This is a genomic window from Qipengyuania atrilutea, from assembly GCF_013370205.1.
GTDB lineage: Bacteria > Pseudomonadota > Alphaproteobacteria > Sphingomonadales > Sphingomonadaceae > Actirhodobacter > Actirhodobacter atriluteus.
This window is the reverse complement of the sequence record NZ_JABWGV010000001.1, coordinates 224,105-450,456: the sequence shown is the minus strand read 5'-3', so window position 1 is coordinate 450,456 and position 226,352 is coordinate 224,105. Positions and strand designations below refer to the sequence as shown.

Sequence of the window (226,352 nt, the reverse complement as noted above, 5' to 3'; positions counted from 1 at the left end):
CGGATCGCCGACGTAATCGACCGGATGCAGCAGCTCGGCAGCACGTCGCGCGAAGCCTTGTCCGCCTGCAATCCGCACTCGGCGATCCGTAACGCTTTAAGGACAGTCAAGACTGCGCAGGACACGCTGGACGGTGAGCCGTTCATTTTCGTGGAGGAGTTCGATCCGTCGCTTCCTCCAGTGCTCGCTCAGCCGCAAGCGCTCGAACAGGTTCTCATCAACCTCTTTGCCAACGCCTGCGATGCCGGGCGGGCGGCGGGCGAACACTCCGTCAGCGTGCGCACCCGTTTTGTCAGCGGTTCGGTATTCAAGGCGATCCGTTTAGGCAAAGCAACGCATCTTCCGGTCGAAATCAGCATCGTTGATCGGGGCGCGGGGATCGACCGCGAGCTTGCAGAGCGGGTTTTCGAGCCCTTCGTATCGAGCAAACCGCACGGACAAGGCTTGGGTCTGGCGCTGGCCCGCAAGCTGATCGAGGACATGAACGGGCGTATCAGTCACGAGCGCCTCGACCGTACGGGCGAAACCGTTTTCCGGGTCTTTCTTCCCGTTGCGAAAGCGACAACGAATGCACAGGAAAGCGGCCGATGACGGCGCGCATCCTGCTGGTCGAGGACGACGAGGCGATCGCCCTCATCGTGAAGACCATGCTCGAAGACAGCGGCTATGCGGTCGCGCACACGGCATCGGTCGCTGGGCGCGACGCGCTGCTGAAGGACGAGACGTTCGCCGTCATGGTCACCGACATCAGGCTAACTGACGGCGACGGCCTTAGCGACATCGACCGCGTCCGCGGGATGCAGCCCGACCTTCCGATCATCGTCGTGTCGGCACAGAACTCGCTCGACACCGCTATTCGCGCCAGCGAGCACGGGGTGTTCGAATATTTTCCGAAGCCGTTTGATATCGACGAACTCGGCAAGGCGGTCGAGCAGGCTGCCCGTTCTCGCGGAACTTCGCCGAGTGTTTCGGAGAGCAGCGACGGCAATCTGCCGCTGATCGGACGCAGTGCGCCGATGCAGCAGGTGTACCGGATGATTACCCGCGTCCTGCGCAACGACCTGTCGGTCCTCATTACCGGAGAATCCGGCACGGGTAAGGAACTGGTCGCCGAAGCGATCCACCAGTTCGGCAACCGCAAGTCGGGCCCGTTCATCGCCGTCAACTGCGCGGCAATCCCGCACGATCTGATCGAAAGTGAGCTATTCGGACACGAGCGCGGAGCTTTTACCGGAGCAGTCGCGCAGGCGATCGGCAAGTTCGAGCAGGCGAATGGCGGCACGCTGTTCCTCGACGAGATCGGCGACATGCCCGCCGATGCACAGACCCGGCTATTGCGCGCGCTTCAATCGAGCCGCATCCGCCGCGTCGGCGGACGCCATGACGTCGCGGTCGATGCGCGTGTTATCGCCGCGACCAACCGCGATCTCGGATCGTTGATCGAGACCGGGCAGTTCCGCGAAGACCTGTTCTACCGGCTGAATGTAATTCCCATCCACCTCCCCGCCCTCAGGGAGCGGCGCGAGGATATCGGGACGCTCGCCAGACATTTCCTCAGTCTGGCCGAGAAGGAAGGCTTGCCGCGGCGCCAGATCGCTCCGGCGGCGGTCGAACTGCTCGAAGAAATGGAATGGCGCGGCAATGTGCGCGAACTCCGTAATCTCATGTTTCGGCTTGCGGTCACGGCGCGCGAGGACGTTGTCGACCAGGGCACGATCCGGGAACTTCGCGTTGCAAGTGCGCCATCACGAGCGAGCGATGCCGACAACGGGTTCGATACTCTCATTGCGCAATGGCTGCGCGACGCGAAGCCATCGGGCGGAAACATTCACCGCGACCTCCTGCGCGAGTTTGAAAAGCCGCTAATCGAACGTATTCTGGTCCAGACCGAAGGCAATCAGGTGCAGGCCGCCCGGCTACTCGGCATCAACCGCAATACGCTGCGTAAGAAGCTGAGCGAGCTAGCGATCGACGTCGGTCGGCTAGCCTCGGGACGCTAGTGTATTTCGGACTAAAGTGTCGACCATCGCTACTGAAGCGCCGTTGGTCGAGAGGTCGCCGCTCCGCGGCAGAAAATACTTGCATATTTGCAACACCCTTCGTGTAGTGATGCAACGATGACCGCCATACCTAGCAAGACAACACGGCGATCGCCCACCTGGCTGCGGCGTCTTGCGCTGTTCTCGCGGCAAGCCAACCTGTTCGTCATCATCGAGATCGCCTGTGCGGCGGCGTTCATCATAATGGCTGCGACCACTTACCTCACTTTCAAGAGCGCTCCGCCAGATGGACGGTTGCTTCCTTCCGGACAGGCGGCAGCCTTGCTGGTCGGCACGCTTATCCCAACCATGGCACTGTTCGTCCTCTGGGGCAGGCGAGCGGCGCTTCGCCGCGCGGCTGGCAGCACCGCCAGACTACACGTCAGGCTGGTGTTTCTGTTCTCGCTCATCGCTGCCGTTCCGACGCTGCTCGTCGCAGGCTTTGCAGCGCTGCTGTTCCAGTTCGGCGTGGATTTCTGGTTTTCCGACAATTCGCGCAACCTGATGAGCAATGTCGATAGTCTCGCGCAAGGGTATTACGAGCAGAACCAGCTCGACGTGGGGCAGGAAACCATCGCGATGGCGGGCGATATTCGTTTCTATCTCGAACGCGGTGCGATCACCGACGAGAGCTTTCCGAACGTCTACCAGTATCAGGCGCAAGCCCGCGACATCAGCGAAAGCGTGGTCGTGCAGGCGATGCCCGACGGCACGACGCGCGCGGCCGCGGTTTTCAACCTGCGCGAGGACAATTCGCCCGACCAGATGGTAGAAGCAGCATTGCCCTCACTGGTGGCAGGCAAGGCCGTTTCCATCTCGGGAAGTCCAACGCGTATCGAGGCGGTTGCGCCGATCGACCGGGACAGCGGCATTTACCTTTATAATGCGCGTAATTCCGAGGCGACGTCGTTCAACTACTGGCAGCGCGCGCAGACCATTTCCAACCGCTACGAGCAGTTGATCAGCCGAGCGCGAGCACTCCAACTCAGGTTCAGTCTGGCGCTGTTCGTAATCAGCCTCGCGCTTGTCGGGCTTGCCGTGTGGTTTGCACTGCGCTTCGCCGACCGTCAGGTAGAGCCGCTGACCGATCTGGTTGCGGCTGCGCGCCGTGTCGGCTCCGGCAATTTCTCGATGCGGGTCAGCGGGCGCACGAGCGGCGATGAGATCGGCCTGCTGAACCGGGCCTTCAACCGCATGACCGCGCAGCTGGAAAAACAGACCGATGCGCTCGTCAGTGCCAACCGGCAACTTGAGGAACGACGCCTGTTCATCGAGGCCGTGCTGGAATCGGTCAGCTCGGGTATCATTTCGATCGATGGCAATCGGCGCGTCCTGCTGATGAACAATTCGGCTCAGCTCATCATTCTTGATCGTCAGGGACCACTCGAAGCGGGGCTGGACCTTGCGGACATGTCACCAGAACTCGATGCCATGGTCGAGAACCGCACGAAGCAGGGACTGGTCAATTTCACGCGGCGGGGCGAACTGCTAACACTGGCCGTCAAGATCAGCGAAGAGGCGGACGGACACGTCATCACCTTCGAGGATATCACGCGGCAGCTGCTCGACCAGCGGCAGGCTGCATGGTCCGATGTCGCCCGCCGGATCGCGCATGAAATCAAGAATCCGCTCACTCCCATTCAACTGGCAACGGAGCGGTTGAAGCGCCGCTACCGCAAGCAGATCGAGACCGACGCCGATCTGTTCGACGAACTGACGAGCACGATCATCAGGCAGGTCGGCGATCTGCGCAAGATGGTCGACGAGTTCTCGTCTTTCGCACGTCTGCCGAAACCTGTCTTCCGCGGCGAGGATGCGATCGACCTCGTACGGCAGTCGCTCTTCCTGCAGGAAGTCGCGCATAGCGACATCGATTTCTCGTTCGAAACCGATGCACAGCAGCCGCTGCTAATCGAATGCGATCGGCACCAGATCGGCCAGGCGGTGACGAACATCCTCAAGAATGCAGTCGAAGCGATCGAGGGAAGGGCGAAGGAACAGGAGGACGGGTTCAGGGGAAAGATCGTCATGTCGCTCGAGGACCGCGACGATCTCATTGCCGTCGTGGTCGAGGACAACGGCATCGGCCTCCCGAAAGAGGTCGACCGCATCGTCGAACCCTATGTGACGACGCGGGAAAAGGGCACCGGCCTCGGGCTCGCGATCGTCAACAAGATCGTGGAGGAGCATGGCGGCACGATGAATTTCAGTGCGCGCGAAAGCCGCGGCTCACGGGTGGAACTGACCTTCGCCCGCTGCCCGGCGGAACGGGCGGTTCAGGCTGCCGAATGATATACAAGATAGAGGTATGAAAGCATGGCTTTGGACATTCTGATTGTCGACGACGAACGCGATATTCGCGAACTCGTCGCAGGCGTGCTTTCCGATGACGGCTACGAATGCCGGACGGCTGCCAACAGCACGGAAGCACTCGCGGCGCTCGATGAGAAGCGTCCGAGCCTGGTGCTGCTCGACGTATGGCTGCACGGCAGCGAGATGGACGGGCTGGAAGTGCTCGACGCTATCAAGCAGCGCGAGCCCGAACTGCCGGTGATCATCTTCTCGGGGCACGGCAATATCGAGACCGCCGTATCCGCAGTGAGCCGCGGCGCGGTCGATTTTCTGGAAAAACCGTTCGAAGCCGAGCGGTTGCTGCTGCTCATCGAGCGCGCAACGCAGACCGAGCGATTGCGCCGGGAAAACGTGGGTCTCCGGCAGGGGTTTTCGCGCGGCGAGGAATTTACCGGCAATTCGGTCGTTATTAACCAGGTCCGCGCGACCCTGAAACGGGTAGCGAGTACCGGCAGCCGCGTGCTCATCAGCGGGCCGGCCGGATCGGGCAAGGAAGTCGCCGCGCGCCTGCTCCATAGCTGGTCGGGCCGGGTCGACCACGCCTTCGTGATCGTCAATTCTGCGCGCATCACTCCGGAGCGGTTCGAGAAGGAACTGTTCGGGGAAGAAGCGGACGGAAAGCTCATCCGTCCGGGTCTGCTCGAACTGGCGGACGGCGGCACCCTCTACTTCGACGAGGTGGCGGACATGCCGCTTTCCACGCAGGCGCGCATACTGCGCGTACTGACCGACCAGAGTTTCGTGAGGGTCGGGGGCAACCGGCAGATCGGCGTAGACGTTCGCGTTGTCTCTTCGACCGCAAGAGACTTGCTGGCGGAAATGGAAGAGAAACGGTTTCGAGAGGACTTGTACTACCGCCTCAATGTCGTTCCGGTTGCCGTGCCTTCGCTAGCCGAGCGCCGCGACGATATTCCCGCGCTCGCCGAGCACTTCTTTACCCGCTATTCCGCGGAGCAAGGCATTCCGGCACCGGAAATCAGTGAAGAGGCGATGGCGGCACTTCAGGCATACGATTGGCCGGGGAACGTCCGCCAGTTACGCAACGTCGTCGAACGTACGGTCATCCTCACGCCCCGCGACGAGTTCTCCCAGGTGGAAGTCGACATGCTGCCAAGCGAAGTGACCGGCGGTAATCTCGGCGGGAGCGGCAATTTCTCTTCGATGATGGGTGCGCCCTTGCGCGAAGCACGCGAAAATTTCGAACGAGAGTACCTATCCGTGCAAATCCGCAGGTTTTCGGGAAACATTTCGAAGACGGCGGGATTTATAGGAATGGAACGTTCTGCCTTGCACCGTAAATTGAAACTGCTCGGAATGGCGGACCGCAAGAACGACGGCAGCGGAGAAGAGTAAACGCCATAGAATCGTTTGCTTATCTCGCAGTTGCAGCATAGAACTTAACGGGTCGGACACGCCAAGTCTTTGCGAAGCGCGTCTAGTTGCGGCAACTTCGATTGCCGCCAAAAATGGAGATTGTCATGGCCAAGGCTACATTGTCCGCTCGACCGATCGAAAAGAAGCCTGCGCCCGAGAAGAAGCAGGCCAGCGGCAAGCAAGGAAACTTGCAGGACGCATTTCTGAACCTGCTTCGCAAGAACAAGATCCCGCTGACCATGTTCCTCGTGAAGGGGGTGAAGCTTCAGGGGATCGTGACCTGGTTCGACAATTTCTCGATCCTACTGCGCCGTGACGGGCAGTCGCAGCTTGTTTACAAACATGCGATCTCGACCATCATGCCGTCGCAGCCGATCGATGCGGAGCAGTTCGATAGTCAGGGCAGCCGCGCGAAGCAGCGGTTGCTTCAGGACGTGTTTCTTTCGCGGGTCAGCGAAGCCGAGGCGGAAGTCACCATGTTTCTCGTGAACGGGGTCATGCTTCAGGGGCGTATCGCCGCGTACGACCTGTTCTGCATGCTCCTCGAGCGTGACGGTTACGTCCAGCTTGCGTACAAGCATGCCGTTTCGACGATCCAGCCTGCGGTGAACGTCGATCTCAGTGAAGATGGCGACGAGGACAACTCCTGAGTTTCGATGACGATCTTCTAGGCGAAGTCACCCGCGGTGCGCGGGGCATGGTCATATGCCCTGACGTTCGCGGGGAGCGCTACGATCTCGACGCAGCTTCGCGTCTGGCGGAAGCAGAAGGGCTTGCGCTCGCGATCGGCGTGGAGATCGCAGACACCGAGACTCTTGTTGTCAGAGAGATCAAGCCGAACACCTTCTTCGGTTCGGGACAGGTCGCGGATATCGCGACGCGCTGCGAACAGTCGGAGATCGAGCTGGTCATCGTCGACAGCGCGCTAAGTCCGATCCAGCAGCGCAATCTCGAAGAGACGCTGAAACGCAAGGTCATCGACCGTACCGGGCTGATACTCGAGATATTCGGAGAGCGTGCGCAAACCGCGGAAGGCCGCCTGCAGGTAGAACTGGCGCATCTCGACTACCAGCAGAGCCGGCTCGTACGCAGCTGGACTCACCTCGAACGCCAGCGCGGCGGCTACGGCTTTCTGGGCGGGCCGGGCGAAACCCAGATCGAGGCCGACCGGCGGCTAATCCGTACCCGCATGGCGCGGCTGCGCAAGGAGCTGGAGCAGGTTCGCAAAACCCGGGGCCTTCATCGCGAGCGGCGGGAACGCGCTCCGTGGCCGGTGGTCTCGCTGGTCGGCTACACGAACGCGGGGAAGTCGACGCTGTTCAACCGGCTGACTGGAGCCGAAGTCATGGCGGAAGACCTGCTTTTCGCCACGCTTGACCCCACGATGCGCGCGATTTCGCTGCCGGGCGTCGAAAAGGTAATCCTGTCCGATACGGTCGGCTTTATCTCCGACTTGCCGACGCAGCTCGTCGCTGCTTTCCGCGCGACTTTGGAGGAAGTTCTGTCGGCGGACGTGATTTGCCACGTGCGCGACATGGCGAACCCTTCAGCCGATGCGCAGAACACTCAGGTTCTCAGTGTTTTGCGCGATCTTGGCGTGATCGACGATAGCGAGGATCGGGACGGGGAAGGGCCGGCCATCGTCGAGGTCTGGAACAAGATCGATCAGTTGCCGCCAGACGAGCGTGGCGAACTTACCGATGCCGCCAGTGAGCGGGACGACGTTGCAGCGATTTCTGCGGTGACGGGGGAAGGGGTCGACAGTCTGCTAGACCTGCTAAGCGCCAAACTGACGGCGCAGGCGAAAAGCTACGACATCGAACTGCCCGCCACGGCAGGGCGCCGGATCGCTTGGCTGCATGCGCACGGGGAAGTTTTGTCGGAGGAGAACGTCAGCGACGGAGAAGGGACGCCCTGCGTCAAGATGACCGTGCGTTTGAACCCGAAAGAGTGGGGGCAATTCGAAACGCTTTAGAGAGCAGACGGTTTGCCGAGCGATGCTTTCGCTTCAAGCCAAAGCCGTTCTTGCTCGTCTAGATGCAGGTCAGCAAAGCGGCCTTCGGCAGCTTCCTCCATCGCGCGGTAACGGGTTTCAAATTTGCTGTTGGCGCGGCGTAGGGCCGCTTCGGGTTCCACGCCGTATTTGCGGACGAGATTGATCGCAGCGAAAAGCAGATCGCCGGCCTCGTCCTCGCGCTCGTCATCATTCTCAGCCGCAGCCAATTCTTCGATTTCTTCGAGTATCTTGGCTGACGGACCGTCACGATCGGGCCAGTCGAACCCGTCGCGTGCCGCGCGCTTTTGTATCTTGCCCGCCCGCATGGCAGCAGGCAGCGCCGCGGCGAGTCCGTCCATGACACTTTTGCTGCCTGCCGCTTCGCGCTCTGCCGCCTTCAACTCTTCCCACCGGGTCTCGGTCATCGCGCCGTCCTGACCGCCGAAAATGTGAGGGTGCCGCGCTTCCATCTTGTCAGCGATTGCCTCGGCGACATCTGCAAAACTGAAGGCGCCGAGCTCTTCCGCCATGCGGGCGTGGAAAACGACTTGCAGGAGCAGATCGCCGAGCTCTCCGCGAAGATCGCTCAGATTGTTGCGCTCGATGGCATCGAGAACTTCATAAGCTTCCTCGACCGTGTACGGCGCGATCGAGGCGAAATTCTGCGCACGGTCCCATTCGCAGCCATGCTCCGGGTCTCGAAGGGTAGCCATGATGGAAAGAAGGCGATCAATGCTCATAACGCAAAACTGATAATATGTATTATGTAAAGAATGCTAGTCTGCGATGAGACTGATGAACAGGACGACGATAGCGAAGATTGCCGCCCAACCGAGCGCCATGATCACACTCTTCTTGAGCGATAATCGGTGTGCACCCAATGCGCTGACTGCCAGGATCAGAAATCCGACCAGCGAAACCAGCGAGACGATGTTGTGTTCGTTCATACCTCCAGCCTCAAACCGTCGTACCCCACCTGAACGCCGTCCGGAACTTGCGCGCTGAGGTCCGCGTAATCCATGCTCTTGTCGAGATGTGTCAGAACGACCCGGTCGATCTTGCAGCGCTTTGCCAGTTCCAAGCTTAAATCGAGATGCGCGTGCGTCGGGTGCGGTTTGCGGCGAAGACAATCACAGACAAGCAGATCTACGTTAGCAAACACCGCCAACATCTCTTCGGTAATCTCTCCGAAGTCCGTTGCGTAACCTATTGTTTTCTGGCCATCATCGAGCACGTAGCCGGTACTGGTCATTCCGCCATGCGGCATTTCGCAGTGCCTAACCGAAAAGCCGGCGAGCAATCGCAGCTCGTCCAAGGTCTTAAGGTCCACGATGGTCGGATACCCGTATTGCCCAGCAAATACGTAATCGAAGCGCTTGCGCAGCCGCTTTGCGCATTCCGCACTCGCATAGCCCGGCAGAGGATTGCTTCTGTCGAAGCGCATGACCCTGAGATCATCGATCCCGTGACAGTGGTCGGCATGATCATGCGTCCACAGGACGGCATCGATCCGGTCGATCTGGTTCGCGAGCAACTGGTGCCGGAGATCGGGTGAAGTGTCGACAAGGACACGCTGCCCGCTGTCGCTCTCAACTATGATCGAGACCCGACTGCGCCGATTGCGCGGATTGAACGGATCGCACAGACCCCAGTCGCCGCCGACCCGTGGAACCCCGGTGGAGGTTCCCGATCCGAGCATGATGAGTTTCAAGCCGCGGCCTTGCTGAATAGCGAGAAGAAATTGCTCGTCGTGTAATCCGTCAATGCATCGACCGGTTCGCCGCGCAAATCCGCGAGGAACGCCGCCGTATGCGCAACGTAAGCAGGCTCACACGTCTTGCCGCGCTTCGGCACGGGCGCAAGGAAAGGGCTGTCCGTTTCGATCAGCAGCCTATCCTTCGGAATCGTCTTCGCTACCGCTTGCAAGTCCTTGGCGTTCTTGAAAGTTACGATGCCCGAAATTGAGATCGACAGGCCCAGCCGGAGCACTTCGTCACCAAAACCCTGCGATGCGGTGAAACAATGGATCAACGCGGGAAAGACGCCCTTACCCATTTCGTCATCAAGAATCTCGAGCGTATCTTCCTCGGCGTCGCGCGCATGGATAATAACCGGTAAAGACAGTTTGCGCGCGACCGAGATATGCCGGCGGAACAGCTCCTTCTGTGCTTCGCGGTCGGAATGCTCGTAATAATAATCGAGCCCGGTTTCCCCGATCCCGATCACGTGCGTTTGGCTGGCCGCATCGTACAGCGCGTCCTCGGTCAGGTCGGTATGCGCATCGGCCTCGTGCGGGTGAATGCCGACACTCGCCCAGACATCGCGTTCCCGTGAGGCGGTCGCGGTAACGTCGGTCCACTCGCTACGCTTGGTGGAGATATTCAGGAAGCCGCGGACGCCCGCTTCGCGCGCACGGTCAAGGACGTCAGCCTGCTGTTCGACGATCCCCTTGTATTGAAGGTGACAATGGCTGTCGATCATGCCGCCGCTTCTTCCTCAGGTTGCTCAAGGCGCGGGAATACCCCTTCCGGCTTTTCGAGAACAATCCCTTCGGACGCTGCCGCAGCTAGCCAGTCGGTGGCAACATTGGCGTAGAGCCGCGCGTCCGCTGCGACCTTCATTTGGTCCAGCATCCGATCGCACGATGACGGTACGACCGGACGCAAAGCGATTGCAAGGCGGCGCACCTGATCGAGCAACGTCATCAGCACCGCTACCATCCGCGCCGGATCGGTCTTCTTGAGCGACCAGGGAGCTTGCTCGTCGACATATTGGTTGCATGCGAAAACCGCCCGCATCCAAGCCTCCAGCCCTTCGCTGAAAGAAAGAGCGGCGAATTTTTCCTGCAGCGTATCGATAGACAAACAGACCTCGTCCATCAGTGTCCGGTCCGCTTCGGACGGTTCGGAAACGGGCTGAACCTTACCGTCCATGTTCTTGAAAATCATTGACAGAGTTCTCTGCGCCAGATTGCCGAACCCGTTCGCAAGCTCGGCGTTTACGCGGGTCACGATCGCTTCGGCCGAATAGCTGCCGTCCTGGCCGAAATGCACTTCACGCAGGAGGAAATAGCGCAGCGCATCCACACCGAACCGGTCCGCCAGTTCAAGGGGATCGGTGACGTTGCCGAGCGACTTGGACTCCTTTTGCCCGCGGTTCAGTACGAAGCCATGCCCGAAAACCTGTTTGGGCAGCGGCAGGCCAGCACTCATCAGGAACGCCGGCCAGTAAACCGCGTGAAAGCGAACTATGTCCTTGCCGATCAAATGCAGGTCGGCAGGCCAGAACTTCGCCATGTTCTCCGTTTCGTCCGGATAGCCGAGCCCTGTCAGGTAATTCGTCAGCGCGTCGACCCAGACGTACATCACGTGATCGTCGCTACCGGGTACGGGCACGCCCCAGTCGAAGCTTGTCCGGCTGATCGAAAGATCGCGCAGACCGCCCGATACGAAGGCACGCATCTCGTTCCGCCGGCTATCCGGCTTCAGGAAAGACGGATTGGTATCGTAAAGTTCGAGCAGCGCCTGTCCGTAGTTCGACAGGCGGAAGAACCAGCTTTCCTCGACCGTCCATTCGACAGGTGTACCTTGCGGGGAAAGCTTCTCGCCCCCCTCACCTTCGGCCAGTTCGCTTTCGTCGTAAAAAGCCTCGTCCCGGACCGAGTACCAACCTTCGTACCGATCAAGATACAGATCGCCCTTCGCTTCCATTGCCTGCCACAGCGCTTGGCTGGCACGGTGGTGGTCTTCTTCAACGGTTCGAATGAAACGGTCGTACTTTACGTCAAGTGCGTCGCACATCGTTCTGAAGCGATGAGACATTTCGTCGGCGAGCTCGCGAGCGGTCTTGCCTTGCTCCTCCGCCTTTCGTGCCATCTTCAGGCCGTGCTCGTCGGTCCCGGTCTGGAATCGCACCTCTCTGCCCTGCGCGCGCTGGAACCGCGCGATGACATCCGCAGCAATCGCTTCATAGGCATGGCCGATATGAGGCGGACCGTTCGGGTAACTGATCGCCGTCGTGACGTAGTAGGGTGAGGTTGGCTCAGGCATAGGAGCGCTTGGTAGATGCCGCAGTCCGGGCGAGCAAGGTTCCGATTTGCATAACGAGCAGACCGGCATCGTAGTTGTAAGTCGCCAGTTCGTTTTCGAGCTGCGTCAGTTCCTCATGAGCTTGCGCTCCGGCATCGGCGCCCCGCCCGCCGGAGGCGATGATGCCGTCCGCCAGCGTGCGGCGCGCGACTTCGAGAGCCGCCTGAAGTTTCGCACGATCGGGACGACTGCCGAGGATGCCGGCGAGCTTTGCATGAAGAGCAAAACTCTCGTCGCCACTCCCAGCTATGTCGCGCATCACCGCAGCCGCCTTGGCGAGGTCGAGCGCGAGAAAGCTTATCGCAAAACCGGGCGACCCACCGGCAGCGGCAATCGCCTCGCTGATCGCACCTTCGTCCTCTTGGGGACACTCGCGGCGCAGCAGGGCAGCCAGCTGCTCATTGCCTAGCGGCGGAAACCGCAGGGTCCGGCAGCGCGAGCGGATCGTGGGCAGCAGCCGCGCGGGATGATGCGATATGAGGATGAAGGTACAGCCCCGCGGCGGCTCTTCCAGGCTTTTAAGCAGTGCATTGGAGGCGTTGCGTTCCATGTCATCGGCAGGATCGATAATGACCACCCGCCTGTCGCCGAGCGTCGGTCGCTTCGTCAGCGCAACCTGCATCGTGCGGATTTGCTGGATCGCGATATTGCGCTTCAATTCGTAGGGTTTGCCTTCCGCGCGCTTCTTGTCTTCCTTGTCGTCCTTCGGCAGGTGGGTAAGCACGATGATGTCCGGATGATCGGCTGCAGGACGGTCCGTTTCGAGCAGGCGCTGCGCTGCCGCCTCGGCAAAGTGCATCTTTCCCACCCCACGCCGGCCCGTGAGTAGCCACGCGTGGTGCATCCGGTCCGAGGTCGTGGCGCTGTTCCATGCCTTCCACGCGGCTTCATGCCCGACCAGCATCAGTGCGTGCCTTTCGTAAGGGGCGCGACCGCGGCGACGATGCGATCATGAACCTCGTCCGGAGAACCGCTTCCGTCGATAGTTCGAAACCGCTCGGGGTCTCGCTGCGTGATCGCCTTGAAGCCCGCCGCCACCCCGGCGTGGTAGGCATCGTCCCGTCCGCCGATCGCATCAGCCTTGCCCCTGTCTCTCGCGGTAGCGCGGCTTGCAGCGCTCGCGGCGTCAACTTCGAGAAGCAGCGTCAGATCGGGAAGCAGTCCGGCGGATCCGAACTCGTGAAGCTGGTTTATCGCCTCGTCACCCAGTTTTCCGGCGTAGCCCTGATAGGCGCGGCTCGAATCGACGAAGCGGTCGCACACGACCCAGGTCCCTCGTTCTAACGCCGGCAGGATGAGCTGGCCGACATGGTCCGAGCGGGCTGCTGCAAACAGTAGCGCTTCCGCCTCCGGCAACCAGCTGCCTTCGGGCGGATCGAGTAAGAGCGAACGGATGGCCTCGGCACGCGGTGTTCCGCCCGGTTCGCGGGTCAGGATTACCTCTTTGCCGTTCCGGTCGAGCCACGCAGCGAGCATCTTCGCCTGCGTCGATTTGCCGCAGCCCTCTCCGCCCTCGAACGCGATGAATTTGCCGCGGGTCAGTCCACCCACGACAGAAACCCGTTGCGGATACGCTGCGCGACGTTCGCCTCGGCCACGTCCTGCGCGGCGACGAGGGGAATGCGCGCGTCACCCGTACCGGTCGAAGTGATGACAAGCTCCGCAACCGGTTCGCCTGCTTTGATCGGTGCGACCGCGGGTCCTTCGAAGCGCAGGGTCATCTCCGGCTCCGCGTTCCAGTCCTTCAGTACGCTTACCGCGACGCCGTCTTCGGCTATTAGGGGTAGATCGCGCAGGCTTCCGTTCTGGACCGGAATGGTGGTGACCGTCTCGCCGCGTGCGAACAGGCGCCGGACGTCGAAATTCGTAAAGCCCCACTCGATGAGATCACGGGCCGCCTCGTTGCGTACCCATCCCCGGTCGCTTCCTGCAACCACCATCACGAGCCGTCTGCCGTTCCGCATCGCCGAACCTAGGAAGCCGTATCCCGCCTGGTTGGTAAAGCCGGTCTTGATACCGTCTGCCCCGAACAGGCGCCCGGTAATCGGATCGTGATTGTTCTGAGTGATGCCGCCGTAGCGCATCTGCCGCTTGCCGTAGTAGCGTTGATAGTGATGCGGATAGTCGCGGATAAGACGCGTGCCGAGCGTCACGAGGTCATGGGCGGTGGTGAAGGTGCGGCCTTCGTCAGGAAAGCCGTTCGGCGATCCGAAGTGGCTGTCCTCCATCCCGATCCTTTGTGCAGCGGCGTTCATTTCGTTGAGCCATTTAGGCAGGGACCCCGCCGCGCCTTCCGCCAATACGACCGATCCGTCGTTGGCCGAGACCGTCGTGATGCCGTGCAGCAGCTGGTTTACGGTCGGCTTGTCGTCGTGCGCTAGGAACATGGTCGAGCCGACGCGGTTCCACTTCTTGAATGTCTCGGGACGAACGGAAAACCGCTGTCTCGGGTCTAGCTCGCCTTCCTGCATTTTGCCGAACGCGACGAACGTCGTCATGACCTTGGTGATCGATGCGGGCGCGAACCGCCGGTCGACTTCCCGCGAGAACAGCGTCTGGCGGCTGTTCATGTCGTAAAGCATTGCAATCGGGGCGGCTTCCGCTGCCGGAGGTTCGGGAAGTTGCGTCTCGGCGTCCTGCTGTGCGGTAGCCTGGATTGCCGCTGAAAGCAGCACTCCGGCAAGACCGAAGCGCAAACGAGCCTTGCGAACCTGTTTCACGAATATGCTTTCCCGTCCCGCTTTGTTCACGGAGCGATGGCGTCGGCGAGTAGGCCTACGCTCATGGCGTAGTAATTGGAGCAGTTGTATTCGAGAATGACGCGGTAATTGCCGGTCAGCAGATAGGCGGGCGTTCCCGCGCCGTCGGGCTGGAACAGGAACGCCATGACGTCCTCTCCGATCGGTTGCAGCGGGCGGACACCGAGCGCGCGCCATTCTGCGACGGTCTTGAACTCGGAATGCCGTTGGTGAACGCGCGGACAAACCGGGGCGGCAATTTCGCTCGCCATGCTGTCGATGTCGAGGCCCGCCGGAACCGCGGCGCGGACGCCCCAAGGCTGGCCGGTGCGCCATCCGGCATCGCGGAAGTAGTTTGCGATCGACGCAAGCGTGTCCGCCTTGCTGTTGTAGAGGTCGGCGCGGCCATCGCCGTCACCATCCTTCGCTAACCGCAGATAGACGCTGGGGAGGAACTGTGGATTGCCAAAGGCGCCCGCCCAGCTGCCCTGCAACTGCGACTTCGGAAAACCGCGGTCGGCGATCTTGAGCAGCGAGACGAACTCGTTTGCGAAAAGTTCGCGCCGGCGGCCCTCCCAAGCCAGAGTGGCCAGTGCCTGCGCCAGATCGAAACCACCGGTCACATTGCCGTAAGCCGTTTCGTGCCCCCAGATCGCCGTAAGGATCTGGCCCGGTACGCCGTATTCGGCCTCGATCCTGCGGATAATCGGCTGCGAGGACCGGTAGACATCGCGGCCGCCTGAGATGCGGGCACTGTCGACATGGCGGTCGATATAGTTCTGTACCGATGGAAAGACGCCGGGGCGCGAAGGCGAACCGGGCTGCGCCTGATCGAGTTCGATCACCCGCTGGCTGGGCGCAAGCCCGTCCGTCATCAAAGCGATAGTCTGCTCGCTAACCCCTTCGGCGCGGGCCTGAGCCTTCAGAACTTGCAGGTAGGCGTCGAACGACAGGTCCTGCGCAGAGGCGCCGACCGGCGCGGTGACTAGCAGAACGGCGAGGAAGCTTTTCAGGAATTTCGGCATGGTTCTCAAATGTCAGATCGCCTCTGAACCGCAAGTGATTTTTGTGCCGTCGATCTTACCCCCGTGACAAACCGCGCCAGCTTCCCTAGCGCAGCGAGCGCGCGGACAGGTGGCAGAGCGGTTGAATGCACCGGTCTTGAAAACCGGCAAGGGTGCAAGCCCTTCGTGGGTTCGAATCCCACCCTGTCCGCCACCTTTCCCAGCGATGGTCAGCTCGGCTGCTTCTCCGCCGATTTCTCCGCTTCGCGCTTCTTGTTCTTTTGCACGAGCGATGCATCTTCGCGCTCATCCTCGGGGTAGTCTTCCGCATCGACCGAAGACTCATTGTTCAACCCATCTTCGTAACCGGGAAGACCGGCAGTACGATCGGCTTCCAAAGCATCGCGTCCGCCCTGCGGCTGATCGCTAATTTCGTATTCCATGGCGTCTCTCCTATAATAGGGTTAACGCCCTGAAGCCTTGGCGGTTTCCCGCGTTTGCGACGAGCGGATGGCGGACAGCGCCATACCGCTCGCCCGTTTCAGATGTGCAACGCCTTTCCGTAACTCGCGAGCACGCTTTCGTGCATCGATTCGGAGATCGTCGGATGCGGGAACACGGTCTGCATCAGTTCGGCTTCGGTCGTCTCGAGTGTCTTGCCGATGACGTAGCCCTGGATCATCTCGGTCACTTCAGCGCCAACCATATGCGCGCCGAGAAGCTCGCCGGTCTTCGCGTCGAACACTGTCTTGGTGAAACCTTCCGCTTCGCCGAGCGCAATCGCCTTGCCGTTGCCGATGAAGGGGAAGATGCCGGTCTTTATCTCGTAGCCCGCTTCCTTCGCCTTAGCTTCCGTAAGGCCGACGCTCGCGATCTGCGGGTGACAGTAGGTACAGCCCGGAATGGCGTCGCGGTTAAGCGGATGCGGGTGGACGTTCTTGTTGCCGAGTTCCTGCGCGATCGCTTCGGCGGTCGTCACGCCCTCGTGGCTGGCCTTGTGCGCCAGCCACGGTCCCGGCGTGCAGTCGCCGATCGCCCACAGCCCCTTGGACTTGGTCCGGCCGTAATCGTCCACTTGGATAAAGCCGCGGTCCATTTCGGTCAGCTTGTCCGCACCGATGTTCTCCGTATTGGGGACGATGCCGATGGCGACGATGCAGTGCGTGAACTCCTGTTCGGTGACCTTGCCGTCCTTGCCCTTGATCTTGGCCTTCACACCGCTTGCGTCCGTCTTGATGTCCTCGACACCCGCGCCGGTCATGATCGTCATGCCCTGCTTCGTCAGGTTCTTCTCGAGGAAAACGGAGACATCCTTGTCCTCCACCGGCACGATCCGGTCGAGCATTTCCACCACGGTCACTTCCGCGCCCATGTCGTTGTAGAAGCTGGCGAACTCGATACCGATCGCGCCGCTACCGATGACGAGCAGCTTCTTCGGCATTTCCTTCGGCGTCATCGCGTGGCGGTAGGTCCAAATGCGCTCGCCGTCAGCCTTTCCGAACGGCAGGTCGCGGGCGCGCGCGCCGGTGGCGACGATGATGTGCTTGGCGGTGAGCTTTTCCTCGCCCGACTCACCTTTCACGGTCAGCGAGGTCGGGCCGGTCAGCGTGCCCTCGCCCATATGCACCGTGATTTTGTTCTTCTTCATCAGATGCGTAACGCCCTGATTGAGCTGCTTCGCAACGCCGCGGCTACGCTTTACCACCGCGTCCAAGTCGGCCTCGATCGTGCCCGCGATCTTCAGTCCGTAGTCTTTCGCGTGCTGCGCATAATGCAGGATCTCCGCCGAGCGCAGCAGCGCCTTGGTCGGGATACAGCCCCAATTGAGACAGATGCCGCCTAGCAGTTCGCGCTCGACGATGGCAGTCTTCAGTCCGAGCTGCGAAGCGCGGATCGCGGCTACGTAGCCGCCGGGTCCGGAGCCGAGAACGATGACGTCGTAACTTGCTGACATTACGGGATTACCTTTCGGATAGTCCTACAGGATGGAACACAAGGAACACGGTCCAAAGAGAAGAAAGAAGGCGCGCGCGCAGGCCGCGCTGAAAGCGTAATTCGGAGCGAAAGAATGGAGCCAGGTCATTCAGTCCGGATGGCACAGACCGTCCGCAGTAGGACAATGCTTTACGCCACCAGGCCGAGCGGTGCCTCGACTAGTTCCTTGAACACTTTCATCAGTTCTGCGCCGTCAGCGCCGTCGATGGCGCGGTGGTCGAAACTGCCGGTCGCGCTCATCACGGTCGCGACGTCGAGCGCGCCGTCGACCACGTAGGGCCGCTTCTCGCCTGCACCCACCGCCAGGATCATGCCCTGCGGCGGGTTGATGACGGCATCGAACTGCTTGATGCCGAACATGCCGAGGTTCGAGAGGCTGGCCGTGCCGCCCTGATATTCGTGCGGTTGCAGCTTGCCGTCGCGTGCCTTGCCCGCCAGTTCCTTCATCTCGGTCGAGATGCTGGAAATGGCCTTGTTGCCTGCATCGACGATGATCGGCGTGATGAGACCGCTGGGTGCCGCGACCGCGACCGATACGTCGGCACGCGAGAACTTGCGCAGTTCCTCGCCCGCGAAGCTGACGTTACACTTCGGCACGGCGATTAGCGCCTTGGCCAGTGCCTTGATGAGGAGGTCGTTGACCGACAGCTTGACGCCTTGCGCTTCGAGCGCCGCATTAAGTTCGCTGCGCAGCTTCAAGAGCGGATCGAGCCGCACGTCCACGGTGAGGTAGATATGCGGGATCGTCTGCTTCGCTTCGGTCAGGCGGCGCGCGATCGTCTTGCGGACATTGTTCAGCTTTTCCGCCTCATACGGAATGCCGAAGTCGGGCACCTTCGCCGCGCTGGCCGTCGGAGCGGGCGTGTGCTCGGGCACTTCGGCTTCCGCTTCGGGCGTTGCCGTCTTGGTTGCGCTGGCCTTGCCCGGCTCTGCACCTTCCACATCGGCTTTCACGATCCGGCCGTTGGGGCCGCTGCCCTCGACGGCCGCGAGATCGACGCCCTTCTGTTCCGCGATCCGGCGAGCGAGCGGCGAAGCAATGATCCGTTCGCCATCGGCCTTCGGTGCGGGTCCGGCGGAAGTCTCCGGTTTCGCGGACGGTTCGGGGCTAGCCTGCGGGTCGGCGCTGGCACGCGGCTGCGCCTTCGCGGGTTCGTCCGAGACCCCGTCGGCCTTTGCCGAGTTTTCGCTTGTCGTATCGCCCTTGCCAGAAGTGCTATCCGAAGAACTGCCTCCAGATTTGGCCGCCTCCTCGACATCCTCGCCCTCTTCGGCGAGCACCGCGATCACATCGCCGACCTTGACGTTCTCGGTGCCTTCCTCGACCTCGATCGCGGCGATCGTACCCTCGTCCACCGCCTCGAATTCCATCGTCGCCTTGTCGGTCTCTATCTCCGCCATGATGTCGCCGGATTCGACCTTGTCGCCGACTTTCACGAGCCATTTGGCAAGCGTCCCCTCCTCCATGGTGGGCGAGAGGGCGGGCATCTTGATGGCGATCGGCATGTCTGGCGTCGTATCCCTTACCTTACGGAAACTGCGAGGCTTCTCTGGCGAAAATGCCGCCGCCGGGCAAGCACCTTGCGCTGAATTCGTTTTCAGCGGATACCGGCGCGCAAAAGCGAGAGGGCAAACCCGATGCGCATCTATATGGTGGTGATGGACGAGACGGCCGAAGCGAAGCGTGCGCTTCGTTTCGCCGCGCTGCGCGCCGCACGAACGGGCGGGGCAGTCCATATTCTGGCGCTCGTCCCGCAGAACAATTTCAACGCGTTCGGCGGGGTGCAGGCGACGATCGAACAAGAGGCGAAGGACCGCGCCGAAGTCATGGCGAACAGCGAGGCGGGTAATATCTTCGCCGAACACGGCAAGCGGCCCACCATCGCCGTCAGGACCGGCGATCCGCTCGCGGCCATCAAGTCCTACCTCGAAGACCACAAGGATATTGCCGCCCTGGTCCTTGGCGCATCGAGCGAGAACGGAGCAGGACCGCTCGTGACGTATTTCACCAGCGGCGCGGCGCGGATGCCCTGCCCGCTCTACATCGTGCCCGGCGCTCTCACGACCGAGCAGATCGACGCGCTCGCCTGACCGATCAGGTCAGCGTGCCGCGTGCAGGGTAGTCTTTCTCCGTCACGAACTTGACTGCATCGAGCAGGTCGTCGAACTGCGGCCGAGCGAACGGCACGCTCTGGATATGCGCCGAGTACAGCGTGCCGTCCGGGCGGATCAGGAACACCGCCGGTTCGGAGAACTTCGCGGGTTCCTCGCTGTCCTCGCGCCCTTCCGAGATATACAGGCCCCATTCGCGCGCCTGATCTTCGCTGAGATCGTAGGCCAGCGGCACGTCGCCGGTCGCCCAGTCGCTGTCGATCACCATTGCGCGCTCTTCGTCGTCCATCGAGACGCTGAAGACATTGACGCCCGCCTTGCTGAAGTCGTCGAGCTTTCCGGCCAGTTCTTCGAGCGACTTCTTGCAGATCGGACAATGCTTGCCGCGGTAGAAAACCAGCATCGTGAAATTTTCAGGCGACTGGTCGGCAAGGGCAAAGCGCGCCTCGATCGTCAGCGGCAATTCGAGAGCGGGCGTTTTCTGTCCGGGTATCAGCATGGTCGGTTTCTCCTTTGCCGAACCAATGGGTGATGCCCGCGCACGTTCCGGTAATCAGCCACCCTTCTTGCGCGACTGGTGCCGGATGTTGCCCGGACGCCCGCGTTTGCCCTGCTTGTGCCTGGGCTTTTGGCCGGGTTTGTTACTTGATCTGTCGCCGCCCGAAGAGCGCCGCGGACTGCCCTTGCCCCCGCGCGATTCGACCTTGCTGCCGCCTTCGTCCGGCACCTCGAACTTGAGCGCGCCAGTCAGGGCGTTCGATTCGGCCAGCTTCAGCTTCAGCCGGTCACCGACAGTGTAACTCGTACCCGTCCGGTCACCGATGAGCGACTGCGCGGTTTCATCGTACCGGAAGTAATCGCTGCCGAGCGTCGATACGGGTACGAGGCCGTCGCCGCCCAGCCCTTCGATCGTCGCGAAGAAGCCGAAGGACTGGACTCCGGTGATGCGCGTATCGAACGTCTCTCCCACGCGGCTCGCGAGCCAAGCCGCGACGTAGCGGTCGATGGTGTCGCGCTCCGCCTCCATCGCGCGCCGCTCGGTCTTGCTGATGGCGTCGGCGATCTTGCCGAGGTCCGCCTTGTCCTTGTCCGACAGTCCGCTTGCAGGCGGCACGTCCTGCTTCGGCTTCGCCTGTTCGAGATTGTAGCTGTCGACCAATGAGCGGTGAACCAAGAGGTCGGCGTAGCGCCGGATGGGCGAGGTGAAATGCGCATAGCTGCCGAGTGCGAGGCCGAAGTGGCCCAGATTGCCCGGCCCGTAATAGGCCTGCGTCTGCGTGCGAAGCACGGCTTCCATAAGCTGCGCGCGGTTCGCCTCGTCGTCTATCCCGGCCAGCATCCGGTTGAACAGTTCGGGCTTGATGACTTGCCCCAGCGCCAGCTTGCGGCCCAGCGTTTCGAGATATTCGCGTAGCGCGATCAGCTTCTCGCGGCTCGGCGTCTCATGCACGCGGTAGACGACCGGCGCGTTCTTCGCTTCAAGCGCCTTCGCCGCCGCGACATTGGCGGCGATCATGAAATCCTCGACCACTCGGTGCGCATCGAGCCTTTCGCGCACCGCGATTTCCTTGATGCGCCCATCCTCGTCCAGCATCACCCGGCGTTCGGGCAGATCGAGATCGAGCGGTTCGCGTGCCGCCCGCGCCTTTGCCAGAGCCTTCCAGCACGACCACAGGTGCTTGAGATTGTCCGGCGCGCTGCCGTCGTCGACTTTCGCTTGCGCATCTTCGTAAGCGATGACCTGATCGATGCGGACGATGGCGCGGGTAAAGCGCCAGTCGCGGATCGCGCCGTCCTTGGAAATTTTGAGGTGACACGCCATCGCCGCCCGGTCCTCGCCTTCGCGCAGCGAGCAGACGTCCGCGCTCAGCACTTCGGGCAGCATGGGGACCACGCGGTCGGGGAAATAGACCGAATTGCCGCGCTTGCGCGCTTCGCGGTCGAGCGCCCCGCCCGGCCGGGCGTAATAGGACACGTCGGCAATCGCGACCAGCGCCTCGAAACCGCCCTCTCCGTCGGGCTGCGCCCAGATCGCATCGTCGTGGTCGCGAGCATCCGCCGGATCGATCGCGACGATCGGCAGGTGGCGCAAGTCCTCGCGCTTGTCGGCCGTGACCGGCAGCTTCGCCGCGCGCTCCGCTTCCTCGATCGCGGCGTCCGGAAAGACGTGCGGGATGCCGTGCTTCTCGATCGCGATCAGGCTGAAGCTCTTGGGCGCGAGCGGATCGCCGAGCACCTCTGTGACCTTCACGCCCGTTTTGCGCGAGCGCCCGGTAGCCTCCGCAAGGACGAGTTGCCCTTCTTCCGCATTGCCGAGATCGGAAATGGGCGAGGAGTTGCGCACCTTCTTGTCGACCGGCGCGAGCCAAGGCTTGCCCGAGCCGTCGAGTTCGACGACGCCCATCAGCGCCTCGTTCTTCGCGGGCAACTTCTTCATCGGGTGCGCGGTCCACCCGCGGCCGGTTTCCTCGGTACGCGCGAGGATCCGGTCGCCGACCTTCAGCGCGGGAATGCGCGACTTGCCGCCCTTTCCCTTCCCCTTGCCGCCCGGCTTGCCCTCAATCACGAGCAGACGCGGCGGAGCCTTGCCGCTGTCGGCTTCCCAGTTTTCCGGGACCGCGAAGGCCTCGCCGTCCTCGATCTCCGCGACCGACAGGACGGTTACTTTCGGCACGCCGCCCATGCGGGTGAAGGCGGTCTTCTTGCCGTCGATCAGGCCTTCCTCGGCCATGTCCTTGAGCAGCTTCTTGAGGGCGATCTTCTCTTGCCCCTTGATGCCGAACGCCTTCGCAATTTCGCGCTTGCCGATAACTTTGTCGGACGTCTCGATCAGTTCGAGCACCTGCTCGCGCGAGGGCAGGCCTTGTGTGTTGTTCTGTTTTACCATGCGCGCCATATGGGGAGCGCCCGGTACGCTGTCACGCCCTTACTGGCGGCGCCCGGTCAATAGGCGCGCGCGATCAGGATGCGCTCCACCGCCGGTTCGCCAGTAAAGATGCAACTGCCGTTTGCGGGCTCTGCGTCCATCGGCGCATTGCGCGCGGTCAGCTTCAAGGCCTTGAGCCGTTCGACCACCTTCTCGAGCGCCTCGCCGGTCGGCTTCGACCACTGCACTTCGGTCCAGCCCGGGTGTTTCGCATCGCCTCCGTAGATGCGCTCGAGCTCCGAAAACTCGGTGACGCCGCGAGTGATTGCCGCTTCGCGCCGGTCGCGCGCTTCGCCGAGCATCGAGCGCTGCATGTCTTCGAGCATCGCCGGTATCTCACCAGCAGCGCTCTCTTTGGACGGCGTCTGGAAGGCAGGTTTACCGCTTTCCGCATCCCACAATCCGTCGCGCCGCAGCAGGCTGACGACGCCGTTCTCCATATCGCGGCCGCCAACCTCGATAATTAGCGGCGCGCCCTTGCGCACCCAGTCCCACCGCTTTGCCGCAGCCTTGCCGTGGCGCTTGTCGAGCAGCACGCGCAGCGGCTCGCCCAATACGCTCTTTCCGGCAAGCGAGGCGCGCAGTTCCTCGCAGTAAGCGAGTAGCGCATCGTCTTCCGGCTTGTCGCGCAGCATCGGCAGGATCACCACCTGATGCGGCGCGATCGCGGGCGGCACGCGCAGGCCGTCGTCGTCGCCATGCGTCATGATGACGCCGCCGACCATGCGGGTCGAAACGCCCCAGCTGGTCGTGTGGCAGAACGTCTGCTGACCCTCGCGGTCCTGATACTGGATGCCCGCCGCTTCGGAGAAATTCGTGCCGAGGTAATGCGAAGTGCCCGCTTGCAGCGCCTTGCCGTCCTGCATCATCGCTTCGATCGACCAGGTCTCGACCGCGCCCGGAAACCGCTCGTGCTCGGGCTTTTCGCCCGCGATCACCGGCAGCGCGAGATCTTCTTCGGCGCAGGCCCGGTACACTTCGAGCATACGGAGCGTGTGCTCTTTCGCCTCGGCCTCGTCGGCGTGCGCGGTATGCCCTTCCTGCCACAGGAATTCGCTGGTGCGCAGGAACATCCGCGTGCGCATTTCCCAGCGCACCACGTTCGCCCACTGGTTGAGCTTCAGCGGCAGATCGCGCCAGCTCTGGATCCAGCGCGCCATCGCATCACCGAAGATGGTTTCCGAAGTGGGCCGCACAATCAGCGGTTCTTCCAGTTTCGCTTCTGGATCGGGGATCAGCCCGCCGTTCTCGCCCGCGATGAGCCGGTGGTGCGTTACGACCGCCATTTCCTTGGCGAAGCCGTCGACGTGGCTCGCCTCGCGCTCGAAATTGGCGAGCGGAATGAAGATCGGGAAATAGCAGTTCTCGTGCCCCGCCGCCTTGATCCGGTCGTCGAGCAGGCGCTGGATACGCTCCCAGATGCCGTAACCCCACGGTTTGATGACCATGCAGCCGCGCACGCCCGATTCCTCGGCCAGATCGGCCTCAGCGATGACCGCCTGATACCAGGCAGCGAAGTCGGCCTCGCGAGTGACGGAAAGGGCGTGTCGGATCTTGAACAAGGGTTGCGGTCCTGTGCTGGTGGCAGCGCATAGCCTGCGCTGCGGAAAATGCGGTGATGCGCCGCTATCGCGGCAGCCCCCGGCAGATCAAGCTTTGCCTAGTTCGAAAGCTTGTCGAGCCGTTCCTGCATGACGGCCATCTGCTCGCGCAGCGCGGCAATGTCGTCTTGCGAGGGAGCGGGCGACGGATCGCCGGATTGCTGCGCGCCTTCCTTCGGTTTCTCGCCGGTTTGCGGCATGAATGCAGCGGTCGCCGCGCGCACCATCGCCATGTTCGTTTCCGCGATCTTGGCGAAGGGATTACCGCTCAACCCCTGTTCGAAAGCTTCGCGCATTTTCGTCTGGTTGGCGCGGAAATGCTCCATCGAGGCTTCGAGGTAATGCGGCATCATCGACTGCATCGAATTGCCGTACATGCCGATGAGCTGGCGCAAGAAGCTGACCGGCAGCATCTGCTCGCCGCTCGCTTCCTCGTCCATGATGATCTGCGTCAGGATCGAATGGGTGATGTCGGTTCCGGTCCGCGCGTCGAGCACCTGAAACTCGACATTGTCGCGCACCATGGCCGAGAGATCGTCGAGCGTAATGTAGCTCGACGTCCCCGTGTTGTAGAGGCGGCGGTTGGCGTATTTCTTGATGATGATGGGTTCGCCATCCTGCGGTTTCTTGGCCATGCGCATCCCCGTTCGGTAAGTTTCTAGTTGAGACTTGTTACCGCGGATTTAGCACGTGCACAATCGCTGCCGCAACATGGAGGCACCTAGCCGTCGAACCGGCGTCCCAGAATGGTCAGGAGTTCGTATTGTGAGAGACCGCTTCGCTGCGCAGCATTGGGCAGCCAATAGGGAACCGAGAGCCAGTCGCCTTCGCGTAAATCCGGCATCGCGCTGCAATCGAGCACGATCATATCCATCGAGATCTTCCCGATGATCGGCAGGCGCGTTTCACCGCGCAGCAGATGCGGCTCTCCGTCATGCCATGCGCGCAGGAACCCGTCCGCATAACCGAGCGAGGCGACCGCGATTTCGGTCCGTTGCTTCGCTGTCCAGGTTGCGCTGTAGCCCACCGTCTCGCCGGCCTCGATCGAGCGGCGCTGGATGACCGAGACTTCGGGGAAGGCAACCTGCCGGATCGTGCCAGCAAGTTCGCTGCGCGGCACGCCGCCGTAAAGCGCGAGTCCGGGCCGGGTAAGGTCGAAATGGTAGTCGCTGCCGAGTGCGATCCCGGCGCTGTTGGCAAGGCTCTCGGCGCGGTGCGTTATGAGGGGCAAAACTTTGCGGAAACGAGCAAGCTGGCGCGCATTCATCGCGCTGTCCTCGTCCGCGCAGGCGAGATGCGACATGATAACATCGACTTCGAGAGCTGCGATCGCCGGGTCGCCAACCTCGTGCAGGGAAATGCCGAGCCGGTTGATGCCGCTGTCGATCATCAGGTGACATCTGCCGCCGCCCGCCTCGTTCCAGCGCCGCGCCTGTTCGAGCGTATTGATCACCGGAACTGCACCGGTCTCCAGCGCGTAGCGCGCTTCGGTGTCCGTAATCGGACCGTGCAAAACGGCGATCTGTTCTGCCGGAACATGGTTCGCGGCGCCTGCGACTTCGCTCCAATGCGCGACGTAGAACGCCTTGCACCCCGCATCGCGCAGAACCGGCAGGCATTTCTCGATGCCGAGGCCGTAGCAGTTGGACTTGATCGCAGCCCCGGCGCTCGCGCTGCCGGAAAGCCGGTCGAGCGCACGCCAGTTATGGCCGAGCGCCCCGGTATCGACCCGCAGGCGCAGCGTTGCTGGCGGGGTTTCGATCATACCGCGGCCGTGTCTTCGCCGAAGTCGCGCGGCGGTCCGTCAGGCAGGCCCCACCATGCGACTACCAGGCCGAACGCAACGACCACCCAGGTGTACCACAGGCCGGCATAGACGTCGCCCGTGCGCGCGACGATGATTCCGGCGATCAGCGGCAGGAACCCACCGAGATAGCCGGCCCCGATATGGTAGGGGATCGACATCGAACTATAGCGGATGCGCGGCGGGAACATCTCCGAAAGCAGTGCCGCGACCGAGCCGTAGGTCAGCGCCGAGAGCGCACCAAGGCACAGAAGCAGCGCGAGGATGCCGGCAATCCGCGCCGGTCCGGGGCGGCTGGGCGTGAAGTCGAAGCCCGCCCCGGTCAGCGCCGCCTGAATGCCGTCGCGGCGCGCGATCCCGTCGTCCATCCATTCAGGCTGGATCGCGATTGGCGTTTCTCCCGCCCGCAGCGACAGCACCTCGGCCTCTTCGACATCGTAGCGCACTCCGCTCGCAGTCAACGTCTCGAGCAGTTTGCCACAGTCGCTCTGCTCGCGGTCGAACAGTTCGGCGAAGGGATCGGTCGAGCACTGCGAGCCCGATACCACCACCTGCGCGCGCTCAGCCGCAGCGCTCAGGCCCGGATTGGCAAGCGCGCCCATCCCCCAGAAGATCGGGAACAGAAAGACCAGCGTCAGCGCCGCGCCGACGATGATGGGTTTCTTGCGCCCGATCCGGTCCGACCATTTGCCGACCACGAGATAGAACGACATCGCGATCAGCCCGGCGAAGAACAGGATGTACTCGACCAGCTCTTCGTCCACACGCATCGGGCCGCGCAGGAACGATAGGCCGGAGAAGAACGCCGTGTACCAGATTGTGGTCAGCACGCCCGTTACGCCGAAAAGCGCCACAAAGATCCGCTTCTTGTTGCCGGGATAGGTGAAGCTTTCAACGAACGGATTCCCTGCAGTTTCGCCCGCTTCCTTCATCGCCTGGAACACCGGGCTTTCCGACAGTTTGAGCCGCATCCACAGCGATATGCCGAGCAGCACGATCGACAGCAGGAACGGCACGCGCCAACCCCATGCGGCAAAGTCGTCCGGCGGAATGACAGCGCGGCAGGCCAACACCACGGCAATGGAGAGCACGAAGCCGCCGACGACGCTGGCTTGGATGAAGCTCGTGTAGAACCCGCGCTTTTCCGGCGGCGCGTGTTCGGCGACGTAGATCGCCGCGCCGCCGTATTCGCCGCCGAGCGCGAGGCCTTGCAGGATGCGGAACCCGATGACGATGATCGGTGCCGCGATACCGATGCTCGCCGCGCTAGGGATCATACCCACGCCCGCAGTGGCGACACCCATCAGCGTCACGGTGACCAGGAAGGTGTACTTACGCCCGAGCCTGTCGCCCAGAAAGCCGAACAGTATCGCGCCGAGCGGGCGGAAACCGAAGCCGATGGCAAAACCCGCCCATACCAGCAGCAGTTGCAGCGTTTCGTTTCCGCTCGGGAAGAACGCCGCGCCGATCAATCCGGCGAGCGTGCCGTAGATGAAGAAATCATACCATTCGAAGATCGTGCCGGCGGACGATGCGGCGATGACCAGCCTGATTTCCTTGTCGCTCGGCTGGCGCTCGGCGATTGCACTATCGGACATGCTTCCCCTCCCGGCAGGCTGCTTACCTGTTATCAGGCGCTGCCTACCGCGCGTCTTGCGCGTTTGAAAGCGCCAAGAGCGCGGCCTTCCACGGCAGAAGAATGGCTTCGTGGCGTCCCGGATGCGCGCGCGCCGCCGCAATCGTCTGCAACCCCGCCCAGTCGGGAGCACTGCGGTCGCCGCCGAGCCACTCTGCAATTGCATCGCGCGCCCGCTTGATATCGGCCTCGGTGCGCCCGATCACGTCCTGCGCAAAGATAGCTGCAGCCGCCTGGCCGACTGCGCAGGCTGATACGCGCAAACCAACTTCGCCGACACTGCCATCGTCTTTCAAAGCAAGCGAGACTGCGAGTACACTGCCGCAGGTCTGCGACCGCGCCTCGGCCACGGCGTTCGCGGTTTCGGAGATCGGGTAATCGGCCAGCGAAACCGCCAGTCCGAGCATTTCCGGCGTATATAAAGCGCCGCCGCGCGCTGCGGTCATGACGCGTCAGCAGCCGCTTCCTCGCGCTCCTGCTGCCGGCGCAGCCGTGCGCGGCGCTCTGCAATCAGTTCGACCATGTCGCGGCTGCTCGCGTCCATAAACTCGTAGCTGCGGGCGCCCGAAATCCACGTCGGCCGGCCCTGAAAGCCCCAGACCGTATCGTAACCGAGCACCAGCAGCGAGAAGCCGACAACCGCGATGATGACGCCCTTGATCGCACCAAAAGCGAGGCCGAGTATGCGGTCGATCACGCCCAGCTTCGAACTGCGCGCGGCTTTGCCCGCACTACCGGCAATCACTTTCATCGCGGCGTAGGGGATCAGTAGCAGCAGAGCAAAGGCTAGGATCGAAGTCGTGATATCGTCGCCGATATACGCGCTTAGCTGCTGGGTCAGCGGCTTGTGCATGAAGCGGATTGCCGCGATGGCGAGGCCCCACGCCAGCAGCGAAAGGACTTCCTGCACGATCCCGCGCGAGAAGCCGCCGATCGCAGCGACAGCGACAATCAACAGAATAAGATAATCTAAACCCGTCATAACCCCTCTGGCGGATGCGGGCCTAATTCTTCGGCATGACCCGGTCAACGAGATTGAACAGGCGGTCTAGCGCGGTGTGGTTGATTTTCGATGAAGCATCGCCGGTCACCGCGGGGCCGTAGCTGCGCTTGAAACCGAGCTTCGCCGCTTCGCGCAGACGAAGCCCGCCATGCGCTACCGGACGGATTTCTCCGGCCAGCGAAACCTCGCCGACCCATACGCTTTTGGGCGGAAGCGGCGTATCGGCCAGCGCCGAAATCAGCGCCGCCGCTACCGCGACATCCGCCGCCGGATCGGCCAGGCGGTATCCGCCGGCCACGTTCAGATAAACCTCGGCGGAAGAGAAATTGAGGCCGCAGCGCGATTCCAGCACCGCGAGCAGCATGGCGAGCCGCCCGCTATCCCAGCCCACCACCGACCGGCGCGGGGTAGCGCCCGACTTCAGCCGCACGATCAACGCCTGAATTTCGACAAGGACCGGCCGCGTGCCTTCCATCGCCGGAAATACCGCGCTTCCGGCCATGGGTTCGTCACGTCCGGACAGGAACAGCATCGAGGGATTCGCGACCTCTTCCAGCCCCTCTTCCGCCATTGCGAAGACCCCGATTTCGTCGACCGGTCCGAAGCGGTTCTTAAGGCTACGAAGAATGCGGTACTGGTGGCTGCGCTCGCCCTCGAAACTCATTACGACGTCGACCATATGCTCGAGCACGCGCGGACCCGCGATGTTGCCGTCCTTGGTGACGTGCCCCACTAAAACCAACGCGGAGCCGTTCTCCTTCGCATAACGGATCAGTTCGAAGGCGCAGCCGCGCACCTGGCTGACCGTGCCCGGTGCGCCCTCGATCGTGTCGGAGTACATCGTCTGAATTGAATCGATGACGAGCAGTCCCGGCGCTTCCATCTGACCGAGCGAGGTGAGGATGTCGCGCACCGAGGTCGCCGCGGCGAGCTCTACCGGCGCGTCCGCAAGGCCGAGCCGCGCCGCCCGCAACCGGACCTGCGCCGAGGCTTCCTCGCCGCTGATGTACACGGTCCGCGTCCCGCCGCGCGCCAGCCTCGCCGCCGCCTGAAGCAATAGCGTCGATTTCCCGATGCCCGGATCGCCGCCCATCAGAATCGCTGAACTCGGAACGAGCCCACCCCCCAGCGCGCGGTCGAATTCGGCAAGCCCGGTCGACGAGCGCACGGGAAGTTCGCCCGGCTTGTCGAGCGAGACGAACTCGATCCCCCTGCCCCCGCTCGACAGGTCGTGCTTCTGCGAGAAGATCGTCGCCGGAGCCTCTTCCGACAGCGTGTTCCACTCCGCGCAGTCGGGGCATTGCCCTTGCCAGCGGTGCGATACACCGCCGCAGGCCTGACAGACATATCGACGTTTCGGTTTTGCCATTTGCGTCCCGTAAAGAGAACAATATGGGAACGCAATTGCCTTTCCGTTGCCGCCCCGTCATGTAGGCGCGATGCGGCAGAAGGAACTCAGGCTTGCGCTGATCTGCTACGGCGGGGTCAGCCTGGCGGTCTACATGCACGGCGTCACCAAGGAAGTGTGGCATCTCGCCCGCGCGAGCCGCGATTTTCACGGGTCCGATGGCGCGCCGGCCGGGATCGAGCGGGTGTACAGCGAACTGCTCGCTCATCTCAAGACCCGTCACGAACTGCGCCTGCGGGTTCTGCCCGACATCCTGACCGGCGCGAGTGCGGGCGGGATCAATGCGGTGTTTCTCGCCGAAGCGATCCATTCGGGACGATCGCTCGAACCGCTGACCGAGCTGTGGCTCAAGCTCGCCGACATCGACCGGCTGGTGGACCCCGATGCGCGGCCCGTCTGGCGCTTCGCTAAGTTCTGGGCACAGCCGCTCGCTTGGTGGCTCATGCGCCGGCCGGGCAGCGTCGTCAGTGAAAGCGTCGCGCCGGAAACGCGGCAGGAAGTGGCGCGAAAAGTATCGAATCTGGTGCGGGGCCGCTGGTTCAAGCCGCCGTTCTCCGGGCCGGGTTTCTCGAGCCTGCTGTTCGAGGCGCTGCAGGCGATGCACCAGACGCCGGCGGACGCGCCCCTGTTGCCGCCCCGCCATCCGATCGACTTGATGGTCACGGCGACCGATTTCCGCGGACACCTCGAACTGCTCCGGCTCAACAGTCCCGAGGTAGTGGAGGAAACCGAGCACCGCCTGCCGATCGGCTTTACCGCGCGTACGCCCGCGAACGGCGGACAGCGTCTTGCCGATGTTTTGGAGCTGACGCTGGCCGCCCGGGCGACGGCGAGCTTCCCCGGAGCTTTCCCGGCCCTGCGCATCGGCGAAATCGACGATCTGGCAGAGCGCGAAAGCCTCGAATGGCGTGACCGGGACCGTTTTCTTCAGCGCATCATGCCTGCGCATTATCGGCGCGAACAGACCGGCTCGGTATCGTTGATAGACGGCTCGGTGCTCGTGAACGCTCCGTTTGCCGCCGCCATGGCCGCCTTGCCGAGCCGGCCCGTGCAACGCGAAGTCGACCGCCGCTTCGTCTATATCGATCCGCGCCCCGACCGCTCGGGATCCCTGACCGACGAAGAACGGGAGGAGCCGATCGGCTTTTTCGCCGCGATCTTCGGCTCGCTGTCCACCATTCCCCGCGAGCAACCCATTCGCGACAACCTCGAATTGCTGGACGAGCAATCGCGAGAAGCGGCGCGCCTCCAGCGAATCGTCAAATCGCTGCGCCCCGAGGTGGAAAAGGCGGTCGACCGCCTGTTCGGCAGGACCCTGTTCCTCAACCAGCCCAATCCGAAGCGCCTGCGTTCGTGGCGCAACCGCGCGCAGCAGTCCGCTGCAGAGCAGGCGGGATATGCCTATCATTCCTACGCGCTTGCGAAGTTCACTGGCATCGTCGAGCGGCTGTCGCGCCTGGTTTTGGCTGCCGCCCCGGAGCTTGGCCTGCCCGATACGTCGTCCATCGAGCGGGCGTTGCGGGAAGAACTGAATGCGCGCGGCGTGGAGGAACTGTCCGCCCCCGGCGGCGGCGCTAACGAAGCGGCGGTTACGTTCTTTCGCGCGCACGATATCGGGTTTCGCATCCGGCGGTTGCGGCTCCTTGCCCGGCGTCTCGCGCGCGACTGGGAAGCGGACCCCGACATACCCGACAGCGCGCTGGAGGCGGCGCGCAAAGCTATTTACGAGATACTTGCACTCTATTTCGACCGCGAAGGAGTCGACCCTCTGGGTGAAGACTTCCCCGGCGCTGCGGCTAACGTGTTCGGCGATCCGGGACGCGTGCTCGACATGATTTCCGAGCGGCGCCTGCTTCCCGAAGTCGACGATCAGGCCGAGGAAATGCTGGCCAAGGCGTTCGAAGCGATGCCGAAGAACCTGAAGCGGCGGATGCTGCTCGCCTATCTCGGCTTCCCCTATTACGATGTCGCCACTCTGCCCCTTCTCAGAAGCGAAGGCTACACGGAGTTCGACCCGGTGAAGGTGGACCGGATTTCGCCCGACGACGCGCGCTCCATACGCGAAGGCGGCACGCGCGCGACGCTGCGCGGGATAGAGTTCTACAATTTCGGTGCGTTCTTCAGCCGGGCCTACCGCGAAAACGATTACCTTTGGGGCCGCCTTCACGGTGCGGAGCGGATGATCGATCTCGTCTGCTCTACCGTCGAAGGCGGAATGGACGAGCAAACGATGCACCCGTTCAAGCGCGCTGCCTTCCTCGCCATTCTCGACGAGGAAGAAGCGCGGCTGAAGGCGAACCGTGGCCTGATCGACCGGCTGCGACAGGAAGTCGATGAGCGCCTTCCTGTGGAGTGAAGACCGGGTCGTTAGCCTCCGAAAGCGCTCTTGATCTTGCCCATGAAGCCCTGCGTCTGCGGACATTCGTCGCCGGTTTCCGTTTCGCGGAATTCTGACAGGATTTCGCGTTGTCGCTTGCTGAGTTTGGTCGGCGTCTCGACCTGAATTTCAACGACCAGATCGCCGCGCCCGCGTCCTTGCAGGACCGGCATACCGGCACCCCGCTTGCGCAGTTGCTTGCCCGACTGAATGCCCGAGGGGATGTCGATCGTATTCGTGCTTCCGTCGAGATCGGGAATATCGATCGAACCGCCCAGCGCTGCAGTAGTGAAGCTGACCGGTACGCGCGTCGCCAAAGTTGTGCCCTCGCGCTGGAACACGTCGTGCGGGCGGATATGGACGAAGATGTAGAGATCGCCGGCGGGCGCGCCGCGCGGCCCTGCCTCGCCCTTGCCCGACAGGCGAATACGCGTTCCCGTATCGACGCCGGGGGGGATTTCGACGGCCAGTGACTGAGGAACGTCGATCCGTCCCTCGCCGCGGCAGTCGCGGCACGGGCTTTCGATGACTTCGCCTCGGCCGTGGCAATTGGGACACGGCCGTTCGACGACGAAGAAGCCCTGCTTCGCACGCACCTTACCGTGCCCCTGACACAGGTTACAGGTCCTGACGCCTGTGCCGGGGGTCGCACCTGTGCCGGCGCAGGTATCGCAGTTTCGGGAAACCTCGATCTCGATCTCAGTGGACTTACCGTGAAAGGCATCTTCGAGACCGATTTCCATATCGTAGCGCAGGTCTGCACCGCGGCGGGCCTGCTGGCGGGCACCGCCCCCGAAGGCGCTGCCGAAAATCGTCTCGAAAATATCGCCGATATCGCCGAAGTCCTGCTGGCCCCGTCCGCCACCGCCGGACATTCCCTGCTGGAACGCGGCATGGCCGAAGCGGTCGTAGGCTGCGCGCTTCTGCGGGTCTTTCAGGCATTCGTAAGCCTGTCCGACCGCCTTGAAGCGCGCTTCGCTGTCGGCATCGCCCGGATTGCGGTCCGGATGATACTTCATCGCGAGCTTACGGTAGGCGGACTTGATCGTCGCTCCGTCGGCATCGCGAGAGACGCCGAGGAGTTCGTAGAAGTCGGTTTCAGTTGCTGGCATGGTCTTTCCCGTCGCAAGCCGAACCGCCACCGATGCACCTCACGGCACCGATGGCGGCCGGTTCTGTCATGCGGACTGGTTAGCCCTTGTTTTCCGCGTTCGTGTCGTCGTCGCCGACTTCGGAGAACTCGGCATCGACCACGTCTTCTTCCGCGCCGCCTTCGCTCCCTGCCGCAGCACCGTCGGTCGGCGCTTCGGTAGCACCTTCGGCCTGTTGCTGTTCGTAGATCTGCTGCCCCATCTTCATGGCGACGTCGGTCAGTTCCTTCGCCTTGGCATTGATCGCATCGTTATCGTCGCCTTCGAGCGCGGTCTTGAGTTCCGCGATCTTGGCTTCGACGTCGGACTTGAGAGAGGCGTCGATCTTGTCGCCATGCTCTTCGAGCTGCTTCTCGGTCGCGTGAACGAGGCTTTCCGCCTGGTTGCGCGCTTCCGCGCCCTCGCGCCGCTTCTTGTCCTCTTCGGCGAACTTCTCGGCATCCTGAACCATCTGTTCGATGTCGGATTCCGAGAGACCGCCCGAGGCCTGGATGCGAATCTGCTGTTCCTTGCCCGTGCCCTTGTCCTTGGCGGACACGTTCACGATGCCGTTCGCATCGATGTCGAACGTGACTTCGATCTGCGGAACGCCGCGCGGCGCGGGCGGGATTCCGACAAGGTCGAACTGACCAAGCAGCTTGTTGTCCGCCGCCATTTCGCGCTCGCCCTGGAACACACGGATGGTGACCGCGCCCTGGTTGTCTTCAGCAGTCGAGTAGGTCTGTGTCTTCTTGCTCGGGATCGTCGTGTTGCGGTCGATCATGCGGGTGAAGACCCCGCCGAGGGTTTCGATACCCAGCGACAGCGGCGTCACGTCGAGCAGCAAGACGTCCTTGACGTCGCCCTGCAGAACGCCTGCCTGAATGGCCGCACCCATTGCGACGACTTCATCGGGGTTCACGCCGGTGTGCGGCTTCGATCCGAAGAATTCCTCGACCGTTTCGCGCACCTTGGGCATGCGGGTCATGCCGCCGACGAGAATGACTTCGTCGATCTCGTTCTTGCTGACACCGGCATCGGCCATGGCCTTCTTGCACGGCTCGAGCGTCCGCTTGATAAGGTCGCCGACCATCTTCTCGAGGTCGCTGCGGCTGATCGTTTCCACGAGGTGGAGCGGGGTCGAAGAACCACCTTCCATCCGCGCGGTGATGAACGGCAAGTTGACCTCGGTCGTCTGCGCGCTCGAGAGTTCGATCTTCGCCTTTTCGGCCGCTTCCTTGAGACGCTGCAGCGCGAGCTTGTCGCTGCGCAGGTCCATGTTTTCCTTCTTCTTGAACTGGTCGGCAAGATATTCGACGATCGCGCTGTCGAAATCCTCGCCGCCGAGGAAGGTGTCGCCGTTGGTCGATTTCACTTCGAACACGCCGTCGCCGATTTCAAGGATCGAGATGTCGAACGTACCGCCGCCAAGGTCATAGACCGCGATGGTCTTGCCGTCCTGCTTGTCGAGCCCGTATGCGAGCGCGGCGGCAGTCGGTTCGTTGATGATGCGCAGGACTTCGAGACCGGCAATCTGACCCGCGTCCTTGGTCGCCTGACGCTGTGCGTCGTTGAAATATGCCGGAACGGTAATGACCGCCTGCGTAACGGTTTCGCCGAGGTAGCTTTCGGCGGTTTCCTTCATCTTCTGTAGAATGAAGGCGGAAACCTGGCTGGGCGAATACTCCTCGCCCCCTGCTTCGACCCACGCATCGCCGTTCTTGCCCTTCACGATGTCGTACGGGACGAGTTCCATGTCCTTCTTGGTCAGCGGATCGTCGAACCGCCGGCCGATCAGGCGCTTGATCGCGAAGAGCGTGTTGTCAGGATTGGTGACCGCCTGGCGCTTGGCCGGCTGTCCGATCAGACGTTCGTTGTCCTTGGTAAAGGCAACGATGGAAGGCGTCGTGCGCGCGCCTTCGGAATTCTCAACGACCTTGGGCTTGCCCCCGTCCATCACGGCAACGCAGCTGTTGGTGGTGCCGAGGTCGATACCGATAACTTTCGCCATTATTTCCCCATTCTTCTTCAATTGTTAGACGCCGCACAGGAGGTTCCCCGTAACCGGCGGAACCGATCGGCGGCTCGATCATGAGCGGCATATAGGTGCGCTTTGGCTTGGCACAAGGGACGCGAAAGCCTACACAGCGGCGCAGTTATCAGAGGGGTTACAACGAAGACATGACACGCACATTCGCCATCGCCGCATCCATCGCCATTGCCGCTGCGGGCCTGTCCGCCTGCGGCGACAACGCCGCCGAAGCGCCGGCCGAGGAACAGGCGCTCGCCTTCACGGTCGACAATGCCCGGCTCGTCCTGCCCGCGGTGGAAGGCAATCCCGCGGCAGTCTACTTCGATCTGACGCTCGGCGGGGAGAAGAACTACACGATCCGCCGCGCCGACGTCGAAGGTGCGGAGCGTGCGGAAGTCCACGAATTCTCCGAATGGGACGGCGAAATGGTCATGGGCGAATCCGCTCCAATGAACATGACGCCGGGCGAAACGGTCAACTTCGAGCCCGGCGCGCGCCATGTCATGGCTTTTAACCTCTCGCCGGAACTGCAGGCAGGCGGAACCACCGAGGTCACGATTACCGTTCTGGGGGGCGACAAGTTCTCCTTCCCCGCACAGATCCAGGCTGCCGGGGAAGACCGGTAACACACACCAGTATCGCTTTGCGTCATGACCGGTGCGCTCGAGGCTGAAAACGAGGTGCCGCCGACCTGTCCGGTCGGCGGCGAACGTCCGCTAACGGCGGGCGAGGTAGCCTTAGCGCGTAGCATCTACGGCGATGCGATAGACTACGGCAAGGTGACGCTGAGGCGGCGAAAGTGGTTTCCGTTTCAGCCGAAGCACGTCACCATGGCGCCGCGCGGTCACATCCATTTCCATCCGCAAGGGTCAGGCTACTGCGACGACTTTTCGAAGGTATCAACGCTGGCGGCGGGCCTTTTCATCCACGAGATGGCGCATGTCTGGCAAGCGCAGACTAGAGGCGACTGGTGGCTCGTCATGCACCGCCACCCCTTCTCCCGATACGACTACACGCTCAAACCGGGGTGGGGGCTCGAGCGTTACGGGATCGAACAGCAGGCAGAGATCGTCAAACACGCCTTCTTCCTGCGGAATGGCGTGAAACTAGCAGGCGTATCGAACGCCGCAGCCTATGATCTTCTGGTGAACTTTCCGGGAGCCGCCCCACCCTGAGGCGAAGCAAGCTCCCGAAAATAACTGACCTTAGCGAGGGTCGATCGGGTAGCCCGACGTGCCGAAGCAGTCGTCATCAAGGTAGCGGTTGTTGTTATAACCGTCGCAGTCGTCGTTCTTGTCGACGAAGTAACCGGCCAGGCCGCCCGCTGCCGCGCCGCCAAGCGCGTAAGTCGCGATATCGCCGCCGGTAACGGCCGCGACACCTGCACCGACTGCGGCGCCGCCGAGCGCACCTTCGGCGGCGTAGTTCTCCGCGCAGGCACCGAGCGACAGTGTCGACAGAGCCAGAACCGGTGCAATCATCATTCGAGTACGCATAGAATTCTCTCCATATCTCCTTGCCCCAGTCACTTACGGGCCAAAGCGCAGAGAGTTCCGCAGCGCATCAAATCAGTCCGGTTTTCTGGCGACCCCGACCATGGCGGGGCGCAGCAGCCGGTCCTTGATCATGTATCCGGGCTGCATTTCCTGAACGACCGTACCCGGCTCTTCGTCATTCGTAGGAATTTCGAGCATCGCCTGGTGCTGGTTGGGATCGAGCGGCAAGCCCATTGCAGCGATGCGCGTAATGCCGTTCTGCAGAAAGACCTTGGCCAGTTCGCGCTGCGTCGCCTCGATCCCGGTCACGAAGCCTTTCATCTTCTCGTCGCTGCGCAGTTCCTCGGGAATCGAAGCAATGGCGCGGTCGAGATTATCCGACACCGAAAGAATGTCGCGGGCAAAACCGGTCGCCGCGTAGTTGCGCGCGTCCGCAACGTCCTTTTCCATCCGGCGGCGCACGTTCTGCGTTTCCGCCTTGGCGTAGAGGACATCTTGCTTAGCCGCTTCCAGATCGGACCGGAGCGAGGCAATCGCTTCGCTTTCGCTGCCTTCTTCGGTTTCGTCCTCAGCTTCGTCTTCGCCGTTATTGAGGAATTCCTCCGGCACGCCTTCCAGTTCCTTTTCCGCGGCTTCGTCGCGCGGCTTCCCGTCGTCGATCATGATCTTACAAATACCCAGCTATCCGATGATTTTGCCCAGCGATCGGGCGGTGAAGTCGATCATGGGGACGAGCCGCGCGTAATTCAACCGCGTCGGCCCGATCACCCCCAGAACACCGACGACCTTGCCCTGCCCGTCGCGGTAAGGCGCAGCAATCACGGATGAGCCCGACAACGCAAATAGCCGGTTCTCGCTGCCGATAAAAATGCGCGCGGACTGTGCATCGCGAGCCCGGTCCAGCAATTCGGCGACCGACTGCTTGTTTTCGAGATCGTCGAGCAGTTGCCGCACCCGGTCGAGATCGCCCAGCGCTTCCTCGTCCAGCAATTTCGCCTGCCCCCTTACGATCAAGATCGGGCGCTGCGCAGCGTCCTCGCTCCACACCGCAAGGCCGCGGCTGACAAGGTCGCGGCTCGCCGTATCGAGGGCCGACTTGCCCGATGCGATCTCATTATTGATCGCCTGCGCCGCCTCGTTCAGCGTCCTTCCGGCAAGCCGTGCGGTGATGTAGTTGGCGGCCTGTTCCAGCGCGGACGAGGTCACACCGCCCGGCAGCGCCAGAACGCGGTTCTCGATCCCGCCGTCCTCTCCCACCAATACCGCAAGCACCCTGCCCGGACCGAGCGGCATTAGGCTCATCTGCGCGACCCGCGCCTCGCGCGCTGGAACCATGACCATGCCCGCCGCGCCCGAAAGGTCGGAAAGGACCGCGCTCGTCTTTTCCAGAGCCTCCTCGATCGGACCACCGCCGCTCATCTGGCGCTCGATCATCGCGCGTTCGCTGGCGGTCGGTTCGGACACCTGCATCATCCCGTCGACGAACAGCCTGAGCCCGCTCTCGGTCGGAAGGCGCCCGGCACTTGTATGCGGGGCGGCCAGAAGACCCTGCCGTTCGAGGTCGGCCAGCACCGAGCGGATCGAGGCGGGCGACAGGTTCAGCGCGCCTTCGCCGGCCAGCGATTTCGATCCGACAGGCTGGCCGCTCGCAAGATAGCCTTCGACAACGCGGCGGAAGATCTCGCGCGCTCGTTCGGACAGATCGGTGAGGGGCGGACCGGTCATGCCGTTATCATTTAGACGATGGCCTTGCTCCGGCAAGGGTGTAGCGCCTATCGCGGCGCCGGACACGCCGGTCGGGAGTAGCGACTCACATCGGCGAACGATTGCTGCGACAAGGAAAATATCATGCGACCATCGGGCCGTGCGCCGGACGAAATGCGCGCCATCAGTATCGAGACGGGATATACGAGACACGCGGAGGGATCGTGCCTCGTCAGCTTCGGCGAGACCAAGGTGCTGTGCACGGCCAGCATCGAGGAACGCCTGCCGCCATGGCTGCGCGGGAAAAACGAAGGCTGGGTCACCGGCGAGTATTCCATGCTTCCCCGCGCGACGCATACCCGCGGAATGCGCGAAGCTGCAAAAGGCAAGCAGAGCGGGCGTACGCAGGAGATCCAGCGACTGATCGGGCGGTCCTTGCGCGCCGTGACCGACCTCAAAAAACTGGGCGAGCGCCAGATTACGCTCGATTGCGATGTCATCCAAGCGGACGGCGGAACGCGGACCGCTTCCATCAGCGGAGCATGGGTCGCGCTGCGGCTTGCGGTAGACGGTTTGATGAAGTCCGGGGCACTCAAGGAAGACCCGCTCACCGGCAAGGTGGCGGCGATTTCCTGCGGAATCTACCAGGGCACGCCCGTGCTCGATCTCGACTACCCCGAAGACAGCGCCGCCGATGCCGACGCGAACTTCGTCCTGCTCGAAGGCGGGCACATCGCCGAAGTGCAAGCCACGGCCGAGGGCGCGACCTATGACGAGGAAGGCCTGCTGCGTCTTCTCCGCCTGGCCCGGATCGGCTGCGACCGTATCTTTGCCGCACAGGAAAAGGCGGTTCGCGGATGAACGGCAATGTACGGCGCCTCGGTTCCGGCAGCCTCGTGATTGCCACGCATAATGCCGGCAAGCTGAAGGAAATTTCGGCGCTACTCGCACCATACGGGATGAAGTGCCTGTCAGCAGGTTCGCTCGGCCTCGCCGAACCGGAAGAGACGGGCCGCACCTTCGTCGCTAACGCGCTCATCAAGGCGCGCGCCGCGGCAGAAGCATCGGGCATCGTATCGCTCGCCGACGACAGCGGCCTGTCGGTAGCTGCACTGGAGGGACGACCCGGCGTCTACACCGCCGACTGGGCGGAGCGGCAGTGGTTCGAAGGCGAAGCCGGACGCGACTGGTACATGGCTATGGGCAAGGTCGAAGGGCTGCTGGCCGAACACGGGGCCGACGTCGACCGCAGCGCGGCATTTCACTGCGTCCTTGCGCTCGCATGGCCGGACGGGGAGCACGCGATCTACGAAGGCATTGCGCCCGGCTCGCTGACCTGGCCGCCGCGCGGAAACTTCGGGTTCGGCTACGATCCCGTGTTCGTTCCGGAAGGGCGCACCGAGACCTTTGCCGAGATCGCTCCGGACGAGAAGCATCTGATCAGCCACCGGGCGGATGCATTCGCAAAACTGGTCGCGGAGCAATTCGGCGACTAGCGCCCGGGGCCGGCGTGCTGGCCCCCGCGCGGCAAAAGCTGTAGAGAACCTCCATGCCCCGCGCGCTCTACATTCACTGGCCGTTCTGCCTCGCGAAATGCCCGTATTGCGACTTTAACAGCCATGTTCGTGCAGGCATCGACCACGCACTGTGGCAGGAGGCCTTGCTCACCGACTTGCGCCACGAGGCACAGGCTACCGGCGAAGAGGCGCTAGACAGCATTTTCTTCGGCGGGGGCACGCCCAGCTTGATGCCGCCTGCGCTGGTCGCAGCGTTGCTCGCAGAGGCGGAGAAGTTGTGGGGTTTCGCCCCCGGCATCGAGATCACGCTCGAAGCCAATCCGACCTCGGTCGAAGCCGCTAATTTTGAACAGCTGGCAAGCGCGGGGGTCAACCGTGTCTCGCTCGGTATTCAGTCGCTTGATGCCGACGTGCTAAAGTTTCTGGGACGGCAGCATTCAGCAGGCGAAGGCCTCGAAGCGCTGGCTACGGCGCAGCGCCATTTCGAGCGCGTCAGCTTCGACCTGATCTATGCCCGCCCGGGACAAAGTCTTGCAGCATGGACGGACGAACTCGGCCGTGCGCTCAGCTTCGGGACCGAGCACCTCTCGCTCTACCAGCTTACGATCGAGCCGGGAACGCGCTTCGCCACCGACCTGCGGCGGGGGCGCCTTACCGAACTTGGCGAAGACGAGGCGGCGGACCTGTTCGCGCTCACGCAGGAGATGACCGCCGCTGCCGGTCTGGCCGCCTACGAGATCAGCAATCACGCCCGGCCCGGCGCGGAATCCCGCCATAACCTGACGTATTGGCGTTACCGCGACTACGCAGGCATCGGACCCGGCGCGCATGGCCGCCGCGGGGGCTCCGCGACCGTCAGGCACAAGAAGCCCGAAAACTGGCTTCGCAGCATCGCGGAACACGGCCACGGCATTTCCGAGACCCGCCGCCTAGGGATGCGCGAACAGGCGATGGAGTCGCTACTCATGGGTCTGCGGCTGGCGGAGGGCGTTGATCTGGCTGCACTTTCCGAGCGATTCTCGCTTCCCATCGACGCGATGATCGATGCGGACAGACTGGGGGTCTACGAGCACCTGGGCCTGGTCGAGAGGCACCGAGACCGCATCAAGGCCACAAGCGCTGCGATGCCGTTGCTTGACGGCTTGCTGGCGGAGCTCGTGTCCGGCGAATTGGTCGAGGCGTGAGCGATCTGTCATGCCAGGCGGAATTGCTTGCGGCATGGCACGAGCATCTTGCCGTATCCCGCCGCCGCTCGCCGCATACCGTGCGCGCCTACCGGACAGCAGCGCAGCGGCTACTGCAAGGCCTACAGCTGAGCCATTGGAGAGACGTTGCAGAGCTTACCTCTGCTCGCCTGCGGCATCACCTCGCCCAGCGCCGTGCCGAGGGGATCGGCAATGCCAGCGCAGCGCGTGAACTCTCCGCCATCAAGGCTTTCGTCAGTTTCGCGAAGGCGCAGGTGGGCGATAGCGATACCGCGCCGCCTCGGATGCGCGGACCGCGGATCAAGAAGGGCCTGCCCCGCCCAGTTACGCCCGACGATGCTGCGGGTCTTGCCGACGAGGTCGCCTCTCTGGCGCGCGAGGACTGGATCGGAGCGCGCGACCGGGCGGTAGTCCTGCTCATGTATGGTGCCGGGCTGCGCATTGCCGAAGCGCTCTCGCTCACTGCCGGGGACGTGCCGCTGGGACCGGTGCTACGCATCACCGGCAAGGGCGGGAAGGAGCGCGCCGTTCCGATCCTGCCGGTCGTTCGCGAGGCTGTCGCCGCCTATCATAAGGCAAACCCGTGGCCGCTGGAGGCGAGCGACCTGCTTTTCCGCGGAGCCAAGGGCGGAGCGCTATCCCAGGGTATGGTTCAGAAAGCCGTCGCGCAGGCTCGGCGCGTGATGGGCCTGCCTTCGACCGCTACGCCGCACGCGCTGCGCCACAGCTTCGCTACGCATCTTCTCGGCGCAGGTGCGGATTTGCGATCGATCCAGGAACTGCTCGGCCATGCGAGCCTTGGTTCGACCCAGATTTATACGAAAGTCGATGCCGCAAGCCTGCTCGATGCGTATCGCTCGACGCATCCGAGGGAGCGCGGCGACTAGCGCTTGCTCCGCGGCGTCCACACTGCCAGCCGCCACAGGTAAGCGACGACCGACAAAACGATCGTGCCGATGATCACGCCGGTCACGATGTTGTCGCTGCCTTCGAAAGTCCGGGTCAGCCACTGCGTTCCGGCAATCAGGATCGCGTTCCAGATTGCCGCGCCGATAGCGGTGAAGATGCAAAATTTGATTGCATTCATGTGTGCCAGCCCTGCCGGGAGCGAGATCATCGTCCGCATCACCGGCGTAGATCGCAGAACCAGTACGACCCAATGCCCGTGCTTGCGGAAGAAGGCGCCGGCGGCTTCGACATCCTCCCATTCCATCGTCAGCCAACGCCCGAACCGGTCGATGAGGGGCCGCAGGCGCTCGTAGCCGTATCTATGCCCCGCCCAGTACCACAGGTAATTCCCGGCGAGCGTCCCGAGAGTACCCGAAGACAGAACCATCCAGTAGTCGAGCCGCCCCCGTTCGATCGCGAGAGCGCTGGCGCCCATCACCGCTTCGGACGGCATCGGCGGAAAGATGTTCTCAAGCATCATCAGAACCGCGATCCCGACATAACCGAGCCGGCTGATTATCTCGACGATCAGGTCATCCATGGTCCATCAACCGGCGGGAACGCGTTCCGCTCCGAATTTTATGCAGGCGTGTCCGATACCATGGCATCGTGCCGTCGTTCGATCGCATCCCAGATGGCAGCGGCGCTGTCGCTACCGTTGAACTTGTCGATTGCGACGATGCCTGTTGGCGAGGTCACGTTGATCTCGGTCAGCCATTCGCCGCCGATCACGTCGATCCCGACGAAGACGAGGCCGCGGCGCTTCAGTTCCGGGCCCATCGCTTCGCAGATTTCCCGCTCGCGGTCGGTGAGCGTAGCCGCTTCGGCATAGCCGCCCTGCGCAAGATTGGAGCGAAACTCGCCCTTTGCAGGCTTCCGGTTAATCGCGCCGGCAAACTCGCCGTCGATCAGGACGATGCGCTTGTCCCCCTCGCTTACTTCGGGAAGAAATTTCTGTACCATGTGCGGCTCGGGCCAGGTCTTGTCGAAGACTTCGAACAGGGCGGAGAGGTTCATGCCGTCCGCTCCGATCCGGAAGATCGCCTTGCCGCCGTTGCCGTGGAGCGGTTTTACGACGATGTCGCCGTGCTTCTGCTGAAAGGCGCGGACGTCCTCCAGATTGCGCGCGATCAGAGTGGGCGGCATGAAGCGCGCGAAATCGAGGACGAACATCTTCTCGGGCGCATTCACGACTTCGCGCGGATCGTTGATGACCAAGGTCCGGCCCTTCAATCGGTCGAGCAGGAAGGCGGCGCTGATATATCCGAGGTGAAACGGCGGGTCCTGCCGCATGAGGATGACGTCGATGTCTTCGGCGAGGTCGATGCGGCGCAGTTCGCCCGCCTCGAAGTGATCACCCTCGACGCGCTTCACGCTTACCGGAGATGCGTGCGCGGTAATCCGCCCCTCCCCGCCGCCGCCCGATTCCCATGACAGGCTCTTGGCATCGTATTTGAAGACCTCGTGCCCACGCTCCTGCGCGGCGAGCATCAGCGCGAAGCTCGAATCTCCTGCAATCTTGATGGTTTCGAGCGGGTCCATCTGGACGGCGACGCGAAGGCTCATGCTGGGTTCTTCCTATGGCTGCCAGGCGTTGGGGATGTGGCGCGGGTCGAGCCCCGGCGCAAGGAGCAGGACGTCGATCCGGATGTCGTCATTCGGCTCCGCATACTCATGCGCGACGGCTTCCACTGCTGCGGCCACCCGCGCGAGCCGGCGTTCGTCGATGGCGAGGTTCAGCGCATCGGCGCTCCGCCGCCATTTGACTTCGGCGAATACCGTAATGCCCGGACGCTGCACGATCAGATCGATTTCGCCGAGCTTGGTCTTTACGCGGCTGGCGACGATGTTCCAGCCGCGCGCTGCGTACCAGTCGGCAGCCAGCTCCTCGGCCTCGCGGCCGCGCATTTCGGCGCGTTGCCTCTTCACTGGCGTTGCAGTTCGAGCGCGCGGGCATACAGCGCCTTGCGGTCTTCGCCGGTCGCCTTCGCCACCTGCGCCGCAGCTTGGGAAGGTTTGAGCGTCTCCAGCGCATCGGTGAGCAACGCATCGACATCGCCCGCATCGGCGTGCTTCGCTACCGGAGGGCCTACCAGCAGCACGATTTCCCCCTTCGGCGGCTTTTCCTCGTAATGAAGCTTGAGCTCGCGGGCGGACCCGCGGCGGCATTCCTCGTGCAGCTTGGTAAGTTCGCGCGCCACTGCGACCGGGCGCTCGGGCCAGAGTTCGCTAAGCGCCTCCAGCGTTTTCGTGAGGCGCGGCGCGGTCTCGTAAAAGATGACGGTCGCACGCACGTTACAGAGTTCCGCAAGCAGGTCAGTGCGCGCTTTCGCTTTTGACGGCATGAAGCCGGCGAACAGGAAGCGATCGTTCGGCAAGCCCGATAGGGTCAGGCCCGCGATTGCAGCGCATGGTCCGGGCAGGCTCGTAACCTCGACACCCGCAGCGTAAGCGGCTTCCACCAGGCGGTGACCGGGGTCGGAGACTATCGGTGTCCCCGCATCACTCAACAAGGCAACTGCCTGCCCCGCCGCGGCCGAAACGATCCGTGTCCGTGCTTCCTCGCCCGTATGGTCGTCGTAACGCCACAGCGGTTTCGCGATGCCGAGATGCTTCAAGAGCTTTCCGGTAACGCGCGTATCCTCGCACGCGACCGCGTCGCAGCGCTTCAGCACATCGATAGAGCGCACTGTTATATCACCGAGATTGCCAATCGGCGTTGCTACGATATAGAGACCGGGCTTCAAGTTCGGCGTTGTGGAGGCGTCGCTTTGCACTCCATGTCCATGAACATGAGTACGCCGCGTGACAAGTGCGGGCAGCTTTGCCTTTTGCCCGCGCGGGATATCGAAGGAACACACGAGATCATGAACCGCTTCCGCTTCAGCCGCCGCCATTTCGTGCTCGCAGGCGCCACCGCCGCGCTCGCCGGTTGCCAGGTCGTCCCCAATACCTCGGCGCCTGCACCGCGCGCACCCGTTCCCGAAGAGACGCCAAGCGCGGAGCCGCAGCTTCCGACCGACGAAACGCGTCACCGTGTCGCGCTGCTGGTCCCGCAGAGCGGTGCGAACGCCAGTGTCGGCCAGTCGATCGCCAATGCGACGACGATGGCGTTGCTCGATACCAATGCCGACAATCTCAGGATTACGACCTACGATACGGCGGGGGGCGCGCAGGAGGCTGCCCGGCGCGCGATCGCGGACGGCAACAAGCTGATCCTCGGCCCGCTGCTGCGCGACAATGTCGGCGCGGTGGCCGCGATTGCCCAGTCCGCCGACGTGCCCGTCATCTCGTTCTCGAACGACACGAGCGTCGCGGGCGGCAACGTGTTCCTGATGGGGCACATCCCCGAACAGTCGATCCAGCGTTCCGTACAGTACGCGAGCAACCAAGGCGCGACCCGCTTCTCCGCGATTATTCCGAACGGCGATTACGGCGACCGTGCGGAAGCCGCCTTCCAGCAAAGCGTGCGCAGCGTGGGCGGGGATGTCGCCTCGCTCGAAAACTATGCGCGCAGCAACACTTCCATCGTCAGCGCCGCGCAGCGGGTCCAGGCGCGCGGCGATTTCGACGCTGTGCTGATTGCCGACAGCCCGGCGCTGGCCGCGCGGGCGGCGCGCGAGATTTCCGGCCGCGGTCTGCCTTCGCAGATCATCGGAACCGAGCTGTGGAGCGGCGAAAGCGCGGTAACGCGGGAAAACGCCTTCGACGGGGCGATCTTCTCGGCCGTTTCCGACCAGATGTACGAGCAGTTCCGTTCCAGCTACGAACAGCGCTTCGGCAGCAATCCGTCCAACGTCGCGCGGCTCGGCTACGATGCGGTCCTGCTTACCCTGCGGATCAGCAACGACTGGCGGGTCGGGCGTGACTTCCCGGTGAGAGCACTGCGCGATAGCGACGGCTTCCTCGGCCTCGACGGTGCGTTCCGCTTCGGCAGCGACGGCGTGGCGCAGCGGGCGATGGAAGTGCGCAAGGTCCAAAACGGGCGCGTGGTCGTCGTTTCCCCCGCGCCGAAGCGCTTCGCCGATTAAGGCGCGTGCCGATCATAAGCGGATAAGTACGAGGGTCTCGCTTGTGCCCGCGGCGAAGCGGGCCGTATAGCGAAACGACAATGTCAGACGATCTCTTCGAAAACGCGCCGACCGGCAGCGGCGATTACGACGCTTCCTCGATCGAGGTTCTCGAAGGGCTGGAGCCGGTGCGCCGCCGGCCCGGCATGTATATCGGCGGAACCGACGACCGCGCCCTGCACCATCTTGCCGCCGAAGTGCTCGACAACGCCATGGACGAAGCGGTGGCTGGGCACGCCAGCCGGATCGAGATGACGCTGGAGGAAGGACCGGAGGGAACCGCCGGACGCCTGATCGTCACCGACAACGGGCGCGGCATTCCGACTGGCGAACATCCCAAGTTTCCGGGCAGGTCCACGCTCGAAGTCATCATGTCGACGCTGCATTCGGGCGGCAAGTTCTCCGGGAAGGCCTACGCCACCAGCGGCGGCCTCCACGGCGTCGGCGTCAGCGTCGTCAACGCGTTGTCGCAGCACACCCGCGTCGAGGTCGCCCGCGACAAGCAGCTTTACGCGCAGGAATTCGCGCGAGGCGAAACGCTGGGCAAGCTCGAAGAACTCGGCCCAACCCCCAACCGTCGCGGCACCAGCGTCGCCTTTGTGCCCGATCCCGAAATTTTCGGCGACCGGAAGTTCAAGGCGAAGCGGCTGTTCAAACTGGCACGCTCGAAGGCTTACCTGTTCGCCGGCGTGGAAATCCGCTGGAAATGCGACGAGGCACTCGCTGGCGACGATGTTCCGGCAGAAGCGACCTTCAAGTTCCCCGGCGGCCTAGCCGATCACCTTGCCGAGCAGGTCGGAAGCCGCGAATGCGTCACCGCACAGCCCTTCACCGGCAGTCAGGACTTTCCGGAAGACGACGCGGGGACCAATCAAGGGCGCGTCGAATGGGCAATCGCCTGGCCGCTCTTCTCGGACGGGTCGACCAGCTGGTACTGCAACACCGTGCCGACCCCCGATGGCGGTACGCATGAGCAGGGCCTGCGCGCCGCACTCACCAAGGGGCTTCGCGCATTTGGCGAGCTTACCGGCGCGAAGAAGGCGAAGGACATCTCCGCCGACGACGTGATGAACGGCGCGGAAGTCATGCTTTCGGTCTTCATCCGCGATCCGCAGTTCCAGTCACAAACCAAGGACCGGCTTACTTCGCCCGAGGCAGCGCGCCTCGTCGAGAATGCGGTGCGCGACCACTTCGACCATTTCCTGACCGACCACATGGACCGCGGCAAGGCGCTGCTCGGCCAGGTCATGGAGCGGATGGACGAGCGGCTTCGGCGCAAGCAGGAGCGTGAGATCAAGCGCAAGAGCGCGACCAATGCGAAGAAGCTGCGCCTCCCCGGCAAGCTCACCGATTGCAGCGGCGAAGGAAACGGCGAGACCGAACTCTTCATCGTCGAAGGCGACAGCGCCGGCGGCAGCGCAAAACAGGCGCGCAATCGCAAAACGCAGGCGATCCTGCCGATCCGCGGCAAGATCCTCAATGTCGCAAGCGCGACGGCGGACAAGATCCGCGCCAACAGCGAGATCGCCGACCTCACGCTCGCGCTCGGCTGCGGGACACGCAAGGACTGCGATGCAGAGAACCTGCGCTACGACCGCATCATCATCATGACCGACGCTGATGTCGACGGGGCGCATATCGCAACGTTGCTGATGACGTTCTTCTTCCAGGAAATGCCCGATCTCGTTCGGAGCGGTCATCTCTACCTCGCGCAGCCGCCGCTCTACCGCCTCACTGCCGGTAAAGAGAGCCGCTACGCCCGTGACGAGGAACATCGCCGCGAACTCGAAGCGACCGTGTTCAAGGGCAAAAAGGTCGACGTCGGTCGCTTCAAGGGTCTAGGCGAGATGAACCCGGGGCAGCTGCGCGAAACCACCATGGACCCGGAAACCCGCTCGCTCATCCGGATCACGCTGCCGACCGAGTTCGAGGACCGCGCCGTGGTCAAGGAACTGGTCGATCAGCTTATGGGCCGCAATCCGGAGCATCGGTTCAATTTCATCCAGAACCGCGCTGGCGAGCTCGACCGCGAAATGATCGATGCCTGACGCGCCTTCCGGCCGCGAGGAAACCGAAGACGACGTCATGGCGGGCGACCGCCGCATCGCGCGGACCGATACCGCCCTGCCCGACTGGTACGCCTCCGACGCTGCCTATCGTCCCATCCCGATCGCGTGGTTCGCTGGCGCGCTCGTGCTCCAGGCGGTGGTTCAGCCCGCGCTCGCGATCGGAGCGACCGCGCTCGGCTTCTCGCGCTGGTTCGCAATTGGCCTCTGTCTGCTTGCGAGCGGCTTCATCTGGCACTGGACATCGCAGCGCGGAATGGCGGGCGCGGCGCTCGGCTGGCGCATCGCGACGGCCCTGGTGCTGACGTTGTTCTTCGGGATCTCAATACTCGGTCTTCTGTCCTAGCCCGCTACGGCCTCCCGAACCGTATAGCGCCCGGCCCAGGTGGCGATCAGGCGCGCGGCAAAGCGGGCATCCTCTTCCTCGAGCAGCAGGTGGTCGGCGCCCGACAGGCTGACGAAGCTCTTCGGATGCTTCGCGGCATTGAACAGCGCGCTCGCATTCTCCACGCCCACGATCTCGTCGGTCGGCGAATGCAGGAACATGAGCGGCACGCGCAGCTTGCCGACCTCGGCGAGCAGGTCCGCAGCCTCGACCCGCTCAAGGAACGTCCGGCTTAGTTCGAACGGCCGACCGCCGATGGAGACCCTTCCCTGCCCGGTCTCGCGCACGCCCCCAAGGTCCCCTTTGATCCGCTCGAGCACATGCGGAACGTCGGACGGCGCGGCAATCGTCGCAATCGCAGCGATGCGGTCCATGCCGATGTCGTCCGCGGCAGCGAGCACTGCCGCTCCTCCGAGACTGTGCCCGACCAGAACCAGCTTCCGGCCGAAACGAGCAAACAGGTAAGATGCGGCCGCCGCCAAATCCTCGACATCGCTGGCAAAGCCCGCGGTCGCAAATTCGCCTTCGCTTTCGCCCAGCCCGGTGAAATCAAAGCGCAGGGTCGCCAGCCCCTCTTCGGCGAGCGAACGCGATACCGCGACGGCCGCCTTGCTCTGCTTGGTGCAGGTGAAGCAATGCGCGAACAGGGCGATCCCGTGCGGCGGACCTTCCGGCATTTCCAATACGCCTTCGAGCATGTGCCCGGAAGCGGCGGGGAAGGAGACTTTCTCGTATGGCATGACGGTTTCCTGTTCTTCAGCCTCTTCGCGCGCTCAAAGCGGGGTCTTGCCCTTTGCCAGCGCCGTGCCTACCCCGGAGGCCAAGTTGCAAGACAAAACTGAAGGAATACGCATGACGCAGCGTTTCGAGGGCACGCAGAACTACATTGCTACCGACGACCTCAAGGTAGCGGTCGACGCGGCCGTCACCCTGCGCCGTCCGCTGCTTGTGAAGGGCGAGCCGGGTACGGGCAAGACGGTGCTGGCGCACGAAATCGCAAAGGCGATCAATGCGCCGCTGATCGAGTGGAACGTCAAATCGACCACCAAGGCGCAGCAGGGACTTTACGAATACGATGCCGTCGCCCGGCTTCGCGACGGTCAGCTCGGCGACGAGCGGGTCCACGACATTTCGAACTACATCAAGAAGGGCAAGCTGTGGGAAGCGTTCACTTCGCCCGAACTGCCGGTCCTGCTGATCGACGAGATCGACAAGGCGGACATCGAGTTTCCGAACGATCTGCTGCAGGAACTCGACCGGATGAGCTTCGACGTTTACGAAACGCACGAGCGGATCGAGGCGAAGGAACGCCCGATCGTCGTCATTACGTCGAACAACGAAAAGGAACTGCCTGACGCGTTCCTGCGCCGGTGTTTCTTCCACTACATCAAGTTTCCCGACCGCCAGACGATGCAGGACATCATCGACGTACATTATCCGGGCATTCAGAAGGCGCTCGTGAAGAAGGCGATGGACGTCTTCTACGAACTGCGCGAGGTTCCGGGGCTGAAGAAGAAGCCCTCCACCAGCGAACTTCTGGACTGGCTGAAGCTGCTGCTCAACGAGGATATGCCGCTCGAAGTGCTGCAGGACCGCGATCCGACCAAGGCGATCCCCCCGCTGCACGGTGCGCTGCTCAAGAACGAGCAGGACGTGATGATGTTCGAGCGCCTCGCCTTCATGGCGCGCCGCCAAAGCTGAGCGCGCCCGAACGGGGTCGATCAGTCGAAGCAGTAGGCGATTTCGAAGTCGCCCCAGCGGCGGCCGTTCACGAAAAGCGGAATGTAGACGTTGCGCACGACGTTATAGGACCTGCCGTCGCCCTCCTGCCGGTAGACCGCCATCATGAACGGGCTGGTGCTCGCCTTCGCTTTCGCGTCAATCGCCTCGAGCAGGATACGGCCATTGCGGCAGAATGCGGTGTCATGCGCGAGGTCGCCTGTGGGCGTGCGCGACATCGAGGAAAGGTGCGTCGGCAGGAACCCGTTCTGATCGGTGCAGGCCGCAGCGATGATGCGCGGATCACTCGCCTGTGTATTATCGAGGAACGGCTGCCAGTGCTTGTCTGCCCAGTCGGACAACTTGGTGCGGTAAAGCTTGGGATTGGTGTTCGGAACGGCGATGTAATCGCGGTCGAACAGCGCATGTTCGGACAGGTCGCCGCGCGCGATCGCCTGCTCCGTGTAGGATTGCAGTTCCGCCACGATGGCCTGCGCTTTCGTCACCATCACGCTGTCGGCAGGCGAAAGATCACCCTTCACCACCTCGTCGAACATCGTGCTCGCGTCGAGTTCGAGTGCGAGGATGCTTTCCTGCGCATCGTGCAGCTGCTTTTCGTTATCGCGCGAGATGGCGCCGAAATTCGTGAACGCCTCCTGCATGGCGTTGACGCGCTGCCCGATCGTACCGGTCGCGCGCGTGATCTGCTCGTTCTGATTGTCCACTTCGCGCACGATGCTGGCGACGTCGGCAATGGTCGTATCGATATTGCTGACCGAGGTCTTCGCCTGTCCGCTGACCTTCGATCCCGCTTCGATGCGTCCGATGACCATCGAGGCTTCCCCTTCGAGCGTGTCGATGACCGACCCGATCTCGTCGGTCGCTTTCCGCGTTTCGCCGGCCAGTGATTTCACTTCGCCCGCAACGACCGCGAAAGCCCGTCCTGCGGTCCCGGCGCGCGTGGCCTCGATCGTCGCATTGAGCGCGAGGATGTTGGTGGTATCGGCGATTTCCTGAATGTCTTTCGAGCAGCGTTTCACCTGCTCCATAGCCGAGGCAAAGCCGGTAATGTGGGTCGAGAGTGCATCGACCAGTTCGAGCAGCGCTGAAATGTCGCGCAGTGAACCTTCGATCTGACCGGTCGCCGTTTCGAGTCGTTCCATTGCCCTGCGCGAAAGGAGCCGGGCTTCGTCGCTCGCTTCGTTGACGCGGCCCTGGTCTTCCTCGAGTTCGCGGATGGTGCCTTCGAGATCGTGATAGCGCGAACGCAAACTGGCCGAAGCGTCGATCACTCCGCCGACGACCCCAGCCACGTCGGAACATTTCACGGCGACATCGCCGCATAGCTCCGGAATACGGCTCACCGAATTCGGATCGAAGTTCGCAAGCGGTTGCATTTCCATTAGATCGGCAGTCCTCAATTTTCGAAATCCGAGCTGCAGGATTAGGGTAAACTGGTAACCGTGAGGTTAAGGACTTCGCGGCCCTGAAGCACGATGAGGCGTTAAAGCTGGTAGGAAATCTGCAGATTGCCCCAGCGTCGGCCGGTAATGCTGACCGGGATGTAGACGCTGCGCCATACGACGTATTCGGCGTTCTCGTCATCGCGGCGGTAGACCGAAGTCATGTAATCCGCGCTCGAACGGCCTGCCTTCAGATTGATCGGCGTGCCGAAAATCCGCCCCTTGCGCGAATAGAGCGTATCACGCGCGACGTCGCCCGACGGCGACTTCGCATAAAGGCTCATGTGCGTCGGCAAGTGACCGTTCTCGTCGACGAAGACTGCCGAGCCGATCCGGCTATCACCCGCAACGACCGCGTCGAGGAGCGGCTGCCAGTTAGCATCGGCCCATGGTGTCAGGGCAGTCGTGAAGCATTCGGGATCGCTGCCGGGAATGCGGCAATAGTCCCGATCGAAGAAGTCGCGGGCGGACACTCTGCCGCCGGCAATCGCGGTTTCGGCCAGGTGCATTGCCTTTCGCGCCTCTGCCGCCGCAATCTCGACCAGTTCGCTGTCGCGCACCGATAGTCCGGCATGGACCAGCGTATCGAACATTTCGCAGGCGGTAAGTTCGAGGCCGCCGACGCGTTCGTGCGCCGTTTCGAGATTGCTTTCGCTTTCCTCCGCTTTCTCCGCGAACTTGTCGAGAACGTCCCTGACCCGGTCGACATGGACGCTGATCGTGCCGGTCGAGCGCGTTATCTGTGCGTTTTGATTGTCGACCTCTTCGACCAGACCGACGACATCGACAATGGTCGTATTGATGCTGTCGACCGAAGTCTTGGCGGCGGCACTGGCCTGCGCACCGACTTCGATCCGCTCGATCACCTTGCCGGCCTCGTGCGACAGATTGTCGATCACCGCGCCGATCTCGCTCGTCGCGCTACGCGTCTGTCCTGCAAGGCTTTTGACCTCGTTGGCGACCACAGCAAAAGTGCGGCCAGCGTCCCCGGCCCGCATCGCCTCGATATTGGCGTTTAGCGCGAGGATATTGGTCCGGTCGGCAAGCTCTTCGATGTCGCTGGAGCAGCGCCTGACCTGCTCCATCGCGGCGGCGAACCCGGTAACGTGCGACGTCAGTGCATCGACGAGTTCGAGCAGATCGCTCACTTGCCCGAGCGATGACTGAAGCTGTGCCATCCCCTGACCAAGGCGCTCGATCGCGCGGGCAGACAGCATCCGGGCCTCGTCGCTCGCCTGCGAAACCTTGGTCTGGTCTTCCTCGAGCTCGCGGACGGTCTGTGTGATCCGTGCATGTTCTTCGCGTAAGGCGCTCGACGAATTGCGGACGGTTTCGATGATGCCCGAAACCTGCGAGCAGGATACGGCGACCTGACCGCAGCTTTCGGGCAGGGCTCTCAAGCGATCTTCGTCGACCGCGAAATCCAACTGACTGGTAAGCGCGTTCACCTATCCCTCTCCTTTTTATTACTCCGTCTAATGAGAACAGGGTTAATAAACCGTATCGGCCTTCGCGGCTTTGCAGGCGGCGGGCGTTGCGCTAGTCCCTCGGTCCATGTTTTTCGATTTCGTAGACGAACTTCGAGCCGCGGGCATTCCTGCAAGCTTCAAGGAGCATCTCACCCTGCTCGAAGCGCTGGACCGGGACGTCATCGAGCAGTCGCCCGAAGCCTTCTACTATCTGAGCCGCGCTACCTTCGTGAAGGACGAGGGGCTGATCGACCGGTTCGACCAGGTCTTCTCGAAAGTCTTCAAGGGCATTCTGACCGATTACGGACAGAACCCGGTCGAAGTCCCGGAAGACTGGCTGAAGGCGGTGGCCGAAAAATTTTTGAGCGCAGAGGAAATGGAGCAGATCAAGTCCCTCGGCGACTGGGACGAGATCATGGATACGCTCAAGAAGCGGCTCGAAGAACAGGAAGGACGCCACGAGGGCGGGAACAAGTGGGTCGGGACCGGCGGCACTTCGCCTTTCGGCAATTCCGGCTACAACCCGGAAGGTGTGCGGATCGGCGGCGAGAGCCGGCACAAGCGCGCGATCAAGGTCTGGGACAAGCGCGAGTTCAAGAACCTCGACAACACCAAGGAACTGGGCACGCGCAACATAAAGATGGCGCTTCGCCGTCTGCGCCGCTTCGCGCGCGAAGGCGCTGCCGATCAACTCGACATCGACGCGACGATCGACGGCACGGCCAAACAGGGCTGGCTCGACATCCATATGCGGCCCGAGCGGCGCAATGCGGTCAAACTGCTGCTGTTTCTGGACGTCGGCGGCTCGATGGACCCGTTCATCAAGATTACCGAGGAACTGTTCAGCGCGGCGACCAGCGAATTCAAGAACCTCGAATTTTTCTACTTCCACAACTGCCTTTACGAAGGCGTGTGGAAGGACAACCGCCGCCGCTGGCAGGAGCGGACCAAGACCTGGGACGTGCTTCACAAGTACGGCCACGACTACAAGGTCGCGTTCGTCGGCGATGCCGCGATGAGCCCCTACGAGGTGACGCATCCCGGCGGCAGCGTCGAACATATGAACGAGGAAGCGGGCGCCACCTGGATGCAGCGCGTCACCAATACCTATCCGGCGACCGTGTGGCTCAATCCGGTGCCTGAAAAGCATTGGACCTATTCGCAGAGCACGCGGATGATCAAACAGCTGGTGAACGACCGGATGTATCCGCTGACGCTTGACGGACTCGACGACGCGATGCGAGAATTGAGTCGCAAGCAAGGATAGGTGCGATGTTGAAATTTGCCATGATCGTTCTGGCCGCCGCGGGTATGGCTGTGGACGGCGACCGAACTGCGCTGCCATTTCCGGAAATGCCGGATGCCGAGAACGATGCCCACGCTTTCGAGCCTCGACCTCAGGCAGAAAGCAATTCCGAGGAACAGCACTGCGAGCGCACGATCGAACAGGTCCGTGCCGAGCGCAACCTGCCGCTGCTTCGCCGCGAACCTGCCTCTCCCGACAAGCCGTACCTCCTTTCGGCGGTCGACAAGACCATCGATGGCTGCCCGGTGTTGGTGATGCACTCGGACAAGTCGGACGTCCGCCCTGTTCCGGAAACCGCAAACGAGCCGATAGGCCTCATTCCCGCACGATAAGCGCCGGGGGATCGGGCGGCGATGACGCAGCACTACCGCCGCCATTCCCGCTTCGCCGCAATCCGTGCGCGGCTCGAAGCCTACGACCCCGGCACCGGCTGGCGGCTATGGCTCTACGAATTTCTGCTGTTCGGGTTCAAGCAAGGCTGGGCTTGCCTGTTCGGCGCACTCATGCTCGCGCTACTACTGGCGACCCATTTCTTCTATCCGGCGGACGCGCCGCTGCACCGATACGACTTTCTGACGATTGCCGCCCTTTTGATACAGGCCGGGATGATAGCCCTTCGGCTCGAAACCCTGAGCGAGGCCAAGGTCATTCTCGTCTTTCACGTCGTGGGGACAGTCATGGAACTGTTCAAGACTGCTGCTGGGTCATGGATCTACCCCGAAGCTGCGGTTCTGAAGGTCGGCGGGGTGCCGCTGTTCTCGGGCTTCATGTACGCGGCCGTCGGCAGCTACATCGCGCGGGTCTGGCGCATTTTCGATTTTCGCTTCACCCGCTATCCGGCCCACTGGGCGACATGGCTGCTGGCCGCGGCAATCTACGTGAATTTCTTTGCGCATCACTGGCTTCCCGACATTCGCCTTGTGCTGTTCGCCGCGATCATCCTGATGTTCGGGCGCACACGCATCTACTTTCGCAACTGGCAGGAACGCCGCTGGATGCCGCTGCTCGTCGGTTTCGGGCTCGTGGCTCTGTTCATCTGGTTTGCCGAGAATATCGGCACTTTCGCGAACGCCTGGACCTATCCGGATCAGGACGGCGGCTGGCGCATGGTAAGCCTGGCCAAGCTCGGAAGCTGGTATCTGCTGATGCTCATCAGCTTCGTACTCGTGTCGCTGATCCAGCCGGTCAGATCGCCCGATCAGTAGAGCAGGTGCGGTGCGATCGCTTCGCGCCAGTCTGCCTCGTCCTTTGTGGCGAGCTTATCGAGGTCACCGGGTACTGCCTCGCTGTCGTCCACCCATTCGCGTAAGGCCGGCCCGCCGTTGATCACGTCGATCGCCAGCCGGTCGAACTCGTATTCATACGGGAAGTCCCGCCATATCTCGTATTCCGGATAGAGCTGGCGGATGGCCTTGAACGCCAATGCCTGAAGCCGCCACGGCCGAAAAGCAGCATGGTCGTAGAATGGCGTTTCCGCGTGGATCATCAAGCCATTACACAGTGTTCCTGCGTGTTTGTGGAAAGTCGGTTCGAAGTAACATTCGCGCAAGGCGCATCCGGCGAGCCATTCGGGAGCGAAAGTCTGCATTTCCGCCAGCACCGCCTTGGCGTCCACGTCCGGCGCGCCGAACAGCACCTCCAGCGGGCGGGTGGTCCCCCTGCCCTCGCTGAGTGTCGCACCCTCGATCATCACCGTCCCGGCGTAGGCTCGGGCCATGTTGACGTTTGCGGCATTTGGCGAGGGATTGATCCAGATGCGGTCCGTCGGCCAGCCGAAGCCCGGCCCGTCCGGCTCCCAACCCTCCATGGCGACAACCTGGTAGTCCACGTTGAGACCGAAGTGATCGACGAACCAGTGCCCCATCTCCCCCATAGTGACGCCATGCCGCATCGGCATCGGGGCGGCTCCCACAAAGCTCTCCTGACCGGGCAGGAGCAAGGTGCCTTCAACGGGCCGGCCTGCAGGGTTGGGCCGGTCGAGCACCCAAACTTCTTTCCCCTGTTTCGCTGCTTCCTCAAGTAGATAGAGAAGCGTCGTGACAAAGGTATATATACGGCATCCGAGATCCTGAAGGTCGAACAGGAACACGTCCGCGCTCGACATCATCTGTCCCGAAGGACGGCGGACCTCGCCGTAAAGGCTGAAAACAGGAATGCCGTACTGCGGATCGGTCTCGTCCGCGGTCTCGACCATATTGTCCTGTTTGTCGCCTTTGAGGCCGTGCTGGGGGCCGAACGCACTGCTGACATTGAGACCAGCGGCGATCAGCGCATCGAGCGAATGGGTAAGGTCCGCCGTGACGCTAGCGGGATGCGCTACCAACGCGACACGCTTCCCTTTGAGCCGATCGAGTAATGCCGGGTCGGCAAGCAGCCGGTCGATACCGAACTTAACGCTCATAACCGTCCCGCCAGGCCGAGCGCGCGGCACTCCGCGCTATGGAAGTCCGGTTCTCCGTCCGGAAAGGCCAAGGCCCAGTACTGCATCTCGCCCCCCTCCCGTTCGACGACGACCGACATTCCGACCTGCGCCGGAAAGTGCAATTCCGCTTCGATCTGTGCTTCGAGGCGCAGCACGTCGCCTTCCGCTTCGGTCGTAATCTCGATGCCGCGGACAGCAATATCTTCCCGGCCCGCGCGGTAATCGGTGAAGGCGTATGCCGCCCAGCGAGACGAAGGCGAAAGGTTGAACTCAGTGTAGTTCGGAGCGCCTTCCTCCTGCCAGAAAACTTCGCAGCAGGTCGTTCGCCACAGATCGTCGGCCCTTTCGGGCGCCTGTTCGTGTGGCACGACGATCTGCGCCAGGTTGCCGCGAATGGCGAAGGAGACTTTGACGCCTTCTTCGGTCGGACGAATGAAAGCGGCGATTCCGGAAGCGGGTCCGGACGGGCTATCGGGATGGAGAACGAGTTCGCGCATAATGCGCCCGTCTATCGCGCAGGCACGCGTCTGCGGCAAGCGGCGACATAGCCTCTTTTCAAAGGGAGCGGCGGTGCTTACCGCCCTCAGCCCATGAGCACATACCAGTCCACTCTGCTGCGCGTACTCGAAGAGCGCGGTTACATTCACCAGACCACCGACGCGGCGGGACTGGACAAGCTTGCCGCCGATCGGGTCGTTCCGGGTTACGTCGGTTTCGATGCGACGGCGCCGAGCCTCCATATCGGCAGCCTCGTGCAGATCATGATGCTGCGCCGGCTCCAGCAAACCGGTCACAAGCCCGTCGTGCTGATGGGCGGCGGCACTACGCGGATCGGCGATCCGACCGGCCGTGACGAAAGCCGCAAGATGCTGTCCGACGAAGACATCGCGGACAATATCGCAAGCATCCGTACCGTCTTCGAGAAACTGCTGACCTTCGGCGACGGACCGACCGATGCGGTGATGGTCGATAATCAGGATTGGCTCGGCGAACTCGGTTATATCGAACTGCTGCAGGAGGTCGGCCCGCACTTCACGGTGAACCGGATGCTGACGTTCGATTCGGTGAAACTGCGGCTCGAACGCGAGCAGCCGATGACCTTTCTCGAGTTCAACTACATGATCCTTCAGGGCTACGATTTCCGTCACATGGCGAAGGAAATGGGGGTGCGCCTGCAGATGGGCGGGAGCGATCAGTGGGGGAACATCGTCAACGGGGTCGAACTTGGCCGCCGCATGGACGGAGCCGAACTTTTCGGCGTCACCACGCCGCTGCTGACGACTGCCGACGGCGCGAAGATGGGCAAGACCGCAGCGGGCGCGGTATGGCTCAACGAGGATGCTCTGCCGGCTTATGATTTCTGGCAATACTGGCGCAACGTCGATGACCGCGACGTGGGCCGTTTCCTGCGCCTGTTCACCGATCTGCCGCTAGAGGAAATCGCGCGTTTGGAAGCGCTCGAAGGTAGCGAGATCAATCAGGCGAAGACCGTGCTCGCGGATGAAGTGACCGCACTGGTGCGAGGGCGCGAAGCCGCCGAGCGCGCCAATGCTACGGCAAGCGACACTTTCGCCGGGGGAGGCGCAGGCGACGACCTGCCGGTGCTGGACGTCTCGGGCGGCGAGATGCGGATCGGCGCGGCGCTGACAGCGCTCGGGTTCACCGCTTCGAACAAGGAAGCGAAGCGCAAGCTGGCAGAAGGCGCGGTGCGCATCGACGACAAGCCGATCACCGATCCCGGCCATCTTATCGTACTTCCGGAAGGCGGCGAGGCGAAACTCAGCATGGGCAAGAAAAAGCACGCGATCCTGCGGTCGTAATCGAGTCGCTTGAAAGTCATCTAGACGGAAATCACCCGCCTGCGTTAACCAATTAGCAGGCAATTTCGCGCAAAGATCGCCTTCAAGACAAACTTTGGAGGTTGGTAAGCGAGATGAATGGCGGCGCACAGTTGAGTGTTACCGACCTGCGGCGGGTGGCGCGTCACCCTGTCGATCACCCGGTAATCGCCGAGCATCATCAGCGCGGCGATATCCGTCTGCACGTCGCCAACATCAGCGCGCACGGTTTCATGGTGGACGATGCGGAGGACCTCAAACGAGGCGACCGCGTGATCGTACGCCTTCCCGTCATCGGCCGGATCGAGGCTTACGTCATCTGGACGCGCGACAAGCGCGCCGGCTTCCAGTTCGAGCGGATCATCCGTCTCGATGATTTTTCCGCGATGATCGACACGCTGCAGCCCAATCCGAGGCTGCGCCGACCGCGCTGATACGAAATAACCCCTGACTAATGAGCGGGCGGCACCAGAGACGGCGCCGCCCTTTTTCTTTGCTGACTTTGCAATGGCGCAGGCGGATGCCATGAGCGCGATATGACCGAACAGACATCGCCGTTCCGGATCGCGAATTTCCGGGCCTACTGGGTTTCACGCTTCGCGATGACCCTGGCGCAGTATGCGATGATGCTGATCATCGGCTGGCAGACCTACACGTTGGCGCGCAGCGGCGGGATGGATGTCGGCGAAGCGTCGGGCCAGCTTGCCATCATCGGTCTGCTCCAGTTCGTGCCGCTGTTCCTGCTTACGCCATTCTCCGGTCTGGCAGCCGACCGCCTCAACCGGCGCAATGTCGGGCGGGCCACCGTCTTCCTGCAACTGCTTTGCGCCGCGGCGCTGTCGTGGCTCACCTACATCGACGCGATCACCCTGCCGTATCTCTTCGCGGTCGCCGTAGCGCTCGGCGTTGCGCGAGCTTTCTCCGGCCCAGCGTTCAGCGCGCTTGCCCCGAATCTCGTACCGAAGGCGATTCTACCGAGCGCCATTGCACTGTCCTCGATCGCCTGGCAGGTCGGGATGATCGTCGGACCCGCCATCGGCGGATATCTCTATTCGGTCCTGCCGTTCCTGCCCTATGCGGTTGCCGGAGCGCTGTTCCTCGTTTCGATCGCCGCGCTCAGCATGATCGGCGACGTCCCGCGCTCGCCCATCGTCGGCGCGGAGCGGCCCATCGGACAGATCGTCGACGGGCTGAGGTATGTCGTACGCAACAAGATGGTGCTCGGAGCCATCACGCTCGACCTGTTCGCCGTCTTCCTCGCCGGCGCGACGGCGCTGTTTCCGGTCTACGCCCGCGACATATTGCAAGTCGGCGAGACCGGGCTGGCACAGCTGGCCATGGCGCCCGCGGTAGGCGCGGCGCTGACGGCGGCGTGGTTTTCGTTCAGTCCGCTCAAGTCGAATGTCGGACCGAAGATGCTGTGGGCGGTCGCGATCTTCGGTGCGGCGACCATCGGGTTCGGTCTTTCGACGAGCATGCCGTTCTCGCTCGCGATGCTTTTCATCGTCGGCGCGGCGGATATGTTTTCCGTCTATATCCGGCAGTCGCTGATCCAGCTTCATACTCCGGACGAAAAGCGCGGCCGCGTTTCGAGCGTGTCGATGCTGACCATTTCGGCTTCGAACGAGTTCGGCGATTTCTTCAGCGGCAGCCTCGCCTTCCTTATCGGTCCGGTGCTTGCGGTGGTGTCGGGAGGGATAGGAGCGATCGCCACGGTCGCTCTGTGGGCGCGTGTCTTCCCGGTTTTGCGAACCACCCGGACCTTCGACCCACCCGACGCGTTGAAGCAGGAAACCCCTGAACAGAAACTAGAGGAAACCATTCCATGAAAGCCGATACCGTCCTCGCCACCATCGGAAACACGCCGCACATTCGCCTGGCCCGCCTGTTTCCCGACCACGAAGTCTGGGTAAAATCGGAGCGCGCCAATCCGGGCGGTTCGATCAAGGACCGGATCGCCCTCGCGATGGTGGAAGATGCAGAGAAGTCCGGCGCCTTGAAACCCGGCGGCACGATCATCGAGCCGACCAGCGGTAACACAGGCATCGGTCTCGCGATGGTAGCAGCGGTAAAGGGCTACAAGCTCGTTCTGGTCATGCCCGAGAGCATGAGCATAGAGCGCCGCCGCCTGATGCTCGCCTACGGCGCCAAGTTCGACCTCACGCCGAAAGAAGGCGGCATGAAGGGCGCGATCGAACGCGCAAGCGAACTCGTCGAACAGACCGAAGGTGCCTGGATGGCGCAGCAGTTCGAGAACGAATCGAATTACAAGGTCCACGTGCGCACGACTTCGCAGGAGATCCTGCGGGACTTTGCGGATGCGCCGATCGACACGATGATCACAGGCGTCGGAACCGGCGGCCATATTACGGGCTGCGCCGAGGAACTGAAAAAGCACTGGCCCGATCTCAAGGCCTATGCCGTCGAGCCCAAGGGGTCGCCGGTCATATCAGGCGGCGAGCCCGGTCCACACCCGATTCAGGGCATCGGCGCGGGCTTCATTCCTGACAATCTGCATACGCAGTCGATCGACGGGGCGATTTCCGTCGATCCCGAGGACGCGAAGGAAATGGCCCGGCAGTGCGCTTCGAAGGAAGGCTTGCTCGTCGGCATTTCCAGCGGAGCGACGCTGGCCGCGATTGCGCAGAAGCTGCCCGAACTCGATCGCGACAACCGCGTGCTCGGCTTCAATTACGATACCGGCGAACGCTATCTGTCCGTGCCGGATTTCCTTCCGGAACAGTAATTCCGCCATAAGCGAAGTATGTACCGCCCCGGCCTCAAAACCGGGGCGGAGTTGTATTGGGCGGGCTTAGGCCGCAGTAGCGAAGGCTTCTTCGCCCAGCGCCATCAAGCTGTCGCTACCTGCCTCCAGCTTGCGGCGCAGCGCACCCGCATCGGGCAGGAACCGGTCCATGTAGTAGCGCGCCGTGGCGAGCTTGGCCTCGTAGAACGCTGGGTCCTCGACGCTGCCCGCAAGCCGCTTCTGCGCGACGGTCGCCATGCGCAGCCACATCAGGCCAAGCGTGACGATGCCCATGATGTGCATGTAGTGATGCGCCCCTGCGCCAAGGTGGTTCGGGTTCTGCATGGCGTTCTGCATGAACCACATGGTCGCGGCCTTTTGCTGCCCGAGAGCGCTGTCGAGTGCTTCCGCCATTTCGGCGAGACCTTCGACCTTCTTGGCTTCGGCGATTTCCTCGTCACAGGTCGCGAAGAAGGCCTGGATCGCCGCGCCGCCCTTCTGGGCGAGCTTACGGCCACACAGGTCCATCGCCTGCACGCCGTTCGTGCCTTCGTAGATCATAGCGATCCGCGCATCGCGCACAAACTGCTCCATGCCCCATTCGCGAACATAGCCATGTCCGCCGAACACCTGCTGCATGTTGGTGGCAATCTCGTAGCCCATGTCGGTGCCGTAGCCCTTGATAACCGGGGTGAGCAGGCTGATGATGGTATCGGCCTTCTCGCGGTCTTCCTCGCTTCCGGCCTTGTGCGTCAGATCCACCTGCAAGGCGCCCCAGAGGCACAAAGCGCGGAACCCTTCGGTGAAGGCTTTCGCATCCATGAGCATCCGCCGAACGTCGGGATGGACGAAAATGGGGTCGGCCTGCGCCTCGGGCTCGGCCGAGCCGGTCAATGCGCGTCCCTGCCGGCGGTCGAGCGCATAGGCAACCGCGTTCTGATAGGCGACCTCGGCCTGGCCGAGACCCTGAATGCCAACGCCCAAACGGGCAGCGTTCATCATTACGAACATGGCGGCGAGGCCCTTGTTCTCCGCGCCGACCATCCAGCCCTTCGCCCCGTCGTAATTGAGGACGCAGGTGGCGTTGCCGTGAATGCCCATCTTTTCCTCGATGGAGCCGCAGGTCACGCTGTTCCGTGCGCCGAGCGATCCGTCGTCGCCGACCATCACTTTCGGCACGACGAACAGCGAAATGCCCTTCGAACTGTCCGGCGCACCCGGCGTCTTGGCGAGGACGAGGTGGATAATATTATCGGTCAGGTCGTGCTCGCCTGCCGAAATGAAGATCTTCGTGCCGGTGATCGCATACGAACCGTCACCTTGCGGCTCGGCTTTGGTGCGGATCATGCCGAGATCGGTGCCGCAGTGCGGTTCCGTCAGGTTCATGGTGCCGAGCCATTCGCCCGAAATCATTTTCGGAAGGTATTTCTCCTTCTGCTCCTGCGATCCCGCCGCGATCAGCGCACTGACCGCGCCGTTCGTCAGACCCGGATACATGGCAAAGGCCATGTTCGCGGTCGACATGAACTCTTCCACCGCGAAACCGAGGACGTGCGGCATACCCTGCCCGTCCCACTCTTCCGGCGCGGAGATCGTGCCCCAACCGCTCTCGCGGTACTGCCCGAAAGCTTCCTTGAAGCCCGTGGGCGTCGTGACCGAACCGTCGGGATGGCGGGTGCAGCCTTCCTCGTCGCCGACCGGATTGAGCGGCGCGAGCACCTCGCTGCAGAACTTCCCGGCTTCGTTGACGACCGTGTCGATCATGTCCTGCGTTGCGTGTTCGAAACCCGGCAGGTTGTTGTAGCTCGCCAGATCAAGCAGGTCGTTGATGATGAAACGCGTATCGCGTGTCGGGGCGGTATAGGTGGGCATGGGGGCTGTCCTCGAGCTTGTTTTACGGTGCTGGCGGGTGACTGCGCGCGGCAGTCAGTCCGCGTCGAGCGTTTCGATCCGCTCTATGAAATCGGTAAGTTCGTTGATCGACGCCTCGATATCGTCGCGCTGGTTCTTGAGCTTTGCGACATGCGCCCGGCATCGTTCGACCGTCACGCGCCGCTGCTCCACCCTGCCGTCGCCAAGATCGTAGAGGTCGATCATCTCCTTGATCTCGGACAGGCTGAAACCGACGTTCTTGGCGCGCATGATCCACGCGAGCCTGGCCCGGTCGCGCTTCGAATAGATGCGGGTAAGGCCGACCCTGGTCGGGGCGATCAGCCCCTCATCCTCATAAAAGCGCAGCGCACGAGCGGTACAGTCGAACTCTTCGGTGAGGTCGGAGATAGCGTAACGCTCCCGCGCCAGCTTGTCGGGACGGTCGATATGCGCGCCGGCATGCGGCTCGCGCTCGGCGATTACGGGCGTCTTGTGCTGGGCTTTGGCCATGCCAGCACCGTTACCAGCACGTTACGTAAGCGTCAAGTTCTTACCGGCGCGAGAGAAGCCCCTTCGACCTTCCGGTAGAAGCAAGTCCGCGCCCCCGTGTGGCACGCCGGCCCGGCCGGTTCGGCGAGTATTACCAGAGCGTCCTGATCGCAATCGATCCGCATTTCGATAACCTTCAGCGTATTCCCGGAGGTCTCGCCCTTCTTCCACAGTTTGCTGCGCGAGCGGGAATGGAAATGCGCAAAACCGGTTTCCTGCGTTGCTGTGAGTGCTTCTGCGTCAAGGAACGCGACCATCAGGATTTCCAGCGTCCGTACGTCCTGCACCACGCCGGTAATAAGTCCGTCCGCGCCGAATTTAGGCAGCAACACATCCCCGGTTTCCCGCGTTTCGTCAGTCAATTTATCGGACATTGCTGCTTCCGTTCGTGCATCTGGGCCGGTGTTGCCGCTTAACAACAGAAGCGTCCCAAATCTACGCAGGACGTGCCGTGCGGCTTGCTATATTCTCTTTGTTTGCAAGTATCTCATCTGCGCCGTCCAGACGGCGATCAGTTTCGGCAGCAGCCGACCGATAAGGGGAAAATCGGGCGCCTGCCGGAAATGATGAAATGGCAACGACTGCAGATGCTGGGGGGCAGCTGCGGTACGGCTGGGGAGCCGAAAGTTGCCGGTTTCGTCACGTAGCGCCCGGGGTCACCGCGACGACCCCGGGCGCTTTTGCTTAACCTTCTAACGAAGTTTGCGGGCGGCGCAGGCGATGACGATTTCGCTCGCACCAGCCTGTTTCAGTACATCTGTGCAAACATTCGTGGTCGCGCCGCTCGTCAGGACGTCATCGACCAGTATGACCTTCGCATTCTCAAGACGTTCGGCGCGCCGTGCGTTCACATGGATCGAGCCGGCCAGGATTTGCTTCCGCTCTTGCTGACCGAGATTACCGAGCGGGCGGGTATATTTCCGGCGCACCAGTCCATCCACGATAAGGCGCCCTTTGCCCAATCGTTCGAGATCGCGCGCGAGCAGCGCCGCCTGGTTGAAACCACGCTGCCATAGGCGCAGCCGGTGTAACGGCACGGGCACGATCAGATAATCAGCCGTATCGGCCGGCAGGCGTGCCGCAATAAAGCTTGCAAGCAGCCTCGCCAGCGCGATCCGCCGGCCATGTTTGAACGCCAGCACCAGTTTGCGTGACGTATCATTATAGATCGTCCCCGCCGCTATTCCCGAATGCAAGGGCGGATGGTTCGCGCATACGAGACATTCCGTGCTTCCCCCCGATTCTTCGAGATCAAGCGGATACTGACACAAGGTGCAACACGGCTCGGACGGTATCTCAAGGCTGCTCCAGCACGAAAGGCACAGTCCGGTCTGCGAGGCCGTTCCTTCTCCGCACGCTGGACATCGCGGCGGATAGACGAGATCGATGACCGGCGCGAAGGTTCGCGATAGCTGGGTTGATAGCGACACGACCGCAGTGCTGCCCGACTTGCAAGGCGCTGGCAAGAACCCCACCATGAGGGCGTGAACGAAGACACCGCGCCTCCATCCATCTTTTCCGCAGCGCGTAGGTCGGCCGTGTACCGGCGGGCCGTCTCGCGTCAGGCTGCGAACCCGGAAGCGGCAAGATTTCTCTTCGAAGAGGTCGGCGAGGATGTGGCCGAAAGGCTCGCATTCATGCAGCGCAACCCGCAGCGAGCGCTTGTCATCGGCGATGCAGGCGGCGTGATTGCTGGCCGACTAAGAGCCCCTGGCCGGGAAATCACGACGCGCGGCCCCCACGATCTGGACGAGGAACGCCCGTTTGACGCCGGTCAATTCGATCTGATCGTTAACATCGGCACGTTGGCGAGCGTGAACGACCTGCCGGGCGCGCTAATCCACTACCGGACCGCGCTGGCAAGCGGCGGCCTCTTCATGGCCAGCCTGATCGGCGCGGGCAGTCTTCCGATGTTGCGAAGCGCAATGCTTGCGGCAGATGCCGACCGCCCCGCCCCGCGTATCCACCCGATGATTGATACCGGCGTGGCCAGCGCGCTGCTCGCTCGGGCGGCCTTCGCGAGGCATGTGATCGATAGTCATACGCTGAAGGTCGGTTATCGGTCACTCGACCGCCTGATCGCGGATATGCGCGACCACGGCATGGGTAGTACGATGCGGCAAGCTACACCGCCTCTGTCGCGGCAGGCGCTGACTCGGTTGCAGCAAGCCTTTCCGGCAGGCAACCCGACTTACGAAACCTTCGAGCTTATCACGCTAACCGGATGGAAGGACTAGCGTAAAACAGCTTGGGCCGCCGCTAGCTTGGCGATCGGCACGCGGTAAGGCGAAGCGCTGACGTAGTCGAGCGCGACTTCCTCGCAGAAGGCAATACTTGCCGGATCGCCGCCATGCTCTCCGCAAATGCCGAGCTTGATGTCGGGCCGCGTTTCGCGCCCTCGCTCCGCTGCCATACGAACAAGCTGCCCTACTCCTTCGATATCGAGGCTGACGAACGGGTCGCGAGCGAAAATGCCCTTCTCGACATAGGGTCCGAGGAAGCGCGCGGAATCGTCGCGCGACACGCCCAGCGTCGTTTGCGTAAGATCGTTGGTGCCGAAGCTGAAGAACGCCCCCTCTTCCGCGATCTCGCCAGCCATTAGGGCAGCACGCGGCAGTTCGATCATCGTGCCGACGAGGTATTCGACCCGCGCACCCTTTTCGGCGAAGACCGTTTCTGCGGTTTCGTCGACCAGAGCCTTGAGGATCGCGAGTTCTCTTGCCGTCGCGACTAGCGGGATCATCACTTCAGGGATCGGCGCTTCGCCGCTGTCGCGCGCCACATCACAGGCCGCTTCGAAGATTGCCCGCACCTGCATAGCGTAGATTTCGGGGAAAGTGATGCCGAGCCGGCAGCCGCGATGCCCGAGCATCGGGTTGAATTCGTGAAGCTCGCTCGCCCGCCGGCGCAAATGATCGGTTCCGACGCCAGTGAGTTCCGCAAGCTCCGCAAATTCCGTATCTCCTGTCGGCAAAAACTCGTGCAGCGGCGGATCGAGAAGACGGATCGTGCACGGAAGCCCCGCCATCGCATCGAAGATCGCGTGGAAATCGCTGCGCTGTTCGGGCAGTAGTTTCTCGAGCGCGGCTTTCCGTCCGGCTTCGTCGTCGGCAAGAATCATCTGCCGAACGGCGCTGATCCGGTTTGCATCGAAGAACATGTGCTCTGTCCGGCAGAGTCCGATGCCTTCCGCACCGAATTGCCGTGCCATGCGGCAATCTTCCGGCGTTTCGGCATTGGTCCGCACGCGCATCCGCCGGTGCTCGTCCGCCCAGCCGATCAGCGTGCCGAAGTCGCCTTCCATCTCGGGTTCGATCGTAGCGACTTCGCCCGCCATGACCTGACCGTTGGAGCCGTCGAGCGTGATCGTGTCGCCCTCGCGCAATTCGCGCGTGCCGATCCGCAGCGAGCGGTTCTTGAGGTCGATCGATACGCTCGAGGCGCCGGACACGCAGGGCCGACCCATTCCGCGAGCGACCACGGCCGCATGGCTCGTCATGCCGCCGCGTGCGGTAAGGATACCTGCCGCGGCGTGCATTCCGTGAATGTCTTCGGGGCTCGTCTCGACCCGCACGAGGATGACCTTCTCACCCCGCCCTGCGCGCTGTTCCGCGGTATCGGCGTCGAGCACGATCTTGCCGCTCGCCGCGCCTGGCGATGCCGGCAGGCCGGTGGTGACGACGTCGCGCTTCGCGTCAGGGTCGAGCGTCGGGTGAAGCAGCTGGTCGAGCGCCATGGGCTCGATCCGAAGGACCGCCTGCTTTTCGTCGATCAAGCCTTCACCGACCATGTCGACCGCCATCTTCAACGCTGCTTTTGCCGTACGCTTGCCGGTCCGCGTCTGGAGCATCCAGAGCTTGCCGCGTTCGACCGTGAACTCGATGTCCTGCATGTCGGTGTAGTGCTGTTCGAGCAGCTCGAACGTGCGGCTGAGTTCCCCGAAAGCGTCAGGCAGCGCCTCTTCCATCGACAGCGGCTTGGCGGCGGCTTCCTCCCTCGCCGCCCGTGTCAGATATTGCGGTGTGCGAATTCCCGCCACGACGTCTTCGCCCTGCGCGTTGATGAGGTATTCGCCGTAATAGACCTTTTCGCCGGTCGAGGGATTGCGTGTGAAGGCAACCCCCGTCGCGCTGGTGTCGCCCATGTTGCCGAACACCATCGCTTGCACGTTGACCGCTGTACCCCAGTCCGCCGGAATGTCGTTCAGTCGGCGGTAAATCTTCGCGCGGTCCGAATCCCAGCTTTCGAATACCGCCGCGATCGCGCCCCATAGCTGCTGCTGCACATCCTGCGGAAACGACTCGTCCTGTTCCTGCGCAACGATATTTTTGTACTCGCCAACCAGTTCCCGCCAGTCGTCCGCCGTCAGTTCGGTATCGTTGTAGAAGCCTTTGTCCTCTTTCGCGACCTCAAGAGCTTCTTCGAACAGGCCGTGGTCGAGGCCAAGCACCACGTCCGAATACATCTGGATGAAGCGGCGGTAGCTGTCCCATGCGAAGCGCGGGTCGCCCGACGCACCCGCCAGCCCCTCGACAGTCTCGTCATTGAGGCCGAGGTTAAGGACGGTGTCCATCATTCCGGGCATGGACACCCGGGCACCGGAGCGCACCGAGACGAGAAGCGGGTCAGCCGCATCGCCAAGCCGCTTGCCGACCGTCTTCTCGATATGATTAAGCGCCGCCGCGACGTCACTGCGCAGACCGTCCGAAAACGCCGCACCTTCGCGCAAGTAGCGCACGCTTTCCTCGGTGGTGATCGTGAAACCGGGAGGAACCGGAAGGCCGATGCTGGCCATTTCGGCAAGGTTGGCGCCCTTCCCCCCGGTAATCGTCTTGTCCTTCTGCCGCGCGTCGGGCTTGGGGGCGTCTCCGCCGAAGGTGTAGACGGTCTTGGTCATAAGCAATCCTGTTAGTCGTGTCGGGTGGAACGCGGACTTGGCGATAGGCTGGCTACCCCTCGATCCGACCGAAGTCGGCAACCCGGTGGACCGCATCGCGGAACCGGGCGAGCAGGTCGAGACGCGCGGCGCGCTTGTCCTGATCCGGGTCGTTAACCGTGACGTTCTCGAAAAAGGCATCGATCGGACCGCGAAGCGTCGCCAGCGCGGCCATCGCGTCCTCAAACCGCTCATCCGCGAGCGCGCTTTCGGCTTTCGGCTCTGCTGCGTCGAGAGCGTCGTTGAGCTGTTTCTCGGCCGGTTCGGGCATGTAAGGCAGTTCCTTGCGATGCGTTTCGGGCTCGCCGCGCGCCGCCACGACTGCAGCCATGTCCGGATCGTCTACCAGCGCAAGCGGATCTTCCTCGCCGGTCTGCGGCTTGAGCGTCTCGCTGCCTTCCCAATCCTCTTTCTTGAGGATGTTGGAAGCGCGCTTGTAAGCTGCGAGCAAATCCGCGCCTTCGGCGGTTTCGATGTAGTTCTGCAATGCTTTCACCCTTGCCAGCAGGCGGACAAGATCGTCCTCCCCACCTAGAGCAAACACCGCATCGATGAGATCGTGCCGAACCCCGGCCTCGCGCTGCTGAACCTTGAGGCGGTCTAAAACAAAATCTTGTAGACCGCTTCTGACGAAGAACATTTCATTAAATGCACGTTTGATGTCGTGGTCGTAACGAGCTCGTGCAATGGCTCCGTGAGCGGCGGCCGAGATACCAAGCAGATCAATAGCCTCCGCGTATTTTTCATCGATTTTGCTAGAAATTCGTGCGAACCGCTCGACAGTAGAAAACTCTTCAGCTCGAAAGACTAATTCATCGAAAGGAACACGAAGGTGATTCCGGAACACGACGCTAACAATAGCGAGTGTTGCGCGTCGAAGAGCGAACGGGTCTTTTGAGCCGGTAGGTCGCATCTCGTTCAGAAAAAAGCTAACGAGGGTATCTAGCTTGTCCGCCAGGCTCACCGCTACCGTCACCGGCGCGGTTGGCACTTCATCGCCCTGCCCAACCGGCTTGTAATGGTCGCGAATGGCGTCGGCAACTTCGTCCGGCAGGCCTTCGGCGCGGGCGTAATAACCGCCCATCAAGCCTTGCAATTCGGGAAATTCGCCGACCATCTCGGTAACGAGGTCGGCCTTGGCAAGGCGCGCGGCTTGTTCGGCTAAGTCCGCGTCGGCATTCTTGACTATGCCTTCCTCGACCAACCACCGCGCGAGCTTGGCAACCCGATCCACCTTGTCGGCGACCGTGCCCAGTTTTTCGTGGAAGGTAATCCGCTTCAGACCCTCGGCGTGCTGCGCAAGTGACTTCTTCCGGTCCTGCTGCCAGAAGAAGCGCGCATCGGACAAACGCGCTGCGAGGACTTTGCGGTTGCCGTCGACAATCGCCGCGCCGCCATCCTCAGCCTCGATATTCGCGGTGCAGATGAAGGCGTTGGCGAGCCTTGCGTCGTCAGTTTCGCATACGAAATACTTCTGGTTCACCCGTGCCGTCAGCTGGATGACCTCGGGCGGGACTTCGAGGAATGCTTCGTCGAAGCGGCCTAGCAGCGGGATCGGCCATTCGGTGAGGCCGGCGTTCTCGGTAACCAGACCCTCGTCCTTAATCAGCGTCAGACCCGCTTCGGAGGCGACTTGCGCCGCGCCCTCTCGGATCAGCGCAGCGCGCTCCTCGTGATCGACGATGACGTGAGCCGCGCGCAGTTTCACCGCGTAGTCGTCAGCATTGCCGATGGTTATGTCGCCGGAGTGATGGAACCGGTGACCGAGCGTGACCACGCCCGAGGTTACCCCGTGAACTTCGCATTCGACGACGTCATCATCCAAAAGAGCGACTATACCGGACAGCGGACGTACCCAGCGCAGGCTTTCGGTACTCATCGACGCCTCGCCCCAGCGCATCGACTTGGGCCAACTAAAGTCGCGGACGATCGCGGGGATCGCCTCGGCGAGCAGGTCCTTCATCGCATGGCCCGGCACGTTCTTCACCGCGAAGTAAGTGGCCCGGCCCTTCACGTCGCGCACTTCAAGCTGCTCGCGGGTAACGCCGTTCTTGCGGCAGAAGCCTTCGATCGCCTGATCCGGTGCGCCTTCGGGCGGACCCTTCGCTTCCTCGCTTACCGCTTCGGTCGCTTCCGGCAGATCGCGCGCGATTAGGGCGAGGCGGCGCGGCGTGGACCAGACGGTAATCACACCACATTCGACACCCGCTGCTTCCATCTCGCGGCGGAAAAGCTTTTCCAGTTCGGCCCGCGCGCCGGCCTGCATCCGGGCGGGAATCTCTTCGGAGCGAAGTTCAAGTAGAAAGCCGCTCACAGCCGCCACTCCGGATATTGAGCGCGCCAGCCTTCCGTGTTCAGTTGCGCATATTTCTCGCAGCTTCCGCGCGCCAGATCGCGTACCCGGCCCATGTAGCTGGCGCGTTCCTGCACGCCGATGACGCCGCGCGCTTGGAGCAGGTTGAAGATGTGACTCGCCTCGACCGCCTGCTCATACGCGGCGATCGGTACATCGGCATCCAGCGCGTTCCTGCATTCCGCCTCGGCCTTGGAGAACAGATCAAACAGCGCATCCGTTTCCGCGATTTCGAAGTTCCATTTCGACATCTGCTTCTCGTTCTCGAGAAACACGTCGCCGTAGCTGGTGCCGCGCCCGTTGAAGTCTAGGTCGTAGACGTTGTCGACGCGCTGGATGTACATGGCAAGCCGTTCGAGGCCGTAGGTCAGCTCTCCGGCGACAGGCTTGCAGTCGAAGCCGCCCATCTGCTGGAAGTAGGTGAACTGCGTCACCTCCATCCCGTCGCACCAGACTTCCCAGCCCAGCCCCCACGCGCCCAGCGTCGGGCTTTCCCAGTCGTCCTCGACGAAGCGAATGTCGTGCTTCAGCGGATCGATACCGATCACGCGCAAGCTTTCGAGATACCAGTCCTGAATTTCGGGCGGGCTCGGCTTCAGGATGACCTGATACTGATAGTAATGCTGGAGCCGGTTGGGGTTCTCACCGTAGCGCCCGTCGGTCGGGCGGCGGCATGGCTGGACGAAAGCGGCATTCCACGGCTCCGGCCCGAGCGCGCGCAGCGTCGTCGCAGTGTGGAACGTGCCCGCTCCCATACGCATGTCGTAAGGTTGCAAAATCACGCAGCCCTTCGCGCTCCAGAACTGGTGCAGCGCGAGGATCATGTCCTGAAAGGATCGGGTCGGTTCGAGCGTCATTGGCGCGAGGCTTTGGCTGATGGCCGAAAGCTGGTCAATGCCGCAGCGGGCAAGATTTCTTATTACTGCTAGCGGTTCCAGCACTGGCGTTGAAAGGAGCGAAACGTTAGGAACGCCGTGAGATCAGTTTGAAGGGGGAATTATTGTGACAACATTATGTGGAAGATTTGCAGCTACATTCACTGCGGCAGCGACGCTGGCTGTGCTGCCGGCTTGTGCGCAGCAGGCTGAGCCCGCAGTTCAGGCGCCCGCAGTAGCATCTGCCGAAGCTGCTTCACTGGACGGTCCGGCTTTGTGGAAAGTCGCCGACGAAGACACCACCGTTTACCTCTTCGGCACAATCCACGCGCTGCCGGAAGGCAAGGACTGGTACAGCGGAACGATTGCGAAGGCTTTTGATGCGTCGGGCGAACTCGTCACCGAGATCCCTGCGGGGGCGGAAAACGATCCCGCTACGGCGCAGCTCATTCAGACGAAGGCCATGCTGCCCGCCGGAACGACGTTGCGCTCAAAGCTCACGGATACCCAGCGCGCGACATACGAAGAAGCGCTTGCCAAGCTGAATCTACCGGCACAGGCCTTTGATCAGTTCAAACCATGGTTCGCGGGAATGACTCTCGGCCTTTTGCCGCTGCTTCAGCAGGGATATTCTCCAGAGGCGGGCGTGGAAAAGGTTCTCGAAGGAAAGGCCGGCGAGGCGATGACCCGCGGCGCACTCGAAACTGCCGAATATCAAATCAGCGTGTTCGACGGGATGCTCGAAGACGCACAGATTAGCTTTCTCGTCGAAACCGCCGAAGGCATCGACGACGCCAAGGCCAAGCTCGATGCGATGGTCAGTGTCTGGATGGCGGGTGATGCCGACCGGCTTGCCGCACTCATGAACGAGGAACTGACCGACCCGATGTTGGCGGAACGCCTTCTGTATACACGCAACGGCAATTGGGCCGAATGGATTGACGAACGGCTCGATGAGCCGGGTACGGTCTTCATTGCGGTCGGTGCAGGTCATCTTGCGGGCCGGAACAGCGTGCAGGACAAGCTCGCCGAGCGTGATTTGAAAGCGGTACGCGTTCAGTAAAAGCGTCGGGCTCGCCGCACAACCGCTGGACAAGGCGCGCTCCTTTCCGTAAGGGCGCGCCTTTCGCGTCATGGTCATCCCTGGAGGCGTGGCGGGAAAAATGTCTCAAAAGCATTTCGAAAGGCTAGAATTATGAGCGACGCTCTGACCCTGCCGGCCGAGACGCGCGAACGGGCTGGCAAGGGAGCCTCCCGTGCACTGCGTCGCGAAGGCCGTGTTCCCGCCGTTGTCTATGGCGGCAAGGAAGAACCGACCCCGATCCACGTGGAAGAGAAGGAACTGGTCAAGCAATTGATGACCGGTCATTTCATGAACTCCATCGTGAACGTCGAAATGGGCGGCAATACGATCCGCACGATCCCGAAGGACGTCGCGCTCGATCCGGTCACCGACCGTCCGATCCACGCCGACTTCCTCCGCCTTGCCAAGGGCGCGAAGATCGACGTCGACGTGCCGGTGGTCTTCGTGAACGAAGAAGCATCCCCTGGCCTTAAGAAGGGCGGCGTGCTGAACGTCGTTCGCCACGAACTCGAACTAGTCTGCGATGCCGACCGCATTCCGTCGGAAATCGTCATCGACGTGACCGGCAAGGAAGTGGGCGATTCGATTCACATCAGCGAAGTCCACCTGCCCGAAGGCAGCGAAAGCGCGATCACCGACCGCGACTTCACCATCGCGACGCTGGTTGCTCCTTCCGCTCTCAAGAAGAGCGAAGAAGAAGGTCAGACTGGCGAAGGCATGGAGCCGGGCGAAACCGCTGCTACCGAGCAGGGCCCGGACGACGACGCCGCGCAGGAACAGGAAGAGAAGAGCGAGTAAGCTCGATTCATCGATACAGGTAGTGAACGCCGGGCTTCGACGAGAAGTCCGGCGTTTTTGTTTGTCCTATCGCTGCGCCACTTGAGAGCGGGGGGAAATCTCCCTAGGCGGCAGCGATGCAAATCTGGACTGGCCTCGGTAACCCCGGCCCGAAATACGCGCTGCACCGGCATAACGTGGGTTTCATGGCTTGCGACGTGATCGCGGAAATGCACGACTTCGGCCCCGTGCAGAAGAAGTTTTCCGGCTGGGTGCAGGAAGGCCGGGTCGGGTCTGCCAAGGTGCTGCTGCTCAAGCCGGCGACTTTTATGAACGAGAGCGGCCGGTCGGTCGGCGAAGCTTTGCGCTTTTACAAGCTCGATACCGATGCCCTCACCGTATTCCATGACGAACTCGATCTTGCGCCGTTCAAGGTGAAGGTAAAGCAGGGCGGCGGCCATGCCGGACATAACGGGCTGCGCTCGATCGACCAACATCTCGGCTCGGAGTTTCGCCGGATACGTATCGGCATCGGTCATCCGGGGCACAAGGACCGGGTCAACGGGCACGTGCTTTCCAATTACGCGAAAGCGGAGATGGACGATCTGGCAGAAATGCTAGCGGCAATCGGCGTGGAAGCGCATTGGCTCGCGGAAAACGACGCCCCACGGTTCATGAGCGATGTCGCACTGCGCCAACAAGACGCGGCATAGAGCAACGACACTGGTCAATCGCATGGCGCTCGCCTAAACGCGCGGCGCAGCCAATCACCGGAGTATTTCATGGGTTTCAAATGCGGCATCGTCGGACTGCCCAACGTGGGCAAGTCCACCCTCTTCAATGCGCTTACTGAAACGCAGGCAGCGCAGGCCGCGAACTATCCGTTCTGCACGATCGAGCCGAACGTCGGCCAGGTCGCGGTTCCGGATGAGCGGCTCGACAAGATCGCCGCCATCGCGAAAAGCGCGAAGGTCATTCACACGCAGCTTGCTTTCGTGGACATCGCCGGTCTCGTGAAAGGCGCGAGCAAGGGTGAAGGCCTCGGCAACCAGTTCCTCGGAAACATCCGCGAGGTGGACGCGATCGTCCATGTGCTGCGCTGTTTCGAAGACGACGACATCCAGCACGTCGCCAACCGCGTCGACCCGATTGCCGATGCCGAAGTGGTCGAAACCGAATTGCTCCTCTCCGACCTCGAAAGCCTTGAGAAGCGCGTTCCTGCAGCGCAAAAGAAGGCGACCGGCGGTGACAAGGAAGCCAAGGCGATGGCGAGCGTACTCGGCCAGGCACTCGACCTGCTGCGCGAAGGAAAGCCGGCAAGGCTGACCGAACCCAAGGACACGGAAGAAGAGCGCCTGTTCGAGCAGGCGCAGTTACTCACTGCCAAGCCGGTGCTCTATGTCTGCAACGTCGCGGAAGAGGACGCGGCGAACGGCAACGCGCTGTCGCAGCAGGTTTTCGCCAAGGCGGAGCGCGAAGGGGCGGAGGCTGTCGTCGTTTCGGCCGCGATCGAAGCAGAACTCATCGGCATGGAACCTGAAGAACGGGGTGAATATCTCTCCGAACTCGGCCTTACCGAATCCGGGCTGTCGCGCGTCATCCGCGCCGGTTACAAACTGCTCGGCCTGAACACCTTCTTCACTGCGGGACCGAAAGAAGCGCGCGCCTGGACCTTTCCGAACGGCGCCAAAGCTCCACAGGCGGCTGGCGAAATCCATTCCGATTTCGAGCGCGGCTTCATCCGCGCCGAAACCATCGCCTACGACGACTTTGTCGGTCTCGGCGGCGAGAGCGCAGCGCGCGACGCAGGCAAACTGCGCCAGGAAGGTAAGGAATATCTCGTCCAGGACGGGGACGTGATGCTGTTCAAGTTCAACGTCTAGGGACCGATTGCTGCCCTTGCCCGTTGGGACACTCAACGATAACAAAACCTAACAGGGCAAAGAAGGAACGGGGCACATGGTGGACAAATCGGAAAAGTTTAATTGGCTGGTGCGCGTTGGCTATTTCAGCCGCGCGATCCTTTACGCGGTGCTCGGCCTGATCGCCCTTACCAGCGCGGGGAAGATCGCACAAGGTACCAACGGCGTCTTTCAGGCGATCGAGGATTTTCCGGCAGGCACGGTAATACTGTGGATCCTGGTTGTGGGCCTCACGGCTTACGGTCTGTTCCGTTTGTGCTCGCCGTTGTTCGATATTGAGAACAACGGTTCGGACGCCAAAGGCTGGGCGCACCGCATCGGTCACCTCGGTAGCGCGATCGGTCACTTCGCCCTCGCTTATTCGGCGTATAAATTCGCCAGCAGCGATACGAATTCGTCCGGTGGCGGCGCGCAGGAAGCGGCTTCGGGTGTGCTTTCGGTAGAACTTGGCGGCATCATTCTCGGTCTGCTAGGTCTGGCCTTCTTCGGTGCGACGGTTTCGCAGGCGAAGAAAGGCATTACCGGCAGCTTCATGAACCGCATCAGCGGCCAGGCACCCGACTTCACCCGCATTCTGGGCGGCATCGGTTTTTGCGCCCGCGCAGTGGTTTATGCGGTAATCGGATGGTCGCTCGTCCAGGCGGGTTTTATGTCAAGCGGTTCCAGCCAGGTAAAAACCTTGGGTAGCGCGGTGGCTTCGCTCGCGGATGACGGAATTCTCTTCACGCTCGTCGCGATCGGCCTACTGATCTTCGGCCTGTTCAGCCTGATCCTTGCGCGTTACCGGATCATTCCGGAGATGAGTTCGAACGGCAAGGTACCGAGCTTCCGCGCTTGAACCAATCACCGGGCGGGCAGAGAAATGCCCGCCCGTTTCATTCCTGAAAGGTAAGCGGCGGTGCGTTATTTCGAAGATATCGAGATTGGCGAGAAGCAGTCGTTCGGTTCCTACGAGGTAACCCGCGACGAAGTCATGCGATTTGCCGAGAACTACGATCCGCAGCCGTTTCATCTCGACGACGAAGCTGCCGCCCGCACCCATTTCGGCCGTTTGTCGGCGAGCGGCTGGCATACCTGTGCGATGACCATGCGCATGATGGTCGAGAACATGAAAGTCCATCAACAAGCGAGCCTGGGCTCTCCGGGTATAGACGAACTACGCTGGAAAAAGCCGGTCTTTCCGGGAGATACCTTGCGCGTCGAAACCGAAGTTCTGGAAAAACGGGCAAGCAAGTCGCGGCCCGAAATGGGTTTCTTCAAATCACGGATCGTTACTTACAACCAGGATGACGAACCGGTGCTCGAGATGACCTCGAACGGTATCATGCAGGTACGCGAACCGCGCCGCGCGGAAGGTTAGGCGCTCAGGACCCGCACTGCGCGGTGCCGACAGCCCTGTAAACCGTCTCGTTCCGGCCGTCACGCACCGTGAAGTTCGCTTGGTGTTCGACGGTTTCGATGCCGATCTGCCTGCCGTCACCCTCGGCTATGTCGATCATGAAAGAGAGCCGCCTGCCGTCGTAGCGCGTGCGCGATCCGAAAGCGCTTTCAGCGCTTCCCATATCCGGCGCGAACCGCTCGATATCGCCGTCGATCTTCATGAAACCACTGTCGGCCAGTGCGAGCGCGATCGGTCGGTCGCTTGAACCTTCGGGGATGAAGGCGCAGCTTGCGCCATACATGTCGTTCGCTTCGATATCCTCGTAGAGGATGCGCTGCGGAGCCACGGATTCCGCCGGGGGCGTCTGAGCAGCCTCTACCGCGGCGATATCGGCGGCATCCTCGGCCGCCTTTTGTGCCGTTTCCTCCGCCGTGGGTTCCCGCTCGCTGCACGCGGTCAGCGCCAATGCCCCCAACAATCCAAGTCCAATCTGCCGCATCAATGCCTCCCGAACAGTTTCTCGACGTCGTCCATCGACAGCTTCACCCAGGTCGGTCGGCCATGGTTGCATTGTCCTGAACGCGGCGTGCGCTCCATCTCGCGCAGCAATGCGTTCATTTCTGCGACGGTCAGGTTGCGCCCTGCCCTCACCGATCCGTGGCATGCCATGGTTGCCAGAACCAGATCGAGCTTCTCGCCGAGCAGCAATGCCGTTCCGTGTTTGGCGAGATCGTCGTCGATATCTTCCAGCAGCTTCGCCAAGTCGCCGTTTCTCAGCGCGTGCGGGGTAGCCCTGACCAGCATTGCTCCCGGACCGAAGCGTTCGATTACGAGTCCGTGCTGCGCCAGCGTGTCGATCGCTTCTTCCAGCCTGTCGCACGCCGGTTCGTCGAGCTCGACCACTTCCGGCATGAGCAGCGCCTGGCTGCGCGATACGGCTTCCTCGGCGCCCGCAGCTTTCAGCCGTTCGAGCACGAGCCTTTCATGGGCAGCATGCTGATCGACCAAAACGAGACCGTCCTCGGCTTCCGCGACGATGTAGGTTTGTGCGACCTGCCCGCGCGCTATACCGAGCGGGTAGCTAGGCGAAGGTCTCTCTTCGTCCATTGGCGTCTCGGCCCGTCCCTGCGGCATGGCCAGAACCTCACCATCGGCTTCGTCGCTTCGCATATAGGCCTGAACCCGCGCCATGTTGCCGGCAGGCGGCGTCCAGCCCGATCCGGCGAAGATCGACCGCATGGCTGCAGGCTGTTCGACCGGCTCGCGCTGCCAGCGATCCATCGCGCTCCGGTCCGGACCTTGCGCGCTGCGCTTGTCACCGCTCGCGAGCGCGCGGCGCAGGCCGGAGACGATGAACCCGCGCACGCCTGCGGCATCGCGAAAGCGTACCTCGGTCTTGGCTGGATGGACGTTCACGTCGACATCTTCTGCCGGAAGCTCGAGGAACAGTGCCAGTACGGCATGACGGTCGCGCGCCAGCATATCGGAATAAGCGCCCCTTACCGCTCCGATCAGGAGCCGGTCTTTCACCGGGCGGCCGTTGACGAACAGATACTGGTGGTCCGCCACACCGCGGTTGTAGGTCGGCAGGCCAGCGATGCCGGTCAAGCGGATGAGTTCTCCGGTTTCGGTCGGGCGTTCGAATTCGATTCCTACGCCGTTTTCCTTCAATTCGCGCGTGACGATCTGCGCTGCGCGTTCGGCTAGATCCTCGCCCGCCTGCACCGCCAATACGCGCCGCTCGCCGTGATCGAGTGTAACGGCGATATCCGTCCGGGTCATCGCGAGGCGGCGGACCACGTCGAGGCAGGCAGCGTACTCGCTCCGCGGCGTGCGCAGGAACTTGCGGCGCGCGGGCAGCTTGTCGAACAGGCCTTCCATCCTGATCCGCGTACCCGGCGGGATCGCACAGGGCGCATTCTCGATCAACTCGCCGTGGTCGATGCGCTTGCGCCAACCGCTCTCCGCGTCGCGCGGGCGGCTTTCGATGGTCAGCCGGGAAACGCTGGCGATCGAGGGGAGCGCTTCACCGCGAAAGCCGAGCGTGCGGACCTGTTCGATCGCGCCCGCTTCCCCAATCAGACTCTCGGGCAGCTTCGACGTCGCGTGCCGTTCGAGCGCTAGCGCCATTTCGGCAGGATCCATCCCGCAGCCGTCGTCGGATACCTCGATCCCGCCGAGGCCCCCGTCGACCAGATTGACCCCGATCCGTGTCGAACCGGCGTCGATTGCATTCTCAACCAGTTCCTTGAGCGCGGACGCCGGACGCTCCACCACCTCGCCCGCGGCAATGCGGTTGATCAGCGTTTCTGGCAGGCGGCGGATTTGTGGCATTAGTCAAGGCTAACGCCAAGGCGACGCAAATTCGAGGTCGGCAGTGGAAAAAGAACCATCTTTCGACATAAAATTTTGGAGTTTTTCGAAGCGCTTCGCTAAGGCCCGTTCTGGATCGAGCCCTGGCGAGCGAAAGCAGGGGGAACGGACGGGCCTATATGGCCTGACATTACTCCCGCATGATCGTAAAGGTGCGGGCTCAGCGCGCTAACAAATGACGGAATTACCTTTCCCATGGGCTTCTTTTCCAACCTGATGAAATTCGGCACCCAGAATATCGCTATCGATCTGGGAACCGCAAACACGCTCGTTTACGTGCAGGATCAGGGGATCATCCTGAACGAACCGTCGGTCGTTGCGATCGAGACTCTGAACGGGATCAAGCGGGTCAAGGCCGTGGGCGACGATGCCAAGATGATGATGGGCAAGACGCCCGACAGCATCGAGGCGATCCGTCCGCTGCGCGACGGCGTCATCGCCGACATCGAAATTGCGGAAGAAATGATCAAGCATTTCATCCGCAAGGTTCACGGGAAGAAGAGCCTGCTGCGCTATCCCGAAATCGTGATCTGCGTGCCGTCGGGCTCTACCTCGGTAGAGCGCCGGGCGATTCGCGATGCGGCAAGCAATGCCGGGGCGAGCCAGGTTTATCTTATTCTGGAGCCGATGGCGGCTGCGATCGGCGCCGATATGCCGGTAACCGAGCCGGTGGGCTCGATGGTGGTCGACATCGGCGGCGGCACGACCGAAGTCGCCGTGCTTTCGCTGCGCGGCCTGGCCTACACCACCAGCGTTCGTACCGGCGGGGACAAGATGGACGAAGCGATCGTGTCCTACGTTCGCCGCCATCACAACCTGCTGATCGGTGAAGCTACCGCGGAGCGGATCAAGAAAGACTACGGCGTCGCGATGCCGCCGGAAGACGGTATCGGCGAAGCGATCACGCTCAAAGGCCGCGACCTCGTGAACGGCGTTCCGAAGGAAATTACGATCAACCAAGCGCACATCGCCGAAGCGCTGTCCGAACCCATCGGAGCGATCATCGAAGGTGTGCGTATTGCGCTCGAGAATACCGCACCCGAACTCGCTGCGGACATTGTCGATCAAGGCATCGTGCTGACCGGCGGCGGAGCCCTTATCAAGGGTCTCGACGAATATCTCCGGGAGGAGACGGGCCTACCCGTATCAATTGCGGAAGATCCGCTAACCTGCGTCGCGGTCGGCACCGGGCGCGCCATGGAAGACCCGATCTACCGCGGCGTCTTGATGACGGCCTAAGGCGGGTTAGCTAATGGCGCCGCCTACCTCCCGGCGCTCCAGCTATTCGAAGCGAGCGCAGATAAGCATCTTCACCGGCTACATTCTGGCCGCGATCGGTGCTGTCATCGGCGTGCTTCTCATCATCCTGTCGATCTGGCGTCCCGATCTGCCGGGCAACATCCGCGCGCGGGCCAACGACGTGGTCGTGCCCGCGGAACGGGGCGCAGCCGAAGTCAGAACCGGCAGCAAGGGCTTCCTCGAAAGCGTTCAGGGCTATTTGCGCGCCGGTGCGCAGAATGCGGAGCTCAAGCGGGAAGTCGAACTCGCCCGTATTCGCCTGGGTGAAGCAGCGGTCGTTGAGCAGGAAAACAGGAGGCTGAAAGCGCTCTTGGCGTTGGAAGGCGGGGAGAGCCGGCCGGTGGCCATCACGCGCATGGTCGGAGCCACTTCCACCAGTTCGCGCCGCTTCGGCTATATCGGCGCGGGGACGAACGACGGCGTGCAGCCCGGAATGCCTGTGAGAACGGACCGCGGCGTGGTCGGTCGCGTACTCGAAGCGGGCGCCAACAATGCGCGCATTCTGCTGTTGACCGACAGCCAGAGCGTACTTCCCGTGCGCCTGTCCGACGAGCGCCGCGAAGTCGTCGCCTTTGCGCGCGGTAACGGGGACGGCCGAATCCGGATCAGGCTGATCAACCTCGGGCTCAATCCGCTCAAGCCGGGCGACCTCTTCGTAAGCAGCGGCGCCGGCGGCTACTACCAGCCGGGTATCGCGGTCGCATTGGTCGAGGAAAAGACCGACGACGGGGCGATCGCACGCGTCGTAAGCGATCCTGCCGCAGCCGATTTCGTGGCGGTCCAGCCAATTTACCAACCGGAAGCCGTCGCTGCATCAAAGGTAGCCGACGAGGAAGTGCTTGGCGAGGGAACTGGCGAGACGACCGAAGCGGCGGAGGAAGCCGAGTAATGGAACGGCTCAACCCCCGTGCGCGCAGCGATCAGTACGGCAGCCGCCTGAACCGGTCGCATTCGGCGATACTCGCCAATATCGTTCCGTGGCTCAGTATCATGCTGGCTTCGCTCGCACCAATCTTCGTTATCGCATCGGGCATTCCGATCATGCCGCCGCTGGGGCTACTGATGATGCTGGCGTGGCGGCTGGTGCGTCCCGGCCTGCTGCCGATGTGGGCGGGCCTGCCCCTAGGACTGTTCGACGACCTTTTCAGCGGCCACGTTTTCGGTAGCGGCGTCCTTTTCTTCTCGCTTTCCATGATCGCGATCGAGGCGATGGAGGCGCGCTTCCCGTGGAGCAACTTTTTCCAGGATTGGTTAACGGCAAGTTTAATTGTCATCGTGTACCTTCTCTTTGCGATGTTATTATCTGGTGCCCAACTCTCCTTCGAACTGCTGTCTGCATTGGGACCGCAAGTGGTCCTGTCCATTCTCGTATTCCCGTTCCTGTCGCGCATAGTGTCGCGATTTGACCGGATGCGGCTGCTGCGCTGGCGGGTGGTCAACTGATGGCGCTCGGCCGCGGGTCGGGCCCGCCAATCTCAGCAACGCACTTACGCAACCGCTTCGACAGGCGGACATTCGTCATCGGCGGATTGCAGGTCGGTATCGGCACGCTGCTTGCCGCGCGCATGGCGTATATCGCCATTGCGGAGAACGAAAAATACGAGACCGAAAGCGAAAGCAACCGGGTCAACCTTACGCTAATCCCCCCGCGCCGTGGCTGGCTGCTCGACCGGAACGGCGCCCCGCTCGCATCCAACCGAGCGGACTTCCGTGTCGACGTTATTCCGGAGAGGCTAGTCGACCGGGAGCGGACAGTGGACGTGCTTGGCGACATTCTCGGCCTTCAGCCGCCGGAACGCGACGATCTGCTGAAGAAGATCGGCGAGGCGCGCCGCTTCCAGCCGGTCGAGGTTTCGGCAAATCTCTCCTATGACGAATTCGCCGCGATCAGCGTTCGCCTGCCCGAGCTCCCGGGTGTGATCCCGCAGCGCGGCTTCTCGCGCTTCTATCCGACTGGCCCTTCGGTCGGCCACCTGATCGGCTATGTCGGTCCGGCTTCGGCAGAAGAGTATGAGGAGGACCGGAACCCGCTCCTGATTACGCCGGGATACAAGATCGGCAAGGACGGCCTCGAAAAGCAGTTCGAGCGCGACCTTCGCGGTGTCCCCGGTGCGCGGCGCGTCGAAGTGACCGCAGCGGGCCGGATTGTGCGCGATCTCGATACGCGCGACGATGTCCAGGGCGATCCGGTGCGCCTGACCATCGACGGACCGCTGCAGGACTACGCGGCTCGCCGCATCGGGCTCGAATCGGGATCGGTCGTCGTCATGGACTGCCAGACAGGCGACATCTTGTGCATGGCTTCCATGCCGAGTTTCGATCCCAACAGCTTTTCCGGCGGCATTGGGCGGGTCGAATATTCGATGCTGCGCGACGACGAACGCGTGCCGCTGCGCAACAAGGTGCTTAAGGGGCTCTATCCACCCGGCTCGACCGTCAAGCCGATGCACTCGATGGCGTTTCTCGATGCCGGCATAAAACCGACCGACACCGTCTTCTGCGGCGGCGGCCTGCGCGTCGGAAACCGCTTCTTTCGCTGCTGGAAACGCGGCGGGCACGGCACGGTCGATATGGCCAAGGGCATCTACCAGAGCTGTGACACTTACTTCTATTATTTCGCGCAGAAGGTCGGCTTCGATTTCATTGCTCAGGAAGCGCGCAAATTCGGTCTGGGTCAGGAATTCGACCTGCCGGTGACGAGCCAGTTCTACGGAACCGTTCCCGATCCCGATTGGAAGATGCGCAAGTACGAGCAGGAATGGCAGACCTTCGACACTGTCAACGCGTCCATCGGCCAGGGTTATTACCTTGCCAATCCGCTGCAGCTCGCCGTTATGGCCGCGCGTTTGGCCACCGGTCGAAAGGTCGAGCCTCGGCTGCTTCGGACCAACAAGATTCAACAGGTCGAGGACTTCCATTATTCTACCGATGAGCTTGCCTACATCCGGCAAGCCATGAGCGATGTCGTCAACGGACCGGGCACGGCGGGCCGCGGCCGCCTGCCGCTCGAGAACGTCAAGATCGCGGGCAAGACCGGGACCGCACAGGTCGTCTCGCTGAATAAGTCCGATGGCAAGAGCGGTCCGTGGAAGTACCGCGACCACGGTCTCTTCATCTTCTTCGCGCCCTTCGACAATCCGCGCTATGCCGGAGCGGTCGTCATCGAGCACGGCGGCGGATCGGGCGCGGCCTATCCGATTGCCCGTGACGTCACGACGTTCCTCTTCGATCCGCAAAAGGGTATGGACGCGCTGCGCGGGTTCGAGAACGACTGGGGCGGAACAGCCAAGGAACGTCTTGCCCGCCGTTATGCCGAATACGCGCGCGCAGCCGGAGAGGCTGTCCCGCCCGTTCCCAGCCGCGAACAGGAAATCTTCGACCAGGTCGAAGCCGAAGCACGCCTCGCAGCCAGGCAGTCGGAAGAGATTGCCAACCAGCCGGTCGTTCCCCGGTCGGAGGCCAATCCCGTCGGCGACCGACGGGGGCGGCCGGGCGGGGTCAGTTCGCTGTAGATGAGCATCGTTCCTCCCGCTGTCGCGCGGCAACCCTGGCAGATGCTGATTCCCCTGTTCGTGCTGATAGCATTTGGTGCGGCGGTGCTGTTTTCGGCAGCGGGCGGCAACATGCAGCCATTCGCGCAGTCGCACCTGATCCGTTTTGCCGTATTCTTCGTGATGGCGATTATCATCACCATGTTCACGCGGGCGGCAATGAAATTTCTCGCTTATCCAGTGTACATCGTCATCCTGCTGCTACTGGTCGCCGTGGAAGCGATCGGGTTCGTCGGCGGGGGGAGCCAGCGTTGGCTCAATCTCGGTTTCATGCAATTGCAGCCGTCGGAGCTCATGAAGCCGGCGATCGTGCTCGCGCTTGCCAAATTCTACGACACGCTGCCCATCGGCATGGTCGGCACGTGGCGCGCCCTGGTCCCGGCTGGCGCTATTATCGCAATGCCAATGGCATTGGTGTTGTTGCAACCGGACCTTGGAACGTCGCTGGCGCTCGCATTCGGCGGAGCGGCCGTCATGTTTCTCGCCGGCCTCCCGATGCGCTGGTTCGTGATGGCCGGCGCCGCCGGAGCGGTCGCTGCTCCCCTGGCTTTTTTCTTCGGGCTTCAGGATTACCAGCGGCGGCGCGTGACGACCTTCCTCGATCCGGAAAGCGATCCGCTGGGTTCGGGCTATCACATCACGCAATCGAAAATCGCGATCGGCTCGGGCGGACTGAGCGGCAAAGGGTTCAACGAAGGCTCTCAGAGCCATCTCAATTACCTTCCCGAACCGCACACCGACTTCGTTTTCGCGACGATGGCGGAGGAGTGGGGTCTGCTCGGCGGACTGGTCGTCATCGTGATCTTCGCCTTGATCCTGCGGTGGGGACTGTCGGTCGCTCTTAAATCGAACGACCGCTTCGCCCGCTTGCTCGCTGCAGGAATGGTCGTAACGATCTTCTTCTACGTTGCCGTCAACCTGATGATGGTCATGGGTTTGGCACCGGTTGTCGGCATCCCGCTTCCGTTCATGAGCCACGGCGGATCCTCAATGCTGACCAACATGATCTGCATCGGCATTCTTATGCAGGTGAGCAAATGGAACCGCGAAGCGCCGCGCAGCGGTCTGACGCATTAGCGAGGAAAGCCGAGGAATTTTCGCTGCACCCCTTCCCCTTCGCGTGCGGGACGCTATATGCGGCACTCCTTCGCGCGATTCGATCCGTTTTGACGGTGTGAATGTGAAGCTGATCGCGGCAAAAGCCCGATGTGGACGCATAGCTCAGTTGGTAGAGCAGCTGACTCTTAATCAGCGGGTCCTAGGTTCGAACCCTAGTGCGTCCACCATTCCTCTCCCGACAAATACCCGAAACTACTCGCCCCAGGTCGAGTGCGCGGCGGCAGTGCGGCCAGTGAAGCAGCGGCTGCGGTCCTGCTCGCAAAAGTCGATGAGATCGGTTTCGGGAAAAGCGGCGAGGCATCGTTCCGCTTCGCACAAAGAACGGAAATAAAGGAGCGCCTCGCGCTCGCTTCCGTGACCCGCGTAAGTTGCTGCCATGCGGGCGAACCCGAGGTTTTGCAGTCCCCAAGCTTCCATCGCCTGGATCACGCCTGGCAATGCGCCGCGCTCCCACGCAATCCGTACGCGAATGGGAAAGTTGTTTTCGAGCGCTGCGGCGCGGTTTTTCGCCCGTCGAACCATAACCTCAGATTGAACGAACAGAGAACATGTAGGAAAGAGCGGGGGACACATTATTCTTGCGTGTGCGCTTGATGTGGACACCCGTTGCTCATCACATTATTGTGTGATACGTGGGCGGCATGGAACAGACAATCGACCGAATTCGCAGTCTCGTCGCCGACGGGTCGCTCACCAAAGCCGGGATCGCGCGCGCTTCTGGCCTTCATGCCAATACGCTGCGCGACTGCGATCAGGAAAGCTGGAATCCCACTGCCGAGACGGTCGCGAAGCTGAAGCGCTTCCTCGAGCAGAACGAGACCATCCCCGTCCTGTGCGGGATCGAGGAGATCATCAACGAAGCGCGCAACGGGCGCATGTTCGTGCTGGTGGACGACGAGGACCGCGAGAACGAGGGCGATCTCGTCATTCCGGCCCAGATGGCGACGCCCGATGCGATCAATTTCATGGCCATGCACGGGCGCGGGCTTATCTGCTTGTCGCTCGACCGGAAGCGCGTCGACCTTCTGGGGCTCGAGCCGATGAGCCGCTCGAACCGGACCATGTACGAGACCGCCTTCACGACGTCGATCGAAGCGCGCGAGGGGGTGACGACCGGGATTAGCGCCGCCGACCGCGCACGGACGATTTCGGTCGCGATCGATTCGGGTAAAGGCAAGGACGACATCGTTACGCCGGGTCATGTCTTCCCGCTCGTCGCGCGCGATGGCGGGGTTCTTGTGCGTGCAGGCCATACCGAGGCTGCGGTCGATATCGCCCGCCTCGCCGGCCTCAATCCGTCAGGTGTAATCTGCGAAATCATGAACGAGGACGGCTCCATGGCCCGCCTCGAAGATCTGATGTCTTTTGCGCGGCGGCATGGCCTGAAGATCGGCACTATACGCGACCTTATCGAGTACCGCCGCCGCTACGATCACCTTGTCGAGCGCATTGCAGAGACATCCTTCACTTCCGACTACGGCGGCGAGTGGAAGCTGCTCACCTACCGCAACAAGGTCGACGGTAGCGCCAGCTATGTGCTTCAGAAGGGGCACGTGGTGGAGGGGCAAGCCACCCTCGCCCGCGTCCATACGATCAGCTTGCTCGATGATATTCTCGGCCGGGCCGGACCGAAGAAGCGCATCCTGCAGCGGGCCATGACCCGTATCGGCGAAAACGGCGCGGGCGTAATCGTCATCCTCATCAACAGCACCGCGGCCTTTACCGGCGACTCCGCACCCAGCGCATCGGACGGCGACTTTCGCAATTACGGGATCGGCGCTCAAATCCTCGCCGACCTTCACATCGAAGACATGGTGCTGCTCACCAACTCGCACCGCAACGTCGTCGCGATCGAAGGCTACGGTCTCAATATCGTCGGCGAAGATCCCATTCCGGAGTAATCTACGTGGCCAAGTTCCTGATAGTCGAAGCGCGCTTCTACGCGCATCTCAACGACCAATTGATCGAAGGGGCGCGTTCGGCCCTGACCTCTGCCGGGCACGAGGTCGAGGTTCTGACCGTCCCAGGCGCACTTGAAATACCTGGTGCGATCGCGCTGGCGGCGGAAAGCGAGCGCTACGACGGCTTCGTTGCCATCGGCGTGGTCATTCGCGGCGAAACCTATCATTTCGAGATCGTCGCCGGCGAAAGTGCAAGGGCGATCATGGCGCTTACGATGGACGGTATTGCCATCGGCAACGGCATTCTGACGGTCGAGAACGATGCGCAGGCCGAGGTCCGCGCTGATCCTGCGCGCAAGAACAAGGGGGGAGAGGCAGCACAGGCCGCCCTCGCCCTCCTTGATCTGCGGAGCCGCTTCGCGAACTAGCCGATATTGCCGAAGCAGCGATCGCCGGCGTAAATAGCGCTCGCGCCCAGTTCTTCCTCGATGCGGATGAGCTGGTTGTACTTGGCGAGCCGGTCGGACCGGGCGAGCGAGCCGGTCTTGATCTGCCCGCAATTGGTTGCGACTGCGAGATCCGCGATCGTCGCGTCCTCGGTCTCTCCGCTGCGGTGGCTCATGACCGCGGTGTAGCCCGCGCGGTGCGCGATATCGACGGCATCGAGCGTTTCGGAAAGCGTGCCGATCTGGTTGACCTTTACCAGGAGCGAGTTGGCGAGACCGTCTGCGATCCCGTCGGCGAGGCGCACCGGGTTGGTCACGAAAAGATCGTCGCCGACAAGCTGAATCTTCTTGCCGATGCGGTCGGTAAGCGCCTTCCAGCCCGCGAAGTCGTCTTCCGCCATGCCGTCCTCGATCGACATGATCGGATAGGCATCGCACAGATCGGCGAGATAGGCGGTCATTTCCTCGCCCGTTAGCGACAGGTTCTCGCCAGATATCTCGTATTTCCCGTCGCGGAAGAACTCGGTCGAGGCGCAGTCGAGCGCCAGCGCCACGTCGCGGCCGGGCTCGAATCCCGCCTGCTCGATCGACGACATGATGAAGTCGAGCGCATCGCGCGTGCTGGCAAGGTCGGGGGCGAAGCCGCCCTCGTCGCCGACCGCGGTGGACAAGCCCTTGGCGGCCAGACCCTTCTTCAGCGTATGGAAGATTTCGGCTCCCCAGCGGACCCCTTCGGCAAGGCTGTCGGCACCGATCGGCATCACCATGAATTCTTGGATGTCGATCGGGTTGTCGGCATGCTCGCCGCCGTTGATGATATTCATCATCGGCACCGGCAGGACGTGAGCCTTGACGCCGCCAATATAGGAATAGAGCGGCAAACCGCGCGCATTCGCCGCCGCCTTGGCTACCGCGAGGCTGACGCCGAGAATGGCATTGGCGCCGAGGGTGCCCTTGTTGTCGGACCCGTCGAGCTCGATCATGGTGTAGTCGATGTCGCGCTGGTCTTCCGCGTCGAGCCCCAAGATCGCTTCGGAAATTTTCCCGTTCACCGCGTCGACCGCTTTCAGTACGCCCTTGCCGAGGTATCGCTGATTATCGCCGTCACGAAGCTCGACCGCTTCATGTGCGCCGGTCGATGCGCCGGAGGGTACCGCAGCGCGGCCAAAACTTCCGTCTTCGAGCAGGACATCGACTTCCACGGTCGGATTCCCGCGGCTGTCGAGGATTTCGCGGGCGTGCATATCGATGATGGCGGTCATGTAGCTCTCTTTCAGAATCTGTGGTTCGATTTGCGCCCCGGTGCGGCGCGGCAGCGGTGGTCTATGGGGCGGAACGATTACAAGCAAGTTGCATTGGTATGAATGAAGGAGAGGCGCATCTGCTGGGCCTCCGCAACGCTAACAGAGGGAATTTTGATCATGGTAAGTACTAGTGCGACCCCCGGCGCAACTACGACGCCGACCACGACGACTACGACGTCGCCGGTAGACACCACCGCCGCCGATACCGCATCGCCGCACCGCGCCGAAGCGAAGTCGCGTTTCAACAAGGCGCTTGACGAAGCAAAGGCCGGCGCCGCTGCCTTGAAGGCCGAAGCATCCGTGCGCGCTGGCGAATACAGGGGCCAGGCAAAGACCAAGGGCACCGAATATCGCGGTCAGGCCAAGACGAAGGCGAGCGATCTTGCTGTCGAAGGCAAGGCGAAGGCCAGCGAAGGCATGAAGTCGCTGAGCCGCATGGTATCCGAGCAGGCACCGAAGCTCGACGAGAAGCTTGGTGCGAAATACGGCGATTATGCGCGCAGCGCATCGCGATCGCTTGACGAAAACGCAGCGAAGCTTGAAACCAAATCGGTCGAAGAACTCGGTGAAGACGCCCGCGAATTCGTTCGCAAGAGCCCGGGCACGGCGGTCGGCATCGCTGCCGTCGCTGGCTTCCTGATCTCGCGGCTGTTCACTTCGAGCAAGTAACGAAAATGCATAAAGGGCCGGCGGAGTGCTGCCGGCCTTTTCCGCTCCGTATAAAAACTCGCTCGACGAGAGCATCCTATTCTGACGGAGAACGTCTTTGCTTGCATCCGACGCCCGAGACACCCCGACAGGCTATCCGCCGGAAGGCGACTACCCGCCGCACGAAGATCCGCGCGTAGCAGATCCTAGCGCGGAAGAGGAATACCCGCCTTCGCTGCTCGAAGATCTCAAGGCTTTCTACGAAGACGGCACGACCTATGTTCAGGCGGAACTCGCCTTCCAGAAAACCCGGGCCCGCTTTGCCGGAGACCGGCTGAAATCGGCTGCTGTTTTCGGCGTCGGCGCCTTGGCGTTTCTGCACTTGGCCTTGATCGCCTTCGTCGTCGGCCTCGTCATCATTCTCACGCCGGAAATCGGCGCCGTCGGCGCGACTGCGCTCGTAACCGGCTTGCTCCTTATCGGTGCGGCCATACTCGGCATGATGCTCAAGAAGAAAATCGACAGTCTGATAAGCGCCTTCGGCGATAAGGATATCCAGTCATGACCCGCCCGCTCGAAGCGCAACTTCGCGAAGACAAGGCGATGCGCGACGCCGCCTACACTCTGGTCAGAACCGACATTGCGCACCTCAAGGCAGACTGGGCCGAGAAAGGGATTGGCGCACGGACGGTCGACCGTCTGAAGGACGGCGCCAGCGAAGTCTACGAGGAAGCCGTCGACGTCGCATCCGACCACCGGGGTGTCCTGGCGGCGCTGCTCGCAGCAGTCGGGCTCTGGTTCGCGCGCAACCCGATCATGTCACTGTTCCTGGATGACGACGAGATCGACGAGGAGGAAGCGGACGACGATCTCTACGCTTACGAGCGGTACTAGTGGCCACGACCGCCTCTTTGGAACCGTCGGCACGTTCCGCGTATTAATCAAGTATATTACCGAATTCAGGAGATTTTATGGAAACCGCGACAACCGACACGAAGCCAGTCGGAAAAACCGACACCGTCCCCTCGGACGATGTGGCAACTGGCAATTCTGGAAACATGACGCGCGAGGAGAAGCGTGATCTTCTTCGTGAACGTATCGAAGCTGGTGAGCGCCGCAACCAGGAACGCTCGCTCGGCGACTACGCCAAGGATGCAGCCGACAATGCGAAGGAATTCGCGAAGGATCACCCTGTAGCGACTATTGCCGGCGCAATCGCTGTAGGCCTTGCGATCGGCGCGATGACACGTCCGGGACGCCGCCTTGCGCGTCAAGGCGCAGTTCGGACCGGCGCACTCGCAGCCATCGCAGCGGACGCCATCGCCGCATACAGCGCAAGCCTGATCGATGGTGCGGGCGACCTCGCCCGCAACAGCGGTGACGCACTCGAAGATTTCGGCGACACCGTGTCGGGCAAAGCCCGTACCCTGCGGCGCCGCGCCAGCTATGAAGCAAGCTCGCTTGCCGATAGCGCGGGAATGACCAAGCGCAGCCTCGCCCGAAAGGCTCGCCGTTCGTACCGCGACACCCGCCACAGTCTGCGGCATTAAACAGAGAAGCAATTTCAGAGAAAAGCGGCGCGCCGGGATTGCCTGACGCGCCGCTTTCTTTATGGCTCCAGCGAAATCTCTTTCCCCACAGACCGGACGAATAACATGCAGGAACAGAAAGCCGAACAGCAACTCTATCTCGTAATGGGCGGGCGCGTGTCCGATCCGCGCGCGATCAAGTTCCAAGATCCGGAAAGCATTCACGTGGCCGGCGTCTATGCCGATTACGAACGCGCCGAGGAAGCCTGGCGCAGCAATGCACAGCGCACGGTCGACGATGCCGAGATGAAATACGTCATCGTCCACCTGCACAAGCTGCTCGACCCGGAAAAGTAGGCCTAGCGGCTTGGCCTATTCGATCCGCCCGTACCGCTCCGAGGACGCGGTCTACCTGGACGAATTGTCACGCAAGGCCATCAGGATTTCGGCGCCGCGCGCCTATTCGCAGGATCAGGTCGCGGCCTGGCTTCAAAACTACCCGGACGTGACGAACTTCGATACGAAGCTGACGCTGGGGGGCGCCTGTTTCGTCGCCGTCGATGCCGAGGGAAAGCGGCTCGGCTATGTCCTGTTAGAGCGCGGCGGACATATCGACCGGCTCTTCACCAATCCCGAAGACGAGCGCCGCGGCGTTGCACAGCAGCTCCTCGCGGCGGCCGAACATTTCGCACGCCCGCACAAATGGGAGAGGCTGTTCGCCGAAGCGAGCGAACCGGCCCGCGCTGCGTTCGAGCGCGCGGGCTACCACATCGTGGCGCGCCGCAACTTCGAGATCGGCGGCATCCCCATGCACAACTGGGCGATGGAGAAGCGCCTCTAACTGATCGTCAGATGAATTCGATCTTGTCGACGAGGTAGAACTTGTCGCCCGAAGGAACGGTGACTTCGATCTCGTCGCCGACGCTCTTGCCGATCAAAGCCTTGCCGAGCGGCGAATTGTACGAAATCCGGCCGTTCTTCGCATCGGCTTCGGTCTGACCGACAATTTGGTACTTCACCGGCTTGTCGTCTTCGTCGAGCATGGTCACGGTCGCACCGAACACGACCTTGTCGCCGGACAGCGTGGTAGGATCGATGATCTGCGCGCGGCTGGTCCGGTCTTCGAGATCGGCAATCTGCGCTTCGACCTGACCCTGACGTTCCTTCGCCGCGTGGTATTCCGCGTTTTCCGAAAGGTCGCCGTGAGCGCGCGCCTCTTCTATGGCGTCAACGATCTTTGGACGCTCGGCGCGTAGCGTCTTTAGATCGGCAGTCATGCGCTCGTAACCTTCGGCGAGCATCGGCACCTTTTCCATAGGTATTCCTTTATTCTCAAGATCGTGGCCGCCGCAGCCGCGACAAATTCTACTCCGTTTGATCGCCGGTCGGCGTCAATTCTAACGGGCAGAATGTCGAGGAGGGACGTAAAACTGTTCAGCTATAATAGGCTTGGAGCGACTTCACTTCAAGATCGCCCGGCGAAACGCTGCGGATGGCGTCTGCCGTGGCGAGCGAGGCGGCCGCGGTAGTGTAGTAGGGAACCTTGCGGTCGAGCGCGGAAGCCCGGATCGAGGCACTGTCGAGCAGCGACTGCCAGCCTTCGGTGGTGTTGAAGATCAGCGCGATCTCGCCGTCGATGATCGCATCGACGATATGCGGACGACCTTCCGCTACCTTGTTGACCCGCTCAACCGGCAGGCCTTGCTCGGCGAGGAACGTCTGTGTCCCGCCGGTCGCCACGACTTTGAAGCCCTGGTCGATCAGCGTTCGCACGGCAGGCAAGATGATGCTCTTGTCGCTGTCCTTTACCGACACGAACAAAGTGCCCTCACGCGGCAGGGTGACCCCCGCCCCAAGCTGAGACTTGAGGAATGCGGTGGGGAAGTCGCTGTCGATCCCCATGACCTCGCCCGTCGACTTCATCTCCGGCGTCAGCACCGGATCGCTGCCGGGGAAGCGGGCGAATGGGAAGACCGCCTCCTTTACCGCCATGTGCGGAGGATTGAGATCGAACGGCTCGAAATTGTCGAGCGGTTCGCCCGCCATTACGCGTGCGGCAATCGCGGCGATGGGAGCGCCGGTGGCCTTGGCGACGAAGGGTACGGTGCGGCTTGCCCGCGGGTTGACCTCGATAAGGTACACTTCGCCATCCTTGACCGCAAATTGTACGTTCATCAGCCCTACCACCGAAAGCGCGTCGGCAAGTGCTTCGGCCTGCCGTTCCATCTCGGCGATGACGTCCTGCGAGAGACTGTAGGGCGGCAAGGTGCAGGCACTGTCGCCCGAGTGCACACCCGCTTCCTCGATATGCTGCATCACGCCGGCGACGCGCACCGTCTTGCCGTCGCTCACGACGTCGACATCGCATTCGATCGCATCGCGCAGGAACTGGTCGATCAGGACAGGGCTGTCGCCAGACACGTTAACGGCGGTGGCGATGTAATTATCGAGCTGCGCTTCGCTTTCGACGATCTCCATTGCCCGCCCGCCGAGCACGTATGATGGCCGCAGCAGCACCGGATAGCCGATCTGCCGGGCGACGGCGGCTGCCTCGTCGCGGCTGCGAGCGATACCGTTTGATGGCTGCTTGAGCCCAAGCTGGTTCACGAGCTTCGCAAACCGTTCCCGGTCTTCGGCAAGGTCGATCGCATCCGGCGATGTGCCAAGGATCGGAATGCCTTCCGCTTCGAGCGCGGCAGCGAGCTTCAGCGGCGTCTGCCCGCCGAACTGGACGATTACTCCGACGACTTCGCCTGATTGCTGCTCGACCCGCAGGATCTCGAGCACGTCTTCCGCCGTGAGCGGTTCGAAATACAGCCGGTCGGAGGTGTCGTAATCGGTCGAGACGGTTTCCGGGTTGCAGTTGACCATGATGGTCTCGAATCCCGCCCCGCCCTTTTCCGCATCGCCGAGCGCGTAGCAGGCGTGGACGCAGCAATAGTCGAACTCGATCCCCTGACCGATCCGGTTGGGCCCCCCGCCCAGGATCACGATTTTGCGCCGATCGCTCGGCCGCGCTTCGTCGCCCAGACTGTCAGGACCTTCGCCGAAGGTCGGCGCTTCGTAGGTCGAGTACATGTAGGGCGTGATGGCCTCGAATTCCGCCGCGCAGCTGTCGATCCGCTTGAACACGGGGAACACGCCGAGCTTGTGGCGCAGCGCGCGCACTTCCTCCTCGCTGGTGGCGCCAGCCATCGCGCGCAGCGTGTCGTGAAGGAGACCAGAACGCTTTGCCTGCGTTTCGGCGAGCCCGCCCGCCACGCCGACGGAGCGGACGGCCAGCGTCGATAGGCGCTTGTCGGAAAAGCCCATGGCTTTCAGGCGGCGCAGTTCCTCGGCATCGTTCGGCAGGCCGTCGTGCGCAATCATCCGTTCTTCGTAGATGATCGCCTCGATCTGGCGCAGGAACCACGGGTCGTAAGCGGTGACGGCGTGTATCTCCTCGACCGTCAGCCCCTCGCGGAAGGCCTGCGCCACTTGCAGGATACGCTGCGGGGTGCGCTTGGCGAGCGCGGCAGTGATGACGTCGCGGCTCACCCCTTCGAGTTCCGGCAGGCGGTTGAACCCGTCGAGCCCGGTTTCGAGACCGCGCAGCGCCTTCTGCATCGACTCGGCGAAGCTGCGGCCGATCGCCATGACTTCGCCGACGGATTTCATCGCGGTCGAGAGGGTCGCTTCCGCGCCGCGGAACTTCTCGAAGGCGAAGCGCGGGATCTTCGTGACGACGTAGTCGATAGTCGGCTCGAAACTGGCCGGCGTCGCGCCGGTGATCTCGTTCGTCAGCTCGTCCAGCGTGTAGCCGACCGCCAGCTTCGCCGCGATGCGCGCAATGGGAAAGCCGGTCGCCTTGGATGCGAGCGCACTCGAGCGCGATACGCGCGGGTTCATCTCGATCACGATCAGGCGGCCGTCTTCCGGATTGACCGCGAACTGCACGTTGGAGCCGCCGGTCTCAACGCCGATCTCGCGCAGGACGTTGAGCGACGCCGTGCGCATGATCTGATATTCCTTGTCGGTCAGCGTCAGCGCGGGCGCGACGGTGATGGAATCGCCCGTATGCACGCCCATCGGATCGACGTTCTCGATTGAGCACACGATGATGCAATTATCGTTGCGGTCGCGCACGACCTCCATCTCGTATTCTTTCCAGCCGAGCAGCGATTCCTCGATCAGCACCTCGGTGGTAGGCGACGCTTCCAGTCCGGAGCGCACGATATTCTCGAACTCGCTCCGGTTGTAGGCGATGCCGCCGCCCGTCCCACCGAGCGTGAAGCTGGGCCGGATGATCGCGGGCAGGCCGGTGCGTTCGAGCACTGCGAAGGCTTCGTCCACCGTATGCGCTGTGCCGCTGCGCGCGCTTTCGAGGCCGATGGAGTCCATTGCCTCGCGGAAGCGGTTGCGGTTCTCCGCCTTGTCGATGGCGTCGGCCTTCGCGCCGATCATCTCGACCCCGAGCTCCGCTAATACGCCCATCTCGTCGAGCTTCAGCGCGCAGTTGAGCGCGGTCTGCCCGCCCATCGTGGGAAGCAGCGCGTCGGGCTTTTCCTTGGCGATGATCTTGGCGACAATTTCCGGCGTGATCGGCTCGACATAGGTCGCATCGGCCATGTCCGGATCGGTCATGATCGTCGCCGGGTTCGAGTTCACGAGGATGACGCGGTAGCCCTCCTCGCGCAGCGCCTTGATCGCCTGCGTGCCCGAGTAATCGAACTCGCAGGCCTGTCCGATTATGATGGGCCCGGCGCCGATGACGAGGATCGAAGAGATGTCGTTACGTTTGGGCATTAGTTTTTCTTCGCTCCAAAGAGCTTGGTGAACATAGAAGTCGGCTTCTGAAATTGCTCACTCTCGGAAACAATGCCGTCCGAGCCGACGACAACGGTTTCCCACCCATCATAAACGACTTGTCGCTTTTCCGCCGCAGCGACTAGCACGGGTGTCAATTGTTGAAAGGAGGTAAGGTTTACCGAAGTTTGACAAGTGAGCACCGCGCCAGACTCTTCAGTCATCCATCGGTCGATATTAAATCCCCACGGCTCGAGATCAGCAGCTAAGCCTTTCAGACTTGTTGAGTTTCCAAAAAACCAGAAGTCAGTCTTTCGAGGCGTATCTACATCGTCGCCATTCTCTGACAGAGAGGCGATCACTTGCCTGTCTGCGTCGAGTTGACAATCGACTGCATTAGGGACGATCAAGTTATGAAGCTTCTCGCTGTATGCCGCCGCCGAACTTGCAAACCGATAGCCTTCTGCAGCGAGACCGGATATAATTGTCGAGAAGTCGACGGGTTCGTCATGTAAGAAAAAGATGCGACGCGCACCGTTTCCGGTCACGCTCGCTATGTGAAATGCTTGGCCTGGAAGAGCTTCCAATTTTTCGCTGAGCTTGTCTTCAATAGCATAAAGTCGATCGGTATGCTGCGGCATCCCCCAGTCATTCACCAAATCATCCTCAGCTATACAGTCGACTATTGTCAGATGTGATGTCGCAAGACGTTCGTTGATCAGAGAGTTGCCTGCACGACCAACGACGACAATGGGACTTCCGTCGGAGAATTCACGGTTAAAAAGGACCCACCTGTCTTCATTGCCCGTCACGGACTGATCTGGCGTACTCCTCATCCCAACATCCCCACGAATTTCTCGAACAGGTAAAAGCTGTCCTGCGGCCCTGGCGAAGCTTCCGGGTGGTATTGCACTCCGAACGCTTTCTTGCCCGTGATCGAGATGCCGCAGTTCGTGCCGTCGAACAGCGAGCGGTGCGTTTCGACCACCCTTTCAGGCAGCGTATCGCCGTCGACCGCGAAGCCGTGGTTCATTGATGTGATCTCGACCAGTCCCTCGGTCGCGTCCCAACCGCCGCCGACCCGCTGCACCGGATGGTTCGCGCCGCGGTGGCCTTGGAACATCTTGGCGGTCTTCGCGCCCGCAGCCAGCGCGAGCATCTGGTGGCCAAGGCAGATGCCGAAGATCGGCACGTCGCGCTCCAGCAAGCCCTTGATGACCGGCACGGCGTATTCGCCCGTCGCCGCCGGGTCGCCCGGACCGTTCGAAAGGAAGACGCCGTCGGGCTGCAGTTCGAGGATGTCTTCAAGCGAGGTCTTGGCCGGCACGACCGTCACGCGCGCCCCCGCCTTCACCAGATTGCGGAAGATATTGTCTTTCGCACCGTAGTCGATCGCGACGACATGCGGACGGCCTTCGGGGCCGAAGCTCTTGTAGCCCTCGCCCAGCACCCATTCGCCGCCTTCCCAGGTCATGCGGCCGTCGCGGGTGACGAGCCCTGCGAGGTCGAGCCCTTCCAGCCCGCTCCAGTCGCGCGCCCGTGCCAGCAACGCCTCGGTATCGAAATTGCCTTTCGGCTCGTGCGCAATCACCGCGTTCGGTGCGCCCTTCGCGCGGATGAGCCGCGTCAGCGCGCGTGTGTCGATGCCCGACAGGCCGATCTTGCCCTGCTCCGTCATCCAGTCGTGCAAATGCTGCTTGCTGCGGAAATTGCTGTGCTCGGTGACCGGTTCGCGCACGATGCAGCCGACCGCCGATTCCACCGTGCTTTCGAGGTCTTCATCGTTCGTGCCGACATTCCCGATGTGCGGGAAAGTGAAGGTCACGATCTGCGCGGCATAGGACGGGTCGGTCAGCACTTCCTGATAGCCGGTCATGGAAGTGTTGAAGCAAACCTCGCCCACTGCGCTGCCGATCGCGCCGAAGCCCTTGCCCCAAAGGATCGTGCCGTCAGCCAGAACGAGGCATCCCGTGGCCCCGGCAGGGCGTGCAGGCGAAGAGGCGGAAAGGGCCATAAGCGGCGCTCCGTTCAAGAGGGTTTCGGCGATGTGCGCTAAGACCCATCCGCTAAGGTCGCGAAGCCGCCTCGTCAACCTATCGCGGCGCGCTTCTTTGGGCTAGGTGGCGGGAAACTTCCAAACCATCCACAGGAAAGCCATGATCCGCGAGAACATCCAGAAAGAAACGATTGCCGCAATGAAAGGCGGCGACAAGCAGCGCACCGCCGCGCTGCGCCTGATTTCGGCCAAGGTAAAAGACCGCGACATCGAGCAGCGGACGGCGAAATCGACGGTCGACGACGACGATCTCGTGACCGAGGTGCTGCAGAAGATGGCCAAGCAGCGGCGCGAATCGATCCAGATGTACGAGGACGGCGGGCGCGAGGAGCTGGCGGCGCAGGAACGCGGCGAACTCGCAGTGATCGAGGAATTCCTGCCGCAGGTCATGGACGAGGGACAGATGCGCGTCGCGATCGAGGAAGCGAAAACCACTGTTGGCGCCGATTCGGTAAAGGACATGGGCAAGGTCATGGCCGAACTGAAGGCTCGCCACGGCGCTTCGCTCGACATGAGCAAGGCTAGCGCGATGGTGAAGGAAAGCCTCGGCTGAAGGCTGCGCCCGGCTCGACTCGCCGGGCCGCCTCGGGCACTAACGGGCAATGGCGCTCACACCACAATGGCTGGACGAATTGCGCTCGCGCGTAACGCTGTCGAGCGTAGTGATGCGCACGACCAAGCTTCAGCGCGCCGGGCGGGAGTGGAAGGCTTGCTGCCCGTTCCACGACGAGAAGACGCCCAGCTTTTACGTCAACGACGACAAGGGCTTTTATCACTGCTTCGGCTGCGAAGCGCATGGCGACGTCATCCGCTGGATGACCGACCAGCGCGGCCTCGCTTTTATGGATGCGGTGAAGGAACTGGCGAGCGAAGCAGGCATGGAAGTGCCTGCCGCCGATCCACGCAGTGTAGAGAGGGCGGAGAAACGCGCGAGCCTTCACGATGTCATGGAAGCGGCGCAGGACTGGTTTGCACATAATCTGCAGTCGGCGGACGGGGCGCATGCGCGCTCCTATCTCGCAAACCGCGGGGTATCCGACAGGATCGCTCGCGAATTCGGCTTCGGCTATGCGCCCTCCGATCGGCAGGCGCTGAAGAAAGCACTCTCCCGCTTCGAAGAGGGAATGCTCATCGAGGCGGGCCTGCGTATCGCGGTCGACGATAAGGAGCCCTACGACCGGTTCCGCGGACGGCTCATGTTGCCGATCCATGATATGCGCGGGCGGATCATCGCCTTCGGCGGGCGTATTCTCGAAGAAGGCACCAAAGCGCCGAAATATCTGAACTCGCCCGACACGCCGCTGTTCGACAAGGGGCGCACGCTTTACAATCTGCAGCGCGCCGCCCCCGCTGCGCGCCAGACCGACCGGATGCTGGTGGTCGAAGGCTATATGGATGCGGTCGCACTTGCCGCGCACGGCATCGGCGAGGTCGTCGCGCCGCTCGGCACCGCGCTTACCGAGACGCAGATCGAACTTTTGTGGCGGCAGACTGATTGCCCGATATTGTGCTTCGACGGCGACAATGCTGGTCAGCGCGCCGCGATGCGCGCGATTGGGCGCGTCCTGCCGATGCTGAAGCCCGCACATTCCCTTGCCATCGTACGTCTGCCTCCGGGGCAGGACCCGGACGATCTGCTGAAGGCGAAAGGGCGCGAGGCCATGGAGCGGATCATTGCGGAGCGCACGCCGCTGTTGGAAGCGCTGTGGCAGTTCGAGCGCGAGGCCACTCCCCTCGATACGCCCGAGGCCAAGGCCGGATTGAAAGCGCGGCTGCTCGAACATACCGATACGATCGAACACCCCGACATCCGCTCGCTTTACCGGCGCGAACTGCTCGAGCGCTACGGGGCGTTCGCGTTCCCGCCGCGCGAGCGCAAGGCATGGAGCAAGCCTTCCGGCGGTAAGGGCAAGCCTTTCGTCCCCTCCCTGCCCACCCTATCGGAAAACGCAAGGCAGCGTCTGACACGCGGAACATCGGGCGGCATGAGAGGGGAACTGCTCGACGCGGTCATGCATGGCCTTGCCCGCTATCCGCGGACGATCCTCGCCCGCGAGGAAGAGCTGACTCGGCTCGCCGATTACGCGCCTGCTTACGCGCGGGTAATAGATTTGTTGATAGAAGCCGCCGAAACGCTTGAACCGGGGGAATTTTCGCCCATATCGCTAACAAAGGACATTCCCGCTCCACCGGACAAAACCCGATTTACCTTCCTTCGCGAAGGCACCGACCCGGACAGCGCAGCAGAGGATTTGGCCGAAGCCGTGTCGCTACTGGTCGAACGGCCCGCACTGGAAGCTGCTCTTGCGGCAGCGACGGAGCGGTTCGAGACCGACCCGGAAGGCGCTTTCGCCGAGCAGCAGCGCCTGCTCAAACGAAAGCTGGAATTCGAGTCGCGACTCGGGCAGATAGCCTCGAAACGGGCCGCTCGCGCGGCTTCGATTGATTCAGATAATTCGCCCAAACAAGCACTTGCTGGCGAACACAAAACGGACCGAACCTGACACATGGCTTCCAAGGCGAAGAAAGACAAAGATGATGCACCGCTCATCGATTTGAACGATGCGGACATCAAGAAACTGATCAGCAAGGCCAAGAAGCGCGGCTACGTCACTTATGACGAGCTCAACGATGCGCTGCCGCAGGATCAGATGTCGTCGGAGCAGATCGAGGACGTGATGTCTGCGATTTCCGAAATGGGCGTCAACATCATCGAGAACGATGAGGAAGCCGAAGCCGAAGCCGAAGCGGACAACGAAGCCGAGGTCGAGGAAATCGGCAAGGAAGGCGACGAGAAGGCCGCCAAGAAACCTGCCGAGAAGGCGAAGAAGGCCGCAACCGGCGAGCGGACCGACGATCCCGTTCGCATGTACCTGCGCGAAATGGGCGCGGTCGAGCTTTTGAGCCGCGAGGGCGAGATCGCGATCGCCAAGCGGATCGAAGCGGGCCGCGACATGATGATCATGGGCCTGTGCGAAAGCCCGATCACCTTCCACGCAATCATCGAATGGTCGAACGCGCTCAATAACGAGGAAATGCAACTGCGCGAGATCCTCGATCTCGACGCTATGCTTTCCAAGGAACCGCCGGCCGACAAGATGACCGACGACGCGGAGGATGACGACGACGGGGAAATCTCGGAAGAAACCGCTGGCCCGACCATTCGCGACGACGATGAAGACGAGGACGACGACACCGATACGTCCGGTGACGACGACGATGAGGACGGCGAAAGCAAGAAGCGCGACGACGATGACGAGGAGGAGGACAACACCCTCAGCCTCGCGCAGATGGAAGCGACGCTGAAGCCCGAAGCCCTCGAACGCTTCGCGCGCATCGCGGACCTGTTCAAGAAATTCGAGAAGCTGCAGCACGAGCGTGTCGACGTGCTTGGCCGCGGTGAGAGTTTCCCCGCTGCGAAGGAGCGCAAGTACGAAGGTCTGCGCGAAGAGCTGACGGCGGAAGTCGAAAGCGTGCAGTTCCACGCGGCGAAGATCGAGTTTCTCGTCGACAACCTCTATGCGTTCAACCGCCGGCTGACGGCACTAGGCGGCCAGATGCTGCGCCTTGCCGAACGGCACAAGGTTAAACGCCGCGATTTCCTCGACGCCTATATCGGCAACGAGCTCGACGATACTTGGTTGACCGACCGTACGAAGGACAAGAAGTGGGCCGCCTTCGCAGAGAAGGAAGCCGATTCCATCGAGCGTATCCGGGTCGAGATTTCCGACATCGCGGCCAACACCGGCATGTCGCTGCCCGAATTCCGCCGCATCGTGAACATGGTGCAGAAGGGCGAGCGCGAGGCGCGCATCGCCAAGAAGGAAATGGTCGAGGCGAACCTGCGGCTCGTTATTTCCATCGCCAAGAAATACACTAACCGCGGGCTGCAATTCCTGGATCTTATCCAGGAAGGCAACATCGGGCTCATGAAGGCGGTCGACAAGTTCGAGTATCGCCGCGGGTATAAGTTCTCGACCTACGCGACGTGGTGGATCCGGCAGGCGATCACTCGTTCGATCGCCGACCAGGCGCGTACGATCCGCATCCCCGTTCACATGATCGAGACGATCAACAAGCTGGTGCGCACTTCACGGCAATTCCTCCACGAAGAAGGCCGCGAGCCGACGCCGGAGGAAATGGCTGCGCGCCTATCCATGCCGCTTGAAAAGGTTCGCAAGGTGATGAAGATCGCCAAGGAGCCCATCAGCCTCGAAACGCCCATTGGTGATGAAGAAGATTCGCATCTCGGCGATTTCATCGAAGACAAGAATGCGATCATTCCGGTCGATGCCGCGATCCAGGCGAACCTCAAGGAGACGGTCACCCGGGTCCTAGCGTCTCTGACGCCGCGTGAGGAGCGCGTTCTCAGAATGCGCTTCGGGATTGGCATGAACACGGACCATACGCTCGAAGAAGTCGGACAGCAGTTCTCCGTCACGCGCGAACGTATCCGGCAGATCGAGGCGAAGGCGTTACGGAAGCTCAAGCATCCCAGCCGCAGCCGCAAGATGCGCAGCTTCCTCGACCAGTAACCTCGCTACACATACGGCACAAAAGACCGGCGCTCCTCATATGAGGCTGCGCCGGTTTTGTTTTAGGCGCGCGATTTGTGACAGCGTCTGGGCAATCAGGCCGGATCGAAAACGTGCAATTCGAAAAGCTTCCGGCGGTCCACCAAGAAGTTCGGTCCGCAGAAGAACCGCTCTGGGTGCACTCAAGATCAATCGTTCGCAGCGTTGTAAATAACGCAATTCACCATGCAATAGTTGCAGGAACAGTGGCGGGATCAGTCCATTAAGCGATTGGACGGGCAACAAAAGGATGCAGCGATATGCAACCAGTTACCTTACCCTTGCTGATCGGCTTCGTCGTGATGGCGCTCGGCTCGCTTGTGATTTATGCTCATGGCGACAAGCGAACCGAGTTCCTTCACCATACGCAGTTCCATTCGGTTGTGCCGTTCATCGCGGCAACGGCCTACCTGGCAATGGCGCTCGGGATCGGACGGCTCGAACTTGCGGGCGGGGAAACCCTTTTCCTCGCGCGTTATGCAGACTGGGCCGTTACCACCCCGATCCTCCTAACCGGACTGATACTTGCCGGATTGCATGAGCATCCGCGGCATTCGACGTTCATTCTTCCGGCAGTCGTTCTTGACGTGCTGATGATCGTGACCGGTTTGCTCGCGGCGATCTCCGAAAACGAAGCGGCCAAGTGGATCTGGTTCGCCTGGTCGAGCGCCGCTTTCTTGGGCGTAATCTACCTGCTGCTCGGCCCGGTCATGACTGCGGCCAAGGCACTGGGCGGCAAGATGACCCAGGTCTACAAGGCCAACCTCACGTTCCTGCTGGTCGTGTGGGCGATCTATCCGATCGAATGGGCATTGGGCCCGCAAGGGCTCGGATTGTTCGACGCCGTCGTCGACGCTTGGCTGATCGTCGTCATGGATATTACCGCGAAGGTCATCTACGGCTTCGTCGCTACGGCGCGGTTCAAGAAGCTGAGCCTCGAAGATGCGGAGCGCAATCCGCTTCCGGCCTCTCGGGTCTGAGAACCGGTCCGAGTGTCCGATTACCGACCGCGCCGGGGCTTTACGTGAAAAAGTCCCGGCGCAGGGTCGCGCGAATCGCTTCCCTCGCCTATGGCGCGGGCCATGAAGATCGCCATTGCCTCGGACCATGCCGCAGTCGACCTAAAGGCGGAACTGCGCGAATGGCTCATCGACGAAGGGCACGAAGTCGCCGACCTCGGCCCCGATAACGCGGACAGTGTCGATTATCCCGATTACGGCTACAAGCTCGCCAGCGTGGTTGCAGACGGCACGGCAGAGCGCGGGGTCGCGCTTTGCGGTAGCGGTATCGGCATTTCGATCGCCATCAACCGCAATCCGGCCTGCCGCAGCGCGCTCGTATCGGAACCGCTTTCCGCTGAACTGGCACGCTCGCACAACGATGCCAATATCATTGCGATGGGCGCGCGGCTGGTCGGACCCGAAATGGCGAAAGCCTGCCTTTCGGCATTCCTCTCCACCGATTTCCTCGGCGACCGGCACCAGCGCCGCGTCGACAAACTCTCGAACCCACAGCTTTAAGAAGGTTTATCCGATGAGCACCGCGCCCGCCAATGACGCCGCCGCCGACAGCCGCTTCTGGCACGACAGCCTCGCCGAAGCCGATCCCGAGATCGCACAGGCTGTTCGCAGCGAGCTCGGTCGGCAGCGCGACAAGATCGAGCTGATCGCGTCTGAAAACATCGCGAGCCGCGCTGTGCTCGAAGCAGCAGGCAGCGTCTTCACCAACAAATACGCCGAAGGCTATCCGGGCAAGCGCTACTACGGCGGCTGCGAATATGCCGATGTGGTCGAAACGCTTGCGATCGAGCGCGCGAAGGAATTGTTCGGTTGCCAGTTCGCCAATGTGCAGCCGAACTCCGGCAGCCAGATGAATCAGGCCGTGTTCCTCGCCCTGCTCCAGCCCGGCGATACCTTCATGGGTCTCGACCTTAACTCGGGCGGCCACCTCACGCACGGTAGCCCCGTCAACATGAGCGGCAAGTGGTTCAATCCGGTCGCCTACGGGGTGCGCGAGGAAGACGAGCGCATCGACATGGACGATGTCCTGAAGATCGCGAAAGAGAACAAGCCCAAGCTCATCATCGCGGGCGGCACTGCATACAGCCGCGTATGGGACTGGGAAGCGTTTCGCAAAGTGGCTGACGAAGTCGGCGCCTACCTCATGGTCGACATGAGCCATATTTCCGGCCTCGTCGCCGGCGGCGCGCATCCCTCGCCCTTCCCGCATGCCCATGTCGTGACCACGACGACTCACAAGAGTCTGCGTGGTCCCCGCTCTGGCGTGATCCTGTGGAACGACGAAGAGTTTACCAGGCCGATCAACATGGCCGTGTTCCCCGGAATGCAGGGCGGCCCGCTGATGCATATCGTCGCAGCGAAGGCGGTCGCATTCCGCGAGGCGCTACGCCCCGAGTTCAAGACCTACGCCCGCGACGTCGTTGCCAATGCACGCGCACTCGCATCGAGCCTCGAAGAGAACGGCCTGCGGATCGTGTCGGGCGGCACGGACAACCACTCCATGCTGGTCGACCTCACCGCCAAGGATGTGACCGGAAAGGCTGCGGAGACGGGTCTCGACCGCGCCTGGCTCACTTGTAACAAGAACGGCATTCCCTTCGACAAGCGCAGCCCCTTCGTCACCAGCGGCGTGCGGCTCGGCACTCCGGCAGGGACCACGCGCGGCTTCGGCGTTGCCGAGTTCCGCACAGTCGGCAAGCTCATTGCGGAGGTCGTTGACGGCCTCTCGCAGGCAGGACCGGATGGCGATGCGGCGGTCGAGGAGAACGTCCGCGAACGTGTCACGGAACTCTGCAACGCCTTCCCCGTCTACCCGGGCAGGTAGGACGTGCGCTGCCCGTTCTGCGCGCATGACGACACGCAGGTAAAAGACAGCCGACCGACGGAGGACAGCGCTGCGATCCGCCGCCGCCGCCAGTGCGGCCACTGCGGCGCGCGCTTCACCACCTTCGAGCGCGTGCAACTGCGCGAAGTGACGGTCGTCAAAAGCGATCCGCGCGCCGCCAACAGCGAGGATGCCCGCCGCGAACCCTTCGACCGCGACAAGCTGGCGCGCTCCGTCACGCTCGCCTGCCGGAAGCGAGACGTTGGGCAGGAGCGGATCGACCAGCTCGTCTCCGGCATCCAACGCCAGGTAGAGACGGCGGGCGAGCAGGAAATTGCCTCCGCGCGCATCGGCGAAATGGTGATGGATGGCCTGCGCCAGATCGACACGGTGGCCTACATCCGTTTCGCTTCGGTCTACCGCGACTTTTCGGAAGCCCGCGATTTCGAAGAGTTCGCCAGTACCGTGCAGGACGCGGTGAAACCGGCGCGCAACGATGGCTGAGCAGCCCGCAATCGTGCTTGTGCGTCCGCAGCTTGGCGAAAATATCGGCAAGGCAGCGCGCGCCATGCTCAATTTCGGGCTGACCGAGATGCGGCTGGTCGCGCCGCGCGACGGCTGGCCCAACCCCAGTGCTGGGCCGGCGGCGGCAGGGGCTGATCGGATTCTTGCCGAAGCGAAGCTGTTCGATACGACCGCCGAAGCGGTCGCGGACTGCGTCGAAGTCTTCGCGACTACGGTTCGCAAGCGCGGCGACACCAAGCCGGTCGTCGGACCTGAAGAAGCCGCTTCTGCGATCCGGGTGTCGTCTGGCAAGAGCGCGATCCTGTTCGGACCCGAACGCTCCGGGCTCGATGCGGCAGATGTCAGCCTCGCGCGCAGTATCCTTACCGTGCCGATCAATCCGGAGTTCGGCTCGCTCAATCTGGCGCAGGCGGTGATCCTCTGCGCCTACGAATGGTCGCGGTCGGAAGGGATGGTTCAGCCGCCCAAGACCGATGCCCTGCCCCCTGCCCCGCAGTCCGAACTCGAAGGACTTATCGCCCATGCCGAACGCATGCTGGCGGCCAAGAACTATTTCCTGCCCGAAGAACGCGCCGAGGCGAGCAAGCGCACGCTGCGCAACGTGCTGACATCGCCAGGATGGAACCACCTCGAGGTGCGGACCATGCGCGGCATACTATCGACCCTGGAAAACCCGCCTCGCGGAGAGCGCAGGTAAGTAGCTCTCGGGTTCTACCGCGTACGGTCCCATTCTTCGAGTTCATAGGCGATCGAGGTTTCGACCAGACGCTCCCACAACGCCTCGATTTCCGCCTTGGGGAGCCCCGCCCGCTCGGCATCCGCGCCCGCTGCCGCGATTACCGCCGCCTTGCGCGCTTCGTCACGCACCGCGCCGCGGTCCGGCTTTATCCGAGCCGCCGCCCGCATGTAGCAGAAGCGCTTCTCGAGCAGCATCATCAGTTCGCGGTCGGTTTGGTCGACCCCTTCCCGTACTTCCTGCATGGTCCGGCAATCGTCGGGCGATTTCGCTTGTCTGTTCATGCCCGGCGCCCTGCCCGCTCGGGCGCGATTCGGCTAGTGCCGCGGCGCTTGACGATTGCGCCAATCCTGCTATTCGCGCGCCTTCGCAAGTTTGGCTCCGCATCCCGGTGAAGCGGCAGCCGCATCGCGCAGATCTGGCGCGGTGGGCGATACCGGGTTGAAGCGCCGCCAACGGGGCGGCGATACGCAAATTGGAGAATACCCATGTCGAAGCGCAAAAGCGCCAAGCATAAACTCGACCGCCGGATGGGCGAAAACATCTGGGGTCGTCCGAATTCACCGGTCAACAAGCGTTCCTACGGTCCGGGCCAGCACGGTCAGCGCCGCAAGAGCAAGACGAGCGACTTCGGCCTGCAGCTGCGCGCCAAGCAGAAGCTCAAGGGCTATTACGGCGACGTTACCGAGAAGCAATTCCGCGCGACTTATAAGGAAGCTTCGCGCATGCGCGGCGATACCGGCCAGAACCTGATCGGTCTGCTGGAGCAGCGGCTCGACATGATCGTCTACCGCGCAAAGTTCGCGCCAACGATCTTCTCCGCCCGGCAGATCGTGAACCACGGGCACATCTATGTGAACGGCGTGAAGTGCAACATCCCAAGCCGCCGCTGCGCGGTGGGCGATGTCATCAGCCTCGGCAACAAGGCGAAGGACATGGCGCTTATCATCGAAGCACAAAGCCTTCCGGAGCGTGACATTCCCGATTACGTCGCGCCCGACGGCAACGACAAGGTGACTTTCACCCGCGTGCCGGCGCTCGACGAAGTGCCCTATCCGGTGACGATGGAACCGAACCTCGTGGTCGAGTTCTACTCGCGCTAAGCAGCGAAAATTGAACAGCAAAGAGGCGGTCCGAACGGGCCGCCTTTTTTGTGCTCGGCTTGTCGCAAATCCGCTCTAAGCTGCGGAACTCGGGTAATGAATCCGGGTTTCGGATTTATGATCCAGTATCGCTTCATCACTCCGAACCGGCGCGGGAAATGGTACCGCAGCCTGGAAGAGGCACAGCGGCTCGCATTCCGGATCGGAGCAGGCTATCTGGATCCGCTCGGCCAGTTCATCATGTACCGCGGAACGGTGCTGGAACTGCGCGAAGTTTAGGTTAGCTGCCAACGGTACAGACGTTGGCGCGGGCCACGGGAACGCGTTTATCGCATCCACCGCACGGCCTCGGCGCCAAGCAAAGAGATCAGCTCACTGAGCGAGATTTGACGCTAGAAAATCGTCCACTTTTTTCAACATTGCGATCCGTACCTCGGTTTCGCCGAGCGAGTGCGTCACGTTTTCGAACTCCAAAAATTCGACCCGTTTTCCTGCGTTTTCCAGCTTGTTCTTCATTACCCGGGACTGCGCGATATCGACGTTCTGGTCGAGATCCCCGTGCACGAGCAGTACCGGCGACTGAAACTTCTCGGCGTTCCGTGCCGGACTACCAGTGCGGACATGATCGCCGCTTCCAATAAACGCGTCGACCAGTTTGCCGCTGACATAGCGCATGCTCTCGGATCGCAGTTGCTCCAGATCGGTCACAGGTGCGATAGCGACAACAGCCTTGTACAGTTCCGGATCGAGAACTTGCGATTGTAATGCAGCGTATCCCCCGTAAGACCAACCTACGACTGCGAGCTTTTCGCGGTTGGCAATACCCTCTTTCACGAGCCAGCGCCCGGCGTCGTTCACATCGCCGATCGCCGTTTCCCATGCCTGGAAACCGTTCTTGCCGAACCACTCACTGCCGTACCCTGACGACCCGCGATAGTTGGGTTGCAAGACCGCGTATCCGCGTGCGGTGAAGAACTGGACGAGCCAATCAAAACCCCACTCATCGCGCGCGCTCGGTCCGCCGTGCGGCAGAACGATGGCTGGCAAATCCTTCCCGTCCGAGTTCGGCGGAAGGGTGAGGTATCCGGGAATCATCGTACCATCGCCAGCTGGAAAGGAGACCGGAGTCATCTTTCCCATTTCGCGCCCGTCCATGAATCGTCTCAGGGGCAAGAGTGGTTCAAGCTGATGCGTCGCCTTGTCGTACAGATACGTCATCCCGGGATCGGTGTCGCTCGCCGCCACGATCATCAGTTTACTTTCGTCAGCGCTTGCACCGATGATGTTGACGAGCGGTTGTCCCGGCAACGCTTGGTGAAGCTGTTGCGACAAAGCTTTCAATTCCGGATCGAGATAGGCGATCTCGCGCTTTTCGGTCGCGTAGCTAGCGCCAACCACCCGGCGGTCTCGGCCAATGCGGATGAGCCTATCTATATCCGCGTCTTCCCGCGCCATCATCAACGAAGGCTCGCCATTTTCTTCGAGCGGGATCGTGTAAAGCGCCTCGTGACCGTCTTTTTGGGCGAAAGCGTAAGCGATATTTTGGGTTGAATCGATCGCTACTGGATAGAGGCCGTCGTACGTCTGACTGTCAGTATTGACCCGGGACAGTAGCTCCCATCTGTTCGAACCTTGAAGCCTGAAGTAGAACAGCAGCCGATCCGCGGCATAGCCCGAGGACGTATCCGGCTGACGTATCTTGAGGCGCACTTCGCCAGATCCGTCCGCAACATATCCGATTGCATCGGCGTCCGGATTTTCGACCTTCGTACGCCGCCCGGTCACTACGTCGATCTTATCCACTCCCAGTCCCTCCCGATCATTGGCAAGGCGCGTTCCAATGGTACTTTCCTTAACCCACTGGCTGGTCATCAAGATCTTGTTCGTATCACCGTCCAGGTCGAGAGAGAGTACGTCGCCTCCATCCTGCTTAAGCCCCAAAGCCCGGAAAGACGTTCGCTCTGTCAGCATTTTCGCTTCTTTTCCGTCGTCGCCAACTGCGAGTACGCGCGTAAAGCCGAGCAGCATACCGCCGCTCTTAGCAGTCACAAAAACAGTGCAAACCAAGCGCTCCTCGGTCGCCCAGTCACACGACGTGATCTGCCCCGTTTTCTCCTCGTACTTCGTAATCGGGACCGGTTCGGCACTGGCCACCAGATTGACAACGTAAATGGCTTCGGTCGAATTACCGACCGGCGAAACGTAAGCAAGCTTGTTTCCGGACGGAGAAAGGCTGATGTCGGCAATCTCTTCGCGGGAGCCGAAAACAATGGCAGCTTCCTCAAGGTCGGTCGTCTGCGCATAAAGCGGCAGCGAACAAACCGCACCGGATCCGGCAAGCGCCAAGAAAATGTTGCGTATCATAATGTCCCCCAACTTGTCCGCGATAGCCACGGCCGACAGCATTTATGGTTGCAAATAGTTGTAAAGGAAAGTTTTAGTGAAATCGGCAAACCGGCCCTCCGCGATCGCTTCCCGCATTGCTGCCATCAATTGCTGGTAAAAAGCGATATTGTGCTCGGTCATCAGCATCGCGCCGAGGATTTCGCCGGCCTTGTTCAAGTGGTGAAGGTACGCGCGGGAGTAGTCTGAGCAGGCGGCGCACGAGCAGTCTTCGTCGAGCGGCGCGGTGTCTTCGGCGAAACGCGCGTTGCGGATGTTGAGCGGGCCGTTCCAGGTGAACGCCTGCCCGTTGCGGCCTGACCGGCTCGGCAGAACGCAGTCGAACATATCGACTCCGCGCGCTACCGCACCGACCAGATCGTCCGGCTTGCCGACGCCCATAAGGTAGCGGGGCCGACCGTCTGGCAACTGCCTCGGCGCATAGTCGAGGACGCCGAACATCGCCTCCTGCCCCTCGCCCACGGCGAGTCCGCCGATCGCATAGCCATCGAAGCCGATGTCTTTCAGAGCGTCCGCCGATGCGGTGCGCAGATCTTCGTGAAGCGCACCCTGCTGGATGCCGAACAGCGCTGCGCCTGCCGCGTGTTCCTCGCCGCCATCGAACGCATCGCGGCTGCGTTTTGCCCAGCGCATCGACATTTCCATCGAGCGGGCGATGGCGTCGCGCTCTTGATCGGCGCGCGGACACTCGTCGAACGCCATTACGACGTCGGAACCGAGCAACCGCTGGATTTCCATGCTGCGTTCAGGCGTCAGCATGTGTTTCGAGCCGTCGATATGGCTGCGAAATTCGACGCCCTCCTCGGTCAGCTTTCTCAGGTCGGACAGGCTCATCACTTGATAGCCGCCGCTGTCGGTCAGGATCGGCCGGTGCCAGTTCATGAAGCGGTGCAGTCCGCCGAGGCGCGCCACCCGCTCAGCACCGGGGCGCAGCATCAGGTGATAGGTATTGCCGAGGATGATGTCGGCACCCGTCTGCCGGACAGTTTCCGGCTTCATCGCCTTGACCGTCGCGGCCGTGCCGACCGGCATGAAGGCGGGCGTGCGGATCATGCCGCGCCGCATGGCAATTTCGCCGGTCCGGGCCTTGCCGTCGCGGGCGTGGATGGAGAAGGAGAAGCGTTCGCTCATGATGCGCCCGCACCTAGCCGGGCGGGCGGCGCGCGGCAATCGCGTCAGCCGCGTTCGGGCAGGAGCAGGTTCGAATCGCCGTAGCTGTAGAAGCGGTACGCGTTTGCGATCGCGTGTGCGTAGGCTTCCTGCATACGCTCGCGGCCCATCAGCGCGCTCACGAGCATGAAAAGTGTCGACTTCGGCAGATGGAAGTTGGTCATCAGGCCGTCCACAGCGCGAAACCGGTAGCCCGGTGTGATGAAGATGTCGGTGTCGGCGGAAAAGGGGTGGATGACGCGGTCCTCGCTCGTCGCGCTTTCGAGCAGGCGCAGGCTCGTCGTGCCGACTGCAATCAAGCGTCCGCCATTCTGGCGCGCTTCGTTCAGGCGCTGGGCGACGTCGGGCGCGATCTCGCCCCATTCGGCATGCATTCTGTGGTCGTCGGTATCCTCGGCCTTTACCGGCAGGAAAGTCCCCGCCCCTACATGCAGCGTCAGCGTTTCGCGAGCGATCCCCGCCTCGTCCAACGCGGTGATGAGGTCAGCCGTAAAGTGAAGCGCGGCGGTGGGGGCAGCGACGGCGCCGTCGGCCGCGGCGAACATCGTTTGATAGTCCTCGTGGTCCCGCTCGTCGATCTGACGGCGGCTCGCGATATAGGGCGGGAGCGGCATGGTCCCGGCGCGCGACAGCAGCACCTCGACCGGCTCTTCGCCTTCGAAAAGGAGCGTGAAGCTGCCGTCCGAATGTCGTGCTTCGGCGATTGCGGATACGCCGCCACCGAAGTCGATCCGGTCGCCTTCATTCAGGCGTTTCGCATTGCGGATGAACGCCTGCCAGCGGCGGAGGTCGAGGCGCTTGTGGAGAGTCGCGCCGATGGTCGCCTCGCCGCGCGTGCCGGTAAGCTGTGCCGGTATGACGCGGGTGTCGTTAAAGACGAGTACGTCCCCGTCGCGTAGCAACCCCGGCAGATCGCGCACGCCCGCATCGCGCAGCGGTGCGTTACCGTCCACCACCAGCATCCGCGCGGCATCGCGCGGAACGGCAGGGCGCAGCGCGATAAGCTCTTGCGGCAGCGCGAAATCGAACAGGTCTACCCGCATCGGATCAACCGCGACCCGCCGCGCGGGCCGGCGATGTTTACTGCGCTTCGAGCGGCGCGGAGAGGTCTTCCACGCTGATCTCTTCCGCCGGAGCCGGCTGCGGCATTACCGGAACCGGACGATTGTCGCTCGCGATCGAAGCTTGCAGAATGCGCGTCGGATCGGCAGGCGGCTCGCCCCTGTTGATGGCATCGACCGCTTCCATACCGGAAATGACCCGGCCGAAATTCGTGTAGCGCTTGTCGAGGCTGAAGCGCGGGTAGAAGACGATGAAGAACTGGCTGTTGGCGCTGTCTTCCTCGCTGCCGCGCGCCATGGAGATCGTTCCGCGCACGTGCGGCAGCGGATTGAACTCTTCCTCGAGATCGGGAAGCTGCGAACCCCCCTGCCCGGTCCCGGTCGGATCGCCGCTTTGCGCCATGAACCCGTCGATGACGCGGTGGAAGATGACCCCGTCGTAAAAGCCTTGGCGCGACAGCGTCTTGACGCGCTCTACGTGATTGGGCGCCCATTCGGGCATCAGGCGAACCGCGACCCGCTGGCCGTTGGACAGGTCCAGCAGCAGGATATTGTCGCGGTCTTCCGAAAGGTTGAAGTTCACCTTCGCGCTGTAGTTCGTCGCAGGCTGCGATACCGGCGCCGCCTCGGGCGGAGCATCCTGCGCCATCAAAGAAGCGGGCATGGCGAGCGCCGCTGCCGCGCCGAATGCGAGAATGGATTTGAGCATCGTTATATCGCCGATTTTCTGTTCGTAAGGTGTCAGGGTCGCCGCTTAGAGCGCATCGACTGTCGTTTCAATGAATGCCGGAAGTACCGTCCTCAGTATTCGCCGCGCCGCCCAATGGTCTCGACCCGCTCCTCGACCAGCTGCCGCACCGGCGCGCTGACGAAGGGCGCGATATCACCGCCGTAGATGGCGATTTCCTTCACCAGCTTGGACGCGATCGGCTGCAGCGAGATGTCCGCCATGAGGAACACGGTCTCGATCGTATCGTCGATCTGCTGGTTCATCCCCGCCATCTGGTATTCGTACTCGAAATCCGCGACTGCGCGCAGGCCGCGAATGATGATGCCTGCGCCGACATGCCGGGCGAACTTCATCAGCAGCGCATCGAAGCCTTCTATCTCGACATTCTGCAGACCGAGCCGGTCGATCTCGCCGCGCATCATTTCCATCCGTTCGTCGGGCGTGAACATGGGGTTCTTCGATGGGTTGGTAGTCACGCCGACGATCAGCTTGTCGACGAGCTTCGCACCGCGGCGGATGATATCCGCGTGACCCAGAGTGACCGGATCGAAGGTGCCGGGATAAATGCCGATGCGCATCAGATGTCTACCTGTCCCGTTCCACGATGAAGCGCGCGAGGTCCGCCAGTAGCACGGCCTCTTCGCCGTATGGTGCCAGATGACCGATCGCCTGGTCGACGAGTGCGCGGGCCTGCGCGCGGGCCTGATCCACTCCCATTAGAGTCACGAAAGTCTGCTTGCCCTTCTCGTCGTCTTTCCGAAGTGCCTTGCCGGCCTTGTCCTCATCCCCTTCGACATCGAGCAGGTCGTCGGCGATCTGGAACGCGAGGCCGATGTCGCGCGCATAGTTCGTCAGGTTGCCCCGCCCTTCATGCGGCACATGACCTAGGATCATTCCCATCTCGACCGAAGCACTGAGCAGCGCGCCAGTCTTCAGTTGCTGCAGCCGGGTGATCGAATGCAGATCGAACGGCGGCACGTCTTCGTAATCGGCGGCGAGGTCCATCATCTGCCCGCCCGCCATGCCGTTGTGGCCGCTTGCCAGCGCGAGACACTCGACGAGCTGCGCGCGGGTGAACGGGTCGCCGCTCATGTGCTGGCCGGAGAGCAACTCGAACGCGAAGGCGTGCAGCGAATCGCCCGCCAGCACAGCCGTCGCCTCGTCGAACTTGAGATGGACGGTTTCTCGCCCGTGCCGCAGTTCGTCATCGTCCATGCAGGGAAGATCGTCGTGGATCAGCGAATAGACGTGGATTGCCTCGACCGCGCATCCGGCACGCAGCGATGTCGCGCGGTCCACGCCGAACAGGTCGGCCGTCGCAATACAAAGGAGGGGGCGGACCCGCTTGCCACCGCCCACCACGGCATAGCGCATGGCATCGACCAGCCGGCGGCGCGCATCATTGGGAACGACAAGAGCGGCATCGAAGAAATCGTCCACCTCGCGCTGGACCCGCGTAAGTGCCTTGCCCAACCGGCCGCTGACAACGTTCGCACCGGCCTTATCAGCCATCGCTGCCGAATTCCTCTGTCCGCACCGGCTTGCCCGACGCATCGGTCACGATCTTCTGGATCCGCGCCTGCGCCGCATCGAGGCGGGCCTGACAATGTTTGCGCAGCGCCTCGCCGCGCTCGTAAAGATCGATGGATTCGTCGAGCGGTACGTCGCCGCTCTCGAGTTGTTTCACGACCGCTTCGAGCTGACGCAGCGCATCCTCGAAAGTCAGTTCGGTAAGGTTCGGCGCAGCTTCGTCCATGGCGGCGGCAAGCTTTGGCGGGGCAAAGCGGCGGGGTCAAGCGGCGCGGCAGGCGTCATGCCGGATGGGTAGCAGACGCCGCATAATGGCGCGGCGGGACTAGCGGCAAAGGGCGCGCGGCGCTAACGCGCATCGCATGAGTAAAGCCGAGTCACAGATCACCCCTGAAATCGTCGAACAGCACGGACTTTCGGCCGAGGAATACGAGCGCGTGCTGAATGCGCTGGGCCGCGAGCCGAACCTTGTGGAACTGGGCATCTTCTCCGTCATGTGGAGCGAGCATTGCTCGTATAAATCGAGCCGGCTCCATCTCAAGAAGTTGCCGACCGAAGCACCGTGGGTCATCTGCGGACCGGGCGAGAACGCGGGCGTCATCGACATCGGCGACGGTCAGGCGGCGATCTTCAAGATGGAGAGCCACAACCACCCCTCCTACATCGAGCCCTATCAGGGAGCGGCGACGGGTGTCGGCGGCATCCTGCGCGACGTGTTCACCATGGGCGCACGGCCGGTTGCCAATGCCAACGCGCTGCGCTTCGGACGGCCCGATCATCCGAAGATGAAGCACCTCGTGCAGGGCGTCGTCGCTGGCATCGGCGGCTATGGCAACTGCGTGGGCGTGCCGACCGTTTGCGGGGAGACGAACTTCCACCCCGCCTACGACGGCAACATACTCGTCAATGCGATGACGGTCGGCGTTGCCGATCGCGACAAGATTTTCTATTCGGCGGCTACGGGTGTCGGCAACCCGATCGTCTACGTCGGCTCAAAGACCGGGCGCGACGGCATCCACGGCGCCACGATGGCGAGCGCGGACTTCGAAGAAGATGCTGAGGCGAAGCGCCCGACGGTACAGGTCGGCGATCCCTTCACCGAAAAGCTGCTGATCGAAGCCTGCCTCGAACTGATGGCGACCGATGCGATCGTCGCGATCCAGGACATGGGCGCGGCCGGCCTCACTTCCTCCAGCGTCGAAATGGCGACCAACGGCAAGGCGGGGATCCGCCTCGACATGGACAAGGTGCCATGCCGCGAAGAAGGCATGACGCCGTACGAAATGATGCTGTCGGAAAGCCAGGAGCGGATGCTCATGGTTCTGAAGCCAGGCAAGGAGAAGATGGCGGCGGCGATCTTCGAGAAGTGGGAGCTCGATTTCGCAGTCATCGGCGAGGTGACTGATACGCAGCACATGGTGCTGGAGTTCGGCGGCGAGGTCGTGTGCGACATTCCGCTGGGGCCGCTGGCTGCCGATGCGCCTGAATACGACCGGCCCTACCTCTCGAAAGAGGAATACACGGTCTGGGCCGAGATCAAGCCGCTGGACGGCGTACCGGAGAGCAATGACGTCGGCGCCGATTTGCTCAAGCTGCTCGCTTCGCCCAACCTCGCGAGCAAGCGCTGGATTTCTCAGCAATACGACAGTCAGGTCGGCGCGGATACGCTTCAGACCGGCGGCGATGCCGGCGTCGTGCGCGTCCACGGCACGAGGAAGGCGCTTGCGATCTCCACCGATTGCACGCCGCGCTACGTCCATGCCGACCCGTACGAAGGCGGCAAGCAGGCCATTGCCGAGGCTTACCGCAACCTTTGCGCCGTCGGAGCGCGCCCGCTCGCGGTCACCAATTGCCTCAATTTCGCGAACCCGCAGCGGCCCGAGATCATGGCGCAGTTCGTCCACGCGCTCGAAGGCATGGGCGACGCTTGCCTTGCGCTCGACTTTCCGATCGTGAGCGGCAACGTCAGCCTTTACAACGAGAGCAAGGCGACCGGCGGCGGCTCCGCCATTCTGCCCACCCCCGCGATCGGCGGCGTTGGTATTATCGACGATTACGACACGATGGCGACGATGCCGTTCAAGGCCGAGGGCGATGCGATCTATCTTATCGCGCCAGAGTTCTGGGCACGCCCCGATCCGACGCGCTCACACCTCGGCAAATCGCTGTGGCTGTCTGTAGTGCACGGCCGCGACGAGGGGCGCGCTCCGCCGGTCGATCTTGCCGCCGAGCTTGGGTCAGGCCGGATCGTGCGCCGCCTGATCGAAGAAAAGCTTGTTAGCGCGGTGCATGACGTTTCGGACGGCGGTCTGGCCGCGGCACTCGCGGAAATGGCGCTGGCCGGAAATCTCGGCGCGGAAGTTACGCCCAGTGAAGCATATAGCGCAGCGCAGTGGTGGTTCGGTGAGGACCAGGCGCGCTATGTCGTGACGGTATCCGCCGACAAGGTCGAGGCGTTCAACCGCCTCGTCGCGGAGGGCCCGGAAACCGACGAAGCCTCGCTCGTCGGCTTCCACCGCATCGGAACCGTCGGCGGCGACAGCCTGCTCGGCGTATCACTGGCCGATCTGCGCGAGGCGCACGACAGCTTCTTCCGCGACTGGATGGAAGGCTGAGGCGCGGCAGGTTCGATGAGCAACCTGCCCTACAACCTGCCGGACCTCTCCGACGACGAGCGTATCGCGCGGGCCGAAGCAATGCGCGACCGGCTCGCGGCCCGGCGAAGCTGCCGCTATTTCTCAGATGAGCTGATCCCGCGCCAGGTAATCGAGGCCGCCATCTCCGCTGCCGGCTCAGCGCCAAACGGCGCGAACCACCAGCCGTGGCACTTCGTCGCGATCTCTTCGCCGGAGAAGAAATGCGCCATCCGCGAAGCGGCGGAGAAGGAAGAGCGCGCCTTTTATTCGGGCAAGGCGGGCGACGAATGGCTTGGTGCGCTTGCGCCTTTCGGTACGGACGCGAACAAGCCCTTCCTCGAAACCGCGCCGTGGCTGATCGTTGTGTTCGCACAGCGCAAGGGCGGGATCGAGCGCGACGGCGAAACGCAGAATTACTACGTCAACGAAAGCGTCGGAATTGCTTGCGGGATGCTGCTCACCGTGCTCCATGAGGCAGGCTGCGCGACGCTGACGCATACGCCCTCGCCGATGAACTTCCTGCGCGAAATCTGCGGGCGTCCGGCGCATGAGAAGCCGCTGATGATCGTCGTAGTCGGCAAGCCAGCGGACGCCGCCACGGTGACGCGGCACGCAGCGACCAAGAAGCCGCTCTCCGCGATTACGACCTGGCTCTGACCTCGGTTAGGCAGCGACCCAATCGCTGTGATCGATACCGAGTAGCGTCAGCACCGAAGTCAGATCGCCCGCGCCGATGCTGCCGTTCGCTGCCTCGCGCGCTTTCGGCTTGGCGTGATAGGCCACGCCGTAATCCGCAGCCTCGATCATCGGGATGTCATTCGCCCCGTCGCCGGTCGCGAGCACCAGCGCGCCCTCTCCGAGCCGCTCGCGCTCTTCTTCGAGCACGCTGCGCTTGACCGAACTGTCGACCACCGGGCCGACGAGCTTGCCGGTCAGCTTGCCGTCCGCAACGCCGAGCCGGTTGCCGACCACTCGGTCGAAGCCCAGCATTTCCCCGATCGGATCGGCGAAGTGATGGAAGCCGCCGGTCACGAGCACGCAGTGTGCGCCTTTATGCTTCAGCGTCGCCACCAGTTCGCGCGCGCCTGCCATCGGCTCGATCCGTTCGGAAAGACAGTCGCTAATCGCCTGCTCCTCCAGCCCTTCGAGCAGCGCGACCCGCTCGCGAAGCGCAGCCTCGAAGTCGAGTTCGCCCTGCATCGCGCGCTCCGTTATCGCGGAAATCTTTTCCTTGAGGCCCGCGTAATCGGCGAGTTCGTCGATGCATTCCTGGCCGATCATGGTCGAATCCATGTCCGAAACGAACAGGTGCGGGGGCGCCAGAGTGTCCGCACCGACCAGCACGTCGCAGGGTGCGAATTTTTCAACCAGTGCGGCATGAAGGCGCTGCGGCGAGCCTTCGGGGAACGAAAATTCGAGTACGGTCCCCTCGTCGTTCAGCATCTGCGCCAAAGCGACCGGCAAACCCTCGGCCGCAAGCGCGCGCAGGGCGTCGTCGAACGTCCGGGACAAGTGATCGGGATCTGCTATGACGCGCGCGATGGCCAAACCGGATGCTCCCCTGTTCGGCGGCAGGAAGCCGCCGCTCGCGCTCATTGCAGGGCCAACCGCCAGCGGCAAGAGCGCATTTGCCGTCGGTCTCGCGCAAGCGCTGGAGAATACCGGACAATCGGCCGCCATCATTAACTCCGACAGCGCGCAGGTCTATGCCGATCTGACGGTGCTGTCCGCGCGGCCTTCCGAAGACGAGATGACGGGCGTGCCACATCACCTCTTCGGCACGTGGGACGGAGCGCAAGCGTGCTCCGCAGCCGATTGGGCGGCCGAGGCGAAGCGCGTGATTGCGGAACTGCACGGGGCTCACGTCGTCCCGATCCTCGTCGGCGGGACCGGTATGTATCTGCAAACCCTGCTCGACGGGATCGCGCCCATTCCGCCGATCGATCCAGCCATTCGGTCCGAGGTACGGGCGATGCCGCAGGACGAAGCCTACGCAGCGCTAACACAAGAAGACCCGCAAAGCGCCGCCGCGCTCGCCCCTGCCGACGCCGCGCGAACGACTCGCGCGCTCGAAGTGGTGCGCTCCACCGGCAAATCGATCCGCGACTGGCGGCAGGAGAAAGTCGGCGGAATCGGCGAGGAAGTGGACCTGCGGGCGGCCGTACTGCTGCCGGACCGCGGGTGGCTGTACGAGCGGTGCGACCGGCGCTTCGCACAGATGTTCGATGAAGGCGCGGTCGAGGAAGTGCGCGAACTGCTCGCCCGCGACCTCGACCCCGCCCTTCCCGTCATGCGCGCGATCGGCGTTCGTGAAATCGCCAGCTACCTGAGCGGTGGTTGCTCCCGCGAAGAAGCGATTGCCGCCGGGGCGCAGGCCACGCGTAACTACGCGAAGCGCCAGTACACTTGGTTCCGCCGCCAGCCGCCGGCCTCATGGACACGCGCAGCTCCTCCTGATTTCAAAACTGACGCAATGAAAGAAATATTATTTCCGGATTTAAGCCGTTGACGCATAGTTTAGGAAAGCATAGGAGAAGTTTCCGGCCCGGCGCGACTCCCCCATCGCACCGGGCCCTCTCTTTTATTATGGGGGCGCAACACCGCGAAACGGGGAATTACCGTGAGTACGACGCATAACGGCGCAGCCATCCTGATCGAATGCCTCGTCCGGCAGGGCGTGGAGTTCGTGTTCGGCTATCCGGGCGGCGCGGTGCTTCCCATCTACGACGAACTCCACGGCGACGAGCGTATCCGCCACATTCTCGCCCGGCACGAGGCCGGCGCGGCGCACGCCGCGGAAGGTTACGCCCGCTCTACCGGTAAACCCGGCGTCGTCCTCGTCACCTCCGGTCCAGGCGCGACCAATGCGGTCACGCCGATTGCCGACGCCTATATGGATTCGATCCCGCTGGTCGTGATCACCGGCCAGGTCGCAGTCCCGCTGATCGGGACAGACGCGTTCCAGGAAGCCGATACGGTCGGCATCACGCGGCACTGCACGAAGCACAACTACCTCGTGAAGAACACTTCGGACCTCCCCGGCACGATCGCGGAGGCCTTCGCCATCGCGACCACCGGCCGGCCGGGCCCGGTCGTGATCGACATTCCCAAGGACGTGCAGATCGCACTCGCCGAGTTGAAGGACGGCGAAGCGGCTGCAGGAACGCGGTCCAAGCGGTACGATCCGCGCACGATCGGCTCGCCCGAAGAGATCGCGGAAGCGGTCGACATGCTCGCGGGAGCGGAACGGCCGGTCCTTTATACCGGCGGCGGGGTCATCAACTCCGGACCGCGTGCTTCCGCACTTCTGCGTCAGCTGCAGGAACTGACCGGCGCGCCCGTAACCTCGACCCTGATGGGCCTCGGCGCGTTTCCCGCCGATCATCCCGACTGGCTCGGAATGCTTGGGATGCACGGCACGCTGGAAGCCAACATGGCGATGAACCGCTCGGATGTAATGGTGTGCGTCGGCGCGCGCTTCGACGACCGGGTGACGGGCCGGCTCGACGCATTCTCGCCCACCTCGAAGAAAATTCACATCGACATCGACCGCGCTTCGATCAACAAGAACGTGCCCGTCGAACTCGGTATTGTCGGTGATTGCGCTTCCGTGCTGGAGCAGATTATCGAGGCGTGGGGTTCGCGCGAAGCCCGGCCGCTGAACGAATGGAAGTCGCGGATCGCCGGGTGGAAAGCGCGCGAGAGCCTCGCGTATCCCGACAATAAAGGCGACGCGCCGCTCATGCCGCAGAAGGCGGTGCAGCGGCTGTTCGCGGCGACGAAGGAACGCGATCCGATCATCACCACCGAAGTCGGCCAGCACCAGATGTGGGCGGCGCAGTATTTTGGCTTCATGAAACCGAACAAGTGGCTGACCAGCGGCGGGCTCGGCACGATGGGATACGGGCTGCCAGCAGCGATCGGAGCGCAGCTCGGTAATCCGGACGCGCTCGTCATCGACATCGCGGGCGAGGCGAGCATTCAGATGAACATTCAGGAACTCGGCACGGCGAGCCAGTACCGCCTGCCGGTCAAGATCTTCATCCTCAACAACGAATATATGGGCATGGTCCGCCAATGGCAGGAACTGACCTACGAAAGCCGCTATTCCAACTCCTACAGCGACAGCCTGCCCGATTTCGTGAAGCTCGCCGAAAGCTACGGTTGGAAGGGCATCCGCATCACGGGCGAGCACGACCTCGACGAGGGCATTGCGGCGATGCTCGCGCATGACGGGCCGGTGATCGTCGATTGCCAGGTATCGAAGGACGCGAACTGCCTGCCGATGATTCCTTCGGGTGCGGCGCATACCGACATGCTGCTCTACGGCGATTCCACGACCAACGTGATCGAGGAACAGGCGAAGGCGCTCGTCTGATGGCTGGCATCGACCAAACCTACGAGCGTCACGTCCTCAATGTGATCGTCGACAACGAGGCGGGCATCCTTGCGAAGATCGCCGGGCTCTTCACCGCGCGCGGCTACAATATTGACAGTCTGACCGTGGCCGACATCTCCGAGGATCACGCGGTCAGCCGCATTACCATCGTCACCGGTGGGCCGCCCGCGGTTATCGACCAGATCCATGCGCAGCTCGAGCGGCTCATCCCGGTCCACCGGGTTGTCGACCTGACCGAAGAAGGGCCGCACGTCGAACGCGAGCTGGCTCTCGTGAAGGTCACCGGCACGGGCGACACGCGGGTCGAGGCACTCAGAATCGCGGAGATCTTCCGTGCGAAGGTCGTCGACAGCACGACCTCCAGCTTCGTGTTCGAGATCACGGGCGCGCCCGACAAGATCGACAGCTTCATCGTGCTGATGCGCGGACTCGGGCTGGCCGAAGTCGGCCGCTCGGGCAGCGTCGGCATGATGCGCGGAAACCAATCCTAAACATGAATAACCGGCGGCCTCCTTCGATGCGGGGCCGCGCGACAAGGGGAAGACAACGTGAAAGTTTACTACGACGGCGACGCGGATACCGATCTCATCAAGAACAAGAAGGTCGCCATCGTCGGCTACGGCAGCCAGGGCCATGCCCATGCACAGAACCTGCGCGACAGCGGCGTTAAGGATATCGCGATCGCGCTGCGCGAAGGCTCCTCGACGCGCCGCAAGGCGGAAGCCGCGGGCTTCACCGTCATGTCGAATACCGAAGCGGCGAAGTGGGCGGACCTCGTCATGATCCTCGCGCCCGATGAGCATCAAGCGAAAATCTGGGCCGATGACCTTGCCGGCAATATGAAGCCCGGCGCCGCCATCGCTTTCGCGCATGGCCTCAACATCCATTTTGGCCTCATCGAGCCGCCTGCCGACATCGACGTCATCATGATCGCGCCCAAGGGTCCGGGCCACACCGTACGCAGCGAATATCAGCGCGGCGGCGGCGTCCCTTGCCTCATCGCGGTTCACCAGGAATCGACCGAAGCGGGCGACAACGGCCATGCGAAGGCGCTGGCCCTCTCTTACGCCAGCGCGGTCGGCGGCGGGCGTTCGGGCATTATCGAGACGAACTTCAAGGAAGAGTGCGAAACTGACCTTTTCGGCGAGCAGGCGGTCCTGTGCGGCGGCATCACCAACCTCATCATGGCCGGGTTCGAGACGCTGGTCGAAGCGGGCTACGCGCCCGAAATGGCCTATTTCGAGTGCCTCCACGAAACCAAGCTGATAGTCGACCTGCTCTATGAGGGCGGCATCGCCAACATGCGCTATTCGATCAGCAACACCGCCGAATACGGCGACTACCACACCGGCCCCCGGATCATCACCGACGAAACGAAAGCTGAAATGAAGCGCGTCCTCGAAGACATCCAGGCGGGCCGTTTCGTGCAGCGGTTCATGGTCGACAACTCGGTCGGCAATCCCGAAATGAAGGCGAGCCGCAAGCGGCAGGCGGAGCACCCGATCGAGAAGGTCGGCGCGGAACTGCGCGCGATGATGCCCTGGATCGGCGCGAACAAGCTGGTGGACAAAGAGAAAAACTGACCCCACCTTCGTAGGGTAACCTTCTTTCAGTACCGCTAAATCCGGAGCAAATATCATGAAACTGCCGCATATCATTCTAGCCGGAGCTGCGTCCGTTAGCGTTCTTTCCGTCGCGGCGGTGAATGCCCAAGGCGGCCCGACCGAGGCTCCGGGCATGGTCGATCCGTCCAAGGTGAGCGGCGGGACTTATACCGCCGATCCTGCGCACAGCCTCGTTGAGTGGCGGGTCAACCACTTCGGCTTCAACGACTACCTCGGCCTGTTCGGCGACGTCGACGGCACACTGACGATCGATCCCGAAAACCCGGGCGAGGCGTCGGTCGAGATGACCATACCCATCGCCTCGGTCACCGTGCCGAGCGAAGGGCTGCGCGACCACCTCCTGCGCGCGGGCGAAGACGGGGCGGAACCCGACTTCTTCGGACCCGAGCCGGCACCCGCGACCTACCGCTCGACCAATGTCGAAATCAGTCCCGGTGGCATGACGGCCTATGTCGACGGCAATCTCACGATGAATGGCATCACCAAGCCGGTGCGGCTCTACGCCCGTTTCACCGGTGCCGGGACCAATCCGATGAGCGATGTCGAAACGATCGGCTTCGAGGGTCAGGGATCGATCAAGCGCTCCGAATTCGGCATCGACTACGCTCTCCCGATGGTCGGCGATGTCGTGGATATCGAATTCAGCGTCGCCTTCGAGAAGAAGTAATTCCCGGCTGCGCGGCTCATGGGCGAACCGGTCGAAGGCAATATGGAACGGCGAAGGTGACCGGTTCGTTCGAGATAACGACAATCAGGAGAAACCGATAATGCGTGCCGTCCGTCTTCCCGCCCTCGCCTTCGTTCTGGCGATGTCCGCTGCCTGCAGCGATTCGACCCCGGTAGGCGAGGACGGCGATATTCCCAGCCAGGCCGCCGATACCGAAATACCCGTCTTCGATTACGGCCGGGAGCCAAACCGCGAGCCGGTGGCCGTCACCGACGAAGAGGGCTGCAACGCCGGTCTCGCCGAACCCTTCATCGGCGAGGAAGCCTCGGCCGAAACCCGCGGCTTGCTGCTCAGCGCGGTCGCGCCGATCGTCAACGTGCGCTGGATTGATCCTACCGAAGAGGAAAACAGCGATATCGATCCGCGCCGCCTCACCATCATGCTCGACGAAGCGGGCACGATCCAGTCGGTCGAATGCGGCTGATTTTCGCAAACACTGGACAACTTTCGCGCGCTCACGCATAGGAAGCGCGCAATGATCGTATCGCAGGCTCTTCTTCTACGACTTATGCGCCCTTGGGCGTAAACTTCGCGCGTCGAACAGCCGCGGAGTGTCGCTCAAGGGATGTCTTACCCGCCTGACCGTTTTGACCGCGATACGAGCTTACCATGACCGACCAGACTCCTTCCGCCGTCCGGCGTATGCCTGACCCGAGCGGCAAATACGCACCCTTCCCGCCTATCGATTTGCCTGACCGGCAGTGGCCCTCGCAGCGTATAGCACAGCCGCCGCGGTGGCTGTCGACCGATCTTCGCGACGGTAATCAGGCGATCGTCGATCCGATGGACGCGGTGAAGAAGAACCGCTTCTTCGATCTACTCGTCGAAGTCGGCCTCAAAGAGATCGAAGTCGGCTTCCCCAGTGCCGGCGCGACCGAGTTCGACTTTATCAGCGGCCTTGTGAAGTCAGGCCGCATCCCGGACGACGTCATGGTGCAGGTGCTGACGCAGTCCCGCGAAGACCTGATCCGCACCAGCTTTGCCAGCCTCGATAGCGCACGCGCGGCCATCGTCCATCTTTATAATGCAGTCAGCCCGGCTTGGCGCGAGATCGTGTTCGGCATGACCCGCGACGAAGTCCGAGGCATTGCGGTGCGCGGGGCCGAAGTCATGGCGGACGAAACGGAGAAGCGGCCCAATACGGACTGGCACTTCCAGTATTCGCCCGAGACCTTCTCGACCGCGGAACTCGACTTTTCCATCGAGGTCTGCGCCGCGGTGATGGAGGTTTTGCAGCCGACAGCGGAGCGACCGATAATTCTGAACCTGCCGGCCACGGTGGAGGCGGCGACCCCTAACATCTACGCCGACCAGATCGAATATTTCTGCCGCAATCTGCCGAACCGCGAGCGCGCGGTAATCTCGCTCCATACGCATAACGACCGGGGGACCGGCGTCGCGGCGGCAGAACTCGGACTGATGGCAGGCGCGGACCGGATCGAGGGCTGTCTGTTCGGCAACGGCGAGCGCACCGGCAACTGCTGCCTCGTGACAGTCGCTCTCAACATGTATACGCAAGGCATTGATCCTAGGCTGGATTTTTCCGACATCGACCGTGTGATCGAAACGGTGGAGTACTGCAACCAGCTGCCCGTGCACGAACGCCATCCCTACGGCGGCGACCTCGTGTTCACGGCGTTTTCCGGGAGCCACCAGGACGCCATCAAGAAAGGCTTCGCCGCGCAGGAGCAGCAGAACGACGAGCGCTGGCGGGTGCCCTATCTGCCCATCGACCCCGCCGATCTCGGCCGAACCTACGAGGCGGTGATCCGCGTCAATTCGCAGAGCGGAAAGGGCGGCTTTGCCTGGGTGCTCGAGCAGGATCAGGGCCTCAAGCTGCCCAAGCGGATGCAGGCGGACTTTTCCCGCCATGTGCAGGCTCTGGCAGACAGCCAGTCTCGCGAACTCGGTGCCGCAGACATCTGGGAGGCATTCCGCGAAGCCTACCACGTGCAGACCGAAAACAAGCACTTCCAGCTCGTCGATTACGAGGAACGGCGTGCCGCTGACGGATCGCGCCTTTTCACCGGGACGATCGAAGTTGACGGCGAAAGCCAGAGTGTCAGCGGGCGCGGCAACGGTCTGATTTCTTCCGTCCTGTCGACGATAGAGGATGCGTTCGGACTGAGCCTCGAAGTGGCGGACTATACCGAGCACGCGCTCGGCACCGGCCGCGATGCCCGCGCCGCCGCCTATCTCGAATGCCGCGACGCCGACGGGCGCACGATCTGGGGCGTCGGTATCGACGAGGACGTTGCAACCGCGAGCGTGCGCGCCGTTCTGAGCGCGGCGAACAGCGCGGCGGCGTAGCTCGCTGCCAGCGGCCGATTATTTCCTACATGAAGGCGTGACGCTAAGCCGCTCTGAATGACCTCGAAAATGCCCTCGCTAAGCCGCGTAACGACTGGCAAATGCAAGAGAACTTTCCGACCGGATTTTCTCCCCTGTACCGTGTTCCATGTGTTCCATCCTGAAGGATTGCTACCGTGGCGATACTGGCATACCCGCGTATGCAAATAGAACGCGAACTAGGAGCCTGTGAAGCATGACGCCAAACCCGCTATTCGACCGGATGCGCCTGCCGGTCATCGGCGCGCCGCTCTTCATCGTCTCCGGACCCGAGCTCGTGATCGCGCAGTGCAAGGCAGGCATTGTGGGCAGCTTCCCGGCGCTCAATGCCCGGCCCGCTTCGCAGCTCGATGAATGGCTGCACCAAATCACCGAGGAACTGTCAGCCCACCGCCGCGACAACCCGGATGCGCCCGCCGCGCCCTTCGCGGTCAACCAGATCGTTCACAGGACGAACAACCGGCTCGAAGAAGACATGGAGCTGTGCCGAAAGTGGCAAGTGCCGATGATGATCACCTCGCTCGGCGCGCGGGAGGAGATCTTCGAGGCCGCGCATTCGTGGGGCGGCATCGTGCTGCATGACGTCATCAACGACATGTTCGCGCACAAGGCGATCGAGAAAGGCGCGGACGGACTGATCCCCGTCGCCGCCGGAGCGGGCGGACATGCGGGCACGCTGTCGCCCTTCGCGCTGATGCAGGAAATCCGCGAATGGTTCGACGGGCCGGTGGCGTTGTCGGGCTCGATCGCGCACGGCCGCTCGATCCTCGCGGCGCAGGCGCTTGGCGCTAACTTCGCGTATATCGGATCGCAGTGGATCGCTGCTGCGGAATCCAATGCGGATGCAGGTTACAAGGACGGGATCGTCGAAGGCCGGGCGAGCGATATCGTCTACTCCAACCTCTTCACCGGCGTGCACGGCAACTACCTGCGCAAGTCGATCGAGAACGCGGGCATGGACCCCGACAATCTGCCCCAAAGCGATCCGAGCAAGATGAACTTCGGCTCGGGCGGCAATCAGAAGTCGAAGGCGTGGAAGGACATCTGGGGTTCGGGCCAAGGCATCGGTGCAGTCGGCGCGGTGGAACCGGTCGCAGCCATCGTGGACCGTCTGGCGGAGCAGTACAGCGACGCGAAAGACGCGCTCGGCACGAAATCGCAGTCTTTTCCGCGCGGCTAGAAGATGCCCGCTGCAAGCCCCTCCGCCATTGCCTCGCCCATCTCGCGGCACTGCGCGAGCGTGTCCCCCGGCACGGTCTTGTCGGCGAGGATGGTCTCGGGTGTTTGCGCGTCGAAATTGACGATCAGCGGCTCTGCCACGCGCTTCAACCGCCAGCCTTTTGCGATCCGGTCGATTTGCGCCTGCGCGCCCTCCCCGTCGGAGCCGGCAGCGATGATCGTTGCGAACGCCCGCCCCTCGATCCGGCCGAGCACGGGGTAATAGCAGCGATCGAACATGTCCTTCATCATCCCGCTCATCGTGGCCAGGTTCTCCGGGCAGACGAACAGGTATCCGCTTGCTCCGAGGATATGCTTAGGCTCGGTCTCGGCGGCGCTGCGAATGTCGGCGGCCTCCCCCGCCCCCTCGGCAGCCGCCTCCGCCATAGCCCGCGAAGCGCCGGTGCGCGAATGCCAGACGATGAGAAGCGGCGCAGTCATGTGCGCAGCTATGCGAAGCGCGGCTGTCGATTGTCAAACGCTGCCGGTTTCAAAGCCTGCCCGCCAGGCATAGGATAGCCCGATGGCAACCCGCACCGCATCCGCCGCCCCTTACGGCATCGAACGCTCGCTTTCGGGCAAGCGCTGGCGCTGGCGCGGCGGTAACATGGACATCGGTGCGGGCGCTAGCGGGCAGGATCTGATTACGCAGCTGCTCCTGGCTCGGGGGGTCGAACCGGACGATGTCGAGCGCCAGCGCACGCCGACGCTGCGCGCATTCCTCCCCGACCCGTCGATCTTCCAGGATATGAAACCAGCTGCCGCGCGTATTGCCCAAGCCGTTCTCTCAGGCGAAGCCGTAACGGTCTATGGCGATTACGACGTCGATGGAGCAACCAGCGCGGCCCTGCTCATCCGCCTGTTCAAGATGCTTGGCGCAGAGGCGCGCTACTACATCCCCGACCGCCTGCTCGAAGGTTACGGCCCCTCGGGCGAAGCGCTGGTCAAGCTGGGCGAGGAAGGTTCGAGCCTCATCGTCACCGTAGATTGCGGCGCGATGGCTTTCGACGCATTGGCGCAGGCGCATGACGCGGGGATCGACGTCATTGTGGTCGATCATCACAAGTGTGCGGGCGAGCTGCCGAGAGCGCTCGCGCTGGTCAATCCGAACCGGCTCGACGAATGCGACGAAGCGGCAGAGCACGGTCATCTGGCCGCGGTCGGCGTCGCCTTCCTGCTCGCAATCGAAGTCGTGCGCACCTTGCGCGAACAGGGCTACTTCAGAAGCCGCGAAGAGCCCGACCTGATGAGTCTGCTCGATCTGGTCGCGCTAGGCACGGTGGCGGACGTGGCCGCGCTCCACGGCCTCAACCGCGCCTTCGTGTCGCAGGGGCTCAAGGTCATGGCGAAGCGGCAGAACACCGGCATGGCGGCACTGATTGATGCAAGCCGACTCAACCGCGCGCCGCTGTGCAGCGATCTCGGCTTTGCGCTCGGACCACGGATCAATGCAGGCGGGCGGGTCGGCGAATCGACGCTAGGTGTGCGACTGCTCACAACCGAAGATCCGGACGAGGCCCGTGACATCGCCGAGCAGCTATCCGGGCTCAACGAAGAGCGCCGCGCGATCGAGCGCGAGGTGCAGGAAGCAGCCGAAGAACTGCTTTCGTCGCAGCACAACCGCAGCGTACATCTGCTGGCCGGAAGCGGCTGGCATCCAGGCGTCATCGGCATCGTCGCAGGGCGCATCAAGGAGAAGACCGGCAAGCCTTCGCTGGTCGTGGCCATCGGGGAAGACGGTCAGGGCAAGGGATCGGGCCGCTCGATTGCCGGGGTCGATCTGGGCGCGGCCATCATCGCTGCACGCGAAGAGGGATTGCTGGTCGCTGGCGGCGGACACGCCATGGCCGCCGGCCTCACGGTCGATGCAGGCCGGATCGAAGAGCTCGGTGAGTGGCTCGACGAAAGGTTGGCAAATCGCGTCACCAAAGCCTTGGAAACACAGGACATGTTGCTCGACATCGGCGTCGCTCCGGGCGGGCTCGTCCCGGAACTTGTGACGATGCTGGATGCGGCTGGCCCCTACGGCGTAGGCTGGCCGGGACCGCGCGTCGCGGTCGGGCCGGTTGCGCTGGTCAAATGCGACATCGTCGGGACCGACCATGTCCGCCTGATCGCGCGAGGTGACGACGGCAAATCGTTTAAGGGAATCGCGTTTCGGGCAGCCGACAGTGAGCTCGGGCAAAACCTCCTTCATGGCGCGAAGGGACGTAAGCTGTGGCTCGCCGGACGGGTGAAGATCGACGACTGGGGGGCACGACCGGCGGCCGAACTGCACCTCGAAGATGCGGCCTGGGCGGACTGATCGAGTGCATGCGCAGAAGCTTTTCTCAAAAACTGCGTGCGATGTGCTTGACTGGAACGGCGAGCCTGCCTAATTGCGCCGCCACGCCATCGGTTCGCGAGCATCTGCTTCGCACTTGGCCCCTTCGTCTAGCGGTTAGGACGCGGCCCTTTCACGGCTGAAACACGGGTTCGATTCCCGTAGGGGTCACCACCGATGGCATTTTCTCTATAGATGCACGGTGACAGCGCTTTCCGGCAGAAATGCTGCAAAGCCGTGGCGCTCGTGCGACCGTTAGGTTACACGGCGAGGCAATGAGCAGTGTGAGGGATATTCCGGTCAGCGGCATCGCGCTCGCGCTCGCTAGCTGCACGGCATTGGCGCTGGGCGGACTTTCGATCTGGCTATGCGGCGCGGTCCTTCTCGTATGGCTCGGATCGCTTTGGCTGACAGGCGGAAATCCTCCGCCGGCTGCGGCCCCCGCGCAGGCCAACCCGCTTGACCGCGAGACAATGCGCGACATGCTGGAACTGTCGGGTACGCCGCTCCTTCTTACCGAGGATGGCAAGATCTCGGTCGCGAACAACGAGGCGCGTAAGCTGCTCGGCAGTCACATCATCGGCCAGGACGCGCGCGTTGCTTTCCGCAATCCGGCAGCAATCGAACTCATCAATTCGAATAGCGGCGGAACCACTCTCGTTCGCGGTCTAGTCAGGCGGCGCGACATCTGGCGCATGGGGCGCCAGACGATCGACAGCCGCATGGCGGTCATCGAGCTTATCGACCGGACTGCCGAGGCCGATATCGGGCGCGCGCATACCGACTTCGTCGCCAATGCCAGCCACGAACTGCGTACGCCGCTTGCAAGCATCATCGGCTATGTCGAGACACTGCGCGACGACGGTGACCGGATCGATGCAGAGAAGCGCGAACACTTCCTCGATACTATCCTGAGCGAAGCGCGCCGAATGCAGGACCTCGTCAGCGATCTCATGTCATTGTCGCGGGTCGAGGCGGAGAAACACGATCTGCCGCAAGATCACATCGAACTGAAGGAAGTGGTCGAGCGCGCGGCGCATGATGGGGCTACCGCGGAACGGCAGGACCGGCTCGAACTCAATCTTGAGGGTGAGTTCACGATTGCCGGGGACCGCCAGCAGATCGAACAGCTTGTGCGCAATCTTGTGGATAACGCGTTCAAATACGGTGCACAGGACAAGCCCGTGACAGTGACGCTCGAGCATGGCCGGGCAGGTCACGTACGGTTAGCCGTGAAGGATTTCGGCGACGGCATCTCCGAAGAGCATTTGCCGCATCTGACCCGCCGGTTTTACCGCACCGATCCGGGGCGCAGCAGGGCCTCGGGCGGAACCGGCCTCGGCCTCGCCATCGTCAAGCATATCGTCGAGCGGCATCGGGGCCGACTCGATATCGAGAGCAGCATCGGAAACGGAACACTTGTGTCGGTAAGGTTTCCGCTCATCCAAGAAAGCGACGACGCCGAACCTGCGTAGCGATACGCCGAAGCTGTGCCAAACTTCCGCACTCGGCCGTCAAAAAACTGTAACACAACGGTCATAGAAGTGCCGCCGTATCGTAACAAACGGGACCGGAAGAGGCTTCGCACAATGCGGAAGAATACGACGCGGCTGGGCCTTCTCGCCATCTCTGCCGCGGTGCCGGTCGTCGTTGCCACTCCAGCTGCCGCGCAGGATGCGGATAGCCGAGCAGCCGAGATCGCCGAATTGCGCGCACAGATCGAGGCGTTGACGGCACGCGTCGACGAACTTGAGCGTGAAGACCGCGCATCCGTGACGACACTAACCAACAGCGACGTTCCGCCTGCTGCCGATACTGCCGTTGCGGAGACGCCCGTCGACGCGTCCGAGCCCCCTTTCGACGTTGCGTGGAAAGGTGCTCCGGTCATCGAAGGACGCGGAGGGTGGAGCTTCAAGCCGCGCGGGCGCTTCAATTTCGACGCGGGCGTCGTCGACGCGCCTTCCGGAACCGGCGTAGACGACGGGTTCGGCAGCGAAGCGCGCCGCATCCGCCTCGGCGTCGAAGGCGATATTCCGGGCGGCTTCGGCTACAAGGTCGAGGTCGATTTCGCAGAGGGCGCGGAAATCACCGATGCCATACTTACCTACGGTAGCGGCGGCGCGACGATCACGATCGGCCAGCACAACAACTTCCAGAGCCTCGACGAACTCACCAGCAGCCGGTTCACTTCGCATATCGAGCGGGCCGCGTTCACCGATGCATTCGGGTTCGAGCGGCTGCTCGGCGTATCGGCAGAGTACCTTTCGGGCGACGTGCTCATCCAGGGCGGCGTGTTCAGCGATAATATCGAAGACCTGCCCGGCGAACGCTGGGGCGTCGACGGACGCGCGGTCTACCTGCCGAAGATCGGCGATTCGCAGATGCATCTGGGCGGATCCCTGCACTATGCCGACATCGCCCCCGCAGATAGCCTACGCTATCGCTACCGACCGCTCGTACATTTCACCGATACGCGCTTCGTCGATACGCGCAGCTTCGACGCGCGCAGCGAACGCGGCATCGGTCTCGAGAGCGCCTTTATCAGCGGACCTTTCCACGCGGCCGGCGAAGCATTCTGGCAAACGGTGAGCCGCCCCGGCGACATCGAGGACGCGGACTTCTTCGGCGGTTATGCGGAAGTCGGCTACTTTCTTACCTCCGGCGACACGCGCGGTTACAAGGCCGGTGTATTCGACCGGGTAAAGCCGGCCAATCCTGTCGGCGAAGGCGGTTTCGGAGCGTTGCAGGTGAACCTGCGCTACGACTACCTCGACCTGACCGACGGCGTGATCACGGGCGGGATGCAGAACGGCTATATCGCGTCTCTCGTCTGGACCCCGACCGATTACACCCGCTTCCTTATGAGCTATGGTCGCCTCGCCTATGACGGCGCGGTGATCCCGGCAAAGGATGGCGAAACTTCCTACAGCGTCGACAGCCTCGGCGTTCGCGCCCAGATAGATTTCTGATGCGGTGCGTTGCCGTGATGCATCTGATTTCGAATGCACTGCCCGCGTGGCGGCAAAGTCGCGAAAATGTCGCCAATTCGTAACAATCCATCGCTCTAGGGCAAGCAGGATTCGGACAGCTTAAACTCAAGGGATCTAAGCAATGTCAAAACTGAAGAATTTTCTCGCGGTTTCGCTCGGCGCACTGGCCGTAGCAGCCTGCGGCAGCGGCGGCGGCAGTTCGGAAACGCGCAACCAGGTTCGCGCGGTCGGCTCATCGACCGTGTTCCCCTTCGCGAAGACGGTTGCCGAACAGATGACCCGCTCCAATCCGGACATCAGTTCGCCAATCATCGAATCGACAGGCACGGGTGCTGGCTTCAAACTGTTCTGTGCGGGCGTCGGCTCCGATACGCCGGACATCACCCACGCCTCGCGGCGAATCAAGGTGTCCGAGTTCGAAGAATGTCAGGCGAACGGCGTCGAGGAGATCGTGGAACTTCAGGTCGGTCTCGACGGACTGGCTCTGGCTTCGGCCAAGGGCGGTATCTCGATGAACCTGACGCCCAAGATCGTGTACGAGGCGCTCGCCGCAAATCCCTACGGGCAGGAGCAGACCGCGGAGCTGTGGTCCGATGTTGATCCGTCTCTGCCCGACCAACGTATCCTCGTGTACGGCCCCCCTCCCACGTCGGGCACGCGCGATGCGCTGAAGGAACTCGTGCTGGAACCGGGCTGCGACACCAATCCGGAGATGGAAGCACTCGCTGAGACCGACGAGGACCGCCACGCACAGATCTGTACCGAAGTCCGCAACGACGGCGCGTATGTCGAGCAGGGCGAGCAGGACAACCTCATCGTCCAGAAGATCGAAAGCAACCCGCAGGCCGTGGGCGTGTTCGGCTATTCCTATCTCGAGGAAAACGCCGACAAGGTTCAGGGCCTGACGATGAACGGGGTCGAGCCGACTTACGAGAACATCGCCAGCTTCGACTATCTCGGTGCTCGTCCGCTCTACGTTTACGTGAAGAAAGCGCATGTGAAGCCGATCCAGGGTCTGCGCGAGTTCCTCAACCAGTGGGCGCAAAGCTGGGACCGCGACGGTCCGCTCGCTTCGATCGGCCTTGTAGCATCGCCCGACGATGTCCGGGCCGAACAGACCAGGCGCGTCAACGAATTGACGTCGCTTACCCGGGCGGACCTCGACTAGTCCGGCCCGGGCCGGCTAGGACGCTTTACCATGTCGCTTTCGCTTCTGCTTCTGCTTGCGGTCGGGCTGGGCCTCGCCGGGTGGCTGGCTGCGCGTGCGAAAGCGTGGAGCTTCCAGGCGCGCGAAGGTGCCGGAAGGCTCCGCGCGCGCCCGCAGTACCATGCGTGGTTCGTGGCACTATGGGTGGTGCTTCCGGTGCTCGCGTTCATCGCGCTCTGGAGCGCGATTGCGCCGGAACTCGTGACTCAATCGGTACTGGCGAGCCCGGCGGGTCAGGCCCTGCCGGACTTCGACCTTCAGCGGAATGCGCTCCTCAACGAAGCGCGGGCGGTGGCGAGCGGCAATGCCCTGGCGGTCTTCGATGAAGATGCCGTCCCGCTGGTCGAGCCGTATCGGGAGGCACTGTCGCGCTATAACCTTATCGGCATCCTCGCGACGATAATAATCGGCCTGCTTGCCGGGAGCCAAGCGTTCCTGCGCCTGAAACCCGACTTCGGCGCACGCACCAAGGTCGAGCGAGCCGTGCTCGCGATCCTGCTCGTCGCTTCGCTCGTCGCGATCCTCACCACGCTCGGGATTGTCGCCAGTCTCGTGTTCGAGACGGTGCGGTTCTTCGGGATGATCAACCCGGTCGATTTCCTGTTCGGAACGGAATGGGGGCCAGACCCGATCGCCAACCCGGAAAACCCCGATCCGACGCGCTACGGGGCGATCCCGCTGTTCTGGGGTACGATCTATATCGGCGCCATCATCGCCATGATCGTCGCCATACCGCTCGGCCTGATGAGCGCGATCTACCTCACGCAATATGCAAGCCCTACGTGGCGCAGCTGGCTCAAGCCGACGCTTGAGATACTCGCCGGTGTGCCCACGGTCGTCTACGGATATTTCGCGGCGCTGACGGTCGCGCCGTTCATCCGTGACGTCGCGCAGTCGGTCGGCATCGCCAACGCTTCGAGCGAGAGCGCGCTGGCAGCCGGTCTCGTCATGGGCGTCATGATCATTCCGTTCGTCTCCTCGATGGCCGACGATTCCATCGCCGCCGTGCCCAACGCCATGCGTGACGGCAGCCTTGCGATGGGAGCGACCACATCCGAGACGATCCGCCGCGTGCTGGTTCCGGCCGCCCTTCCCGGGATCGTCGCCGGGATAATGCTCGCCATCAGCCGCGCGATCGGCGAAACGATGATCGTCGTCATGGCCGCCGGCGCCGCGGCGAACCTCACGGCCAACCCGCTGGAGACGATGACGACGGTAACCTACCAGATCGTCGCGCTACTGACGGGCGAAGGCAGTTTCGACCATCCTGCGACGCTTGCCGCCTTTGCCTTAGGCTTCGTGCTGTTCCTCGTGACGCTGGGGCTTAATTTCGTGGCGCTGCGCGTCGTCAAGCGCTTCCGGGAGGCATACGAATAATGGCGCAGGCCACCCCCCCGACGCGCACCGAGATATTCGAGAAACGCCTTGCGAAACGCTACAAGGCGGAACGCCGGTTCAAGTATCTGGGGCTCGCGGCGATCCTGTTTTCGGTCGCGGTGCTGTTCATTCTGCTGGTCACCATGAGCGCGAACGCAATCGGCGGGTTCCAGCGCGCCGAAGTGCGCGTGCCGATCGACTTCGCCGCGAGCGGCCTGTCCGGCGACCCGTCCATCTTGTCCACTCCCGCCGGTATGCAGACGCTTCAGGCGCAGGGCCTCGAGCAGATCGTCGAGAATGCCGCGACGCAGGAGATTGGTGTCGATGCAAGCGAGGTGATCGCGAGTGCAGCATGGCGCGATGTCGGCGCAGCTATCGCTGCCGACCCCAGCCTGCTGCAACGGTCCGAGACTTTCTGGCTGCCCGCCGACGCCAAGCTTGCATCCGGCCTCGCAAACGAGGGCTCGCCCGAAATGCGTGCGCTTGCCGCGCAGCTTGCGGAGCAAGGCGTGTTGCAGAGCAATTTCGATAGCGGTTTCCTCGTTCGATCCGATGCGACGAGCCCGCAGTTCGTCGGCATCTGGGGTGCGCTGAAGGGCTCGATCCTGACGATGATCGTGACGTTGATCCTGGCCTTTCCGATTGGCGTGCTCGCCGCGCTCTACCTTGAAGAATACGCTCCGCGTAACCGCTGGACCGACGTGATCGAGGTATCGATCAACAACCTTGCGGCCGTACCCTCGATTATCTTCGGTCTGCTCGGTCTCGCCGTATTCCTGTGGATCTTTCCGAACATGCGTTCCGCTCCGCTGATCGGCGGCATGACGCTCGCGCTGATGACGATGCCGGTCATCGTGATTTCGGGCCGCAACGCTATTAAGGCGGTGCCGCCCTCGATCCGCGACGGCGCGCTGGCGCTCGGCGCATCGAAGGTCCAGGTCGTGTTCCATCACGTACTGCCGCTTGCCCTGCCCGGCATCCTTACCGGCACGATCATCGGCATGGCGCGGGCGCTCGGTGAAACGGCGCCGCTCCTGATGATCGGAATGCGTGCTTTCGTCGCCAGTCCGCCCGATGGCTTCACCTCGCCCGCGACGGTGTTGCCGGTGCAGATCTTTCTGTGGTCGGACGAGATCGACCGCGGCTTCGTCGAGCGGACCAGTGCCGCAATTATCGTGCTACTTGCCTTCCTTCTCGTTATGAACGGCCTCGCAATCTACCTCCGCAACAAATTCGAGAAAAAGTGGTGACACTGATCCACGACAACATGGAAAAGATGGACGCCAAGATGGCGGCCCGGAACGTGTCGGTCTTCTACGACAAGAAGAAGGCGATCGACGATGTGTCGATCGACATCCCTTCTTCGGTCGTGACCGCGTTCATCGGCCCATCGGGCTGCGGCAAATCCACTTTCCTGCGCACGCTCAACCGGATGAACGACACCATTCCCGCCGCGCGCGTGGAAGGCAGCGTGACGCTGGACGGCGAAGACATCTACCGTTCGAAAATGGACGTGGTGCAGCTTCGTGCGCGTGTCGGCATGGTGTTCCAGAAGCCCAATCCGTTTCCCAAGTCGATCTACGAGAACATCGCCTACGGCCCGCGTATCCATGGTTTCGCAGAGAAGAAGGATGAACTCGATTCAGTGGTCGAGAGGTCGCTGCGCCGCGCAGGATTATGGGAAGAGGTGAAGGACCGCCTCGCCGATTCCGGCACTGCGCTGTCGGGCGGCCAGCAGCAGCGGCTATGTATTGCACGCGCGATCGCTGTCGATCCCGAGGTTATTCTGATGGACGAGCCATGTAGCGCACTCGATCCCATCGCGACGGCCAAGATCGAGGAACTGATCGCGGATCTGGCCGGGCGGTATGCAATCGTCATCGTTACCCACTCGATGCAGCAGGCGGCGCGCGTTTCGCAGCGGACGGCATTCTTTCACCTTGGGCATATGGTGGAATACGGACCGACATCCGACATATTCACCAATCCGCTGGAAGAGCGGACCAAGGATTACATCACCGGACGGTACGGATAATGGCAGAACATACGGTCAAGGCATTCGACGAGGACATTACCCACCTGCGCGGCCTTATCGCGGAGATGGGCGGTCTCGCGGAAGTGTCCATACACGAAGCGATCGAATCGATGGTCCGCGGCGACGGAGAGCTCGGGAAGCAGGTCGTACTGCGCGACAAGAAGATCGACGCCCTGGAAACCGAGGTCGACCGGCTCGCGGTCCGGGTCATCGCCCTGCGCGCCCCGATGGCGGACGATCTGCGCGAGGTCATCGCCGCGCTTAAGATCGCTGGCGTGGTTGAACGCATTGGCGATTATGCGAAAAACATCGCCAAGCGGGTCGACCGGATCGAGAACCGGTCCCGTTTCGAACCGCTGACGCTAATCCCAGCGATGGCCGAAGTTGCCGCCGAAATGGTCCATGACGTTCTGACCGCCTATGCCGCCCGCGATCCGGAGCTGGCGCTGGAAGTCATCAAGACTGACGAAAAGGTCGACGCGTTCTACGATAGTATTTTTCGCAACCTTGTCAGCCACATGGTCGAGAATCCTGCGACGATTTCGAGCGCGGCGCAGCTCCTTTTCGTAGCCCGCAACATCGAGCGTATCGGGGATCACGCTACCAACGTCGCCGAGATGGTCCATTTCGCCGCGACCGGGCTCTATCCGCCCGACGAAGATCATTAAGCGGGCGCCGGGGGAACCGCGATGACGGGCGCAAAACTGATCTTGGTGGAAGATGATCCGGCTTTGTCGGAACTGCTCGAATACCGGTTCTCGAACGAGGGCTATAAGGTCCGCGTCACCGCCGACGGCGACGAAGCACTGGTCATGGCGAGCGAGGACGTGCCCGACCTCATCATCCTCGACTGGATGATCGAGGGAACCAGCGGAATCGAGGTTTGCCGCCGCCTGCGCCGCGACAAGGCGACGGCCCATGTGCCGATCATCATGCTCACTGCGCGCGAAGCCGAAGATGACCGCGTCCGCGGCCTCGAAACCGGCGCAGACGATTACATCACGAAGCCCTTCTCTCCGCGCGAATTGCTCGCCCGAGTCTCAGCGGTCATGCGGCGCATCCGCCCTGCCCTCGCCGGCGAGGCGATCGAGGTCGGCGACCTGCGGCTCGATCCGGTGGCGCACAAAGTGCAGCGGCGCGGCGAGACGCTTCAGCTCGGACCAACGGAATACCGCTTGCTGAAATTTTTCATGGAAAGTCCCGGCCGCGTCTTCAGCCGCGGGCAATTGCTCGACGGCGTATGGGGCACGGGCAGCGACATCGAACTGCGAACGGTCGACGTACATATCCGCCGCCTCCGCAAAGCAATCGAGATCGAAGGGGTGAAGGACCCGATCCGAACCGTGCGCTCAGCCGGATACGCATTGGAGTCCTGACCTAGCGGCAGACGCCGCCGAAACGCTGCGCCTGATCGAAATGAAAATGGTCGGCGTGGGCTTCGTTATATTCGGGCGAAAGCACCGTTCCAAAAGCATCGCAGGCCCCGTCGCGGACCTGGCGCAGGAACCGCGCTTTGTCGCCTCCACCATCCCAATCGCCCAGCACGCTGATGCGGGTGCCGTCTTCCAGCACGAATGCCGCGATGTCGATGGCGTTGCCGGTGGCGTGCTCGCTCCAGGCGCCGCTGTCGCGGCCGTAGAGGCGCCTGCAGGAGTAGCTCCCGAAATGCTCGATCCGTGAGAGCGGGCTGCCGAAAATCTCTTCAGCTGCGGGAGCAACGCTATGCCGATGCCAGTATTCGGCGCTCGCCGCTACCGCGCAGGTCGAAGGCGGATTGCGCCCGGCGTAGGGAAAGGTGTTGAGCTTGACACGGTCCGGCCTAGCGCAGGCGGGCTCGCTCGCTTCGCTGGCCGGCAAATCGGTAAACGCAACATCGCTGCGGTCGAGTACGGCGCGGCACAGTTCCGGATCGTCTTTTAACCCCGTCAGCTTCGTATCGGTAGCCCAGCCCGGAGGATCGCGCAGATCGAGCGGTGCCCACGGGTTATGTTGCGGGTGCTGCGCCAGCCAGACACGCCCCACAAGCGCAAAGCATAGCAGGACGAACACCACAATCACCCGGCGATCGCCAGCAAAACGCCCGATGCGCGTCGACAGATCGAACGGCAACTTCACTTGGAAAAAAAGTTTTGCATGCCTCGCTGCTCAAGCGCCGACAGTATGGTCCGGTTCCGCCCCCGCCCGCTTTACGCCAGTTCCGCGAGCCGCTCCGCCACGGCGGCAAGGTCCGCGTCGAACAGTTTTTCCTGCTTGTCGCGCGCTTCTCCGTCGAGGCGCAACAGATAAGACGGATGCGCCGTTATCCAAAGTTCGCCGCCGCTTTCTAGCTTGTGCGGCATTCCGCGCGCCTTGGTAATGCTCACCGTCTTGCCGAGCATGGCGCGGCCTGCGCTCGCCCCAAGCGCGAGCGTCAGCTTCGGCTGTACGATCTCGCGCTCGCTTTCGAGCCACCAGCGGCACGTATCGATTTCCTTCGCCGTGGGCGATTGGTGCAATCTCCGCTTGCCGCGCTGGACGAATTTGAAATGCTTGACCGCGTTGGTGACGTAGGCGGCGCTACGCTCGATGCCGGCCTTCTGCAGGTGCACGTCGAGCAGCTGACCCGCAGGACCGACGAACGGGCGTCCCTCGACGTCCTCGTTATCGCCGGGCTGTTCCCCGACTATCATCAAGCCGGAAAACACTTCGGGATCGCTCGGCCCCTCGCCCATTACCGCATCGTTATCGAGCGCGCCGATCGGGCATTCGCGGCAAGCGTGGATCGCCTTGTCGATCGCGGCGAGCGTTTCGGGACGCTCTTCAAACAAACTTCCGCCCTGTGCGACCATCTCGGCCTCCCGCTTCTGCGCGCCCGCGATGAGAGCCGGGATAAGCTCGGCCTCGGGCATGTTCTTCCAGTACTTCTTCGGCATTTCGGACAGCATCGCGCCGACCTTGAGCCGAGAGGGGTTGAAGATCGAAGCGTAGTAGCTGCGCCAAAGTTCCTCGACGGGATCGCCATCGGGCGCGTCCGATTTATGCGCAGGGGGGCTTTCGCGCATGGTCTCGCCGTCCCAGTGCAGGCAGCCCTTCGGCGTCAGGATCGACCATTGCATATTGGCAAAGCGGCGCATGAAAAAGCCCGCGTTCGCGCGCACGATGTGATGTTCCGGCTCGAACCACGCGACGTAATGATCGCCGTCCGCGTCGTCGCCCTCAATGCGGCGAAAGCGGACGAAGGCATGCATCTTGTGACTATCGCGGCGGACGTTCTTGTCCATTTCTTCGATCCGGCGCACGTCGTCGTCGGTCTTGTCATCCATTAGCCGCGGATTGATCTGGAGCCGCCAGAGAAGCCGGTAGAGCAGAGCGAAACGCTGCGGATCGGAATGAAGCGCGGCATTCTTCGCGAGCGACAGATACCTTTTATTCGCGCGCACGGTACGCGCGGCTGCAGTATCGACCGGCGCATCGACGATGCTCGCTTCGTTCCCGCCGAAGAGATCGCCCGCCTGCCCCGGCTCGCGCCAGACGACCTGATCGGGCGGAACGCCCTGTTGCACCAGCGTACGTGCACGTTCACGCCAAAAGGCGAAATCGTCAGGCGCGGGAAGCTCAACCACCGTGCAGACCGGCACGATCCTTTCGCCGGTCTCGTTCATGCAGCGAACAGTTCGAGTTGCTCCTGTTTGGGAGCGAGAAGCGCACGCAGATCGGCCCGGTCGGTCAAGGCGACCGGACGCCAATCGCTGGCAATCAGGAACGGTCGAACCTTCGCGATCGAAACCGTCAGTTTGCCGACATCCTCAAGGCGCAAGCTCTTGTGCCGCCTGGCTGCGAGAATCTTGTACACTGCCTTCACACCTAGCCCCGGAACGCGCAGCAGACGCTCTTTGCTCGCCCGGTTCACGTCGACAGGAAAGAACTCACGAAACTTCAGTGCCCAGGCGAGTTTTGGGTCGATGTCGAGCGGCAGATTACCGTCCGCTTCGGTCGCCTGCATGACCTCGCCCGGCTTGTAGCCATAGAAGCGCATGAGCCAGTCCGACTGATAAAGCCGGTGTTCGCGGATCAGCGGCGGACGCTTCAGCGGCAAGACGGCGCTGGCATCGGGGATCGGTGAGAAGGCAGAATAATATACGCGGCGCAGGCGGAAGTTGTCATAGAGCCGGCTCGCCTTCCCGACGATATCCGCATCACTCGCTGAATCCGCGCCAATAATCATCTGCGTCGACTGTCCGGCCGGAGCGAAGCGCAGCGCGTGCTTGAACGTCTTTCGCTCGACCTTCGCCTGAACGATCGCGCTTTTCATGCCGCCCATCGCGCCTTCGATCTGGCGCGCATCCTTGTCAGGCGCGAGCCGGGTCAACCCGCTGTCAGTAGGCAATTCGACGTTGATCGACACCCGGTCCGCAAAGAGGCCCGCCTGGTGGACAAGCTCTGGATCAGCCTCGGGAATGGTCTTGAGATGAATGTATCCGCGAAAATCATGCTCTTCCCGTAAGATCCGCGCAGTCTCCACCAGTTGCTCCATCGTGTGATTGGAGCTCCTGATAATACCGGAAGAAAGAAACAGGCCCTCGATATAGTTACGGCGATAGAAATTGAGCGTCAGGTCCGCGACTTCCTGCGGAGTAAATCGCGCGCGGCGCACGTTCGAACTCTTTCGGTTGATGCAGTAGTGGCAGTCGAAGATGCAGTGATTGGTCAGCAGAACCTTGAGAAGCGAAATGCACCGGCCATCGGGCGCATAGGCATGACAGATGCCCATCCCCTCGGTCGACCCAATCCCCTTCCCGCCGATGCTGTTCTTCTTCGCGGTGCCGGACGATGCGCAAGAAGCGTCGTACTTCGCAGCGTCGGCGAGGATTTCCAGTTTCTCAAGAATAGACAATTCGCGCATATGGACCTTTCGTGTTCCATATATGTTCTTGCTGCCGCATTAACCAGCAGATTCTGCTCGCCGCGAGCGCGCTTACGGCAAGGCAGCGTGCAAAACCGGAACAAAGACGCGCTCCGCTCCGTTCCTGTGAGTGAAATTAAAAGGAGCAACCGATGGATTACAAAGAAGGCAATGCGGACGAATTGAAGACCAAATTCTGGAAGGCGCTCGCCGATTCTCCGTTCGTGTTTCTTGAGCGTAAGGAACAGCCGGGCGATGCCGTGGTCATGACCGCACAGCTCGACAAGCATGCGAACAGCGAAATCTGGTTCTTCACGCGCAAGGACCACCATCTTGCGAAAATGGGTCCGGCCTTCGCGACGTTCTCCAGCAAGGGTCACGAGATCTTTGCGCGCTTCGAAGGTGTTCTTGTCGAGGAAAAAAGCCGCGAACGGCTCGAAAAGGAATGGGACCGTCATGTCGAGGCATGGTTCGACGGCAAGGACGATCCGAACCTGCTGATGCTGCGCATGGAACTCGGCAAGGCCGAAATCTGGAACAGCGATATGGGCGTGCTAACTAACGCAAAGATGGCGCTTGGCATGGATGTGCGCGACGAAGCGGGTGAGCACCACACCGAAACCGCACTCTGACGATTATTACAGTCGAAGAATTGAGCCGCCGGTCCATCGAAGGTCCGGCGGCTTTTCTTATGCGCGTTTACCGCTCGCCGAGAGGGATGGCCGTTTCGTCGCCTTCGACATCGTCGACCACTTCCACAATGCCCCGCCCGAGACGGCTGTTGCCGCGGCTGTACGCGAAATAGATCACCAGCCCGATCGCCGCCCAGATCGGCAAAACGAGCATCGCCAGGAACGGCAGGTTCAGGAACAGGAAGATACAGCCGAGGATCGTCGCCGGTCCCACCAGCCACAATGCCGGCGTACGGAAGTGGCGCTTCACTCCGGGCGCAGTCCGGCGCAGGATCATCACTGCGATGGCAACCATCATGAATGCGTACAGCGTCCCCCCGTTCGATATGTCGGCAAGCTGGCCAACCGGCAAAAACGCTGCGCCTACGGCGACGACCGCGCCGGTGATGTAGGTGACGATGTAGGGCGTGTTCCACTTCGGATGCACTTTGCTCAGCCCCTCCGGCAAGAGCCCATCACGGCTCATCACGAAGAAGATGCGCGTCTGTGCGAACAGCAGAACGAGGATTACCGACGGTAGCGCAACGAAGGCTGCGATACCGAGCATGTTGCCGATCCCTGAGTATCCGATCTCGCGCAGCACATGGGCAAGCGCTTCGTCCGAGCAGACGAGCATGCCCGCATATTGGGGCAGCGCGCATTGCCGCGCGAGTTCCTCCGAACCTGCCGGGAAAGGAATGCCGTCCGGCCCCATGATGGGCTGTCCGCCGATGCTGCCGATCGCTCCGGCTGCGACGAGGATGTAGAAGACGGTGCAGAACAATAGCGATCCGACGAGCCCGATCGGCACGTTGCGCTGCGGGTTCTTGGTCTCTTCCGCCGCGGTCGAAACGGCGTCGAAGCCGACATAGGCGAAGAAGATCGTCGCCGCCGCGCCTACTGCACCAATGCCGCTACCGAACCCACCGAACACGCCCGCCGGAAGAAGCGGATTGAACCGCTGCATCTCGATTTCAGGCAACGTCAGGACCAGAAAGACCGTCAGCGCCGTAACCTTGATCGCAACCAGCACGGTATTGAACAAAGCGCTCTCGCGCGTGCCGAGCACCAGCAGCCAGGTTACCAGCAGAGCGATGACGAGTGCGGGCAGGTTGATGAACCCGCCCGGGGCGCCGCCCAATATGAGCGGCCCGGCAGCGAGCCATGCCGGCAGCTGGATACCGAGAAACTCGTTCAGGATCGTACCGGCGAAATAGCCGGACCATCCGACCGACACGGCACTCGCGGCAACCGCATATTCGAGAATGAGCGCCCAGCCCACCGTCCAGGCGAGCAGTTCGCCCATGGTGGCGTAAGTGTAGGTGTAGGCGGACCCCGATACGGGGATCATCGCCGCGATCTCTGCATAGCAAAGGGCGGCGACGATGCAGATCGCGCCGGCAATGGCGAAAGCCAGCATGAGGCCGGGGCCGGCTTTTTGCGCACCCGCGGCGGTGAGGACGAAAATCCCGGTCCCGATGACGCATCCGATGCCGAACAGCATCAGTTGGAAAGCGCCTAAGGTTCGGGGAAGCGACTTCTTCGCTGCGACGTTCAGAATTGCGTCGAGCGGTTTAATACGGCCGAATAGCATACGGCGGACTTACTCCGGACCCGAAGCGCGTGATTGCCCCCGGGTCCGGCGCAACTTTTATGCCGTTTTTTTAAACTGGCAATCGGGAAAATCTACGCGCCGAGCACTGCGGGGAACAAGCCCGTCACGAGGATGATCGTGACCGCCAGCGGGCACAGCCATGCGAGGAGGAATCGCCATAGGCCGAACATGATCGGCGACAGACCCGTGGTCGCCTCGAGCAGGCGCCTGTCCGCGCGCCAGCCAACAAAGATCGAAGCGAGCAGCGCGCCGAGCGGCAGCATGATCTTGCCGGTGAAGCCGTCGACGGTGTCGAGGATGTCGGTCTCGGCGAAGATCGGCCAGAAGCCCAGCGGACGCACGTCCGACCAGACGTTGTAACCCAGCAGACAGGCGATCCCGATCACGAAGGCGCCCGCTCCGAAAACCAGCGCAGCCTTCCGCCTGGTCCAGCCAAGCTCGCCGATGGCCCAAGCGGTCGGCACCTCGAGCAGCGAAATGGAGCTCGTGATCGCCGCAACGAGAATTAGGACGAAGAAGAGCAGCCCGAGTAGCGCCCCTCCCGGCATGCTTTCGAACGCGAACGGCAGGGTCTGGAACACCAGCGTCGGTCCGGCTGCCGGATCGAGGCCGACGGCGAAAACGATCGGAAAAATCATCAGGCCGGCGATCAGGGCAACCATCGTATCGGCCACACCGATCGCCAGCGCGGTCGGCCCGAGGCGTGTGCCTTGCCGGATGTAGGAACCGTAGGTGATGATACCGGCGACGCCCAGCGACAGCGAGAAGAGCGCCTGCCCGAGCGCAGCGTTCATCACTTCGGGAGTGAGCTTCGACCAGTCGGGCGTGAACAGAAACTCTGCGGCTTCGCCGATGTCGCCGACTACCGCACCGTAGATAGTAATGCCGAGCAGCAGGACGAAGAAGGCGGGCATGAGATAGGTCGCGGCCTTCTCGATCCCGCCCGACACCCCGCGCGCGACGATGTAAAGTGTCCCGCCCATGAAGAGAAGATGCATGGTGATGAGTAGACCGGGCGATGCGAACAGATTGCCCATCCGTCCGGCGATCTGCTCCTGCGTTTCTCCGTGCAGACCGCCCCGGAAGGGATCGCCGGCCAGCAGCGCGCTTGCGAAATCACCTGCGAAGACGCCGGCGTAGTAGAGTACCCAACCGGCGACGACGGAGTAGAACGATACGATCAGGAAAGCCGCCAGCGCGCCGATCGCGCCGAAGATCCACCATTTCTGGGAAACGCGCGATTCCTTAGCGACGCGCCTGATCGAGCCCACCGCGTCGGTCTGGCCTGCTCTGCCGATGAAAATCTCGGCGAGAAGCAAGGGAAGGCCCAGCAAGACCACGCAGCCGATGTAGAAGATGACGAAAGCGCCACCGCCGCTCTCGCCCGCAAGTGTCGGAAAGCGCCACAGATTGCCGAGGCCGACTGCTGCGCCGACAGCTGCGAGGATGAAGGCCGAGCGAGACGACCAACCGTCTCCGGTAGGCGTGCCCGTTTTCGTTGTCGCGACCATTGTCATCCCTCCCGGTTTTCTTCTCGGAGAAGAGGTTTCTTGCCCCTCCCACGTCTTTCGCGGGGTTCTTGCAAGAATTGCCTCTCCCGTCGAGGCGGGATTTGCGCAAATCCCCGGCTCGTCTATGGAGCCTTCCCATGTCAACGACCTTCCAGATCGACACTTCGACCAGCCGCGCCAATCCGACGCCCGCCCCGATGAAGCGCCTTACCGTGCCGAAGATAAGGGCGCGCAAGGACGACGGTTCGACCGAAGAACCGCTCGTCATGCTGACGGCCTACACCGCGCGGCAGGCACAGCTGCTCGACCGGCACTGCGATATGCTGCTCGTCGGAGACTCGCTGGGACAGGTAATCTATGGCCTGCCTTCGACCGTACCCGTGACGCTTGAAATGATGGCGAACCATGCGGCTGCGGTCGTGCGCGGATCCTACCATGCCGTCGTCATTGTCGATATGCCGTTCGGATCGTACGAAAGCTCGAAGGAGCAGGCGTTCGAAAGCGCCGCGCGGCTGCTGAAGGAAAGCGGAGCCGCCGCCGTCAAGCTCGAAGGCGGCGCGCAGATGGCAGAGACTGTGCGCTTCCTGATCGAGCGAGGCATTCCGGTCATGGGTCACGTCGGCCTGACCCCGCAAGCGGTGAATGTCCTCGGCGGATACGGAGCGCGCGGGCGAAGCGATGCCGAAGCGGACAAGATCGTCTCCGATGCTCAGGCACTCGACGAGGCAGGGGCCTTCGCGATCGTCGTGGAGGGCGTGGTCGAACCGATCGCCATTGCCGTGACGAAAGCGGTCTCGGCGCCGACCATCGGCATCGGCGCATCGGCAAAATGCGACGGCCAGGTACTGGTCACCGACGATATGCTCGGCATGTTCGAGCGGGTCCCGCGCTTCGTCAAGAAATACGCCGACGTCGCCGAACTGATCGACCGGACCGTCAGCACCTATGCCGAGGAAGTGCGCTCGCGCAGCTTCCCTGGCTCTGACCAGACCTACCAACCCAAAAGCTGAGACCGTTTTCCATGCAAACCCTCCTGCACTATTACAAAGCGGCCGTGATTTTCACGCTCGTCTGTCTCGGTTTGGCAGTCTGGTACGGCTGGGAAAGCACCGGCACGCTCACCGGCACGCTCAGCCTGCTGTGGATCGTGTTCGTGCTTTCGATCCTCGAAATTTCGCTGAGCTTCGACAATGCCGTGGTGAATGCGACCGTGCTACGCGAGATGGACGAGGTCTGGCAGAAGCGCTTCCTCACCTGGGGGATCGCAATCGCGGTCTTCGGAATGCGCATCGTGTTTCCCATCGCCATCGTCGCAATCGCGGCCAACATCGGACCGGTCGAGGCCATCCGCCTGTCGCTCAATGATCCCGAGCAATACGAACGGCTGGTATCGGGGGCGCATGTCGGAATTGCCGGTTTCGGCGGTGCATTTCTTGCGATGGTCGGCCTCACCTTCTTCTTCGATTCGGACAAGGACGTACATTGGATCCGCGTGGTGGAACGCGGCATCAAGAAGTTCTCGACCATTCCGGCGGTCGAAATCGGCCTCGTACTCCTCATAATTTACTTCGTATCTACGCTGCTTGCTCCCGCGGATGCGATGACGTTCCTGACCGCAGGGATCCTCGGCCTGGTCACCTACATCGGGGTGCACGCACTCGGCGCGATTATCGAACAATGGGAAGAAAAGAAGCGCGCGGCAGGTGCCGTGGTTCGCTCCGGTCTGGGCGGCTTCCTGTATCTCGAAGTGCTCGACAGTTCGTTCAGCTTCGATGGAGTGATCGGTGCCTTCGCCTTGTCGAACAACATGATCGTGATCGCCATCGGCCTGTCGGTGGGCGCGATGTTCGTGCGCTCCATGACGATACACCTCGTCCGGAAGGGAACGCTGGCGCAGTATCGCTATCTCGAACACGGCGCGTTCTGGGCGATCATGGCGCTCGGCGCGATCATGCTGCTATCTGCTCGCTACCACATTCCCGAGACCATCACCGGCCTGATCGGCGCGGTACTCATCGGATTGTCGCTCTGGTGGTCGATCCGCCATAACAAAAGAAGCACGGAGCCGGTGTCGCCGTTCGGAGATGTCGATGAAGCGGTCGACGCCTCGAGCTCCTAGACGGAGGCTTCTCCGAAGCGGTTCCGCAGGTGGTTCGCCAGCGGCACGGCCAGGACGAGCTGCATCAGGTGGTACAGTAGCAGCGGTACGATGATGAAGCCCGCTGCTCCCGCCGGAAACAGGATGGCAGCCAGCGGCGCGCCAATGGCTGCGCTTTTCTGCGCGCCGGCAAAGGTAAAGGCGATGCGGTCCTCTGGACTTCTCGCGAGAGCGCCGGACAGCATCCACGCACCGTAATGCGCGAAAGCGAGGTAGATTACGCTTGCCGCCGCTAAGATCAGCCATTCGGTCGGCGTGACTCTCTGCCATAGTCCTTCCGACACGGCGCCCGCCATCGCGACATAGACCGCGAGGGCGATGACGATCCGGTCGAGCCACGTCGCCGCGTCCTTGTACTGCAGAACGAACGGGCGGAACCTGTCTTGCACGAGCAGCCCGATGCAGAGCGGCAATAGCAGCAGCACTGCGATGTTGCGGAACGCGTCCCAGCCGAGACTTCCCGCCCCACTTCCCCCGAAAGCAACGAACAAAGCCGGGCTGGCGATGATGCCGACGATCGTCAGAAGCGCCGCTGCGATCACCGACAGGGCGACGTTGCCGCCGGCAAGCGACGAGTACGATGTCGCCGATTGAACGGTTGACGGCAGCACGCCTAGGAAGATGAACCCGATAATGACAAGGCCGGGCAGAACGCCGGACAATGTCTGCGCAAGGATAACCCCAATCCCTCCCATGATGAGGAACACCCACACCGTCAGCGGTACGAAAAACCGCCAATCCTGAAGACCGGCGAGGATATCGCCGCGCGCGACGCGGATACCGTTGACGAGAAACAGCAGGAATATCGCTGCATAAGCCGCTCCCTGCACGATCTCGCGCGCCGCTCCGCTTGCCGGCAGGAACGCCGCCAGCAGTATCGCAATAGCAAGCAGGCGCAGCATCGGGTCGCGCGTGAGGCGTATCAAGAAGGACATTTGAGAATTAGGTAGACTTTCGGAACTTGACGGGTTCGGCGCCTAGAGCGGCATTCGCCCCGCCTATCAAGGCTGAAGGTCGTATTGCTTCAGCAAATCGTAGAGCGTCGGCCTGCTTACCCCTAACAGCTTCGCCGCCGCAGAGATGTTGTCTTCACTGCGCGCTAGGGCCTGCTTTATCATCCGCCGATCGACTTGTTCGCGCGCAGCCTTCAGGTTCAGCGTCATCGTGTCGGCACCTTCGCCTTCTCCAAAATCGAGGTCGGCGGTATCGATGATATTGCCCTCGCACATGATGACCGCCCGCTTCACCCGATTTTCGAGTTCGCGCACGTTACCGGGCCATGCCCATTCATCGATCGCGGTCAAGGCGGCTGAGGAAAATCCCCGTACCTTGGGGTTCATCTCCGCGGCGAAGCGCGAGAGGAAGGCCTTTGCCAGGAGCACTGCGTCTCCCGGTCTCTCGGCAAGCGAGGGAATGCGAATGACGATTTCCGCCAGACGGTAGTAGAGATCTTCGCGGAACGTGCCCGCCGCAATCATTTCTTCGAGGTTCTGATGTGTCGCACACACCAGCCGCGTATCGACTGCGATCTGCTTTCTCCCGCCGATCCGCTCGATAGTCCGCTCCTGCAGGAAGCGCAGCAGCTTCACTTGTAGCGGCAGAGGAATGTCGCCCACCTCGTCGAGGAAGAGTGTCCCTCCGGCGGCGCGCTCGATCTTGCCTTCGGTGGTTTTTACAGCGCCGGTAAACGCGCCCTTTTCATGTCCGAACAACTCGCTTTCGAGCAGGTTTTCAGGGATCGCGGCGCAGTTGATCGCGACGAATTCGGCATCGCGGCGATTGCTTTCTTCATGCACCCCGCGCGCGAGCAGTTCTTTGCCGGTGCCGCTCGCCCCCAAAAGCAGGACCGAAGCGCTGGTATCCGCAACCCGTTCGATGGTCCTGGCAACCTTGATCATCTCGGGCGCGTCGGTGAGCAGACGCTGCAACACGAGTTTATCATCGCCTGCGCGCACCGCCATCCGGCGGTTCTCCTCCTCGATCTGATGCAGGCGGTAGGCCCGTTCGACGATCAGGCCGAGCACGTCGATATCGACCGGCTTCTGGTAGAAATCGTAAGCGCCGCGCTGGATCGCGTCGAGCGCACTTTGCCGCTCGCCGTGGCCGGAGGCGACGATGACCTTGGTTTGAGGGCTCAGTTCGACGATCGCGTCGAGGACCGCGAACCCCTCGCTCGTCCCGTCCGGATCGGGCGGCAGACCTAAGTCGAGCGTCACGACCGCAGGGTTCTCCGAGCGCAGGGCGGCAAGCGCGGACTTGCGGTCGCCGACGATGGTCACGTCGAAGTCCGCATAGGCCCATTTAAGCTGCGCCTGCAGACCCGCATCGTCCTCCACGATCAGCAGTTTCGGTTTCTGTTCCTTGCTCATGCAGCGGCTCTGTTCTGATCAATGCGCTCAGCCGGTTCGATCCTTGCTTTGGCGAGCGGCAATACGGCAATGAAAGTCGTACCCACGCCCTCGGCAGAGCGGACTTCTAGCGTTCCGCCCATGGCCTGAACGATGTCGCGCGCTTCGAGCGCACCGATGCCGAAGCCGCCCTCCTTGGTCGAAACGAAGGGCTTGAAGAGTTCGTTTTCGATGAAGCCTGCGCTCATGCCAGAGCCCCTGTCGCTGACAGAAATGCGCGCCTGCTCCCCTTCGACGGCTACGGAAATCTCGACCGGCTCGCCGCCGGCATCGATCGCGTTCTGGACGAGATGCGCCAGCGCCTGTTCGAGCCGCTCCGGATCGATCGTGACCAGTCCTTGCACGCAGTCGCCGAGTACCACTTTGCGGCTATGCGCGAACTGTTCCGCGAGCCGCTGCAGCACGCCGCCGATCTGCACGGTCTCGCGTCTTCCCGTACCTGCCGTGCCGTAACGGCCCAGTCGGGCCAGAAGCGCGTTCATCTTGTCTGCACTGTTCTGCAATGTAACGAGCATATCCTTGCGGTACTCGGGATTGTCGGCATGCAGCTTCGCATTGCGCGACATCAGCGAAAGCTGGCTCGACAGGTTCTTCACATCGTGCATGACGAAAGCCATGCGACGGTAAAAAGCGTCGAACTGGCGGCTTTCAAGCAGCGTTTCCTGCGATTGCCGTTCCGCCAGATAGCTGGCGATTTGCGAACCCGCCACGCGCAGGATGTCGAAATCCTCCCAATCGAGCGAGCGCGCATAGGCCGGCGGGCCGAGCGCCACTGCGCCGACAAGTTTCTCGAAATGGAGCAGCGGAACGATGGCCCAGACGTTCGCCTGTGCGTCCAGCCACGACCGCGTTTCCCCATCGTGAATATCGGCCTCTGCCCCATCGTAGATCCTGCCCGTCGTACCGAGGTATTCGGCTAAAGCCTTCGGCAGCATACGGTCCACGTCTTCGGGCGGAGATCGGTTCCAGTTTGCCGCACACGTCAATTCACCCCCGCTCTGCGCCAGGTACAACCGTCCCCAGCGGCTGCCGGTGATGTCGCAAAGCGCCCTGACCGAGCGGTCGGGAAGAGGGGTATCGCCCGCGCGCGAACTCAACGTCCGGGTGAAGCGCAGCCACTCCTCACGGTACTCGTAGCGGTGCTTGAACAGGTTCTTCGTGATGACGACGGTTAGCCAGGCACGCAGTTCGCGCGTCGGCAGCCACAGCAGCGCGCCGATCACAATCCCCAATGACACGGCGAGCATGGCGATCTGCGCCGCCTGTAATTCGCCGCCTACCAGCACTTCGGTCAGTGCATGAAGCGCAAGGAGGTAAGCGCCGATTACCACGAGCGACAATGTTCGGAAAGCCACCTTGCGTGACGGACGAAAGCGGTTGCTGGCGGCATCGGCGCGGGACGACAGCAGAACGAAGATCCAGGCAGCCGACGCGAACACACCGTGCACGGCCGCTGCTACTCCGGCGGCAAAATCGCCCGCTTCTCTTGCGAAATAAGAGACCCCTTCGGCGCTCAACTGCGTGAACCAGATACCGGCCAGACCGAGCGAGAGCCAGTGCACGACCCGCTGTGCTCCGTCCGAAGCGGCAAGGTAGAGGTTGTGGACGAGAACCAGCGCACCGATGCAGACAAGCATCTGCAGCGCCTCGGCGGTGTGCTGCGTATCGCGCAAGAGCGCGGGGTAGTCCGTGACGCGCAGCTCGATGCCGAGCAGGACCGGCTGCAGTAGCTGTGTCATCACCAGCGCCAGCGTGACCTTCCGGACCGCCGCATTCCGGTCATGCGGAGCGGCAACTTCGAATGCGCGGTAGATCACCACGATCCAGGCGAGGTTGCGTGGCGTTTCCAACAGCCGGACGATGATGTTCGCTTCGCCCAGCGCTGCGTAGGCGAGCAGCCAGAGCGCCGTCAGGGCAAGCGCCATGCTACTCGGCAAGCGATCCGCGCGGGCAGCATCGCCGCTTCTCAGCAGGTGGATTGCCGCCATCAGCGAGGCGAGAGCCCCGGCAAGCAGCAAGGCGCTTACAAACACGGTCGTGGCCTCGGCGAAAATCACGCGAATATCGCGAGCCGGTCGAGGCTGGAAAACCGATGCGGTGTCCGGAGCGAAGCCATGCTTCAGCGCTACGGCGAATTGGTGAAGTCTAGGTAAACACCGCGTTTACAAAGGACGGGGAGCGAACGCATCCGCTCCCCGACAGTATTCCGTGAAGAACGATCAGTTCGTCAGATTGTTCGCTGCGTTCGTGACCGCATCGCCTGCCTGCTGCGCCGCGTCGCCGACCTGTCCGGCGGCATCGGCCACGGCCTGATCCTTGCCGGCTTCCGCGCTGCTCATCTGCGAGAAGAAATAAATCGCTGCAATGACCGCGACGAGCAGGATCAGCAGGAATACCCACTTGCCCGCGCCGCCGCTGTCTCGCGGTCCGTCGTGAATGACAGTGGTATGCGTATGCGTATTGCCAAGATCGTCGCGGGTTTCGGTAATGCGTTCTTCGGTCATGTCAGTCTCCTTGTCCGGGATGAGAAACTGCACTTAACTCCCTCAGTTCCCACGATGATGGTTAACACCGCGCTAGCCATTTCCGAAGGAAAACGGCGTGTTCGTCCGCCCCGCCCGGTCGAAGCGCAGACTGGCTCCGGTCGGCGGCAGCGAACGCTGCGTACAGTGCACTCGTCGGCAAGCGCGGCAACCCAGGCCGATCGGCTGAAATGTATCGCCGCTCAACGACAGACCGCGCGCGAGTGCCATCTCTCCCGCGAGTCGTGCTTCGACCCCCACGACAACCACAAAGCGCGCGTTTTCGGCGCCGCTGGTGCTGCGCGCGACGGTGAACCAGTCGGACGGCTGCGCGCCCTCGACACTGACTTGCTGAGCCTGCCACTCACCCGGTCGAGCGAAGGCGCGATGCACGTTCCACAACGGACACGAACCGACCGGCTCGACCAGCGGAGAATTGCTGGCACCGGCAAACCGCTTAGAGAACTGTCCCGCCTCGTCCAGACGCGCCATGAAGAACGGCAGTCCGCGCTCGCCCACGCGACCCAGGGTCGTCAGCCGGTGCGCGAGCTGCTCGAAGCTGACGTTGAAGCGGCGCTCTAGAACCGGAAAATCGTAATTGGTCTGCTGACAGGCGCGCAGGAAGCGGCCGTAAGGCATGAGGAGCGCCGCTGCGAAATACCCGTAGAGATGCCGCTGGAACAGCTGCCGCGCGGTGTCTTCGGAAAAGTCCGCGCCCGCCGCGATGCTTTCGACCTCGCGGCGGGCTTCAAGTTCGGCAAGCTGCACGGCGAGGTTGAAATTGCGTGCATGGGGCGGAAGCATTTCCGACAGTTGGACTTGCCGGGCGTGCAGATCGAGCCGCCGCTGCAGATCGGGCATGATCTCGCGCGGAAGGATGCGCACCGATAGCTGGTGGCGCTCGCGCAGCCGCTCGGTGAGCGCAACGCCGATATCGGCGCGCGAGAGGCGCAGATCGTCCGCCGTCTGCTCGGCCGCGTCGTCGAGTTCGCTGAAATGATTGCGCCAGCGCTCGATTGCCTTGCGCGATTCGACCAGCGGATCAGCGGCGTCCGCGGAAGCGGGTGCGGCATTGTCGAACAGTCGTGCGAAAGCGGAGGCGACGCGGGGCGAGGCCGCAAGAAACTCGTCCAGTTCCTCGCGGTCGATCGCAAGGTCGCTGAAACGCTCGTCGGCCATCCGGCGAACCAGCCCGTCGATGCCGCCGATGGACTCGTCCGCTTCGAGCGCGCGCGGATCGAAGTCGAACTGGCTTACAAGCTGCATCATGACCCGCGCCGACAAGGGGCGCTGGTTTCGCTCGATGAGGTTCAGGTAGCTGGGCGAAATAGCGAGGCGAGCGGCCATTGCCGCCTGCGTCAGATTTTCGCGGCGACGGATACGGCGCAGTGCCGCGCCCGCATAAAGAGATTGCTCAGGCATATCGCACTCGTATTGTAAACTTGTTTACAAGTTTGCAACGCAAAATGCTGATTTTAACGTCCGAAGACAAGTTAGTTCGTAAATTTCATTTCAAATCCGAGCCGCTTCCGCGAAATACCATTCCAGAAAGCCGCTTGGGGCGGAAGGAACTGGAGTTTCACGATGACGTATCAGAGCACGACCGAAGAACTGTCCAAAATGATCAAACAGCGCGGCAGCGCCTGGAACGCGATCGACGGCGAGGCAGCAACCCGCATGCGCCTGCAGAACCGTTTTGCGACCGGCCTCGACATCGCGCGCTACACTGCGAAGATCATGCGCGACGACATGGCTGCTTACGATGCCGACCCCGCGCACTACACGCAGTCGCTCGGCTGCTGGCACGGGTTCATCGCGCAGCAGAAAATGATTTCGATCAAGAAGCATTTCGGCAGCACGAAGCAGCGTTACCTATACCTGTCCGGCTGGATGGTCGCGGCGCTGCGCAGCGAGTTCGGCCCCCTGCCCGACCAATCCATGCACGAGAAGACCAGCGTTCCGGCGCTGATCGAGGAACTCTACACCTTCCTGAAGCAGGCCGATGCCCGCGAACTCGGCATGATGTTCCGCGACCTCGATGCAGCGCGCGAGCGCGGCGACGAAGTCGAGGCGAAGCGGATTGAGCACGCGGTCGACAATTACGAAACGCACGTCGTTCCGATCATTGCCGATATCGACGCCGGTTTCGGGAATGCGGAGGCGACATACCTCCTCGCCAAGAAGATGATCGAGGCCGGTGCCTGCGCGCTTCAGATCGAGAACCAGGTCTCCGACGAGAAGCAGTGCGGCCATCAGGACGGCAAGGTCACCGTTCCGCACGAGGACTTCCTCCAGAAGATCCGCGCGATCCGATATGCCTTCATGGAACTCGGCGTCGATGACGGCATCATCGTCGCACGCACCGACTCGCTCGGCGCTGGCCTCACGAAGCAGATCGCCTACACCACCGAGGAAGGCGACCTCGGCGACCAGTACAACAGCTTCCTCGACTGCGAGGAAGTCGATCCGGCGACGATCCGCAACGGCGATGTCTTCATCAGCCGCGACGGCAAACTGCTGCGTCCCAAACGCCTGCCGTCCAACCTCTACCAGTTCCGCGCCGGAACGGGCGAGGACCGCTGCGTGCTCGACTGCATCACCAGCCTAGAGAACGGCGCGGACCTGCTGTGGATCGAGACGGAGAAGCCGCACATCGAGCAGATCGCCGGAATGGTCGACCGCATCCGCGAGGCCGTGCCGAACGCGAAGCTCGTCTACAACAACTCGCCCAGCTTCAACTGGACGCTCAATTTCCGTCAGCAGGTTTATGACGCTTGGGAAGCGGAAGGCCGCGACCTGAGTGCATACGACCGGGCGAAGCTGATGAGCGTGGATTACGACGGCACCGATCTCGCCGCCGAAGCCGACGAGCGGATCCGCACCTTCCAGCGGGACGCGGCGAAGCGGGCCGGTATCTTCCACCACCTGATCACGCTGCCGACCTACCACACGGCGGCTCTCAGCACCGACAATCTCGCCAAGGAATATTTTGGCGAGGAAGCGATGCTCGGCTACGTCAAGGGCGTCCAGCGCAAGGAGATCCGCGAAGGTATCGCCTGCGTGAAGCACCAGAACATGGCCGGCAGCGACCTCGGCGATGACCACAAGGAAAATTTTGCCGGCGAAGCTGCGCTGAAGGCTGGCGGCAAGGACAACACGATGAACCAGTTCGCTGCATAAAAGCAGCGCGAGAATTTGCGAGAGGATACGATAATGACCGAAGCAGACACCAAGAAGCCGGAACCGGGCCGCGCCCGCGCCCTGTTCTCCACTGCGGATTTCCGCCTGCTGCGCGATGCGCTGACCAGCCACGCACGCGCGACCGAAGACCGCGAGGTCCTAGCGAAAATCAACGCATTGCACCACCGCCTCGGCAATTATACCTGATCGACGCTTTCTCCTGGGGAGGAGAACGCCAAGGCCGCCGGAAGCACCCCCTGCTACCGGCGGCCTTTTTGTGTCTGATAGCCGACTAGCGTCAGCCGCCGCGCGCGGGCATCAGCCTCAGTGTTGTGTCGGTGAGCGCCTCGGCCGCCGTCGCGATCACCTTTTCCGCATCGGGCGCCCAGAACGGCGAGTGGAGCGAGGGAAGCTGCGTTTCGCCTGCCTGCGCCTTCTCGAATTCCGCTTGCGGTACGCCGCCGACCCAGAAGATCAGCGACTTGATGTTGTCCGGGTCCTCGCGGATGTAGCGCCCGAAATCTTCGCCGCCCATGACCGAGGGAACCTGCTGCACCCGCTCGTCTCCGAACCGCGTGGTCAGGTCGGCCATGACCGCTTCGGTGAACTCGGGCGAGTTGTAGGTCGCGGGCGTGAACTCGTCTTCGCGCACTTCGACCACCGGCATCTTCTCGTCCGGCATGCCTGCGGCAACTGCTTCGCCGCGCGCGATGCGCTTGATACCGTCGAGCAGCAGCTTGCGCGATTCGTCGGTATAGGAGCGCACGGTCAGCTGCAGCTTCGCCTCGTCCGAAATGATGTTGTGCTTCGCCCCGGCGTGGAAGCTGCCGACCGTCACCACTGCCGGGTCGAGCGGCGAGCTTTCGCGGCTCACCAGCGTCTGCAGCTTCATCACCATCGCGCTCGCGAGAACGACCGGATCTTTCGTCGTATGCGGATAGGCGCCATGCCCGCCGATACCCGGCACGGTGATGTCGACGCTGTCGACATTGGCGAGCGCGAAGCCGGGGGAATAGCCGATCATCCCGGCCGGAAACTGCGCGGCATCGTGGAAGGCAAGCACGTAGTCGGGCTTTGGAAAGCGTTCGTACAGCCCGTCTTCCAGCATTGCGCGGGCGCCCTCGCCCGTTTCCTCGCCCGGTTGTAGGATCATGACGAGCGTTCCGAACCAGTCCGCCTTACGCTCGGCCAGAAGCTGCGCCGTGCCAATGAAGGCGGTCATGTGCGTATCGTGGCCGCAGGCATGCATGATGCCGCTTTCGACCCCCGACGCCGGAACCCCGCGCGCTTTTGAAGCGAAGGGCAGTCCGGTCTGCTCGGTGACGGGCAGCCCGTCCATGTCCGCGCGCAGCATGACCACCGGTCCCTCGCCGTTCTTCATCACGGAGACGACGCCGGTCTTACCGACCTTTTCCGTCACCTCAAAGCCGAGCGCGCGCATCCGTTTCGCCAGCTTCGCGCTTGTTTCGAATTCCTGCATGCTGAGTTCGGGGTTGGCGTGAAGATCGCGGTACAGCTTCATCAGTTCGGGCATGTCGCTCGCCACCGCATCGCCGAGTTCGTCCGCCGCCGCCGGTGAACCAAGCGCCAGCGCCAGCGCCGCCCCTGCCAAAAGTCCAAACCGTCCCATCATCGCCTGTCTCCCCCTGTTACATGTCGTAGGTCAGCACCAGCCCGATCGAGAGGGTCGTGACCATGATGAGCACCAGCGGCACGCCGGTGCGGATGTAGTCTTTGAACTCGTAGCTGCCTTCCGACATGATCAGCATATTGGTCTGATACGCAATCGGCGTGGCATAGCACAGGTTGCAGCCGAACAGCACGGCCAGGATCAGCGGCTCCGCCGGAAGGCCGAGCTGACTCGCGATGCTGAAAGCGATCGGCGTGCCGACCGTCGCCGCCGTCGCATTCGAGGCGAAATTGGTGAGCACCGTCACGAACAGCATGATCGCTGCCAGCACCAGCGAGGGCGAGAGGAATTGCAGTCCCAGCGCCAGCGTCTGCCCGAGCCAATCTGCCGCCCCGCTTTCGAGAATTATGCGCCCGATCGCGATACTGGCTGCGACGAGCACGATGACCTTGGCGGACAGGGCGCGCCCAACCCGGTCGAATTTCACGCAGCCGGTCAGGAACATGACGATCGCGCCTGCCAGCGAAGCGATTGCGATCGGCAGCAGGCCGATCGAGGCGAGACCGACCGACCCGCCCATGATGGTCGCCGCCAGCACCGCTTTCGAACGGCGCGGCAACTCGCGCATGCCCTCAAGCTGCATCAGGCTGTCGGCGGTCGCAAATTCGTTGAGGTTTTCGGGCACGCCCATGACGAGCAGCACGTCGCCTTCCGCGATGCGCAGGTCGCCGCTCTGGCTGTATTCCTCGCGCTCTCCGATCACCCGGGCCGGCCGGTGAATGCCAAGAACGGCCACGCCGTAGAGGTCGGCGATGCCCGATGTCGGCAGGGTGCGGTGGATGAGGCGCGAATCCGCGGTTACGATCGCTTCCACGACGCCGATGTCGGTTCCGCTTTCGTCGGCCTTGCGGCGGATGCGGTCGATTACCCACGCCGGTGCGACCTCGCCGCGAAGCGCCCGGCTCGCTTCCTCGATCGCCTCGTGCGTCCCGCTGACGTAGAATTCCTGCTGCGCCCGGATCGGTCCGGCGGGGGGATCGTGGAACTCGATCTCGTCCGGCAGGCGCGAGAGGACCGTCTTCAGTTCATGCCCGTTGAGCAGACTGTCCTCGCCCACCCTGAGCCGGGCATGGAACCGGCGCTGCTTCGCTTCCGCTGCGGTCCGGTTATCCTTCAAAAGCCGCGGCATCACCAGCCAAAGATAAGGCAGCGCGAAAAGCGAGGCGACCAGCACGATCGGAGTGAAATGAAACACGCCCATCTGCGGCATGCCGAGATCGACCGCGATGGACACCACCAAAATGTTGGTGGACGTGCCGATGGTCGTGGCAAGTCCGCCAAGCAGCGATGCGGCATTGAGCGGGATCAGCGTCTTCGATGACGGCAGCGCTCCGCGATGAGCCAGCGCTGCGAAGATCGGGATCATCAGCACGAGAACCGGCGTATTGTTGACCCCCATCGACAGCACGAAGGCGATGATGAGCGATACCAGAAGTCCGAGCTGCAGGTTGATCTTGAACACCCGCTCCAGAAAGCGGGAGGCGGGTTCCAGCGCCCCGGTCACGACGAGGCCGCGCCCCATGATCATCAAGGCGCAGATCGTGATGAGCGCGTAGTGTCCGAAGCCTGCGAAGGCGAGCGCCAGCCCGTCTGCCGGAGCGGTCCCTTCGAGGGGGAAGAAATACAGACCCACGGCGATGACGGCGATGGTCAGTAGGGAGATGATCTCGATCGACATCTTCCCGCGCGCGAACGCGATGAACATGAGGATGGTGACAGCCATCGCGGCGACCGCATGTGGTGAAGGCAGACCCGGCAGAACCATCAGGGGTTAGCGTTCACACTCCGGGCGGCAGGAATCAAGGCATTTGTCATGCTGCACCGGCGAAGCGAGCGCGCTTTTCAAAAGCCGGGGAAATGCGCGCTGGTGCCCCTGGCCCGACTCGAACGGGCACTCCGTTAGGAATTCGATTTTGAGTCGAACGCGTCTACCAGTTCCACCACAGGGGCGGCCCAGCGCGAGGGGCGATCTAGCGTTCGCCGGCGCGGCTGGCAAGGCCGCTTACTTGAGCGCTCCGGCAAGCAGTTTGTGAAGCCGCGAATGGAGCGTATCGTTCGCTGCCAGCACCTGTTTCGAATGGATCGGCTGCGAGCGGCCGCGGAAATCGGAAACGAAACCGCCCGCTTCGCGCACGATCAGGCAGCCGGCCGCGGTATCCCAGTCGTTGAGGCCGCTTTCCCAGAAGCCGTCGAACCGCCCGGCGGCAAGCCACGCAAGATCGAGCGAGGCCGCACCGTAGCGCCGAATGCCTGCGACATTGGGACCGATGGCGCCGAAGATGCGGCTCCATTCGGAAAAGTCACCGTGACCCTGGAAGGGAATGCCGGTCGCGATGAGCGAATCGGACAGGTTCGAGCGCGAGGATACGCGCAGACGCCCGTCGTGCAGCCAGGAACCGCGCGACTTCTCGGCCCAGAAGGTCTCGTCGGTGGTCGGCTGGTAGATGACCGCCGCCACGACGTCGCCCCAGCCGCCCCCGCCCAGCTTCGGTTCCTGCACCGCGATCGAGATCGCGAAATGCGGAATGCCGTGGAGGAAGTTGCTGGTCCCGTCGAGCGGGTCGATGATCCAGCGGGGCGAGTTCGGATCACCTTCGATGACGCCCGCTTCCTCGAGCACGAAGCCCCAGTCGGGGCGCGCGTGGAGCAGTTCGTCGTACAGCGTGCGCTCGGCGCGCTGATCGGCTTTGGACACGAAGTCGGCCGGCCCCTTGCGGCTGACCTGCAGGTGTTCGATTTCGCCGAAATCGCGCCGCAGGCGGCTGCCCGCCTTGCGCGCGGCACGTTCCATGACCTTGATGAGACCGGGCATCGCCATGATGAGTTACCTAGCTCGCTTTCCCGACATAGGTGCGCTCGTAGACGTCGACCACGATGCGCGTCCCGCTCTCGATATGCGGCGGAACCATCACGCGCACCCCGTTCTCGAGGATCGCGGGCTTGTAGCTGGATGATGCCGTCTGCCCCTTCACAACAGCATCGGCCTCGGTGATGACGGCTTCGACCTGCTCGGGCAGCGCCACGCTGATTGGTTTTTCCTCATGGAGTTCGAGCGTTACTTCCATCCCGTCTTCCAGGAATTCGACCGCGTCACCGATCAGGTCGGCGGGCAGGTTAATCTGCTCGAAGGTTTCCTGGTCCATGAATACCAGCATGTCGCCTTCAGCATAGAGATACTGGAATTCCTTGGTATCGAGGCGGACCTTCTCGACCGTGTCGGCGCTGCGGAAGCGGACGTTGGTCTTGCGGCCGTCCATCAGGTTCTTCATCTCGACCTGCATGTAGGCGCCGCCCTTGCCCGGCTGCGTATGCTGGATCTTGGCGACTTTCCAGATGCCGTTCTCATATTCGATGATATTGCCGGGACGAATGTCCACGCCGCTGATTTTCATGTGATGAAGCCTTTGCGCTTGCCGGACCCGTCAGAGCCGGCCGAATGATGCGCGCGCCTTAGCCGCTCGGTCAGGATGGAGCAAGGCGGGTGGCGATATGGGCCGGCGGATGGTAACGACGCGCATTATGACGAAGACTTTCGCAGCCCTCGCTCTCGCGGTAGCCGCAGTAAGCGCCGCCAGCGCCGCGCCCGGCGGGCGGATCGGCACACTGCCGCTCGGCAGCTACGTATGCGGACTGCCCGGCGATGCGACCGGCGAGGCGTGGCTCGAGCAGGAGGACATGGACTTCGTGCTCATCAACGGATCGAGCTACCGCACTAGCGAAGGACGCGGCACCTATCTGCTGACCGGAGACAACGTGCGCTTTACCCGCGGACCGATGAAGGGGATGCGCTTCGTCCGCGAAACGCTCAACAGGTTGCGCAAGGTCGAAGCAAACGGGTCGGCGGGCAAGCTTCGCTGCATTCGCCGCTCCGAACGCGGTTGAGGGCGCCTTGACCCCTTCTCGGTGCGTTTATGTGCCGGTCAGGACCGGGTAAGGATTGATCGCGGGAGCGGGCTCCCACCATTCCGAACCGGCCGTCGTGCGCAGGATCTGGAAATGCAGATGCGGCGCGTCTTTCTCCGCATTGCCGGTACTGCCGACCGAACCGAGACGCTGCCCCCGGCGCACACGCTGCCCTTCCTTCAGGCCCTTGGCGTATTCCGCCAGATGCGCGTAATAATAGATCGTCTTCCGGTCCTTCGAGCGCACGTAGATCGTATTGCCGCCACGCTCCGAAACGAAGATTTTCTCGATCGTTCCGGGCGCTGCCGCGACCACCGTCGTGCCCTCGGGCGCCATGATGTCGATCGCTTCGTGCAAGCGCGTCCCGCCCTCGCGGGATTGCTCGTAGGTATCGGTGAGGTCGCTGCGGCGCACGTTCAGAACCGGGATCATGATCTCGCGCACGTCCATCTCGCTCGGACGGTCGGGCGTATCGCTATCGAGCGAACCGGCGACCGTTCGCGTCGCGCCCGTCTCTTCGTCGAGCACCACCGTTTCGTTCGCGACGGGGCTCGGTGCGGCTTCCGAGGGGCGCGTGCTGCCGCGCTGACTTTCGCTCGTGGCGTTCTCGATCAGGCTGCCGCCTGCGACGATCCAGACCGCCGAGGTAATTGTCGCGGTCGCTGCAATCGTCAGCAGGCGGTCTGCAAGGTTCAAAGCCATATCAGGCTTCGAATAGCACCTCTGTCGAAGTTGTCACCATTCCAGCGAGCCGTGCCGCATCCCAGTTCGTCAGCCGCACGCAGCCGCTGCTTTGCGCGCGTCCGATGGTCTCAGGGTCGGGCGTTCCGTGAATGCCGTAATGTTCCTTGCTGAGGTCGATCCATACGACGCCGACCGGCGAGTTCGGACCGGGGGGAAGTTCGTAGACCTCGCCTTCGGCATCCTCATTACCGAGCACTTCGGGATCGTAGCGGTAGGGCGGAAGATAAGCTTCACCCACGATGTCCCATTCGCCGAGCGGCAGGGGAAACTGGCTCGATCCGCTGCTCACGGTAAACAACGCGACGAGCTTGTCGCCCTGATAGGCCTTCAGCGTCTTGCCCGCTTTGCTGACCACGATGCGGTCGACTTCGGTCTGCTCGGTGCCAACCCCAAGAGCGGCAAGCGTCTGCTGCCAGCCCTTGTCGGAAACCGCACCCGGCTCGATCCGGTCCGCGCCGATATTGGGGACGCGTATCTGCTGCCCGGCCGTGAAGTACGGCGCCTGCGCATCGCCGCTACCCGATGCCGTCCCGCTCGGGGTCGGAGAAGGCGTCGGCGTGGACGATGCCGAACTGCCGCTTGCTTCCATTCCGGCAGGGCGGCCGTTCGGATTGAGGCGTCTCAGTACGTCGAGCGTGGTATGGAAGCGTTCCGCGAGCTTTTCGTCGATACTCTTGTAACCGAGCCGCTGAAGCTCGGCCTTGGCTTCCGTACTTTCCGGAATGTCGGTGTAGCTGATCTGCGCCCAGTTCTGCGGAACGGTTACCACGCGCGTCGCAGGAATGCGCTCCCATTCGGAAAGTGCCTCTTTGGTCGCTTCGTCGAGTTCGCCGCTCTGATCGAGCCCGTTCGCTTCCTGGAAGCCCATCAGCGCGTTCTCGGTGCTCATGCCCATCTTGCCGTCGATGACGCCCGGCCCGAAGCCCCGCCGGTCGAGCACGACCTGCGCCTGCATGATCGGACGATCTTCCGGGTCTTCGATCATGGTATCGCTCGCGCCGGACGAGGAATTGCCGGAGCTCGTCATCGCCCCGTTCGTACCCTCGTTGTCGCCGCTCGCGGATGCGTTCATAAAGGCGGCATCGTTCGAGGCCATCGTATCGGCCTCGTTATCGTCGCTGTAGGTCTCGTATCCGAGATCGGAGCCCGTATCGGCCTCTGCCGTCTTCTGTTCGTCTTCGTAACGGTCGGTGCCGTTCATTCCGCACGCGGCAAGTGCAAGGGCCGAGGCGGCGGCAAGCAAAATTCTCATAAATCTGTCCTCCAAGGGGCGTCGCAGCGCGCCCCCTTCATCAAGACAGTAAACTCACGATGCGGCGATTATATCCGAAAACGCTTTTACCGCAGCGACTTCGTCGCCGTTCCATATAGCGCCGGAAACCGCGAGGAAGTCCGCACCCGCCGCGATCAGCGGGGCGCAGTTCGCAGGCGTGATCCCGCCGATCGCGACGCAGGGTAGCTCGAACAGGGTCTGCCACCATTCGAGGATTTCGAGATCGGGACGGGCGTCGCTCTGCTTTGTCTGGCTGTCGAAGAACGATCCGAAAGCGACATAGTCTGCGCCTGCCTCACCCGCTTCCATCGCAAGATGCTTGCTGTCCTTGCAGGTCACGCCGATCTGAGCTTCCCGCCCGAGCGCCGCGCGCGCATCCTCGACCGTTCCGTCGCCCTGCCCCAAATGCACCCCGTCGGCTCCGAGCCGCTTGGCGAGCGCGATGCTGTCGTTGACGATGAAGGCAACTTCGCGCTCCGCGCAGATCACCTGCAAGGGCTCGGCGAGCCGCGCCGCCTCGTGCTGATCGAGGCCCTTCACGCGAAACTGGAATGCGGCAACGGGGTTGGCTTCTCCGCCTGCATCGAGCGCGCGCTCCAGTCGGGCCGGAAACGCGCCACCGGTTTCGAGCGGCGAGATCAGGTAAAGCTGGCAGGGCGGGTTTCGGTGTGAATGCTCTTCGGACATGGGCGCTTCCCTAGCCTTGCCGTTCCTTTCCGTCGATAGAGGCATTGACGCTCATTTGCCCTGGTCGAGCCACCACCGCAGCAGCACATTCGCGATCGCAGCGGGCGGCGGCGGTGCGAAGGGCCCGTTGCCGTCACGTCCCGCTTCCATCGCGGCCTGAACCTCGTTCTGGGAAAACCAGCGCGCTTCTTCGAGTTCGGTCTCGTCGATCGTCAGTGCATCCTCGTCCGCATGGGAATGGCAGCCAATCATCAACTGCGAGGGAAAGGGCCACGGCTGGCTCGCGATGTAGGTCACGTCGCGCACCGCAATGCCGGCTTCTTCCAGCACCTCGCGCGCAACCGCTTCCTCGATGCTTTCGCCCGGTTCGACGAAGCCTGCGAGTGCCGAAAATGCGCGCGGCGGAAAACGTGGCTGGCGGCCGAGGAGCAGCTTGCGATCCTCGCCCTCGCCGTGGGTGACGAGCATTATGGTGACCGGATCGGTGCGCGGAAAATGCTGCGCCTCGCAGGCCGCGCAGTCGCGCTGCCATCCGCCCTTGGCGAGCTTCGTCGGCGACCCGCATCGCGCGCAGAACCGGTGCCGCGCATGCCAGTCGACCAGACTGCGAGCGCCGCCGTAGAGCGCCAGATCGGGCGGCGCGAGCGCCTGTATGGCGGCCCAAATCTGCGGGTTGGCGTAGGACGGTCCGGTCGCTCCCTCATCAGGGATCGCGGCAAAACAGGGCTTCTCGTCCATCATGCCGAGGAAGACGAGATCGGCGTCCTCATCGCAGTCGGCAAGCGTGCCCCAGACGAGCATACCGGCATCGTCGATCACCGGCGCGAGTCCGTCGAGCATCAGCAGCCGCGCGCGCCACCCCATGCAGCCCGCAAGGGCGTCAGGGTCGCAGCGGATATGATCGGCCCGGTCGATCGGCGAACCGGAGAAGGCGATATGCGGCTTCGGCAGGTTCACGCGGCGTCCTTCTTCGCAGCCCCCATCTTGGCGGAGACGTCTTGTTGCAAGGCCGCTATGAACTCGTCGCGCAGCGGCAGCGAACTGTCCGGCATGTATTGGACGTACATGCCTACGCGAAGGCCGGTCAGCATATTGACGAAGGCGAGCGTTCCCGCCGCGCCCGACCAGCCGAACGTGCCGGCATTCTCGCCCTTGCCCGAGCGGCCGCCCGCGCCGAAGCCCTCGCCTGCGACCCAGGTTCCGGCGGTGGACGCGCCTTGAGGTAGCAGGTCGCTCGTGCCGAGCTTCACGGCCGCCTCGCTCATGATCCGCTTGCCTTCGAACGTGCCGTAATTTCCGAGCATGCGGAGGAAACGGTCATAGTCGCGCGGGCTCGATACGAGGCCAGCTCCGCCGAAGGGAAACTCCGGCTTGTCGAGATAGATCGAAGCGCGCGCCGGATCGAGCGGCAACAGGTTGCCGCCAAGGTTGCCGTAGTTGGTGGTGAGGCGCGCCACTTGTGAACGCGGGACGGTGAAAAAGGTGCTGTCCATGCCGAGCGGCCCGAAGAACCGCTCTTCCAGGAACGTGTCGAAGCTCTGGCCCGAGACGACCTCGATCACCCTGCCGAGCAGGTCGAGCCCGACCGAATAGCTCCACTTCGTGCCGGGTTGGTAGACGAGCGGCAGTTCGGCAAGCCGGTCCGCGAAAGCCTTGAGGCTCGGCGCGGGTCTGGCCGTGCCGATGCCGGGGATCGGCAGGCGCGTAACCTGTGCGGGGTTGATGCCCGCGGTTTCGTAAGCCTGCTTGATCGGACCCGTCTGAATGATCGCGTAGCCCAGCCCCGCGGTATGCGTGAGCAACTGCCGGATGGTGACGTCCCGCTCCGCCGGAACGGTGTCGGAAAGCGCGCCGGTCGGCGATTTCAGCACGCGCATATTGCCGAATGCTGGCAGGATTTCCTTCAGCGGCTGATCGAGGCCGAGCTTGCCTTCGTCGATCAACATCATCACCGCCATGCCGGTAATCGGCTTGGTCATCGAGTAGATGCGGTAAAGGCTGTCCGGCCCCGCCTGCACCATCCCGCCGAGGCTGAGCGGACCGTCCGCGATATAGGCGGTATCGGCATCGCCCACACCGATCGCGCTTACCATGTTGGCGACCCGCTGCCGTCCGACGTAGCGTTCCTGCAAAGCGGCGACATTGGGCCACATCGCCGAGGCGTCGCGCACTTCGCGCTGAGCGAAAGCCGCACCGGAAAGGCCGGACAGCGCGAGGGCGGCGGTGCCCATGCCTCCGCCGCGCAAAAGATTGCGGCGCGACAGTTCGGCAGGAAGCGGGTTAAATGCGGTCATGGGAAGTCCTCGGATTAGGCGAGCGGTCGCCGGACGAAACTGTTGCAGAGCGTGTTGGCGGCGGCAAGCTGAACCGCGTGTTGCCGCGTCCGATTGCACTTGCAAACACCGACTGTACTACCGATATAGGACACATGCTGAACATCGTATCGATCCTGCTCGGGATTTTCTCGCTCATCATCGTGATCCCCTCGACCATTCCGCTGCTCGGATGGGGCAACTGGTTCGCGCTGCCCTTTGTCATTGCGGGGGTCGGTGCGGGCGCATTGTCGAGCAGCAACAAGGGCCGGAACTTCTGCCTGATCGTGCTCGCGATCGCGGTCATTCGCTTGTCGCTAGGCGGCGAAATCTTGTGAGGCATCCGCAGCAAGCGCCAGCGTAGCGGCTTTCGCGAACAGCGTCGGCAGCCCCGCTTCGTCTAACCGTTCGACCGGCCACCACTCGCCGCCGTCCGGCGCCCTGTCGCCCTCGTATCGTACTACGGTGAGCGTTAGCTTCGCGTGGGTGAATCCATGCCGGACCGCGCCGAGTTCCGTCCAGTTTCCCGCAATCGGCGGCATGCAGCTACCGTCGCTTTGCGCGCTCCAGCCGTCGTCGGGTAGCGCCCGCATTCCGCCGAGCATCGCTTTCGCGGGCCGCTGGACGAGCCATACGTCTCGCCCCGCCGGCCCTTCTCGTTCGATCCAGTAGGCCCTCCCCGTCCGCTCGGGCACCGGTTTCTTCGCCAGCTTCAACGGAAAGCGTGCCGGGTCGCCGGTCTTACGCGCAGCGCAGTCGCCTGACAGCGGGCAGAGCAGACATTTCGGAGCGCGCGTCGTGCAGATCGAAGAACCCAAATCCATCATCGCCTGCGCAAAGTCGCCTGAACGGTGCTCCGGCGTGATCTGATCGGCGCGCTCGCGAATAGTCGGGCGCGATGCGGGCAACGGCTCGGTAATGGCAAACAGGCGCGAAACGACCCGTTCCACATTCGCATCGACGACCACCGCGCGCCTGCCGAACGCGATCGCCGCGATTGCTGCTGCGGTATACGCGCCGATGCCGGGCAAGTCGCGCAAACCCTCCTCGGTATCGGGAAAGCCGCAGCGCTCCGCGACAAGCCGTGCGCAGGCGATAAGGTTGCGGGCGCGCGAATAATATCCCAGCCCCGCCCAAGCGGCCATGACGTCCTCTTCGCTTGCCGCGGCCAGTGCATCGACGCTCGGCCAGCGCACCGTGAAGGCTTCGAAGTAGGGCTTTACCGCCGCTACGGTCGTCTGCTGCAACATTATCTCCGACAGCCAAACGCGGTAAGGATCGGTCGGCTCCTCCCCCGGCATCGCGCGCCACGGCAGGCGGCGGGCATGATCGTCATACCAGCCGAGCAGATCCGCTGCGATTTGGGGGGCCGATTGCGCTTGGGGAGTGGCGGTCACGCGCCGCCTATGGCATGAGCGAGCGAGCAATGAAAAGCGGCGACGACAAAAACCTCGATGCGGCGGCAAAACGCGCAGCCCGGCAGGCTGCGAAACCGTCTGCCAAGCCGAAAGCGAAAGCCTACGAGCGGCCGCGGGGCGGCGGCGCGCGCCAGATATCGGAACTGATGCCGCAGATCGGGCGCACCGCGTTCCGCCGCTTCGGCTTCGTGCAGAGCAGTATCGTATCGCGCTGGCCGGAAATCGTCGGCGACGCGCACGCGCGGGTCTGCGCTCCCGAATCGCTGCGTTTTCCTCCCGGCGAAAAGGCGGAAGGTATCCTGCAACTCGTCGTATCGCCCGGCCATGCGCCGCTCATCCAGCACGTGCTTCCTGAGATCATGGAGCGGGTGAACCGCTTTTTCGGCTACCGGGCGGTCGCGCGGGTGAAGATCCGGCAAGGCGCGGTTAAGCCGCCTGAGGACACACATCGCCCTAAGGCGCCGCCGTCGCTCAAGCCGATCCCGATGGAACTGGGGGAATCTTTACGCGATATCGGCGATCCCGAGTTACGAACGGTACTGGAATCGCTGGCCCGAAGCATGGGCACGAAGGAAGAGCAGGACACATGAAGACCTTATCCCGTTTGGGCCTAGCCGCTGCCATCGGCACTCTGGCATTTGCCGCACCCGCTTCCGCGCAGATTGCGCCGATACAGACAGCCGAGACCGAAGCCGGCCACCGGCTGGGTTCGGAAACGGCCCCGGTCGAGCTTGTCGAGTTCTTCAGCTACACCTGTCCGCACTGCGGCGAATTCGCGCGCAGCGAAGGCGCTTTGCATGTCGGCTACATCGGTACGCAGGCGGTCCGCGCCGAGTATGTTCCGGTCATCCGCAATCCGGTGGACCTCGTCATGACGATGCTGGTCGATTGCGGCGATCCGCAGAAGTTCCTCTCGAACCATAACCGCGTGATGTTCCGCCAGAACGAATGGCTCCCGGTTGCCGCGAACGCGACCGATGCACAGAAGGCGCTGTGGAACCAAGCGGGAAGATCGGTCGATGCTCGCCGCGAGATCGCCCGCGCGCTCGACATCTATCCGATGTTTACCGAAAACGGTTACGAGCGGATCGAACTCGACCGCTGCCTCGCCGATCAGGCAGCCGCAGAGCGGATCTTCAGCGGATCGCGCCAGACGGCTGCCAGCTACGGCGTGCAATCGACGCCAAGTTTTGCACTCAATGGTCAGCTTTTAGAAGGTACGCATAGCTGGCCTGCGCTGGAAACGATCCTGCGCGCAGCGATCAGCGAAGATACCGCCGAGGAAATCTTGCCGGGCGGCCTTCTGCCAAATCGGGAATATGAAGACCGGCCGAACCAGCCGGAATAATCGGAGCGGGGTGTGGAAATTAACCGCCCTCCCCTCACAAGAATCATTTCTTTCGACTACCGTCTTGCAGTTTTTGCAAAATCATCAATCGAACAACCGAACGACGTAACAGGGAGCGCCCTTCGATGACCGCCAAAATTATCGCCTCGCATTGGAAGCTGGCTCTCGCCGCGCCGCTCGCGTTGGCGCTTTCCGCTTGCGACACGAATGAAGCCGGCGGTGCCGCAGCGATCGAAGGCGAGCCGGTCGCTGCCGTCGCCGCCCCTGAAGGAACGGAATGGCGCGACCAAGTCACCGTCACCGATTACGATGGCTATCTGATGGGCAATCCCGACGCGCCGGTCAAAGTCGTCGAATACGCTTCGCTGACGTGCCCGGCCTGCGCTGCATTCGCAGCCAACGGAGCTGAGCCGCTCAAGAACGATTACGTCAACACCGGCAAGGTCAGCTTCGAACTCCGCAACCAGATACACGGTCCGCACGACCTGATTCTCGCGCGTTTGGCGCGCTGCGGCTCGCCCGAAAGCTTCCACCCGCTGGCCGACCAGATCTGGGCCAATCTCCAGTCGCTGCTCGAGCCGGTCTTTTCCAATTCGGAAGCGATGAACCAGACGCTGCAGCTGCCCGAAGACGAGCGTTTCGTGGCGTTCGCCGATCAGGCGGGCTTCTACGACTTCTTCGCTGCACGCGGCATCAGCGAAGCGGATGCGCGCCAGTGCCTCTCCGATTTCTCGGCGATGGAGACGATCGCAAACAATTCGGACAGCCAGTCGAGCGAGTTCGATGTGACGGGAACCCCGACCTTCTTCGTCAACGGGCAGAAGGTCGACACCAACAGCTGGAGCGGCCTCGAGCCGATCCTGCAAAAAGCAGGAGCACGCTGACGCCGGCTAGCCGGCAGGGGGCGGGACATATCGGGTGCTGATCAAACGGCTCAAGCTTAGCGGATTTAAAAGCTTCGTAGAGCCGTCAGACCTGCGCATCGAACCCGGCCTGACCGGCGTAGTCGGCCCGAACGGCTGCGGCAAATCCAACCTGCTCGAAGCGATCCGCTGGGTCATGGGCGAAAATTCGCCCAAGTCCATGCGCTCCGGCGGGATGGAAGACGTCATCTTTGCCGGCACAGAGCAGCGGCCCGCGCGCGATTTCGCCGAAGTGGTGCTGCTGGCCGAGGACGCGGACGGCGAAGAACTCATCGTGACGCGCCGGATCGAGCGCGGCGCAGGTAGCGCCTACCGCGTCAACGGGCACGACGTGCGCGCGAAGGACGTATCGCTCACCTTCGCCGATGCGGCGACCGGGGCGCACTCACCTGCCCTCGTCAGCCAAGGAAAGATCGCGCAGGTCATCGCGGCCAAACCAGCAGAACGCCGCCAGATGCTCGAAGAGGCGGCAGGCATTGCGGGCCTGCACGTCCGGCGGCGCGATGCAGAAAGCAAGCTGCGCCAGACCGAAGCGAACCTCGCCCGACTCGAAGACTTGATGGCAGGCCTCGATACGCAGATTGCTTCGCTGAAACGGCAAGCCCGGCAGGCCGAGCGCTACACGAAGCTGTCGGACGAAATCCGCGTCGCCGAAGCGCGGCTGGTCTTCGCCCGATGGCGCGATGCGGCGGCGGCAGCAGAGACTGCGCGCACCGAGGCGGCACGTGCCGACGCTGCGGTGGAAGAAGCGCGGGGGGCCGCGGCAGCCGCGGAGAAGGCACAGCACGAAGCGGCGGCGCGGCTCGCCGAAGCGCGGGAGGAACAGGCGGACCGGCGCGAGGATGCAAACGCGCACGGACACCGTATGGCGTCGCTGACGAGCCAGCTCGAAGCTGCCAAAGAACGGCTTGCTGCTCTCGAGCGGCAGCGCACCCGACTCGAAGAAGACCGAGGCGACGCGGACCGCATGACCCGCGATGCGGCAGAGGCGCTGGCGAAGCTCGAACGAACGCTGCTCGAAACCCAGCGTGCGCTCGAAGCCGACGACGCAAAACGGCCCGAACTGGTGCGCGCAAGCGAGAAAGCCGAGAGCGCTGCGCGGTCCAGCGAACTGGCACTCGCGAAAGCTACGGCGGATCACGCCGGGGTCGAGGCGGAATGGCGCATCGTCGAAGCTGAAGTCGCGCAGGCGCAGTCGCGGATTGCCCGGCTAGAAGAAGAAGCGGCGCGCCGGGCGCAGCAGCGCGACGCGATCGAAGCCGAAGCGGCGCAGCGACCATCGCTCGACGTCGTGAAGCGCGAAGCGGAGGAAGCTGCCGAGGCAGCACAGAAGCAGCGCGCCCGCCTGAGCGAAATGCAGGAACGCAAAAGCGCACTGCAACAGGAACGCGACGAGGCATCCTCTGCTCTGGCGACCGCCCGCGCCGAACTTGCCGGTGTGAAGCGCGAGTATGAAGCGCTCGACCGCGACCGGAAGCAGCGGGAAAAGCTGGCGGAAAAGCGCGAAGGCCAGCCGCTCGCAATCGACCAGGTTAAGGCGAAGGAAGGCTACGAACGTGCCGTCGCGGCAGTGCTGGGACGCGATGCGAAATCGCCGCTCGGCGCGCCCGAAACGCCGCAGGACGGCCGCTACTGGACCGGTCGCGAAGCACCCCAACCCGTACCGGACAGCCTGCTCGACTGTCTGACCAGTGTGCCCGAAGAGCTGAAAGCCCGACTTGCGCTCGTCCACTTCGCAGAGGCGGACGATGGCCGCTCGCTCTCGCCCGGCGAGTGGCTGGTGACACGGGACGGAGCCCTACGCCGGTGGGACGGCTTCGTCGCTCGGGGAGAGGGCGCGGCCGAAGCGGCACGGCTCGAAGCCGACAACCGCCATACCCAGCTAGCGAGCCTTTTGCCCGCACTTGAAGACGCTTTGATCGCCGCTCAAGACGCTTTGGGTACGGTTGAAGGCGCTTTGACGGACATCGGGCGCCAGATTATCGCGGCCGAACGGGCGAGCGCCGATGCCGCCGAAACCGAGCGCCAAGCGCTGCGAACGGTCGATCAGGCGGAGGCCGCCCAGGAACGCCTCGCAAGCCGACTGGAAGAACTCGCGGCGGCGGGCGAAGAACACGATGGGCGAATGAAAACAGCCGTCGCCGAAGGCAAGGCCGCTGAGCAGAAGCGGGACGCTCTGCCCGATCAGGCAGCTGGACGCGCCTCGCTGGATGCCGCAGCCGCCCGCAACGACGCGGCGAAAGCGCAGTTGCAGGCGGCCGCCGCCGAACTCGCTGCGCACGATCAGGCTCTCGCAGTGGCTCGCGAACGCTTTTCGGCGCAGCGCTCGGAGCAAGGCAGTTGGCAAGCCCGTTCTACCGAAGCGGCCCGCAGGCTCTCCGAAATGGCCAGCCGGTTCGACGAAATCGAGGAAGAGCGCGCCGTCGTCGCCGCGAAACCGGACGGCTTGGTGCGCGAAATCGAGCAGGGCGATGCGGTACGCTCGCGTCTCGCCGCGGATCTCGCCAAGGCGGAACAGATGGTCCGCGAAGCGCAGGCGACCGCCGACGCAGCCGACCGAACGCTGGCCGAAGCGAACGAGACCTTGGCCGCTGCGCGGGAGGCGCGGGCCGGCCTCGCCGAACGCGCCGAAAACCAGGAAAGCCGCCGAATCGAAATGACCCGCATTTCGGGCGAGCGGTTCCAGTCGCCGCCCCCGCTCCTGCCCGAACGCTTCGGCTTCGAAACTGGTGACGTAGCGGACGCCGGCGCGGAATCGGAAGAGATGGACCGGCTCACCATGAGCCGCGAACGCATTGGGCCCGTGAACCTCGTCGCGGCAGAAGAACTTGAGAAGATCGAGGCGGAACACGGTGCAAGCACCGAAGAACAGGCTGAACTGGCCGAGGCGGTGAACCGGCTGCGCGGCTCGATCGGGAACCTGAACCGCGAAGGCCGCGAACGGCTGCGCGACGCTTTCGAGCAGGTCGACACCCACTTCCGCCGCCTCTTCACGCGCCTTTTCGAAGGGGGACAGGCCCACCTCGCCCTCGTCGATAGCGACGATCCGCTTGAAGCGGGTCTCGAGATTTTTGCGCAGCCCCCCGGCAAACGCCTGCAATCGCTTACGCTTCTCTCGGGCGGAGAGCAGGCGCTGACCGCCATCGCGCTTATCTTCGCGCTATTTCTGACGAACCCGGCCCCGATCTGCGTGCTGGACGAAGTCGACGCGCCGCTCGACGATGCGAATATCGACCGCTTTTGTGACCTCCTCGACGCGATGGTCCGCGAAACGCAAACGCGCTATCTGATCGTCACGCATAATGCGGTTACGATGAGCCGGATGCACCGCCTTTTCGGTGTCACGATGGTGGAACAGGGGGTCAGCCGCCTCGTCAGCGTCGATCTCGGCGCTGCCGAGGAACTGCTGGCGGCCGAATAGCGGTCAGGAGCGGTCGACGGCCTTGGCCAGCGACTGGCGAATGTCCTTCAGTTCTTCGATCAGGTCCTGCTCGGCGGGCGACGATTTGCTATCGCCTTCGGTAAAGAACACCGATGCCTCCTTACCTTCCTCGTCGATCGCGCGCCGGTCGCTGAGCGCCTTCTTCGCGCCCTTGATGGTAAAGCCCTGCCGGTTCACCAGCTTGTCAATTTCTTCAATCAGGGCCACGTCGCGGGCGCGGTAATACCGCCGGCTACCCGACCGCTTGAGCGGGCGGAGCATCGGAAACTGCTGTTCCCAGTATCGCAGCACGTGCGGTTTGATATCAAGCGCCGCGCTCACTTCACCGATCGTGCGCATCGCCCCGGCATCTTTACCGTCGTCGAACTCGATTGTCATAAGCCGGTTTCCCTGTTCACGCGCGGGCGATACGGTCTTTCAAAAGCTGGCTCGCCCTGAAAGTCAGCACCCGGCGCGGGGTGATCGGCACTTCGACACCGGTCTTGGGATTGCGTCCGATGCGTTCTTTCTTGTCGCGCAAAACGAAACTGCCGAAACCGGAAATCTTCACGTTTTCGCCCTTGCGAAGGGCCTCGCAGACATGGCCCAGAACGGCCTCGACGAGGTCGAGCGACTCTGATCTGGAAAAGCCCATCTTGCGATTGACCGTTTCCGCCAGGTCGGCCCGAGTTAGCGTACCCACCGAACGCATATACTCTCTCCTTATCTTATGCCGCGAGCTATTGAAAATTCGCGTTTTTTGGCTCTACGCTATTTCGGGAGCGCTGACAATGGCCGCGCAAAAACGCCGGTTCGTCTCAAATACGGATGAGCGAAGCGCCCCAGGCGAAGCCGCCGCCCATCGCTTCGAGCATGACGAGGTCGCCTTTCTTGATGCGCCCGTCCTTGATTGCCGTATCAAGCGCGAGCGGCACGGATGCGGCCGAGGTATTGGCGTGCTTGTCCACGGTTACGACCACCTTCTCGCTTGGCAATCCAAGCTTCTTGGCTGTCGCATCGAGGATGCGGCGGTTAGCCTGATGCGGCACGATCCAGTCGATCTGGGAGGATGAAACGCCAGCTTCATCAAGCACTTCGTTGAGTACGTCGGCGAGGTTCACGACCGCGTGGCGGAACACTTCGCGGCCCTTCATGCGCAGTTTTCCGACCGTCCCGGTCGTCGACGGGCCGCCGTCGACGTAGAGCAGTTCCTGGTGCTGTCCGTCGGCGTGAAGCTTGCTGCCGAGGATACCGCGCGCATCGTCGGCTTCGCTCGCTTCGAGGACAACCGCGCCCGCACCGTCACCGAACAATACGCAGGTCGTCCGATCTTCCCAGTCAAGAATGCGGCTGAACGTCTCCGCGCCGATCACGAGCGCTCGTTTCGCAGCGCCGGTGCGCAGCAGCGAATCGGCCGTTGTCAGCGCGTAGAGAAAGCCGGAACAGACTGCCTGAACATCGAACGCGATACCGCCGTTGGCGCCGAGCGCGTGCTGGACGCTCGTCGCAACTGCTGGAAAGGTCTGGTCCGGGGTAGCGGTTGCAACAATGATGAGGCCGATGTCCTCCCCCTTAAGACCGGCGACTTCGAGAGCCGCCTTTGCGGCATCTATCGCCAGCGTTCCGGTAGTTTCGCCCTCGCCCGCGAGATAGCGCTGGCGAATTCCGGTGCGTTCCTGGATCCAGGCATCGCTCGTATCGACGCGCTCTTCGAGTTCACTGTTGGTGACACAATTGCGCGGCAACGCCGAGCCGGTCCCGAGCAATACGGATCGGATCATGCCGCGCTGCTGTCCGCGCGCGGTACGGGCTTTCCGCCGAGTTGCTGTTCGTCGAGGCTGGTCATGTCGCCCGCGATCCGCTGAATGAGCTTGTCTTCGAGCAAGCGCGCGGCAACCGCGACGGCGTTGGCGACGCCCGCGGCATTCGCGCTTCCGTGGCTCTTCACGACTACGCCGTTGAGCCCGAGGAATACCGCACCATTGTGATTGTTCGGGTCGAGGTGGTGCTTCAGAAGCTCGGTTGCCGGGCGCGAAACCAGAAAGCCAATCTTGGACCGCAGCGAACTGGTGAAGGCGTTCTTGAGCAGATCGGTCACGAAACGCGCCGTGCCCTCGATCGCCTTGAGGGCGATATTGCCGGAAAAACCGTCGGTCACCACCACGTCGACTTCGCCGCGGTTGATCTTGTCGGCTTCCAGAAAACCATCGAACTGCATGGCGAGGCCGCGCGCTTCGCGCAGCTGCGCAGAGGCGTCCTGCAAATCTTCGGTGCCTTTGGTTTCCTCGCTGCCGATGTTGAGCAGCCGCACGCGCGGTTTGTCGCGTCCGGTCACGATGCGCGAATAGGCCGCGCCCATGATCGCGAACTGGACGAGGTTGCGGGCATCGCATTCCCGGTTGGCGCCGAGATCAAGCATGATCACGTCGCTTTCGCCGAGGGTCGGGAGGAGTGCGGCAAGCGCGGGCCGATCGATCCCCGGCATGGTCCGCAGCGCAAGCTTGCTCATCGCCATGAGCGCGCCGGTATTGCCGGCGCTTACAGCGGCGCCCGCATCGCCCTTCTTCACCGCGTTCACGGCAAGGCCCATCGATGTAGTCTTGGCCCGGCGCAGGGCGTTGGTCGGTTTCTCGTCACCGCCCACGACATCGTCGCAGTGCAGGATTTCGCTCGCCTCGGTCATCCCGGGGTGCGTTTCGAGCGCCTTGCGGATACGCGCTTCGTCGCCGACGAGCAGGAACTTGAAACGGTCGTGGCGCCGGCGGGCGAGCGCCGCGCCTTCGATCATCACGCGCACGCCTTCATCCCCGCCCATCGCGTCAATAGCGATACGCGGCAAGGTCATGGCAATCTCCGGCTGGTTATCGGCTTACAGGCCGACCGAGACGATCTCGCGTCCGTTGTAGAAACCGCAGGCGCCGCAAAGGTTATGCGGACGCTTCAGTTCGCCGCAGTTGGAGCATTCGTGGAATGCCTGAACCTTCAGCGAGTCGTGCGAGCGGCGATTGCCACGGCGGTGCGGGGAAACTTTTCTCTTAGGGACAGCCATTGCGGCACCTGATCCTTGAAACGAATTCGTGGTTGTTGCGGTCGCCCTAGGCCAAGGTCCGGTAGCGCGCAAGGTGCGCCGGATCAAATGGCCCGGTATCGGCGGGAAGCGGCGGCCTATAACGCATTTTCGCGCGAGCGCAACCCGCAAAGGCGCTTACGAGAGCGCGGCATCGCTGACGAACTGGTTCGTCTGGCGCTCGTGCCCGAACGTGCTGGTCGGACCGTGCCCCGGAATGAAGGTGATGTCGTTGCCGTAGGGCCAGAGCTTCTGCGTGATGGAGTCGAGCAGGTCCTGGTGATTGCCCATCGGAAAGTCGGTCCGCCCGATGCTGCCCTGGAACAGCACGTCGCCGACGATGGCGAACTTGCTAGGCCGGTGGATGAAGACGACGTGGCCGGGCGTGTGACCCGGACAATGGACGACGTCGAGCGTCAGATCGCCTACCGTTACGGTGTCTCCGTCAGCAAGCCAGCGGTCCGGCTCGAACACGCTGCCGTTGATGCCGTAGCGCTGTCCGTCCTCATCCAGCCGCGCGATCCAGAAGCGGTCGTCTTCGTGCGGGCCTTCGATAGGCAAGCCGAGTTCCTTCGCCAGGACGCCAGCCTCGCCGCAGTGATCGATGTGACCGTGCGTGATCAGTATCTTTTCGAGGTCGACACCCGCTTTTGCGATTGCCGCCTTCAGTTTATCGAGATCGCCGCCGGGATCGATGATCGCGGCCTTGTTCGTCGCGGTACACCAGATCAGCGAGCAGTTCTGCTGCAGCGGCGTCACCGGAAGGATGGCCGCGCGCATCGGCGATTTGGGTTTGTCGGTTGTCTCGGTCATGCCTTCGCAAATGGCTCGCCCGCATCGGAATTGCAATGCAGCGCGCATTCTATGGGGCAGCACAAGCGGACTAGATGCGCCCACCCTTCCATACGACCCGCCCGATGATTTCGACCTCATCATGCGACAGCTCGACAGGTGCGTAAGCCTCGTTCGCACTGACGAGCTTGATCCGCCCAGGCCCGATCGACTGCACCTGCTTCACATGAAGCGCGTCGCCAATCCTGACGACGTGAATGCCCTCCCCGGCGCGCTTGTTACGGTCGACGAAAATTTCGTCCCCGCTGCGCAGAATAGGTTCCATCGAATCGCCTTCGACCCGGATGGCGCTCAAATCCGCGCCTTCCAGCCCCATCTCGCGCAGCCAACGTTTGGAAAACTGGAAGGTGTCGTAGGAAATTTCCTCAGCACTGAATGCGCCCGGCCCGGCTGACGCTTCGAGCGGCAAGCGCGGGATGGCGACGAACTCTGCGCCCTTGGCTTGGGGTCGGTCAGCGGCCGGCTGCATGATCGTCCGGGTAGCGATGGAACCCCGGTCGACGCCGAGGAATTCCGCAATCCGCAAAAGGTCGGGTTCGTCGAGATGCCGCGGGCTTCCGCGCCCGAGGTATTGGTGCAGATAGGCGGGGTTGCGTCCAATCAGCCGCGCCAAGGCAGACAGCGTATGCCCCTCGCGCTTGATGATCTCGCGTAGCCTGGCCCGCGCATACCGCTCTTCCGGTTCGAAGCGATCCAGTGGGTCGAGATCTTCCATCGGCGCGACTCCCTTATTGTCTACAGTATTTTTCCTATAGCATAGGATTTTTCCTAGACAAGTAGGATTTCAAAAGGAACAAAGTAAGAACAACAACGCTCGAATCACCAACCAGGCATCATGAGAGAGGTCGCCAGATGCTCATTCGCTCGATCGAACAGTTCCTTCGAAAACACAACATGGCCCCGACCAAGTTCGGCCGGCTCGCCGCGCACGATCCGCGCTTCGTCCTCGACTTGCGCAACGGGCGCACGCCGCGCGAACATACCGCCCGCCGCATCGAGGAATTCATGCAGAATTACCGGGAGGCCAGCCGTGCTTGAGGGCTTCAAATTTGACGAGGACCGGGAAAAGAAAGCACCTGCTCGCCGTGCCCGCCGAAACGATAGCGACCGGCTGCGCGATGCGCTGCTCGCACTATCCGATCACCGCGGACAGGTTCTCGACCATTCGGAGAAAAGCTGGGCAAGCGTCACCTTCTCCGGCGCGCGCCACACAGTAACGATGCTATTTGCCGGGGCGGAAGCGGCCGCGGCGGCGGAGTTCTTCATCGCCGCCCTGCCCGAACACGAGTTCACCATTCCTCGGCGCTTGGTGGCAGACGCTACGATCTGCGAGGTCGAGCACCGGATGGTCCCTTCGCCGCGCATGGTCGTGCGCTGTGAAATCCTTCTGTTGGTAGAGGACTGATGAGATAGCCGGGGCGGCGGGTGCGAGTGCCCGCCGACCCCTTAATATCCGCGTTTGGGATCGAGCTGCGGCTCTACCCGTTCTCCGGCACGGTAGCGATCCAGATTATCGAGGAACCGCTCTGCCGACCGCAAGAACATCTTGGTCTGAGCGCGGCCCGATAGATGCATCGAGATCTCGGCGTTTTTCAGATCCCATAGCGGGTCTTCTTCCGGCAGCGGTTCAGGTGTCACGACGTCGAGGAACGCACCCCCGATCGACTTGTCTTCCAGCGCCTTCGTTAGCGCCGCCTGATCGACCACGCTGCCGCGTGCGATATTCACCAGCACCGCATCGCTTTTCATCGCTGACAACTCGTCGGCGCCGATCATGCCCTCGGTCTCGTCAGTTGCGGGTACGGCGAGAATGATCCAGTCGAACTCGCCGAGCCGGCCGCGCCATTCATCCGGCCCCAGCGCCTTGTCACCGCCGCTGCGGCGGACCAGCGTCACTTCGACGTCGAAGGCCTCGAGGCGCGGTTCGATCAGCTTGCCGATCGCGCCGTAGCCGATCAGCAACGCCTTCGAGCCTGCAAGTTCCTTCTTTCCCGGCGAATCGGTCAGCCATTCGCGCCGGTCTCGCGCCCGCACGACATCCGCGTAACCCTTCGCATGAACGAGCATTCCCATCACGACATATTCGGCGATGGTGATAGCATTGATGCCCGCCCCGTTCGTCACGGTCACGCCCCGCTCCGCGAGCAGGTCGAGCGGGAGGAAATCAAGCCCGGCGTAGATCGAGTTCAGCCATTTGAGGTTCGATGCAGCCTTCACCGCCTCGATCATCGGTTCCTTCTTGTCGAAGTCGAACCAGCCGATCTCGGCCTCCGGCGCAAGCTCCACAGCCTCTTCCCGGTTCGTAAACCAGCGCGGCTCGACCCAGTCGGGCAGACGGTCCTCGATCAGCGGACGGACCATGGCGGATATTACGGTTACAGTCATGCGAGCTTCCATTCCCAGCCGAGCGGATCGCCGTCCATTACTTCCACGCCGGCAGCAGCAAGTTCGTCGCGGATGGCATCGGACGTGGCGAAGTCCTTCTCCGCCCGCGCCTGTCTGCGCCGTTCGAGCGCGTCCTCGATTTCCGCCTTGGTAATAGTCGCTGCCTTCGGACGGATGCGGAGGTCAATGCGGGTGAGGTTCAGAAGGTCGAGACCGAGAACTGCATCCATCTCGCGCAGAAGCGATATTTTCAGAGCAACATCGACCTTCTTGGTCGCGACGACTTCTTCAAGCGCCGTCAGCGCCAGCGGAGTGTTAAGGTCGTCCGAGATCGCCGATGCAAACTTGTCTGCAGCACCTTGCAATTTGCCCCAGCCGTCATCGCGTCTCATGTCAGGATCGCCGGACTGACCGGATCGGAGCGCTTGCGCTGTCATCACCATCCGCTTCAGCCGCGTCAGCGCCGCGCTCAGCCCTTCCCAACTGAACTCCAGTTCGCTGCGGTAATGGGCCTGCAGGCACATCATCCGGTAGGCGAGCGGGTGGTATCCGCGGTCGACCAGCAATTGCAGCCGCAGAAATTCGCCAGACGACTTCGACATCTTGCCTGACCGTTCGACGAGGAAGTTGTTGTGCATCCATATCTTCGCGCCCGAATGCGTCGCCACGTCGAGCGAACCGCAGCCGCAGAAGGCCTGGTTCTGCGCGATCTCATTGGGGTGGTGGATTTCGCGGTGGTCGATGCCGCCGGTGTGAATGTCGAAGGGGAAGCCCAGTAGCTTCTCACCCATCACGCTGCATTCGAGGTGCCAACCCGGCGCGCCCTTGCCCCACGGGCTGTCCCATTCCATCTGCCGGGTTTCCCCCGCCGGGGTCTTGCGCCAGATCGCGAAGTCGGTAGCGTTACGCTTGCCCTCGACCGCATCGATCCGGCCCTCACCTTCTTCGGTTACGGCCCGGGCAAGACGCCCGTAATCGGCGACCGTCGAGACGTCGAAATAGAGCCCGCTTTCGAGTTCATAGCAATGCTCATCCGCAATCGATTTCGCGAATGCGATCATCGGTTCGATATAGTCGGTCGCGACCGACCATTCCGCCGGTTCGCGAATATTGAGGGCCTTTACGTCCGCCTTGAACGCATCGGTGTAGCGCTTCGCGATGTCCCAGATCGATGTGTCCGTTCCTGCGGCCGCCTTCTCCAGCTTGTCCTCGCCGCTGTCCGCATCGTCGGTCAGATGGCCGACATCGGTGATGTTGATGACGTGGCGGAGGTTGTAACCCTTCCACGTCAGCGTCCGTCCGAGGACATCGGCGAAGACGTAGGCGCGCATATTGCCGACATGAGCGTAGTTGTAGACCGTGGGTCCGCAGGTATAGACGCGCGCCTCGCCTTCGTGGACCGGCTCGAACGTCTCGAGACTGCGGGTGAGCGAGTTGAACAGGCGCAGTTCGTTCTTGGGCGGCGTGTCGGTCATGCGCCGCGCATAAGTCGCTCACGCGTTACTGCCAACCCTCCCAGCGGATCGCCTCGCCGATATCGGCCCGCTTGACGTCGAAATTGTTCACCGGCGCGCTTTCGTCACGGTAGCCGATGGCCAGCCCGCAGAAGAAGATGTGATCGTCCGGAATATCCACGACTTCGCGGATTTGCGACGCATAGACCGCCCACGCCTCCTGCGGACAGCTGTCGAGCCCTTCCTCGCGCAGCAGCAGCATGATCGTCTGCAACCACATGCCGATGTCGCTCCACTGCGGCGGACCCATGTATCTGGGCGTATGGATGAGCATGAGCACGGGCGCGCCGAACGCCTGGAAATTGCGCGCAAACCATTGAAGGCGGTTCGCCTTGTCCTCGCGCGAGATGTCAAGCGCACCGTACATATCCTCGCCGACGCCCCTGCGGCGCTGCTCGTAGGCGCCATCGAGTTCCGACGGATAGACGTTGTATTCGGGCCTGTGCGCGTCGCGGCCCTTGGGAAATTCGTGGGCGATCCGGTCGAACAGGCGCTGCATCGGTTCGCCCGAAAGGACGATCCCGTGCCACGGCTGCGTATTGCCGCCAGACGGCGAGCGCTGCGCCTTTTCGAGGATGCGGGCCAGCGTCTCGCGCTCGACCGGCTTGTTAACAAACGCACGAACCGAACGGCGGCTGCGGACGGCATCGGAGACGTTCACCCCTCCACCTCGAACAACCCGGCCAACTGCTCGATGATAGTCCCGCCGAGTTGCTCCGCGTCCATGATCGTCACCGCGCGCTTGTAGTAGCGGGTCACGTCATGGCCGATCCCGATGGCGACGAGTTGGACCGGGGACTTGGTTTCGACCCAGTTGATCACCTTGCGCAGATGGCTTTCGAGATAGCCGGGGCTGTTGTTGGTGAGCGTCGAATCGTCCACCGGCGCGCCGTCCGAAATGACCATCAGGATCCGGCGATCCTCCGGCCTTCCCATCACCCGGTCGTGCGCCCACAGGAGCGCTTCGCCGTCGATGTTTTCCTTCAGCAGCCCCTCGCGCATCATCAGGCCGAGGTTGCGCCGCGCCCGGCGCCACGGCTCGTCCGCTTTCTTGTAGACGATATGCCGAAGGTCGTTGAGCCTGCCGGGGTCCGCGGGCTTACCCTCGGCCAGCCAGGTCTCGCGCGCCTGCCCGCCTTTCCACGCGCGGGTCGTGAACCCAAGAATCTCGGTCTTCACACCGCAGCGTTCCAGCGTGCGCGCGAGGATATCCGCGCTGATCGCAGCGATCGAGATCGGCCGCCCGCGCATGGAGCCCGAATTGTCGATCAGCAGCGTGACGATCGTGTCCTTGAACTCGACGTCGCGCTCGACCTTATAGGACAGCGCGTGGCCCGGCTGGATCACCACGCGGGCGAGCCGCGCAGCATCGAGTAGCCCCTCTTCCTGGTCGAAATCCCAGCTGCGGTTCTGCTGCGCCATCAGCCGCCGCTGCAACCGGTTCGCGAGCCGTGTCACGACGCCTTGCAGGCCGGTCAGCTGGCTGTCGAGATAGGCGCGAAGTCGCTCCAGTTCTTCCGCGTCGCACAGCTCGCCCGCCTCGATGATCTCGTCATGCTGCTTGGTGAAGGCCTTGTAGTCGAAGTCGTCGGGCAGATCGGTCCAGCTGCGGTTCGGGCGGACCGGCATCATGCCCTCTTCCGCGTCGTCGCCCGGCTCGCCCTCGGTCAGATCGTCCTCGGAGGCGTCCATCTCCCCCTCGGCCTCGCCGTCGCCCTCGCCGTCAGTGGCATCGCCGGCCATCTCGACCGCTTCGGGATCGCCGGGATCGAGACCCTCTTCGCCCTCGTCCTCATCTTCCCCTTCGCCGTCGAAGTCGTCGTCTTCCTCGTCGCTGCCGTCCTGATCGGCTGGCGTCTGGTCGATGATGTGGAGGCGGCGCAGCATGTCGAGCGCGAGCGACTGGAACGCTTCCTGATTGTCGAGCGACAGCGCCAACGCTTCGAAATCGGTATCGGCCTTGGTCTCGATGAAGTCGCGCACCAGATCGACGCCCGCCTGCGCGCGTTCGGGCACGGGCTGGCCGGTCAGCTTTTCGCGCAGCACGAGACCGAGCGCGCTTTGCAGGGGCACATCGTCCGCTTCCTTTGCGCGGGAAATCGGATCGGAGCCGGCGCGCAGCTTCGTCGCCGCAGCTAGGTTGGCGGCGATCCCGGCGAAGTTATTGCTGCCGAGCGCCTCGTAGCGGACCTGCTCGACCGCATCGTAGCAGGCGCGCGCAAGCGGCTCGTCCGGTGCGCTTTTGGCATGAAGCGCGGTGTCGTGATGGCGCAGGCGCAGCGCGAAGCTGTCGGCAAAGCCGCGCGCCTCGCGGGTCTGAGCATCGGGCAGATCGCGGCCCGGCAGGGGAACGCGGAAGTTCTTTCCGTTCTCCGTCGGCGTATCCGCGCTCCAGGCAACCTCGACCTCCGGCTCGCGCGACAGAGCGCGCGCCGTGCCGGTCAGCGCCTGACGGAACAGGTCGAGGGGAGTCTGGTCTGCCATTGCCTACCGGAAATCAAACGCCCGGAATGCTCTGCCCGGTCGTTTTCCAGTCCTTGAGGAAGCCTTCGATGCCCTTTTCGGTCAGGACATGCTTGAACAGGCCGCGGATGACAGCTGGCGGCATGGTGGCGACATCCGCACCGATCTTCGCGCTTTCGAGCACGTGCGTCGCGTGGCGCACCGAAGCCACCAAGATTTCGGTGTCGAACAGATAGTTGTCGTAAATCAGCCGGATATCGCGAATGAGTTCCATTCCGTCGAAGCCGTTGTCGTCGTGGCGGCCGACGAAGGGCGAGATGAAGGTCGCGCCCGCCTTGGCGGCCAGTAGCGCCTGGTTGGCGGAAAAGCACAAAGTGACGTTCACCATCGTCCCGTCGCTCGTCAACGCCTTGCAGGTCTTCAGCCCGTCGATCGTAAGCGGAACCTTGATGCAGACATTGTCGGCGATTTTGCGGAGCGATTCCGCTTCACGCATCATCGTGTCGTGATCGAGCGCAACCACTTCAGCGCTGACCGGACCATCGACGAGACCGCAGATCTCCTTCGTCACTTCCATGAAATCGCGGCCCGATTTTGCGATCAGGCTGGGATTGGTGGTGACGCCGTCGAGCAGGCCGGTCTCGGCCATTTCCTTGATGTCATCGATATCGGCAGTGTCGACGAAGAATTTCATGATTGCTTGCTGAGCCTCCGGCTGGTTGGTTGCAGCCGTGCCTAGACGAAAAGGCTGCTCGCAAGCAAACCCTTAGGTAGCGCTATCGCTGCCCGATCGGAGCGAAGTTTGTTACGCCAGTTCGCGTTCCCCGGCAGATTCGTCCTTCCGCCGCGCCAGGCCGCGCGTAATCGCCGCGTCCTTGGCCCGCTCCGGCATCGCCTTTTCCGCTTTCATCCGGCGGTCCATGCAGTGCCGGCGGTAGCGTGCGAGGATGTCGGCGGTAAGCTCCACGGGTGTTCGGTCCTTCAAAGTCGGCGCGCTTGCTCTACGCGTCTTCAACTGCCGACGATGATGGCCGAGCGTGGCGATTCGTTCAAAGCGCCGCCGTGCCGAAAGCCCCGATTATCACCGGATCATTTGTACTGCGCGGATTGCGGCGGATTTCCTTTTCCTCGTAGCCCATCTCGTTCCAGATGACGTCGTTGACACGGCCGGCGAAGCGGTTCGTTACTTCGGCGACATTCACGCCGACGAGTGCATTCAGCGCCTCGCCGACGAGCGGATCGTTCGCGACAAGCAAGGCTTCCGAAATTTCCGGCACCATCGCTTCGATCAGCCGGCCGCCCATCTCGTCGCGCAGGAATGCCGTCGCCGCGCGCGGACCGCCGCGAACGAGGTCTGCCGCGTTCTGAATTCCAACGACGCGCACCGCGTCCGCCACGACCGGCGCAGCGCGGTAGCTGCCTTCGATGGCGACATCCGCAAAGGCATCCTGCAGGCGGTCCTTGAACAGCGACGAAGTCAAAATGCGGCTCAGGACGTCACCGCGCGCGCCCAGCATATCGCTAAGACCGATTTCGGCCACCTGCTGGTCCCAGAAGCCGTCGGGTGCAGTCAGACGCGCGAAGGCTCGCTCGCTGGAGAGAAGCAGCATCCGGCGCACCGCTTCGGTGAAACTGAAGGCGGGAAGGCTCGAGCACGCGGGCAATGCGAGCAGCACACCGCCGGCGGTCAATCCGCCGACGAAGGCGCGCCGGCTGGTCGGTTTCGCGGCAATTTCATTCATACTCGCAATCCTTTTCCCATTGTCTATTCCTGCCGGCAGCGCTTGCCTTGCCGTGGATGCATCCGACATAGGCGGATATAGATGAACCGTGTCCGTATCCTTCCGCTTAATGCCGCGCTCGGCCCGCTCGACTATGCAGTGCCTGGCGACATGCGGCTGGAGCCGGGTACGGTCGTAGTCGCTCCGCTCGGCCCCCGGCACCTGACGGGGATCGTGTGGGAGGCAGAACGGCTGCTTGCCGACGCGGTTCCGGACGAGCGGCTTCGCCCCATCGCCGAGGTCGTGCCGGTTCCGCCACTGCGCGCCCCGCTGCGCCGCCTGATCGAATGGACCGCCGATTACTACTGCGCTTCGCTGGCAAGCGTAGCGCGGATGGCGCTGGCGAGCGGCGGCGCCCTAAAGGGCCCGTCGACCACCACCGAATACCGGCTCAGCGGCAAGCAGCCCGACCGCATGACTCCGCAGCGCGCGCAGGCGATGGAGCGGCTGGACAGCGAGCAGGCGACCATCCGCGAACTCGCGGCAAAGGCCGGGGTCTCGGAGGGGGTGCTGCGCGGGCTCGTCGGTCAGGAAGTCATCGAGCCGGTCGAGGTCGATCTGCACCGTCCCTTCCCCCGCGCCCGGCCCGATCACGACGTGCCGGAACTGAGTGCCGACCAGCAGGAAGCGTCGGACACGATAGCGTCTGCGGTTATGGCACGGCGCTATGCCCCTTTCCTGCTCGACGGGGTGACCGGGTCGGGCAAGACCGAGACCTATTTCGAACCGCTTGCCGCCGCCCTGAAGGAAGGCCGGCAAGTGCTTGTTTTACTGCCCGAGATTGCGCTTACCGAAGCGTTCCTGAGGCGGTTCGAAGCGCGGTTCGGTGTGCCGCCGGTTCTGTGGCATTCCTCGCTCAAATCGACCGAGCGCCGCCGTGCCTGGCGCGCGATCGCGACTCCGCCCGGCGAAGGCGGCGCGCAGGTTGTGGTCGGCGCACGCTCGGCCCTGTTTCTCCCTTATGCCGACCTCGGCCTCATCGTAGTCGATGAAGCGCATGAGGTCAGTTTCAAGCAGGATGACGGCGTGCGCTACAATGCGCGCGACGTGGCGGTGATGCGCGCGCATTTCGAGGAGATACCGGTCGTGCTCGCGAGCGCCACACCGGCGCTCGAAAGCCTGCATATGGCGGCGAGCGGGACCTATACGAAGCTCGACCTCGAAAGCCGGTTCGGCGAAGCGCAGCTCCCCTCGATAGACCTGATCGATCTGACGGAGGAAAGGCCGGAAGCCGGTCACTGGCTCGCGCCGCGGTTGGTTGCGGAAATGGAAGAGCGGCTGGCCAAGGGCGAGCAATCGCTGCTGTTCCTCAACCGGCGCGGCTTCGCCCCGCTGACCCTGTGTCGCAATTGCGGTTTTCGTTTCCAATGCCCGAACTGCACCGCATGGCTGGTCGAGCACCGGCTGTCCCAGCGGCTCGCCTGCCATCACTGCGGCCACGAGACCACCCCGCCCGCCAATTGCCCCGAATGCGGCGAGCCTGACTGCCTCGTCGCCTGCGGCCCCGGCGTAGAGCGCATCGCAGACGAAGTGGCCGAGCGCCTGCCCGATGCGCGCGTTGCGCTCGTCACCTCCGATACGCTCTCTTCTCCCGGCAAGGCCAGCGCCTTCATCGAACAGGTCGATGCGGGCGCGGTCGACGTCATCGTCGGCACACAGCTCGTGACCAAGGGCTTTCACTTCCCCGAACTCACGCTGGTCGGCGTGGTTGATGCAGACCTCGGTCTCGAAGGCGGCGATCTGCGCGCAGCCGAGCGGACCTATCAGCAGGTCGCGCAGGTCGCCGGACGCGCCGGCCGGGGCGAGAAGCCGGGATTGGTCCTTATCCAGACACGCCACCCCGAAGCGCCGGTCATCGCCGCGCTCGCTGAGGGGGACCGCGACGCCTTCTACGAAGCGGAAACCGAAGCACGGCGCAGCGCAGGCGCCCCGCCCTTCGGACGCTGGGCCGCGATTATCGTATCGAGCGAGGATGAGCGCGAGGCGCGCGACGCCGCCTTCGCCATCGGCGGCACGCGTCCCGATCTTGACGACATCGCGATCTTCGGACCCGCGCCTGCCCCGATGGCGCTGCTGCGCGGTCGCTACCGCTATCGCCTGCTGCTAAACGCACGCCGCACCGCCAACGTCCAGGCGGTCATCCGCGACTGGCTGGGCAAGCTCGATCTGCCGCGAAGCGTGCGGGTCGGGATCGACATCGATCCCTACAGCTTCGTCTGATTAGACGCCCGGCCCCTCGGCGTCGAACCTGCGGCGCGAACGTTCGACCTCGGCGATGTTGGCGAGCGCCCAGTTGCCGAGCTGCGCTACAGGACCGACGAGCGACTGACCAAGCGGCGTCAACGCATAGTCGACCCGCGGGGGAACGGTCGGCGTGACGGTCCGCGTGACCAGCCCGTCGCGTTCGAGATTGCGCAGCGTGCGCGTCAGCATCCGCTGAGAGATCGCAGGAATGATCCCCCGCAGCTCGTTGAACCGGCTTGACCCTTCGGCAAGGCTCATCACGACGCGCACCGTCCACTTGTCGCCGACACGGGCAAGAATGTCGTTCACCGCCTGGCACTGCGGTGCGGTTTCGACCTCAAGGGTATCACCCATGTCCCTATCGGTCAGGTAAGTGCCCTCTTGCAGAGCTGCGGTAGCGGTTTCCATATGGCCTCCAGGTTATCGTTAGTAACTAGTACTGGAGTTCATGAATGCAAATCCTACGTATCGACAGCAGCACGACCGGCGAGCAGAGCATCTCGCGCAAGCTGACCGATCTCATCACGCAGCACTTTACCGAGGCCAATCCTGATGCGGAACTGGTCCGCCGCGACCTCGTCGAAAATCCGCTCGCGCATATCGACCCGATCACCACAAAAGCGCTGCGAACCCCGCCCGAAACGCACGAGGAAGCGGTCGCCGCCGCCTACCCTGACGAGCGCGCTGTACTCGACGAATTCTTCGCCTCCGACATCGTCATCATCGGTGCGCCGATGTACAATTTCTCCATTCCGAGCCAGCTCAAGGCGTGGCTGGACCGGCTCGGCGTTCCCGGCGTAACGTTCAAATATTCGGATAGCGGCCCTGAAGGCCTCGCCGGCGGCCGCAAGGTCGTTATCGCATCCTCGCGCGGCGGCGAGTATTCGAACGAGCAGATGGCGGAAAATCAGGAAAGCCTGCTCAAGACTTTCTTCGAATTCATCGGAGTGGACGATCTGCATTTCGTGCGGGTCGAGAAAACCGGCTTCGGTCCCGACACGATCGAAGAAGGCATGAAGGCCGCGAAAGAGCAGATCGCAGAGCTTTGACGTTTGCTTAATTAGATTGGGCGCGTTGCAAAAATGCGCCCGGTCAAACGCGCCGAGACAGCCGTCGGTCATTTTTTCAGAGCGGGCAGACAAGCTTAGCTGGAACCGGACCACTGCATAAATGCGGTGCACTTACGGAAAGCCCATCTATCATTTCGGATGGCGACTTGCGGAACCGTCCTCAATTTTTATAAACGTTTTGCTCGTTTGATATGAGGGTCGAGGTTTAAGGGGTCTGCACTTGTTTAAGAAATTTATGATGTTAAGCGCGGCCATGGCTGCTACTCCGGCGGTCGCTGCCGATAATTGGTGGATTGCCGAAACGGACCACTTCCGAGTTGTGTCCGAAGCGGGCGAACAAGAAGCAAGCGAGGTGGCAGGAAGCCTCGAACGCCTTGATCAAGCATTGCGCCTGTTTCGGGGGCTTCCACTCGATGCCGGTGAAGTAGCAGATAGTAAAAAGGTCACGATTTATCATACTGGCACGACCAGCGATATTGGTGAGCTTGCCTATTCACCCGGCGTCGCAGGGTTCTTCAGCCCGCGCGCTGGTAATTCCGTAGCGTTTGCGCCCGCGGAAGAAGATCGGCGCTCGCGCGGACGACTAGGTGCGCGGGTCAGCAGTGGCGAAGAATTGAACCCCGGCCAAGTGCTGTTTCATGAGTATGCGCATTACTTCTCGCGGCAACACGCTCCCGCCGCTTATCCGTTCTGGTATAGTGAAGGTTTCGCGGAACTGTTTGCAACTATCCGTTTTCGCGACGACGGTTTCAATCTCGGAGAACCGCCTCGCTATCGCAATTTCGTCCTACGTGATCTGAGTTTTGACGTTGAGGACGTTCTTGACCTCGATACGGAAGACGGGCGGGTTAATTATGCCGATGTGATGCGCCAATATGCGTATGGTTGGATGTTCACGAGCTACCTTACTTTCGAACCGTCGCGGCAAGGCCAATTGGCGAAGTACCTTCAACTCGTGAATGACGGCACGGAAAATCTCGAAGCCGCACGGCAAGCCTTCGGTGATTTGGACGAATTACAAAAAGATCTGGAAAAGTATCATCGCGGAAGGGCGCGAGCGATTGCCGTCGATTTTCCGAAGGGAACCGAGCCAGACATCCAAGTTACCGCGTTAGATGAGGCGGCGGCAGCGGCTATGCCGATACATATCCGTTCCACAGCAGGCATCCGGAAGCGTAACGCAGAAGGTCTGGCAGAAGATGCACGCGCACTCGTATCCCAGTATCCAAACTCCGCCGTGGTACTTGATACGGCGATGGAAGCGGAGTTTGATGCGGAAAATTACGGACAAGCGACGGCCTTGGCCAACCGTCTGATGGCGGCGGACCCGCAATCCGTACGGCCTTATCTTTATCTCGCGAAAATTGCGCTTGAAGAAGCGAAGACTGACCCGGCGAAAGTTTTTGAAGCGCGCGAGCATTTGGTTTCGGCGAACAAGATCAATCCAGAGCGGCCCGACGTTCTGCACACCTACTTCGACACTTTCGTGTATGCCAACGAGCAGATACCGGAGACAGCGCGCATCGGTTTGGAACAGGCCTTCCGCATCGCGCCATTCGATACAGGTATTCGGCGTTCGCTCGCCTACCTTCTTCTGTTGGAGGAGCGAGACCGGGAGGCAATTATTCTGCTCGGACCGGTGGTCAATTTGCCTCATGCCAGTGGCGAGGAAATCGAGAACATCCGCAATCTGGTAGACAAAGCCAGAGACGGCAACACGCAGCCGCTCATCGATGAACTTCGTCCAAACCTTGCCGACGACGATGAGGACGAAGAAGATTCTTGAAGGCGTTTGATTAGATACGCCATATGGGCCGGGTAACCTGATCGAAACTACCCGGCCCCCTATACGATGGCAGTCGTGCAGACGCTTAGCCGAGGTCTTGCGGATTAATTGCGGGACTTGTCATCATGCGTTAGGCTTCTCTTCCGTAAGGGGGGCCTTATGCGACTCAGAACGAAAATTGCCGTCATGCTTGCGTTTTCGGTAGGGACGGTTTCTGCCGCCCCGGCCGCCGCCGAAACGTGGTACCGGGCCGATACGCACCACTTTGTCATCCTGAGCAGCGGCAAGGAAAAACAACTCGAAGAGTTCGCACACGAACTTGAGCAACTCGATGCGCTCATGCGGCTTTTGTTTGGCAAGAAACCGGAAGTCGAGCCGAACCGGCTGACGATCTATCTGCTCGACAACGCCAAGCAGGTTCAGGACTTGCTCGGTGACGAAGGAAAGACGGTCGCCGGCATCTACTCACCCGAAACTGACGGAAGCTACGCGATCGCCAATCGCCAGAAGAGCTACTCTGATTTCGGTCTGTCGGGCGATACCGTGATCTTTCACGAATACGCCCACCATTTTATGTTCCGCAATCTCCAAACGCCTGCGCCGGCATGGTTCGTGGAGGGCTTCGCCGAGTTCGTCTCGACCGCGGAATTCAAGCGCGGCGGCGCCTGGACCTTCGGAAAACCGGCCAATCACCGCGCCTACGGGCTGCAGGTCGGGCCGCAGGTTCCGATCCGCAAACTGCTGACGGAGACAGCCAGCGGCAAGAGCGATTACGTCGATGCGTTCTACGCGTGGTCATGGGCGCTTACGCACATGATGTACCGCGGGTCGGACGAGAAAGGCAGGCAGGTCGCCCGCTACTTTACCGCGCTTAACGAGGGGCAGGACCCGCTCGAAGCGGCGGAGGCCGAATTCGGCGATCTCGATGCGTTCGAAGCGCAACTGAAGAAATACACGAAAAGCGCGCTGTCATACGCGCAATCGGACGAACCGATCCCGTACCTCAGCGACATCACCGTTCGCAGGCTGTCCGAGTACGAATCCGATCTGACCCAGCTGACGCTGGAGGCGAGAACCGCACGCGACGTCGAGGGAACTCGGAAGGATTTCGCCAAATTCTTTGACCGACACCAGCCGACCGCCGACGGTCTGGTCCAGTTCGCGACACTAGAATATCTGGCCGCCCACCGGTCCGATGCGCAGCCGCAGTACGACTTCGCGGTGGCCGACGCGGCGGTCGACAAGGCGTTGGCGCTCAACCCCGATCACGTCGACGCCAATATCCTGAAGGGCAAAATCCTGCTCGAACCGTTCGATCACGATGACGATCCGGACGCGGGCAACTGGGCAAAGGCGCGGGCGTATTTCGGCAAGGCCAACCGAACCGATCCGCTCGATCCGGCACCGCTGTTCTATTTCGCCAATACCTACCTCAGGGAAGGCAAGAAGAATGCGCAGATGGGCGAGGCGCTCGAAGGCGCATTTTACGGTGCGCCCGAAAGTCGGGAAATTCGCTTCGCTTGGGCGCAGCACTTGGTGAACGAAGGCGAGTTCGACGACGCGATCAAGCTGCTGAAGATCATTTCGGGCAACCCGCATAACGGAAGCGGCACGCGCGAGTTCATCCGGATGATCGAACAGATGCGCGACGGAGAGCTTCCGATCGGGACACTGACGGTGACCCAAACCGCGGTCGTAGAACAAAGCGACCCAGAAGGTGACGAAGAAGGGGATACCGCTGGCTGAGGCACCGCTCGCGCGTTCGCTCGTTATGGCGGCATGAGTTCAAGCAATAGCGGCGGCGGCCCCGTCCTCGTTCCCATCCTCGGCGACCAGCTTACCCGCACGCTAGCGTCGCTGCGTGGGCGCACCAAGGAAGACACCGTCATCGTCATGGCGGAAATGTATGACGAGGCGACCTACGTCAAACATCACAAGCAGAAGATCGTGCTGATCTTCTCCGCGATGCGCCATTTCGCCGAAGAACTGCGCGATGCGGGGTGGGAGGTCGATTACGTCGAACTGACCGACGAGGACAATTCGCACAGCTTCACCGGCGAAGTAGCACGCGCCATCGAGCGGCATGATCCGGCCGCAGTCCATGTCGTCGAAGCGGGCGAATGGCGGCTCAACCAGGCAATCGCAGAATGGCCGGACAAGTTCGACCGCGAGGTCACGATCCTGCCCGACGACCGCTACCTGTGCCCCATCGCCGACTTCCGCGAATGGGCTGAGGACCGCGATCACCTGACGATGGAGCATTTCTACCGCGAGATGCGCAAGCGCACCGGCCTTCTCATGCAGAAAAGCGGGAAGCCGACCGGCGGTGAATGGAATTACGACAAGCAGAACCGCCGCCCGCCGAAGGACGACATGGACCCGCCGGAGCGGCCGAAGTTCGAACCCGACGAGATAACGCAAGCCTGTATCGAACTGGTCGAGGAAAAGTTCGCCGACCACTTCGGCAGCCTCGAGACATTCGCTTGGCCCGTCACGCGCGACGAGGCCGAGAAGGCCGCCGACGCCTTCTTCACGGAGCGGATCGAGAAGTTCGGCCCCTATCAGGACGCGATGGTCCACGGCGAGGACGACCTGTTCCACTCCATGCTGTCGACCAGCCTGAACCTCGGCCTGCTCGACCCGATGGAACTGTGCGAGCGGGCGGAGCAGGCTTACCGCGACGAGAAAGCGCCGCTCAATTCGGTCGAGGGCTTCATCCGCCAGATCCTCGGCTGGCGCGAATATATTCGGGGCTTCTACTGGTACAACATGCCGCATCTGCAAGAAGCGAATGCGCTCAATGCGCAGCGTAGCCTGCCGGACTTCTACTGGACGGGCGATACTGACATGCGCTGCGTTGCCGACTGCATCCGCTCGACCCGCGACAATGCGCACGCACATCATATCCAGCGGCTGATGGTGCTCGGCAATTTCGCGCTGCTGGCGGGCATTAACCCGCGCGAGGTGCAGGACTGGTACCTGGTGGTCTACGCCGATGCTTACGAGTGGGTGGAACTGCCCAATGTCAGCGCGATGATCCTTTACGCCGACGGCGGAAAACTCGCGACGAAACCCTACGCGGCAAGCGGCAACTACATCAACAAGATGAGCGATTACTGCAAGAAATGCGTCTATTCGCCGTCGAAGAAAACCGGCGAAGGCGCCTGCCCGTTCAACCCGCTCTACTGGTACTTCATGGATCGGCACCGCGACCGGTTGAAAAGCAACCACCGTATCGGCCGTATCTACGCCAACTGGGACCAGATGGGCGAAGAGCGGCAGAAAGAATACCTCGACAGCGCAGAGGCGTTTCTGGACAGCCTAGAGCCAGCAACCAAAGATTACGCGCGGTAGAGCATCATTCCGATCGTTCGCGCTTCAGCAGCTCTTCCTTGATCGCCGTGCCGTAGGCGTAGCCGCCGAGCGTACCGTTAGCCGCGATAACCCGGTGGCACGGGATCAGCACGGCGATATTGTTCGCACCGTTCGCGCCGCCGACCGCGCGGCTGGCTTTCGGACTGCCGAGCGCCGCGGCAAGCTCGCCGTAGCTGCGCGTCTTGCCGGGCGGAATAGCCCGCAGCGCCTCCCACACCCGCTGCTGGAAGGCGGTACCCTTCACGTCGAGCGGGATGTTCTCTGCCGTTCCGGGCCGCTCGACCGCAGCGACGACTTTACCGAACAGCGCCGCGAAATCTTCGTCCGCTTTCACGAGCTCCGCTTTCGGGAAGCGAGCGCGCAAATGTTCTTCCTCTTCGCCGAAGCTGACGCAGCAGACGCCTTTCTCGGTCGCCGCGACCAGCATTTTGCCAAGGCTGGTTTTGATCACGTCCCAATGAACCGTGCGCCCTCTGCCTCCGTCGTTCCATTCGCTTGCGCTCATGCCGAGCCGTCCTTCCATTTCCTCGTAGAACCGCGACGGGGCGCTGTAGCCCGCCGCAAAAATCGCTTCCGTCACGCTGCCTTCGCTAGCGAGCGAGGTGCGCGCCCGCTCTTCGCGCAAGGCGCGGGAATAGGCTGCCGGGGATAGTCCGGTGATGCGGGTAAAGACCCGCTGAAAATGGCTCGGCGAATAGCCTGCCTGTTCGGCTAGCGCCGCAAGACCAAGCGCGCTCTCGCTCGCTTTAATCGCCTCAATCGCACCGAGCACCGCCGCTTCGTCGCGCGCTACGTCGCGGGGAGCGCAGCGTTTGCAGGCGCGCAATCCGGCCGCCTCGGCAGCGTCGGCGTCAGAATAGAACTTGACGTTGTGCCGGGCCGGATGCCGAGCAGCGCAGGAGGGCCGGCAGTAGATGCCGGTCGAGTGAACGCCGGTCACGAAGCGCCCGTCGAACGCCCGGTCCCGCCGCTTCACGGCTGACCATGCAGTCTCGTCGTCGGGAAAGGCGCGCTCGGCTTCGTTCATGCCAGTCGTTCTAGCAGCGCGCCGACAGCTTCGCATCCCGCCGCTTGCGATGAAACCACGGCATCGCGTAAAGGCGCGCTGATGTTCCGCTTTATGCTACTTCTCCTATGCGCTGCCGCTCTCGCGCTACCGGCAAACTTGCGCGCCGAGCCGCAGGATATTGCTGCCGCTGCGCGCGGAGTGGTCCGCGTCGTCGTCATCGGCAGCGACGGCGAGCAAATCTTTCCGATCAGCCACGGCACCGGCTTCGCCGTGTCGCCGACCCGCATCGTGACCAACGCCCATGTCGTCAGCGAAGCGCTGGCGGACGACAGCCTGCGCATCGGCGTGGTCACCAGCGAGGGCGACGACGCCGTCTATGCGAAGACCGTCGCCGTCAGCCGCCGCAACGATCTCGCCCTGATCGAGCTGACAGGAGACCTGCGCCTGCCGCCGCTCACGATCGCCGGCGGCGTTCCGGCGGACAGCGGCGAGGTCACGGCGGTCGGGTACCCGATGAATGTCGACAGGGCGCAAGGCCTGCAGATCGGCGACATCTTCCGCTCGCAGCCGCCCGTCACGGCCCGCGGGTTCCTCTCGGGCGCACGCCCGTCGCGCGAGTTCGACACTATCCTTCATACCGCGCCCATCGCCCGCGGAAATTCGGGCGGTCCGCTGCTCGATGCCTGCGGCCGGGTGCTCGGCGTCAATAGCTTCGGTGCCGATTCGGGCGGATCGGATGCCGAGTTCTTCTTCGCCGTCTCGACCCGCGAATTGCTCCCCTTCCTGCGCGAGAACAATGTCGACCTGCGCGTCAACGCCCTGCCCTGCCGCAGCATGGCCGAACTTGATGCGAGCGAGCAGGACAGGCAGGAACGCCTGCGAGCCGCGCAGCGCGCGGAGCAGGAAACGCGCGCCCGAACCCAGCGCGAACGGCGCGAGCGGATCGGTCTCGAAGCCGAGCAATCCGTGCTGGAGGACCGCGAGAACGCGATCGCACTCGCTTTCCTGCTGGTTCTCGGCGGGTGGAGCGCGGCAAGCTATGCCGTATATTGCAAGCGGCGGGGACGCGAGGACAAGCGCATCTATATCGCCAGCGGCATTGCCGGCGCAGCTTTCCTCGCTGCGCTCGTCGCTTGGTTCTCCCGCCCCGGCCTCGGCGAAATCGACAAGCGCATCGCGCAGGCACTTACCCAGGGTCAGAACGAAGACGACGTGGCGCAGATGACTTCCGAGGGCATGCAGAAGCTGGTGTGTACGCTGGATGTAGCGCGCAGCCGCGTGACCAGCGCGGAAACCGACGACATCACGCTCGAGTGGAGCGAGGACGGCTGCGTCAACGGGCGGACCCAGTACGGGCTTGCGGGCGGCACGTGGTCGCGGGTCTTCGTACCGAACGGGGAAGCGGCGGTTTCCGTCAACCGCTTCGATCCCGACACCCTCACCTTCCGGACCGACCGCTATCTCCTGAACCGCGCTCAGATGAGCGAAGCGCGCGCGCAGCGCCGCAGCTACACGCCGCCTAAATGCAAAACCGAGAATGCCGCGAGCCTGCTTGGCGAAATGCAATCCTCGGTCACCGGGAAACTGCCCGAACGCGCGAACGAGCGGCTGGTGTATCAATGCAGCCCTTGAGATGATAAATGCGTCCCCGGCCCGCCCCGCCTGTTTCTCCAACACCGGCTTGCATCGGTTAGTAGGCAATGCTAGGCGCGCGCCAACCTTGCCGGGGGTGCGAAACGCGCCCTCGTTCGGCGCGGTCAGCACATTCTCGTGTCTTTAATCGAAACCCCAAGAGGATTTTCGCGTGGAAGTTTCCGCCGGTATTCAGTCTAGCCTAGCCGGGCGCTACGCCTCCGCGTTGTTCGATCTGGCCTCCGAAGCGGGTACCGTGAGCGCCGTCGAATCCGATCTCGACAAGGTCGAGGCGGCGATGAACGAATCGCCGGAGATGAAGGCGCTGACGACCAATCCGCAGATCAGCCGCGGTGCCGCCGAAAAGGCGCTGTGGGGCGCATCGGCCATTATGGGGCTTACCGGCCTGACGCAGAACTTCCTCGGCGTGCTGGCGCAGAACCGCCGTCTGTCCGCACTTCCGGGCATGATCCGCGCCTTCCGTTCGATCGCCGCCGCGCAGCGCGGCGAGGTTACCGCCGAAGTTACGAGCGCCCACGCGCTGACCGACAGCCAGCTCGAAACGCTGAAGACGAAGCTGACGCAGCGCGAGGGCCGCACAGTCAAACTTTCCACGAAAGTCGATCCGGAACTACTTGGCGGGCTCGTCGTCCGCGTAGGTTCCACGCGGATCGACGGTTCGATCCGCACTCGACTCAACTCTCTCGCCACGGCGATGAAAAGCGCCTGATCGCGCTCACGAAAGGCTACCCAGATGGAAATCCGCGCAGCAGAAATCTCCAAGGTCATCAAAGACCAGATCGCCAATTTCGGCACCGAAGCCGAAGTCAGCGAAGTCGGCTCGGTATTGAGCGTCGGCGACGGTATCGCCCGCATCCACGGCCTCGACAACGTCCAGGCCGGTGAGATGGTCGAGTTCTCGAACGGCGTTCAGGGCATGGCGCTGAACCTCGAAAGCGACAATGTCGGCGTCGTGATTTTCGGCTCGGACGCCGAGATCAAGGAAGGTGACGTCGTCAAGCGGACCGGCACTATCGTAGACGTTCCGGTCGGCAAGGGCCTGCTCGGCCGCGTGGTCGATGCGCTCGGCAATCCGATCGACGGCAAGGGCCCGATCGTTTCCGACCAGCGCAGCCGCGTCGAGGTAAAGGCGCCGGGCATCATCCCGCGCCAGTCGGTGGACGAGCCGGTGCAGTCGGGTCTCAAGGCGATCGACGCACTTGTTCCGGTTGGCCGCGGCCAGCGCGAACTCATCATCGGCGACCGCCAGACCGGTAAATCCGCCGTGGCACTCGATACCTTCATCAACCAGCGTGAAGCGCACCAGGGCGATGACGAGAAGCAGAAGCTGTACTGCATTTACGTCGCTGTCGGCCAGAAGCGTTCGACGGTTGCGCAGATCGTGAAGGCGCTCGAAGAAAACGGCGCGATGGAATACACCATAGTGGTCGCCGCAACCGCTTCGGAGCCCGCTCCGCTGCAGTATCTCGCGCCCTACACCGGCTGCGCTATGGGCGAGTTCTTCCGCGACAACGGCATGCATGCCGTTATCGTGTATGACGACCTTTCCAAGCAGGCCGTCGCCTACCGCCAGATGTCGCTCCTGCTTCGCCGCCCGCCGGGCCGCGAAGCCTATCCGGGCGACGTGTTCTATCTCCACAGCCGCCTGCTCGAGCGTGCTGCGAAGATGAACGACAGCGAAGGCGGCGGTTCGCTGACCGCGCTGCCGATCATCGAAACGCAGGCCGGCGACGTGTCCGCCTATATTCCGACCAATGTGATTTCAATCACCGACGGCCAGATCTTCCTCGAAACCGACCTGTTCTATCAGGGCATTCGTCCGGCGATCAACGTCGGCCTGTCGGTGAGCCGCGTGGGCGGTGCCGCCCAGACCAAGGCCATGAAGAAGGTCTCGGGCTCGATGAAGCTCGACCTCGCACAGTACCGCGAAATGGCGGCCTTCGCGCAGTTCGGCAGCGACCTCGATGCGTCGACGCAGAAGCTGCTGAACCGCGGCGCGCGCCTGACCGAGCTGCTCAAGCAGCCGCAGTTCTCGCCGATGCCGTTCGAGGAGCAGACCGTGTCGATCTATGCCGGCACCAACGGCTATCTCGACAGTGTTCCGGTCGACCGGGTGACCGACTACGAACAGCAGATGCTGAGCTTCATGCGCCAGAACCACGCCGACGTGCTGAACGACATCCGCACGACCGGAAAGTTCGAGGACGACGTGAAGGACCGCACGGTCAAGGCACTCGACGCATTCGCCAAGCAGTTCGCCTGATCACGCGATGAGCTACACCGTTTTCGCAACCATTCCGGTCAAGCCGGAGCATATGGATGCCGCCTGCGAAGCGGTAGCTTCCATCGTGCCCGCCACCCGCGACGAAGACGGCTGTATCGCCTTCGAGCCGCGCCGCGCCGCGGACGGATCGAGCAGCATCATGATTTTCGAGCAGTGGGCGAACCGGGAAGCTTTCGATTTCCACCATGCCCAAGATTATACGAAAGACGTCTTCGCTAAATACGAGAACTGGCTGCAATCTGCGCCCGAACTTGTCGAAGTGAAGCCGCTGGAAGGCTGAGGTAGACCATGGCTAGCCTGAAAGAACTCAAGGGCCGCATCTCCTCGGTCAAATCGACCCAGAAGATCACCAAGGCCAAGCAGATGGTTGCGGCCGCGAAGCTGCGCCGTGCGCAGGCAGCGGCGGAAGCCGCGCGTCCTTACGCAGAGCGGATGTCGTCGGTCATGGCATCGCTCGCCTCCCGGGTGAGCGGCAACAGCGCACCGAAGCTGCTCGCCGGTACCGGCAGCCGTCAGCGCCACCTGCTGGTCGTCGTCAACACCGACAAAGGCCTGTGCGGCGGTCTCAACTCGAACATCGTTAAGGCCGCGAAGGTCAAGGCGCGCGAACTGATTGCCGAGGGCAAGGACGTGCAGTTCTATCTCGTCGGCAAGAAGGGACGTGCCCCGATCAAGCGCGACTATGCCGACCGGATCGAGAAGTGGTTCGACACCTCCGACGTCCGCCAACCCGGCTTCGACGAAGCCGAAGCGATCGGCGACGACTTGATCGAACGCTTCGAGAATGGCGAATTCGATGTCGCGCACCTCGTTTATCCGGTGTTCCAGTCCGCACTGGCGCAGGACCCGACGGTTGATCAGTTGATCCCCGTCCCCTCGCCCGAAGGTGATGCCGACGCGGCGGCCAGCGATGCCGTCGTCGAATACGAGCCGGGCGAAGAGGAAATCCTCGAAGAACTGCTGCCCCGTTACGTGAAGACGCAGCTGTTCGGCGCGCTGCTCGAACGCGAGGCGTCGGAACAGGGCGCTTCGATGACCGCGATGGACAACGCCACGCGCAATGCCGGCGACCTCATCAAGGACCTGACTGTCCAGTATAACCGTAGCCGTCAGGCCGCGATCACCACCGAACTTATCGAAATCATTGCCGGAGCCGAAGCGCTGTGAAGAAATTGGTACCCCTTTTTGCTGCAATTACCGTCCTCGCCGGATGCGGGGAAGAAGCTGCCGAACCGGTTGCAACCGAAACGACTGCCGCTGCTCCTGCTCCCGAGCCTACCTCGACCCTGCCCGCACCCGACCAGGGACTGTTCACCGAAGTCTTCGCGGAAACCTGCCCCGATGCGGAACCCGTCAGCAACGCCGTCTGCCGGCGCGCAATGGGCGCGGACAACGTGACCTGCGAATTCGGCCTCGGCGAAGACCAGTATCTGCGCCACGAAGCGCAGCTCAGCGCAACCGAAGATAACTGGGAATTGGCCGATGCGCCTGCTATCTGCGCCGAGCACGGTTCCCACCACGTAGACCAGTAAGTCTTTAGGAAAACCATCATGGCCACCGCACCCGCTATCAATCAGTCGACCCCGAACATTTCCGCGGGCGGCACCATCTCGCAGGTCATCGGCGCAGTCGTCGACGTGCATTTCGAAGGCGAACTGCCGCCGATTCTGACCGCACTCGAAACGAAGAACGGCGATAATACGCTCGTTCTCGAAGTTGCGCAGCACCTCGGCGAAAACACCGTTCGTACCATCGCGATGGACGGCACCGACGGCCTGACGCGCGGCCAATCGGTCACGAACACCGGAAAGCAGATTTCCGTGCCGGTCGGCCCGAAGACGCTCGGCCGCATCATGAACGTGGTCGGTGCGCCGATCGACGAACGCGGCCCCATCGGCGCGGAGCAGACCGCTCCGATCCATGCCGAGGCTCCGCTCTTCGTCGACCAGTCGACCGAAGCCGATATTCTCGTCACCGGCATCAAGGTTATCGACCTGCTCGCACCTTATGCGAAGGGCGGCAAGATCGGCCTGTTCGGCGGCGCCGGGGTGGGCAAGACCGTGCTTATCCAGGAACTCATCAACAACATTGCCAAGGGTCACGGCGGCGTGTCCGTGTTCGCCGGTGTGGGTGAGCGTACCCGCGAAGGAAACGACCTTTACCACGAGTTCCTCGACGCGGGCGTCATCGCCAAGAACGACGCAGGCGAGGCGATCTCCGAGGGTTCGAAGGTGGCGCTGGTATTCGGCCAGATGAACGAGCCGCCGGGTGCCCGCGCCCGCGTCGCCCTCTCGGGCCTGACGATGGCGGAATACTTCCGCGACCAGGAAGGCCAGGACGTGCTGTTCTTCGTGGACAACATCTTCCGCTTCACGCAGGCCGGTTCCGAAGTGTCCGCGTTGCTGGGCCGTATCCCCTCGGCCGTGGGTTATCAGCCGACGCTGTCGACCGACATGGGCAACCTGCAAGAGCGCATCACATCGACGAACAAGGGTTCGATCACCTCGGTCCAGGCTATCTACGTGCCGGCAGACGACTTGACCGACCCCGCGCCTGCAACCTCCTTCGCTCACTTGGACGCGACGACGACGCTGTCGCGCGCGATCTCCGAGCTCGGCATCTACCCCGCAGTGGACCCGCTCGATTCGACGAGCCGCGTTCTCGAACCGCGCGTCGTGGGACAGGAGCACTACGAAACCGCGCGTAAGGTTCAGGAAACGCTGCAGAAGTACAAGAGCTTGCAGGACATCATCGCCATTCTCGGCATGGACGAACTGTCGGAAGAAGATAAGCTGACCGTCGCTCGTGCGCGCAAGATCCAGCGCTTCCTGTCGCAGCCGTTCCACGTGGCCGAAGTGTTCACCAACATTCCGGGCGTGTTCGTTGCACTCGAAGACACGGTTGCCTCGTTCAAGGCGGTGGTCGAGGGTGAATACGATCACCTTCCGGAAAGCGCGTTCTACATGGTTGGCGGCATCGACCAGGCGGTCGAAAAAGCCAAGAAGATGGCCGACGACGCTTAAGAAAAACAGCCCCGCCCCTTAGCGGGCGGGGTATTGAGGAACGACAATGGCATTGCATTTCGAACTCGTGACGCCCGCCAAGCTCGTGCGGTCCGAGGAAGTCCACATGGTGATTGTCCCCGGCACGGAAGGCGAGTTCGGCGTGCTCGAAGGGCATGCGCCGTTCATGTCGACGATCCGCGACGGCGCAGTTCAGGTCTACAAGACCGCTGGCGGTACGCCCGAAAACATCGAAGTGCGCGGCGGTTTCGCCGAAGTCGGCGATAAGGGCCTCACGGTCCTTGCCGAGCATGTCGAGGACGCGGCTTAAGTCGACGTCTTAGCCTTGGTGAACGAGAAAGCGGCCTGCGGGCCGCTTTTTTGTAAGCGTTGCAAGCGTGAAGAAGCGCGCGGCGCCGAGCAGGCCACGGATGCGATTGCTGCGGTACAACTTGTCAAAGCGGACGGACCGCGGCGTCGGCAAACGAGGGGCGCTTCAGAAAACCTTCTGACCGCGAATGTTGCCAGCCCGGCTGTAGCGGCACACCAGAATTTCCTCATCTGCTCCTGTCGCGCGCGCGCAGCCCACGGCCCGCGTCTTGCGCCACATCACCTGCGTATAGTGGCCGACGTCGGCATGATCGCCGGTAATGCTGACGTTCGGAAACCTGCCCGGCTTGAAATGTTCCTTTTCCTCGATCCACAGGCCGACCATGGCCTCGGGCTGAAAATGGCCGGGGGTGCCGCCCCACAGGTTCTCTCCGAGCGGCTCCGTCCCCGAATTGCCCGGTGAATGTTCGAACTTCCCGGTCGCCGCAAGTTCTTCTGCCCACTGCTTCGCCCCCCGCGCCAGTTCGCTGTCCCAGCGCAGTTCAGGCAGCTTCAGGGTAGCCCGCTCGCGGTTGTGACTGGCAAGCAAACGCTGTTCGAAATCGTTGTGAACGCCCTGCGCGCCAACCAGCAGCGGTGCGGTCACCGCGGCTGCCAGCGCCGCAGCAGCGCGGCGAACGATTCTCGGAGTACGGGCGCTTCTTCCCCACATGGGAAAATCTATGCGCCGCAAAATCCTTAATACGGGTTAAAGGATAAGCCTTACACTTCCTTACCTTGCGAGCGGACGATGCGCACCACGTCGCCTTCGCGCGTGACATCGAAAAGGTGCTCGGCGAACTCGATCGGCACACCGACGCAGCCGCGCGTCGAGGCGCCCCACTCGACCTTGCTGCCGTGGAGCGCTACGCCGTCATCGGTCAGCCACAGCGTGTAGGGCATCGGCGCGTCATAGGTTCGCGAATGGTAATCGCTGATCTTGCGCTCGATCGGGAAGCTGCCCAGCGGCGTATCCTTGCCGAAAGCGCCGAAGAGGATCACCGCGGTCCCGATTTCGTGGCCGCCGCGATAGGCCGAGACCATCTGCCGGTCGAGATCGACGAAGATCTGCACCTTGCCCGCGCCGATTTCGGCATCGTCCCAGCGAAACTCGCCATGCTTCATGCGCCCATCGGTCTTGATGAGCGAACGAACACCGGCCGGCATTATGCCTTGCTCGCTTCCCATTCTCGCCTCGTCCAAGTCGAGATAGACGCGGCTTTCGGTGTCGCTCGGTGCCTCTTGACCCCTGTTCGGTGCGCTTGTGCCAGCGGCGAATTCGCTTTTCGCTGCGCTCTCTTCTGCCTGCTCGCAGCCGGAAAGAGATACGAGCGCCGCGAAAGCTACAAGGGCGAGTCGCAAGGCGGTCAGCCGATAGTCTCGCGCACGGAATTTACGGGGGCGAACGCGATGCGCGGACGGCGGCGCATCATGGCGCCGGTTGCAGCCATGCCCAGAAGTAGCGTCGCCCAAGTCGCCGGTTCGGGGACTGCAGGAACGGGCGGAGGAGTACCGCCACCGCCGCCGCCAGCAGGCGGAGGATTGCCGCCTGGATTACCTCCGGGACCGCCGGGACCGCCAGGGCTGCCGCCACCGCCGCCGCCACCTATGCCGGGAAAGAAACCGCCGCCCCCGCCGCCCGTAACGGGCGGGCCGGAAATCGGTCCGCTTGCGAGCGGCGTCGATCCGATCGGTGCCGCAGCGGGTGCCTGCGAAAGCAAGGCTTCCGGGGGGATAAGCGCATCGTCGACTGCCGTATCTTCGCCGGGAATGACGCGGTCCTGTGCGGCTGGAGTATCGAATACCTTGCCGAGCGCCCGCTCGCGGGGCTGGCGCGTAAGGCCCTCGCGCGGCGCGCGGCGTCCCTTGCCCTTCCCCTTGCCGGCAACGAGAGCGGCTTCGTTTCGCTCGCCCGGAGACCGTCCGATGAAGGAATTCAGCGCGTTGCTCGCACGGTCGAAGATCGATCCGTCGTCTTCGCCACTGCCATCGGCCGCGGTGTAGCGGTCGGACGAGTTCCACCAGCTGCCATCATTATTGAACATGGTAAACGCGAGATAGGCTGCAGCGAGCAAAGCGACCGCCGCGACTCCGCCGTAGATCGCCTTCCGGTTGTCCTGCAATGTCGCACCTAATGTTTCCATAATCCCGATATAGCACGGCTTTTTCGAAAACCGTAGGCGGATGGCGGACTTTCTGGGGAGTGTCCCTAAATCAGCCAATTTGCGCAGGTAAAGGTTAATTTTTACCCTTAACGCCGCGGCACGCTAAAAATAACAGAAGCGCGAAGTCGAACCTGCATTTTTGCACGAAATCAACGACTTGTTCGCGTGGGCGCATGAAAGTCGGGCGGTTTGCCGGCGATCCAGTGAAGGAAGGTCGTCATGCGCTCGTCGCTCGCGATTCGCGTGCGATCGGTCCCGATTCGGGCCAATTCGGTATTGCTGAAATTGGCGTGGATGGTCCGGTGACAGATCGGATGAACCGGCACCGTCTCCCGCCCCCGCTTCGATTTCGGGACCGTATGGTGCCACTGTACCGATTGGCCGAGCGCCCGCTCACACAGCCAGCAGCGAAGGGGCTCGCCAGTATCGTCAGCGGCTTCCGCCGAGAATTCAGCCTTTCGCTTCGGCAGCTTTCTTCTTCTTCATCGTGTCATGGAAGCGGTCGGCCCAACCGGGCTTCACGAACTGTTCGGCGCGGACCATCCGGAGCTCGCCGTCCGCAACGTCGCGGCTCACCGCGCTCCCCGCAGCGACGATCGCATCGGCGCCGATCTTGACCGGAGCAATCAGCGACGAGTTCGATCCGATGAAGGCACGCTCGCCGATAACCGTCTTGTATTTGAAATAGCCGTCGTAATTGCAGGTGATCGTCCCCGCGCCGATGTTTGCCCCGGCCCCCACTTCCGCATCGCCGAGATAGGTCAGGTGGCTGGCCTTCGCGCCCTCACCGAGCACGGCCTTCTTCATCTCCACGAAATTTCCGACGAAGCTGTCCTTCTTCAGCACCGCTCCGGGCCGGAGGCGGGCGTAGGGCCCGACCTGTGCGCCCTCGCCGACGTCCGCTCCTTCGAGATGACTGAAAGCCTTGATCCGCGCGCCATCCGCGACGGTGACGCCCGGACCGAACACGACGTTGGGTTCGATCACAACGTCGCGGCCCAGCTTCGTATCGTAGCTGAAGAAGACGGTTTCCGGAGCGCGAAGCGTCGCGCCTTCGGCCATCGCTTCCTTACGGGCGTGTTCCTGCCAAACGCGTTCCGCTTCCGCGAGTTCACCGCGGCTGTTGATGCCGCGCACTTCGTCCGCGCTATCGGCGGAAATCACGGCGCAGGTGTCCCCGTCGGCAATCGCGATGTTGACGATATCGGGCAGGTAAAATTCGCCCTGTGCATTGTCATTGCCGACCCGATCGAGCAGTGCGAAAAGGTCTTCGGCCCGCGCGGCGAGCAGGCCCGAGTTGCAGACCGGACAGCCGCGCTCGTCGTCGTTTGCGTCCTTGTACTCGACCATCTTCGCGATTCGCCCCTCGGCATCGGCAATCACGCGCCCGTATTGCAGCGGATCGTCCGGCTCGAAGCCGAGGACGACGGCCTTGGGCGCATCGTCCTGATGGAGCCGCTCCAGCATGGCCCGCATCGTTTCGGCGCGCACGAAAGGAACATCACCGTAGAGAACGAGCACGTCGCCGGTGAAACCTGTGAGACTCTCCTGCGCCTGTTGGACGGCATGACCCGTACCGAGTTGCGGTTCCTGCAGCACCGTGTCGGCACGGCCTTCGACTGCCGCCTCTATCTGTTCGCGCCCTGCCCCGACCACACAGACCTGCCGCGCAGGCCCGAGCCGCTCCACCGATGCCATGAGGTGTTCGAGCATAGCGCGTCCCGCAACCGGGTGCAGCACCTTGTGCAGCGTTGATTTCATCCGCGTTCCCTTGCCTGCGGCGAGGATCACGGCAGCGAATTCGTAGTGTCGATCGGTCATGTCTTCGCGCCATGACAGCAAATGCTTGCGGTTTGAAGAAACATCACGCACCGACCGCCCGCATATGACAGATTTTCCCTTTCGCTGCATCGGGTTCGACCTCGACGGCACGCTCGTAGAAAGCCACCGCGACTTGGGCGAAGCGGTCAACCACGCCCTGCGCGAAGGCGGGTTCAATCCCGTCCCGGTCGAGGATGTGACCGACCTGATCGGCGGCGGAGCGAAGGTGATGCTGCGGCGCGCGCTCGACAAGCAGGGCGGTGTGCCGGAGGACGAGTTTCGCAATCTCTACAAAACAATGCTGCACTATTACGACGGCCATGTCGCGGTGCATACGCGGCCCTATCCGGGCGTAATCGCCGTACTGGACGAGCTTGCCGAGCGCGGAGTGGTTCTTTCGGTCGTGACCAACAAGTTCGAGGGCTTCGCCCGCGGCGTGCTGGGCGCGCTCGACCTGACCGATCGCTTCGCCTCGATCATCGGCGGAGACACGCTCGGCAAGGACGCGGAAGGCAATTACCGCGCCAAGCCGCTCGCCGATCCGATCGATGCCGCTCGACAGGCTTCCGGCGGCGGCAATTTCGCCTTCGTCGGCGATTCGAGTTACGATGTCTTGGCCGCCCGCGCCGCCTGCGTTCCCATCGTTGCAGCGGCCTACGGATACTGCGACGGACCTGCCGACGAACTGGGCGCTGATGCGGTGATCGCAAAATTCGCAGAGCTGATTCCGGCGCTGGAAGGCTTGGCGAAAGCCGATTCGCCGCACTGATCGCGGCTGCTACCCGGCTTGCCCCTACGGCACCGCGAGTGTCGCCGCGAGCGGTTGCATGACCCATGGGAACGTGCAACGAGACAGACGCATTGACCTTAACGTAAACACCCTCACACTTACCGGAGAGAACTCATGACCATTTCCTTCAAGGACCGCGTTGCCATCGTGACCGGAGCAGGTGGCGGCCTCGGCCGTGAATACGCGCTCGAACTGGCTCGGCGGGGCGCGAAAGTGGTCGTGAACGATCTCGGCGGATCGCGCGACGGAACGGGCACCTCCGACGCTGCTGCCGAAGTCGTCGAGGAAATCGAGAAGGCGGGCGGCGAAGCGGTCGCGAACGGCGCTTCCGTCACCGAATACGACCAGATGGAAAAGATGGTCGCCGACGCCAAGCAGAAGTGGGGCGGTGTTCACGTCCTCATCAACAACGCAGGCGTCCTGCGCGACAAGAGCTTCGCGAAGATGGGGCCCGAAGACTTCGAGTTCGTCGTTCGCGTCCACCTTCTGGGCAGCGCTTATGCGACGAAGGCCTGCTGGGACACGTTCCGCGACCAAGGCTACGGACGCATCCTGATGACGAGCAGTTCGACCGGCCTTTTCGGCAATTTCGGCCAAGCCAATTACGGCGCGGCGAAGCTGGGTCTCGCAGGCCTCACTAAGACCCTCCACCTCGAAGGCGCGAAGTACAACATCCGGTGCAACACGCTGGCGCCGGTCGCGGGCACGCGCATGACGGAGGACATCTTCCCGGAACAGGCGTTCGAGATGTTCGGGCCGGAGAACGTCGCACCGGCAGCGCTTTTCCTCGTCAGCGAAGATGCGCCGTCCAATGCCATCGTCGGAGCAGGCGCAGGCGGCTTCCATTCGGCATGGGTGATGATGAACGACGCGGTCTGGCTGCCGGAAGACCAGCGCACGGTCGAGGGTTTCGCGGAAAACTGGGACAAGATCTCTGCGCAGACCAACCTTGTCTCGCCGCAGTCGGGTGCCGAGCAGTCGGGCGCGATTCTGAAAGCCATGCAGAGCGTTACCGGCGGTTAACTTTCGCTCAGTTCGGGACGGGCCAGCGGCTCGTCCCGCAACGCCTAGTCATCGACGCTTTTCAAAAGACGCCGCTCCATCGGTGCAAGGACGCCTGCCAGTTCATGGCCGCGCTTCAGCACCTGGCCATGCTCTCCGAACAAGGTCCACATTCCCTGTTTTGCCCGTAGCGCCGGGCGTTTCTCGACCCGCGCCTGCGGCCGCTCGGCAGCGCGGCGGAACGCAGCGAACACGGCTGCGTCCCTGGTGAAGTCCATCGCATAGTCGCGCCACTCACCCGCGGCGACCATCCGGCCGTAAAGGTCGAGAATGCGCTGCAATTCCTGCCTGTCGAAACCGACCTGATCGGCTCTGAGGCCGCCCCGGCCGCCTGGGAAGGCGAGTACGGTTCCGCCCTGTTTCATTCCGCTCATTTCTCGCTCAATTCGGCTTCCCGCCAACCGGGGGCACGTTCGCACTCGTACCGTGTTCTTCGACCGAAGACGGTGTGGCAAGCCCCTGCGCCCGCCGCAGATCGGCGATTTCGCTGCGCAGTTCGGCGATCTGCTTTTCGAGCTTCTCGACGCAGTCGCCTCGCGGCTCGCAAGGATCGGACGGGGTGGCGTAGGGAGAGAACTCGCGCAGCCAGTCGGACACGGAAACCGTCGTGGGCCGCGCTTTCAGACCGACCATCGTCACGCCGTCGGGTACGTCCTCGGTCACGACCGCATTTGCGCCGATACGCCCGCGCTCGCCTACGGTTATGGGACCGATCACTTGCGCGCCCGAACCGATGATGCAGTAATCCTTGAGCGTCGGATGGCGCTTGCCGCCCTCTCCGTTCGTCGGGTTCGTACCGCCCAACGTCACATTCTGGTAGATCGTGACGTTATCGCCGATCTCGCAAGTCTCGCCCACGACCGAGAAACCGTGATCGATGAAGAAGTTCTTCCCGATCCTCGCACCCGGATGAATGTCGATGCCTGTCAGAAACCGTGCGGTATGGTTCACGAGCCGCGCGAGAAAGTAGAGCCGCGCCTCGTAGAGCCAATGCGCGATCCGGTGCAGCCCGATCGCCCACACGCCGGGGTACAGCAGCACTTCGGCGCGCGATCGCGGCGCCGGGTCGCGGGCCCGCACGGAATCGAGATAGGCTTTGAGCGATTGGAACATTTGCCTTCAGGCCTTTCTATTCGCGGCTCACAGCAGTTCGCCCTGCTCCGGCCCTTGTACCGCCTCCAGCGCAGCACGCCAAATCGACAAGGTCGGCGGCGCCTTGCGCTCGAGGCTCAGCCGGTCGATTTCCGCAACAACTTGCTCGGCCGCAGCATGGCTGCGCTCGATACGCGGCACGAGATAGGTAAGTGCCCCGTTCGGAAGAGCAAGCCCGCGCCGGGCGGCATGGCTTTCGATCAATGCCGCGAGCATCTCTTCATCTGGCGCCGCTATCTCAAGATGAAGCGCTGCGCCCAGACGGGAGCGCAGGTCGGGCAAGGCTATCGTCCAGCCTTCCGAACCGCCGAACAGGTCGGCGCTCTCATTCGCGGTTTCTGCGTCCGGACCCTCGCGGTTCGCGATGAGTAACAAGGGCGCCGAAGCCTGCTGCGCTCGGTTCCACGCGTGAAACAAGTCCGTATCAGGATACTCGTGCGCATCGTCGATAACCCGGGCCGAAGGATGCGATACGGAGAACCACCGGCCAAGCAGACTTTTCCCCGAGCGAGGCGGCCCGGTCAGGACTGCTGTACGGAAAGGCCAATCGTCCGGTGCGCCGAGGGCATCGATCACCGTCTTGTTTGCCGGTCCGACGATAATGCGGGCCGGGTCACTCGGGCTCGCCGAGCCTAGCGGCAAGGCGATCTGTTCCGGCTCGGCCTTTTCCGTTCTGCGGCTCACTACCGGCTGATGGAAAGGGCGCCCGCCCCGCGCTGGACCGAGAATCCACGTGCGCTCAGGGCTGCGGCCAGTTCGTCGTTCGATCCCGCAAATTGCACGCTCATGACCGATGTTCCGCCGAGGGCCGTACTGCTGACGCTCGCTCCGCGCACGCCCGGCGTGCCGCGTACCGCCGACAGACTGCCATCGAATGCCGCCGCATCGGGCGTAGCGAACTGGACTGAGTAGGTCGCGACGCTTGCTGCCGGAGTCGTTGGCGTTTCTGCCGCCTGCGTACCTTGTTCTGCGCCGCTGGCGGCTTCGGCACGTGCGGCGGAAGCAGCGCGTGCGGCCCGGCGCTGCTCCGCATCGTAGCTTTCGAGCTGGCGGCCTAGGTCGATGAGGCGCTGGAGCGCAGGATCGATCTCCCCTTCTCCATAGGTAAGCGAAGGATCGGGACGCAGCGTTCCGCGGTCGAGCGCGCGCTCGTATACGGTATTCATCTGCCGGACCGCGCGGGTCAGCATTTGCGGGAGTTCTTCGGCATTGCGCGCCGTCAGGGTAAAGCTGTCGAGATACCGGTTGTCCGGGCCGTAGCGTGCCGTGAACCGGCCGCTGATCGGGCCGCCGGGATAGGTATAGTCGAGTTTTGCTACCGGAATGACCACGTCGGTCGCGCCGAACTGGTCGAGAATGTTGCGCCACCAGTAGCGGCTGCGGCGGGTCGTCTGGCCGGCCGTCAGCAGAAGCGATTGCCCTCCGGCTCCCGAGGGGCGCACGTAATCGATCCGGCTGGCGCCAGCCTGGTATTCCGCCCACGCACGCTGCCAGGCGTTGCGTTGTTCGAACATCGTCGCCGTGCCCGCACTATATGTAATAGGCATGACGAGCAGCGGGGCCGAGCGCGTCATCGCACCGCCGCGTCCGAGAAGATTGCCTGCCCTCTGGCGATTGAAGATTACGCCAAGCGTCGCGATGTATCTGTTGGGGCCGAGTTGCTCCCTCTCGACCACAATTGCCGAAACGAGAGACTGCAGCTGCGAATCGGAGATTTCGGGACCGCCCGCCTTCTCCCACGCTTTGCGCTGCGCCTCGCGCCAACCCTCTTCGCGCGCTTCTTCAGGCGTGTCGCCCGTGGTATCGACCTCGACCCCCAGCACCTCGATATCGCTGCTGGCGGCGACCGGCGCGATGCCGCGATCGCCGGAAACCTGCGCGGCGACGTTATATGCCGCGACGACGGCAAGACCGCCGAGCGCCATACCGACCGCCGGTAGCAGCAGGGGCCGAAAATCGCGGCCGGAGAGGAGAGGAAAGGTCATCATGGGGAAAACGCTCCGCCTTTTGCCCAAACACTCGTGGATTTCCAAGCGCGAATGCGTATGGCTGCACGAATGAATTCGGACAAACGCTCCTATACCTACGAAGACGCTGGGGTTTCGATTGATGCGGGCAATGCGCTCGTGAAGGCGATCGGCCCGCTCGTAAAGGCTACGGCGCGCCCCGGCGCCGATAGCGAGATCGGCGGCTTCGGAGGTTTCTTCGATCCGAAAGCGGCGGGATACCGCGATCCGCTGCTCGTCGCGGCGAACGATGGTGTGGGCACGAAAGTCAAACTCGCGATCGACTACGACCGGCACGATACAATCGGCCAAGATCTCGTCGCGATGTGCGTCAACGATTTGATCGTGCAAGGCGCAGAGCCGCTGTTCTTCCTCGACTACTTCGCCACCGGCAAACTCGAGACCGGCATTGCGGAGCGGGTCGTCGCCAGCATCGCGGAAGGCTGCAAGCTGGCAGGATGCGCGCTGATCGGAGGAGAAACGGCGGAAATGCCGGGAATGTATGCGGCCGGCGACTATGACCTCGCTGGCTTCTGCGTGGGGGCAGTTGAACGCGGTGAGCAGCTTACGGGCGAGAAGGTCGGAGCGGGACATGTACTGATCGGACTTGCGAGCAGCGGCGTGCATTCGAACGGATATTCGCTCGTGCGCCGACTGGCCGAAGACAAGGGGTGGAAACTCGACCGCCCTGCCCCGTTCGATTTCGAACGCCTGCTCATCGATACACTGATTGCGCCAACGCGGATCTATGTCGCGAACCTTTTGCCGCTAATTCACGCAGGCAGGATCGACGCCCTGGCGCACATTACCGGAGGCGGCCTGCTGGAAAACATTCCGCGCGTGCTGCCTAATGGGTGCCACGCCCTCGTCGATGCCGATAGCTGGCCGCAGACCGCGCTGATGGGCTTTCTGCAAGGACAGGGCAATATCGAGCCCGAAGAGATGGCGCGCACGTTCAATTGCGGCATCGGCATGGTGCTCGCAGTGGCGCCGGGGTCAGCAGACGAGGTGCTTGCGGAACTCGCGAACTTTGGCGAAACCGCTTACAGGATCGGCAGGATCGAGAGCGGCGCGAAAGGCTGCACTGTAAGGGGCAGCAGCGGCACCTGGTCCGCGCGCGGCGATTGGAACGCCGTACACAACGCCTGACCATGCAGAAGGCCCGTCTAGCCATTTTCATTTCCGGCACGGGAAGCAACATGGCCGCGCTCACTTACGCGAGCCGTTTGCCGGACGCGAACTACGAAGTCGTTCTCGTTGCAAGCAACGACGAGAACGCGCCGGGACTGGCATTTGCTCGGGCGGAGGGCATCGCGACCTTCTCCCTGCCGCACAAGGGCATGAGCCGCGAAGATCACGACGCCGCGATGGAACGCGCGGTCCGCGATGCGGGTGCAGAGTACATCGCGCTCGCCGGCTACATGCGCATCTTGTCGCCGGGATTCGTCGAGCGGTGGGCCGGCAGGATGTTCAACATCCACCCATCGCTCCTACCAAAATACAAGGGGCTCGACACCCATGCCCGCGCCATAGCCGCTGGCGACAGCGAAGCGGGGGTGAGCGTACATCTGGTGACACCCGAACTCGACGACGGCGAGGTGCTGGGTCAGTTGAAAGTCCGGATCACTACTGACGATACGGCAGAGAGCCTGTCCAAACGCGTCTTGATCGCCGAGCACCAGCTTTACCCGCGCATCCTGTCCGACTACCTCGCGCGCCGCTCCGAGGCGGCGGACCGGCTCTAGAATGGCGCCGCCACGGCCGCATTTGTGTGCGCGTTCTCCGCGCGTCGACATGGTCAACCGCTGGATCGCGGCCGGCTTCGCACGTGGCTGGCTATTCGTACCCGACCTTTCGCCTGATGCGGTCTGGGCCGAAGGAGCGAAGGGCTTCGATTTAGGCGACGAACTACGCGGACGTAGCGAAGAGGACGCGGCAGACTTTCGCGTGCGGCTTGAAAAGCTGTGCTTCGCCCTGACGCAGGAAGCGCAGCTCAACGAGTTGGGCCAGGTGTTCGCCTGGGGTCAACTTACCCGAATCGTTCGCCAACGGCATAAACTCGGAAGACTTTGGCGCGAGCAGCCTGCGCTGGCCGACACCGAAATCGCTCCGCCGATCATCGTCGTCGGGCAGATGCGCGCCGGTACGACTCGCATTCACCGGTATCTCGCTGCCGATCCCGCTCATTCGGCGACCCGTTTCTGCGACAGCTGGAACCCCACGCCGCAATCGCCCGATCTTCGCCCGGCAAAAAGCGCTGCGATGCTGGCTCTAGCGCATTGGCTCAATCCGTGGCTCGATACGATCCATCCCTTCGGTTCGACTCGTACGGACGAGGAACTGGGCTGGCTCGCGGCAGCGTTCGATCACTGCGCTGTCGAGGCGCAGTGGCATATACCGGCCTTCACGGCTTTTTCCGAAGCGCGCGATCCTGCGCCGATCTACCGCGAATTCGCACGTATCCTCAGAACCGATGCAGCGCATCGCGGCAATGCGGCTTGCCCGCGCGTGATGAAAACACCGCAATTTGCCGAAGATCTACCTACGCTCGTTACGACCTTTCCGAGCGCGCGGATCGTTCACGCGCAGCGAAACAGCGAGGACGTCCTCGAAAGCGCCGTTTCGCTGGTCGCAAACCAGATGGCCATGCAGACCGACCATGCGGACGAGAACGCAATTCGACGCGAATGGCGCAGGAAGATCGAACTGCGCGAACAGCGCGCGGCTGATGCACTTGCCGATTTTTCCGGAAAGGTTGCAGAGGTCGATTTCGAACGGCTTGGGCGCAACTGGCAGGACGAAATGGAGGCGATTTACTCGTCGCTGAACCTAAAGCTGACCGGTGACGCGCTTACTGCGATGTCGCGCGAAGTTGCAAAGGGGCAAAAGGCCGCGCACCGCGACCACCGGCGGCAGTTACGAGCGCTGGTGAACAAGCGGGCCTGATTGCTCTTTTCGGGTAGCGTGCTCGATCGGTTCGCAATGTACCTCGTCCGGCATCAGCGCACGCATCACATGGTTGCGCTGACTGGGCCCGTAGCTCTGCCAATGCGATATGAGACCACCCTCGGTACGCGCCATCCAAAGCGTGTCCTTAGCGATCTGAGGGTCCCTCGCCTGGGCGTGACCACGAAGCAGCAGATCGTGACCTCGGCGGGAGATATCATCGATCGTTATGCGGAAATCCGGCTCGATTTCCATGAACCGCTGCATGACACGGCCAATTTCGGCACGGCCTTCGATCCAGTCTCCGGAACTGTCGACCATTCGGCAGTCTTCAGACAACAAATCGGTCGCCGTCGTCACATCGCGCGCGTTGACCGCGGACACGAAACGCCGAACGAGCGCAACCGACTTGTTCTCGAACCTCCACATGGGGAAGAACGGTAAATCAGTTTTGTGCGGCGACCTAGAGGATTAACCAACTAACGCCGCCGAACTTAACTTAGGTAAGGTTTTACCCGACGATTTCGCTGTCATCGAAGAAGAAAGCGATTTCGGTCGCCGCGTTTTCTTCGCTGTCACTGCCATGGACCGAGTTGGCTTCGATCGATTCGGCAAATTCCTTGCGAATCGTGCCCTCTTCGGCGTCGGCTGGATTCGTTGCGCCCATAACGTCGCGGTTGCGCTTCACAGCGTCTTCGCCTTCGAGCACCTGCACGACTACCGGACCGGAGACCATGAAGTCGACCAGCTCACCGAAGAAGGGGCGTTCCTTGTGAACGGCGTAGAAGCCTTCGGCCTGCTCGCGGGTCATCTGAATACGCTTGGAGGCGACGACGCGAAGGCCGGCATCCTCAAGCTTCTTGGTAACGGCGCCGGTCAGGTTGCGGCGTGTGGCATCGGGCTTGATGATCGAAAAGGTGCGGGTAACCGCCATGAACAATATCCTTCGTTTATCGGGTAATTTTGCGGCGCGAGATGCGCGCTCGGCGCGCCCCTAACCGGCGGCGGCTGCTTCGGCAAGTTTTCTGGAAAGAGAATGGAGCGTCGGACGTTCGGCTTAGCCGCCTTCGGTCCAGCCGCCGCTTTCGTTCTGCTTGAAGATATGCCGCTCCGCGTCGCCGCGCGATCCGAGTTCGCGCCACAGGCTGCGTGCGTCGTCGGTGCGTTCCGATCCGAAAAGCAGCAATACCCGCTCGAACGCCGCTGCGTCTTCGCGCCATTTTCCGTCGCTGATCAGGGCAACGCTGGCGCCGTTCTCCGCCTTGCAGTCGCCTGACAGAAGCGCCGGTTGCCGCGCGTCATGCGCGCCGCCCGCTTCACCGTTCGCCAGAAAAACGCCCGGTGCGGACCATAGTGCGCTCGCTATGTCGCCGCGGATCGCCGGGTCTTCCTCAATGATGATCAGCCGTTTGCCGGAGCCCAACACTTTGCGGGCTAGCAGTGCCGCTACCTCCGGCACCGGATCGCGGGAAAGCTGGTAGAAGTCGATCCGCATGCGTCCTTACCTAAGTCTCCACAACGGACTTGTTTCGCCGGCAACGCTCCGAACAGTAGCGGACATTCTCCCAGTCTGCGGCCCACTTCTTGCGCCAGGCAAAAGGCAGGCCGCAGCTCTGGCAGTCCTTGGTGGGCAGATCGCCCTTGCGCCGCATCTTCGGCACGGAGGGTTAGCCTCCATCTTCGACCGAGTTTGCAACGTAGCGGTCGATCAGGCGAACGCCGAAGCCGGTCGCGCCCTTGTCCCATGTCGCGCCGGGCTTGTCCGCCCAGACCATGCCGGCAATGTCACAGTGCGCCCACGGCGTTCCGTCCATTATGAAGCGTTGAAGGAACTGCGCGGCGGTAATCGAACCTGCCGCGCGCGGTCCGACGTTCTTCATGTCGGCGATCGGCGAATCGAGCAACTTGTCGTAAGATGCGCCGATCGGCATCCGCCACAAGGCATCGCCGCTATCTTTCGACGCTGCGACGAGATTGTCCGCGAGTTCGTCGTTGTTCGAGAAAACACCGGCGTGCTCGTGCCCGAGCGAAATGATCATCGCTCCTGTCAGCGTCGCGAAATCGACGATGGCGCGGGGTGAGAACTCCTTCTGCGTCCAGTGCAGCGCGTCGCACAGCACGAGGCGCCCTTCTGCGTCGGTATTGATGACCTCGATCGTCTGGCCGGACATCGACGTCACCACGTCGCCGGGACGCTGGGCATTACCGTCCGGCATGTTCTCGACGAGGCCGACGACGCCGACAATGTTCGCTTTCGCCTTACGCTTCACGAGCGATAGCATAGCGCCGACCACGGCCGCTGAACCGCCCATGTCCCACTTCATGTCTTCCATGCCCGCACCGGGCTTGATCGATATACCGCCGCTGTCGAACGTGACGCCTTTGCCGACGAAAGCAACCGGAGCATCGCCGTCATTACCCCCGTTCCAACGGATTGCGAGCAGCCGCGATTCCCGGCGCGATCCCTGCCCGACGCCGAGCAGAGCGCCCATACCGAGACGGCTCATCTCCGCTTCGTCCAGCACGATCAATTCGGCGCCCGTACCTTCAAAACGCTTCTGGCAGCGCTCTACGAAGCTTTCGGGATAGATGATGTTCGCAGGTTCGGTCACGAGTTCGCGTGCAAGCTCCACGCCATCCGCGATCGCGCTACGCTCTTCCCACGTGCTTTCGAGATCGGCCGGCGCACCTACAACCGTGATCGTTTCGAGCGTGGCCTTCTGCTCGTCCTTCAGCTTGGTGCGATAGTTGTCGTAGTGCCAACCGCGCAGCCGCAGACCCGTCAGGAAGGCTGCCGCCTCGTCCGCTGACAGATCCGCATTCGTCAGATCGACGGCCAGCGACTTTTCGCCGGAGCGCAGATATTTCGCCGTAAGCGCCGCGCCGGCACGTTCGAGATTGGCCGTCCGCTTGTCGCTGTCCGCCTTCCCGGTTCCCACCAGCGCCACCCGGCGAACCGAGCCGTCGCGTTCGGCAAATGCTTCGAAGACCTGTCCTGCATTACCCTTGAACCGCGCTGCCGACGTCCCTTCCGCTATCGCGCGTTCAAGGTTATCTGGCAGCTTGCCTTGACCGGTAACATAGGCAATGAGCCGCGCGTCGGACGGAAGGTTCTGGGTAAAGTGAATTTGCATGAAAACTCCCGGAGAGTGTGTCTGGCTGCAGGCCCCACGAAACGAATGCGCGTAGACCCGATGATGTGCTTCAATAGTGGCCGAGGTAGGACCGGCATCGCCGATAGGCAAGGCGCAGCCGCCGCCACGCGCTTTCTCACCGGCTCGGCGATTGCCGCACTGGCTTCGCTCGCCGTCCCGGCCGCTGCACAAAGCGGCGCGGCGCCCGGCCTGCCTACCGCGCGCGAGCAGGTCGAACCACCACTGCCCGATCCCGCCGTGCCCCCGCAGCCTGTCCTGCAGCCGCTCGCCGAAGACCTCGAAAGCGAGGCAGACGGACGGCAGATCGACTTCGAGGCTAGCGAACTCGGATACAATGCCGCGACCGACACGGTTACCGCCAGCGGCGATGTCGTATTGCGCAGCGCGGATCGCTCGCTGCGGGCCGACAACGTCGTATGGAACCGCGCGACCGGACAGATCGAGGCGGTAGGCAACGTGCGCCTCGTCGACGATGTGGGCAATCAGCTGTTCACCGAACGTCTCGAATTAACCGACGAGTTCGAAGCCGGCGCGATGGAGGACCTGCTGCTTGCGCTCAGCGAAGGGGGCCGACTTGCTGCCGAACGGGGAGAACGCGGCGCCGAAGGTACGATCGAACTGACACGCGCTGCCTACTCGGCCTGCGCTATAGTCAAGCCGGAGGGATGCCCGAAAACGCCGAGTTGGCGAATTACTGCCGAGCGGGTGATTTACGATCCCGATGCCCGGCAGGTGCGATTTCGCGGAGCCCGGCTCGAACTTTTCGGTGCGAGCATTCTGCCGCTCCCCGGACTTTCGATCCGCACCGACGGCGGCCCCGCTTCGGGTTTCCTCGTCCCCAACTTCCGCATTTCGCAGAGCAACGGCGTCGAGGTAAGCGGAAGCTATTACTGGCGGCTCGCCAACAACATGGACGTCACCACGGGCGCGTACCTATTCACCGAAGCGCCGCCCATGGTGTCCGGGCAATTCCGGCATCTGACCGATGAAGGTGCCTACCAGATCACCGGCTACGTCACGAACAGCCGCCGGATCAGCGACTTCACCAGGCTCGACACCAGCGAAAACGATTTTCGCGGCTACGTATTCGCGAACGGGCGTTTCCAGCTGACGCCCGAATGGAGCGTCACCAGCTCAATCCGACGAGCCAGCGACCGCACATTCCTGCGCCGCTACGACATTTCGCGCGAGGACCGGCTGCGCTCGATGGTCGAAATAGAGCGCATCGATGATTCCTCGTACTTCTCGCTCGCCGGTTGGGCGACGCAGACGCTGCGCCTCAATGCCGACCAGGGGCAGGTGCCGGTCGCGCTGCCGGTCATCGACTATCGCAAGCGGCTTGCCGATCCACTGGCCGGCGGCACCATCGAACTGCAGGCCAACACACTTTCGATAGCTCGCGATATCGGACAGGATACGCAGCGCGCCTTCGCCGGGGCGACCTGGCAGCGCCATAGCATAACGCCCATGGGCCAGGTGCTGACGTTCACTGCGATGGGCCGCGGCGATGTCTACCACACTGATGAGGTCCGCTTGACCGAAACCCCGCAGTTCCGCGGGAACGAGGGATGGGAAACCCGCGCCTTCGCCATCGGCGCTGCTGATCTCGAATGGCCGCTGATAGGTTCCGCGTTCGGCGGAACGCAGGTTCTTACACCGCGCGTTCAGCTTGTCGCAAGTACGCCTATCCGCAATCTCGCCGTTCCGAACGAGGATGCGCGCGCAATCGATCTCGAGGATTCGAACCTCTTCGCGCTGAACCGCTTTCCCGGTTATGACCGGATCGAAGACGGCGTGCGTCTGACCTACGGCCTCGATTGGGAATTGCGCCGCCCCGGATGGGAAGTCAGCACCAACATTGGTCAGTCCGTCAGGCTCGACAAGGATAGCAATTTCCTGGTCGAAGGGACCGGCATTGCCGATAAAGTGTCCGACTTCGTTGGCCGAACCCGGGTCCGTTACCGCGATTTCGTGAGTTTCACGCACCGGTACCGTATCGATAAGGACAATTTCGCGCTGCGCCGCAACGAGATCGATGCCGCAGTCGGTTCTCGCCGGACGTATTTGGAAGTAGGGTATTTACGGTTGAACCGCGATATCGATCCGACCCGCGAAGATCTCGACGACCGGGAGGAACTGCGGTTTGCCGCGCGTGTCGGTTTTGCCAATTACTGGTCGCTGTTCGGCGCCGGCGTCATCAACCTGACCGATGCCGAGGAGGACCCGACCTTCACCTCCGACGGGTTCGAGCCGATCCGCACCCGGCTCGGCGTCGCTTACGAGGACGACTGTCTCGAAATGGGTCTGACGTGGCGGCGCGACTATGCCGAAGCGGGCGACGCACAGCGCGGCAACACCTTCCAGGTCTTCTTCAGCCTCAAGAATCTGGGTTTCAGGTAAGGCGCCAGCATTGGCAGTTCGTGCCGTGCCCGCTATCGGGCTTGCAACAAGGCGCTCCGCAATCAGCTTCGGTTAAGCCGAGGCATTCCAGTGGGCGTGCCATGACCGGGCGCTTTGCCGCCGCTATATTGGAACGACAACAGCCGTGCTGAAGACTTTTGCATCCAGGAATTTTGCCCGCCTGCTCGCTTGTAGTGCCGGCCTTTCGCTCGCTGCCTCTCCGGCTCTCGTGCAGGCGCAGGCTGCCGGCCAGCCGGCTACGAACCCGCAGGTGCAGGACGCTGCGGATGACAATCCGCTCGGCATTCCCGATAGCGTGCAGATCCTCGGCAAAAGCGACCCGAACCTGCGCACCGCGACGGCGCTGGTGAACGGAACGGTGATCACCGGCACCGATATCGATCAGCGCGTGGCGCTAGTCACCTCGGCCTCCGAGGCGGAAATACCGCCCGACGAGATGGTCCGCCTGCGCCAGCAGGTGCTGCGCAACCTGATCGACGAAACGCTTCAGATTCAGGCCGCCGAAGCGCAGGAACTTGCCGTGACGGACGAGCAGGTGAATGCCCAGTATCTGCAGCTCGCAGCACAGAATTTCGGCCAAGAGCCGGAGAAGATGGATGCCTACCTCACCGGGGTCGGCTCATCGCCCGCATCTCTGAAAAGGCAGATCAAGGGAGAGCTCGCCTGGTCGAGCCTTATCCGGCAGAACGTATCTCCCTTCATCAATGTCGCAGCGGAAGAAGTGAACGACGTGCTTACGCGCATGGAGCAATCGCGCGGCACCGAGGAATATCGTCTGGGCGAAATCTACCTTTCGGCGACGCCCGCGAACCGCGAAGCAGTACTGCAGAACGCGCAGCGAATTATCGAACAGCTGCGCCAGGGCGGCAGCTTCGTCGCATATGCGCGGCAGTTTTCCGAAGCCTCCACCGCGGTTGTCGGTGGCGATCTCGGCTTCGTGAGGCTCGGCCAGCTTCCCGGCGCAATTTCGAGTGCTGCGGCAACGATGCAGCCGGGTCAGCTCAATGGTCCGATAGAAGTGCCCGGCGGTTATTCGATCATCTATCTTATCGACAAGCGCCAAGTCCTGATGGCCGATCCGCGCGATGCCCTGCTGTCGCTGAAGCAGATTTCGATCGGCTTCCCGGCTGGCATTTCGCAGGCGGATGCGCAGGCGCGCCTCGAAGCCTTCGGAACCGGCGTGGAACAGATGCGCGGCTGTGGCGATGCGGACCAGGCAGCGGCGGCGCTCGGCGCTACGGTCGTGACCAACGACCAAATTCGCGTGCGTGCCCTGCCCGAGCAATTGCAGAACATCGTGCTCGGACTCCAGCTGGGTCAGACCACACCGCCCTTCGGTTCGATCGAGGAAGGGGTGCGCGTACTCATGCTGTGCGGGCGCGACGATCCGGAACAAAGCTCCGGACCCAATTTCGAGCAGGTCATGAATCAACTCGAAGAAGAGCGCATCAACAAGCGCGCACAGCGCTATCTGCGTGACCTGCGCAACGACGCCTTCATCGAATATAACTGATCCGGTGAATAGCCTGCCGCTCGCCATCTCGCTCGGAGACCCGGCGGGCGTCGGCCCGGAACTGATCGTCCGCTGCTGGCAGACGCTTGCTGATACCGACTGCGGGCCAATCGCTGTAGTGGGTGGAGCGAACGTGCTGCGCCGCGCCGCAGAACGGATCGGAATCGATCTTCCGTTAGCGCAGGTGGACCGGATAGCGGACGCCGCGTTGCACTGGTCGCGTGCACTGCCCGTCCTCGATATGGCCGATGCAACATACACACCAGGCGAGCCCACGGCAGACGGGGCGCGGCTCGCGCTTGCCTCGTTGCAAGCCGCATGCGGGCTGGCGCGCTCTGGCGAAGCGGCAGCGCTCGTCACGGCGCCCGTCGCCAAGGATAACCTTGTGGCGGCCGGGTTCGCGCATCCCGGCCAGACCGAGTTTCTTGCGGACCGCTGCGGCATCGCGCCCGAGGATGCGGTCATGATGCTTGCCGGACCCCGGCTGAGGACCGTGCCTATCACCGTCCACGTCGCACTTTCGGAGGTTCCCGGCCGGCTGACGAGCGAGAAAATCCACCGCCGAACGGCTATCGCGGCAAAGGCGCTACAACGCGATTTCGGTATCGCCGAGCCTCGGATAGCTATCGCCGGGCTCAATCCTCATGCGAGCGAGAACGGCCGCTTCGGAAGTGAGGAAGCGGAAATCATCACCCCCGCTATTCGCGTGCTTCGAGATGATGGGCATCACGTGACCGGCCCCCATCCGGGAGATGCCCTCTTCACGCCGCGCGCACGCGAGACATACGATGTCGCGGTGTGCATGTATCACGACCAGGCACTGATCCCGCTCAAGGCGCTCGACTTCGACGAGGGCGTGAACGTGACGCTCGGGTTGCCAATCGTGCGCACCTCGCCAGATCACGGAACTGCGTTCGACATTGCCGGAGAAGGGATCGCGGACCCCGGCGCCATGCTCGCCGCAATCCGCATGGCGAGCGACTGTGCTGCGCGGCGGAGAGAAAATGAAAGCCGCAGCTGAACTTCCGCCGCTGCGCGAAGTCATCCGCGCCCACGGGCTTACCGCATCGAAAGCGCTCGGCCAGAACTTCCTTTTCGACGAGCAGCTTCTGGACCGCATCGCCGCCATTCCCGGCGATCTTTCGGGCTGCGCCGTACTGGAAATCGGGCCTGGTCCCGGCGGCCTGACCCGCGCACTTTTGCGCGCAGGAGCGCGGGTGACGGCCATCGAGATGGACCGCCGCTGCCTCCCCGCCCTTGCCGAGCTTGGGGAGGCCTTTCCCGGAAGGCTCCGAGTAGTCGAGGGCGATGCAATGAAACTCAACCATGCAGAGTTGATGGCCGAACCCTTCGCCGTCGTCGCCAATCTACCTTACAATGTCGGAACGCCGCTTCTCACCGGCTGGCTCGGCGGTGAGCAATGGCCGCCCCGATGGACCTCGCTCACGCTGATGTTTCAGGAAGAAGTCGCACGGCGGATCGCGGCGAAACCCGACACGCCGGCGTATGGTCGTCTCGCCGTGCTCGGTCAGTGGAGAAGCACTGCGAAGCTGGCGATGAAGGTGCACCGTAGCGCCTTTACGCCACCACCCAAGGTCATGAGCGCGATCGTCCATATCGAGCCCGCACCCATGCCGGAGGGCGTCTCCGCCGCTGTTCTCGAACGCCTCACCGCTGCGGCCTTCGGACAGCGCCGCAAGATGCTGCGGCAAAGTCTCAAGAGCCTCCCGGGTGCGATCGAGGCTTTGGAAGCGCTCGGCATCGAACCTACCCGCCGCGCCGAAACTCTGCAGGTCGGAGACTTCGTCGCCGTTGCACGCGAATTAACGAACTGACCGCAGATCAGTCCATGTGCGCGAGACCGACGCGCAGATAGTCCCAGCCCGTGATCAATGTCAGAACGGCAGCACCCCAGAGTAAGCTTAGGCTCGTCACGTGAACCCAGCTGTCGGCGAAACTCGCGCAGGCTTCTCCGAGCGACTGGCATGGTTGGCCATGCACCGCTCCGCCGAGTATCAGCCCACCGAGCGCGAACAGCTGCATCGTGGTCTTCCATTTCGCAAGCCGGCTGACCGGCATGGATACTTGAAGTCCGCCCAGAAATTCGCGCAGTCCCGATACCGCAATCTCGCGCACGAGAATGATTAGGCCGGCAATCACGTGCAGGTCGCCGGCGTAAGGTCCGCGCAGGTAGCCTTGCGCCGTCAGCACGATGATGACTGCCGCCACCATGATCTTGTCCGCAATGGGATCGAGGAAAATGCCGAGCTTCGACACCGCCCCGCTGGTGCGCGCCAGATAGCCGTCGAAATAATCCGTGACGCCCATCAGGCAGTAGAGGACGAAAGCGAGCGCATAGCCGAGCCGCCAGTCAGGCCACCACAACAAAAACGCCAGCAGGGGAACCGCGAAGATACGGCTCAGGGTAAGGACGTTCGGCAGGCTCAGCATGGCTGCGCAATCGTGTCGTTCGAATAGGGCACGGCGCCGTCCCTAACGCGGAATGCATGTTCGCAAAAGAAAATCTGCCCCTTGTCCGCTTCGTGCGGGTCGCTACAGGGCGGGAGACATGAGGGGGACCATTCCTATCGCGGGCGCGGGCGCACGATGACCATTTCGACGCAGCTGCTGCAGCGGCGCCGCTTCCTGCCGCTATTCGTGACGCAGCTGCTCAATGCGTTCAACGACAACCTCTACAAGACTGCGATGGTCCTGTTCGTCGTGTACAGCGTCTACAACGACGAGGCGGCCGAAGGCGGCTTCAGTGCGATCGCCTCCGCGTTATTCATCCTCCCCTATTTCCTTCTTTCCGCGCTGGCCGGACAATTGGCGGACATGCGCGACAAGGCAGCGATCATCCGCACGGTAAAGGCGTGCGAAATCCTGCTCATGTGCATCGGTGCGGCAGGGCTTTTCCTCGCCTGGCGGGGGATTGCGGTACATGAGCTCGCGATCCCGCTCATGCTGTTCGCGCTGTTGCTGACTGGCATCCAGTCGACCTTTCTCGGCCCGATCAAATACGCCATCCTTCCGCAGCATTTGAAAAAGGACGAAGTGCTGGCCGGAACCGGACTGGTCGAGGCGGGAACCTATATCGCCATCCTGGCCGGGACGATCCTCGCGGGCTGGATACCGGTCGAATGGGCGGCGGCCGGAATCATCGCAACGTCCGTCGTCGGTTATCTCTCGGCGCGGCAGATACCCGCGGCTCCGGCGATGGGAGCAATCGAGCCGATCGACCGCAACGTCCTTCGCTCCTCCATCCGCTTGATCCGCGATACCATGCACGACCGGCAGATCTTCTACGCGATTATCGCAATCAGCTTCTTCTGGACGATCGGCACGGTCCTTTTCATCCAGTTCCCCCCTCTCGCGAAGAACGTCATCATGGCGAGCAAGGAGGTCGCTAGCCTGTTCCTCGTCGTGTTCAGCGTCGGCGTCGCGATTGGGTCAGTCGGCATCAACGTACTTCTCAAAGGCCGCGTCTCGGCACGGTTCGGGCCGGCGTCG

Annotated in this window: 220 protein-coding genes, 4 tRNA genes and 2 pseudogenes (2 of these 226 running past the window's edge); 113 read left to right on the top strand and 113 right to left on the bottom strand. The window is 62.5% G+C overall.

Annotation, left to right across the window (positions count from 1 at the left end):
* The 6 genes from HUV48_RS02225 to hflX form a co-directional block, all read left to right on the top strand.
* A protein-coding gene (locus tag HUV48_RS02225; RefSeq protein WP_176266129.1) for a two-component system sensor histidine kinase NtrB crosses the window boundary here: on the top strand, positions 1–591 show its 3' portion. The gene continues 504 nt to the left of window position 1, outside the view; only the last 591 of its 1,095 coding nucleotides appear in the window; the start codon falls outside the window, past its left edge; the stop codon is at positions 589–591.
* Entirely contained in the window at positions 588–2,000 is a 1,413-nt protein-coding gene (locus tag HUV48_RS02220) for a sigma 54-interacting transcriptional regulator (protein WP_176266128.1), read from the top strand. The genes HUV48_RS02225 and HUV48_RS02220 overlap by 4 nt, the downstream gene beginning before the upstream one ends.
* Positions 2,001–2,117: 117 nt before the next feature.
* Positions 2,118–4,331, top strand: a complete 2,214-nt coding sequence (locus HUV48_RS02215) for a sensor histidine kinase (RefSeq protein ID WP_176266127.1) — start codon at positions 2,118–2,120, stop codon at positions 4,329–4,331.
* A 24-nt stretch (positions 4,332–4,355) separates the two neighbouring features.
* Complete coding sequence (gene ntrX, locus HUV48_RS02210; RefSeq protein ID WP_176266126.1) at positions 4,356–5,744, top strand: nitrogen assimilation response regulator NtrX; 1,389 nt, start codon at positions 4,356–4,358, stop codon at positions 5,742–5,744.
* 125 nt (positions 5,745–5,869) lie between these two features.
* A complete protein-coding gene (gene hfq / locus HUV48_RS02205; protein ID WP_176266125.1) occupies positions 5,870–6,415 on the top strand; it encodes an RNA chaperone Hfq in 546 nt (181 codons plus the stop codon).
* 47 nt (positions 6,416–6,462) lie between these two features.
* Positions 6,463–7,740 (top strand): GTPase HflX, encoded by a 1,278-nt coding sequence (hflX, locus tag HUV48_RS02200; RefSeq protein WP_176266124.1) that lies wholly within the window; start codon positions 6,463–6,465, stop codon positions 7,738–7,740.
* Here the strand turns inward: hflX and mazG are convergent.
* Genes mazG through HUV48_RS02155 form a run of 9 tightly spaced genes read right to left on the bottom strand, consistent with a single transcriptional unit; the run spans position 7,737 to position 15,612 of the window.
* Positions 7,737–8,501 (bottom strand): nucleoside triphosphate pyrophosphohydrolase, encoded by a 765-nt coding sequence (gene mazG, locus HUV48_RS02195; RefSeq protein WP_176266123.1) that lies wholly within the window; start codon positions 8,499–8,501, stop codon positions 7,737–7,739. The two genes, hflX and mazG, sit on opposite strands and share 4 nt — an antisense overlap.
* Before the next feature lie 36 nt (positions 8,502–8,537).
* On the bottom strand, positions 8,538–8,708 hold the full coding sequence (locus HUV48_RS02190; RefSeq protein ID WP_176266122.1) for a hypothetical protein: 171 nt from the start codon (positions 8,706–8,708) through the stop codon (positions 8,538–8,540).
* Positions 8,705–9,472, bottom strand: coding sequence for an MBL fold metallo-hydrolase (locus HUV48_RS02185; protein ID WP_176266121.1), 768 nt, complete (start codon positions 9,470–9,472; stop codon positions 8,705–8,707). Before HUV48_RS02185 ends, HUV48_RS02190 begins: the two co-directional genes overlap by 4 nt.
* Positions 9,469–10,242 (bottom strand): TatD family hydrolase, encoded by a 774-nt coding sequence (locus HUV48_RS02180; RefSeq protein ID WP_176266120.1) that lies wholly within the window; start codon positions 10,240–10,242, stop codon positions 9,469–9,471. The genes HUV48_RS02185 and HUV48_RS02180 overlap by 4 nt, the downstream gene beginning before the upstream one ends.
* Positions 10,239–11,810 (bottom strand): methionine--tRNA ligase, encoded by a 1,572-nt coding sequence (metG, locus tag HUV48_RS02175; protein WP_176266119.1) that lies wholly within the window; start codon positions 11,808–11,810, stop codon positions 10,239–10,241. Before metG ends, HUV48_RS02180 begins: the two co-directional genes overlap by 4 nt.
* Positions 11,803–12,753, bottom strand: a complete 951-nt coding sequence (locus HUV48_RS02170; RefSeq protein WP_176266118.1) for a DNA polymerase III subunit delta' — start codon at positions 12,751–12,753, stop codon at positions 11,803–11,805. Before HUV48_RS02170 ends, metG begins: the two co-directional genes overlap by 8 nt.
* Positions 12,753–13,391 carry a dTMP kinase gene (tmk, locus tag HUV48_RS02165; protein WP_176266671.1) on the bottom strand — a complete coding sequence of 213 codons (639 nt, stop codon included), beginning with the start codon at positions 13,389–13,391 and terminating at the stop codon, positions 12,753–12,755. Before tmk ends, HUV48_RS02170 begins: the two co-directional genes overlap by 1 nt.
* Positions 13,388–14,569: a D-alanyl-D-alanine carboxypeptidase family protein gene (locus HUV48_RS02160; RefSeq protein WP_318656034.1), complete on the bottom strand. Its 1,182-nt coding sequence runs from the start codon at positions 14,567–14,569 to the stop codon at positions 13,388–13,390. The genes tmk and HUV48_RS02160 overlap by 4 nt, the downstream gene beginning before the upstream one ends.
* A 26-nt stretch (positions 14,570–14,595) precedes the next feature.
* The gene (locus HUV48_RS02155; RefSeq protein WP_176266117.1) at positions 14,596–15,612 is read right to left on the bottom strand and encodes a lytic murein transglycosylase; all 1,017 of its coding nucleotides are present in this window, start codon (positions 15,610–15,612) and stop codon (positions 14,596–14,598) included.
* Between the two features lie 103 nt (positions 15,613–15,715).
* On the opposite strand from HUV48_RS02155, the gene HUV48_RS02150 reads away from it, so the two are divergent.
* Positions 15,716–15,805, top strand: a tRNA-Ser gene (locus HUV48_RS02150).
* Between the two features lie 16 nt (positions 15,806–15,821).
* Here the strand turns inward: HUV48_RS02150 and HUV48_RS02145 are convergent.
* The 3 genes from HUV48_RS02145 to HUV48_RS02135 all read right to left on the bottom strand — a co-directional run bounded on the left by HUV48_RS02145 (position 15,822) and on the right by HUV48_RS02135 (position 19,092).
* Positions 15,822–16,034 (bottom strand): hypothetical protein, encoded by a 213-nt coding sequence (locus HUV48_RS02145; protein WP_176266116.1) that lies wholly within the window; start codon positions 16,032–16,034, stop codon positions 15,822–15,824.
* 98 nt (positions 16,035–16,132) lie between these two features.
* Entirely contained in the window at positions 16,133–17,545 is a 1,413-nt protein-coding gene (gene lpdA / locus HUV48_RS02140) for a dihydrolipoyl dehydrogenase (RefSeq protein ID WP_176266115.1), read from the bottom strand.
* A gap of 170 nt (positions 17,546–17,715) precedes the next feature.
* Positions 17,716–19,092 (bottom strand): pyruvate dehydrogenase complex dihydrolipoamide acetyltransferase, encoded by a 1,377-nt coding sequence (locus HUV48_RS02135; protein WP_176266114.1) that lies wholly within the window; start codon positions 19,090–19,092, stop codon positions 17,716–17,718.
* Between the two features lie 132 nt (positions 19,093–19,224).
* Between HUV48_RS02135 and HUV48_RS02130 the strand changes: the two genes are divergently transcribed.
* A complete protein-coding gene (locus tag HUV48_RS02130) occupies positions 19,225–19,677 on the top strand; it encodes a universal stress protein (RefSeq protein ID WP_176266113.1) in 453 nt (150 codons plus the stop codon).
* 4 nt (positions 19,678–19,681) lie between these two features.
* Here the strand turns inward: HUV48_RS02130 and HUV48_RS02125 are convergent, their stop codons facing one another.
* From HUV48_RS02125 to radA, 9 genes are all read right to left on the bottom strand, one after another.
* Complete coding sequence (locus HUV48_RS02125) at positions 19,682–20,197, bottom strand: peroxiredoxin-like family protein (protein ID WP_176266112.1); 516 nt, start codon at positions 20,195–20,197, stop codon at positions 19,682–19,684.
* A 54-nt stretch (positions 20,198–20,251) separates the two neighbouring features.
* Positions 20,252–22,594 (bottom strand): ribonuclease R, encoded by a 2,343-nt coding sequence (gene rnr / locus HUV48_RS02120; protein ID WP_176266111.1) that lies wholly within the window; start codon positions 22,592–22,594, stop codon positions 20,252–20,254.
* A gap of 47 nt (positions 22,595–22,641) precedes the next feature.
* On the bottom strand, positions 22,642–24,186 hold the full coding sequence (proS, locus tag HUV48_RS02115) for a proline--tRNA ligase (RefSeq protein ID WP_176266110.1): 1,545 nt from the start codon (positions 24,184–24,186) through the stop codon (positions 22,642–22,644).
* Between the two features lie 98 nt (positions 24,187–24,284).
* Positions 24,285–24,860, bottom strand: a complete 576-nt coding sequence (gene phaR / locus HUV48_RS02110) for a polyhydroxyalkanoate synthesis repressor PhaR (protein WP_176266109.1) — start codon at positions 24,858–24,860, stop codon at positions 24,285–24,287.
* 86 nt (positions 24,861–24,946) lie between these two features.
* Positions 24,947–25,990: an alanine racemase gene (locus HUV48_RS02105; protein WP_176266108.1), complete on the bottom strand. Its 1,044-nt coding sequence runs from the start codon at positions 25,988–25,990 to the stop codon at positions 24,947–24,949.
* Positions 25,987–27,627, bottom strand: coding sequence for an MFS transporter (locus HUV48_RS02100; protein ID WP_176266107.1), 1,641 nt, complete (start codon positions 27,625–27,627; stop codon positions 25,987–25,989). The genes HUV48_RS02105 and HUV48_RS02100 overlap by 4 nt, the downstream gene beginning before the upstream one ends.
* A 43-nt stretch (positions 27,628–27,670) precedes the next feature.
* On the bottom strand, positions 27,671–28,111 hold the full coding sequence (locus HUV48_RS02095) for an iron-sulfur cluster assembly scaffold protein (RefSeq protein WP_176266106.1): 441 nt from the start codon (positions 28,109–28,111) through the stop codon (positions 27,671–27,673).
* Positions 28,108–28,647: a CvpA family protein gene (locus tag HUV48_RS02090; RefSeq protein ID WP_176266105.1), complete on the bottom strand. Its 540-nt coding sequence runs from the start codon at positions 28,645–28,647 to the stop codon at positions 28,108–28,110. Before HUV48_RS02090 ends, HUV48_RS02095 begins: the two co-directional genes overlap by 4 nt.
* A gap of 22 nt (positions 28,648–28,669) precedes the next feature.
* Positions 28,670–30,037: a DNA repair protein RadA gene (gene radA / locus HUV48_RS02085; protein WP_176266104.1), complete on the bottom strand. Its 1,368-nt coding sequence runs from the start codon at positions 30,035–30,037 to the stop codon at positions 28,670–28,672.
* Positions 30,038–30,107: 70 nt separating this feature from the next.
* On the opposite strand from radA, the gene HUV48_RS02080 reads away from it, so the two are divergent.
* The gene (locus HUV48_RS02080; protein ID WP_176266103.1) at positions 30,108–32,432 is read left to right on the top strand and encodes a patatin-like protein; all 2,325 of its coding nucleotides are present in this window, start codon (positions 30,108–30,110) and stop codon (positions 32,430–32,432) included.
* Between the two features lie 11 nt (positions 32,433–32,443).
* Here the strand turns inward: HUV48_RS02080 and dnaJ are convergent, their stop codons facing one another.
* Both dnaJ and dnaK read right to left on the bottom strand, forming a co-directional pair.
* A complete protein-coding gene (gene dnaJ, locus HUV48_RS02075) occupies positions 32,444–33,565 on the bottom strand; it encodes a molecular chaperone DnaJ (protein ID WP_176266102.1) in 1,122 nt (373 codons plus the stop codon).
* A gap of 79 nt (positions 33,566–33,644) precedes the next feature.
* Positions 33,645–35,594, bottom strand: coding sequence for a molecular chaperone DnaK (gene dnaK / locus HUV48_RS02070; protein WP_176266101.1), 1,950 nt, complete (start codon positions 35,592–35,594; stop codon positions 33,645–33,647).
* Between the two features lie 170 nt (positions 35,595–35,764).
* Here dnaK and HUV48_RS02065 point away from each other — a divergent pair, with 170 nt between their 5' ends.
* Both HUV48_RS02065 and HUV48_RS02060 read left to right on the top strand, forming a co-directional pair.
* Positions 35,765–36,241: a copper chaperone PCu(A)C gene (locus tag HUV48_RS02065; protein WP_176266100.1), complete on the top strand. Its 477-nt coding sequence runs from the start codon at positions 35,765–35,767 to the stop codon at positions 36,239–36,241.
* 24 nt (positions 36,242–36,265) lie between these two features.
* Positions 36,266–36,790 (top strand): vgr related protein, encoded by a 525-nt coding sequence (locus tag HUV48_RS02060; RefSeq protein ID WP_176266099.1) that lies wholly within the window; start codon positions 36,266–36,268, stop codon positions 36,788–36,790.
* A gap of 30 nt (positions 36,791–36,820) precedes the next feature.
* On the opposite strand, the gene HUV48_RS02055 is transcribed toward HUV48_RS02060, so the two are convergent.
* The 3 genes from HUV48_RS02055 to hrcA form a co-directional block, all read right to left on the bottom strand.
* Positions 36,821–37,099, bottom strand: a complete 279-nt coding sequence (locus HUV48_RS02055; protein ID WP_404799910.1) for a YMGG-like glycine zipper-containing protein — start codon at positions 37,097–37,099, stop codon at positions 36,821–36,823.
* A gap of 84 nt (positions 37,100–37,183) precedes the next feature.
* The gene (gene grpE / locus HUV48_RS02050; protein WP_176266097.1) at positions 37,184–37,774 is read right to left on the bottom strand and encodes a nucleotide exchange factor GrpE; all 591 of its coding nucleotides are present in this window, start codon (positions 37,772–37,774) and stop codon (positions 37,184–37,186) included.
* Positions 37,775–37,792: 18 nt separating this feature from the next.
* Positions 37,793–38,836 carry a heat-inducible transcriptional repressor HrcA gene (gene hrcA / locus HUV48_RS02045; RefSeq protein WP_176266096.1) on the bottom strand — a complete coding sequence of 348 codons (1,044 nt, stop codon included), beginning with the start codon at positions 38,834–38,836 and terminating at the stop codon, positions 37,793–37,795.
* 123 nt (positions 38,837–38,959) lie between these two features.
* On the opposite strand from hrcA, the gene rph reads away from it, so the two are divergent.
* From rph to HUV48_RS02025, 4 genes are read left to right on the top strand one after another with little or no spacing between them, the layout of a single operon-like run.
* Entirely contained in the window at positions 38,960–39,676 is a 717-nt protein-coding gene (rph, locus tag HUV48_RS02040; protein ID WP_176266095.1) for a ribonuclease PH, read from the top strand.
* Positions 39,673–40,311: an RdgB/HAM1 family non-canonical purine NTP pyrophosphatase gene (gene rdgB / locus HUV48_RS02035; RefSeq protein ID WP_176266094.1), complete on the top strand. Its 639-nt coding sequence runs from the start codon at positions 39,673–39,675 to the stop codon at positions 40,309–40,311. Before rph ends, rdgB begins: the two co-directional genes overlap by 4 nt.
* A 53-nt stretch (positions 40,312–40,364) precedes the next feature.
* On the top strand, positions 40,365–41,516 hold the full coding sequence (hemW, locus tag HUV48_RS02030) for a radical SAM family heme chaperone HemW (RefSeq protein WP_176266093.1): 1,152 nt from the start codon (positions 40,365–40,367) through the stop codon (positions 41,514–41,516).
* A 5-nt stretch (positions 41,517–41,521) separates the two neighbouring features.
* A complete protein-coding gene (locus HUV48_RS02025) occupies positions 41,522–42,424 on the top strand; it encodes a tyrosine recombinase XerC (protein ID WP_176266670.1) in 903 nt (300 codons plus the stop codon).
* Here the strand turns inward: HUV48_RS02025 and HUV48_RS02020 are convergent.
* Genes HUV48_RS02020 through rsmI form a run of 4 tightly spaced genes read right to left on the bottom strand, consistent with a single transcriptional unit; the run spans position 42,421 to position 45,262 of the window.
* On the bottom strand, positions 42,421–43,026 hold the full coding sequence (locus HUV48_RS02020) for a DedA family protein (RefSeq protein WP_176266092.1): 606 nt from the start codon (positions 43,024–43,026) through the stop codon (positions 42,421–42,423). The genes HUV48_RS02025 and HUV48_RS02020 overlap by 4 nt on opposite strands.
* A 38-nt stretch (positions 43,027–43,064) precedes the next feature.
* A complete protein-coding gene (gene gshB / locus HUV48_RS02015; protein WP_176266091.1) occupies positions 43,065–44,051 on the bottom strand; it encodes a glutathione synthase in 987 nt (328 codons plus the stop codon).
* A gap of 12 nt (positions 44,052–44,063) precedes the next feature.
* Positions 44,064–44,414 carry a YraN family protein gene (locus HUV48_RS02010; protein ID WP_318656033.1) on the bottom strand — a complete coding sequence of 117 codons (351 nt, stop codon included), beginning with the start codon at positions 44,412–44,414 and terminating at the stop codon, positions 44,064–44,066.
* Positions 44,411–45,262 carry a 16S rRNA (cytidine(1402)-2'-O)-methyltransferase gene (gene rsmI / locus HUV48_RS02005; RefSeq protein ID WP_318656032.1) on the bottom strand — a complete coding sequence of 284 codons (852 nt, stop codon included), beginning with the start codon at positions 45,260–45,262 and terminating at the stop codon, positions 44,411–44,413. Before rsmI ends, HUV48_RS02010 begins: the two co-directional genes overlap by 4 nt.
* 90 nt (positions 45,263–45,352) lie before the next feature.
* On the opposite strand from rsmI, the gene HUV48_RS02000 reads away from it, so the two are divergent.
* The 3 genes from HUV48_RS02000 to HUV48_RS01990 all read left to right on the top strand — a co-directional run bounded on the left by HUV48_RS02000 (position 45,353) and on the right by HUV48_RS01990 (position 48,967).
* Positions 45,353–46,516 (top strand): penicillin-binding protein activator, encoded by a 1,164-nt coding sequence (locus HUV48_RS02000; protein WP_176266089.1) that lies wholly within the window; start codon positions 45,353–45,355, stop codon positions 46,514–46,516.
* Between the two features lie 80 nt (positions 46,517–46,596).
* On the top strand, positions 46,597–48,603 hold the full coding sequence (gene parE / locus HUV48_RS01995) for a DNA topoisomerase IV subunit B (protein WP_176266088.1): 2,007 nt from the start codon (positions 46,597–46,599) through the stop codon (positions 48,601–48,603).
* A complete protein-coding gene (locus tag HUV48_RS01990) occupies positions 48,596–48,967 on the top strand; it encodes a hypothetical protein (protein WP_176266087.1) in 372 nt (123 codons plus the stop codon). The genes parE and HUV48_RS01990 overlap by 8 nt, the downstream gene beginning before the upstream one ends.
* On the opposite strand, the gene HUV48_RS01985 is transcribed toward HUV48_RS01990, so the two are convergent.
* On the bottom strand, positions 48,964–49,746 hold the full coding sequence (locus tag HUV48_RS01985; RefSeq protein ID WP_176266086.1) for an alpha/beta hydrolase family protein: 783 nt from the start codon (positions 49,744–49,746) through the stop codon (positions 48,964–48,966). The genes HUV48_RS01990 and HUV48_RS01985 overlap by 4 nt on opposite strands.
* Positions 49,747–49,858: 112 nt before the next feature.
* Here HUV48_RS01985 and HUV48_RS01980 point away from each other — a divergent pair, with 112 nt between their 5' ends.
* The gene (locus HUV48_RS01980) at positions 49,859–50,707 is read left to right on the top strand and encodes an AAA family ATPase (RefSeq protein ID WP_176266085.1); all 849 of its coding nucleotides are present in this window, start codon (positions 49,859–49,861) and stop codon (positions 50,705–50,707) included.
* 20 nt (positions 50,708–50,727) lie between these two features.
* On the opposite strand, the gene HUV48_RS01975 is transcribed toward HUV48_RS01980, so the two are convergent.
* Positions 50,728–52,128 carry a methyl-accepting chemotaxis protein gene (locus tag HUV48_RS01975; RefSeq protein ID WP_176266084.1) on the bottom strand — a complete coding sequence of 467 codons (1,401 nt, stop codon included), beginning with the start codon at positions 52,126–52,128 and terminating at the stop codon, positions 50,728–50,730.
* Between the two features lie 101 nt (positions 52,129–52,229).
* Positions 52,230–53,636 (bottom strand): methyl-accepting chemotaxis protein, encoded by a 1,407-nt coding sequence (locus HUV48_RS01970; protein WP_318656031.1) that lies wholly within the window; start codon positions 53,634–53,636, stop codon positions 52,230–52,232.
* Positions 53,637–53,742: 106 nt separating this feature from the next.
* Here HUV48_RS01970 and HUV48_RS01965 point away from each other — a divergent pair, with 106 nt between their 5' ends.
* The 3 genes from HUV48_RS01965 to HUV48_RS01955 are packed head-to-tail and all read left to right on the top strand — an operon-like array spanning position 53,743 to position 56,168.
* Positions 53,743–54,924, top strand: a complete 1,182-nt coding sequence (locus HUV48_RS01965; RefSeq protein ID WP_176266083.1) for a vWA domain-containing protein — start codon at positions 53,743–53,745, stop codon at positions 54,922–54,924.
* 5 nt (positions 54,925–54,929) lie between these two features.
* Positions 54,930–55,295, top strand: a complete 366-nt coding sequence (locus HUV48_RS01960; protein ID WP_176266082.1) for a hypothetical protein — start codon at positions 54,930–54,932, stop codon at positions 55,293–55,295.
* A 21-nt stretch (positions 55,296–55,316) separates the two neighbouring features.
* Positions 55,317–56,168 (top strand): DUF817 domain-containing protein, encoded by an 852-nt coding sequence (locus tag HUV48_RS01955; protein ID WP_176266081.1) that lies wholly within the window; start codon positions 55,317–55,319, stop codon positions 56,166–56,168.
* On the opposite strand, the gene HUV48_RS01950 is transcribed toward HUV48_RS01955, so the two are convergent.
* Positions 56,162–57,364, bottom strand: a complete 1,203-nt coding sequence (locus tag HUV48_RS01950; protein ID WP_176266080.1) for an exo-beta-N-acetylmuramidase NamZ family protein — start codon at positions 57,362–57,364, stop codon at positions 56,162–56,164. The genes HUV48_RS01955 and HUV48_RS01950 overlap by 7 nt on opposite strands.
* Positions 57,361–57,882, bottom strand: coding sequence for a DOMON domain-containing protein (locus HUV48_RS01945; protein ID WP_176266079.1), 522 nt, complete (start codon positions 57,880–57,882; stop codon positions 57,361–57,363). The genes HUV48_RS01950 and HUV48_RS01945 overlap by 4 nt, the downstream gene beginning before the upstream one ends.
* A 93-nt stretch (positions 57,883–57,975) precedes the next feature.
* Here HUV48_RS01945 and tyrS point away from each other — a divergent pair, with 93 nt between their 5' ends.
* The 4 genes from tyrS (at position 57,976) to cysK (ending at position 61,969) form a co-directional block, all read left to right on the top strand.
* Positions 57,976–59,205: a tyrosine--tRNA ligase gene (gene tyrS / locus HUV48_RS01940; protein WP_176266078.1), complete on the top strand. Its 1,230-nt coding sequence runs from the start codon at positions 57,976–57,978 to the stop codon at positions 59,203–59,205.
* Between the two features lie 113 nt (positions 59,206–59,318).
* Positions 59,319–59,657, top strand: a complete 339-nt coding sequence (locus tag HUV48_RS01935) for a PilZ domain-containing protein (RefSeq protein ID WP_176266077.1) — start codon at positions 59,319–59,321, stop codon at positions 59,655–59,657.
* 102 nt (positions 59,658–59,759) lie between these two features.
* Entirely contained in the window at positions 59,760–61,052 is a 1,293-nt protein-coding gene (locus HUV48_RS01930; RefSeq protein ID WP_176266076.1) for an MFS transporter, read from the top strand.
* Entirely contained in the window at positions 61,049–61,969 is a 921-nt protein-coding gene (cysK, locus tag HUV48_RS01925) for a cysteine synthase A (protein WP_176266075.1), read from the top strand. Before HUV48_RS01930 ends, cysK begins: the two co-directional genes overlap by 4 nt.
* A 66-nt stretch (positions 61,970–62,035) precedes the next feature.
* Here the strand turns inward: cysK and HUV48_RS01920 are convergent, their stop codons facing one another.
* The 5 genes and pseudogenes from HUV48_RS01920 to HUV48_RS14585 form a co-directional block, all read right to left on the bottom strand.
* Positions 62,036–63,841 carry an acyl-CoA dehydrogenase C-terminal domain-containing protein gene (locus HUV48_RS01920; protein ID WP_176266074.1) on the bottom strand — a complete coding sequence of 602 codons (1,806 nt, stop codon included), beginning with the start codon at positions 63,839–63,841 and terminating at the stop codon, positions 62,036–62,038.
* A 54-nt stretch (positions 63,842–63,895) separates the two neighbouring features.
* Complete coding sequence (locus HUV48_RS01915; protein WP_176266073.1) at positions 63,896–64,351, bottom strand: MerR family transcriptional regulator; 456 nt, start codon at positions 64,349–64,351, stop codon at positions 63,896–63,898.
* Positions 64,352–64,383: 32 nt separating this feature from the next.
* Positions 64,384–64,764 carry a phosphoribosyl-AMP cyclohydrolase gene (hisI, locus tag HUV48_RS01910; protein WP_176266072.1) on the bottom strand — a complete coding sequence of 127 codons (381 nt, stop codon included), beginning with the start codon at positions 64,762–64,764 and terminating at the stop codon, positions 64,384–64,386.
* A gap of 318 nt (positions 64,765–65,082) precedes the next feature.
* Positions 65,083–65,586: a ComF family protein gene (locus HUV48_RS14300; RefSeq protein ID WP_225871530.1), complete on the bottom strand. Its 504-nt coding sequence runs from the start codon at positions 65,584–65,586 to the stop codon at positions 65,083–65,085.
* Between the two features lie 84 nt (positions 65,587–65,670).
* Positions 65,671–65,820: pseudogene (locus tag HUV48_RS14585) on the bottom strand (double zinc ribbon domain-containing protein); the annotation flags it as partial.
* Positions 65,821–65,874: 54 nt separating this feature from the next.
* Between HUV48_RS14585 and HUV48_RS01900 the strand changes: the two are divergent.
* Entirely contained in the window at positions 65,875–66,627 is a 753-nt protein-coding gene (locus HUV48_RS01900; protein WP_176266070.1) for a class I SAM-dependent methyltransferase, read from the top strand.
* Here the strand turns inward: HUV48_RS01900 and ppdK are convergent.
* Genes ppdK through HUV48_RS01885 form a run of 3 tightly spaced genes read right to left on the bottom strand, consistent with a single transcriptional unit; the run spans position 66,624 to position 72,536 of the window.
* Positions 66,624–69,287, bottom strand: a complete 2,664-nt coding sequence (gene ppdK, locus HUV48_RS01895; protein ID WP_176266069.1) for a pyruvate, phosphate dikinase — start codon at positions 69,285–69,287, stop codon at positions 66,624–66,626. The two genes, HUV48_RS01900 and ppdK, sit on opposite strands and share 4 nt — an antisense overlap.
* A gap of 52 nt (positions 69,288–69,339) precedes the next feature.
* The gene (gene glyS / locus HUV48_RS01890; protein WP_176266068.1) at positions 69,340–71,640 is read right to left on the bottom strand and encodes a glycine--tRNA ligase subunit beta; all 2,301 of its coding nucleotides are present in this window, start codon (positions 71,638–71,640) and stop codon (positions 69,340–69,342) included.
* The gene (locus HUV48_RS01885) at positions 71,637–72,536 is read right to left on the bottom strand and encodes a glycine--tRNA ligase subunit alpha (protein WP_176266067.1); all 900 of its coding nucleotides are present in this window, start codon (positions 72,534–72,536) and stop codon (positions 71,637–71,639) included. Before HUV48_RS01885 ends, glyS begins: the two co-directional genes overlap by 4 nt.
* 145 nt (positions 72,537–72,681) lie before the next feature.
* Here HUV48_RS01885 and HUV48_RS01880 point away from each other — a divergent pair, with 145 nt between their 5' ends.
* The 6 genes from HUV48_RS01880 to HUV48_RS01855 all read left to right on the top strand — a co-directional run bounded on the left by HUV48_RS01880 (position 72,682) and on the right by HUV48_RS01855 (position 77,697).
* Positions 72,682–73,617 carry a TraB/GumN family protein gene (locus tag HUV48_RS01880; RefSeq protein WP_318656030.1) on the top strand — a complete coding sequence of 312 codons (936 nt, stop codon included), beginning with the start codon at positions 72,682–72,684 and terminating at the stop codon, positions 73,615–73,617.
* Between the two features lie 132 nt (positions 73,618–73,749).
* The gene (locus HUV48_RS01875; protein ID WP_176266066.1) at positions 73,750–74,436 is read left to right on the top strand and encodes a 50S ribosomal protein L25/general stress protein Ctc; all 687 of its coding nucleotides are present in this window, start codon (positions 73,750–73,752) and stop codon (positions 74,434–74,436) included.
* A 116-nt stretch (positions 74,437–74,552) separates the two neighbouring features.
* On the top strand, positions 74,553–75,128 hold the full coding sequence (pth, locus tag HUV48_RS01870; RefSeq protein WP_176266065.1) for an aminoacyl-tRNA hydrolase: 576 nt from the start codon (positions 74,553–74,555) through the stop codon (positions 75,126–75,128).
* A 69-nt stretch (positions 75,129–75,197) separates the two neighbouring features.
* A complete protein-coding gene (gene ychF / locus HUV48_RS01865) occupies positions 75,198–76,298 on the top strand; it encodes a redox-regulated ATPase YchF (RefSeq protein WP_176266064.1) in 1,101 nt (366 codons plus the stop codon).
* Positions 76,299–76,374: 76 nt separating this feature from the next.
* A complete protein-coding gene (locus HUV48_RS01860) occupies positions 76,375–77,175 on the top strand; it encodes a DUF1206 domain-containing protein (protein WP_176266063.1) in 801 nt (266 codons plus the stop codon).
* 60 nt (positions 77,176–77,235) lie between these two features.
* A complete protein-coding gene (locus HUV48_RS01855) occupies positions 77,236–77,697 on the top strand; it encodes a MaoC family dehydratase (RefSeq protein WP_176266062.1) in 462 nt (153 codons plus the stop codon).
* A gap of 4 nt (positions 77,698–77,701) precedes the next feature.
* Here the strand turns inward: HUV48_RS01855 and HUV48_RS01850 are convergent, their stop codons facing one another.
* Positions 77,702–78,217 (bottom strand): hypothetical protein, encoded by a 516-nt coding sequence (locus HUV48_RS01850; RefSeq protein WP_176266061.1) that lies wholly within the window; start codon positions 78,215–78,217, stop codon positions 77,702–77,704.
* Positions 78,217–80,052: a DNA mismatch repair endonuclease MutL gene (mutL, locus tag HUV48_RS01845; protein ID WP_176266060.1), complete on the bottom strand. Its 1,836-nt coding sequence runs from the start codon at positions 80,050–80,052 to the stop codon at positions 78,217–78,219. The genes HUV48_RS01850 and mutL overlap by 1 nt, the downstream gene beginning before the upstream one ends.
* A gap of 234 nt (positions 80,053–80,286) precedes the next feature.
* Between mutL and HUV48_RS01840 the strand changes: the two genes are divergently transcribed.
* The 6 genes from HUV48_RS01840 (at position 80,287) to HUV48_RS01815 (ending at position 86,227) form a co-directional block, all read left to right on the top strand.
* Positions 80,287–81,330 carry a rod shape-determining protein gene (locus HUV48_RS01840; RefSeq protein WP_176266059.1) on the top strand — a complete coding sequence of 348 codons (1,044 nt, stop codon included), beginning with the start codon at positions 80,287–80,289 and terminating at the stop codon, positions 81,328–81,330.
* Between the two features lie 13 nt (positions 81,331–81,343).
* Entirely contained in the window at positions 81,344–82,279 is a 936-nt protein-coding gene (locus tag HUV48_RS01835) for a rod shape-determining protein MreC (protein ID WP_176266058.1), read from the top strand.
* Positions 82,279–82,833 (top strand): rod shape-determining protein MreD, encoded by a 555-nt coding sequence (mreD, locus tag HUV48_RS01830; RefSeq protein ID WP_176266057.1) that lies wholly within the window; start codon positions 82,279–82,281, stop codon positions 82,831–82,833. Before HUV48_RS01835 ends, mreD begins: the two co-directional genes overlap by 1 nt.
* Complete coding sequence (gene mrdA / locus HUV48_RS01825) at positions 82,833–84,902, top strand: penicillin-binding protein 2 (RefSeq protein ID WP_176266056.1); 2,070 nt, start codon at positions 82,833–82,835, stop codon at positions 84,900–84,902. The genes mreD and mrdA overlap by 1 nt, the downstream gene beginning before the upstream one ends.
* Entirely contained in the window at positions 84,903–86,018 is a 1,116-nt protein-coding gene (rodA, locus tag HUV48_RS01820; RefSeq protein ID WP_225871481.1) for a rod shape-determining protein RodA, read from the top strand.
* Between the two features lie 133 nt (positions 86,019–86,151).
* A tRNA-Lys gene (locus HUV48_RS01815) sits at positions 86,152–86,227 on the top strand.
* A 25-nt stretch (positions 86,228–86,252) separates the two neighbouring features.
* Here HUV48_RS01815 and HUV48_RS01810 read toward each other — a convergent pair.
* Positions 86,253–86,582, bottom strand: coding sequence for a hypothetical protein (locus HUV48_RS01810; protein WP_176266055.1), 330 nt, complete (start codon positions 86,580–86,582; stop codon positions 86,253–86,255).
* 119 nt (positions 86,583–86,701) lie between these two features.
* On the opposite strand from HUV48_RS01810, the gene ribB reads away from it, so the two are divergent.
* Together ribB and ribH are read left to right on the top strand one after the other, a co-directional pair.
* The gene (ribB, locus tag HUV48_RS01805; RefSeq protein WP_176266054.1) at positions 86,702–87,961 is read left to right on the top strand and encodes a 3,4-dihydroxy-2-butanone-4-phosphate synthase; all 1,260 of its coding nucleotides are present in this window, start codon (positions 86,702–86,704) and stop codon (positions 87,959–87,961) included.
* Between the two features lie 5 nt (positions 87,962–87,966).
* A complete protein-coding gene (ribH, locus tag HUV48_RS01800) occupies positions 87,967–88,389 on the top strand; it encodes a 6,7-dimethyl-8-ribityllumazine synthase (protein ID WP_176266053.1) in 423 nt (140 codons plus the stop codon).
* Here ribH and eno read toward each other — a convergent pair.
* Complete coding sequence (gene eno / locus HUV48_RS01795; RefSeq protein ID WP_176266052.1) at positions 88,386–89,669, bottom strand: phosphopyruvate hydratase; 1,284 nt, start codon at positions 89,667–89,669, stop codon at positions 88,386–88,388. The two genes, ribH and eno, sit on opposite strands and share 4 nt — an antisense overlap.
* Before the next feature lie 159 nt (positions 89,670–89,828).
* Between eno and HUV48_RS01790 the strand changes: the two genes are divergently transcribed.
* From HUV48_RS01790 to HUV48_RS01765, 6 genes are all read left to right on the top strand, one after another.
* A complete protein-coding gene (locus tag HUV48_RS01790) occupies positions 89,829–90,380 on the top strand; it encodes a hypothetical protein (RefSeq protein ID WP_176266051.1) in 552 nt (183 codons plus the stop codon).
* 97 nt (positions 90,381–90,477) lie between these two features.
* A complete protein-coding gene (locus tag HUV48_RS01785) occupies positions 90,478–90,924 on the top strand; it encodes a phage holin family protein (RefSeq protein WP_176266050.1) in 447 nt (148 codons plus the stop codon).
* A complete protein-coding gene (locus tag HUV48_RS01780; RefSeq protein ID WP_176266049.1) occupies positions 90,921–91,253 on the top strand; it encodes a hypothetical protein in 333 nt (110 codons plus the stop codon). Before HUV48_RS01785 ends, HUV48_RS01780 begins: the two co-directional genes overlap by 4 nt.
* Before the next feature lie 77 nt (positions 91,254–91,330).
* On the top strand, positions 91,331–91,909 hold the full coding sequence (locus HUV48_RS01775; RefSeq protein WP_176266048.1) for a hypothetical protein: 579 nt from the start codon (positions 91,331–91,333) through the stop codon (positions 91,907–91,909).
* A gap of 105 nt (positions 91,910–92,014) precedes the next feature.
* Positions 92,015–92,245 (top strand): DUF4170 domain-containing protein, encoded by a 231-nt coding sequence (locus HUV48_RS01770; protein ID WP_176266047.1) that lies wholly within the window; start codon positions 92,015–92,017, stop codon positions 92,243–92,245.
* Between the two features lie 10 nt (positions 92,246–92,255).
* Entirely contained in the window at positions 92,256–92,729 is a 474-nt protein-coding gene (locus tag HUV48_RS01765; protein ID WP_176266046.1) for a GNAT family N-acetyltransferase, read from the top strand.
* Between the two features lie 7 nt (positions 92,730–92,736).
* Here the strand turns inward: HUV48_RS01765 and greA are convergent, their stop codons facing one another.
* The 4 genes from greA to carA all read right to left on the bottom strand — a co-directional run bounded on the left by greA (position 92,737) and on the right by carA (position 98,687).
* A complete protein-coding gene (greA, locus tag HUV48_RS01760; RefSeq protein WP_176266045.1) occupies positions 92,737–93,204 on the bottom strand; it encodes a transcription elongation factor GreA in 468 nt (155 codons plus the stop codon).
* Positions 93,205–93,322: 118 nt separating this feature from the next.
* Complete coding sequence (gene carB, locus HUV48_RS01755) at positions 93,323–96,673, bottom strand: carbamoyl-phosphate synthase large subunit (protein WP_176266044.1); 3,351 nt, start codon at positions 96,671–96,673, stop codon at positions 93,323–93,325.
* On the bottom strand, positions 96,673–97,509 hold the full coding sequence (locus HUV48_RS01750; protein ID WP_176266043.1) for a DUF695 domain-containing protein: 837 nt from the start codon (positions 97,507–97,509) through the stop codon (positions 96,673–96,675). The genes carB and HUV48_RS01750 overlap by 1 nt, the downstream gene beginning before the upstream one ends.
* Entirely contained in the window at positions 97,506–98,687 is a 1,182-nt protein-coding gene (gene carA, locus HUV48_RS01745) for a glutamine-hydrolyzing carbamoyl-phosphate synthase small subunit (RefSeq protein WP_176266042.1), read from the bottom strand. Before carA ends, HUV48_RS01750 begins: the two co-directional genes overlap by 4 nt.
* 142 nt (positions 98,688–98,829) lie before the next feature.
* Here carA and HUV48_RS01740 point away from each other — a divergent pair, with 142 nt between their 5' ends.
* The 8 genes from HUV48_RS01740 to HUV48_RS01705 all read left to right on the top strand — a co-directional run bounded on the left by HUV48_RS01740 (position 98,830) and on the right by HUV48_RS01705 (position 107,369).
* Positions 98,830–99,282 (top strand): GatB/YqeY domain-containing protein, encoded by a 453-nt coding sequence (locus HUV48_RS01740; RefSeq protein WP_176266041.1) that lies wholly within the window; start codon positions 98,830–98,832, stop codon positions 99,280–99,282.
* A gap of 49 nt (positions 99,283–99,331) precedes the next feature.
* Positions 99,332–101,233 carry a DNA primase gene (gene dnaG / locus HUV48_RS01735; protein ID WP_176266040.1) on the top strand — a complete coding sequence of 634 codons (1,902 nt, stop codon included), beginning with the start codon at positions 99,332–99,334 and terminating at the stop codon, positions 101,231–101,233.
* A 3-nt stretch (positions 101,234–101,236) separates the two neighbouring features.
* Positions 101,237–103,264 carry an RNA polymerase sigma factor RpoD gene (gene rpoD / locus HUV48_RS01730; protein WP_176266039.1) on the top strand — a complete coding sequence of 676 codons (2,028 nt, stop codon included), beginning with the start codon at positions 101,237–101,239 and terminating at the stop codon, positions 103,262–103,264.
* Between the two features lie 299 nt (positions 103,265–103,563).
* Positions 103,564–104,283, top strand: coding sequence for a bacteriorhodopsin (locus HUV48_RS01725; protein WP_176266038.1), 720 nt, complete (start codon positions 103,564–103,566; stop codon positions 104,281–104,283).
* A gap of 102 nt (positions 104,284–104,385) precedes the next feature.
* Positions 104,386–104,823, top strand: coding sequence for a ribose 5-phosphate isomerase B (gene rpiB / locus HUV48_RS01720; protein ID WP_176266037.1), 438 nt, complete (start codon positions 104,386–104,388; stop codon positions 104,821–104,823).
* Positions 104,824–104,836: 13 nt separating this feature from the next.
* The gene (gene glyA / locus HUV48_RS01715) at positions 104,837–106,147 is read left to right on the top strand and encodes a serine hydroxymethyltransferase (protein WP_176266036.1); all 1,311 of its coding nucleotides are present in this window, start codon (positions 104,837–104,839) and stop codon (positions 106,145–106,147) included.
* 3 nt (positions 106,148–106,150) lie between these two features.
* A complete protein-coding gene (nrdR, locus tag HUV48_RS01710) occupies positions 106,151–106,651 on the top strand; it encodes a transcriptional regulator NrdR (protein ID WP_176266035.1) in 501 nt (166 codons plus the stop codon).
* Entirely contained in the window at positions 106,644–107,369 is a 726-nt protein-coding gene (locus tag HUV48_RS01705; protein ID WP_176266034.1) for an RNA methyltransferase, read from the top strand. The genes nrdR and HUV48_RS01705 overlap by 8 nt, the downstream gene beginning before the upstream one ends.
* A gap of 14 nt (positions 107,370–107,383) precedes the next feature.
* On the opposite strand, the gene HUV48_RS01700 is transcribed toward HUV48_RS01705, so the two are convergent.
* A complete protein-coding gene (locus tag HUV48_RS01700; protein WP_176266033.1) occupies positions 107,384–107,692 on the bottom strand; it encodes a chorismate mutase in 309 nt (102 codons plus the stop codon).
* Between the two features lie 204 nt (positions 107,693–107,896).
* Here HUV48_RS01700 and rpsD point away from each other — a divergent pair, with 204 nt between their 5' ends.
* Together rpsD and HUV48_RS01690 are read left to right on the top strand one after the other, a co-directional pair.
* Positions 107,897–108,511 carry a 30S ribosomal protein S4 gene (gene rpsD / locus HUV48_RS01695; RefSeq protein ID WP_176266032.1) on the top strand — a complete coding sequence of 205 codons (615 nt, stop codon included), beginning with the start codon at positions 107,897–107,899 and terminating at the stop codon, positions 108,509–108,511.
* Between the two features lie 96 nt (positions 108,512–108,607).
* Entirely contained in the window at positions 108,608–108,790 is a 183-nt protein-coding gene (locus HUV48_RS01690) for a hypothetical protein (protein WP_176265744.1), read from the top strand.
* 93 nt (positions 108,791–108,883) lie between these two features.
* Here the strand turns inward: HUV48_RS01690 and HUV48_RS01685 are convergent, their stop codons facing one another.
* The 7 genes from HUV48_RS01685 to HUV48_RS01655 all read right to left on the bottom strand — a co-directional run bounded on the left by HUV48_RS01685 (position 108,884) and on the right by HUV48_RS01655 (position 115,631).
* Positions 108,884–110,917, bottom strand: coding sequence for an alpha/beta hydrolase family protein (locus HUV48_RS01685; RefSeq protein WP_225871480.1), 2,034 nt, complete (start codon positions 110,915–110,917; stop codon positions 108,884–108,886).
* Entirely contained in the window at positions 110,918–112,045 is a 1,128-nt protein-coding gene (tgt, locus tag HUV48_RS01680; protein WP_176266031.1) for a tRNA guanosine(34) transglycosylase Tgt, read from the bottom strand.
* A gap of 44 nt (positions 112,046–112,089) precedes the next feature.
* Positions 112,090–113,127: a tRNA preQ1(34) S-adenosylmethionine ribosyltransferase-isomerase QueA gene (gene queA, locus HUV48_RS01675; RefSeq protein WP_176266030.1), complete on the bottom strand. Its 1,038-nt coding sequence runs from the start codon at positions 113,125–113,127 to the stop codon at positions 112,090–112,092.
* A gap of 37 nt (positions 113,128–113,164) precedes the next feature.
* On the bottom strand, positions 113,165–113,854 hold the full coding sequence (locus HUV48_RS01670; RefSeq protein ID WP_176266029.1) for a peptidylprolyl isomerase: 690 nt from the start codon (positions 113,852–113,854) through the stop codon (positions 113,165–113,167).
* 92 nt (positions 113,855–113,946) lie between these two features.
* Entirely contained in the window at positions 113,947–114,453 is a 507-nt protein-coding gene (gene coaD, locus HUV48_RS01665) for a pantetheine-phosphate adenylyltransferase (RefSeq protein WP_176266028.1), read from the bottom strand.
* Between the two features lie 7 nt (positions 114,454–114,460).
* On the bottom strand, positions 114,461–115,387 hold the full coding sequence (locus HUV48_RS01660) for a polyprenyl synthetase family protein (protein WP_176266027.1): 927 nt from the start codon (positions 115,385–115,387) through the stop codon (positions 114,461–114,463).
* On the bottom strand, positions 115,380–115,631 hold the full coding sequence (locus tag HUV48_RS01655) for an exodeoxyribonuclease VII small subunit (RefSeq protein WP_176266026.1): 252 nt from the start codon (positions 115,629–115,631) through the stop codon (positions 115,380–115,382). The genes HUV48_RS01660 and HUV48_RS01655 overlap by 8 nt, the downstream gene beginning before the upstream one ends.
* A 136-nt stretch (positions 115,632–115,767) precedes the next feature.
* Here HUV48_RS01655 and purL point away from each other — a divergent pair, with 136 nt between their 5' ends.
* Both purL and HUV48_RS01645 read left to right on the top strand, forming a co-directional pair.
* Entirely contained in the window at positions 115,768–118,020 is a 2,253-nt protein-coding gene (gene purL, locus HUV48_RS01650; RefSeq protein ID WP_176266025.1) for a phosphoribosylformylglycinamidine synthase subunit PurL, read from the top strand.
* Between the two features lie 15 nt (positions 118,021–118,035).
* Positions 118,036–118,698, top strand: a complete 663-nt coding sequence (locus HUV48_RS01645) for a nitroreductase family protein (RefSeq protein WP_176266024.1) — start codon at positions 118,036–118,038, stop codon at positions 118,696–118,698.
* Positions 118,699–118,704: 6 nt separating this feature from the next.
* On the opposite strand, the gene serB is transcribed toward HUV48_RS01645, so the two are convergent.
* Positions 118,705–119,553, bottom strand: a complete 849-nt coding sequence (serB, locus tag HUV48_RS01640) for a phosphoserine phosphatase SerB (RefSeq protein WP_225871479.1) — start codon at positions 119,551–119,553, stop codon at positions 118,705–118,707.
* 16 nt (positions 119,554–119,569) lie between these two features.
* Here serB and miaA point away from each other — a divergent pair, with 16 nt between their 5' ends.
* From miaA to HUV48_RS01600, 8 genes are all read left to right on the top strand, one after another.
* A complete protein-coding gene (miaA, locus tag HUV48_RS01635) occupies positions 119,570–120,550 on the top strand; it encodes a tRNA (adenosine(37)-N6)-dimethylallyltransferase MiaA (RefSeq protein WP_176266022.1) in 981 nt (326 codons plus the stop codon).
* Positions 120,551–120,661: 111 nt separating this feature from the next.
* Positions 120,662–122,419, top strand: a complete 1,758-nt coding sequence (gene ilvB, locus HUV48_RS01630) for a biosynthetic-type acetolactate synthase large subunit (protein WP_176266021.1) — start codon at positions 120,662–120,664, stop codon at positions 122,417–122,419.
* Entirely contained in the window at positions 122,419–122,931 is a 513-nt protein-coding gene (ilvN, locus tag HUV48_RS01625; protein WP_176266020.1) for an acetolactate synthase small subunit, read from the top strand. Before ilvB ends, ilvN begins: the two co-directional genes overlap by 1 nt.
* Before the next feature lie 57 nt (positions 122,932–122,988).
* Positions 122,989–124,023, top strand: a complete 1,035-nt coding sequence (ilvC, locus tag HUV48_RS01620; protein WP_176266019.1) for a ketol-acid reductoisomerase — start codon at positions 122,989–122,991, stop codon at positions 124,021–124,023.
* A gap of 55 nt (positions 124,024–124,078) precedes the next feature.
* Positions 124,079–124,732 (top strand): YceI family protein, encoded by a 654-nt coding sequence (locus HUV48_RS01615; RefSeq protein WP_176266018.1) that lies wholly within the window; start codon positions 124,079–124,081, stop codon positions 124,730–124,732.
* 100 nt (positions 124,733–124,832) lie between these two features.
* The gene (locus HUV48_RS01610; protein ID WP_176266017.1) at positions 124,833–125,216 is read left to right on the top strand and encodes a hypothetical protein; all 384 of its coding nucleotides are present in this window, start codon (positions 124,833–124,835) and stop codon (positions 125,214–125,216) included.
* A 185-nt stretch (positions 125,217–125,401) separates the two neighbouring features.
* Complete coding sequence (gene leuA / locus HUV48_RS01605) at positions 125,402–127,102, top strand: 2-isopropylmalate synthase (RefSeq protein WP_176266016.1); 1,701 nt, start codon at positions 125,402–125,404, stop codon at positions 127,100–127,102.
* A 235-nt stretch (positions 127,103–127,337) separates the two neighbouring features.
* Positions 127,338–128,321 carry an NAD(P)H-dependent flavin oxidoreductase gene (locus HUV48_RS01600; protein ID WP_176266015.1) on the top strand — a complete coding sequence of 328 codons (984 nt, stop codon included), beginning with the start codon at positions 127,338–127,340 and terminating at the stop codon, positions 128,319–128,321.
* Here HUV48_RS01600 and HUV48_RS01595 read toward each other — a convergent pair.
* Complete coding sequence (locus HUV48_RS01595; protein ID WP_176266014.1) at positions 128,318–128,800, bottom strand: flavodoxin family protein; 483 nt, start codon at positions 128,798–128,800, stop codon at positions 128,318–128,320. The two genes, HUV48_RS01600 and HUV48_RS01595, sit on opposite strands and share 4 nt — an antisense overlap.
* A gap of 82 nt (positions 128,801–128,882) precedes the next feature.
* Between HUV48_RS01595 and recJ the strand changes: the two genes are divergently transcribed.
* From recJ to phoB, 10 genes are all read left to right on the top strand, one after another.
* The gene (gene recJ, locus HUV48_RS01590) at positions 128,883–130,664 is read left to right on the top strand and encodes a single-stranded-DNA-specific exonuclease RecJ (protein WP_176266013.1); all 1,782 of its coding nucleotides are present in this window, start codon (positions 128,883–128,885) and stop codon (positions 130,662–130,664) included.
* Positions 130,665–130,781: 117 nt separating this feature from the next.
* Positions 130,782–130,856: transfer RNA gene (locus tag HUV48_RS01585), tRNA-Glu, on the top strand.
* A gap of 101 nt (positions 130,857–130,957) precedes the next feature.
* Positions 130,958–132,157, top strand: a complete 1,200-nt coding sequence (locus HUV48_RS01580) for a sensor histidine kinase (protein WP_176266012.1) — start codon at positions 130,958–130,960, stop codon at positions 132,155–132,157.
* A 114-nt stretch (positions 132,158–132,271) separates the two neighbouring features.
* Positions 132,272–133,651 (top strand): porin, encoded by a 1,380-nt coding sequence (locus HUV48_RS01575; protein ID WP_176266011.1) that lies wholly within the window; start codon positions 132,272–132,274, stop codon positions 133,649–133,651.
* A gap of 142 nt (positions 133,652–133,793) precedes the next feature.
* A complete protein-coding gene (locus tag HUV48_RS01570) occupies positions 133,794–134,840 on the top strand; it encodes a substrate-binding domain-containing protein (protein ID WP_176266010.1) in 1,047 nt (348 codons plus the stop codon).
* A 30-nt stretch (positions 134,841–134,870) separates the two neighbouring features.
* Complete coding sequence (gene pstC / locus HUV48_RS01565; RefSeq protein ID WP_176266009.1) at positions 134,871–136,256, top strand: phosphate ABC transporter permease subunit PstC; 1,386 nt, start codon at positions 134,871–134,873, stop codon at positions 136,254–136,256.
* Positions 136,256–137,506 carry a phosphate ABC transporter permease PstA gene (gene pstA, locus HUV48_RS01560; protein ID WP_176266008.1) on the top strand — a complete coding sequence of 417 codons (1,251 nt, stop codon included), beginning with the start codon at positions 136,256–136,258 and terminating at the stop codon, positions 137,504–137,506. Before pstC ends, pstA begins: the two co-directional genes overlap by 1 nt.
* A gap of 17 nt (positions 137,507–137,523) precedes the next feature.
* Positions 137,524–138,291, top strand: coding sequence for a phosphate ABC transporter ATP-binding protein PstB (gene pstB, locus HUV48_RS01555; RefSeq protein ID WP_217906678.1), 768 nt, complete (start codon positions 137,524–137,526; stop codon positions 138,289–138,291).
* Positions 138,291–138,959, top strand: coding sequence for a phosphate signaling complex protein PhoU (gene phoU, locus HUV48_RS01550; protein ID WP_176266007.1), 669 nt, complete (start codon positions 138,291–138,293; stop codon positions 138,957–138,959). Before pstB ends, phoU begins: the two co-directional genes overlap by 1 nt.
* Before the next feature lie 21 nt (positions 138,960–138,980).
* Positions 138,981–139,667, top strand: a complete 687-nt coding sequence (phoB, locus tag HUV48_RS01545; protein WP_176266006.1) for a phosphate regulon transcriptional regulator PhoB — start codon at positions 138,981–138,983, stop codon at positions 139,665–139,667.
* Between the two features lies 1 nt (position 139,668).
* On the opposite strand, the gene HUV48_RS01540 is transcribed toward phoB, so the two are convergent.
* The 3 genes from HUV48_RS01540 to HUV48_RS01530 form a co-directional block, all read right to left on the bottom strand.
* A complete protein-coding gene (locus HUV48_RS01540; protein WP_318656029.1) occupies positions 139,669–140,406 on the bottom strand; it encodes an extensin-like domain-containing protein in 738 nt (245 codons plus the stop codon).
* Between the two features lie 71 nt (positions 140,407–140,477).
* Positions 140,478–141,932, bottom strand: coding sequence for a UdgX family uracil-DNA binding protein (locus HUV48_RS01535; RefSeq protein ID WP_176266005.1), 1,455 nt, complete (start codon positions 141,930–141,932; stop codon positions 140,478–140,480).
* Positions 141,929–143,173: a putative DNA modification/repair radical SAM protein gene (locus HUV48_RS01530; protein WP_176266004.1), complete on the bottom strand. Its 1,245-nt coding sequence runs from the start codon at positions 143,171–143,173 to the stop codon at positions 141,929–141,931. Before HUV48_RS01530 ends, HUV48_RS01535 begins: the two co-directional genes overlap by 4 nt.
* A 152-nt stretch (positions 143,174–143,325) precedes the next feature.
* On the opposite strand from HUV48_RS01530, the gene HUV48_RS01525 reads away from it, so the two are divergent.
* Complete coding sequence (locus tag HUV48_RS01525) at positions 143,326–143,805, top strand: pyridoxamine 5'-phosphate oxidase family protein (RefSeq protein ID WP_176266003.1); 480 nt, start codon at positions 143,326–143,328, stop codon at positions 143,803–143,805.
* Positions 143,806–143,872: 67 nt separating this feature from the next.
* Here HUV48_RS01525 and HUV48_RS01520 read toward each other — a convergent pair whose 3' ends face one another.
* Together HUV48_RS01520 and HUV48_RS01515 are read right to left on the bottom strand one after the other, a co-directional pair.
* Positions 143,873–145,438, bottom strand: coding sequence for an amino acid permease (locus HUV48_RS01520; RefSeq protein ID WP_176266002.1), 1,566 nt, complete (start codon positions 145,436–145,438; stop codon positions 143,873–143,875).
* A gap of 92 nt (positions 145,439–145,530) precedes the next feature.
* Entirely contained in the window at positions 145,531–146,970 is a 1,440-nt protein-coding gene (locus HUV48_RS01515; RefSeq protein WP_176266001.1) for a sodium-dependent transporter, read from the bottom strand.
* Positions 146,971–147,107: 137 nt separating this feature from the next.
* Between HUV48_RS01515 and panB the strand changes: the two genes are divergently transcribed.
* Both panB and HUV48_RS01505 read left to right on the top strand, forming a co-directional pair.
* Positions 147,108–147,980 (top strand): 3-methyl-2-oxobutanoate hydroxymethyltransferase, encoded by an 873-nt coding sequence (gene panB, locus HUV48_RS01510; protein WP_176266000.1) that lies wholly within the window; start codon positions 147,108–147,110, stop codon positions 147,978–147,980.
* Positions 147,981–147,991: 11 nt separating this feature from the next.
* Entirely contained in the window at positions 147,992–149,089 is a 1,098-nt protein-coding gene (locus HUV48_RS01505; RefSeq protein ID WP_176265999.1) for a DUF475 domain-containing protein, read from the top strand.
* Here the strand turns inward: HUV48_RS01505 and HUV48_RS01500 are convergent.
* The 5 genes from HUV48_RS01500 to HUV48_RS01480 form a co-directional block, all read right to left on the bottom strand.
* Positions 149,086–150,054: a bile acid:sodium symporter gene (locus HUV48_RS01500; RefSeq protein ID WP_225871478.1), complete on the bottom strand. Its 969-nt coding sequence runs from the start codon at positions 150,052–150,054 to the stop codon at positions 149,086–149,088. The genes HUV48_RS01505 and HUV48_RS01500 overlap by 4 nt on opposite strands.
* A 75-nt stretch (positions 150,055–150,129) precedes the next feature.
* Positions 150,130–151,497: a PEP-CTERM-box response regulator transcription factor gene (gene prsR, locus HUV48_RS01495; RefSeq protein ID WP_176265997.1), complete on the bottom strand. Its 1,368-nt coding sequence runs from the start codon at positions 151,495–151,497 to the stop codon at positions 150,130–150,132.
* Positions 151,494–153,593 carry an XrtA/PEP-CTERM system histidine kinase PrsK gene (gene prsK, locus HUV48_RS01490; protein ID WP_176265996.1) on the bottom strand — a complete coding sequence of 700 codons (2,100 nt, stop codon included), beginning with the start codon at positions 153,591–153,593 and terminating at the stop codon, positions 151,494–151,496. The genes prsR and prsK overlap by 4 nt, the downstream gene beginning before the upstream one ends.
* A 162-nt stretch (positions 153,594–153,755) precedes the next feature.
* Positions 153,756–154,040, bottom strand: a complete 285-nt coding sequence (locus HUV48_RS01485) for a hypothetical protein (protein WP_176265995.1) — start codon at positions 154,038–154,040, stop codon at positions 153,756–153,758.
* 72 nt (positions 154,041–154,112) lie between these two features.
* The gene (locus tag HUV48_RS01480) at positions 154,113–155,480 is read right to left on the bottom strand and encodes a helix-turn-helix domain-containing protein (protein WP_176265994.1); all 1,368 of its coding nucleotides are present in this window, start codon (positions 155,478–155,480) and stop codon (positions 154,113–154,115) included.
* A 162-nt stretch (positions 155,481–155,642) separates the two neighbouring features.
* Here HUV48_RS01480 and HUV48_RS01475 point away from each other — a divergent pair, with 162 nt between their 5' ends.
* Together HUV48_RS01475 and HUV48_RS01470 are read left to right on the top strand one after the other, a co-directional pair.
* Entirely contained in the window at positions 155,643–157,238 is a 1,596-nt protein-coding gene (locus tag HUV48_RS01475) for an isocitrate lyase (protein ID WP_176265993.1), read from the top strand.
* 33 nt (positions 157,239–157,271) lie between these two features.
* On the top strand, positions 157,272–157,445 hold the full coding sequence (locus HUV48_RS01470; RefSeq protein WP_176265992.1) for a hypothetical protein: 174 nt from the start codon (positions 157,272–157,274) through the stop codon (positions 157,443–157,445).
* 91 nt (positions 157,446–157,536) lie between these two features.
* On the opposite strand, the gene HUV48_RS01465 is transcribed toward HUV48_RS01470, so the two are convergent.
* The 5 genes from HUV48_RS01465 to efp form a co-directional block, all read right to left on the bottom strand.
* Positions 157,537–158,871: an amidohydrolase gene (locus HUV48_RS01465; RefSeq protein WP_176265991.1), complete on the bottom strand. Its 1,335-nt coding sequence runs from the start codon at positions 158,869–158,871 to the stop codon at positions 157,537–157,539.
* A 16-nt stretch (positions 158,872–158,887) separates the two neighbouring features.
* Complete coding sequence (locus HUV48_RS01460) at positions 158,888–160,651, bottom strand: SLC13 family permease (RefSeq protein WP_225871477.1); 1,764 nt, start codon at positions 160,649–160,651, stop codon at positions 158,888–158,890.
* 142 nt (positions 160,652–160,793) lie between these two features.
* A tRNA-Leu gene (locus HUV48_RS01455) sits at positions 160,794–160,878 on the bottom strand.
* 52 nt (positions 160,879–160,930) lie between these two features.
* The gene (locus tag HUV48_RS01450; RefSeq protein ID WP_176265990.1) at positions 160,931–161,746 is read right to left on the bottom strand and encodes an inositol monophosphatase family protein; all 816 of its coding nucleotides are present in this window, start codon (positions 161,744–161,746) and stop codon (positions 160,931–160,933) included.
* Between the two features lie 10 nt (positions 161,747–161,756).
* Positions 161,757–162,320, bottom strand: coding sequence for an elongation factor P (gene efp / locus HUV48_RS01445; protein ID WP_176265989.1), 564 nt, complete (start codon positions 162,318–162,320; stop codon positions 161,757–161,759).
* 127 nt (positions 162,321–162,447) lie between these two features.
* Here efp and HUV48_RS01440 point away from each other — a divergent pair, with 127 nt between their 5' ends.
* Positions 162,448–162,810, top strand: a complete 363-nt coding sequence (locus HUV48_RS01440; protein WP_176265988.1) for an elongation factor P — start codon at positions 162,448–162,450, stop codon at positions 162,808–162,810.
* 27 nt (positions 162,811–162,837) lie between these two features.
* Here the strand turns inward: HUV48_RS01440 and HUV48_RS01435 are convergent, their stop codons facing one another.
* Genes HUV48_RS01435 through HUV48_RS01415 form a run of 5 tightly spaced genes read right to left on the bottom strand, consistent with a single transcriptional unit; the run spans position 162,838 to position 167,829 of the window.
* Positions 162,838–163,533, bottom strand: coding sequence for a M23 family metallopeptidase (locus HUV48_RS01435; RefSeq protein WP_225871476.1), 696 nt, complete (start codon positions 163,531–163,533; stop codon positions 162,838–162,840).
* A gap of 1 nt (position 163,534) precedes the next feature.
* On the bottom strand, positions 163,535–164,827 hold the full coding sequence (locus tag HUV48_RS01430) for a L,D-transpeptidase family protein (RefSeq protein WP_225871475.1): 1,293 nt from the start codon (positions 164,825–164,827) through the stop codon (positions 163,535–163,537).
* A gap of 54 nt (positions 164,828–164,881) precedes the next feature.
* Entirely contained in the window at positions 164,882–165,535 is a 654-nt protein-coding gene (gene thiE, locus HUV48_RS01425) for a thiamine phosphate synthase (protein ID WP_176265987.1), read from the bottom strand.
* Positions 165,536–165,586: 51 nt separating this feature from the next.
* The gene (gene nudC, locus HUV48_RS01420) at positions 165,587–166,492 is read right to left on the bottom strand and encodes an NAD(+) diphosphatase (protein ID WP_404799909.1); all 906 of its coding nucleotides are present in this window, start codon (positions 166,490–166,492) and stop codon (positions 165,587–165,589) included.
* The gene (locus tag HUV48_RS01415; RefSeq protein WP_176265986.1) at positions 166,489–167,829 is read right to left on the bottom strand and encodes a serine hydrolase domain-containing protein; all 1,341 of its coding nucleotides are present in this window, start codon (positions 167,827–167,829) and stop codon (positions 166,489–166,491) included. Before HUV48_RS01415 ends, nudC begins: the two co-directional genes overlap by 4 nt.
* A gap of 134 nt (positions 167,830–167,963) precedes the next feature.
* On the opposite strand from HUV48_RS01415, the gene HUV48_RS01410 reads away from it, so the two are divergent.
* Positions 167,964–168,185 carry a hypothetical protein gene (locus tag HUV48_RS01410; RefSeq protein WP_176265985.1) on the top strand — a complete coding sequence of 74 codons (222 nt, stop codon included), beginning with the start codon at positions 167,964–167,966 and terminating at the stop codon, positions 168,183–168,185.
* Here the strand turns inward: HUV48_RS01410 and HUV48_RS01405 are convergent.
* Entirely contained in the window at positions 168,165–169,244 is a 1,080-nt protein-coding gene (locus HUV48_RS01405) for an A/G-specific adenine glycosylase (protein WP_318656028.1), read from the bottom strand. The genes HUV48_RS01410 and HUV48_RS01405 overlap by 21 nt on opposite strands.
* Positions 169,245–169,258: 14 nt before the next feature.
* Between HUV48_RS01405 and HUV48_RS01400 the strand changes: the two genes are divergently transcribed.
* From HUV48_RS01400 to HUV48_RS01385, 4 genes are all read left to right on the top strand, one after another.
* On the top strand, positions 169,259–169,855 hold the full coding sequence (locus tag HUV48_RS01400; RefSeq protein ID WP_404799908.1) for a DUF721 domain-containing protein: 597 nt from the start codon (positions 169,259–169,261) through the stop codon (positions 169,853–169,855).
* Positions 169,852–170,613 (top strand): DsbA family protein, encoded by a 762-nt coding sequence (locus tag HUV48_RS01395; RefSeq protein WP_176265984.1) that lies wholly within the window; start codon positions 169,852–169,854, stop codon positions 170,611–170,613. The genes HUV48_RS01400 and HUV48_RS01395 overlap by 4 nt, the downstream gene beginning before the upstream one ends.
* 125 nt (positions 170,614–170,738) lie before the next feature.
* Positions 170,739–171,497: a DsbA family protein gene (locus HUV48_RS01390; RefSeq protein ID WP_176265983.1), complete on the top strand. Its 759-nt coding sequence runs from the start codon at positions 170,739–170,741 to the stop codon at positions 171,495–171,497.
* Positions 171,498–171,531: 34 nt separating this feature from the next.
* Entirely contained in the window at positions 171,532–174,957 is a 3,426-nt protein-coding gene (locus tag HUV48_RS01385; RefSeq protein WP_176265982.1) for a chromosome segregation SMC family protein, read from the top strand.
* Between the two features lie 3 nt (positions 174,958–174,960).
* Here the strand turns inward: HUV48_RS01385 and HUV48_RS01380 are convergent, their stop codons facing one another.
* The 7 genes from HUV48_RS01380 to HUV48_RS01350 form a co-directional block, all read right to left on the bottom strand.
* Complete coding sequence (locus HUV48_RS01380) at positions 174,961–175,356, bottom strand: MerR family transcriptional regulator (protein ID WP_176265981.1); 396 nt, start codon at positions 175,354–175,356, stop codon at positions 174,961–174,963.
* Between the two features lie 16 nt (positions 175,357–175,372).
* The gene (locus HUV48_RS01375; RefSeq protein WP_176265980.1) at positions 175,373–175,669 is read right to left on the bottom strand and encodes an integration host factor subunit alpha; all 297 of its coding nucleotides are present in this window, start codon (positions 175,667–175,669) and stop codon (positions 175,373–175,375) included.
* A 106-nt stretch (positions 175,670–175,775) separates the two neighbouring features.
* Positions 175,776–176,738: a beta-ketoacyl-ACP synthase III gene (locus HUV48_RS01370; protein WP_176265979.1), complete on the bottom strand. Its 963-nt coding sequence runs from the start codon at positions 176,736–176,738 to the stop codon at positions 175,776–175,778.
* Positions 176,735–177,802 carry a phosphate acyltransferase PlsX gene (gene plsX, locus HUV48_RS01365; protein ID WP_176265978.1) on the bottom strand — a complete coding sequence of 356 codons (1,068 nt, stop codon included), beginning with the start codon at positions 177,800–177,802 and terminating at the stop codon, positions 176,735–176,737. The genes HUV48_RS01370 and plsX overlap by 4 nt, the downstream gene beginning before the upstream one ends.
* 24 nt (positions 177,803–177,826) lie before the next feature.
* Positions 177,827–178,006 (bottom strand): 50S ribosomal protein L32, encoded by a 180-nt coding sequence (gene rpmF, locus HUV48_RS01360; protein WP_176265977.1) that lies wholly within the window; start codon positions 178,004–178,006, stop codon positions 177,827–177,829.
* A gap of 156 nt (positions 178,007–178,162) precedes the next feature.
* On the bottom strand, positions 178,163–178,804 hold the full coding sequence (locus tag HUV48_RS01355) for an MBL fold metallo-hydrolase (protein WP_176266656.1): 642 nt from the start codon (positions 178,802–178,804) through the stop codon (positions 178,163–178,165).
* 103 nt (positions 178,805–178,907) lie between these two features.
* Positions 178,908–179,591, bottom strand: coding sequence for a S24 family peptidase (locus HUV48_RS01350; RefSeq protein ID WP_176265976.1), 684 nt, complete (start codon positions 179,589–179,591; stop codon positions 178,908–178,910).
* A 179-nt stretch (positions 179,592–179,770) separates the two neighbouring features.
* On the opposite strand from HUV48_RS01350, the gene HUV48_RS01345 reads away from it, so the two are divergent.
* Positions 179,771–179,914: a hypothetical protein gene (locus HUV48_RS01345; protein WP_404799907.1), complete on the top strand. Its 144-nt coding sequence runs from the start codon at positions 179,771–179,773 to the stop codon at positions 179,912–179,914.
* Positions 179,907–180,281, top strand: coding sequence for a hypothetical protein (locus HUV48_RS01340; protein WP_318656027.1), 375 nt, complete (start codon positions 179,907–179,909; stop codon positions 180,279–180,281). The genes HUV48_RS01345 and HUV48_RS01340 overlap by 8 nt, the downstream gene beginning before the upstream one ends.
* A 41-nt stretch (positions 180,282–180,322) precedes the next feature.
* Here HUV48_RS01340 and HUV48_RS01335 read toward each other — a convergent pair whose 3' ends face one another.
* The 7 genes from HUV48_RS01335 to HUV48_RS01305 form a co-directional block, all read right to left on the bottom strand.
* Positions 180,323–181,261, bottom strand: coding sequence for a D-2-hydroxyacid dehydrogenase (locus tag HUV48_RS01335; RefSeq protein ID WP_176265974.1), 939 nt, complete (start codon positions 181,259–181,261; stop codon positions 180,323–180,325).
* A complete protein-coding gene (gene cysS, locus HUV48_RS01330; RefSeq protein WP_176265973.1) occupies positions 181,258–182,736 on the bottom strand; it encodes a cysteine--tRNA ligase in 1,479 nt (492 codons plus the stop codon). Before cysS ends, HUV48_RS01335 begins: the two co-directional genes overlap by 4 nt.
* A gap of 25 nt (positions 182,737–182,761) precedes the next feature.
* Positions 182,762–183,436, bottom strand: coding sequence for a nitroreductase (locus tag HUV48_RS01325; RefSeq protein WP_176265972.1), 675 nt, complete (start codon positions 183,434–183,436; stop codon positions 182,762–182,764).
* Positions 183,433–185,259, bottom strand: coding sequence for a cobaltochelatase subunit CobT (gene cobT, locus HUV48_RS01320; protein ID WP_176265971.1), 1,827 nt, complete (start codon positions 185,257–185,259; stop codon positions 183,433–183,435). Before cobT ends, HUV48_RS01325 begins: the two co-directional genes overlap by 4 nt.
* Before the next feature lie 13 nt (positions 185,260–185,272).
* Positions 185,273–185,932 (bottom strand): fructose-6-phosphate aldolase, encoded by a 660-nt coding sequence (gene fsa, locus HUV48_RS01315; RefSeq protein ID WP_176265970.1) that lies wholly within the window; start codon positions 185,930–185,932, stop codon positions 185,273–185,275.
* Between the two features lie 111 nt (positions 185,933–186,043).
* The gene (locus tag HUV48_RS01310) at positions 186,044–186,205 is read right to left on the bottom strand and encodes a hypothetical protein (protein ID WP_176265969.1); all 162 of its coding nucleotides are present in this window, start codon (positions 186,203–186,205) and stop codon (positions 186,044–186,046) included.
* 82 nt (positions 186,206–186,287) lie between these two features.
* Positions 186,288–186,980: a DUF4197 domain-containing protein gene (locus HUV48_RS01305; protein WP_176265968.1), complete on the bottom strand. Its 693-nt coding sequence runs from the start codon at positions 186,978–186,980 to the stop codon at positions 186,288–186,290.
* An 81-nt stretch (positions 186,981–187,061) separates the two neighbouring features.
* Here HUV48_RS01305 and HUV48_RS01300 point away from each other — a divergent pair, with 81 nt between their 5' ends.
* A complete protein-coding gene (locus HUV48_RS01300; protein WP_176265967.1) occupies positions 187,062–189,239 on the top strand; it encodes a primosomal protein N' in 2,178 nt (725 codons plus the stop codon).
* On the opposite strand, the gene HUV48_RS01295 is transcribed toward HUV48_RS01300, so the two are convergent.
* On the bottom strand, positions 189,240–189,671 hold the full coding sequence (locus HUV48_RS01295; protein WP_318656026.1) for a winged helix-turn-helix transcriptional regulator: 432 nt from the start codon (positions 189,669–189,671) through the stop codon (positions 189,240–189,242).
* 44 nt (positions 189,672–189,715) lie between these two features.
* On the opposite strand from HUV48_RS01295, the gene HUV48_RS01290 reads away from it, so the two are divergent.
* The 4 genes from HUV48_RS01290 to HUV48_RS01275 all read left to right on the top strand — a co-directional run bounded on the left by HUV48_RS01290 (position 189,716) and on the right by HUV48_RS01275 (position 195,473).
* Positions 189,716–190,312 carry an FMN-dependent NADH-azoreductase gene (locus HUV48_RS01290; RefSeq protein ID WP_176265966.1) on the top strand — a complete coding sequence of 199 codons (597 nt, stop codon included), beginning with the start codon at positions 189,716–189,718 and terminating at the stop codon, positions 190,310–190,312.
* Between the two features lie 241 nt (positions 190,313–190,553).
* The gene (locus HUV48_RS01285; RefSeq protein ID WP_176265965.1) at positions 190,554–192,119 is read left to right on the top strand and encodes a tetratricopeptide repeat protein; all 1,566 of its coding nucleotides are present in this window, start codon (positions 190,554–190,556) and stop codon (positions 192,117–192,119) included.
* A gap of 159 nt (positions 192,120–192,278) precedes the next feature.
* Entirely contained in the window at positions 192,279–193,865 is a 1,587-nt protein-coding gene (locus tag HUV48_RS01280; protein WP_176265964.1) for a hypothetical protein, read from the top strand.
* A 33-nt stretch (positions 193,866–193,898) separates the two neighbouring features.
* Complete coding sequence (locus HUV48_RS01275; protein ID WP_176265963.1) at positions 193,899–195,473, top strand: cryptochrome/photolyase family protein; 1,575 nt, start codon at positions 193,899–193,901, stop codon at positions 195,471–195,473.
* A 4-nt stretch (positions 195,474–195,477) separates the two neighbouring features.
* On the opposite strand, the gene ada is transcribed toward HUV48_RS01275, so the two are convergent.
* Positions 195,478–196,521, bottom strand: coding sequence for a bifunctional DNA-binding transcriptional regulator/O6-methylguanine-DNA methyltransferase Ada (gene ada, locus HUV48_RS01270; protein ID WP_176265962.1), 1,044 nt, complete (start codon positions 196,519–196,521; stop codon positions 195,478–195,480).
* Between the two features lie 81 nt (positions 196,522–196,602).
* Between ada and HUV48_RS01265 the strand changes: the two genes are divergently transcribed.
* The 8 genes from HUV48_RS01265 to HUV48_RS01230 all read left to right on the top strand — a co-directional run bounded on the left by HUV48_RS01265 (position 196,603) and on the right by HUV48_RS01230 (position 203,773).
* Entirely contained in the window at positions 196,603–198,135 is a 1,533-nt protein-coding gene (locus HUV48_RS01265) for a S1 family peptidase (protein ID WP_176265961.1), read from the top strand.
* Positions 198,136–198,307: 172 nt separating this feature from the next.
* Positions 198,308–198,865: a F0F1 ATP synthase subunit delta gene (locus tag HUV48_RS01260; protein WP_176265960.1), complete on the top strand. Its 558-nt coding sequence runs from the start codon at positions 198,308–198,310 to the stop codon at positions 198,863–198,865.
* Positions 198,866–198,889: 24 nt separating this feature from the next.
* Entirely contained in the window at positions 198,890–200,419 is a 1,530-nt protein-coding gene (atpA, locus tag HUV48_RS01255; RefSeq protein WP_176265959.1) for a F0F1 ATP synthase subunit alpha, read from the top strand.
* Between the two features lie 7 nt (positions 200,420–200,426).
* Complete coding sequence (locus HUV48_RS01250) at positions 200,427–200,720, top strand: putative quinol monooxygenase (RefSeq protein ID WP_176265958.1); 294 nt, start codon at positions 200,427–200,429, stop codon at positions 200,718–200,720.
* Between the two features lie 8 nt (positions 200,721–200,728).
* Positions 200,729–201,607 carry a F0F1 ATP synthase subunit gamma gene (locus tag HUV48_RS01245; RefSeq protein ID WP_176265957.1) on the top strand — a complete coding sequence of 293 codons (879 nt, stop codon included), beginning with the start codon at positions 200,729–200,731 and terminating at the stop codon, positions 201,605–201,607.
* Positions 201,604–201,972, top strand: coding sequence for a hypothetical protein (locus HUV48_RS01240; RefSeq protein WP_176265956.1), 369 nt, complete (start codon positions 201,604–201,606; stop codon positions 201,970–201,972). Before HUV48_RS01245 ends, HUV48_RS01240 begins: the two co-directional genes overlap by 4 nt.
* An 18-nt stretch (positions 201,973–201,990) precedes the next feature.
* A complete protein-coding gene (gene atpD / locus HUV48_RS01235) occupies positions 201,991–203,463 on the top strand; it encodes a F0F1 ATP synthase subunit beta (protein WP_176265955.1) in 1,473 nt (490 codons plus the stop codon).
* 46 nt (positions 203,464–203,509) lie between these two features.
* Positions 203,510–203,773, top strand: coding sequence for an ATP synthase F1 subunit epsilon (locus HUV48_RS01230; protein ID WP_176265954.1), 264 nt, complete (start codon positions 203,510–203,512; stop codon positions 203,771–203,773).
* 165 nt (positions 203,774–203,938) lie between these two features.
* On the opposite strand, the gene HUV48_RS01225 is transcribed toward HUV48_RS01230, so the two are convergent.
* The 5 genes from HUV48_RS01225 to glmU form a co-directional block, all read right to left on the bottom strand.
* On the bottom strand, positions 203,939–204,418 hold the full coding sequence (locus HUV48_RS01225) for a CAP domain-containing protein (RefSeq protein WP_318656025.1): 480 nt from the start codon (positions 204,416–204,418) through the stop codon (positions 203,939–203,941).
* A gap of 116 nt (positions 204,419–204,534) precedes the next feature.
* Positions 204,535–205,173 carry a L,D-transpeptidase family protein gene (locus HUV48_RS01220; RefSeq protein ID WP_176265952.1) on the bottom strand — a complete coding sequence of 213 codons (639 nt, stop codon included), beginning with the start codon at positions 205,171–205,173 and terminating at the stop codon, positions 204,535–204,537.
* Between the two features lie 5 nt (positions 205,174–205,178).
* Positions 205,179–205,955: a PEPxxWA-CTERM sorting domain-containing protein gene (locus HUV48_RS14210; protein WP_217906647.1), complete on the bottom strand. Its 777-nt coding sequence runs from the start codon at positions 205,953–205,955 to the stop codon at positions 205,179–205,181.
* Positions 205,956–206,125: 170 nt separating this feature from the next.
* Entirely contained in the window at positions 206,126–206,377 is a 252-nt protein-coding gene (locus tag HUV48_RS14640) for an HNH endonuclease (RefSeq protein ID WP_225871523.1), read from the bottom strand.
* Between the two features lie 49 nt (positions 206,378–206,426).
* The gene (gene glmU, locus HUV48_RS01210) at positions 206,427–207,797 is read right to left on the bottom strand and encodes a bifunctional UDP-N-acetylglucosamine diphosphorylase/glucosamine-1-phosphate N-acetyltransferase GlmU (protein ID WP_176265951.1); all 1,371 of its coding nucleotides are present in this window, start codon (positions 207,795–207,797) and stop codon (positions 206,427–206,429) included.
* A gap of 64 nt (positions 207,798–207,861) precedes the next feature.
* Between glmU and HUV48_RS01205 the strand changes: the two genes are divergently transcribed.
* The gene (locus HUV48_RS01205; RefSeq protein WP_176265950.1) at positions 207,862–208,566 is read left to right on the top strand and encodes an HAD family hydrolase; all 705 of its coding nucleotides are present in this window, start codon (positions 207,862–207,864) and stop codon (positions 208,564–208,566) included.
* Between the two features lie 135 nt (positions 208,567–208,701).
* Positions 208,702–209,610: an SDR family NAD(P)-dependent oxidoreductase gene (locus HUV48_RS01200; RefSeq protein ID WP_176265949.1), complete on the top strand. Its 909-nt coding sequence runs from the start codon at positions 208,702–208,704 to the stop codon at positions 209,608–209,610.
* Between the two features lie 44 nt (positions 209,611–209,654).
* On the opposite strand, the gene HUV48_RS01195 is transcribed toward HUV48_RS01200, so the two are convergent.
* The 4 genes from HUV48_RS01195 to HUV48_RS01180 are packed head-to-tail and all read right to left on the bottom strand — an operon-like array spanning position 209,655 to position 212,789.
* On the bottom strand, positions 209,655–210,023 hold the full coding sequence (locus HUV48_RS01195; RefSeq protein WP_404799906.1) for a DUF2794 domain-containing protein: 369 nt from the start codon (positions 210,021–210,023) through the stop codon (positions 209,655–209,657).
* A 7-nt stretch (positions 210,024–210,030) separates the two neighbouring features.
* Positions 210,031–210,762, bottom strand: a complete 732-nt coding sequence (gene epsC / locus HUV48_RS01190) for a serine O-acetyltransferase EpsC (protein ID WP_176265948.1) — start codon at positions 210,760–210,762, stop codon at positions 210,031–210,033.
* Between the two features lie 27 nt (positions 210,763–210,789).
* The gene (locus tag HUV48_RS01185; protein ID WP_318656024.1) at positions 210,790–211,485 is read right to left on the bottom strand and encodes an HdaA/DnaA family protein; all 696 of its coding nucleotides are present in this window, start codon (positions 211,483–211,485) and stop codon (positions 210,790–210,792) included.
* Positions 211,485–212,789 carry a heavy-metal-associated domain-containing protein gene (locus HUV48_RS01180; protein WP_176265947.1) on the bottom strand — a complete coding sequence of 435 codons (1,305 nt, stop codon included), beginning with the start codon at positions 212,787–212,789 and terminating at the stop codon, positions 211,485–211,487. The genes HUV48_RS01185 and HUV48_RS01180 overlap by 1 nt, the downstream gene beginning before the upstream one ends.
* A 69-nt stretch (positions 212,790–212,858) precedes the next feature.
* Between HUV48_RS01180 and purM the strand changes: the two genes are divergently transcribed.
* The 3 genes and pseudogenes from purM to HUV48_RS01165 all read left to right on the top strand — a co-directional run bounded on the left by purM (position 212,859) and on the right by HUV48_RS01165 (position 215,753).
* The gene (gene purM, locus HUV48_RS01175) at positions 212,859–213,956 is read left to right on the top strand and encodes a phosphoribosylformylglycinamidine cyclo-ligase (protein WP_225871474.1); all 1,098 of its coding nucleotides are present in this window, start codon (positions 212,859–212,861) and stop codon (positions 213,954–213,956) included.
* 2 nt (positions 213,957–213,958) lie between these two features.
* Positions 213,959–214,534, top strand: a pseudogene (purN, locus tag HUV48_RS01170) (phosphoribosylglycinamide formyltransferase); the annotation flags it as partial.
* A gap of 19 nt (positions 214,535–214,553) precedes the next feature.
* Positions 214,554–215,753: a sulfotransferase family protein gene (locus HUV48_RS01165; RefSeq protein WP_176265944.1), complete on the top strand. Its 1,200-nt coding sequence runs from the start codon at positions 214,554–214,556 to the stop codon at positions 215,751–215,753.
* Here the strand turns inward: HUV48_RS01165 and HUV48_RS01160 are convergent.
* The 5 genes from HUV48_RS01160 to HUV48_RS01140 form a co-directional block, all read right to left on the bottom strand.
* Positions 215,724–216,182 carry a nuclear transport factor 2 family protein gene (locus HUV48_RS01160; RefSeq protein ID WP_225871473.1) on the bottom strand — a complete coding sequence of 153 codons (459 nt, stop codon included), beginning with the start codon at positions 216,180–216,182 and terminating at the stop codon, positions 215,724–215,726. The genes HUV48_RS01165 and HUV48_RS01160 overlap by 30 nt on opposite strands.
* Positions 216,183–216,264: 82 nt before the next feature.
* Complete coding sequence (ndk, locus tag HUV48_RS01155) at positions 216,265–216,687, bottom strand: nucleoside-diphosphate kinase (RefSeq protein WP_176265942.1); 423 nt, start codon at positions 216,685–216,687, stop codon at positions 216,265–216,267.
* A 123-nt stretch (positions 216,688–216,810) separates the two neighbouring features.
* Positions 216,811–217,248, bottom strand: coding sequence for a DNA polymerase III subunit chi (locus HUV48_RS01150; protein ID WP_176265941.1), 438 nt, complete (start codon positions 217,246–217,248; stop codon positions 216,811–216,813).
* Between the two features lie 10 nt (positions 217,249–217,258).
* The gene (locus HUV48_RS01145) at positions 217,259–217,405 is read right to left on the bottom strand and encodes a DUF2256 domain-containing protein (protein ID WP_217906674.1); all 147 of its coding nucleotides are present in this window, start codon (positions 217,403–217,405) and stop codon (positions 217,259–217,261) included.
* Positions 217,406–217,420: 15 nt separating this feature from the next.
* Positions 217,421–218,887, bottom strand: coding sequence for a leucyl aminopeptidase (locus tag HUV48_RS01140; RefSeq protein ID WP_176265939.1), 1,467 nt, complete (start codon positions 218,885–218,887; stop codon positions 217,421–217,423).
* A 45-nt stretch (positions 218,888–218,932) separates the two neighbouring features.
* Here HUV48_RS01140 and HUV48_RS01135 point away from each other — a divergent pair, with 45 nt between their 5' ends.
* The 4 genes from HUV48_RS01135 to rsmA all read left to right on the top strand — a co-directional run bounded on the left by HUV48_RS01135 (position 218,933) and on the right by rsmA (position 224,677).
* A complete protein-coding gene (locus HUV48_RS01135; RefSeq protein ID WP_225871472.1) occupies positions 218,933–221,308 on the top strand; it encodes an LPS-assembly protein LptD in 2,376 nt (791 codons plus the stop codon).
* A gap of 148 nt (positions 221,309–221,456) precedes the next feature.
* A complete protein-coding gene (locus HUV48_RS01130; protein WP_225871522.1) occupies positions 221,457–222,842 on the top strand; it encodes a peptidylprolyl isomerase in 1,386 nt (461 codons plus the stop codon).
* Between the two features lie 4 nt (positions 222,843–222,846).
* The gene (gene pdxA / locus HUV48_RS01125; RefSeq protein ID WP_176265938.1) at positions 222,847–223,863 is read left to right on the top strand and encodes a 4-hydroxythreonine-4-phosphate dehydrogenase PdxA; all 1,017 of its coding nucleotides are present in this window, start codon (positions 222,847–222,849) and stop codon (positions 223,861–223,863) included.
* Positions 223,847–224,677, top strand: coding sequence for a 16S rRNA (adenine(1518)-N(6)/adenine(1519)-N(6))-dimethyltransferase RsmA (rsmA, locus tag HUV48_RS01120; protein ID WP_176265937.1), 831 nt, complete (start codon positions 223,847–223,849; stop codon positions 224,675–224,677). The genes pdxA and rsmA overlap by 17 nt, the downstream gene beginning before the upstream one ends.
* A 7-nt stretch (positions 224,678–224,684) precedes the next feature.
* Here the strand turns inward: rsmA and pgsA are convergent, their stop codons facing one another.
* Entirely contained in the window at positions 224,685–225,293 is a 609-nt protein-coding gene (gene pgsA, locus HUV48_RS01115; RefSeq protein WP_176265936.1) for a CDP-diacylglycerol--glycerol-3-phosphate 3-phosphatidyltransferase, read from the bottom strand.
* Positions 225,294–225,449: 156 nt separating this feature from the next.
* Here pgsA and HUV48_RS01110 point away from each other — a divergent pair, with 156 nt between their 5' ends.
* On the top strand, positions 225,450–226,352 hold the 5' portion of the coding sequence (locus HUV48_RS01110) for an MFS transporter (protein WP_176265935.1). 420 nt of this gene lie beyond the right edge of the window; only the first 903 of its 1,323 coding nucleotides appear in the window; the start codon lies at positions 225,450–225,452; its stop codon lies beyond the right edge, outside the window.

Coding starts and splice junctions, on each gene's coding strand:
- HUV48_RS02125 (WP_176266112.1), bottom strand. CDS start 20,197: ATGCTGATACCCGGACAGAAAACGCCCGCTCTCGAATTGCCGCTGACG.
- HUV48_RS01660 (WP_176266027.1), bottom strand. CDS start 115,387: ATGGCTGATAAGGCCGGTGCGAACGTTGTCAGCGGCCGGTTGGGCAAG.
- ppdK (WP_176266069.1), bottom strand. CDS start 69,287: ATGACCAAGACCGTCTACACCTTCGGCGGAGACGCCCCCAAGCCCGAC.
- HUV48_RS02215 (WP_176266127.1), top strand. CDS start 2,118: ATGACCGCCATACCTAGCAAGACAACACGGCGATCGCCCACCTGGCTG.
- HUV48_RS02170 (WP_176266118.1), bottom strand. CDS start 12,753: ATGCTGGTCGGGCATGAAGCCGCGTGGAAGGCATGGAACAGCGCCACG.
- HUV48_RS01885 (WP_176266067.1), bottom strand. CDS start 72,536: ATGACGCTCGAACCGACCCGATCCTTTCAGGACATGATCCTCGCGCTG.
- HUV48_RS02180 (WP_176266120.1), bottom strand. CDS start 10,242: ATGATCGACAGCCATTGTCACCTTCAATACAAGGGGATCGTCGAACAG.
- HUV48_RS01485 (WP_176265995.1), bottom strand. CDS start 154,040: ATGACCGAAGAACGCATTACCGAAACCCGCGACGATCTTGGCAATACG.
- HUV48_RS01985 (WP_176266086.1), bottom strand. CDS start 49,746: ATGCCATACGAGAAAGTCTCCTTCCCCGCCGCTTCCGGGCACATGCTC.
- HUV48_RS02190 (WP_176266122.1), bottom strand. CDS start 8,708: ATGAACGAACACAACATCGTCTCGCTGGTTTCGCTGGTCGGATTTCTG.
- coaD (WP_176266028.1), bottom strand. CDS start 114,453: ATGCGCATCGGCATTTATCCCGGCACCTTCGATCCGGTCACTCTGGGT.
- HUV48_RS01835 (WP_176266058.1), top strand. CDS start 81,344: ATGGCGCCGCCTACCTCCCGGCGCTCCAGCTATTCGAAGCGAGCGCAG.
- HUV48_RS02155 (WP_176266117.1), bottom strand. CDS start 15,612: ATGCCGAAATTCCTGAAAAGCTTCCTCGCCGTTCTGCTAGTCACCGCG.
- rsmA (WP_176265937.1), top strand. CDS start 223,847: ATGAAAGCCGCAGCTGAACTTCCGCCGCTGCGCGAAGTCATCCGCGCC.
- lpdA (WP_176266115.1), bottom strand. CDS start 17,545: ATGTCAGCAAGTTACGACGTCATCGTTCTCGGCTCCGGACCCGGCGGC.
- panB (WP_176266000.1), top strand. CDS start 147,108: ATGTCAACGACCTTCCAGATCGACACTTCGACCAGCCGCGCCAATCCG.
- HUV48_RS01775 (WP_176266048.1), top strand. CDS start 91,331: ATGGAAACCGCGACAACCGACACGAAGCCAGTCGGAAAAACCGACACC.
- HUV48_RS01700 (WP_176266033.1), bottom strand. CDS start 107,692: ATGAACAGACAAGCGAAATCGCCCGACGATTGCCGGACCATGCAGGAA.
- mazG (WP_176266123.1), bottom strand. CDS start 8,501: ATGAGCATTGATCGCCTTCTTTCCATCATGGCTACCCTTCGAGACCCG.
- dnaK (WP_176266101.1), bottom strand. CDS start 35,594: ATGGCGAAAGTTATCGGTATCGACCTCGGCACCACCAACAGCTGCGTT.
- recJ (WP_176266013.1), top strand. CDS start 128,883: ATGGCAACCCGCACCGCATCCGCCGCCCCTTACGGCATCGAACGCTCG.
- HUV48_RS01935 (WP_176266077.1), top strand. CDS start 59,319: ATGAATGGCGGCGCACAGTTGAGTGTTACCGACCTGCGGCGGGTGGCG.
- HUV48_RS01515 (WP_176266001.1), bottom strand. CDS start 146,970: ATGGTCGCGACAACGAAAACGGGCACGCCTACCGGAGACGGTTGGTCG.
- HUV48_RS01370 (WP_176265979.1), bottom strand. CDS start 176,738: ATGATCCGATCCGTATTGCTCGGGACCGGCTCGGCGTTGCCGCGCAAT.
- pstC (WP_176266009.1), top strand. CDS start 134,871: ATGTCGCTTTCGCTTCTGCTTCTGCTTGCGGTCGGGCTGGGCCTCGCC.
- HUV48_RS01250 (WP_176265958.1), top strand. CDS start 200,427: ATGAGCTACACCGTTTTCGCAACCATTCCGGTCAAGCCGGAGCATATG.
- radA (WP_176266104.1), bottom strand. CDS start 30,037: ATGGCAAAACCGAAACGTCGATATGTCTGTCAGGCCTGCGGCGGTGTA.
- HUV48_RS01965 (WP_176266083.1), top strand. CDS start 53,743: ATGTTTTTCGATTTCGTAGACGAACTTCGAGCCGCGGGCATTCCTGCA.
- parE (WP_176266088.1), top strand. CDS start 46,597: ATGTCAGACGATCTCTTCGAAAACGCGCCGACCGGCAGCGGCGATTAC.
- HUV48_RS14210 (WP_217906647.1), bottom strand. CDS start 205,955: ATGGAAACATTAGGTGCGACATTGCAGGACAACCGGAAGGCGATCTAC.
- HUV48_RS02055 (WP_404799910.1), bottom strand. CDS start 37,099: ATGATGATTGCACCGGTTCTGGCTCTGTCGACACTGTCGCTCGGTGCC.
- prsR (WP_176265997.1), bottom strand. CDS start 151,497: ATGAGCAAGGAACAGAAACCGAAACTGCTGATCGTGGAGGACGATGCG.
- rodA (WP_225871481.1), top strand. CDS start 84,903: ATGAGCATCGTTCCTCCCGCTGTCGCGCGGCAACCCTGGCAGATGCTG.
- purM (WP_225871474.1), top strand. CDS start 212,859: ATGAATTCGGACAAACGCTCCTATACCTACGAAGACGCTGGGGTTTCG.
- cysK (WP_176266075.1), top strand. CDS start 61,049: ATGAAAGCCGATACCGTCCTCGCCACCATCGGAAACACGCCGCACATT.
- leuA (WP_176266016.1), top strand. CDS start 125,402: ATGACCGACCAGACTCCTTCCGCCGTCCGGCGTATGCCTGACCCGAGC.
- HUV48_RS01690 (WP_176265744.1), top strand. CDS start 108,608: ATGAATCCGGGTTTCGGATTTATGATCCAGTATCGCTTCATCACTCCG.
- HUV48_RS01345 (WP_404799907.1), top strand. CDS start 179,771: ATGGCCCCGACCAAGTTCGGCCGGCTCGCCGCGCACGATCCGCGCTTC.
- HUV48_RS01740 (WP_176266041.1), top strand. CDS start 98,830: ATGATCCGCGAGAACATCCAGAAAGAAACGATTGCCGCAATGAAAGGC.
- ribB (WP_176266054.1), top strand. CDS start 86,702: ATGGAACAGACAATCGACCGAATTCGCAGTCTCGTCGCCGACGGGTCG.
- HUV48_RS01415 (WP_176265986.1), bottom strand. CDS start 167,829: ATGACCGCATTTAACCCGCTTCCTGCCGAACTGTCGCGCCGCAATCTT.
- HUV48_RS02000 (WP_176266089.1), top strand. CDS start 45,353: ATGAACCGCTTCCGCTTCAGCCGCCGCCATTTCGTGCTCGCAGGCGCC.
- HUV48_RS01975 (WP_176266084.1), bottom strand. CDS start 52,128: ATGGAAATGCAACCGCTTGCGAACTTCGATCCGAATTCGGTGAGCCGT.
- rpsD (WP_176266032.1), top strand. CDS start 107,897: ATGTCGAAGCGCAAAAGCGCCAAGCATAAACTCGACCGCCGGATGGGC.
- HUV48_RS02060 (WP_176266099.1), top strand. CDS start 36,266: ATGACCGGTGCGCTCGAGGCTGAAAACGAGGTGCCGCCGACCTGTCCG.
- HUV48_RS01245 (WP_176265957.1), top strand. CDS start 200,729: ATGGCTAGCCTGAAAGAACTCAAGGGCCGCATCTCCTCGGTCAAATCG.
- HUV48_RS01450 (WP_176265990.1), bottom strand. CDS start 161,746: ATGGCGATGCCCGGTCTCATCAAGGTCATGGAACGTGCCGCGCGCAAG.
- phoU (WP_176266007.1), top strand. CDS start 138,291: ATGGCAGAACATACGGTCAAGGCATTCGACGAGGACATTACCCACCTG.
- cysS (WP_176265973.1), bottom strand. CDS start 182,736: ATGACCGACACGCCGCCCAAGAACGAACTGCGCCTGTTCAACTCGCTC.
- HUV48_RS01570 (WP_176266010.1), top strand. CDS start 133,794: ATGTCAAAACTGAAGAATTTTCTCGCGGTTTCGCTCGGCGCACTGGCC.
- cobT (WP_176265971.1), bottom strand. CDS start 185,259: ATGGCAGACCAGACTCCCCTCGACCTGTTCCGTCAGGCGCTGACCGGC.
- pstB (WP_217906678.1), top strand. CDS start 137,524: ATGGAAAAGATGGACGCCAAGATGGCGGCCCGGAACGTGTCGGTCTTC.
- carB (WP_176266044.1), bottom strand. CDS start 96,673: ATGCCCAAACGTAACGACATCTCTTCGATCCTCGTCATCGGCGCCGGG.
- HUV48_RS01725 (WP_176266038.1), top strand. CDS start 103,564: ATGCAACCAGTTACCTTACCCTTGCTGATCGGCTTCGTCGTGATGGCG.
- HUV48_RS02065 (WP_176266100.1), top strand. CDS start 35,765: ATGACACGCACATTCGCCATCGCCGCATCCATCGCCATTGCCGCTGCG.
- HUV48_RS01645 (WP_176266024.1), top strand. CDS start 118,036: ATGAGCAACCTGCCCTACAACCTGCCGGACCTCTCCGACGACGAGCGT.
- rph (WP_176266095.1), top strand. CDS start 38,960: ATGCGACCATCGGGCCGTGCGCCGGACGAAATGCGCGCCATCAGTATC.
- tyrS (WP_176266078.1), top strand. CDS start 57,976: ATGAGCACATACCAGTCCACTCTGCTGCGCGTACTCGAAGAGCGCGGT.
- HUV48_RS01300 (WP_176265967.1), top strand. CDS start 187,062: ATGAACCGTGTCCGTATCCTTCCGCTTAATGCCGCGCTCGGCCCGCTC.
- HUV48_RS01655 (WP_176266026.1), bottom strand. CDS start 115,631: ATGGACGAAGCTGCGCCGAACCTTACCGAACTGACTTTCGAGGATGCG.
- HUV48_RS01195 (WP_404799906.1), bottom strand. CDS start 210,023: ATGAGCGGAATGAAACAGGGCGGAACCGTACTCGCCTTCCCAGGCGGC.
- tgt (WP_176266031.1), bottom strand. CDS start 112,045: ATGAGCGAACGCTTCTCCTTCTCCATCCACGCCCGCGACGGCAAGGCC.
- HUV48_RS01410 (WP_176265985.1), top strand. CDS start 167,964: ATGCTGAACATCGTATCGATCCTGCTCGGGATTTTCTCGCTCATCATC.
- hfq (WP_176266125.1), top strand. CDS start 5,870: ATGGCCAAGGCTACATTGTCCGCTCGACCGATCGAAAAGAAGCCTGCG.
- HUV48_RS01875 (WP_176266066.1), top strand. CDS start 73,750: ATGAGCGACGCTCTGACCCTGCCGGCCGAGACGCGCGAACGGGCTGGC.
- HUV48_RS01860 (WP_176266063.1), top strand. CDS start 76,375: ATGGTGGACAAATCGGAAAAGTTTAATTGGCTGGTGCGCGTTGGCTAT.
- HUV48_RS02135 (WP_176266114.1), bottom strand. CDS start 19,092: ATGCCGATCGCCATCAAGATGCCCGCCCTCTCGCCCACCATGGAGGAG.
- HUV48_RS01960 (WP_176266082.1), top strand. CDS start 54,930: ATGTTGAAATTTGCCATGATCGTTCTGGCCGCCGCGGGTATGGCTGTG.
- grpE (WP_176266097.1), bottom strand. CDS start 37,774: ATGATCGACGACGGGAAGCCGCGCGACGAAGCCGCGGAAAAGGAACTG.
- HUV48_RS01615 (WP_176266018.1), top strand. CDS start 124,079: ATGAAACTGCCGCATATCATTCTAGCCGGAGCTGCGTCCGTTAGCGTT.
- HUV48_RS01435 (WP_225871476.1), bottom strand. CDS start 163,533: ATGGCTTTGAACCTTGCAGACCGCCTGCTGACGATTGCAGCGACCGCG.
- hrcA (WP_176266096.1), bottom strand. CDS start 38,836: ATGACCGGTCCGCCCCTCACCGATCTGTCCGAACGAGCGCGCGAGATC.
- HUV48_RS01610 (WP_176266017.1), top strand. CDS start 124,833: ATGCGTGCCGTCCGTCTTCCCGCCCTCGCCTTCGTTCTGGCGATGTCC.
- HUV48_RS01770 (WP_176266047.1), top strand. CDS start 92,015: ATGCAGGAACAGAAAGCCGAACAGCAACTCTATCTCGTAATGGGCGGG.
- HUV48_RS02105 (WP_176266108.1), bottom strand. CDS start 25,990: ATGATCGAAACCCCGCCAGCAACGCTGCGCCTGCGGGTCGATACCGGG.
- HUV48_RS01595 (WP_176266014.1), bottom strand. CDS start 128,800: ATGACTGCGCCGCTTCTCATCGTCTGGCATTCGCGCACCGGCGCTTCG.
- HUV48_RS01460 (WP_225871477.1), bottom strand. CDS start 160,651: ATGGCTGTCACCATCCTCATGTTCATCGCGTTCGCGCGCGGGAAGATG.
- HUV48_RS01520 (WP_176266002.1), bottom strand. CDS start 145,438: ATGCTATTCGGCCGTATTAAACCGCTCGACGCAATTCTGAACGTCGCA.
- HUV48_RS01790 (WP_176266051.1), top strand. CDS start 89,829: ATGGTAAGTACTAGTGCGACCCCCGGCGCAACTACGACGCCGACCACG.
- HUV48_RS01265 (WP_176265961.1), top strand. CDS start 196,603: ATGTTCCGCTTTATGCTACTTCTCCTATGCGCTGCCGCTCTCGCGCTA.
- efp (WP_176265989.1), bottom strand. CDS start 162,320: ATGAAAATCAGCGGCGTGGACATTCGTCCCGGCAATATCATCGAATAT.
- HUV48_RS01930 (WP_176266076.1), top strand. CDS start 59,760: ATGACCGAACAGACATCGCCGTTCCGGATCGCGAATTTCCGGGCCTAC.
- HUV48_RS02095 (WP_176266106.1), bottom strand. CDS start 28,111: ATGACCGCAGCGCGCGGCGGCGCTTTATATACGCCGGAAATGCTCGGA.
- HUV48_RS01915 (WP_176266073.1), bottom strand. CDS start 64,351: ATGGCCAAAGCCCAGCACAAGACGCCCGTAATCGCCGAGCGCGAGCCG.
- pth (WP_176266065.1), top strand. CDS start 74,553: ATGCAAATCTGGACTGGCCTCGGTAACCCCGGCCCGAAATACGCGCTG.
- epsC (WP_176265948.1), bottom strand. CDS start 210,762: ATGTTCCAATCGCTCAAAGCCTATCTCGATTCCGTGCGGGCCCGCGAC.
- hflX (WP_176266124.1), top strand. CDS start 6,463: ATGGTCATATGCCCTGACGTTCGCGGGGAGCGCTACGATCTCGACGCA.
- HUV48_RS01990 (WP_176266087.1), top strand. CDS start 48,596: ATGCCTGACGCGCCTTCCGGCCGCGAGGAAACCGAAGACGACGTCATG.
- HUV48_RS01150 (WP_176265941.1), bottom strand. CDS start 217,248: ATGCGGATCGACTTCTACCAGCTTTCCCGCGATCCGGTGCCGGAGGTA.
- rnr (WP_176266111.1), bottom strand. CDS start 22,594: ATGGCGCGCATGGTAAAACAGAACAACACACAAGGCCTGCCCTCGCGC.
- HUV48_RS01950 (WP_176266080.1), bottom strand. CDS start 57,364: ATGAGCGTTAAGTTCGGTATCGACCGGCTGCTTGCCGACCCGGCATTA.
- HUV48_RS01670 (WP_176266029.1), bottom strand. CDS start 113,854: ATGCTCAAATCCATTCTCGCATTCGGCGCGGCAGCGGCGCTCGCCATG.
- HUV48_RS02090 (WP_176266105.1), bottom strand. CDS start 28,647: ATGACGGGTTTAGATTATCTTATTCTGTTGATTGTCGCTGTCGCTGCG.
- dnaJ (WP_176266102.1), bottom strand. CDS start 33,565: ATGCCAGCAACTGAAACCGACTTCTACGAACTCCTCGGCGTCTCTCGC.
- ntrX (WP_176266126.1), top strand. CDS start 4,356: ATGGCTTTGGACATTCTGATTGTCGACGACGAACGCGATATTCGCGAA.
- HUV48_RS01475 (WP_176265993.1), top strand. CDS start 155,643: ATGACGTATCAGAGCACGACCGAAGAACTGTCCAAAATGATCAAACAG.
- HUV48_RS01335 (WP_176265974.1), bottom strand. CDS start 181,261: ATGACTGTAACCGTAATATCCGCCATGGTCCGTCCGCTGATCGAGGAC.
- mutL (WP_176266060.1), bottom strand. CDS start 80,052: ATGCCACAAATCCGCCGCCTGCCAGAAACGCTGATCAACCGCATTGCC.
- rdgB (WP_176266094.1), top strand. CDS start 39,673: ATGAACGGCAATGTACGGCGCCTCGGTTCCGGCAGCCTCGTGATTGCC.
- HUV48_RS01480 (WP_176265994.1), bottom strand. CDS start 155,480: ATGCCTGAGCAATCTCTTTATGCGGGCGCGGCACTGCGCCGTATCCGT.
- ada (WP_176265962.1), bottom strand. CDS start 196,521: ATGAACGAAGCCGAGCGCGCCTTTCCCGACGACGAGACTGCATGGTCA.
- hisI (WP_176266072.1), bottom strand. CDS start 64,764: ATGTCCGATAAATTGACTGACGAAACGCGGGAAACCGGGGATGTGTTG.
- ychF (WP_176266064.1), top strand. CDS start 75,198: ATGGGTTTCAAATGCGGCATCGTCGGACTGCCCAACGTGGGCAAGTCC.
- HUV48_RS01810 (WP_176266055.1), bottom strand. CDS start 86,582: ATGGTTCGACGGGCGAAAAACCGCGCCGCAGCGCTCGAAAACAACTTT.
- HUV48_RS01205 (WP_176265950.1), top strand. CDS start 207,862: ATGACAGATTTTCCCTTTCGCTGCATCGGGTTCGACCTCGACGGCACG.
- HUV48_RS01295 (WP_318656026.1), bottom strand. CDS start 189,671: ATGGAAACCGCTACCGCAGCTCTGCAAGAGGGCACTTACCTGACCGAT.
- miaA (WP_176266022.1), top strand. CDS start 119,570: ATGACGCGCGCGATGGCCAAACCGGATGCTCCCCTGTTCGGCGGCAGG.
- HUV48_RS02145 (WP_176266116.1), bottom strand. CDS start 16,034: ATGGAATACGAAATTAGCGATCAGCCGCAGGGCGGACGCGATGCTTTG.
- HUV48_RS01535 (WP_176266005.1), bottom strand. CDS start 141,932: ATGAACGAGACCGGCGAAAGGATCGTGCCGGTCTGCACGGTGGTTGAG.
- greA (WP_176266045.1), bottom strand. CDS start 93,204: ATGGAAAAGGTGCCGATGCTCGCCGAAGGTTACGAGCGCATGACTGCC.
- plsX (WP_176265978.1), bottom strand. CDS start 177,802: ATGACCTTGCCGCGTATCGCTATTGACGCGATGGGCGGGGATGAAGGC.
- HUV48_RS01350 (WP_176265976.1), bottom strand. CDS start 179,591: ATGGAAGATCTCGACCCACTGGATCGCTTCGAACCGGAAGAGCGGTAT.
- atpA (WP_176265959.1), top strand. CDS start 198,890: ATGGAAATCCGCGCAGCAGAAATCTCCAAGGTCATCAAAGACCAGATC.
- HUV48_RS01230 (WP_176265954.1), top strand. CDS start 203,510: ATGGCATTGCATTTCGAACTCGTGACGCCCGCCAAGCTCGTGCGGTCC.
- glyA (WP_176266036.1), top strand. CDS start 104,837: ATGAGCACCGCGCCCGCCAATGACGCCGCCGCCGACAGCCGCTTCTGG.
- purL (WP_176266025.1), top strand. CDS start 115,768: ATGAGTAAAGCCGAGTCACAGATCACCCCTGAAATCGTCGAACAGCAC.
- metG (WP_176266119.1), bottom strand. CDS start 11,810: ATGCCTGAGCCAACCTCACCCTACTACGTCACGACGGCGATCAGTTAC.
- hemW (WP_176266093.1), top strand. CDS start 40,365: ATGCCCCGCGCGCTCTACATTCACTGGCCGTTCTGCCTCGCGAAATGC.
- HUV48_RS01380 (WP_176265981.1), bottom strand. CDS start 175,356: ATGACAATCGAGTTCGACGACGGTAAAGATGCCGGGGCGATGCGCACG.
- HUV48_RS01850 (WP_176266061.1), bottom strand. CDS start 78,217: ATGCGGCAGATTGGACTTGGATTGTTGGGGGCATTGGCGCTGACCGCG.
- ndk (WP_176265942.1), bottom strand. CDS start 216,687: ATGGCGGTTACCCGCACCTTTTCGATCATCAAGCCCGATGCCACACGC.
- fsa (WP_176265970.1), bottom strand. CDS start 185,932: ATGAAATTCTTCGTCGACACTGCCGATATCGATGACATCAAGGAAATG.
- HUV48_RS01160 (WP_225871473.1), bottom strand. CDS start 216,182: ATGTGGAGGTTCGAGAACAAGTCGGTTGCGCTCGTTCGGCGTTTCGTG.
- gshB (WP_176266091.1), bottom strand. CDS start 44,051: ATGAGCCTTCGCGTCGCCGTCCAGATGGACCCGCTCGAAACCATCAAG.
- atpD (WP_176265955.1), top strand. CDS start 201,991: ATGGCCACCGCACCCGCTATCAATCAGTCGACCCCGAACATTTCCGCG.
- HUV48_RS01780 (WP_176266049.1), top strand. CDS start 90,921: ATGACCCGCCCGCTCGAAGCGCAACTTCGCGAAGACAAGGCGATGCGC.
- HUV48_RS01400 (WP_404799908.1), top strand. CDS start 169,259: ATGAGCGAGCGAGCAATGAAAAGCGGCGACGACAAAAACCTCGATGCG.
- HUV48_RS01530 (WP_176266004.1), bottom strand. CDS start 143,173: ATGCGCGAATTGTCTATTCTTGAGAAACTGGAAATCCTCGCCGACGCT.
- HUV48_RS01945 (WP_176266079.1), bottom strand. CDS start 57,882: ATGCGCGAACTCGTTCTCCATCCCGATAGCCCGTCCGGACCCGCTTCC.
- rpiB (WP_176266037.1), top strand. CDS start 104,386: ATGAAGATCGCCATTGCCTCGGACCATGCCGCAGTCGACCTAAAGGCG.
- rpmF (WP_176265977.1), bottom strand. CDS start 178,006: ATGGCTGTCCCTAAGAGAAAAGTTTCCCCGCACCGCCGTGGCAATCGC.
- HUV48_RS01290 (WP_176265966.1), top strand. CDS start 189,716: ATGCAAATCCTACGTATCGACAGCAGCACGACCGGCGAGCAGAGCATC.
- HUV48_RS01430 (WP_225871475.1), bottom strand. CDS start 164,827: ATGAGAATTTTGCTTGCCGCCGCCTCGGCCCTTGCACTTGCCGCGTGC.
- pstA (WP_176266008.1), top strand. CDS start 136,256: ATGGCGCAGGCCACCCCCCCGACGCGCACCGAGATATTCGAGAAACGC.
- thiE (WP_176265987.1), bottom strand. CDS start 165,535: ATGTCCGAAGAGCATTCACACCGAAACCCGCCCTGCCAGCTTTACCTG.
- HUV48_RS01280 (WP_176265964.1), top strand. CDS start 192,279: ATGCGACTCAGAACGAAAATTGCCGTCATGCTTGCGTTTTCGGTAGGG.
- mreD (WP_176266057.1), top strand. CDS start 82,279: ATGGAACGGCTCAACCCCCGTGCGCGCAGCGATCAGTACGGCAGCCGC.
- phaR (WP_176266109.1), bottom strand. CDS start 24,860: ATGGCCAAGAAACCGCAGGATGGCGAACCCATCATCATCAAGAAATAC.
- glmU (WP_176265951.1), bottom strand. CDS start 207,797: ATGACCGATCGACACTACGAATTCGCTGCCGTGATCCTCGCCGCAGGC.
- HUV48_RS01180 (WP_176265947.1), bottom strand. CDS start 212,789: ATGATGACCTTTCCTCTCCTCTCCGGCCGCGATTTTCGGCCCCTGCTG.
- phoB (WP_176266006.1), top strand. CDS start 138,981: ATGACGGGCGCAAAACTGATCTTGGTGGAAGATGATCCGGCTTTGTCG.
- HUV48_RS01165 (WP_176265944.1), top strand. CDS start 214,554: ATGGCGCCGCCACGGCCGCATTTGTGTGCGCGTTCTCCGCGCGTCGAC.
- HUV48_RS02080 (WP_176266103.1), top strand. CDS start 30,108: ATGCGGCAGAAGGAACTCAGGCTTGCGCTGATCTGCTACGGCGGGGTC.
- HUV48_RS01685 (WP_225871480.1), bottom strand. CDS start 110,917: ATGCTGTCGGCCGTGGCTATCGCGGACAAGTTGGGGGACATTATGATA.
- ilvN (WP_176266020.1), top strand. CDS start 122,419: ATGGCTGGCATCGACCAAACCTACGAGCGTCACGTCCTCAATGTGATC.
- dnaG (WP_176266040.1), top strand. CDS start 99,332: ATGGCGCTCACACCACAATGGCTGGACGAATTGCGCTCGCGCGTAACG.
- HUV48_RS02020 (WP_176266092.1), bottom strand. CDS start 43,026: ATGGATGACCTGATCGTCGAGATAATCAGCCGGCTCGGTTATGTCGGG.
- HUV48_RS01580 (WP_176266012.1), top strand. CDS start 130,958: ATGAGCAGTGTGAGGGATATTCCGGTCAGCGGCATCGCGCTCGCGCTC.
- HUV48_RS01505 (WP_176265999.1), top strand. CDS start 147,992: ATGCAAACCCTCCTGCACTATTACAAAGCGGCCGTGATTTTCACGCTC.
- HUV48_RS01705 (WP_176266034.1), top strand. CDS start 106,644: ATGGCTGAGCAGCCCGCAATCGTGCTTGTGCGTCCGCAGCTTGGCGAA.
- HUV48_RS01575 (WP_176266011.1), top strand. CDS start 132,272: ATGCGGAAGAATACGACGCGGCTGGGCCTTCTCGCCATCTCTGCCGCG.
- HUV48_RS01980 (WP_176266085.1), top strand. CDS start 49,859: ATGACGCAGCGTTTCGAGGGCACGCAGAACTACATTGCTACCGACGAC.
- HUV48_RS01145 (WP_217906674.1), bottom strand. CDS start 217,405: ATGCGGCGCAAGGGCGATCTGCCCACCAAGGACTGCCAGAGCTGCGGC.
- HUV48_RS01200 (WP_176265949.1), top strand. CDS start 208,702: ATGACCATTTCCTTCAAGGACCGCGTTGCCATCGTGACCGGAGCAGGT.
- HUV48_RS01750 (WP_176266043.1), bottom strand. CDS start 97,509: ATGAGGAGTACGCCAGATCAGTCCGTGACGGGCAATGAAGACAGGTGG.
- HUV48_RS01840 (WP_176266059.1), top strand. CDS start 80,287: ATGGGCTTCTTTTCCAACCTGATGAAATTCGGCACCCAGAATATCGCT.
- rpoD (WP_176266039.1), top strand. CDS start 101,237: ATGGCTTCCAAGGCGAAGAAAGACAAAGATGATGCACCGCTCATCGAT.
- HUV48_RS02220 (WP_176266128.1), top strand. CDS start 588: ATGACGGCGCGCATCCTGCTGGTCGAGGACGACGAGGCGATCGCCCTC.
- HUV48_RS02130 (WP_176266113.1), top strand. CDS start 19,225: ATGCGCATCTATATGGTGGTGATGGACGAGACGGCCGAAGCGAAGCGT.
- pgsA (WP_176265936.1), bottom strand. CDS start 225,293: ATGCTGAGCCTGCCGAACGTCCTTACCCTGAGCCGTATCTTCGCGGTT.
- eno (WP_176266052.1), bottom strand. CDS start 89,669: ATGACCGCCATCATCGATATGCACGCCCGCGAAATCCTCGACAGCCGC.
- HUV48_RS01395 (WP_176265984.1), top strand. CDS start 169,852: ATGAAGACCTTATCCCGTTTGGGCCTAGCCGCTGCCATCGGCACTCTG.
- HUV48_RS01955 (WP_176266081.1), top strand. CDS start 55,317: ATGACGCAGCACTACCGCCGCCATTCCCGCTTCGCCGCAATCCGTGCG.
- HUV48_RS01355 (WP_176266656.1), bottom strand. CDS start 178,804: ATGCGCGCGGCCATCCTTCCGGTGACGCCGCTGCAGCAGAACTGCTCG.
- HUV48_RS01465 (WP_176265991.1), bottom strand. CDS start 158,871: ATGATGGGACGGTTTGGACTTTTGGCAGGGGCGGCGCTGGCGCTGGCG.
- HUV48_RS01440 (WP_176265988.1), top strand. CDS start 162,448: ATGACGAAGACTTTCGCAGCCCTCGCTCTCGCGGTAGCCGCAGTAAGC.
- carA (WP_176266042.1), bottom strand. CDS start 98,687: ATGGCCCTTTCCGCCTCTTCGCCTGCACGCCCTGCCGGGGCCACGGGA.
- HUV48_RS02100 (WP_176266107.1), bottom strand. CDS start 27,627: ATGTCCGATAGTGCAATCGCCGAGCGCCAGCCGAGCGACAAGGAAATC.
- HUV48_RS01470 (WP_176265992.1), top strand. CDS start 157,272: ATGACCGAAGCAGACACCAAGAAGCCGGAACCGGGCCGCGCCCGCGCC.
- queA (WP_176266030.1), bottom strand. CDS start 113,127: ATGCGGGTAGACCTGTTCGATTTCGCGCTGCCGCAAGAGCTTATCGCG.
- HUV48_RS01920 (WP_176266074.1), bottom strand. CDS start 63,841: ATGCCCACCTATACCGCCCCGACACGCGATACGCGTTTCATCATCAAC.
- HUV48_RS01140 (WP_176265939.1), bottom strand. CDS start 218,887: ATGCAAATTCACTTTACCCAGAACCTTCCGTCCGACGCGCGGCTCATT.
- HUV48_RS01135 (WP_225871472.1), top strand. CDS start 218,933: ATGCGCGTAGACCCGATGATGTGCTTCAATAGTGGCCGAGGTAGGACC.
- HUV48_RS01600 (WP_176266015.1), top strand. CDS start 127,338: ATGACGCCAAACCCGCTATTCGACCGGATGCGCCTGCCGGTCATCGGC.
- mrdA (WP_176266056.1), top strand. CDS start 82,833: ATGGCGCTCGGCCGCGGGTCGGGCCCGCCAATCTCAGCAACGCACTTA.
- HUV48_RS01275 (WP_176265963.1), top strand. CDS start 193,899: ATGAGTTCAAGCAATAGCGGCGGCGGCCCCGTCCTCGTTCCCATCCTC.
- HUV48_RS01375 (WP_176265980.1), bottom strand. CDS start 175,669: ATGCGTTCGGTGGGTACGCTAACTCGGGCCGACCTGGCGGAAACGGTC.
- HUV48_RS01305 (WP_176265968.1), bottom strand. CDS start 186,980: ATGAATGAAATTGCCGCGAAACCGACCAGCCGGCGCGCCTTCGTCGGC.
- HUV48_RS01525 (WP_176266003.1), top strand. CDS start 143,326: ATGGATTACAAAGAAGGCAATGCGGACGAATTGAAGACCAAATTCTGG.
- HUV48_RS01390 (WP_176265983.1), top strand. CDS start 170,739: ATGACCGCCAAAATTATCGCCTCGCATTGGAAGCTGGCTCTCGCCGCG.